221 protein-coding genes, 4 tRNA genes and 2 pseudogenes (1 of these 227 cut by a window edge) are annotated in these 225,736 nt (G+C 70.1%); 70 read left to right on the top strand and 157 right to left on the bottom strand.

What is annotated here, in order from left to right; all coding sequences use genetic code 11:
• The 6 genes from ACTMTU_RS25465 to ACTMTU_RS25440 form a co-directional block, all read right to left on the bottom strand.
• Positions 1–1,025, bottom strand: the 5' portion of a protein-coding gene (locus ACTMTU_RS25465) for an NAD(P)H-hydrate dehydratase (RefSeq protein WP_441265765.1). 418 nt of this gene lie to the left of the window's left edge; the window shows 1,025 of its 1,443 coding nt (coding positions 1–1,025); its start codon is at positions 1,023–1,025; the stop codon falls past the left edge of the window.
• Between the two features lie 337 nt (positions 1,026–1,362).
• Positions 1,363–1,731 carry a holo-ACP synthase gene (locus tag ACTMTU_RS25460; protein ID WP_005313448.1) on the bottom strand — a complete coding sequence of 123 codons (369 nt, stop codon included), beginning with the start codon at positions 1,729–1,731 and terminating at the stop codon, positions 1,363–1,365.
• Positions 1,732–1,738: 7 nt separating this feature from the next.
• Positions 1,739–3,586 (bottom strand): glutamine--fructose-6-phosphate transaminase (isomerizing), encoded by a 1,848-nt coding sequence (glmS, locus tag ACTMTU_RS25455; RefSeq protein WP_441265764.1) that lies wholly within the window; start codon positions 3,584–3,586, stop codon positions 1,739–1,741.
• A 66-nt stretch (positions 3,587–3,652) separates the two neighbouring features.
• Positions 3,653–4,420 carry a hypothetical protein gene (locus ACTMTU_RS25450; RefSeq protein WP_441265763.1) on the bottom strand — a complete coding sequence of 256 codons (768 nt, stop codon included), beginning with the start codon at positions 4,418–4,420 and terminating at the stop codon, positions 3,653–3,655.
• Positions 4,421–4,550: 130 nt separating this feature from the next.
• A complete protein-coding gene (locus tag ACTMTU_RS25445) occupies positions 4,551–5,363 on the bottom strand; it encodes an ABC transporter permease (protein WP_441265762.1) in 813 nt (270 codons plus the stop codon).
• The gene (locus ACTMTU_RS25440; RefSeq protein ID WP_441265761.1) at positions 5,360–6,394 is read right to left on the bottom strand and encodes an ATP-binding cassette domain-containing protein; all 1,035 of its coding nucleotides are present in this window, start codon (positions 6,392–6,394) and stop codon (positions 5,360–5,362) included. The genes ACTMTU_RS25445 and ACTMTU_RS25440 overlap by 4 nt, the downstream gene beginning before the upstream one ends.
• A 171-nt stretch (positions 6,395–6,565) precedes the next feature.
• Here ACTMTU_RS25440 and coaA point away from each other — a divergent pair, with 171 nt between their 5' ends.
• Together coaA and ACTMTU_RS25430 are read left to right on the top strand one after the other, a co-directional pair.
• Positions 6,566–7,561: a type I pantothenate kinase gene (coaA, locus tag ACTMTU_RS25435; protein ID WP_005313463.1), complete on the top strand. Its 996-nt coding sequence runs from the start codon at positions 6,566–6,568 to the stop codon at positions 7,559–7,561.
• Positions 7,562–7,572: 11 nt separating this feature from the next.
• The gene (locus ACTMTU_RS25430) at positions 7,573–8,520 is read left to right on the top strand and encodes a DUF389 domain-containing protein (RefSeq protein WP_441265760.1); all 948 of its coding nucleotides are present in this window, start codon (positions 7,573–7,575) and stop codon (positions 8,518–8,520) included.
• 75 nt (positions 8,521–8,595) lie between these two features.
• Here the strand turns inward: ACTMTU_RS25430 and glmM are convergent, their stop codons facing one another.
• The 4 genes from glmM to ACTMTU_RS25410 all read right to left on the bottom strand — a co-directional run bounded on the left by glmM (position 8,596) and on the right by ACTMTU_RS25410 (position 12,980).
• Positions 8,596–9,954, bottom strand: coding sequence for a phosphoglucosamine mutase (gene glmM / locus ACTMTU_RS25425; protein WP_441265759.1), 1,359 nt, complete (start codon positions 9,952–9,954; stop codon positions 8,596–8,598).
• Between the two features lie 136 nt (positions 9,955–10,090).
• Positions 10,091–10,609: a 30S ribosomal protein S9 gene (gene rpsI, locus ACTMTU_RS25420; RefSeq protein WP_441265758.1), complete on the bottom strand. Its 519-nt coding sequence runs from the start codon at positions 10,607–10,609 to the stop codon at positions 10,091–10,093.
• Positions 10,610–10,651: 42 nt separating this feature from the next.
• Positions 10,652–11,095 (bottom strand): 50S ribosomal protein L13, encoded by a 444-nt coding sequence (rplM, locus tag ACTMTU_RS25415; RefSeq protein ID WP_005313471.1) that lies wholly within the window; start codon positions 11,093–11,095, stop codon positions 10,652–10,654.
• A 262-nt stretch (positions 11,096–11,357) separates the two neighbouring features.
• Positions 11,358–12,980 (bottom strand): ABC-F family ATP-binding cassette domain-containing protein, encoded by a 1,623-nt coding sequence (locus tag ACTMTU_RS25410; RefSeq protein WP_159688541.1) that lies wholly within the window; start codon positions 12,978–12,980, stop codon positions 11,358–11,360.
• Between the two features lie 56 nt (positions 12,981–13,036).
• Between ACTMTU_RS25410 and ACTMTU_RS25405 the strand changes: the two genes are divergently transcribed.
• Complete coding sequence (locus tag ACTMTU_RS25405; RefSeq protein WP_441265757.1) at positions 13,037–14,017, top strand: hypothetical protein; 981 nt, start codon at positions 13,037–13,039, stop codon at positions 14,015–14,017.
• A 169-nt stretch (positions 14,018–14,186) separates the two neighbouring features.
• Here the strand turns inward: ACTMTU_RS25405 and truA are convergent, their stop codons facing one another.
• The 31 genes from truA to rpsJ all read right to left on the bottom strand — a co-directional run bounded on the left by truA (position 14,187) and on the right by rpsJ (position 31,335).
• The gene (truA, locus tag ACTMTU_RS25400; RefSeq protein ID WP_441265756.1) at positions 14,187–15,044 is read right to left on the bottom strand and encodes a tRNA pseudouridine(38-40) synthase TruA; all 858 of its coding nucleotides are present in this window, start codon (positions 15,042–15,044) and stop codon (positions 14,187–14,189) included.
• A gap of 80 nt (positions 15,045–15,124) precedes the next feature.
• The gene (rplQ, locus tag ACTMTU_RS25395) at positions 15,125–15,616 is read right to left on the bottom strand and encodes a 50S ribosomal protein L17 (RefSeq protein WP_441265755.1); all 492 of its coding nucleotides are present in this window, start codon (positions 15,614–15,616) and stop codon (positions 15,125–15,127) included.
• Between the two features lie 107 nt (positions 15,617–15,723).
• Positions 15,724–16,746 (bottom strand): DNA-directed RNA polymerase subunit alpha, encoded by a 1,023-nt coding sequence (locus tag ACTMTU_RS25390; RefSeq protein ID WP_003956430.1) that lies wholly within the window; start codon positions 16,744–16,746, stop codon positions 15,724–15,726.
• 141 nt (positions 16,747–16,887) lie between these two features.
• A complete protein-coding gene (rpsK, locus tag ACTMTU_RS25385) occupies positions 16,888–17,292 on the bottom strand; it encodes a 30S ribosomal protein S11 (protein ID WP_003956432.1) in 405 nt (134 codons plus the stop codon).
• Positions 17,293–17,359: 67 nt separating this feature from the next.
• Positions 17,360–17,740: a 30S ribosomal protein S13 gene (gene rpsM / locus ACTMTU_RS25380; RefSeq protein WP_005313488.1), complete on the bottom strand. Its 381-nt coding sequence runs from the start codon at positions 17,738–17,740 to the stop codon at positions 17,360–17,362.
• Between the two features lie 185 nt (positions 17,741–17,925).
• On the bottom strand, positions 17,926–18,039 hold the full coding sequence (rpmJ, locus tag ACTMTU_RS25375; RefSeq protein WP_003956441.1) for a 50S ribosomal protein L36: 114 nt from the start codon (positions 18,037–18,039) through the stop codon (positions 17,926–17,928).
• Positions 18,040–18,096: 57 nt separating this feature from the next.
• Positions 18,097–18,318 carry a translation initiation factor IF-1 gene (gene infA / locus ACTMTU_RS25370; protein WP_003956442.1) on the bottom strand — a complete coding sequence of 74 codons (222 nt, stop codon included), beginning with the start codon at positions 18,316–18,318 and terminating at the stop codon, positions 18,097–18,099.
• A gap of 183 nt (positions 18,319–18,501) precedes the next feature.
• Entirely contained in the window at positions 18,502–19,338 is an 837-nt protein-coding gene (gene map, locus ACTMTU_RS25365; protein ID WP_441265754.1) for a type I methionyl aminopeptidase, read from the bottom strand.
• 108 nt (positions 19,339–19,446) lie between these two features.
• Positions 19,447–20,112 (bottom strand): adenylate kinase, encoded by a 666-nt coding sequence (locus ACTMTU_RS25360; RefSeq protein WP_441265753.1) that lies wholly within the window; start codon positions 20,110–20,112, stop codon positions 19,447–19,449.
• Complete coding sequence (gene secY / locus ACTMTU_RS25355) at positions 20,112–21,431, bottom strand: preprotein translocase subunit SecY (protein WP_005313519.1); 1,320 nt, start codon at positions 21,429–21,431, stop codon at positions 20,112–20,114. The genes ACTMTU_RS25360 and secY overlap by 1 nt, the downstream gene beginning before the upstream one ends.
• Before the next feature lie 222 nt (positions 21,432–21,653).
• On the bottom strand, positions 21,654–22,109 hold the full coding sequence (gene rplO, locus ACTMTU_RS25350; RefSeq protein WP_005313522.1) for a 50S ribosomal protein L15: 456 nt from the start codon (positions 22,107–22,109) through the stop codon (positions 21,654–21,656).
• Between the two features lies 1 nt (position 22,110).
• Positions 22,111–22,293 (bottom strand): 50S ribosomal protein L30, encoded by a 183-nt coding sequence (rpmD, locus tag ACTMTU_RS25345; protein ID WP_005313525.1) that lies wholly within the window; start codon positions 22,291–22,293, stop codon positions 22,111–22,113.
• Positions 22,293–22,898, bottom strand: coding sequence for a 30S ribosomal protein S5 (gene rpsE / locus ACTMTU_RS25340; protein ID WP_005313527.1), 606 nt, complete (start codon positions 22,896–22,898; stop codon positions 22,293–22,295). The genes rpmD and rpsE overlap by 1 nt, the downstream gene beginning before the upstream one ends.
• A 46-nt stretch (positions 22,899–22,944) precedes the next feature.
• Complete coding sequence (gene rplR, locus ACTMTU_RS25335; RefSeq protein ID WP_005313533.1) at positions 22,945–23,328, bottom strand: 50S ribosomal protein L18; 384 nt, start codon at positions 23,326–23,328, stop codon at positions 22,945–22,947.
• Positions 23,329–23,331: 3 nt separating this feature from the next.
• On the bottom strand, positions 23,332–23,871 hold the full coding sequence (gene rplF / locus ACTMTU_RS25330) for a 50S ribosomal protein L6 (protein WP_005313535.1): 540 nt from the start codon (positions 23,869–23,871) through the stop codon (positions 23,332–23,334).
• Between the two features lie 21 nt (positions 23,872–23,892).
• The gene (gene rpsH / locus ACTMTU_RS25325) at positions 23,893–24,291 is read right to left on the bottom strand and encodes a 30S ribosomal protein S8 (RefSeq protein ID WP_005313538.1); all 399 of its coding nucleotides are present in this window, start codon (positions 24,289–24,291) and stop codon (positions 23,893–23,895) included.
• A gap of 209 nt (positions 24,292–24,500) precedes the next feature.
• A complete protein-coding gene (locus tag ACTMTU_RS25320; RefSeq protein ID WP_003956452.1) occupies positions 24,501–24,686 on the bottom strand; it encodes a type Z 30S ribosomal protein S14 in 186 nt (61 codons plus the stop codon).
• Between the two features lie 5 nt (positions 24,687–24,691).
• Complete coding sequence (gene rplE, locus ACTMTU_RS25315) at positions 24,692–25,249, bottom strand: 50S ribosomal protein L5 (protein ID WP_018847497.1); 558 nt, start codon at positions 25,247–25,249, stop codon at positions 24,692–24,694.
• Positions 25,249–25,572: a 50S ribosomal protein L24 gene (rplX, locus tag ACTMTU_RS25310; protein ID WP_159688581.1), complete on the bottom strand. Its 324-nt coding sequence runs from the start codon at positions 25,570–25,572 to the stop codon at positions 25,249–25,251. Before rplX ends, rplE begins: the two co-directional genes overlap by 1 nt.
• A gap of 2 nt (positions 25,573–25,574) precedes the next feature.
• Complete coding sequence (gene rplN / locus ACTMTU_RS25305; RefSeq protein ID WP_003956455.1) at positions 25,575–25,943, bottom strand: 50S ribosomal protein L14; 369 nt, start codon at positions 25,941–25,943, stop codon at positions 25,575–25,577.
• Between the two features lie 108 nt (positions 25,944–26,051).
• Positions 26,052–26,336 (bottom strand): 30S ribosomal protein S17, encoded by a 285-nt coding sequence (gene rpsQ / locus ACTMTU_RS25300; RefSeq protein ID WP_005313575.1) that lies wholly within the window; start codon positions 26,334–26,336, stop codon positions 26,052–26,054.
• On the bottom strand, positions 26,336–26,560 hold the full coding sequence (rpmC, locus tag ACTMTU_RS25295) for a 50S ribosomal protein L29 (RefSeq protein WP_017949657.1): 225 nt from the start codon (positions 26,558–26,560) through the stop codon (positions 26,336–26,338). The genes rpsQ and rpmC overlap by 1 nt, the downstream gene beginning before the upstream one ends.
• Entirely contained in the window at positions 26,560–26,979 is a 420-nt protein-coding gene (gene rplP / locus ACTMTU_RS25290; protein WP_005313579.1) for a 50S ribosomal protein L16, read from the bottom strand. The genes rpmC and rplP overlap by 1 nt, the downstream gene beginning before the upstream one ends.
• 5 nt (positions 26,980–26,984) lie before the next feature.
• The gene (gene rpsC / locus ACTMTU_RS25285) at positions 26,985–27,815 is read right to left on the bottom strand and encodes a 30S ribosomal protein S3 (protein ID WP_005313583.1); all 831 of its coding nucleotides are present in this window, start codon (positions 27,813–27,815) and stop codon (positions 26,985–26,987) included.
• Complete coding sequence (rplV, locus tag ACTMTU_RS25280; protein ID WP_004571827.1) at positions 27,815–28,162, bottom strand: 50S ribosomal protein L22; 348 nt, start codon at positions 28,160–28,162, stop codon at positions 27,815–27,817. The genes rpsC and rplV overlap by 1 nt, the downstream gene beginning before the upstream one ends.
• A gap of 43 nt (positions 28,163–28,205) precedes the next feature.
• Positions 28,206–28,487 (bottom strand): 30S ribosomal protein S19, encoded by a 282-nt coding sequence (gene rpsS, locus ACTMTU_RS25275; RefSeq protein ID WP_166628878.1) that lies wholly within the window; start codon positions 28,485–28,487, stop codon positions 28,206–28,208.
• A gap of 12 nt (positions 28,488–28,499) precedes the next feature.
• Positions 28,500–29,336 (bottom strand): 50S ribosomal protein L2, encoded by an 837-nt coding sequence (gene rplB / locus ACTMTU_RS25270; protein ID WP_005313586.1) that lies wholly within the window; start codon positions 29,334–29,336, stop codon positions 28,500–28,502.
• A 52-nt stretch (positions 29,337–29,388) separates the two neighbouring features.
• On the bottom strand, positions 29,389–29,712 hold the full coding sequence (gene rplW / locus ACTMTU_RS25265) for a 50S ribosomal protein L23 (RefSeq protein WP_005313587.1): 324 nt from the start codon (positions 29,710–29,712) through the stop codon (positions 29,389–29,391).
• Positions 29,712–30,362, bottom strand: coding sequence for a 50S ribosomal protein L4 (rplD, locus tag ACTMTU_RS25260; RefSeq protein WP_037773993.1), 651 nt, complete (start codon positions 30,360–30,362; stop codon positions 29,712–29,714). The genes rplW and rplD overlap by 1 nt, the downstream gene beginning before the upstream one ends.
• 5 nt (positions 30,363–30,367) lie before the next feature.
• Entirely contained in the window at positions 30,368–31,012 is a 645-nt protein-coding gene (rplC, locus tag ACTMTU_RS25255) for a 50S ribosomal protein L3 (protein ID WP_005313592.1), read from the bottom strand.
• 14 nt (positions 31,013–31,026) lie between these two features.
• A complete protein-coding gene (rpsJ, locus tag ACTMTU_RS25250) occupies positions 31,027–31,335 on the bottom strand; it encodes a 30S ribosomal protein S10 (RefSeq protein ID WP_003948644.1) in 309 nt (102 codons plus the stop codon).
• 565 nt (positions 31,336–31,900) lie between these two features.
• On the opposite strand from rpsJ, the gene ACTMTU_RS25245 reads away from it, so the two are divergent.
• From ACTMTU_RS25245 to ACTMTU_RS25235, 3 genes are all read left to right on the top strand, one after another.
• On the top strand, positions 31,901–33,541 hold the full coding sequence (locus ACTMTU_RS25245; protein ID WP_441265752.1) for an RNA ligase family protein: 1,641 nt from the start codon (positions 31,901–31,903) through the stop codon (positions 33,539–33,541).
• Positions 33,542–33,544: 3 nt separating this feature from the next.
• Entirely contained in the window at positions 33,545–36,310 is a 2,766-nt protein-coding gene (locus ACTMTU_RS25240) for a poly(A) polymerase (RefSeq protein WP_441265751.1), read from the top strand.
• A gap of 209 nt (positions 36,311–36,519) precedes the next feature.
• Positions 36,520–38,664: a PIG-L family deacetylase gene (locus ACTMTU_RS25235; protein ID WP_441265750.1), complete on the top strand. Its 2,145-nt coding sequence runs from the start codon at positions 36,520–36,522 to the stop codon at positions 38,662–38,664.
• A gap of 118 nt (positions 38,665–38,782) precedes the next feature.
• Here ACTMTU_RS25235 and tuf read toward each other — a convergent pair whose 3' ends face one another.
• From tuf to ACTMTU_RS25170, 13 genes are all read right to left on the bottom strand, one after another.
• On the bottom strand, positions 38,783–39,976 hold the full coding sequence (gene tuf / locus ACTMTU_RS25230; RefSeq protein ID WP_005313609.1) for an elongation factor Tu: 1,194 nt from the start codon (positions 39,974–39,976) through the stop codon (positions 38,783–38,785).
• A gap of 154 nt (positions 39,977–40,130) precedes the next feature.
• A complete protein-coding gene (fusA, locus tag ACTMTU_RS25225) occupies positions 40,131–42,257 on the bottom strand; it encodes an elongation factor G (protein WP_360043025.1) in 2,127 nt (708 codons plus the stop codon).
• 38 nt (positions 42,258–42,295) lie between these two features.
• Positions 42,296–42,766, bottom strand: a complete 471-nt coding sequence (gene rpsG / locus ACTMTU_RS25220) for a 30S ribosomal protein S7 (RefSeq protein WP_100108597.1) — start codon at positions 42,764–42,766, stop codon at positions 42,296–42,298.
• 2 nt (positions 42,767–42,768) lie between these two features.
• Positions 42,769–42,972: a hypothetical protein gene (locus ACTMTU_RS25215; protein ID WP_441265749.1), complete on the bottom strand. Its 204-nt coding sequence runs from the start codon at positions 42,970–42,972 to the stop codon at positions 42,769–42,771.
• 550 nt (positions 42,973–43,522) lie between these two features.
• Positions 43,523–47,422: a DNA-directed RNA polymerase subunit beta' gene (locus ACTMTU_RS25210; RefSeq protein WP_441265748.1), complete on the bottom strand. Its 3,900-nt coding sequence runs from the start codon at positions 47,420–47,422 to the stop codon at positions 43,523–43,525.
• A 97-nt stretch (positions 47,423–47,519) separates the two neighbouring features.
• Complete coding sequence (rpoB, locus tag ACTMTU_RS25205; RefSeq protein ID WP_441265747.1) at positions 47,520–51,005, bottom strand: DNA-directed RNA polymerase subunit beta; 3,486 nt, start codon at positions 51,003–51,005, stop codon at positions 47,520–47,522.
• A gap of 553 nt (positions 51,006–51,558) precedes the next feature.
• Positions 51,559–51,942, bottom strand: a complete 384-nt coding sequence (rplL, locus tag ACTMTU_RS25200; RefSeq protein ID WP_005313624.1) for a 50S ribosomal protein L7/L12 — start codon at positions 51,940–51,942, stop codon at positions 51,559–51,561.
• A 109-nt stretch (positions 51,943–52,051) separates the two neighbouring features.
• Positions 52,052–52,582: a 50S ribosomal protein L10 gene (gene rplJ, locus ACTMTU_RS25195; RefSeq protein ID WP_005313626.1), complete on the bottom strand. Its 531-nt coding sequence runs from the start codon at positions 52,580–52,582 to the stop codon at positions 52,052–52,054.
• 508 nt (positions 52,583–53,090) lie between these two features.
• Positions 53,091–53,819 (bottom strand): 50S ribosomal protein L1, encoded by a 729-nt coding sequence (gene rplA, locus ACTMTU_RS25190; RefSeq protein WP_005313630.1) that lies wholly within the window; start codon positions 53,817–53,819, stop codon positions 53,091–53,093.
• 80 nt (positions 53,820–53,899) lie between these two features.
• Positions 53,900–54,334, bottom strand: a complete 435-nt coding sequence (gene rplK, locus ACTMTU_RS25185) for a 50S ribosomal protein L11 (protein ID WP_005313632.1) — start codon at positions 54,332–54,334, stop codon at positions 53,900–53,902.
• A gap of 167 nt (positions 54,335–54,501) precedes the next feature.
• Complete coding sequence (nusG, locus tag ACTMTU_RS25180; protein ID WP_159688596.1) at positions 54,502–55,398, bottom strand: transcription termination/antitermination protein NusG; 897 nt, start codon at positions 55,396–55,398, stop codon at positions 54,502–54,504.
• A gap of 72 nt (positions 55,399–55,470) precedes the next feature.
• Positions 55,471–55,758 (bottom strand): preprotein translocase subunit SecE, encoded by a 288-nt coding sequence (gene secE, locus ACTMTU_RS25175; protein WP_159688599.1) that lies wholly within the window; start codon positions 55,756–55,758, stop codon positions 55,471–55,473.
• Positions 55,759–55,866: 108 nt separating this feature from the next.
• Positions 55,867–55,939, bottom strand: a tRNA-Trp gene (locus tag ACTMTU_RS25170).
• Positions 55,940–56,156: 217 nt separating this feature from the next.
• Here ACTMTU_RS25170 and ACTMTU_RS25165 point away from each other — a divergent pair.
• Both ACTMTU_RS25165 and ACTMTU_RS25160 read left to right on the top strand, forming a co-directional pair.
• Complete coding sequence (locus ACTMTU_RS25165) at positions 56,157–57,383, top strand: pyridoxal phosphate-dependent aminotransferase (protein WP_005313638.1); 1,227 nt, start codon at positions 56,157–56,159, stop codon at positions 57,381–57,383.
• A 119-nt stretch (positions 57,384–57,502) separates the two neighbouring features.
• Positions 57,503–58,531, top strand: coding sequence for an adenosine deaminase (locus ACTMTU_RS25160; protein WP_364586441.1), 1,029 nt, complete (start codon positions 57,503–57,505; stop codon positions 58,529–58,531).
• 40 nt (positions 58,532–58,571) lie between these two features.
• Here ACTMTU_RS25160 and ACTMTU_RS25155 read toward each other — a convergent pair whose 3' ends face one another.
• A complete protein-coding gene (locus tag ACTMTU_RS25155; protein WP_441265746.1) occupies positions 58,572–59,186 on the bottom strand; it encodes a TetR/AcrR family transcriptional regulator in 615 nt (204 codons plus the stop codon).
• 90 nt (positions 59,187–59,276) lie between these two features.
• On the opposite strand from ACTMTU_RS25155, the gene ACTMTU_RS25150 reads away from it, so the two are divergent.
• Positions 59,277–59,909 carry an NAD(P)-dependent oxidoreductase gene (locus ACTMTU_RS25150; protein ID WP_441265745.1) on the top strand — a complete coding sequence of 211 codons (633 nt, stop codon included), beginning with the start codon at positions 59,277–59,279 and terminating at the stop codon, positions 59,907–59,909.
• A 46-nt stretch (positions 59,910–59,955) separates the two neighbouring features.
• Here the strand turns inward: ACTMTU_RS25150 and ACTMTU_RS25145 are convergent, their stop codons facing one another.
• The 8 genes from ACTMTU_RS25145 to ACTMTU_RS25110 all read right to left on the bottom strand — a co-directional run bounded on the left by ACTMTU_RS25145 (position 59,956) and on the right by ACTMTU_RS25110 (position 64,804).
• The gene (locus ACTMTU_RS25145; protein ID WP_441265744.1) at positions 59,956–61,011 is read right to left on the bottom strand and encodes a UDP-N-acetylmuramate dehydrogenase; all 1,056 of its coding nucleotides are present in this window, start codon (positions 61,009–61,011) and stop codon (positions 59,956–59,958) included.
• 68 nt (positions 61,012–61,079) lie between these two features.
• Positions 61,080–62,534, bottom strand: a complete 1,455-nt coding sequence (locus ACTMTU_RS25140; RefSeq protein WP_441265743.1) for an MFS transporter — start codon at positions 62,532–62,534, stop codon at positions 61,080–61,082.
• Between the two features lie 80 nt (positions 62,535–62,614).
• Positions 62,615–63,166 (bottom strand): TetR/AcrR family transcriptional regulator, encoded by a 552-nt coding sequence (locus ACTMTU_RS25135; protein ID WP_441265742.1) that lies wholly within the window; start codon positions 63,164–63,166, stop codon positions 62,615–62,617.
• Between the two features lie 199 nt (positions 63,167–63,365).
• The gene (locus ACTMTU_RS25130; protein WP_441265741.1) at positions 63,366–63,794 is read right to left on the bottom strand and encodes a MaoC family dehydratase; all 429 of its coding nucleotides are present in this window, start codon (positions 63,792–63,794) and stop codon (positions 63,366–63,368) included.
• The gene (locus ACTMTU_RS25125; RefSeq protein WP_441265740.1) at positions 63,794–64,246 is read right to left on the bottom strand and encodes an FAS1-like dehydratase domain-containing protein; all 453 of its coding nucleotides are present in this window, start codon (positions 64,244–64,246) and stop codon (positions 63,794–63,796) included. The genes ACTMTU_RS25130 and ACTMTU_RS25125 overlap by 1 nt, the downstream gene beginning before the upstream one ends.
• A 115-nt stretch (positions 64,247–64,361) precedes the next feature.
• Positions 64,362–64,526, bottom strand: coding sequence for a 50S ribosomal protein L33 (gene rpmG, locus ACTMTU_RS25120; protein ID WP_003956487.1), 165 nt, complete (start codon positions 64,524–64,526; stop codon positions 64,362–64,364).
• 86 nt (positions 64,527–64,612) lie between these two features.
• Positions 64,613–64,685 (bottom strand) — tRNA-Met (locus ACTMTU_RS25115).
• A gap of 46 nt (positions 64,686–64,731) precedes the next feature.
• Positions 64,732–64,804: transfer RNA gene (locus tag ACTMTU_RS25110), tRNA-Thr, on the bottom strand.
• A gap of 331 nt (positions 64,805–65,135) precedes the next feature.
• On the opposite strand from ACTMTU_RS25110, the gene ACTMTU_RS25105 reads away from it, so the two are divergent.
• The 3 genes from ACTMTU_RS25105 to ACTMTU_RS25095 all read left to right on the top strand — a co-directional run bounded on the left by ACTMTU_RS25105 (position 65,136) and on the right by ACTMTU_RS25095 (position 67,953).
• The gene (locus ACTMTU_RS25105; protein WP_441265739.1) at positions 65,136–66,368 is read left to right on the top strand and encodes an amidohydrolase family protein; all 1,233 of its coding nucleotides are present in this window, start codon (positions 65,136–65,138) and stop codon (positions 66,366–66,368) included.
• 272 nt (positions 66,369–66,640) lie between these two features.
• A complete protein-coding gene (locus ACTMTU_RS25100) occupies positions 66,641–67,297 on the top strand; it encodes an SDR family oxidoreductase (RefSeq protein ID WP_441265738.1) in 657 nt (218 codons plus the stop codon).
• Positions 67,298–67,443: 146 nt separating this feature from the next.
• The gene (locus tag ACTMTU_RS25095) at positions 67,444–67,953 is read left to right on the top strand and encodes a GyrI-like domain-containing protein (RefSeq protein WP_441265737.1); all 510 of its coding nucleotides are present in this window, start codon (positions 67,444–67,446) and stop codon (positions 67,951–67,953) included.
• A 1,054-nt stretch (positions 67,954–69,007) separates the two neighbouring features.
• On the opposite strand, the gene ACTMTU_RS25090 is transcribed toward ACTMTU_RS25095, so the two are convergent.
• Positions 69,008–69,265 carry a hypothetical protein gene (locus ACTMTU_RS25090; protein WP_441265736.1) on the bottom strand — a complete coding sequence of 86 codons (258 nt, stop codon included), beginning with the start codon at positions 69,263–69,265 and terminating at the stop codon, positions 69,008–69,010.
• Positions 69,266–69,358: 93 nt separating this feature from the next.
• Here ACTMTU_RS25090 and ACTMTU_RS25085 point away from each other — a divergent pair, with 93 nt between their 5' ends.
• The 10 genes from ACTMTU_RS25085 to ACTMTU_RS25040 all read left to right on the top strand — a co-directional run bounded on the left by ACTMTU_RS25085 (position 69,359) and on the right by ACTMTU_RS25040 (position 78,482).
• A complete protein-coding gene (locus ACTMTU_RS25085; RefSeq protein ID WP_441265735.1) occupies positions 69,359–70,741 on the top strand; it encodes a membrane-associated oxidoreductase in 1,383 nt (460 codons plus the stop codon).
• A complete protein-coding gene (locus ACTMTU_RS25080) occupies positions 70,738–73,044 on the top strand; it encodes a cell division protein FtsK (RefSeq protein ID WP_441265734.1) in 2,307 nt (768 codons plus the stop codon). Before ACTMTU_RS25085 ends, ACTMTU_RS25080 begins: the two co-directional genes overlap by 4 nt.
• 53 nt (positions 73,045–73,097) lie before the next feature.
• A complete protein-coding gene (locus ACTMTU_RS25075; RefSeq protein WP_441265733.1) occupies positions 73,098–73,349 on the top strand; it encodes a hypothetical protein in 252 nt (83 codons plus the stop codon).
• Between the two features lie 161 nt (positions 73,350–73,510).
• Positions 73,511–73,702 carry a hypothetical protein gene (locus tag ACTMTU_RS25070; RefSeq protein ID WP_441265732.1) on the top strand — a complete coding sequence of 64 codons (192 nt, stop codon included), beginning with the start codon at positions 73,511–73,513 and terminating at the stop codon, positions 73,700–73,702.
• An 11-nt stretch (positions 73,703–73,713) separates the two neighbouring features.
• Positions 73,714–74,316, top strand: coding sequence for a hypothetical protein (locus ACTMTU_RS25065; protein WP_441265731.1), 603 nt, complete (start codon positions 73,714–73,716; stop codon positions 74,314–74,316).
• A 2-nt stretch (positions 74,317–74,318) separates the two neighbouring features.
• Entirely contained in the window at positions 74,319–74,786 is a 468-nt protein-coding gene (locus ACTMTU_RS25060) for a hypothetical protein (RefSeq protein WP_441265730.1), read from the top strand.
• An 84-nt stretch (positions 74,787–74,870) separates the two neighbouring features.
• Complete coding sequence (locus tag ACTMTU_RS25055; protein WP_441265729.1) at positions 74,871–75,767, top strand: bifunctional DNA primase/polymerase; 897 nt, start codon at positions 74,871–74,873, stop codon at positions 75,765–75,767.
• Positions 75,764–76,927 (top strand): AAA family ATPase, encoded by a 1,164-nt coding sequence (locus ACTMTU_RS25050; RefSeq protein ID WP_441265728.1) that lies wholly within the window; start codon positions 75,764–75,766, stop codon positions 76,925–76,927. The genes ACTMTU_RS25055 and ACTMTU_RS25050 overlap by 4 nt, the downstream gene beginning before the upstream one ends.
• Complete coding sequence (locus tag ACTMTU_RS25045) at positions 76,924–77,133, top strand: helix-turn-helix transcriptional regulator (protein WP_441265727.1); 210 nt, start codon at positions 76,924–76,926, stop codon at positions 77,131–77,133. The genes ACTMTU_RS25050 and ACTMTU_RS25045 overlap by 4 nt, the downstream gene beginning before the upstream one ends.
• The gene (locus tag ACTMTU_RS25040; protein WP_441265726.1) at positions 77,130–78,482 is read left to right on the top strand and encodes a tyrosine-type recombinase/integrase; all 1,353 of its coding nucleotides are present in this window, start codon (positions 77,130–77,132) and stop codon (positions 78,480–78,482) included. Before ACTMTU_RS25045 ends, ACTMTU_RS25040 begins: the two co-directional genes overlap by 4 nt.
• 1,466 nt (positions 78,483–79,948) lie before the next feature.
• On the opposite strand, the gene ACTMTU_RS25035 is transcribed toward ACTMTU_RS25040, so the two are convergent.
• Positions 79,949–80,030 (bottom strand) — tRNA-Tyr (locus ACTMTU_RS25035).
• Positions 80,031–80,224: 194 nt separating this feature from the next.
• Here ACTMTU_RS25035 and ACTMTU_RS25030 point away from each other — a divergent pair.
• The 3 genes from ACTMTU_RS25030 (at position 80,225) to ACTMTU_RS25020 (ending at position 82,120) form a co-directional block, all read left to right on the top strand.
• Positions 80,225–80,713 (top strand): YajQ family cyclic di-GMP-binding protein, encoded by a 489-nt coding sequence (locus tag ACTMTU_RS25030; RefSeq protein WP_189466956.1) that lies wholly within the window; start codon positions 80,225–80,227, stop codon positions 80,711–80,713.
• 218 nt (positions 80,714–80,931) lie between these two features.
• Positions 80,932–81,453, top strand: coding sequence for a methylated-DNA--[protein]-cysteine S-methyltransferase (locus ACTMTU_RS25025; protein ID WP_441265725.1), 522 nt, complete (start codon positions 80,932–80,934; stop codon positions 81,451–81,453).
• A 13-nt stretch (positions 81,454–81,466) separates the two neighbouring features.
• The gene (locus tag ACTMTU_RS25020) at positions 81,467–82,120 is read left to right on the top strand and encodes an alpha-ketoglutarate-dependent dioxygenase AlkB family protein (RefSeq protein WP_441265724.1); all 654 of its coding nucleotides are present in this window, start codon (positions 81,467–81,469) and stop codon (positions 82,118–82,120) included.
• 24 nt (positions 82,121–82,144) lie between these two features.
• On the opposite strand, the gene ACTMTU_RS25015 is transcribed toward ACTMTU_RS25020, so the two are convergent.
• Positions 82,145–82,414 carry a GlsB/YeaQ/YmgE family stress response membrane protein gene (locus ACTMTU_RS25015; RefSeq protein WP_441265723.1) on the bottom strand — a complete coding sequence of 90 codons (270 nt, stop codon included), beginning with the start codon at positions 82,412–82,414 and terminating at the stop codon, positions 82,145–82,147.
• An 85-nt stretch (positions 82,415–82,499) separates the two neighbouring features.
• Here ACTMTU_RS25015 and ACTMTU_RS25010 point away from each other — a divergent pair, with 85 nt between their 5' ends.
• Positions 82,500–83,774 carry an APC family permease gene (locus ACTMTU_RS25010; protein WP_441265722.1) on the top strand — a complete coding sequence of 425 codons (1,275 nt, stop codon included), beginning with the start codon at positions 82,500–82,502 and terminating at the stop codon, positions 83,772–83,774.
• Between the two features lie 90 nt (positions 83,775–83,864).
• Here ACTMTU_RS25010 and ACTMTU_RS25005 read toward each other — a convergent pair whose 3' ends face one another.
• From ACTMTU_RS25005 to ACTMTU_RS24950, 12 genes are all read right to left on the bottom strand, one after another.
• Positions 83,865–84,257, bottom strand: a complete 393-nt coding sequence (locus ACTMTU_RS25005) for a YccF domain-containing protein (protein WP_441265721.1) — start codon at positions 84,255–84,257, stop codon at positions 83,865–83,867.
• On the bottom strand, positions 84,254–85,117 hold the full coding sequence (htpX, locus tag ACTMTU_RS25000) for a zinc metalloprotease HtpX (RefSeq protein WP_441265720.1): 864 nt from the start codon (positions 85,115–85,117) through the stop codon (positions 84,254–84,256). Before htpX ends, ACTMTU_RS25005 begins: the two co-directional genes overlap by 4 nt.
• Positions 85,118–85,309: 192 nt before the next feature.
• Positions 85,310–86,848: an NADH-quinone oxidoreductase subunit N gene (locus ACTMTU_RS24995; RefSeq protein ID WP_441265719.1), complete on the bottom strand. Its 1,539-nt coding sequence runs from the start codon at positions 86,846–86,848 to the stop codon at positions 85,310–85,312.
• A complete protein-coding gene (locus tag ACTMTU_RS24990) occupies positions 86,845–88,437 on the bottom strand; it encodes an NADH-quinone oxidoreductase subunit M (protein WP_441265718.1) in 1,593 nt (530 codons plus the stop codon). The genes ACTMTU_RS24995 and ACTMTU_RS24990 overlap by 4 nt, the downstream gene beginning before the upstream one ends.
• Positions 88,438–88,440: 3 nt before the next feature.
• A complete protein-coding gene (locus tag ACTMTU_RS24985; protein WP_441265717.1) occupies positions 88,441–90,441 on the bottom strand; it encodes an NADH-quinone oxidoreductase subunit 5 family protein in 2,001 nt (666 codons plus the stop codon).
• Entirely contained in the window at positions 90,438–90,821 is a 384-nt protein-coding gene (gene nuoK / locus ACTMTU_RS24980; protein ID WP_441265716.1) for an NADH-quinone oxidoreductase subunit NuoK, read from the bottom strand. Before nuoK (ACTMTU_RS24980) ends, ACTMTU_RS24985 begins: the two co-directional genes overlap by 4 nt.
• The gene (locus ACTMTU_RS24975) at positions 90,821–91,465 is read right to left on the bottom strand and encodes an NADH-quinone oxidoreductase subunit J family protein (protein WP_441265715.1); all 645 of its coding nucleotides are present in this window, start codon (positions 91,463–91,465) and stop codon (positions 90,821–90,823) included. Before ACTMTU_RS24975 ends, nuoK (ACTMTU_RS24980) begins: the two co-directional genes overlap by 1 nt.
• The gene (locus ACTMTU_RS24970) at positions 91,462–92,145 is read right to left on the bottom strand and encodes a NuoI/complex I 23 kDa subunit family protein (protein WP_441265714.1); all 684 of its coding nucleotides are present in this window, start codon (positions 92,143–92,145) and stop codon (positions 91,462–91,464) included. The genes ACTMTU_RS24975 and ACTMTU_RS24970 overlap by 4 nt, the downstream gene beginning before the upstream one ends.
• 2 nt (positions 92,146–92,147) lie before the next feature.
• Positions 92,148–93,113: a complex I subunit 1/NuoH family protein gene (locus tag ACTMTU_RS24965; protein ID WP_441265713.1), complete on the bottom strand. Its 966-nt coding sequence runs from the start codon at positions 93,111–93,113 to the stop codon at positions 92,148–92,150.
• Positions 93,110–94,540, bottom strand: a complete 1,431-nt coding sequence (locus ACTMTU_RS24960; protein WP_441265712.1) for an NADH-quinone oxidoreductase subunit C — start codon at positions 94,538–94,540, stop codon at positions 93,110–93,112. Before ACTMTU_RS24960 ends, ACTMTU_RS24965 begins: the two co-directional genes overlap by 4 nt.
• Positions 94,537–95,235: an NADH-quinone oxidoreductase subunit B gene (locus tag ACTMTU_RS24955; RefSeq protein ID WP_441265711.1), complete on the bottom strand. Its 699-nt coding sequence runs from the start codon at positions 95,233–95,235 to the stop codon at positions 94,537–94,539. The genes ACTMTU_RS24960 and ACTMTU_RS24955 overlap by 4 nt, the downstream gene beginning before the upstream one ends.
• Positions 95,226–95,624 carry an NADH-quinone oxidoreductase subunit A gene (locus ACTMTU_RS24950; RefSeq protein ID WP_005313712.1) on the bottom strand — a complete coding sequence of 133 codons (399 nt, stop codon included), beginning with the start codon at positions 95,622–95,624 and terminating at the stop codon, positions 95,226–95,228. The genes ACTMTU_RS24955 and ACTMTU_RS24950 overlap by 10 nt, the downstream gene beginning before the upstream one ends.
• Positions 95,625–95,921: 297 nt before the next feature.
• Here ACTMTU_RS24950 and ACTMTU_RS24945 point away from each other — a divergent pair, with 297 nt between their 5' ends.
• The 5 genes from ACTMTU_RS24945 (at position 95,922) to ACTMTU_RS24925 (ending at position 103,259) form a co-directional block, all read left to right on the top strand.
• A complete protein-coding gene (locus ACTMTU_RS24945; protein WP_441265710.1) occupies positions 95,922–97,121 on the top strand; it encodes a sensor histidine kinase in 1,200 nt (399 codons plus the stop codon).
• Between the two features lie 656 nt (positions 97,122–97,777).
• Positions 97,778–99,109: a sensor histidine kinase gene (locus ACTMTU_RS24940; protein ID WP_441265709.1), complete on the top strand. Its 1,332-nt coding sequence runs from the start codon at positions 97,778–97,780 to the stop codon at positions 99,107–99,109.
• A gap of 228 nt (positions 99,110–99,337) precedes the next feature.
• Entirely contained in the window at positions 99,338–99,997 is a 660-nt protein-coding gene (locus ACTMTU_RS24935; protein WP_441265788.1) for a LuxR C-terminal-related transcriptional regulator, read from the top strand.
• Positions 99,998–100,270: 273 nt separating this feature from the next.
• Positions 100,271–102,217, top strand: a complete 1,947-nt coding sequence (locus ACTMTU_RS24930; RefSeq protein ID WP_441265708.1) for a 2-oxoacid:acceptor oxidoreductase subunit alpha — start codon at positions 100,271–100,273, stop codon at positions 102,215–102,217.
• Positions 102,210–103,259, top strand: a complete 1,050-nt coding sequence (locus ACTMTU_RS24925) for a 2-oxoacid:ferredoxin oxidoreductase subunit beta (RefSeq protein ID WP_441265707.1) — start codon at positions 102,210–102,212, stop codon at positions 103,257–103,259. Before ACTMTU_RS24930 ends, ACTMTU_RS24925 begins: the two co-directional genes overlap by 8 nt.
• Positions 103,260–103,272: 13 nt before the next feature.
• Here ACTMTU_RS24925 and ACTMTU_RS24920 read toward each other — a convergent pair whose 3' ends face one another.
• Positions 103,273–103,674, bottom strand: coding sequence for a winged helix-turn-helix transcriptional regulator (locus ACTMTU_RS24920; protein ID WP_441265706.1), 402 nt, complete (start codon positions 103,672–103,674; stop codon positions 103,273–103,275).
• 96 nt (positions 103,675–103,770) lie between these two features.
• Here ACTMTU_RS24920 and ACTMTU_RS24915 point away from each other — a divergent pair, with 96 nt between their 5' ends.
• From ACTMTU_RS24915 to ACTMTU_RS24905, 3 genes are all read left to right on the top strand, one after another.
• Entirely contained in the window at positions 103,771–104,631 is an 861-nt protein-coding gene (locus ACTMTU_RS24915; protein ID WP_441265705.1) for an SDR family oxidoreductase, read from the top strand.
• A 114-nt stretch (positions 104,632–104,745) separates the two neighbouring features.
• Positions 104,746–105,744: an EamA family transporter RarD gene (gene rarD / locus ACTMTU_RS24910; protein ID WP_441265704.1), complete on the top strand. Its 999-nt coding sequence runs from the start codon at positions 104,746–104,748 to the stop codon at positions 105,742–105,744.
• A gap of 189 nt (positions 105,745–105,933) precedes the next feature.
• Positions 105,934–106,845: a mechanosensitive ion channel family protein gene (locus ACTMTU_RS24905; RefSeq protein WP_441265703.1), complete on the top strand. Its 912-nt coding sequence runs from the start codon at positions 105,934–105,936 to the stop codon at positions 106,843–106,845.
• A gap of 350 nt (positions 106,846–107,195) precedes the next feature.
• Here the strand turns inward: ACTMTU_RS24905 and ACTMTU_RS24900 are convergent, their stop codons facing one another.
• Complete coding sequence (locus tag ACTMTU_RS24900; RefSeq protein ID WP_441265702.1) at positions 107,196–107,549, bottom strand: DUF6401 family natural product biosynthesis protein; 354 nt, start codon at positions 107,547–107,549, stop codon at positions 107,196–107,198.
• Between the two features lie 89 nt (positions 107,550–107,638).
• Positions 107,639–108,250 carry a CGNR zinc finger domain-containing protein gene (locus ACTMTU_RS24895; protein WP_441265701.1) on the bottom strand — a complete coding sequence of 204 codons (612 nt, stop codon included), beginning with the start codon at positions 108,248–108,250 and terminating at the stop codon, positions 107,639–107,641.
• Between the two features lie 21 nt (positions 108,251–108,271).
• Here ACTMTU_RS24895 and ACTMTU_RS24890 point away from each other — a divergent pair, with 21 nt between their 5' ends.
• Both ACTMTU_RS24890 and ACTMTU_RS24885 read left to right on the top strand, forming a co-directional pair.
• Positions 108,272–108,721: a VOC family protein gene (locus tag ACTMTU_RS24890; RefSeq protein ID WP_441265700.1), complete on the top strand. Its 450-nt coding sequence runs from the start codon at positions 108,272–108,274 to the stop codon at positions 108,719–108,721.
• A 238-nt stretch (positions 108,722–108,959) separates the two neighbouring features.
• Entirely contained in the window at positions 108,960–110,276 is a 1,317-nt protein-coding gene (locus ACTMTU_RS24885) for a M28 family metallopeptidase (protein WP_441265699.1), read from the top strand.
• Between the two features lie 103 nt (positions 110,277–110,379).
• Here the strand turns inward: ACTMTU_RS24885 and ACTMTU_RS24880 are convergent, their stop codons facing one another.
• The 4 genes from ACTMTU_RS24880 to ACTMTU_RS24865 all read right to left on the bottom strand — a co-directional run bounded on the left by ACTMTU_RS24880 (position 110,380) and on the right by ACTMTU_RS24865 (position 114,817).
• On the bottom strand, positions 110,380–111,339 hold the full coding sequence (locus tag ACTMTU_RS24880; protein ID WP_441265698.1) for an ABC transporter permease: 960 nt from the start codon (positions 111,337–111,339) through the stop codon (positions 110,380–110,382).
• Positions 111,326–112,264, bottom strand: a complete 939-nt coding sequence (locus tag ACTMTU_RS24875; RefSeq protein WP_441265697.1) for an ATP-binding cassette domain-containing protein — start codon at positions 112,262–112,264, stop codon at positions 111,326–111,328. Before ACTMTU_RS24875 ends, ACTMTU_RS24880 begins: the two co-directional genes overlap by 14 nt.
• A 139-nt stretch (positions 112,265–112,403) precedes the next feature.
• Complete coding sequence (locus ACTMTU_RS24870; RefSeq protein WP_441265696.1) at positions 112,404–113,642, bottom strand: LolA family protein; 1,239 nt, start codon at positions 113,640–113,642, stop codon at positions 112,404–112,406.
• Positions 113,643–113,806: 164 nt separating this feature from the next.
• Entirely contained in the window at positions 113,807–114,817 is a 1,011-nt protein-coding gene (locus tag ACTMTU_RS24865; protein ID WP_441265695.1) for a polyprenyl synthetase family protein, read from the bottom strand.
• Positions 114,818–115,024: 207 nt separating this feature from the next.
• Between ACTMTU_RS24865 and ACTMTU_RS24860 the strand changes: the two genes are divergently transcribed.
• Entirely contained in the window at positions 115,025–117,079 is a 2,055-nt protein-coding gene (locus ACTMTU_RS24860; RefSeq protein ID WP_441265694.1) for a CocE/NonD family hydrolase, read from the top strand.
• An 83-nt stretch (positions 117,080–117,162) separates the two neighbouring features.
• On the top strand, positions 117,163–118,389 hold the full coding sequence (gene fahA, locus ACTMTU_RS24855; protein ID WP_441265693.1) for a fumarylacetoacetase: 1,227 nt from the start codon (positions 117,163–117,165) through the stop codon (positions 118,387–118,389).
• 93 nt (positions 118,390–118,482) lie between these two features.
• Here fahA and ACTMTU_RS24850 read toward each other — a convergent pair.
• A pseudogene (locus ACTMTU_RS24850) lies at positions 118,483–119,334 on the bottom strand (carbohydrate-binding protein); the annotation flags it as partial.
• A 42-nt stretch (positions 119,335–119,376) separates the two neighbouring features.
• Positions 119,377–120,327, bottom strand: a complete 951-nt coding sequence (locus ACTMTU_RS24845; protein WP_441265692.1) for an AraC family transcriptional regulator — start codon at positions 120,325–120,327, stop codon at positions 119,377–119,379.
• 210 nt (positions 120,328–120,537) lie between these two features.
• On the opposite strand from ACTMTU_RS24845, the pseudogene ACTMTU_RS24840 reads away from it, so the two are divergent.
• A pseudogene (locus ACTMTU_RS24840) lies at positions 120,538–121,147 on the top strand (Uma2 family endonuclease).
• Between the two features lie 62 nt (positions 121,148–121,209).
• On the opposite strand, the gene nuoN reads toward ACTMTU_RS24840, so the two are convergent.
• The 14 genes from nuoN to ACTMTU_RS24770 are packed head-to-tail and all read right to left on the bottom strand — an operon-like array spanning position 121,210 to position 137,198.
• Complete coding sequence (nuoN, locus tag ACTMTU_RS24835) at positions 121,210–122,865, bottom strand: NADH-quinone oxidoreductase subunit NuoN (protein WP_441265691.1); 1,656 nt, start codon at positions 122,863–122,865, stop codon at positions 121,210–121,212.
• Positions 122,862–124,433, bottom strand: a complete 1,572-nt coding sequence (locus ACTMTU_RS24830) for an NADH-quinone oxidoreductase subunit M (RefSeq protein ID WP_441265690.1) — start codon at positions 124,431–124,433, stop codon at positions 122,862–122,864. The genes nuoN and ACTMTU_RS24830 overlap by 4 nt, the downstream gene beginning before the upstream one ends.
• A 1-nt stretch (position 124,434) precedes the next feature.
• Entirely contained in the window at positions 124,435–126,378 is a 1,944-nt protein-coding gene (gene nuoL, locus ACTMTU_RS24825) for an NADH-quinone oxidoreductase subunit L (RefSeq protein WP_441265689.1), read from the bottom strand.
• A gap of 15 nt (positions 126,379–126,393) precedes the next feature.
• Complete coding sequence (gene nuoK / locus ACTMTU_RS24820) at positions 126,394–126,693, bottom strand: NADH-quinone oxidoreductase subunit NuoK (RefSeq protein WP_069927518.1); 300 nt, start codon at positions 126,691–126,693, stop codon at positions 126,394–126,396.
• The gene (locus tag ACTMTU_RS24815) at positions 126,690–127,529 is read right to left on the bottom strand and encodes an NADH-quinone oxidoreductase subunit J (protein ID WP_441265688.1); all 840 of its coding nucleotides are present in this window, start codon (positions 127,527–127,529) and stop codon (positions 126,690–126,692) included. The genes nuoK (ACTMTU_RS24820) and ACTMTU_RS24815 overlap by 4 nt, the downstream gene beginning before the upstream one ends.
• A complete protein-coding gene (gene nuoI, locus ACTMTU_RS24810; protein ID WP_441265687.1) occupies positions 127,526–128,224 on the bottom strand; it encodes an NADH-quinone oxidoreductase subunit NuoI in 699 nt (232 codons plus the stop codon). Before nuoI ends, ACTMTU_RS24815 begins: the two co-directional genes overlap by 4 nt.
• A complete protein-coding gene (gene nuoH, locus ACTMTU_RS24805; RefSeq protein ID WP_441265686.1) occupies positions 128,178–129,539 on the bottom strand; it encodes an NADH-quinone oxidoreductase subunit NuoH in 1,362 nt (453 codons plus the stop codon). The genes nuoI and nuoH overlap by 47 nt, the downstream gene beginning before the upstream one ends.
• Positions 129,536–132,022 (bottom strand): NADH-quinone oxidoreductase subunit G, encoded by a 2,487-nt coding sequence (locus ACTMTU_RS24800; protein WP_441265685.1) that lies wholly within the window; start codon positions 132,020–132,022, stop codon positions 129,536–129,538. Before ACTMTU_RS24800 ends, nuoH begins: the two co-directional genes overlap by 4 nt.
• Positions 132,019–133,395: an NADH-quinone oxidoreductase subunit NuoF gene (gene nuoF, locus ACTMTU_RS24795; protein WP_441265684.1), complete on the bottom strand. Its 1,377-nt coding sequence runs from the start codon at positions 133,393–133,395 to the stop codon at positions 132,019–132,021. The genes ACTMTU_RS24800 and nuoF overlap by 4 nt, the downstream gene beginning before the upstream one ends.
• Positions 133,395–134,225, bottom strand: coding sequence for an NADH-quinone oxidoreductase subunit NuoE (nuoE, locus tag ACTMTU_RS24790; protein WP_441265683.1), 831 nt, complete (start codon positions 134,223–134,225; stop codon positions 133,395–133,397). Before nuoE ends, nuoF begins: the two co-directional genes overlap by 1 nt.
• Positions 134,222–135,544 (bottom strand): NADH-quinone oxidoreductase subunit D, encoded by a 1,323-nt coding sequence (locus ACTMTU_RS24785; protein ID WP_005313799.1) that lies wholly within the window; start codon positions 135,542–135,544, stop codon positions 134,222–134,224. The genes nuoE and ACTMTU_RS24785 overlap by 4 nt, the downstream gene beginning before the upstream one ends.
• The gene (locus ACTMTU_RS24780; protein ID WP_441265682.1) at positions 135,541–136,269 is read right to left on the bottom strand and encodes an NADH-quinone oxidoreductase subunit C; all 729 of its coding nucleotides are present in this window, start codon (positions 136,267–136,269) and stop codon (positions 135,541–135,543) included. The genes ACTMTU_RS24785 and ACTMTU_RS24780 overlap by 4 nt, the downstream gene beginning before the upstream one ends.
• Positions 136,266–136,820: a NuoB/complex I 20 kDa subunit family protein gene (locus ACTMTU_RS24775; RefSeq protein ID WP_018528252.1), complete on the bottom strand. Its 555-nt coding sequence runs from the start codon at positions 136,818–136,820 to the stop codon at positions 136,266–136,268. The genes ACTMTU_RS24780 and ACTMTU_RS24775 overlap by 4 nt, the downstream gene beginning before the upstream one ends.
• Before the next feature lie 18 nt (positions 136,821–136,838).
• The gene (locus tag ACTMTU_RS24770; protein WP_003974383.1) at positions 136,839–137,198 is read right to left on the bottom strand and encodes an NADH-quinone oxidoreductase subunit A; all 360 of its coding nucleotides are present in this window, start codon (positions 137,196–137,198) and stop codon (positions 136,839–136,841) included.
• Between the two features lie 700 nt (positions 137,199–137,898).
• Here ACTMTU_RS24770 and ACTMTU_RS24765 point away from each other — a divergent pair.
• Positions 137,899–138,702, top strand: coding sequence for a C40 family peptidase (locus tag ACTMTU_RS24765; RefSeq protein ID WP_364586280.1), 804 nt, complete (start codon positions 137,899–137,901; stop codon positions 138,700–138,702).
• A 157-nt stretch (positions 138,703–138,859) separates the two neighbouring features.
• Here ACTMTU_RS24765 and ACTMTU_RS24760 read toward each other — a convergent pair whose 3' ends face one another.
• The 4 genes from ACTMTU_RS24760 to ACTMTU_RS24745 all read right to left on the bottom strand — a co-directional run bounded on the left by ACTMTU_RS24760 (position 138,860) and on the right by ACTMTU_RS24745 (position 142,052).
• On the bottom strand, positions 138,860–139,123 hold the full coding sequence (locus ACTMTU_RS24760) for a hypothetical protein (protein WP_441265681.1): 264 nt from the start codon (positions 139,121–139,123) through the stop codon (positions 138,860–138,862).
• Complete coding sequence (locus tag ACTMTU_RS24755) at positions 139,113–139,958, bottom strand: serine hydrolase domain-containing protein (RefSeq protein ID WP_441265680.1); 846 nt, start codon at positions 139,956–139,958, stop codon at positions 139,113–139,115. The genes ACTMTU_RS24760 and ACTMTU_RS24755 overlap by 11 nt, the downstream gene beginning before the upstream one ends.
• A gap of 253 nt (positions 139,959–140,211) precedes the next feature.
• A complete protein-coding gene (locus ACTMTU_RS24750; RefSeq protein ID WP_441265679.1) occupies positions 140,212–140,769 on the bottom strand; it encodes a GNAT family N-acetyltransferase in 558 nt (185 codons plus the stop codon).
• Positions 140,766–142,052: a geranylgeranyl reductase family protein gene (locus tag ACTMTU_RS24745; RefSeq protein ID WP_189467060.1), complete on the bottom strand. Its 1,287-nt coding sequence runs from the start codon at positions 142,050–142,052 to the stop codon at positions 140,766–140,768. Before ACTMTU_RS24745 ends, ACTMTU_RS24750 begins: the two co-directional genes overlap by 4 nt.
• A 122-nt stretch (positions 142,053–142,174) precedes the next feature.
• Between ACTMTU_RS24745 and ACTMTU_RS24740 the strand changes: the two genes are divergently transcribed.
• Positions 142,175–142,705 (top strand): GNAT family N-acetyltransferase, encoded by a 531-nt coding sequence (locus ACTMTU_RS24740; RefSeq protein WP_441265678.1) that lies wholly within the window; start codon positions 142,175–142,177, stop codon positions 142,703–142,705.
• Positions 142,706–142,741: 36 nt separating this feature from the next.
• Here ACTMTU_RS24740 and ACTMTU_RS24735 read toward each other — a convergent pair whose 3' ends face one another.
• From ACTMTU_RS24735 to ACTMTU_RS24705, 7 genes are all read right to left on the bottom strand, one after another.
• Positions 142,742–145,354, bottom strand: coding sequence for a zinc ribbon domain-containing protein (locus ACTMTU_RS24735; protein ID WP_441265677.1), 2,613 nt, complete (start codon positions 145,352–145,354; stop codon positions 142,742–142,744).
• Positions 145,355–145,497: 143 nt separating this feature from the next.
• Entirely contained in the window at positions 145,498–146,409 is a 912-nt protein-coding gene (locus tag ACTMTU_RS24730; RefSeq protein WP_441265787.1) for a glutaminase, read from the bottom strand.
• A gap of 31 nt (positions 146,410–146,440) precedes the next feature.
• Positions 146,441–147,136, bottom strand: coding sequence for a demethylmenaquinone methyltransferase (locus tag ACTMTU_RS24725; RefSeq protein ID WP_441265676.1), 696 nt, complete (start codon positions 147,134–147,136; stop codon positions 146,441–146,443).
• A 236-nt stretch (positions 147,137–147,372) separates the two neighbouring features.
• Positions 147,373–147,972, bottom strand: coding sequence for a hypothetical protein (locus ACTMTU_RS24720; RefSeq protein ID WP_441265675.1), 600 nt, complete (start codon positions 147,970–147,972; stop codon positions 147,373–147,375).
• 7 nt (positions 147,973–147,979) lie between these two features.
• Positions 147,980–149,179: a cyclic dehypoxanthinyl futalosine synthase gene (gene mqnC / locus ACTMTU_RS24715; protein WP_441265674.1), complete on the bottom strand. Its 1,200-nt coding sequence runs from the start codon at positions 149,177–149,179 to the stop codon at positions 147,980–147,982.
• Positions 149,180–149,254: 75 nt separating this feature from the next.
• Positions 149,255–150,958 carry a protein kinase domain-containing protein gene (locus ACTMTU_RS24710; protein ID WP_441265673.1) on the bottom strand — a complete coding sequence of 568 codons (1,704 nt, stop codon included), beginning with the start codon at positions 150,956–150,958 and terminating at the stop codon, positions 149,255–149,257.
• A gap of 87 nt (positions 150,959–151,045) precedes the next feature.
• Positions 151,046–151,921, bottom strand: coding sequence for a menaquinone biosynthetic enzyme MqnA/MqnD family protein (locus ACTMTU_RS24705; RefSeq protein ID WP_441265672.1), 876 nt, complete (start codon positions 151,919–151,921; stop codon positions 151,046–151,048).
• A 295-nt stretch (positions 151,922–152,216) separates the two neighbouring features.
• Here ACTMTU_RS24705 and ACTMTU_RS24700 point away from each other — a divergent pair, with 295 nt between their 5' ends.
• A complete protein-coding gene (locus ACTMTU_RS24700; protein WP_003967102.1) occupies positions 152,217–152,420 on the top strand; it encodes a cold-shock protein in 204 nt (67 codons plus the stop codon).
• Between the two features lie 171 nt (positions 152,421–152,591).
• Here ACTMTU_RS24700 and ACTMTU_RS24695 read toward each other — a convergent pair whose 3' ends face one another.
• On the bottom strand, positions 152,592–154,514 hold the full coding sequence (locus ACTMTU_RS24695; protein ID WP_441265671.1) for an AMP-dependent synthetase/ligase: 1,923 nt from the start codon (positions 154,512–154,514) through the stop codon (positions 152,592–152,594).
• 372 nt (positions 154,515–154,886) lie between these two features.
• Here ACTMTU_RS24695 and ACTMTU_RS24690 point away from each other — a divergent pair, with 372 nt between their 5' ends.
• Positions 154,887–155,786, top strand: a complete 900-nt coding sequence (locus ACTMTU_RS24690; protein WP_441265670.1) for a MaoC family dehydratase — start codon at positions 154,887–154,889, stop codon at positions 155,784–155,786.
• Here ACTMTU_RS24690 and ACTMTU_RS24685 read toward each other — a convergent pair.
• The 6 genes from ACTMTU_RS24685 to ACTMTU_RS24660 all read right to left on the bottom strand — a co-directional run bounded on the left by ACTMTU_RS24685 (position 155,755) and on the right by ACTMTU_RS24660 (position 161,160).
• Complete coding sequence (locus ACTMTU_RS24685) at positions 155,755–156,432, bottom strand: TetR/AcrR family transcriptional regulator (RefSeq protein ID WP_441265669.1); 678 nt, start codon at positions 156,430–156,432, stop codon at positions 155,755–155,757. The genes ACTMTU_RS24690 and ACTMTU_RS24685 overlap by 32 nt on opposite strands.
• Before the next feature lie 430 nt (positions 156,433–156,862).
• A complete protein-coding gene (locus tag ACTMTU_RS24680; RefSeq protein WP_441265668.1) occupies positions 156,863–158,236 on the bottom strand; it encodes a dicarboxylate/amino acid:cation symporter in 1,374 nt (457 codons plus the stop codon).
• Between the two features lie 295 nt (positions 158,237–158,531).
• Positions 158,532–158,828, bottom strand: a complete 297-nt coding sequence (locus ACTMTU_RS24675) for a DUF4229 domain-containing protein (RefSeq protein ID WP_307707720.1) — start codon at positions 158,826–158,828, stop codon at positions 158,532–158,534.
• A gap of 64 nt (positions 158,829–158,892) precedes the next feature.
• Positions 158,893–159,417 carry an N-acetyltransferase family protein gene (locus tag ACTMTU_RS24670; protein ID WP_441265667.1) on the bottom strand — a complete coding sequence of 175 codons (525 nt, stop codon included), beginning with the start codon at positions 159,415–159,417 and terminating at the stop codon, positions 158,893–158,895.
• Between the two features lie 73 nt (positions 159,418–159,490).
• Positions 159,491–160,654: an aminofutalosine synthase MqnE gene (gene mqnE, locus ACTMTU_RS24665; protein WP_005313880.1), complete on the bottom strand. Its 1,164-nt coding sequence runs from the start codon at positions 160,652–160,654 to the stop codon at positions 159,491–159,493.
• Positions 160,655–160,704: 50 nt separating this feature from the next.
• Positions 160,705–161,160, bottom strand: a complete 456-nt coding sequence (locus ACTMTU_RS24660) for an Lrp/AsnC family transcriptional regulator (protein WP_005313883.1) — start codon at positions 161,158–161,160, stop codon at positions 160,705–160,707.
• Positions 161,161–161,290: 130 nt separating this feature from the next.
• On the opposite strand from ACTMTU_RS24660, the gene ACTMTU_RS24655 reads away from it, so the two are divergent.
• Positions 161,291–161,437 (top strand): hypothetical protein, encoded by a 147-nt coding sequence (locus ACTMTU_RS24655; RefSeq protein WP_441265666.1) that lies wholly within the window; start codon positions 161,291–161,293, stop codon positions 161,435–161,437.
• Here ACTMTU_RS24655 and ACTMTU_RS24650 read toward each other — a convergent pair.
• Entirely contained in the window at positions 161,434–162,096 is a 663-nt protein-coding gene (locus tag ACTMTU_RS24650; RefSeq protein ID WP_441265786.1) for a UbiX family flavin prenyltransferase, read from the bottom strand. The genes ACTMTU_RS24655 and ACTMTU_RS24650 overlap by 4 nt on opposite strands.
• Before the next feature lie 110 nt (positions 162,097–162,206).
• Here ACTMTU_RS24650 and ACTMTU_RS24645 point away from each other — a divergent pair, with 110 nt between their 5' ends.
• The gene (locus tag ACTMTU_RS24645; protein WP_441265665.1) at positions 162,207–162,797 is read left to right on the top strand and encodes a rhomboid family intramembrane serine protease; all 591 of its coding nucleotides are present in this window, start codon (positions 162,207–162,209) and stop codon (positions 162,795–162,797) included.
• A gap of 13 nt (positions 162,798–162,810) precedes the next feature.
• On the opposite strand, the gene mqnP is transcribed toward ACTMTU_RS24645, so the two are convergent.
• From mqnP to ACTMTU_RS24630, 3 genes are read right to left on the bottom strand one after another with little or no spacing between them, the layout of a single operon-like run.
• Positions 162,811–163,731 (bottom strand): menaquinone biosynthesis prenyltransferase MqnP, encoded by a 921-nt coding sequence (mqnP, locus tag ACTMTU_RS24640; protein ID WP_441265785.1) that lies wholly within the window; start codon positions 163,729–163,731, stop codon positions 162,811–162,813.
• Entirely contained in the window at positions 163,731–164,204 is a 474-nt protein-coding gene (locus tag ACTMTU_RS24635) for a hypothetical protein (protein ID WP_441265664.1), read from the bottom strand. Before ACTMTU_RS24635 ends, mqnP begins: the two co-directional genes overlap by 1 nt.
• Complete coding sequence (locus ACTMTU_RS24630; RefSeq protein ID WP_441265663.1) at positions 164,201–165,652, bottom strand: menaquinone biosynthesis decarboxylase; 1,452 nt, start codon at positions 165,650–165,652, stop codon at positions 164,201–164,203. Before ACTMTU_RS24630 ends, ACTMTU_RS24635 begins: the two co-directional genes overlap by 4 nt.
• A 90-nt stretch (positions 165,653–165,742) precedes the next feature.
• On the opposite strand from ACTMTU_RS24630, the gene ACTMTU_RS24625 reads away from it, so the two are divergent.
• Entirely contained in the window at positions 165,743–166,132 is a 390-nt protein-coding gene (locus ACTMTU_RS24625) for a PLD nuclease N-terminal domain-containing protein (protein WP_441265662.1), read from the top strand.
• 1 nt (position 166,133) lies between these two features.
• Positions 166,134–167,027 carry a LysR family transcriptional regulator gene (locus ACTMTU_RS24620; RefSeq protein ID WP_441265661.1) on the top strand — a complete coding sequence of 298 codons (894 nt, stop codon included), beginning with the start codon at positions 166,134–166,136 and terminating at the stop codon, positions 167,025–167,027.
• Here the strand turns inward: ACTMTU_RS24620 and ACTMTU_RS24615 are convergent.
• Positions 166,984–167,943: a DMT family transporter gene (locus ACTMTU_RS24615; RefSeq protein WP_441265660.1), complete on the bottom strand. Its 960-nt coding sequence runs from the start codon at positions 167,941–167,943 to the stop codon at positions 166,984–166,986. The genes ACTMTU_RS24620 and ACTMTU_RS24615 overlap by 44 nt on opposite strands.
• A 108-nt stretch (positions 167,944–168,051) precedes the next feature.
• Between ACTMTU_RS24615 and ACTMTU_RS24610 the strand changes: the two genes are divergently transcribed.
• Positions 168,052–168,501, top strand: a complete 450-nt coding sequence (locus ACTMTU_RS24610; RefSeq protein WP_441265659.1) for a nucleoside deaminase — start codon at positions 168,052–168,054, stop codon at positions 168,499–168,501.
• Positions 168,502–168,509: 8 nt separating this feature from the next.
• Here the strand turns inward: ACTMTU_RS24610 and ACTMTU_RS24605 are convergent, their stop codons facing one another.
• The 8 genes from ACTMTU_RS24605 to hemL all read right to left on the bottom strand — a co-directional run bounded on the left by ACTMTU_RS24605 (position 168,510) and on the right by hemL (position 176,767).
• Positions 168,510–169,025: an SRPBCC domain-containing protein gene (locus tag ACTMTU_RS24605; RefSeq protein ID WP_441265658.1), complete on the bottom strand. Its 516-nt coding sequence runs from the start codon at positions 169,023–169,025 to the stop codon at positions 168,510–168,512.
• A 37-nt stretch (positions 169,026–169,062) separates the two neighbouring features.
• The gene (ccsB, locus tag ACTMTU_RS24600) at positions 169,063–170,148 is read right to left on the bottom strand and encodes a c-type cytochrome biogenesis protein CcsB (protein WP_441265657.1); all 1,086 of its coding nucleotides are present in this window, start codon (positions 170,146–170,148) and stop codon (positions 169,063–169,065) included.
• Complete coding sequence (resB, locus tag ACTMTU_RS24595; protein ID WP_441265656.1) at positions 170,145–171,818, bottom strand: cytochrome c biogenesis protein ResB; 1,674 nt, start codon at positions 171,816–171,818, stop codon at positions 170,145–170,147. Before resB ends, ccsB begins: the two co-directional genes overlap by 4 nt.
• 4 nt (positions 171,819–171,822) lie before the next feature.
• Entirely contained in the window at positions 171,823–172,560 is a 738-nt protein-coding gene (locus ACTMTU_RS24590) for a cytochrome c biogenesis CcdA family protein (RefSeq protein WP_189467105.1), read from the bottom strand.
• A gap of 31 nt (positions 172,561–172,591) precedes the next feature.
• Entirely contained in the window at positions 172,592–173,191 is a 600-nt protein-coding gene (locus tag ACTMTU_RS24585) for a TlpA family protein disulfide reductase (RefSeq protein WP_441265655.1), read from the bottom strand.
• A 68-nt stretch (positions 173,192–173,259) separates the two neighbouring features.
• On the bottom strand, positions 173,260–174,507 hold the full coding sequence (locus ACTMTU_RS24580; protein WP_441265654.1) for a hypothetical protein: 1,248 nt from the start codon (positions 174,505–174,507) through the stop codon (positions 173,260–173,262).
• 149 nt (positions 174,508–174,656) lie between these two features.
• A complete protein-coding gene (locus ACTMTU_RS24575) occupies positions 174,657–175,304 on the bottom strand; it encodes a histidine phosphatase family protein (protein ID WP_441265784.1) in 648 nt (215 codons plus the stop codon).
• Positions 175,305–175,450: 146 nt separating this feature from the next.
• Entirely contained in the window at positions 175,451–176,767 is a 1,317-nt protein-coding gene (gene hemL / locus ACTMTU_RS24570) for a glutamate-1-semialdehyde 2,1-aminomutase (protein ID WP_441265653.1), read from the bottom strand.
• Positions 176,768–176,883: 116 nt separating this feature from the next.
• Here hemL and ACTMTU_RS24565 point away from each other — a divergent pair, with 116 nt between their 5' ends.
• The gene (locus ACTMTU_RS24565; RefSeq protein ID WP_182327717.1) at positions 176,884–177,438 is read left to right on the top strand and encodes a hypothetical protein; all 555 of its coding nucleotides are present in this window, start codon (positions 176,884–176,886) and stop codon (positions 177,436–177,438) included.
• A 153-nt stretch (positions 177,439–177,591) separates the two neighbouring features.
• On the opposite strand, the gene ACTMTU_RS24560 is transcribed toward ACTMTU_RS24565, so the two are convergent.
• Positions 177,592–178,194, bottom strand: a complete 603-nt coding sequence (locus ACTMTU_RS24560) for a DM13 domain-containing protein (protein ID WP_441265783.1) — start codon at positions 178,192–178,194, stop codon at positions 177,592–177,594.
• 265 nt (positions 178,195–178,459) lie between these two features.
• Here ACTMTU_RS24560 and ACTMTU_RS24555 point away from each other — a divergent pair, with 265 nt between their 5' ends.
• The gene (locus ACTMTU_RS24555; RefSeq protein WP_441265652.1) at positions 178,460–179,335 is read left to right on the top strand and encodes a glycosyltransferase family 2 protein; all 876 of its coding nucleotides are present in this window, start codon (positions 178,460–178,462) and stop codon (positions 179,333–179,335) included.
• Between the two features lie 145 nt (positions 179,336–179,480).
• On the opposite strand, the gene ACTMTU_RS24550 is transcribed toward ACTMTU_RS24555, so the two are convergent.
• Positions 179,481–180,062: a TIGR03086 family metal-binding protein gene (locus ACTMTU_RS24550; protein ID WP_441265651.1), complete on the bottom strand. Its 582-nt coding sequence runs from the start codon at positions 180,060–180,062 to the stop codon at positions 179,481–179,483.
• A 96-nt stretch (positions 180,063–180,158) separates the two neighbouring features.
• On the opposite strand from ACTMTU_RS24550, the gene ACTMTU_RS24545 reads away from it, so the two are divergent.
• From ACTMTU_RS24545 to ACTMTU_RS24535, 3 genes are all read left to right on the top strand, one after another.
• Positions 180,159–181,034 carry an AraC family transcriptional regulator gene (locus ACTMTU_RS24545; protein WP_441265650.1) on the top strand — a complete coding sequence of 292 codons (876 nt, stop codon included), beginning with the start codon at positions 180,159–180,161 and terminating at the stop codon, positions 181,032–181,034.
• Positions 181,035–181,079: 45 nt separating this feature from the next.
• Positions 181,080–181,622 (top strand): GNAT family N-acetyltransferase, encoded by a 543-nt coding sequence (locus tag ACTMTU_RS24540; protein WP_441265649.1) that lies wholly within the window; start codon positions 181,080–181,082, stop codon positions 181,620–181,622.
• A gap of 134 nt (positions 181,623–181,756) precedes the next feature.
• The gene (locus ACTMTU_RS24535) at positions 181,757–182,482 is read left to right on the top strand and encodes a Mut7-C RNAse domain-containing protein (protein ID WP_441265648.1); all 726 of its coding nucleotides are present in this window, start codon (positions 181,757–181,759) and stop codon (positions 182,480–182,482) included.
• 129 nt (positions 182,483–182,611) lie between these two features.
• On the opposite strand, the gene ACTMTU_RS24530 is transcribed toward ACTMTU_RS24535, so the two are convergent.
• Entirely contained in the window at positions 182,612–183,262 is a 651-nt protein-coding gene (locus ACTMTU_RS24530) for a TetR/AcrR family transcriptional regulator (protein ID WP_441265647.1), read from the bottom strand.
• 140 nt (positions 183,263–183,402) lie between these two features.
• Here ACTMTU_RS24530 and ACTMTU_RS24525 point away from each other — a divergent pair, with 140 nt between their 5' ends.
• On the top strand, positions 183,403–184,905 hold the full coding sequence (locus ACTMTU_RS24525) for an FAD-dependent monooxygenase (RefSeq protein WP_441265646.1): 1,503 nt from the start codon (positions 183,403–183,405) through the stop codon (positions 184,903–184,905).
• A 24-nt stretch (positions 184,906–184,929) separates the two neighbouring features.
• On the opposite strand, the gene ACTMTU_RS24520 is transcribed toward ACTMTU_RS24525, so the two are convergent.
• Entirely contained in the window at positions 184,930–185,505 is a 576-nt protein-coding gene (locus tag ACTMTU_RS24520) for a hypothetical protein (RefSeq protein ID WP_441265645.1), read from the bottom strand.
• A gap of 121 nt (positions 185,506–185,626) precedes the next feature.
• Here ACTMTU_RS24520 and ACTMTU_RS24515 point away from each other — a divergent pair, with 121 nt between their 5' ends.
• From ACTMTU_RS24515 to ACTMTU_RS24505, 3 genes are all read left to right on the top strand, one after another.
• Positions 185,627–186,391 (top strand): SDR family NAD(P)-dependent oxidoreductase, encoded by a 765-nt coding sequence (locus ACTMTU_RS24515; protein ID WP_441265644.1) that lies wholly within the window; start codon positions 185,627–185,629, stop codon positions 186,389–186,391.
• Entirely contained in the window at positions 186,391–186,924 is a 534-nt protein-coding gene (locus tag ACTMTU_RS24510) for a GNAT family N-acetyltransferase (RefSeq protein WP_441265643.1), read from the top strand. Before ACTMTU_RS24515 ends, ACTMTU_RS24510 begins: the two co-directional genes overlap by 1 nt.
• 157 nt (positions 186,925–187,081) lie before the next feature.
• On the top strand, positions 187,082–187,966 hold the full coding sequence (locus ACTMTU_RS24505) for a hypothetical protein (protein ID WP_441265642.1): 885 nt from the start codon (positions 187,082–187,084) through the stop codon (positions 187,964–187,966).
• A gap of 102 nt (positions 187,967–188,068) precedes the next feature.
• Here the strand turns inward: ACTMTU_RS24505 and ACTMTU_RS24500 are convergent, their stop codons facing one another.
• On the bottom strand, positions 188,069–189,262 hold the full coding sequence (locus ACTMTU_RS24500) for an RtcB family protein (RefSeq protein ID WP_441265641.1): 1,194 nt from the start codon (positions 189,260–189,262) through the stop codon (positions 188,069–188,071).
• Between the two features lie 184 nt (positions 189,263–189,446).
• Between ACTMTU_RS24500 and ACTMTU_RS24495 the strand changes: the two genes are divergently transcribed.
• From ACTMTU_RS24495 to ACTMTU_RS24485, 3 genes are all read left to right on the top strand, one after another.
• Entirely contained in the window at positions 189,447–190,298 is an 852-nt protein-coding gene (locus tag ACTMTU_RS24495) for a DUF3558 domain-containing protein (protein ID WP_441265640.1), read from the top strand.
• Positions 190,299–190,521: 223 nt separating this feature from the next.
• A complete protein-coding gene (locus tag ACTMTU_RS24490) occupies positions 190,522–191,238 on the top strand; it encodes a DUF3558 domain-containing protein (protein ID WP_441265639.1) in 717 nt (238 codons plus the stop codon).
• A gap of 132 nt (positions 191,239–191,370) precedes the next feature.
• Positions 191,371–192,774, top strand: a complete 1,404-nt coding sequence (locus ACTMTU_RS24485) for a DUF2637 domain-containing protein (protein ID WP_441265638.1) — start codon at positions 191,371–191,373, stop codon at positions 192,772–192,774.
• A 71-nt stretch (positions 192,775–192,845) separates the two neighbouring features.
• Here the strand turns inward: ACTMTU_RS24485 and ACTMTU_RS24480 are convergent, their stop codons facing one another.
• Both ACTMTU_RS24480 and lysS read right to left on the bottom strand, forming a co-directional pair.
• A complete protein-coding gene (locus ACTMTU_RS24480; protein WP_441265637.1) occupies positions 192,846–193,043 on the bottom strand; it encodes a hypothetical protein in 198 nt (65 codons plus the stop codon).
• A 130-nt stretch (positions 193,044–193,173) separates the two neighbouring features.
• Entirely contained in the window at positions 193,174–194,907 is a 1,734-nt protein-coding gene (lysS, locus tag ACTMTU_RS24475; RefSeq protein ID WP_441265636.1) for a lysine--tRNA ligase, read from the bottom strand.
• 200 nt (positions 194,908–195,107) lie between these two features.
• On the opposite strand from lysS, the gene argS reads away from it, so the two are divergent.
• A complete protein-coding gene (gene argS / locus ACTMTU_RS24470; RefSeq protein WP_441265635.1) occupies positions 195,108–196,871 on the top strand; it encodes an arginine--tRNA ligase in 1,764 nt (587 codons plus the stop codon).
• Between the two features lie 30 nt (positions 196,872–196,901).
• Here argS and ACTMTU_RS24465 read toward each other — a convergent pair whose 3' ends face one another.
• Positions 196,902–198,302, bottom strand: a complete 1,401-nt coding sequence (locus tag ACTMTU_RS24465) for a helix-turn-helix domain-containing protein (RefSeq protein WP_441265634.1) — start codon at positions 198,300–198,302, stop codon at positions 196,902–196,904.
• 205 nt (positions 198,303–198,507) lie between these two features.
• On the opposite strand from ACTMTU_RS24465, the gene ACTMTU_RS24460 reads away from it, so the two are divergent.
• The gene (locus ACTMTU_RS24460; RefSeq protein ID WP_441265633.1) at positions 198,508–199,260 is read left to right on the top strand and encodes a DUF4232 domain-containing protein; all 753 of its coding nucleotides are present in this window, start codon (positions 198,508–198,510) and stop codon (positions 199,258–199,260) included.
• A gap of 60 nt (positions 199,261–199,320) precedes the next feature.
• Here the strand turns inward: ACTMTU_RS24460 and ACTMTU_RS24455 are convergent, their stop codons facing one another.
• The gene (locus ACTMTU_RS24455) at positions 199,321–199,593 is read right to left on the bottom strand and encodes a DUF1876 domain-containing protein (protein ID WP_441265632.1); all 273 of its coding nucleotides are present in this window, start codon (positions 199,591–199,593) and stop codon (positions 199,321–199,323) included.
• 205 nt (positions 199,594–199,798) lie between these two features.
• On the opposite strand from ACTMTU_RS24455, the gene ACTMTU_RS24450 reads away from it, so the two are divergent.
• From ACTMTU_RS24450 to ACTMTU_RS24440, 3 genes are all read left to right on the top strand, one after another.
• A complete protein-coding gene (locus ACTMTU_RS24450) occupies positions 199,799–201,292 on the top strand; it encodes a carboxylesterase/lipase family protein (RefSeq protein WP_441265631.1) in 1,494 nt (497 codons plus the stop codon).
• Between the two features lie 179 nt (positions 201,293–201,471).
• Positions 201,472–202,341: a glycoside hydrolase family 19 protein gene (locus ACTMTU_RS24445; RefSeq protein WP_441265782.1), complete on the top strand. Its 870-nt coding sequence runs from the start codon at positions 201,472–201,474 to the stop codon at positions 202,339–202,341.
• A 248-nt stretch (positions 202,342–202,589) separates the two neighbouring features.
• Positions 202,590–205,319, top strand: a complete 2,730-nt coding sequence (locus ACTMTU_RS24440; protein ID WP_441265630.1) for an alpha/beta hydrolase family protein — start codon at positions 202,590–202,592, stop codon at positions 205,317–205,319.
• Between the two features lie 8 nt (positions 205,320–205,327).
• Here the strand turns inward: ACTMTU_RS24440 and ACTMTU_RS24435 are convergent, their stop codons facing one another.
• On the bottom strand, positions 205,328–205,726 hold the full coding sequence (locus ACTMTU_RS24435) for an ATP-binding protein (protein WP_441265629.1): 399 nt from the start codon (positions 205,724–205,726) through the stop codon (positions 205,328–205,330).
• 153 nt (positions 205,727–205,879) lie between these two features.
• Here ACTMTU_RS24435 and ACTMTU_RS24430 point away from each other — a divergent pair, with 153 nt between their 5' ends.
• Both ACTMTU_RS24430 and ACTMTU_RS24425 read left to right on the top strand, forming a co-directional pair.
• Entirely contained in the window at positions 205,880–206,665 is a 786-nt protein-coding gene (locus tag ACTMTU_RS24430; RefSeq protein WP_441265628.1) for a helix-turn-helix domain-containing protein, read from the top strand.
• Positions 206,662–206,898 carry a DUF397 domain-containing protein gene (locus ACTMTU_RS24425; RefSeq protein WP_441265627.1) on the top strand — a complete coding sequence of 79 codons (237 nt, stop codon included), beginning with the start codon at positions 206,662–206,664 and terminating at the stop codon, positions 206,896–206,898. Before ACTMTU_RS24430 ends, ACTMTU_RS24425 begins: the two co-directional genes overlap by 4 nt.
• On the opposite strand, the gene hemB is transcribed toward ACTMTU_RS24425, so the two are convergent.
• The 7 genes from hemB to ACTMTU_RS24390 form a co-directional block, all read right to left on the bottom strand.
• Complete coding sequence (gene hemB / locus ACTMTU_RS24420; RefSeq protein WP_441265626.1) at positions 206,882–207,883, bottom strand: porphobilinogen synthase; 1,002 nt, start codon at positions 207,881–207,883, stop codon at positions 206,882–206,884. The genes ACTMTU_RS24425 and hemB overlap by 17 nt on opposite strands.
• 63 nt (positions 207,884–207,946) lie before the next feature.
• Positions 207,947–208,801: a class I SAM-dependent methyltransferase gene (locus tag ACTMTU_RS24415; protein ID WP_441265625.1), complete on the bottom strand. Its 855-nt coding sequence runs from the start codon at positions 208,799–208,801 to the stop codon at positions 207,947–207,949.
• Positions 208,802–208,935: 134 nt separating this feature from the next.
• A complete protein-coding gene (locus ACTMTU_RS24410) occupies positions 208,936–210,603 on the bottom strand; it encodes a uroporphyrinogen-III synthase (RefSeq protein WP_441265624.1) in 1,668 nt (555 codons plus the stop codon).
• Complete coding sequence (hemC, locus tag ACTMTU_RS24405; RefSeq protein ID WP_441265623.1) at positions 210,600–211,559, bottom strand: hydroxymethylbilane synthase; 960 nt, start codon at positions 211,557–211,559, stop codon at positions 210,600–210,602. Before hemC ends, ACTMTU_RS24410 begins: the two co-directional genes overlap by 4 nt.
• Entirely contained in the window at positions 211,556–213,280 is a 1,725-nt protein-coding gene (locus tag ACTMTU_RS24400) for a glutamyl-tRNA reductase (protein ID WP_441265622.1), read from the bottom strand. The genes hemC and ACTMTU_RS24400 overlap by 4 nt, the downstream gene beginning before the upstream one ends.
• Complete coding sequence (locus ACTMTU_RS24395; protein WP_441265621.1) at positions 213,277–214,002, bottom strand: redox-sensing transcriptional repressor Rex; 726 nt, start codon at positions 214,000–214,002, stop codon at positions 213,277–213,279. Before ACTMTU_RS24395 ends, ACTMTU_RS24400 begins: the two co-directional genes overlap by 4 nt.
• Before the next feature lie 359 nt (positions 214,003–214,361).
• On the bottom strand, positions 214,362–214,637 hold the full coding sequence (locus ACTMTU_RS24390) for a glutaredoxin family protein (RefSeq protein ID WP_441265620.1): 276 nt from the start codon (positions 214,635–214,637) through the stop codon (positions 214,362–214,364).
• 104 nt (positions 214,638–214,741) lie between these two features.
• On the opposite strand from ACTMTU_RS24390, the gene ACTMTU_RS24385 reads away from it, so the two are divergent.
• From ACTMTU_RS24385 to ACTMTU_RS24375, 3 genes are all read left to right on the top strand, one after another.
• Positions 214,742–215,683: an HAD family hydrolase gene (locus ACTMTU_RS24385; protein WP_364586109.1), complete on the top strand. Its 942-nt coding sequence runs from the start codon at positions 214,742–214,744 to the stop codon at positions 215,681–215,683.
• Between the two features lie 409 nt (positions 215,684–216,092).
• A complete protein-coding gene (locus ACTMTU_RS24380; protein WP_441265619.1) occupies positions 216,093–216,941 on the top strand; it encodes an ECF subfamily RNA polymerase sigma factor, BldN family in 849 nt (282 codons plus the stop codon).
• A 276-nt stretch (positions 216,942–217,217) separates the two neighbouring features.
• Complete coding sequence (locus ACTMTU_RS24375) at positions 217,218–218,414, top strand: DUF5667 domain-containing protein (RefSeq protein ID WP_441265618.1); 1,197 nt, start codon at positions 217,218–217,220, stop codon at positions 218,412–218,414.
• 135 nt (positions 218,415–218,549) lie between these two features.
• On the opposite strand, the gene ACTMTU_RS24370 is transcribed toward ACTMTU_RS24375, so the two are convergent.
• The 8 genes from ACTMTU_RS24370 to ACTMTU_RS24335 all read right to left on the bottom strand — a co-directional run bounded on the left by ACTMTU_RS24370 (position 218,550) and on the right by ACTMTU_RS24335 (position 225,637).
• The gene (locus ACTMTU_RS24370; RefSeq protein WP_441265617.1) at positions 218,550–219,719 is read right to left on the bottom strand and encodes a 1-acyl-sn-glycerol-3-phosphate acyltransferase; all 1,170 of its coding nucleotides are present in this window, start codon (positions 219,717–219,719) and stop codon (positions 218,550–218,552) included.
• Positions 219,720–219,734: 15 nt separating this feature from the next.
• Entirely contained in the window at positions 219,735–220,841 is a 1,107-nt protein-coding gene (locus ACTMTU_RS24365; RefSeq protein ID WP_441265616.1) for an NAD-dependent epimerase/dehydratase family protein, read from the bottom strand.
• A gap of 199 nt (positions 220,842–221,040) precedes the next feature.
• The gene (locus ACTMTU_RS24360) at positions 221,041–221,139 is read right to left on the bottom strand and encodes a 30S ribosomal protein bS22 (protein WP_003948845.1); all 99 of its coding nucleotides are present in this window, start codon (positions 221,137–221,139) and stop codon (positions 221,041–221,043) included.
• A gap of 122 nt (positions 221,140–221,261) precedes the next feature.
• Positions 221,262–221,474, bottom strand: coding sequence for a helix-turn-helix domain-containing protein (locus tag ACTMTU_RS24355; protein ID WP_014046653.1), 213 nt, complete (start codon positions 221,472–221,474; stop codon positions 221,262–221,264).
• Positions 221,475–221,602: 128 nt separating this feature from the next.
• Positions 221,603–222,406 (bottom strand): phosphatase, encoded by an 804-nt coding sequence (locus ACTMTU_RS24350; protein WP_441265615.1) that lies wholly within the window; start codon positions 222,404–222,406, stop codon positions 221,603–221,605.
• 97 nt (positions 222,407–222,503) lie between these two features.
• Complete coding sequence (locus ACTMTU_RS24345) at positions 222,504–223,682, bottom strand: acetoin utilization protein AcuC (protein WP_441265614.1); 1,179 nt, start codon at positions 223,680–223,682, stop codon at positions 222,504–222,506.
• Complete coding sequence (locus ACTMTU_RS24340) at positions 223,633–224,874, bottom strand: MFS transporter (protein ID WP_441265613.1); 1,242 nt, start codon at positions 224,872–224,874, stop codon at positions 223,633–223,635. Before ACTMTU_RS24340 ends, ACTMTU_RS24345 begins: the two co-directional genes overlap by 50 nt.
• 118 nt (positions 224,875–224,992) lie before the next feature.
• Complete coding sequence (locus ACTMTU_RS24335; protein ID WP_441265612.1) at positions 224,993–225,637, bottom strand: HAD family hydrolase; 645 nt, start codon at positions 225,635–225,637, stop codon at positions 224,993–224,995.
• Positions 225,638–225,736: the final 99 nt, after the last annotated feature.

Below are 225,736 nucleotides of genomic sequence, written 5' to 3'. Positions count from 1 at the left end.
GCCCGGTCCCGTACCGCCGCGGTGTCCAGCAGGCGCAGGCCGTCCGCGTCGATGAGCACCGGGACGTCGGACGCCAGCACCTCCTCCACCACGCCGGCGTCGTCGCCGAGCCCCGGGCCGACGACCCAGGCCTGGACCCGGCCCGCCTTCCCGGGGGGACCGGCGTGGACCAGGCACTCCGGGAAACGGGCGATCACCGCGTCGGCGGCCGGGCCGACGTACCGCACGGCCCCCGCACCACCCCGCAGCGCACCGGCGACCGAGAGCACGGCCGCACCCGGATAGCGCGCGGACCCGGCGACGATCCCGACGACTCCGCGACGGTACTTGTCGCTCTCCGCGGCCGGCACCGGCAACATCTGGGCCAGGTCCGCGTGTTGGAGCGCCTCCAGTGCGGGCACGGAGGGCAGGTGCTCCTCGAGCCCGATACCGACGAGCCGTACGGTGCCCGCGTACTCCTTGGCCGGGTCGATGAGCAGGCCCGGCTTGTACGTTCCGAACGTGACGGTCGCGTCCGCGTGGAGCGCCTCGCCCTGCACCCTGCCCGTGTCGGCCTCGACACCGCTGGGCAGATCGACCGCCACGATCACGGCGTCGGAACCGCGGGCCGCGCGCGCCACGGGCACGGCGTCCTGGCGCAGCCCGCCCCGTCCTCCGATGCCGGTGATCCCGTCCAGCACCAGGTCGGCGGAGGCGAGCACCTCGAACGGGTCGTCGGCCACCCGTCCGCCGGCGGCGAGCAGCGCCGCGAGACCGCCCTCGTGGACGCGGCCGCGGGCGAGCGGCACGGCGACGACCCCGGCGCCGCGGCGCGCCAGCCGGGCCCCTGCGTACAGGGCGTCACCGCCGTTGTCGCCGCTGCCCACGAGCAGGACGACCCGGGCCCCGTACACCCGCCCGAGCAGCCCGGCGCAGGCCGCGGCCAGTCCGGCGGCGGCCCGCTGCATGAGCGCCCCCTCCGGTAGCCGGGCCATGAGCTGTGCCTCGGCGTGCCTCACGGTCTCCACGCTGTACGCAGTACGCATGCCCCCGAGTCTGCCGCAGCCCGCGCGACGGCGCGCGACCACCACGCACAAGTACTCCGCCTACTACCGGAGTTACGCCCCGCGGCGCGGAACGCCGGGCCAGCGTCACGTCCCGCCGCGCGGAGCACCCGGCCGGAGTCACGTCCCACCGCAACGAACACCAGGCCCTGGTTACGGCCCGCCAGGGCGCGCCCCGGCCGGAGACACGGCCGCCGCGCCGAACACCCACCCGGCCGGAGACACGGCCCGCCGCCCGGAACGCCCGGCCCCGGCCGGAGATACGGCCCGCCCGGCCCCGGTCGTGGCCGGATACGGACGCCCGGCCGGCGGCGCCGGCTCAGCCCTCCGCGATCACGACCGCCGAGGCGATTCCCGCGTCGTGGCTGAGCGACACGTGCCAGGAACGCACGCCCAGTTCGGCGGCGCGGGCGGCGACCGTGCCGTGCACACGCAGCAGCGGCCTGCCCGAGTCCTCCACGTACACCTCCGCGTCCGTCCACAGCAGGCCCGCCGGCGCGCCGAGCGCCTTCGCCAGCGCCTCCTTCGCGGCGAACCGTGCCGCGAGGGAGGCGTAGCCTCTGCGCTCACCGCTCGGCAGCAGCAACTCCCGCTCCAGGAAGAGCCGCTCGGCCATGCCCGGTGTCCGCTTCATCGACGCGGCGAAGCGTTCCACCTCAGCCACGTCGATCCCCACCCCGATGATCATTCGACGCTCATTCCACCGTCACGGACTTGGCCAGGTTCCTCGGCTGGTCCACCTCGTTGCCACGGGCCGTGGCGAGCTCGCAGGCGAAGACCTGGAGCGGCACCGCGGCGACCATCGGCTGGAGCAGCGTCGGCGTCGCCGGGATCCGCACCAGGTGGTCGGCGTAGGGCACGACCGCGTCGTCGCCCTCCTCCGCGATCACGATCGTACGGGCGCCACGTGCGCGGATCTCCTGGATGTTGGACACGATCTTGTCGTGCAGCACCGAACGCCCGCGGGGCGACGGCACCACGACCACCACGGGCAGGTCCTTCTCGATCAGCGCGATCGGCCCGTGCTTGAGCTCACCCGCGGCGAACCCCTCCGCGTGCATGTACGCCAGCTCCTTGAGCTTCAACGCGCCTTCCAGCGCCACGGGATACCCCACATGACGTCCCAGGAAGAGCACCGTGTTCTTGCCGGCAAGGGAACGCGCCAGCTCCCGCACCGGCTCCATCGTCTCCAGTACCCGCTCCACCTGTCCGGAGATCTGCGCCAGGTCACGGACGACGGCCCTGATCTCGTCGCCCCACTTGGTTCCGCGCACCTGGCCCAGATAGAGAGCGACCAGGTAGCAGGCCACCAGCTGGGTCAGGAACGCCTTGGTGGAGGCGACCGCCACCTCCGGCCCGGCATGGGTGTAGAGCACGGCGTCCGACTCGCGGGGAATCGTCGACCCGTTGGTGTTGCAGATGGCCAGCACCCTGGCGCCCTGTTCACGGGCGTGCCGCAGCGCCATCAGGGTGTCCATGGTCTCGCCGGACTGCGAGATGGCGATCACCAGCGTCCGCTGGTCCAGGATCGGGTCCCGGTAGCGGAACTCGCTCGCCAGCTCGACCTCGCAGGGGATACGGGTCCAGTGCTCGATGGCGTACTTGGCGATCATCCCGGCGTGGAAGGCGGTACCGCAGGCGACGATGACGACCTTGTCCGCCTCACGCAGCACGGACTGCGGGATGCGCACCTCGTCGAGGGTCAGCGACCCCGACGCGTCGACGCGGCCGAGGAGCGTGTCGGCGACCGCCTTGGGCTGCTCGGCGATCTCCTTGAGCATGAAGTAGTCGTAGCCGCCCTTCTCGGCGGCGGAGGCGTCCCAGTCCACGTGGTAGGCCCGCACCTCGGCGGCCTCCCCGTCGAAACCGGTGATCGTCACAGCGTCCCTGCGGAGCTCGACCACCTGGTCCTGGCCGAGTTCGATCGCCGACCGTGTGTGGGCGATGAACGCGGCCACGTCGGAGGCCAGAAACGACTCGCCGTCACCGACCCCCACCACCAGCGGGGAGTTGCGCCGCGCGCCGACCACCACGTCCGGCTCGTCGGCGTGCACCGCCACCAGCGTGAACGCGCCCTCGAGTTGCCTGCACACCATGCGCATCGCTTCTGCGAGGTCACCGCAGGACGAGAACGACTCCGCGAGCAGATGCGAGACGACCTCGGTGTCGGTCTCCGACTCCAGGTCGTGGCCGCGCTCGGCCAGTTCGGCGCGCAGGGCGGCGAAGTTCTCGATGATGCCGTTGTGCACGACGGCCACACGCCCCGCGTTGTCCAGGTGAGGGTGCGCGTTGGCGTCGGTGGGACCGCCGTGCGTGGCCCAGCGCGTGTGGCCGATGCCGGTGGAACCGCTCGGCAGCGGCCGGTCCGCCAGTTCCTTCTCCAGATTGACGAGCTTGCCCGCCTTCTTCGCCGCCGCGAGCCCCCCGTCGGCGAGTACCGCGACTCCGGCCGAGTCGTAGCCGCGGTACTCGAGCCTCTTCAGCCCGGCGATGACCACATCGAGCGCCGACTGTCCGCCGACGTAACCCACGATTCCGCACATGTCGGCAGCCTACGGTTCCGGACCCGTGCGGGCAGGTCAGGTGGGCGGGCGGGTGGCCGGGCCGGGTCAGCCGAGCTTGGCCGCCTGGGCGTCGATGACGGCGGTGGGCAGCGGCAGGTCGCCCTCGGGAGCCATCAGGTTGAACGAGGAGAACGACACGAAGGTGCCGCCCTTGCGCACGACGGCCACGTTGAACGGCAGCTTCTCGCCGTCCTGCTCGCCGGTCATCGTCCACGCCACGGCCTCGTCGCCGCCCGAGACCTTGGCCTCGGCCATCTTGACGATCTTCTGCTCCGTACCGGCCATCGTCAGGGTGAAGCCACCGGCGCAGGCCGTACCTGCGGACTTGACAGCCGCGAAGGCGTCGGCGGCTCCCTCGCCCTCGTAGGACGAGAGCGCGACCAGCGACGTCGTGATGTCGAAGGCGCCTTCGATCGCGCCGTCCTTGCCGGCTTCCTTCACGTCGGGCTCCGCGGTGGCCCTCCGCTTCACCGTCGCGACCGGCGCGCCCATGGGCGTACCGGCGAGTGCCCGGGCCAGCGGCTCGCACTCGGCCTTGTCCGTCTTGACGTCCTTGGCCGCGATGTCGTCCTCCGGACCGGCCTTCACGATCTTGTGCGCCTTGACGTCACCCTCGGCGAGCGCGACCTTCTCCAGTTCGGCCGCGGTCAGAGCCTTGGCTGCGGGCTCCGCGGCAGCGGAGTCCTTGCCCTTGCCGTTGCCCTTATCGTTCGTCCCCCCGTCGGAACCCTCGCCACCGCAGGCGGTGACCAGGAGAACAAGTGAGGCCGCGGCGGCGGCCAGAGCGGTACGGCGTACAGCGGTGCTTCGCATGTGCGTTGTCCTCGCGTGATCGCAGCGACCCCTCCCGAGGCGACGGCCCACGCCTGTCCCGCCCCGAATCGCTGCTGTTGAGCCGTACGATAACGCGCCCTGCCGACACCGCTGTCCGGCCACCCCCGGCTCACACCTTCGCCCGGTACGCCCGCATGGCCAGCGGATAGAAGACCACGGTGATGCCGGCCGCCCACACCAGCGACCACAGCACCGGCTCGGCGACCGGACCGCCGAGCAGCAGCCCGCGGAAGGCGTCCGACAGATGCGTCACCGGATTGATGTCGCTGAAGGCCTGAAGCCAGCCCGGCATCGTGTCGACCAGCACGAAGGCACTGCTGGTGAACGTGATCGGGAAGATCAGCGTGAAGCCGAACGCCTGCACCTTCTCCGCGTCGCCCGCGAGCATCCCGATGAGCACGGCGGTCCACGACACGGCCGCCGCGAACACCACCAGCAGCAGCGCGCCGAGCAGGAACCCGCCGAGTCCGCCGGTCACGCGGAAGCCGAGGAGCAGCCCGAGACCGATCATCAGCAGCATCGCCCACACGTGCTTCGTGAGGTCCGCGGTGATACGGCCGACGAGGGGGGCGGAGCGCGCTATGGGCAGGCTGCGCAGCCGGTCGAAGACGCCTTTGGTGAGGTCGGTGTTCAACGCCATGGCCGTGTATATGGTCATGAACAGGGTGTTCTGCACGATGATCCCGGGGAGCGCGTACTTCAGATACGCCTCCGGGGAGCCGGCCATCTGCCCGCCCAGGACATAGGTGAACAGGAAGACGAACATGATCGGCGTGATGCTGTAGTCGACCAGCTCGAGCGGATTGTGCTTGACCGCCACAAGACTGCGCCAGGCCATCGTGAACGTCTGCCTGATCCCGTCGAGCGGTTTCACCCGTCCCGACGACCGGCCCGGCGCCAGCGGCATCGTCGTCGCGCTCATGTCGAACTCACCGCCTTCTCCCGCTCGTTCTCGTCGGCAGGCCGGCCGGCCTCTTCCGCCTCGCGGGCGGACTCGTCCGGCCTGCCGGAGTCGGGCGCCGGCTCCGCCCGGTGCCCGGTCAGCGCCAGGAAGACCTCGTCCAGGGACGAGCGCCGCAGTGTCAGCTCGCCCACCGCAATCCCCTCGCGGTCCAGCCTGCGCACGACCGCCGGCATCAGCTCCGCGTCGTTGACCGGCACGGTGACCGATTCGCCCTCCGTCTGGGTCTGCGAACCGGCCGTCTCCGCCACCAGCGCGCGGGTGCGCGCCAGGTCCTCCGGGGCCACCGGCCTCACCTGGAGCACCTGGCCGCCCACTTCGGACTTCAGCGTGTCCGGCGTGCCCTCGGCGATGACCCGGCCCTTGTCGACGACGACGATGTCGTCGGCGAGCCGGTCCGCCTCGTTCAGGTACTGGGTGGTCAGGAGCGCGGTCGCGCCGTCGGCCACCAGGGCCCGCAGCATGTCCCACAGCTCCCCGCGACTGTGCGGATCGAGGCCCGTCGTCGGCTCGTCCAGGAACAGGATGCTCGGCCGGCCGACCAGGCTCGCCGCGAGGTCCAGCCTGCGCCGCATGCCGCCGGAGAACGTCTTCACGGCCCGTCCCGCCGCGTCGCTGAGCTGGAACCGGTCCAGCAGTTCACCGGCCCGCGCCTTGGACTCACGTCTCGGCAGGCCGAGCAGACGGCCGATGAGCAGCAGGTTCTCCGTGCCGGTGAGATTTTCGTCCACCGCCGCGTACTGCCCGGTGAGGCCTATGAGGGACCGCACTTTGCCGGCCTCGCGGACGACGTCGTGGCCGGCCACGGTGGCCCGGCCGCCGTCGGGGGTCAGCAGTGTGGCGAAGATCCGTACGGCAGTCGTCTTCCCCGCCCCGTTCGGCCCCAGCAGGCCCAGCACCGAGCCGGTGCGGGCCGCCAGGTCGACGCCTGCCAGCGCCTCGGTGTCCTTGAAGCGCTTGACCAGTCCTTCCGCCTGGATCGCATAGGTCATGAGACAACCTCCGGGTCCGCGGACGTCGCGGGTCGGCGCCCACCTCAGCCATAACTGTGACGCACGCCACTGACATTCCGTCGCGGAGGCCCGGAGCGGAGCCGCGGCCGCCCCGCTCCGCGTGACCGAGCACACCACCCATAACCGAGTCGCACGCACGACAATGTCCCTGTGATCACTTCGCCGCCACGAAGCGCCCACCGCCGGGCCGAGCACGCGTCGACTCCGTACGTCGACCTCACCCGCGCGGAGTGGAGCGCCCTGCGCGAGAGAACCCCGCTGCCCCTCAGTGCCGAGGAGGTCGAGCAGCTCCGTGGGCTCGGCGACGTCATCGACCTCGACGAGGTGCGGGACGTCTACCTCCCGCTGTCCCGACTCCTGAACCTCTATGTCCAGGCCAGCGCCGGCCTCCGCGGCGCTCTCAACACGTTCCTCGGCGACGCGGGGGGCGGCCACGGCGAACAGCGCGGCACGCCCTTCGTCATAGGGGTCGCCGGTTCCGTGGCCGTCGGCAAGTCGACGGTCGCCCGGCTCCTCCAGGCCCTGCTCGCGCGCTGGCCCGAGCATCCGCGGGTCGAGCTGGTGACCACCGACGGGTTCCTGCTTCCGATGAAGGAGCTCAAGGCCCGTGGGCTGATGTCCCGCAAGGGCTTCCCCGAGTCGTACGACCGCCGGGCGCTGACCCGTTTCGTCGCCGACATCAAGGCCGGCAAGGACGAGGTCACGGCGCCGGTCTACTCCCACCTCATCTACGACATCGTCCCGGACGAGCGGCTGACCGTGCGCCGCCCGGACATCCTGATCGTCGAAGGGCTGAACGTCCTCCAGCCGGCGCTGCCCGGCAAGGACGGCCGGACCCGGGTCGGCCTCGCCGACTACTTCGACTTCAGCGTGTACGTCGACGCGCGACCCGAGGACATCGAGACCTGGTACCTCAACCGTTTCCGCAAGCTGCGGGAGACGGCGTTCCAGAATCCTTTCTCCTACTTCAGGAAGTACACGCAGGTCTCCGAGGAGGAGGCGCTCGACTACGCCCGCACCATGTGGCGGACCATCAACAAGCCCAATCTGCTGGAGAACGTGGCTCCCACCCGCGGCCGCGCCACACTGGTGCTGCGCAAGGGCCCGGACCACAAGGTGCAGCGGCTGTCACTGCGCAAGCTCTAGGAGACACCCGCGTGCTGCATCTGCGTCTGATCACACCGGCCGACCGCACGGCGGAGGTGCTCGCCCTGCTCGAGAAGACCGTGGGCACGGCGCATCTCGCCGTCGTCCCCGGCGCCGCCCGTGATCCACAGGGCGACCTGGTGATGTGCGACGTGGCCCGGGAGGCGGGTGACGAGCTGCTCGCCGGACTGCGCGACCTCGGCATCGACGAATGCGGCTCGGTCGCCGTGGAGAACATCGACCTCTCGCTGTCGCACCGCGCGGATCGGGCCGAGCAGGCCGCGCCCGGCGAGGGCGCGGACGCGGTTCTGTGGGAACATCTGGCGGACGCCACGCACGAGGAGTCCACGCTCAGCGTCACCTACATCGCGTTCCTCACGCTGGCCACGATGATCGCCGCCTGCGGTGTCGTGCTGGACAACGCGATCCTGATCGTGGGAGCGATGGCGGTCGGTCCCGAGTTCGGCCCGCTGGCCGGTTTCTGCACGGCCGTGGTCCGTCGCGCCCCGCGGCTGGCGATGCGGTCGTTCGTGGCACTGATCGCCGGATTCGCCGCGGCGATGCTGGTGACCGTGGGCTTCAGCCACTTCATGGACGCCGTGAACCTCTTCGAGCTGTCGAAGCTGAAGGCGGAACGCCCCAACACCAGCTTCATCTACAACCCGGACTGGTTCTCCTTCGTCGTCGCCCTGCTGGCCGGGGCTGCGGGGATGCTGTCGCTCACCTCGTCGAAGTCGGGCGCCCTTGTCGGCGTCGCCATCTCCGTGACGACGGTGCCCGCAGCGGCGAACGCGGCAGTCGCCTTCAGCTACAGCTACTACGGGCAGGCCTGGGGCTCGACCGAGCAGCTGCTGCTGAACCTGCTGGGCATCGTGCTGGCCGGGACGCTGACCCTGCTGGCGCAGAAGTTCTTCTGGGCCAGGAAGCGCCGGCGCGCCGCGGCCGTGGCGACCGGATGACACCGGCGCGGACACACGGACGCCCGGTCCGGGACACAGGTCCCTGACCGGGCGTACGCACTCCTGCGGCGTGACTCAGCCGAGCGCGGACTTCACCACGTCGGCCAGCCGGCCGGCGACGCACCGGGCCTGCTCGATGTCGGCGGCCTCGACCATGACCCGCACGAGCGGCTCCGTGCCGGAGGGACGCAGCAGCACCCGGCCGGTGGAGCCGAGCTCGCGCTCGGCCTCGGTGACCGCGTGCGACAGTTCGGCGGAGGTCTGCACCCGGGACTTGTCCACGTCGGGCACGTTCACGAGGACCTGCGGCAGGCGCTCCATCACGCCGGCCAGGTCGGCCAGCGTCCGGCCGGTCGCCGTGACCCGTGCCGCGAGCATCAGACCCGTCAGCGTGCCGTCGCCGGTCGTGGCGTGGTCGAGCACGATCACGTGGCCGGACTGCTCGCCGCCGAGGCCGAAGCCGTGCGCCTTCATCGCCTCCAGGACGTAGCGGTCGCCGACCGCCGTCTGCACCAGCTCGACGCCCTCGCGCTCCATCGCCAGCTTGAAGCCCAGGTTGGACATCACGGTGGCGACCACGGTGTTGCCGCGCAGCGTTCCCGCCTCGCGCATGGCGAGCGCCAGCACGGCGAGGATCTGGTCCCCGTCGATCTCGTTGCCCTGCGCGTCCACCGCGAGGCACCGGTCGGCGTCGCCGTCGTGCGCGATGCCGAGGTCGGCGCCGTGCTCGACGACGGCGGCCTTCAGCAGCTCCAGGTGCGTGGATCCGCAGCCGTCGTTGATGTTGAGGCCGTCGGGCTCCGCGCCGATCGTGACGACCTCCGCACCTGCCCGCGCGAAAGCCTCGGGCGAGACACGGGAGGCGGCGCCGTGCGCCTCGTCGAGGACGACCTTGAGTCCGTCGAGGCGGTTGGGCAGCACGGCGATGAGGTGGGCGACGTACTTGTCGAAGCCCTCGTCGTAGTCCGTCACCCGGCCGACGCCCGAGCCCGTCGGCCGGTCCCACGGCTCACCGGTGCGGTGCTGCTCGTAGACCTGCTCGATACGGTCCTCGAGCTCGTCCGCGAGCTTGTGGCCGCCACGTGCGAAGAACTTGATGCCGTTGTCCGGCATGGCGTTGTGGCTCGCGGAGAGCATCACGCCGAGGTCGGCGCCGAGGGCGCCGGTGAGGTACGCCACGGCCGGGGTCGGCAGCACGCCGACGCGCAGCACGTCGACACCCGCGCTCGCCAGGCCGGCCACGACGGCGGCCTCCAGGAACTCTCCGGATGCGCGGGGGTCACGGCCGACCACCGCGGTCGGGCGATGGCCCGCGAACGTGCCCGCTTCTGCGAGCACATGTGCCGCCGCGACCGACAGGCCGAGCGCGAGCTCTGCCGTCAGATCCGCGTTGGCGACGCCGCGTACACCGTCCGTACCGAAGAGTCGTCCCACTGTTGTTCCTCCGAGAATGCTGAATGCTCGAACCGTTGTTCGCCCGAGGCAGTCGATAGACGAACGCCCCGGCAGCACGGAGTGCCGCCGGGGCGAACGAAAAGCCGTACAGGATGTCTGCAGGCCAGCGTGCGATTTAGCGCTTGCTGTACTGCGGGGCCTTACGGGCCTTCTTGAGACCGGCCTTCTTGCGCTCGACCGCACGGTCGTCGCGGGAGAGGAAGCCGGCCTTCTTGAGGGCGCCGCGGTTGTTGTCCACGTCGGCCTCGTTCAGCGCGCGGGCCACACCGAGGCGCAGGGCGCCGGCCTGGCCGGACACGCCGCCACCCGAGATACGGGCGATGACGTCGTAGCGGTTGTCGAGCTCGAGCACCTTGAAGGGCTCGTTCACTTCCTGCTGGTGCACCTTGTTCGGGAAGTAGTCCTCGAGGGTGCGCCCGTTGATCTTCCACTTGCCGGTGCCCGGAACGATCCGGACGCGGGCAATGGCGTTCTTGCGACGGCCCAGGCCGGCGGCCGGCTGCGGCTCGCCGAAGCGGGACGCCATGGACTCGGTGGTGTACTCACCCTCGACGGGGGCGTCCGACTCGAAGGTGGTGACCTCCGCGTAGGTCTCTTCGCCCTCGACAGGGGTCTCAACAGTGGTCTCGGCCACGATTCTCCTCAGATTTCTTTTCGTCTTAGGGGGTGGCCGGAACTACTGCGCGACCTGGGTGATCTCGAACGGGACCGGCTGCTGAGCAGCGTGCGGGTGCTGGTCACCCGCGTAGATCTTCAGCTTCGAGAGCATCTGACGGCCCAGGGTGTTCTTGGGGATCATGCCCTTGATGGCCTTCTCCACAGCCTTCTCCGGGCTCTTGGCAAGAAGCTCGTCGTAGCGGACGGAACGCAGACCACCCGGGTAACCGGAGTGGCGGTACGCCATCTTCTGAGTCTTCTTGTTGCCGGAGAGGTGGACCTTCTCGGCGTTGATGATGATGACGAAGTCGCCCATGTCCATGTGCGGGGCATAGGTCGGCTTGTGCTTGCCCCGGAGGAGGTTCGCTGCCGTAGTCGCCAGACGGCCCAGGACGATGTCCTGCGCGTCGATGATGTGCCACTGGCGCGTGACATCGCCGGGCTTGGGGCTGTACGTACGCACGGTCGTAGCCTTCGCTTCTTCAGTGAGTGTGGTCCTGACAAGGCCACCCGGACGATCACGACAGCCCTGGCGGCACGCGGGGACGCAACCCGAATGCCTGCCGCTGGTCATCGGCCCGGTGGACCGGCGTAAGGGCCCCTCACGTGAGATAGAGCAAGCCAATACGCATAACGAACCAGCAGAATACCTGTCTGCCCCCTGGCGGGTCAAAACGGGTCCCCGGGCCCCCGGCGCACGGGCGCCGGAACCCTTTCCCGGCGGGCTATCGCACCCGCTCCACCCGCCGCTCGTCCCACACCGGCTCCGGTGTCTCGCGGACGACCCCGTCCGAGCCGAAGACCAGGTACCGGTCGAAGGAGCGCGCGAACCAGCGGTCGTGCGTCACGGCCAGCACAGTGCCGTCGTAGGCCTCCAGTCCCTCCTGAAGTGCCTCCGCCGACTCCAGGTCCAGGTTGTCCGTCGGCTCGTCGAGCAGCAGGGCCGTGGTCCCCGCCAGCTCCAGCAGGAGGATCTGGAAGCGCGCCTGCTGCCCGCCCGAGAGCTTCTCGAAGGGCTGGTCCCCCTGGCGCTCCAGTTCGTAGCGCCGCAGGACCGACATCGCCCCGCCCCGATCCTTGGCGTGCTCCGTCCACAGGATGTCGACGAGCGTGCGACCCAGCAGCTCGGGATGGGCATGGGTCTGGGCGAAGTGCCCGGGGACGACCCGTGCACCCAGTTTCCACTCCCCCGTGTGGGCCACGGAGGCGTCGCCCGCCAGCAGCCGCAGGAAGTGGGACTTGCCCGATCCGTTGGAACCGAGGACCGCCACCCGCTCCCCGTAGAAGACCTCCAGCGAGAAGGGTTTCATCAGACCGGACAGTTCCAGCCCCTTGCAGGTCAGCGCGCGCACACCGGTGCGTCCGCCCCGCAGCCGCATCCTGATGTCCTGCTCCCTCGGCGGCTCCGGCGGCGGGCCGGCCTCCTCGAACTTCTTGAAGCGGGTCTGCATCGCCCGGTACCGCGAAGCCATGTCCGGGCTGTTCGCCGCCTGCTGCCGCAGCCGCAGCACCAGCGCCTTCAGCCGGGCGTGCTCCTCGTCCCAGCGCCGCTTCAGCTCCTCGAAGCGCGCGAAGCGCTCCCGCCGCGCCTCGTGGAACGTGGCGAAGCCACCGCCGTGGATCCACACGTCCGACCCGGCCGGCCCCGGCTCCACCGCCACGATCCGCTCCGCGGCCCTGGCCAGCAGCTCCCGGTCGTGGGAGACGAATAGAACGGTCTTACGGGTCTCCTTCAGCCGGTCCTCGAGCCAGCGCTTGCCGGGCACGTCCAGATAGTTGTCCGGCTCGTCGAGCAGCAGCACCTCGTCGGGGCCGCGCAGCAGCGCCTCCAGCACGAGCCGCTTCTGCTCGCCCCCGGACAGCGTCCGCACCTGGCGCCACTGCGCCTTCTCGTACGGCATCCCGAGCGCCGCCGTGGTGCACATGTCCCAGACGGTCTCCGCCTCGTACCCGCGCGCCTCCGCCCAGTCGCTCAGCGCCTGCGCGTACCGCATCTGCGCGGCCTCGTCGTCGACCGTCATGATCGCGTGCTCCGCGGAGTCCACCGCGGCCGCCGCCTCCCTGATCCGCGGCTGCGCCACGGACACCAGGAGATCGCGGACGGTGCGCTCGTCGCGCACCGAGCCGACGAACTGCCGCATCACGCCGAGTCCGCCGCTGACGCTCACCGAACCGCCGTGCGGCTGGATCTCCCCCGCGATCAGCCGCAGCAGCGTGGTCTTGCCGGCGCCGTTGGCCCCCACCAGCGCCGCAACCGCGCCCTCGCCGACCCGGAACGAGGCGTCGGCGAGGAGCGGACGCCCGTCCGGCAGGTAGTACTCGAGATGCGCGGCCTCTACATGTCCCATGGGGCCGATTCTGACTGCCGGGACCGGCCCCGCCCAACAGGTTTAGGATGCGCGGCATGAGCTTCGGGCAGGGGGGACCACAGTGGGGGTCCGGCGGACAGGACCAGAACCCGTACAACCAGGGCCAGTTCGGACAGAACCAGTACGGCCGGGGACCGGGCCAGTACGGTCGGGACCAGTACGGGCAGGACTCCTTCGATCCGTTCGGCGGCCGATCGGGCAGTGACGGCACCCCCGACTGGGCCGCGCTCGCCGACGCCTCGGCCGCCCGTGCCCGCCGCAGGCGCTGGCTCATGGTCGGCGGCGGGGCACTCGCGACCGCGCTCATAGCCGGCGCCGTCGCCACCGCGATCGTCTCCTCCAACAAGGACGGCGACGGCACCGCCTCCGACAAGAGCAGCAGCCAACTTCCCGCGCCGCCGGACCTGCCGCAGAACACCACCGCGCCGGAGCCGTCCTTCTCCTCCGTGGCGCCGCTGCCGCCGCCGAACCCGAAGGACTTCATCTCCGAGCGCAAGAAGGACACCCTCCCGCTCAGCGCCGAGACGCTGTTCCCCGGCAAGAAGCTGACGATGGGCGACCGCGTCTACGACAAGGGCGCGCTGGCGCGCACCGGCAACTGCGCCTCCGCCGTCAAGGGCGCCCTGGCGACCGCCCTCGAAAGCAACGGCTGCGAGCAGGTCTTCCGCGCCACCTACAGCAAGGACGGCATCGCGGTCACGATCGCCGTCGCAACCTTCGAGAACGAGGCCAAGGCGAAGAAGGCCCTCCAGCAGGCGTCGGGCAGCGTCGTGCCGCTGCCGGGCGCGGGCGTGCCGGCGTTCTGCAAGGGCGGCCCGGTGTGCCGCTCCACCTTCAACGCCTACGGCCGCTACGCCTACTTCACGACCACCGGCTACACCCAGGCCAAGTCCGTCACCAAGCAGGACACCAAGGCCTTCCAGACCGGCGACGACCTGGGCGAGTTCACGTTCCGCCAGATCGTCCGCCGCGGCGAGGCACAGGCCTCCGCGGCGGCCTCCGCCCCGGCCGGATAGCCCTGTCGGCGGGCGGCGCGCCACAGGCCGCGCTGACGGCACTCCGCCCCGCCTGACCGGTACTCAGAAGGGGGCGGGCGCCACCGGCGCCCGCCCCCTTCGTGCACCTGCCTGTGCCGCGTCAAGTCGACCGCGCGCACCGGGGGATGCCGTCGGCCCCGTCGCCGGCTCAGCAGCAGCCGGTCGCGAGAGGCAGCGAACGCCGGTTGCGCGCCTCCTTGTTGCGGGCGGCAAGCAACTCGTCGGCCGGGTAGCCGACTTCCTCCAGCGTGAGCCCGTGCGGCCGTACGACGTGGACCGCCGAGTCGCGCACACCGGCGGCCAGGACCTTCGCGGGCCACTCGACGGGCCGGTGACCGTCGCCGACGAACAGCAGCGCGCCGACCAGCGAGCGCACCATGTTGTGGCAGAAGGCGTCGGCCTTCACGGTCGCCGTGATGACGCCGGACGGATCGCGTTCCCACGACAGTTGCTGGAGCGTGCGGATGGTCGTCGCGCCGTCGCGCTTCTTGCAGTACGCCGCGAAGTCGTGCTCCCCGACCAGCCCGGCCGAAGCCTCGTTCATCGCGTCCACGTCCAACGGCCAGTCGTGCCAGAGCACATGACCGCGCAGCAGCGGGTCCACGCCACCGGGGTTGTCCGTCACCCGGTACGCGTACCGCCGCCAGATCGCCGAGAAGCGCGCGTTGAACCCCTCGGGCGCCTCCGCCACGCTCCAGATCCGCACATCGCGCGAGAGCCGGCCCGCCAGCCGCTTGAGCAGCTTCTCCCGGTGCTCCGCCCACAGCTCCACGGGCAGATCCACGTGCGCCACCTGGCCGCGCGCGTGCACCCCGGCGTCGGTGCGCCCGGCGACGGTCAGCTCGTACGTCGTCCGCGAGCGCGTGACCGTGCGCAGGGCGTCCTCGATCTCGCCCTGCACGGTCCGCCGGCCGCCGGCCTGCTTCGCCCAGCCGGAGAAGTCCTTGCCGTCGTACGAAAGATCCAGCCGCACCCGTACGAAGCCGGGCTCCACCTCGTCGCTCACGCGATCCATCCTCTCAACTCACGCGGAACGGGCCCGCCCCCAGTGGGGAACGGGCCCGCTCGACGAACCTGAAATCAGGCTCAGGCGTCCTTCGACTCCTCGGCCGGAGCCTCGTCGGCCTTGGCCTCGGCGGCCTCGTCCTTCTTGAGGGCGTCTTCCTTGACCGCGCGCTTCGTGGCGGCCTCGGCCTCGGCGACGGTCGCCTTCTTCGCGATCTCGCCCTCGACAAGCTCGATCACGGCCATCGGGGCGTTGTCGCCACGACGGTTGCCGATCTTGGTGATACGGGTGTAGCCACCCGGACGCTCGGCGTAACGCGGAGCGATCTCGGTGAAGAGCGTGTGCACGATGCCCTTGTCCGTGATCGTCTGCAGCACCAGACGACGGTTGTGGATGTCGCCCTTCTTCGCCTTGGTGATCAGGCGCTCGGCGACCGGACGCAGGCGGCGGGCCTTGGCCTCGGTCGTGGTGATGCGGCCGTGCTCGAACAGCGACTTCGCCAGGTTCGCGAGAAGAAGCTTCTCGTGAGCGGCGCTGCCACCGAAACGGGCTCCCTTGGTGGGACGCGGCATGGGGTTTCTCCTTGTGATCTGCACCGGCCGTATCAGGTACCGGTGTCAGTTCCCCCCTGGCGGTCGCCGGAGGGTGTGCGGGGAGCCGGGGCTCCCCGCAAGCCTTCTCAGTACTGCTCGGTCTCGACGAAGCCCGCGTCCGCGTCGTCGTCGGCGCCGAAGGCGTCGGCGGCGGCGGTCGGGTCGAATCCGGGCGGGCTGTCCTTGAGGGCCAGGCCCATGCCGGCCAGCTTCGCCTTGACCTCGTCGATCGACTTCGCACCGAAGTTGCGGATGTCGAGCAGGTCGGCCTCGGAGCGCGCCACGAGCTCACCCACGGAGTGGATGCCCTCACGCTTGAGGCAGTTGTACGAACGAACGGTGAGCTCGAGCTCCTCGATCGGCAGCGCCAGGTCGGCGGCAAGGGCGGCGTCCGTGGGGGACGGGCCCATGTCGATGCCCTCGGCGTCGATGTTGAGCTCGCGGGCGAGACCGAACAGCTCGACCAGGGTCTTACCGGCGGACGCCATGGCGTCACGCGGGCGCATGGCCTGCTTGGTCTCGACGTCGACGATCAGCTTGTCGAAGTCGGTGCGCTGCTCGACTCGGGTCGCCTCGACCTTGTAGGTGACCTTGAGGACCGGCGAGTAGATGGAGTCGACCGGGATACGGCCGATCTCCTGGCCCACCTGCTTGTTCTGCACGGCGGAGACGTAGCCGCGACCGCGCTCGACGGTCAGCTCCATCTCCAGCTTGCCCTTGCCGTTCAGCGTGGCGAGCACCAGGTCGGGGTTGTGCACCTCGACACCGGCCGGCGGGGCGATATCAGCAGCGGTGACCAGGCCGGGACCCTGCTTGCGCAGGTACATCACGACCGGCTCGTCGTGCTCCGAGGAGACGACCAGCTGCTTGATGTTCAGGATGAGGTCGGTGACGTCCTCCTTGACGCCCGGCACGGTGGTGAACTCGTGCAGGACACCGTCGATGCGGATGGACGTGACGGCCGCACCCGGGATCGAGGAGAGGAGCGTACGGCGGAGCGAGTTGCCGAGGGTGTAGCCGAAGCCCGGCTCGAGGGGCTCGATCACGAACCGCGAGCGGTACTCGTCGACGACCTCTTCGGTCAGCGAGGGACGCTGAGCGATAAGCATGGTGTGTTTCCTTCAGTCATGGATGCCCGCTATTTGACACCCGACAGGTACTGCGTACTGCAAGGGTACGGGCGGTACGTCCCACAGGGGACCTACCGCCCGAAAGCCCTACGTCGACCCGGATGCGTCACGCACCCAGGGTCAGACGCGCCTCCGCTTGGGGGGACGGCAGCCGTTGTGCGGCGTGGGGGTGACGTCCTGGATCGAGCCGACCTCGAGGCCGGTGGCCTGGAGGGAGCGGATCGCGGTCTCACGGCCGGAGCCGGGACCCTTGACGAAGACGTCGACCTTGCGCATGCCGTGCTCCTGCGCGCGGCGGGCGGCCGACTCGGCGGCCATCTGCGCGGCGAAGGGGGTGGACTTGCGCGAGCCCTTGAAGCCGACGTGGCCGGCGGAGGCCCAGGAGATCACGTTGCCGCTCGGGTCCGTGATGGACACGATCGTGTTGTTGAACGTGCTCTTGATGTGCGCGTGGCCGTGAGCGACGTTCTTCTTTTCCTTGCGGCGCACCTTCTTGGCAGCGCCCTGACGACCCTTGGGGGGCATCTATTACTCCTACGGGGAGGTGGTCGGTCCTACAGCGAAGACCGCTTGGTAAAGCGTCCGCTGAGGACTACTTCTTGCCCGGCTTCTTCTTACCGGCGATGGCGCGACGCGGGCCCTTGCGGGTACGGGCGTTCGTGCTGGTCCGCTGTCCGTGCACGGGCAGGCCACGACGGTGACGGATGCCCTGGTAGCACTGGATCTCGATCTTGCGGCGAATGTCGCCCTGGATCTCGCGGCGGAGGTCGCCCTCGGTCTGGAGGTTGGCGTCCACGTACTCGCGGATCTTGACCAGGTCCTCTTCGGCCAGGTCACGAACGCGGGTGTTCGGGTTCACACCGGTCGAGGCGAGGATCTCCTTGGACCGGGTACGCCCGATACCGAAGACGTAGGTGAGTGCGATCTCCACACGCTTTTCGCGCGGGATGTCAACACCGGAAACGCGTGCCATTCAATGGCTCCTGTGTGTTCGGGGGTCTGCCACAGAACCGCTCCCCGTTCGCCGTATGAGGTACGAGCGAGGTCCCCGGCCCCCGCCGGAGGTGCCGCCGACCCTTGCGGGCTGGGCGGGTTCTGCGTATGTACGTATTGCTTGCGTCGCGCGAAGAACTGCGGGTGCAGGTCGGTCGGCGTGCGTCAGCCCTGGCGCTGCTTGTGGCGCAGGTTGTCGCAGATGACCATGACCCGGCCGTGACGGCGGATCACCTTGCACTTGTCGCAGATCTTCTTGACGCTCGGCTTGACCTTCATGGGATGTGAGGTTCTCCGGGTCAGTGCCGACACCCCGCGAGGGGGGTGCGACAAGATCTACTTGTACCGGTAGACGATCCGGCCACGCGTCAGGTCGTACGGAGAGAGCTCCACGACGACCCGGTCGTCCGGGAGGATACGGATGTAGTGCATCCGCATCTTGCCGGAGATGTGCGCGAGGACCTTGTGACCGTTCTGGAGCTCCACCTTGAACATGGCGTTCGGGAGGGACTCGATCACGGTGCCCTCGATTTCGATGGCACCTTGCTTCTTGGCCACGCTTCGCCTTTCGAATCGGCTACCTTGATCGACTCCCGCACCGCGTGCGGACACACGGGTACACGAGAGCCGACGCATCAGTCTACGTCAGGCCATTCGAAAAGACGAATCCGGCAAGTGTGCCCAACGTGAGAGATCCTTAAGCGGCGCGCGCGCCCCAAGACGCGCCGCGGCCGCCATGCGTCATGCCAGCGGGTCCGGCGCCGCCGTGATGCCCAGCTCCGCCAGCTTCGCCTTGCCGCCGTCGTGAGCGGTCAGCACGAGCGGACCCTCCTCCGTCAGCGCGACCGAGTGCTCCCAGTGCGAGGACCAGGTGCCGTCGGTGGTGATGACCGTCCAGTCGTCGGAGAGAACCTCCGTGTGCGGCGTACCGAGCGACACCATCGGCTCGATGGCCAGACAGAAACCAGGGACCAGCTTCGGACCCTTGCCGCGCTTGCGCGAGACGTAGTTCAGCAGGTGGGGGTCCATGTGCATCTCGGTGCCGATGCCGTGGCCGCCGTAGTCCTCGATGATCCCGTACTTACCGGTCGCGGGACGCGGCTGGCGGCGGATGTAGGTCTCGATGGCACGGGAGACGTCGACGAGCCGGTTGCCGTTCTTCATCGCGGCGATGCCGGCCCACATCGACTCCTCGGTCACCCGGGACAGCTCGAGGAGTTCCGGAGCGTGACCACTGCCCACGAAGGCCGTGTAGGCGGCGTCCCCGTGCCAGCCGTCGACGATCGCGCCGCAGTCGATGGAGATGATGTCGCCGTCCTTGAGGACGGTCGCCTCGTCCGGGATGCCGTGGACGACGACCTCGTTGACCGAGGTGCAGATCGTCGCGGGGAAGCCCCCGTAGCCGAGGAAGTTCGACTTCGCGCCGTGGTCCGCGATCACCTTGCGGGCGACCTCGTCGAGGTCCTTGGTCGTGGCGCCGGGCACCGCGGCCTCGCGGGTCGCGTCGTGGATGGCGGCGACGACCAGTCCCGCCTCGCGCATCTTCGCGATCTGCTCGGGGGTCTTGATCTGCACCATTGCGGCGGGCGCCTTTCTGGACAAGTGGTTCCGGGCTTATCAACGATACGGCCGCGGCGTCCGAAGGACACCGCGGCCGTAACTCTCAAGAAACTGCCTCGCGGGTGCTCAGGCCTGCGCGGCCTTGTCCACCTGGAGGGCCTCCATCGCCCGGGCGGTCACATCGGTGACCTTGCCGAGCGCGGAGATGGTGACCACCAGGCCCTGCGACCTGTAGTAGTCGATGATCGGCTCGGTCTGCGTGTGGTAGACCTCGAGCCGCTTGCGGACCGTCTCCTCCGAGTCGTCGTCGCGCTGGTACAGCTCGCCGCCGCACTCGTCGCAGACGCCCTCGGTCTTGGCCGGGGAGTACGTCACGTGGAAGACGTGCGCGCTGTTGTTGCGGCACACACGACGTCCGGCGATCCGCTTGACGACCTCGTCCTCGGGAACCTCCAGGTCGAGCACGGCGTCCAGCTGGACACCCTCGCCCTTGAGCATCTCGTCCAGCGCCCCGGCCTGGCCCACGTTGCGCGGGAAGCCGTCGAGCAGGAAGCCGCCCGCGGCGTCCGGCTGGGACATGCGGTCCTTGGCCATCCCGATCGTCACCTCGTCGGGGACCAGGTTGCCGGCGTCCATGTACGCCTTGGCCTGCTTCCCCAGCTCGGTGCCCTGGGAGATGTTGGCGCGGAACAGGTCGCCCGTGGAGATGTGCGGGATCGACAGGTTCTTGGCGAGGAACGCTGCCTGCGTTCCTTTCCCAGCACCGGGCGGTCCGACGAGGACGATTCGCATCAGCGGAGGAACCCTTCGTAATTGCGCTGCTGGAGCTGGCTCTCGATCTGCTTCACGGTCTCCAGACCCACACCCACGATGATGAGGATGCTCGTCCCGCCGAACGGGAAGTTCTGGTTCGCGCCGCCGAAGCCTGCCAACGCCATCGTCGGGACAAGAGCAATCAGACCCAGGTACAGCGAGCCCGGCCAAGTGATCCTGTTGAGCACGTAGCTCAGATACTCGGCAGTAGGTCGACCGGCCCGGATACCCGGGATGAAGCCACCATACTTCTTCATGTTGTCCGCGACTTCCTCGGGGTTGAACGAGATCGCCACATAGAAGAAGGCGAAGAACACGATCAGAAGGAAGTACGTGACGATGTAGTAGGGGTGGTCGCCCTTGACGAAGTGGGCTTCGATCCAGGTTTTCCAGCCCGACTGCGAGTTCGAGAACTGCGCGACGAGCGCCGGGATGTAGAGCAGCGACGAGGCGAAGATGACGGGAATCACACCCGCCTGGTTCACCTTGAGCGGGATGTATGTGGACGTACCGCCGTACGACCTGCGACCGATCATCCGCTTCGCGTACTGCACCGGGATGCGCCGCTGGGCCTGCTCGACGAAGACGACCAGCCCCACCATCACGAAGCCGATCAGGATGACCGTGCCGAACTCGATCCAGCCCTGGGCGAGCTTGCCGCTCTCCTTGATCGCCCACAGGGCGCCCGGGAAGCCGGCGGCGATCGAGATGAACATCAGGATCGACATGCCGTTGCCGATGCCGCGGTCGGTGATGAGCTCACCGAGCCACATGACGGCGGCGGTACCGGCGGTCATGGTGACGACCATCACGATGGTGGTGAAGATCGAGCGGTCCGGCACGATCTCGTTGCCGACCGGGCAGCTGGCGAAGAGCGCGCCGCTCCGGGCGGTGGCGACGAGACCGGTGCCCTGCAGCACCGCGAGCGCCACCGTCAGGTAACGCGTGTACTGCGTGATCTTCGCCGTGCCGGACTGACCCTCCTTCTTGAGGGCCTCCAGCCGCGGGATGACCACGGTCAGCAGCTGCAGGATGATGCTCGCCGTGATGTACGGCATGATGCCGAGCGCGAAGATGGTGATCTGCAGCAGCGCTCCGCCGCTGAACATGTTCACCAGCCCGAACAGGCTGTTGTTGCCCTTCGTGGCCGCGTCGACACAGATCTGGACATTCTGATAACTGACACCGGGTACCGGGATGTGTGACCCGAGTCGGTACAGAACGATGATGGCCAGTGTGAAGAGCAGCTTCTTGCGCAGGTCGGGCGTCTTGAACGCCCGGGCGAACGCGGTGAGCACGGTGCCTCCTGCGACCCCCGCGCTACTGCGTCAGAGGTGACGGTCTTGAGGATCGACGAATACGTATCAGGCAAAATCCGCACGGGGCGCCAGTAGGCACACCGGGCTGAAGTTAACAACGCACGACACCTTACCGGCGACCGTGCCCCCCAAGGAACGACCAACCGGGGATGCCCCTTATGAGAGGCATCCCCGGTCGGATGTTCAAGCCATCGAGTCGTCTCAGACGAGCTCGGTGACGGTGCCGCCGGCGGCGGCAATCTTCTCCTTGGCGGAGCCGGAGACGGCGTCGACCGTCACCTGCAGCGCCACGGAGATCTCGCCCTGGCCCAGGACCTTGACGAGGCTGTTCTTGCGCACGGCGCCCTTGTCGACCAGGTCGGCAACGGTGACCTCGCCACCCTCGGGGTAGAGGGCCGCGAGCTTGTCCAGGTTCACGACCTGGTACTCGGTGCGGAACGGGTTCTTGAAGCCCTTGAGCTTCGGGAGACGCATGTGGAGGGGCATCTGCCCACCCTCGAAGCGCTCCGGAACCTGGTAACGGGCCTTGGTGCCCTTGGTACCACGACCGGCCGTCTTACCCTTCGACGCCTCACCGCGACCCACACGGGTCTTTGCGGTCTTGGCGCCCGGGGCGGGACGGAGGTTGTGGACCTTCAGCGGGTTCTGCTCCGCCATGTCAGTCGACCTCCTCGACCGTCACGAGGTGGCGGACGGTGTGCACCATTCCGCGGAACTCGGGGCGGTCCTCCTTGACGACCACGTCGTTCAGGCGCTTGAGCCCGAGCGAACGCAGGGTGTCACGGTGGTTCTGCTTGCTGCCGATGTACGACTTCGTCTGCGTGATCTTGAGGCGGGCCATTACGCACCCGCTCCCGCACGCGCACGGAGCAGAGCCGCGGGGGCGACGTCCTCGAGGGGCAGACCACGGCGAGCCGCGATCTCCTCGGGACGCTGCAGGCCCTTGAGGGCCGCCACGGTCGCGTGCACGATGTTGATCGCGTTGTCCGAGCCGAGCGACTTCGACAGGATGTCGTGCACGCCCGCGCACTCGAGCACGGCGCGCACCGGGCCACCGGCGATAACACCGGTACCGGGGGAAGCCGGCTTGAGCAGGACGACGCCGGCAGCCTTCTCACCCTGGATCGGGTGAGGGATGGTGCCCTGGATACGGGGGACCTTGAAGAAGTGCTTCTTGGCCTCCTCAACACCCTTGGCGATGGCGGCCGGCACCTCCTTGGCCTTGCCGTAACCGACGCCTACGGTGCCGTCACCGTCACCCACCACGACGAGCGCGGTGAAGCTGAAGCGACGACCACCCTTGACAACCTTGGCGACGCGGTTGATCGCGACAACGCGCTCAACGTACGCGGTCTTCTCGGCGGCAGCTGCGCCACCGTCGCGACCCTTCCGGTCCCGCCGCTCGCCGCCACCGGCACCGCTTCCGCGGCGCTGGGGTCCAGCCATTGGATTTACCTCTCTCTGTTACGTCCGTTAGTCCCGGAACCGGGGCTCAGAACTTCAGCCCGGCTTCGCGGGCGGCGTCAGCCAGAGCGGCAATGCGCCCGGCGTACCTGTTGCCACCACGGTCGAACACGACGGCCTCGACGCCGGCGGCCTTGGCGCGCTCGGCGACCAGGGAACCGACCTGCTTGGCCTGGGCGCTCTTGTCGCCCTCGCCACCGCGGATCGAGGTGTCCAGGGTCGACGCCGACGCGAGCGTGTGGCCCGCGATGTCGTCGATGACCTGGGCCACGATGTGGCGGTTGGAACGCGTCACGACCAGGCGCGGACGCTCCGGCGTACCGGAGACGTTCTTGCGGACGCGGATGTGGCGGCGCTTGATGGCGGCGCGCTTGTACGCGTCGCCCTTGGCAATCTTCACACCGTATGCCATGGCTTACTTACCCGCCTTTCCGACCTTGCGGCGGATGACCTCGCCCGCGTACTTCACGCCCTTGGCCTTGTACGGGTCGGGCTTGCGCAGCTTGCGGATGTTCGCGGCGACCTCGCCGACCTTCTGCTTGTCGATGCCCTCGACCGAGAACTTGGTCGGCGACTCGACCTTGAAGGAGATGCCTTCCGGCGCCTCCACCAGGATCGGGTGGCTGTAACCGAGCTGGAACTCCAGGTTGGAGCCCTTCGCGGCGACGCGGTAACCGACACCGCTGATCTCGAGCGCCTTGGTGTATCCCTGGGTCACACCGGTGATCATGTTCGCCACCAGCGTGCGGGACAGGCCGTGCAGGGCCTTGTTCTGACGCTCGTCGTTGGGACGGGTGACGTTGAGCACGCCCTCCTCGCCCTTAACAATCTCGATCGGCGCAGCGACGGTGTGCGTGAGGGAGCCCTTCGGACCCTTCACCGCGACCGTGCGGCCATCGATGGTGACGTCCACACCGGCGGGAACCTGGATGGGGAGCTTGCCGATTCGCGACATGAGCTATTCCTCCGTTCCCGACTACCAGACGTAGGCGAGGACTTCCCCACCCACGCCCTTCTTCTGCGCCTGCTGGCCGGTCAGGAGACCGTGGGACGTGGAGATGATCGCCACGCCCAGGCCGCCGAGAACCTTCGGCAGGTTGGTGGACTTCGCGTAAACACGCAGACCCGGCTTGGAGATGCGCTTGATGCCGGCGATCGAACGCTCACGGTTCGGGCCGAACTTCAGCTCGAGGACGAGGTTCTTGCCGACCTCGGCGTCCTCGACCTTCCAGCCGGTGATGAAACCCTCCTGCTGGAGGATCTCGGCGATGTGCGACTTGATCTTGCTGTGCGGCATCACGACAGAGTCGTGGTACGCCGAGTTCGCGTTACGCAGACGCGTCAGCATGTCTGCGATCGGATCAGTCATGGTCATGAATTGGCCTTCGGCCTCTCTCGCCGGGGTTTCCTGTATGCGCCATCCCTCTCCCCACACAGGGGCGGGACGGGTGCGGCGCGGGGACCTACGGCGTAGTAAGTCGTACGGGCGGCAGACGCCCAACCCTCCTAGCCTAAGCCATGGAGAGAAGGGCCCCTGCCAACCCTCTGCTTACCGAGAGACTCCGGTTGTCCCGATTAAGGGGACTACCAGGAGCTCTTGGTCACGCCCGGCAGCTCGCCACGGTGAGCCATCTCACGAAGGCACACGCGGCACAGGCCGAACTTGCGGTACACGGAGTGCGGGCGGCCGCAGCGCTGGCAGCGGGTGTACGCACGCACACCGAACTTGGGCTTACGAGCAGCCTTGGCAATAAGAGCCTTCTTCGCCATCTCGCTTACGCCTCCTTGAACGGGAAGCCGAGGTGACGCAGAAGGGCACGGCCCTCGTCGTCGTTGGTCGCCGTGGTCACCACGGTGATGTCCATACCCCGGACGCGGTCGATCTTGTCCTGGTCGATCTCGTGGAACATGACCTGCTCCGTGAGACCGAAGGTGTAGTTGCCACGGCCGTCGAACTGCTTGGGGGACAGACCACGGAAGTCGCGGATGCGCGGAAGCGCGAGCGACAGGGTGCGGTCCAGGAACTCCCACATGCGGTCGCCACGAAGCGTGACGTGGGCACCGATCGGCTGACCCTCACGCAGCTTGAACTGCGCGATGGACTTACGGGCCTTGGTGACGGCCGGCTTCTGGCCGGTGATCGTGGTGAGGTCGCGAATCGCGCCGTCGATCAGCTTGGAGTCGCGGGCGGCGTCGCCCACACCCATGTTGACCACGATCTTGACGAGGCCCGGGACCTGCATGACGTTCTCGTAGGAGAACTCCTCACGCAGCTTGCCCGCGATCTCCTCGCGGTACTTCGTCTTGAGACGCGGAGTGGTGGTGGTAGCCATCAGATGTCCTCACCCGTCCGCTTGGCAACGCGGATCTTGTTGCCCTCGTCGTCGAAGCGGAAACCGACGCGGGTCACGACCTTCTTGCCGTCCTTCTCCACGACGAGCTGAACATTGCTCACGTGAATGGGGGCCTCGGTCGTGACGATGCCACCGGTCTGCGAACCACGAGCGGTCTGGCCGGCCTTGGTGTGCTTCTTGACCCGGTTGACACCCTCGACCAGGACGCGGTCCTCGCGGGGGAAGGCCTGAATGACCTTGCCCTGCTTGCCCTTGTCCTTACCGGTGATGACCTGAACCAGGTCGCCCTTCTTGATCTTCATGCTTACAGCACCTCCGGCGCGAGCGAGATGATCTTCATGAACTTCTTCTCGCGCAGCTCACGGCCCACCGGGCCGAAGATACGGGTGCCGCGAGGGTCGCCGTCGTTCTTCAGAATGACGGCGGCGTTCTCGTCGAAGCGGATGTACGAGCCGTCCTGACGACGACGCTCCTTGACGGTGCGAACGATGACCGCCTTGACGACGTCACCCTTCTTCACGTTGCCACCGGGGATCGCGTCCTTGACGGTGGCGACGATGACGTCACCGATGCCCGCGTAGCGGCGACCGGAGCCACCGAGAACACGGATGCAAAGGATCTCCTTGGCACCAGTGTTGTCGGCGACGCGCAGTCGCGACTCCTGCTGGATCACGTCTATCTCCTGATTGTCTGCCGGTTCCCGGCGGGGGCTCCCCTCTTACGAGGAAAGACCCCCACCGAGCCTGGCGGAACGAACTCGAAGGGTTACCCCTTCAAGCAATTACTTGGCCTTCTCGAGGATCTCGACGATGCGCCAGCGCTTGGTCGCCGACAGCGGACGCGTCTCCATGATGAGGACGCGGTCGCCGACGCCGGCAGCGTTCTGCTCGTCGTGCGCCTTGAGCTTGTTGGTACGGCGGATGACCTTGCCGTACAGCGCGTGCTTCACGCGGTCCTCGACGGCGACGACGACGGTCTTGTCCATCTTGTCGCTGACGACGAGACCCTCACGGGTCTTGCGGAAACCGCGGGCGGTCTTGTCTTCAGTCACGTTGCTCTCGCTCATCAGGCGCTCTCCACCGTCTCGATGCCCAGCTCGCGCTCACGCATCAGGGTGTAGATCCGGGCGATGTCCTTGCGGACGGCCTTCAGCCGGCCGTGGTTCTCGAGCTGACCCGTCGCCGCCTGGAAGCGGAGGTTGAACAGCTCTTCCTTGGCCTCGCGGAGCTTGGCAACAAGCTCCTCGTTGCCCAGCTCGCGCAGCTCGGACGCCTTGGTACCGGCCGACATCACGCTTCACCTGCCTCGCGCTTGACGATCCGGCACTTCATCGGCAGCTTGTGGGCCGCGCGAGTCAGAGCCTCACGTGCAATCTTCTCGTTCGGGTAGGACAGCTCGAACATGACCCGGCCCGGGTGCACGTTCGCGACCCACCACTCGGGGGAACCCTTACCGGAACCCATGCGGGTCTCGGCGGGCTTCTTGGTCAGCGGGCGGTCCGGGTAGATGTTGATCCAGACCTTGCCGCCACGCTTGATGTGGCGGGTCATCGCGATACGAGCCGCCTCGATCTGGCGGTTGGTCACGTACGCCGGAGTCATGGCCTGGATGCCGTACTCGCCGAACGCAACCGTCGTACCACCCTTGGCCATACCGCGGCGCTTCGGGTGGTGCTGCTTGCGGTGCTTGACCCTACGGGGGATCAGCATTTCGGTCAGGCCTCCGTTCCGGTGCTCTCAGCAGCCGGAGCGGCGGCGGGAGCGTCGGCCTTGGGGGCCTCGGCAGCCGGAGCCTGCTGCGGCTTGCGACCGCGACCGCCACGCTCGCCACCGCGGCCACCACGGGCCGGGCGGTCAGCGCCACCACGGGCCGGGCGGTTGCCGGCGCGGGCAGCAGCGTTCTCGGCGCGGACCTCGGCGATGTTCTTGACGTCGCCCTTGTAGATCCAGACCTTCACGCCGATGCGGCCGAAGGTCGTCTTGGCCTCGAAGAAGCCGTACTCGACGTTCGCGCGCAGCGTGTGCAGCGGCACACGACCCTCGCGGTAGAACTCCGAGCGGGACATCTCGGCGCCGCCGAGACGGCCGCCACACTGGATCTTGATGCCCTTGGCGCCGGCCTTCATCGCCGACTGCATGCTCTTACGCATGGCGCGGCGGAAGGAGACGCGGGAGGACAGCTGCTCGGCAACGGCCTGGGCCACGAGCTGAGCGTCGACCTCGGGGTTCTTGACCTCGAGGATGTTCAGCTGGACCTGCTTGCCCGTGAGCTTCTCGAGGTCGCCGCGGATGCGGTCGGCCTCGGCGCCACGGCGGCCGATGACGATGCCGGGACGCGCGGTGTGGATGTCCACCCGCACGCGGTCACGGGTGCGCTCGATCTCGACCTTCGAGATGCCCGCGCGCTCCATGCCGGACGTCATCATCCGACGGATGGCGACGTCTTCCTTGACGTAGTCCTTGTACAGCTTGTCGGCGTACCAGCGGGACTTGAAGTCCGTGGTGATACCGAGCCGGAACCCGTGCGGGTTTACCTTCTGGCCCATTACCGGGTTCCTTCCTTGCTGCTGACGACCACGGTGATGTGGCTGGTCCGCTTACGGATCCGGTAGGCACGGCCCTGAGCACGCGGACGGAACCGCTTCAGGGTCGGACCCTCGTCCACGTACGCCTCGCTGATGACCAGCGAAGAGGCGTCGGTGTGGTCGTAGTTGTGCGCGGCGTTGGCAATGGCGCTGTCCAGCACCTTGCCGACCGGCACGCTCGCGGCCTGCGGGGCGAAACGCAGGACCGCCTGAGCCTCCGTGGCATCCATGCCACGGATGAGGTCCACCACTCGGCGGGCCTTCATGGGCGTGACGCGGATGTACCGCGCCTGGGCCCTGGCTTCCATGGTTGTCCCTTCGGTGTAAGTCATTAGTCGTTCCACCCCGCGGTTAGCGGCGCTTCGACTTCCGGTCGTCCTTGACGTGGCCGCGGAAGGTGCGAGTCGGCGAGAACTCACCGAGCTTGTGGCCGACCATGGACTCGGTGACGAACACCGGGACATGGGTCTTGCCGTTGTGCACCGCGATCGTGTGGCCGAGCATGGCCGGGATGATCATCGAGCGACGGGACCAGGTCTTGATGACGTTCTTGGTGCCGGCTTCGTTCTGGGCGTCCACCTTCTTGATCAGGTGGTCGTCGACGAAGGGCCCCTTCTTGAGACTGCGCGGCATCTAAACCCGCTCCTAGCGCTTCTTGTTCGTCTTGCGGCGGCGGACGATGTACTTGTTCGAAGCCTTCTTCGGCGAACGAGTACGACCCTCCTTCTGACCCCACGGGGAGACCGGGTGGCGACCACCGGAGGTCTTGCCCTCACCACCACCGTGCGGGTGGTCAACCGGGTTCATCGCGACACCGCGGACGGTCGGGCGGACGCCCTTCCAGCGCAGGCGGCCGGCCTTGCCCCAGTTGATGTTCGACTGCTCGGCGTTGCCGACCTCGCCGACCGTGGCGCGGCAGCGGATGTCGACCAGGCGAATCTCACCGGACGGCATACGCAGGTGGGCCATCTGGCCCTCCTTCGCCAGCAGCTGCACGGAGGCCCCCGCGGAGCGGGCGAACTTCGCGCCGCCGCCGGGCCGCAGCTCGATGGCGTGAATGGTCGTACCGACCGGGATGTTGCGCAGCGCCAGGTTGTTACCGGGCTTGATGTCGGCGCCGGGGCCGTTCTCGACCCGGTCGCCCTGGCTCAGGCCACGGGGGGCGATGATGTAGCGCTTCTCGCCGTCTGCGTAGTGCAGGAGCGCGATACGCGCGGTGCGGTTGGGGTCGTACTCGATGTGAGCGACCTTCGCCGGCACGCCGTCCTTGTCGTGACGACGGAAGTCGATCACGCGGTAGGCGCGCTTGTGGCCACCGCCCTGGTGACGGACGGTCACACGACCGGTGTTGTTACGGCCGCCCTTGCTGTGCAGGGGGCGGACCAGCGACTTCTCCGGCGTGGACCGCGTGATCTCGACGAAGTCGGCGACGCTGGAGCCACGACGGCCCGGAGTCGTCGGCTTGTACTTGCGGATACCCATTGTCTCTCAGTCCTCGGAAACTATTCCGAAATCTGGACGATCTCGACCGCCGTCAGGCGGTCGGACCGCCGAAGATGTCGATACGGTCGCCCTCGGCAAGGGTCACGATGGCGCGCTTGGTGTTGGCGCGCTTGCCGAAACCGGTGCGGGTGCGCTTGCGCTTGCCCTGACGGTTGATCGTGTTGACCCCGGTGACCTTGACCGAGAAGACCGCCTCGACGGCCTGCTTGATCTGGGTCTTGTTGGAGCCAGGCGCGACGATGAACGTGTACTTGTTCTCGTCGAGCAGGGCGTAGCTCTTCTCGGACACAACCGGCTTGACGAGAACGTCGCGCGGGTCCGTGAAGGTCTTGCTGGTAACGGTCGCCTCGGACATCAGACGTCGCTCCCTTCGGTCTCAGCGGCCTTGGGGCCAGACACGAAGGACTCGAAGGCGGCCTTGGTGAAGACCACGTCGTCGGAGACGAGCACGTCGTACGTGTTCAGCTGGCCCGGCTCCAGGATGTGCACCTGGGGCAGGTTGCGGGCGGACAGCCACGCGGCCTCGTCGGCGCGGTCGACGACCAGGAGCAGGTTCTTGCGCTCACTGATCTTGCCGAACAGCGTCTTCGCTGCCTTGGTGGAGACCTCGCCCTCGACCACGCCGGAGACGACGTGGATACGGGAGTGACGGGCCCGGTCGGTGAGGGCACCGCGCAGGGCGGCGGCCTTCATCTTCTTCGGGGTCCGCTGCGAGTAGTCACGCGGCACGGGGCCGTGGACGACGCCACCGCCGGCGAACTGAGGCGCACGGGTCGAACCCTGACGGGCGCGGCCGGTGCCCTTCTGGCGGTAAGGCTTCTTGCCACCACCGCGGACCTCGCCACGCGTCTTGACCTTGTGCGTGCCCTGACGGGCAGCGGCCAGCTGCGCGACGACGACCTGGTGGATCAGCGGGATGCTGACCTTGGCGTCGAAGATCTCGGCCGGGAGCTCAACGGTCCCGGACTTGTCGCCCGCGGGCGACAGGATGTCAATGGTGCTCATAGTCCTCAGGCCCCCTTGGCCGCAGTGCGGACCAGGACCAGGCCGCCGTTCGGACCAGGAACTGCGCCCTTGATGAGGAGCAGGCCCTTCTCCGCGTCAACGGCGTGAACGGTCAGGTTCTGGGTGGTGACCCGCTCGTTGCCCATGCGGCCCGCCATGCGGAGGCCCTTGAACACACGGCCCGGGGTGGCGCAGCCACCGATGGAGCCGGGAGAGCGGTGCTTGCGCTGGGTGCCGTGACCGGCGCCGAGGCCCTTGAAGTTGTGACGCTTCATGACACCGGCGAAGCCCTTGCCCTTGCTCTTGCCCGTGACGTCTACCTTGACGCCGGACTCGAACACCTCGGCAGTGATCTCCTGGCCCAGCGTGTACTCGCTGGCGTCAGGGGTGCGGAGCTCCACCAGGTGGCGGCGGGGGGTCACGTCGGCCTTGGCGAAGTGGCCCTTGAGGGGCTTGTTCACCTTGCGAGGGTCGATCTCGCCGAAGGCGATCTGGACCGACTCGTAGCCGTCGATGTCATTCGTACGGACCTGGGTAACGACACAGGGCCCGGCCTTGACGACGGTCACCGGGACGACACGGTTGTTCTCGTCCCAGACCTGGGTCATGCCGAGCTTCTCGCCCAGGACGCCCTTGATCTGCTTTGCCATCTCTTCCGCGCCTCTCAGAGCTTGATCTCGATGTCAACGCCGGCCGGAAGGTCCAGGCGCATCAACGAGTCAACGGTCTTGGGCGTCGGGTCGAGGATGTCGATCAGGCGCTTGTGCGTGCGCATCTCGAAGTGCTCGCGCGAGTCCTTGTACTTGTGCGGCGACTTGATGACGCAGTACACGTTCTTCTCAGTGGGCAGCGGCACCGGGCCTGCGACCGACGCACCAGTGCGGGTCACCGTCTCGACGATCTTCTTCGCCGAGGAGTCGATGACCTCGTGGTCGTAGGCCTTGAGCCGGATGCGGATCTTCTGTCCCGCCATGGCTACTCAGTAGTCCTTTGTCTAGTGAAACGCTCTGGTACTCGGTGGGTCTTGCTCTCTTCTCCGACCCACGCGGTCGGGCGTGTCGCACTCCCTCTACGAAGATCTCCCGAAGGATTTCCCAACCAAGGGGGTGCGGCCTGCGGCCGCGTATCGGGGGAAGAGCTCCCGCCGAGCGCCTGGCCGGTACCCCGCTGACACTTCCCGGAAGATTCCCGTACGTCCGACCCGAGGGTCGACGAGTACTGTGGGACTCGCTTCCGGTCCTCCCGGCGGGAGGCGCGCAGCATCGGCACTCAACCGAGCAACCCGGACAGTCTGCCACACACTCCCGCGCCCTGGCCAATCGAGCCGAGAACACTACCCCGCGGGGGTTACGTGTCAAACAGCGGCGCGCAGAACCCCTGTCCGGACGGCCGCCCGGAACCCGGGTTTCCATGTCGCCCGGCATCCCCCGGAAGAGGGCGGACGGGACGCGGCCCGATGAGCGATATTCGGTCGAGTGAGGCTCCTCGCCGCTCCTACAGTGGCCGGACAGTCATTCGACACGGGGGCCGGTTCTGCCATGCGCACGCACTATCCACGCACGGCTCATCTGCCGTGGTCACCCGGTGCGACCTCCGACGATGTGCGCGTCGCGGATCTCGACGGGCTGCGCGGGCGGGAGGTCGTCGTCACCGAGAAGCTCGACGGGGAGAACACCACCCTGTACCGCGACGGGCTGCACGCCCGATCGCTGGACTCCGCCCACCATCCGTCCCGGGCGTGGGTGAAGGCACTGCACGGTCGCGTCGCGCACGGCATCCCGGAGGACTGGCGCGTGTGCGGGGAGAACATGTTCGCCCGGCACTCGATCGCGTACGACGACCTCGAGAGCTACTTCTACGGGTTCTCCGTGTGGGACGAACTCGGCTGGTGCCTCGACTGGGACCGGACCGTCGCGTTCCTGCGCGACCTGGGCGTCCCCGTGCCGCGGGTGCTGTGGCGCGGGTTGTTCGACGAGCGGGCGCTGCGGGCCCTGAAGCTGGACCTCGGCCGGCAGGAAGGGTTCGTCGTCCGCACCGCCGACGGCTTCATGGCCGAGGAGTTCGGGCAGCGGGTCGCCAAGTGGGTGCGGGCCGGGCACGTGCGGACCGATACGCACTGGATGCACGCGGCCGTCGTACCGAACGGACTCGGCCCGGGCGCGGCACTGTGGGACGTACGGTCCGGGGCCGCGCCGGACCCCCGGGCGCTGGGCGTGGGCGACGGGGACGCCGAGGCCGTGGCGCGCCTGGACACCGGCGGCCGCACGGGGGACGCCCGGCTCGCGGGCGTACTGGCGGCGCTGTTGCACCGGGAGCGGCGGGCCGCGCTCGCGCCCCGCCTGGCCCCCCTGCTCGGCCTGCCGCTCGCACGGCGCGTCGCCGACCTGGTCGGGCTGCATGCCGGACTTCACCGGCCGTACCCGGACGAGCAGCGCCGCGCCGGGCTCGTCCGGATGTCGTACGCCGCCGACCTGGGTGTGCTGCACGCGGTGGCCGCGGCGACGGCCGGGACGGCGGAGGCGCGGGAGCAGGTGGAATGGTCCGGGCTGCACGCCGCGGACATCGCGCCCCTCGACGGGCTCACGGAGGAGTTCGCCGGTCTGGACGACGACGCGGCCGCCCGTTGCCGGGCCGAGGCCCGCGAGGCGTACGCCGAGGGCCGCATCGGCAGCGCGGCGGAGGCCACCGCCGCGACCTGGCGGTGGCGCTCGGGCGACTTCCCCCGGCTGATCCATCTGGTGGGCCCGTCCGGCAGCGGCAAGAGTTCCTTCGCACAGGGCCTCGGCGGGGTGGACGCGTACGTGTCCCTCGACGAACTGCGCCGCGCCCGTGGTTCGCGCGCCGACCAGAAGGCCAACGGGGACGTGCTCCGCGAAGGACTCGACCTGCTGGACTCCGCCCTGGCGCGCGGCGGGACCGTGGTGTGGGACGCCACGTCCCTCAACCACCACCAGCGGTCACTGGTGCACGCGGTGGCCCGCCGTCGTGACGCGCTGACGACCCACGCCGTGCTGCTCGTCGACGAGGACGAGCTGGCGCGGCGCAATCTGGAAAGAGAGCAGCCTGTGCCGCCGGAGGTGCTGACCTCGCAACTGCACCGGTTCGTCCCTCCGTACCCGGGCCAGGCGCACCGCACCTGGTACATCGGGGCGAGCGGGACCGTCGAGGAGGAGGCGTAGGCCGTGCGTACCAGCGAGGAGATCTACCACCGGGTCCGCTGGGACGCACGCTTCGACCCGGCCCGCTTCGTGATCGGCGTGCGCCGGCGCGAGGCGGCGCCCAAGCGCATGCCGCTGTCCGCCTTCGTGCCCGGCGGAGACATCCCCTGGCACCGCGTGCTGTTCTTCGAGGCGGACGGCGAACTGGTGTGGGACCGGGCCACGGGCGTGGACCGGATCGACGACACAGACGCCGGGCGGGTACGGGAGGCGCGCCGGCTGCGTGCGCCGTTCTTCGAAGCACGGACGCCGTACGCGTGGGACGGGGACGGCTGGGTGCCGGCGCACGCCCCCAAGGGCACCCCGGGGAGCCTGCGCGTCCTGACCTGGAACACCCTGTGGGACCGCTACGACTCCGACCGCATCGCCACCGCCGTACGCCGCCCCCTCCTGATCGACGCCCTCCGTGAGGCGGACGCCGACGTCGTCGCGCTGCAGGAGGTCGAACCAGAGCTGCTGGTCATGCTGCTGCGCACGCCGTGGGTACGGGACGCGTACACGGTGGCCACCGACCCCGGCGGCCGTGACGTCGACGAGTGCGGGCTGCTGCTGCTCAGCCGGCTGCCCGTGCGCGAGGCGGGCCACCACGTCCTCGGCCCGCACAAGGCGGTGACGGCGATCGTCGTGGAGACCCTCAGCGGTTCGGTGACCGTGGCCGCGACCCATCTCACCAGTGACCACTCCGAGGACGGCGCCACCCGGCGGAACGCGGAACTGGCCCGGATCGCCGAGGGATCGGCGGGCATCGACGGCGACCTCGTGCTCATGGGCGACTTCAACGACGGCACGGACACGCCGCAGACGACGCTCGGCATGCGCGACGCCTGGAGCGACGCGCACGGACCCGGTGACGCGACCCCCACCTTCGACCCGGCCGCCAATCCACTCGCCGCCGTCTCGTCCCTGAGCGGGCGGGCGTCCCGGCTGGACCGTGTACTGCTCCGGTCGGACACGCTCCGGGTCGACTCGGCCGTCCTGCGCGGGGACGTCCCCGGCCCTGAGGGGCCGCACGTCTCCGACCACTACGGGGTGGAGGTCGCCCTGAGCCCCGCGCGGGAGGAGAGCCGCGTCCTCGACGTGCGGCCGACAGCACGTACGGCCGTGGCCTGGCTGCCGCCCGCCGGGCTGTGGGGACCGATCCAGGACGTCCGCCGCGAGCACGACCCTCAGATCCACCGCTGGCCCCCGCACGTCAACCTGCTCTTCGGGTTCGTGCCGGAGTCCGCCTTCGAGGAGGCCGCCCCGCTGCTCGCGGAGGCGGCCGCGGGCACCGCCCCCTTCGACGCCCGGCTGGAGGGCGTACACAGCTTCGGGCACCGCGAGGACGCGACCGTGTGGCTCGACCCGGCGGCGGCCGGCGAGCAGCCGTGGCAGGAGCTGCGCCACGCCCTGGAGCTGCGGTTCCCCCGCTGCCGCGGCCGGCGGGAGGGTTTCACCCCGCACCTGAGCCTGGGCCGGACCCGCGATCCGCAGCCGCTGGTGGCCGACTGCGCGTCCCGGCTCGGCGGCATGTCCGCCGGGGTCGGCGAGCTGGTGCTGCTCTCACGCCGCGCCGGCGAGCCGATGCGGGTACGGGCGACGGTCGCGCTCGGAACGGGCGAGGTGCGGTGGGCACCGGACGCGCCTGGCGGACCGGAGACACCGGGCGGACCGGAGGACGAGCGCCTCGCCGACGACGTGCGGGTACGGGCGGAGCGGGCGCTCGCGGTCGGACGCTTGCACCTCGTCGGTTCGCGGCGCACGGGATGCGCGCTTCCCGGGGCCGATCTGGACCTGGTCGCCGCCCTGCCGGGGACACCCGAACTGGCGGGCGTACGCGCCCGGTTGACGGCCGCGCTGCCAGAAGCGACGGACGTGCGGGAAGTGGTCGGCGCACGTGTCCCCGGACTGCGGCTCAACGTCGGCGGCCTCGCCGTGGACCTGGCCGTCGTCGGCACCGGTGCGGTCGATCCGGCAGAAGCGGTCGGCCGCCGGGCCGAGCTGGGCGAGGACGCGGCGGTCGCACTCAGCGCTGTCAGCGACGCCGACGCGCTCCTCGACGAGATCGAGGCCGGGGTCGCGGGCCGACGGGAGACGTTCACGCGTCTGGCCCGCCAGGTCAAGGCATGGGCGAAGGCCCGCGGGCTGGACTCCGCTCCGTTCGGCGGGCTGCCTGGCCTCGGCTGGTCCGTCCTCGCGGCGCGTACCGTCCGCGAGGACGGCGACCTGCCGCCCGGCGAACTGCTCCGCCACTTCTTCGCGACCTGGGCGGCCTGGGACTGGCGCGAGCCGGTCGGCGGCCCGGCGCGCCCGGATCTGCCGGTCACGGTCATGACCCCGACCGCGCCGGTACGTCCCTGCTCCGACCAGGTCACCGCCGACATGCGCGACCTGATCACGCAGGAACTGTTCCGGGCCTGGGAGCTCCTGGACGGCGACTCCACCGAACCGCTGCTCGCCCCTCCCCCACTGCACCGCCGGCACGCGGCCTGGGCGGTCGTGACAGTGGCCCCCGGCGACGAGGGCCGCGTCCGCGGCCGGATGCGGGCGCTGCTGACGGCACTGCCGCAGTCCGGTGTCCACGCATGGCCGCGCCCCTTCACCGACTCCCCCGTGCGCTACGCCGTCGGCCTCGGCCCCACCCCGCCGGACCCGGCCGGGCTGGCGGACCTCACCGCCCCCTGGCTCAGGGGTCTGACGGGCACGAAGGTCGAGCACGCGGCGTGCGGCGACGTACCGACTCTCGTGTGACCTGCCGGCTCTCGCCATAGGGCCGGCAGTCCCGGGGACGGATGTCAGATCGAACACATGGCCAAAATCCGGGCAACCCCCGGCGGCCGTGCCCCGTCTAGTTGATCGCGGCTGTCGGCTCGACCGGCCCGGCCGCCACCTGGGATTTCACAGTACGCAGACGGGGGCGCCGCCCGGCCGCTGCGGGGGGACCGGACGGAGCACGACAAGTGGACGACAGAGCTGTGTCGGGGCTGCGCACGGCCCGGCCCCGGCGGCGCAGCGTCGTCGCCGCCATCGGCGCACTGGCCGCGGCCGGCTCGGCCACCGCCCTCACCTCGTGTTCGGTGCCCGCGCCACGGCGCACCGGGCCCGTCACCGACCCCGCGCCCGGTATCGCCATAAGCGACTCACGGCCCGCCCGGCTGATGCAGATACTGGCGCACCCCGACGACGACCTGTACTTCATGAACCCGGACACCCAGCGGATGCTGGACTCCGGCGTCCCCCTCGTCTGCGTGTACGTCACGGCCGGCGAGGCCGACGGCGTCAACAAGGCCCCGGGGCGGCCGCGTCCCGCCGCGGACAAGAGCGCGTACTCGTCCGCCCGCCACCAGGGCCTGCGGCAGGCGTACGCGACCCTGCTCGGTCTGCCCCGGTTCACGGACTGGCAGAAGGGGGTCACCACGCTGCGCGGCGGCCGGCGGGCCGAGATCAACAGCCTGGCCGTCGGCCCCCGGCGCGTCGACCTGATCTACCTGAACCTCGCCATGCACACCACCCGCCATGCCCGGCTCGGTCTGCCGAACCTGTGGCGGGACCGGGTGCTGGAGCTGCCGACCGTCGTCGCCGACGACTCCCCCGTGCACAGGATCGAGAGTTACGACTACGACCGGCTCGTCGACGTCCTCGTCGGGCTGATGGACCGCTACCGGCCCACCGTCGTGCAGACGCTGGACCCCGATCCCGACATTCAGCACAGCGACGAGGCCACCCGTAAGAAGGACAGCGAACAGCGCGGTTACTCGGACCACGGGGACCACACCGCCGTGGCCTCCTTCAGCTGGGCGGCGATGGCCCGGTGGGTGGCCGAGTCGGCACGCGACGGCGGCGAGATACCGGCGTTCGTCGCCACCTCCTTCCGCGGCTACTACAACCGGCACTGGCCGAAGAACCTGCCGGACAGCGTGCTGCGGCGGAAGGCCGGCCATCTGGTGCCGTACGGCGGGCAGGCCGACTGGAACTGCGGCAACAGCGGCGGATGCGGCGACTACAACGTGGGCGGCGACCGTCCCCTGACCAACAAGAAGGGCTGGGTCCGTTCCACCCACTACCGCTACCCCGGACCCCGCACGTCCCTGGCCGCCGAACCCGACGGACGGCTGGTCGCGTACGGGGTGCTGGGGCTGCGCGCGGTGCGCTGGCGGGAGACGGAGGCCGGGAGCGGCCGGTGGGGGCAGCCCGCCGACCTCGGCGGCGGCCCTCTCGCGCCGACGCTGGGCGCGACGGCGCTCGGCGACGGACGGCAGCTCCTCTTCGCCCTTCGCTTCTCGGCGATCAGCGGTCACGGCGGGAACAACGCCCGGGAGATAGTGCTGCTGGAACAGCGCTCCGCGGGCGGACCCTTCCTCGCGTGGCGCGGCCTGGGCAACCCCGAGCGCCATGACGACCGGGGCCGGCGCATCGGGGTGCCGGTGGCCGTCAGCGCGCCCGACGGGCGGGTTCACCTGTTCGTGCGCAACGCGGACAAGGGCATCAGCACACGGGTCCGTGAGGCGGACGGCCGGTGGAGCGGCTGGCGGGCCCTCGACGGCAGCGCCGGGATACAGGACGGCCTTGCGACCGTCCTCGACGCGGCCGGCCGCGTCCATCTCTTCGCCGCGGGCTTCGACACCGTCCACCACTGGACCCAGGACGCGCCCGGCCTGCCCCTCACCCACCGCCCCTCCGGACATCTGCCGGCGGCCGTCGACACCCCCGCCGCACTCGCGAAGACCGACGGTTCCGTGCACCTGCTGTACCGGACGGAGCGGCCCTGGAAGCGGACGGACCCGAGGGACTCCCGCGGCAGCGCGTCGCCCGCCCTCACCCGCTTCAGCCCGGACGGCAGGCCGCTGCCCGCCGTACGGTTCGAGGGTTACGGACCGCTCGCCACGGCCGGTGACCCCGAGCGGGCCGTCCTGGCCGGTCTGGATCTGCTGGGCCGGGTGCAGCTGCGGCACGAGGGCCGACTGCTGACCCGTACCGCCGGGGCCGTGGCCCTGGACACGCCCACGCTGGACGTCACCCCCGACGGAGAGGTCCGGGTCGTCGGCATGGGCCCGGACGCACACCCGTGGACCTGGTCGCCCGGTACGGCCACGGCGAACGGCTGACGGCCCGCCCCGGCGGGCGGGGGCCGAGCCTCCGCCCGCCGGACATGACGAAGGGCCCCGCACCGAGAGGTGCGGGGCCCTTCTTGCAGCTCAGCGAGCTACCAGGTCAGAGCAACAATTACTTGTTGATCTTGGTGACCTGGCCGGCGCCCACGGTCCGGCCACCCTCACGGATGGCGAACTTGAGGCCCTCCTCCATGGCGACGGGCTGGATCAGCTCGACGGTCATGGTGGTGTTGTCGCCCGGCATGACCATCTCGGTGCCCTCGGGGAGGGTCACGACGCCGGTCACGTCCGTGGTACGGAAGTAGAACTGCGGGCGGTAGTTGTTGAAGAAGGGGGTGTGACGGCCACCCTCGTCCTTCGACAGGATGTAGGCCTGGGCCTCGAAGCTGGTGTGCGGCGTGACCGAACCCGGCTTGATGATGACCTGGCCGCGCTCGACGTCCTCGCGCTTGATGCCACGGAGGAGCAGACCGACGTTCTCGCCCGCCTGGCCCTCGTCGAGCAGCTTGCGGAACATCTCGATGCCGGTGACCGTGGTGGTGGTCTTCTCGGTCTTGATACCGACGATGTCGACGGTCTCGTTGACCTTGAGGACACCACGCTCGATACGACCGGTGACGACGGTGCCACGACCGGTGATCGTGAAGACGTCCTCGATCGGCATCAGGAACGGCTTGTCGACGTCACGCTCGGGCTGCGGGATCGCCTCGTCGACGGCGGCCATCAGGTTCAGGACCGACTGGCCCCACTCCTTGTCGCCCTCGAGAGCCTTGAGCGCCGAGACCTTGACGACGGGAACGTCGTCGCCCGGGAACTCGTACTCGGAGAGGAGCTCACGCACCTCGAGCTCGACGAGCTCCAGGATCTCCTCGTCGTCCACCATGTCGGCCTTGTTCAGGGCGACGACGATGTACGGAACGCCGACCTGGCGGGCCAGGAGCACGTGCTCCTTGGTCTGCGGCATCGGGCCGTCGGTCGCGGCGACCACGAGGATGGCGCCGTCCATCTGCGCCGCACCCGTGATCATGTTCTTGATGTAGTCCGCGTGACCGGGGCAGTCGACGTGCGCGTAGTGACGCGACTCGGTCTGGTACTCGACGTGCGCGATGGAGATGGTGATACCGCGCTGGCGCTCCTCAGGAGCCTTGTCGATCTGGTCGAAGGCCGAGGCCTCGTTCAGGTCCGGGTACGCGTCGTGCAGCACCTTGGTAATGGCGGCCGTGAGGGTCGTCTTACCGTGGTCGATGTGACCGATGGTGCCGATGTTGACGTGCGGCTTAGTCCGCTCGAACTTCGCCTTCGCCACTGGGGTCCTCCTGTGGAGTGGTTCTGTACGCCTTACTCATCGGCGCCAGGTGATCTTTGCTGGAATGCCGGGGCCCTGGGGCATTCCCGCCGTGGTGCGGCTGGAATGCCCCGGGAGGCTCCGGTGACAAGCCTAAAGCGTGAACTCGGGAGAGTTACTCGCCCTTGGCCTTCGCGATGATCTCCTCGGCGACGTTCCGGGGAACCTCGGCGTAGGAGTCGAACTGCATCGAGTAGCTTGCGCGACCCGAAGTCTTGCTGCGGAGGTCTCCGACGTAGCCGAACATCTCCGAAAGCGGCACCAGACCCTTGACGATCCGGGCGCCCATCCGCTCCTCCATGGCCTGAATCTGACCACGGCGGGAGTTGATGTCGCCGATGACCTCGCCCATGTAGTCCTCGGGCGTGGTGACCTCTACGGCCATCATCGGCTCGAGCAGCACGGGGCTGGCCTTACGCGCGGCCTCCTTGAAGGCCTGCGAACCGGCGATCTTGAACGCGAGCTCGGAGGAGTCGACCTCGTGGTAGCCACCGTCGAGAAGAATGACGCGAACGCCCGTCATCTCGTAGCCGGCCAGGATGCCGAACTGCATGGCCTCCTGCGCACCCGCGTCCACCGAGGGGATGTATTCCTTGGGGATGCGGCCACCGGTGACCTTGTTCACGAACTCGTACGAGGCGTCGCCGCCCTCGATCGGCTCGATCGCGATCTGCACCTTGGCGAACTGACCGGTACCACCGGTCTGCTTCTTGTGCGTGTAGTCGTGGCGCTCGACGCCCTTACGGATCGTCTCACGGTATGCCACCTGCGGCTTACCGACATTCGCCTCGACCTTGAACTCACGGCGCATACGGTCGACCAGCACCTCGAGGTGCAGCTCGCCCATACCACCGATGATGGTCTGGCCGGTCTCCTCGTCCGAGTGAACCTGGAAGGAGGGGTCCTCCTCCGCGAGACGCTGGATGGCGACACCCAGCTTCTCCTGGTCACCCTTGGACTTGGGCTCGATCGCGACCTGGATGACCGGCGCCGGGAAGTCCATGGACTCCAGGATCACCGGGTTCTTGTCGTCGCACAGCGTCTCACCGGTGGTGGTCTGCTTCAGGCCCATGACGGCGACGATGTCGCCGGCGCCCACCGACTCGATCTCCTCACGCTTGTTCGCGTGCATGCGGTAGATCTTGCCGATGCGCTCCTTCTTGCCCTTGACGGAGTTCAGCACCGCGGTGCCGGAGTCCAGGCGACCGGAGTAGATCCGGACGAAGGTGAGCTTGCCGAGGTGCGGGTCGCTCGCGATCTTGAACGCGAGGGCCGACAGCGGCTCGTCGTCGGACGGCTTGCGCTTGACGACCGTCTCCGGGTCCTTCACGTCGTGGCCCTCGATGGCCTCGACGTCCAGGGGGGAGGGGAGGTAGCGCACGACCGCGTCGAGCAGGGGCTGAACGCCCTTGTTCTTGAAGGCGGTACCGCAGAACACCGGGGTGACCGTGGTGTCCTTGGAGACGCCGGACGCGATGGTGATACGACGGATCGCGGCGTACAGCTGCTCCTCGGAAGGCTCCTGGCCCTCGAGGTACAGCTCCATGATCTCTTCGTCGTTCTCGGCGACCGTCTCGAGGAGCTTGCCGCGCCACTCGTCGGCAGCCTCGGTGTGGGTGGCCGGGATGTCGACGACGTCGTACATCTCGCCCTTGGTGGCCTCGGCGGACCACACGAGGGCCTTCATACGAACCAGGTCGACGACGCCCTTGAAGTCGGCCTCGGCACCGATCGGCAGCTGCATGACGATCGGCGTCGCGCCCAGGCGGTCGCTGATCATGTCGACACAGCGGTGGAACTCGGCACCGGTGCGGTCGAGCTTGTTGACGAAGCAGATACGCGGAACGCCGTAGCGGTCCGCCTGGCGCCAGACAGTCTCGGACTGGGGCTCGACACCGGCGACACCGTCGAACACCGTGACGGCACCGTCGAGGACACGAAGCGAACGCTCCACCTCGACGGTGAAGTCGACGTGACCCGGGGTGTCGATGATGTTGATGGTGTGATCGACGTCCTCGAGCGGCCAGTGACAGGTCGTCGCGGCGGACGTGATCGTGATGCCGCGCTCCTGCTCCTGCTCCATCCAGTCCATCGTGGCAGCGCCGTCGTGGACCTCACCGATCTTGTAGCTCACACCGGTGTAGAACAGGATGCGCTCGGTGGTCGTCGTCTTGCCCGCGTCGATGTGGGCCATGATCCCAATGTTGCGGACCTTGGCCAGGTCAAGCGAAGTGGTGGCCATAAGGCTCAATCTTCTCTCGGTCTCGATGTGGGTAGCGACTACCAGCGGTAGTGCGCGAAGGCCTTGTTGGACTCGGCCATCTTGTGCGTGTCCTCACGCTTCTTGACCGAAGCGCCGAGGCCGTTGGAGGCGTCGAGCAGTTCGTTCATGAGGCGCTCGGTCATGGTCTTCTCGCGACGGGCGCGGGAGTAACCGACCAGCCAGCGCAGCGCCAGCGTGGAGGCGCGGCCGGGCTTGACCTCGACCGGGACCTGGTAGGTGGCGCCACCGACACGGCGGGACTTGACCTCGAGCGCCGGCTTGACGTTCTCGAGGGCGCGCTTCAGCGTGATGACCGGGTCGTTGCCGGTCTTCTCGCGGAGGCCTTCCATGGCGCCGTAGACGATGCGCTCAGCGGTGGAACGCTTGCCGTTGAGCAGAATCTTGTTGATGAGCGAGGTCACCAGAGGAGAACCGTAAACCGGGTCGATGATGACCGGGCGCTTCGGGGCGGGGCCCTTACGAGGCATTCTTACTTCTCCTTCTTGGCGCCGTAGCGGCTGCGGGCCTGCTTGCGGTTCTTGACACCCTGGGTGTCGAGCGAACCGCGGATGATCTTCGTGAACACACGCGTGCAGACGCCGCGGCGCTGAGGGGAACCCTCGAGTGCGGGCGTCTTGTTCTTCTCGACCTTGTCCTGCCGGCCCTTACGGACCAGCTGCTGGATCGTAGGCACTACTTCTCCGGTTTCTGTGTGCCGTCAGTGAAGCTAACCTGGAACGTCGCCGACCCACGCGGTCGGGTGTGTCGAATGCTGCAGACCTCCGCCGCCAAGCGGAAAGAGCGCAGATTGCGGTGGCCGATATCTGACTCGCCATGCGGTTGAAGACACGCACACGAGCCCAGGCACACCCCAGGCACAAGGTCTGAGCGTACCTACCGCATCCACTCCGGTCAAAACAAATGCCCGGGGGCCGGATCCGCCCGCAGGGGCCGGGCCGTTTTGCGATGGTTTTCGGCCATCTTGGCGGCAGTGTCCGGCCTGGAGCGGCGCTGCCCGTGCGGGCCGTCGACGATCCGGTGGACGCTCCCCCGGCCCCGGGCGGAAGTCGTCCCGCCCGGGGCCTCTCCCGGCCGTCCCTGCGTCGTGCGAGCGGCTCCGCACCGGCCTCCCGGGCTGTCGTGCACGGCGCTCCCCAACACGGGCGCGGGCCTACAAGCATCACGCAGGAAAACGAAGAAGGGCGGCCACCCCGTGCGGGGTGGCCGCCCTTCTTCACGACCTACTACTGGTTGTACGGACCGTAGTCGTAGTCCTCCAGCGGAACGGCCTGGCCGGAGCCCGTGCCGAACGGAGAGTAGTCGATGTCGTCGTAGCCGACGGCCGAGTACATCGCGGCCTTGGCCTCCTCGGTCGGCTCGACCCGGATGTTGCGGTAGCGGGACAGACCCGTACCGGCCGGGATGAGCTTACCGATGATGACGTTCTCCTTGAGGCCGATCAGGGAGTCGGACTTGGCGTTGATCGCCGCGTCCGTCAGAACCCTGGTCGTCTCCTGGAAGGACGCCGCCGACAGCCAGGACTCGGTTGCCAGCGAGGCCTTGGTGATACCCATCAGCTGCGGACGGCCGGAGGCGGGGTGACCGCCCTCGGTGACCACACGACGGTTCTCGGTCTCGAACTTCGAACGCTCGACCAGCTCGCCCGGCAGCAGCTCCGCGTCGCCGGACTCGATGATCGTCACACGGCGCAGCATCTGCCGGATGATGATCTCGATGTGCTTGTCGTGGATCGACACACCCTGCGAGTTGTAGACCTTCTGGACCTCGCCGACCAGGTGGACCTGGACCGCGCGCTGGCCGAGGATGCGGAGCACGTCGTGCGGGTTGGTGGCACCCACGGTGAGCTTCTGGCCCACCTCGACGTGATCGCCCTCGCCGACCAGCAGACGGGCACGCTTCGAGATCGGGAACGCCGTCTCGTCGCTGCCGTCGTCCGGAGTGACGACGATCTTCTTGGTCTTCTCGGTCTCCTCGATACGGACGCGGCCGGCCGCCTCCGAGATCGGGGCGACACCCTTGGGCGTACGAGCCTCGAAGAGCTCGACGACACGGGGCAGACCCTGGGTGATGTCGTCACCGGCCACACCACCGGTGTGGAAGGTACGCATCGTCAGCTGCGTGCCGGGCTCACCGATGGACTGGGCGGCGATGATGCCGACCGCCTCACCGATGTCGACCAGCTTGCCGGTCGCGAGCGAACGGCCGTAGCAGTACGCACAGGTGCCGACCGCGGACTCACAGGTCAGGACCGAGCGGGTCTTGACCTCCTCCACACCGGCCGCGACGAGCGCGTCGATGAGCACGTCACCGAGGTCGACGTTCGCCGGCGCGATGACCTTGCCGTCGACGACGACGTCCTCGGCGAGCATCCGGGCGTAGACAGAGGTCTCGACGTCCTCGGTCTTGCGCAGGGTGCCGTCGGCGCCACGCTCCGCGATCTTGAGCTTGAGGCCGCGGTCGGTGCCGCAGTCCTCCTCGCGGATGATGACATCCTGCGAGACGTCCACCAGACGACGGGTCAGGTAACCCGAGTCGGCGGTACGCAGGGCGGTGTCCGCCAGACCCTTACGGGCACCGTGCGTGGAGATGAAGTACTCCAGCACGGACAGACCCTCGCGGAAGGACGCCTTGATCGGACGCGGGATGGTCTCGTTCTTGGCGTTGGACACCAGACCACGCATACCGGCGATCTGACGCATCTGCATCATGTTTCCACGAGCACCCGAGTTGACCATCATGAAGATGGGGTTGGTCTTCGGGAAGTTCGCGTTCATCGCCTCGGCGACCTCGTTGGTCGCCTTGGTCCAGATCGCGATGAGCTCCTGGGTGCGCTCGTCCTTGGTGATCAGACCGCGCTCGTACTGCTTCTGGACCTTCTCGTCCTGCTCCTCGTAACCCTTGACGATCGCCTTCTTCGCCTCGGGAACGACGACGTCGGAGATGGCCACGGTGACACCGGAACGGGTCGCCCAGTAGAAGCCCGCCGCCTTCAGGTTGTCGAGCGTCGCCGCCACGATGACCTTGGGGTAGCGCTCGGCCAGGTCGTTGACGATCTCGGAGAGCTGCTTCTTGCCCACCGAGTAGTCGACGAACGGGTAGTCCTCGGGCAGCAGCTCGTTGAAGAGCGCGCGGCCCAGGGTCGTCCGCAGACGGAACGAGTCACCCTGCTGCCACTCCGGCTCACCCTCCTCCTGCGCCGGCGGGGTCCAGCCGCGCGGCGGGATGGTGCCGACCGGGAAGCGGATGTCGATCTTCGCCTGGAGCGAGAGCTCCCGGGCGTCGAACGCCATGATCGCCTCGGCGGTGGAACCGAAGGAACGGCCCTCACCGATGACCGTGCGCTCCTCCTCGTCCGTGGTCAGGAAGAAGAGGCCCAGCACCATGTCCTGGGTCGGCATGGTGACCGGACGGCCGTCGGCCGGCTTGAGGATGTTGTTCGAGGACAGCATCAGGATGCGGGCCTCGGCCTGCGCCTCCGCGGACAGCGGCAGGTGCACGGCCATCTGGTCACCGTCGAAGTCCGCGTTGAACGCGGTGCAGACGAGCGGGTGGATCTGGATGGCCTTGCCCTCGACCAGCTGCGGCTCGAAGGCCTGGATGCCGAGGCGGTGCAGCGTGGGCGCACGGTTCAGCAGCACCGGGTGCTCGGCGATGACCTCTTCGAGGACGTCGTACACCACGGTGCGGCCACGCTCGACCATGCGCTTGGCCGACTTGATGTTCTGCGCGTGGTTCAGGTCGACCAGGCGCTTCATCACGAACGGCTTGAAGAGCTCCAGCGCCATGGCCTTGGGCAGACCGCACTGGTGCAGCTTCAGCTGCGGGCCGACGACGATGACGGAACGCGCCGAGTAGTCGACTCGCTTACCGAGCAGGTTCTGACGGAAACGACCCTGCTTACCCTTCAGCATGTCGCTGAGGGACTTCAGCGGACGGTTGCCGGGGCCCGTGACCGGGCGACCACGACGGCCGTTGTCGAAGAGGGCGTCGACCGCCTCCTGGAGCATCCGCTTCTCGTTGTTCACGATGATCTCGGGGGCACCGAGGTCGAGCAGACGCTTCAGACGGTTGTTGCGGTTGATCACACGGCGGTACAGGTCGTTCAGGTCGGAGGTCGCGAAGCGGCCACCGTCCAGCTGCACCATCGGACGAAGGTCCGGCGGGATGACCGGCACGCAGTCGAGCACCATGCCCTTGGGGCTGTTGGACGTCTGCAGGAACGCGGAGACGACCTTGAGGCGCTTGAGCGCACGGGTCTTCTTCTGGCCCTTGCCGGTACGGATGATCTCGCGGAGACGCTCGGCCTCCTCCTCGAGGTCGAAGGACTCCAGGCGCTTCTGCAGCGCCGCGGCACCCATCGAGCCGTCGAAGTACGTGCCGAAGCGGTCACGCAGCTCGCGGTAGAGCAGCTCGTCGCCCTCGAGGTCCTGGACCTTGAGGTTCTTGAAGCGGTTCCACACCTCGTCGAGACGGTCGATCTCGCGCTGGGCGCGGTCACGCAGCTGCTTCATCTCGCGCTCGGCACCTTCGCGCACCTTGCGGCGCACGTCGGCCTTGGCGCCCTCGGCCTCGAGCTCGGCCAGGTCGGTCTCGAGCTTCTTGGCACGGGCCTCGAGGTCGGCGTCGCGGCGGTTCTCGACCTGCTGGCGCTCGACGGAGACGTGGGCCTCCAGCGACGGCAGGTCACGCGTGCGGCGCTCCTCGTCCACGAACGTGATCATGTACGCGGCGAAGTAGATGACCTTCTCGAGGTCCTTCGGCGCCAGGTCCAGCAGGTAGCCCAGACGCGACGGGACGCCCTTGAAGTACCAGATGTGGGTCACGGGAGCGGCGAGCTCGATGTGGCCCATCCGCTCACGCCGCACCTTGGCGCGGGTGACCTCGACGCCACACCGCTCACAGATGATGCCCTTGAAGCGGACACGCTTGTACTTGCCGCAGTAGCACTCCCAGTCCCGGGTCGGACCGAAGATCTTCTCGCAGAAGAGTCCGTCCTTCTCGGGCTTGAGCGTGCGGTAGTTGATGGTCTCGGGCTTCTTGACCTCGCCGTGGGACCAGGTCCTGATGTCGTCCGCGGTGGCCAGGCCGATCCGCAGCTCGTCGAAGAAGTTGACGTCGAGCACTGTGCGTCAATCCCTCTTTCGGGGTCGTGTCTCAATCATGGTCTGAACGGTCCCGGGGATGGCGGGGGCTCCTTCTGGGGAGCCCCCGCCAGGCCCGTCAGACCTCTTCGACGCTGCTCGGCTCACGCCGGGACAGGTCGATACCGAGCTCCTCCGCGGCGCGGAAGACGTCCTCGTCCGTGTCGCGCATCTCGATGGACATACCGTCCGAGGAGAGCACCTCCACGTTGAGGCAGAGCGACTGCATTTCCTTGATGAGCACCTTGAAGGACTCGGGAATGCCGGGCTCGGGGATGTTCTCGCCCTTGACGATGGCCTCGTAGACCTTCACGCGGCCGGTCACGTCGTCGGACTTGATGGTCAGCAGCTCCTGGAGCGCGTAGGCCGCTCCATAAGCCTCGAGTGCCCACACCTCCATCTCTCCGAACCGCTGGCCACCGAACTGGGCCTTACCACCCAGCGGCTGCTGGGTGATCATCGAGTACGGACCGGTCGAACGGGCGTGGAGCTTGTCGTCGACCAGGTGGTGGAGCTTGAGGATGTACATGTACCCGATCGAGATCGGGTCCGGGAACGGCTCGCCGGAGCGGCCGTCGAACAGGTTGGCCTTGCCGGACGACTGGACCAGGCGGTCGCCGTCGCGGTTGGGGATCGTGGCATCGAAGAGGCCGGCGATCTCGTCCTCACGCGCACCGTCGAAGACCGGGGTGGCGACGTTGGTGCCGGGAGCGACCTGGTCGGCGCCGATGGACTGCAGGCGCTGCGCCCAGTCGTCCGCCAGCCCGGAGACGTCCCAGCCGCGGCTGGCGAGCCAGCCGAGGTGGATCTCCAGGACCTGTCCCGGGTTCATTCGGGACGGGACACCCAGCGGGTTGAGGATGATGTCGACCGGGGTGCCGTCCTCCAGGAACGGCATGTCCTCGATCGGCAGGATCTTCGAGATGACGCCCTTGTTGCCGTGACGGCCGGCGAGCTTGTCACCGTCGGTGATCTTGCGCTTCTGGGCCACGTAGACGCGGACCAGCTGGTTGACGCCCGGGGGAAGCTCGTCGCCCTCCTCGCGGTCGAAGACGCGCACACCGATGACCTTGCCGGTCTCGCCGTGCGGCACCTTCAGCGAGGTGTCACGGACCTCACGCGCCTTCTCACCGAAGATCGCGCGGAGCAGACGCTCCTCCGGGGTCAGCTCGGTCTCACCCTTGGGCGTGACCTTGCCGACCAGGATGTCGCCGGCGACGACCTCGGCACCGATACGGATGATGCCGCGCTCGTCGAGGTCCGCGAGGACCTCCTCGGAGACGTTCGGGATGTCCCGGGTGATCTCCTCGGGGCCGAGCTTGGTGTCACGGGCGTCGACCTCGTGCTCCTCGATGTGGATCGAGGAGAGGACGTCGTCCTGCACGAGGCGCTGCGACAGGATGATCGCGTCCTCGTAGTTGTGACCCTCCCACGGCATGAACGCCACGAGCAGGTTCTTGCCGAGCGCCATCTCACCGTTCTCGGTGGCGGGACCGTCGGCGAGGACCTGGCCCTCGATGACCCGGTCGCCCTCGGAGACGATGACCTTCTGGTTCACCGAGGTGCCCTGGTTCGAGCGGGAGAACTTCGCGATGCGGTACGTGGTGTACGTGCCGTCGTCGTTCGCGACGGTGACGTAGTCGGCCGAGACCTCCTGGATGACACCGTCCTTCTCCGCCTTGATGACGTCGCCGGCGTCGGTGGCACAGCGGTACTCCATGCCGGTGCCGACGAGCGGGGCCTCCGCCTTGATGAGCGGAACGGCCTGGCGCATCATGTTCGCGCCCATGAGGGCACGGTTGGCGTCGTCGTGCTCGAGGAACGGGATCATGGCGGTCGCCACCGACACCATCTGGCGCGGCGAGACGTCCATGTAGTCGACCTCGGTCGGCGGGACGTAGTCGACCTCGCCGCCACGACGGCGGACCAGCACGCGCGCCTCGGTGAAGCGCAGGTCGTCGCTCAGGGTCGCGTTCGCCTGGGCGATGACGAAGCGGTCCTCCTCGTCGGCGGTCAGGTAGTCGACCTCGTCGGTGACCTGACCGTCGGTGACCTTGCGGTACGGGGTCTCGACGAAGCCGAACGCGTTGACCCGGCCGTAGGACGCGAGCGAGCCGATCAGACCGATGTTCGGGCCTTCAGGGGTCTCGATCGGGCACATGCGGCCGTAGTGCGAGGGGTGCACGTCACGGACCTCGAAGCCAGCCCGCTCACGGGAGAGACCACCCGGGCCAAGAGCCGACAGACGGCGCTTGTGGGTGAGACCCGACAGCGGGTTGTTCTGGTCCATGAACTGCGACAGCTGGCTGGTGCCGAAGAACTCCTTGATGGAGGCGACGACCGGCCGGATGTTGATCAGCGTCTGCGGCGTGATCGCCTCGACGTCCTGGGTCGTCATGCGCTCACGCACGACGCGCTCCATACGAGCCAGACCCGTGCGGACCTGGTTCTGGATGAGCTCGCCGACATTGCGCAGACGGCGGTTGCCGAAGTGGTCGATGTCGTCGGTCTCGACGACGATCTGGGTGCCCGACTCGCCGACCGTCTCGGTCTCACCGGCGTGCAGCTTGACCAGGTACTTGATGGTGGCGATGACGTCGTCGGTGGTGAGGACGCCGGCGTCCAGCGGCTCGTCCGCGCCGAGCTTCTTGTTCACCTTGTAGCGGCCGACCTTGGCGAGGTCGTAGCGCTTCGGGTTGAAGTAGAGGTTCTCGAGCAGCGTCTGGGCCGCCTCGCGCGTCGGGGGCTCGCCCGGACGCAGCTTGCGGTAGATGTCGAGCAGCGCGTCGTCCTGGCCCTGGGTGTGGTCCTTCTCCAGGGTGGCGCGCATGGACTCGTACTCGCCGAACTCCTCGAGGATCTGCTCGGTGGTCCAGCCGAGCGCCTTGAGCAGGACGGTCACGGACTGCTTGCGCTTGCGGTCGATACGGACACCGACCATGTCGCGCTTGTCGATCTCCATCTCCAGCCAGGCACCCCGGGACGGGATGATCTTGGCCGTGAAGATGTCCTTGTCGGACGTCTTGTCGATGTTGGAGTCGAAGTAGACACCCGGCGAGCGGACCAGCTGCGACACCACGACACGCTCGGTGCCGTTGATGACGAAGGTGCCCTTGTTGGTCATGAGCGGGAAGTCGCCCATGAAGACCGTCTGGGACTTGATCTCGCCGGTCTCGTTGTTGGTGAACTCGGCCGTGACGAAGAGCGGGGCCGCGTACGTGAAGTCGCGCTCCTTGCACTCGTCGATCGAGTTCTTCGGGGGCTCGAAACGGTGGTCGCGGAAGGTCAGCGACATCGACCCGGAGAAGTCCTCGATCGGCGAGATCTCCTCGAAGATCTCTTCCAGACCGGACTTGGTGGGGACGTCCTGTCCGCTTTCGAGAGCCGCCTCGACACGAGCCTTCCATGCGGCATTGCCGAGCAGCCAGTCAAAGCTCTCGGTCTGCAGCGCGAGGAGGTTCGGAACCTCGAGGGGCTCCTTGATCTTTGCAAAGGAGATGCGCAGCGGGGCAGTGCTGGCGCCGTTGTTCGTATTCGCGGTCGAGGCGTTGCGCGAGGCGGCCAAGAGGGGGTCCTTCCGAGGGCTCGGACTCACTACGCGCGTACCGGTCCCATGTTGTGAACGGAGGGAGAAACCCCAGCTGGGGGTTGTTCTTCATCCGAAGCTCAGACACGGGCATGCCCCTGGTGACGGGCAGAGGGCAGCTAACAGGCAGCGCAAAGGGTCAGTGTAGCCACTTGGCACACTGATGTCCAGTGCGGGTTTTCGAGACCCTCGAGACCCTCGTTTTTCTCATCTCCGCGAACCCCATGCGCCGTGAGGCGCACATCGATACTGCCCGTTCGGTCGTCGATCCATGCCTCGGAACGTGGATCGTTGTGACGACGCGTCCTGAGAATTGCGCGCTGCGTGCGGTTCGTCAAGGCCCTCGCCCCTGAGCTGCTGCTCCGGGACCCTCAGAGGCCGCCTTGAGGGGCGCACGGCGAAGATCACCATACTCCCAGGAGGGAGAAGAGCAAGGCACCCTCGGCCGGAACGCCGAAGGGCGACCACCCGCTTGGGTGATCGCCCTTCAGTGTGTGCGCGTTACAGCGCGGGAGTCAGAAGACTCGCGAGGTCACTTGACCTCGACGGAGGCGCCGGCAGCCTTGAGGGACTCGGCAGCCTTCTCCGCGGCGTCCTTGGCGACCTTCTCGAGGACCGGCTTCGGGGTGCCGTCGACGAGGTCCTTGGCCTCCTTCAGACCCAGGGAGGTCAGCTCACGCACGACCTTGATGACCTGGATCTTCTTCTCACCGGCGCCGGTGAGGATGACGTCGAACTCGTCCTGCTCGGCCTCGGCCTCGGCCGGGGCGGCAGCAGCGCCACCGGCGGCAACGGCGACCGGGGCAGCGGCGGTGACGTCGAACTTCTCCTCGAAGGCCTTCACGAACTCGGAGAGCTCGATGAGGGTCATCTCCTCGAACTGCGCAAGCAGGTCGTCCTGGGACAGCTTCGCCATGATGGCGTCCTTCCACTCATTCGGCAGGTGCCGTGTGTACATGTGAGGCGGGCGTACGTTCGGCCCGCTGTGACCGTCGCCTCAGGCGGCGGTCAATGCGCGAGCCGAATTACTCGGCACCGCCCTGCTCGGCCTTCTTGGCACGAAGCGCCTCCGCGGTGCGGACGAACTTCGAGGGAAGCGCCTGGAAGAGCGCGGCAGCCTGGGACTGCTTGCCCTTCATGGCGCCCGCCAGCTTGGCGAGCAGAACCTCGCGGGACTCGAGGTCCGCAAGCTTCTTGATCTCATCGGCGGACAGCGCCTTGCCATCAAGGACACCGCCCTTGATGATCAGGTTCGGGTTGTCCTTGGCGAAGTCACGAAGACCCTTCGCCGACTCCACCGGGTCACCGGTGATGAAGGCAACCGCCGTCGGACCAGTGAAGTGGTCGTCGAGCGAGTTGATCCCGGCCTCGTTGGCCGCGATCTTGGTCAGCGTGTTCTTCACCACGGCGTACTGGGCGTTCTCACCGAGCGAACGGCGCAGCTCCTTGAGCTGAGCCACGGTGAGACCCCGGTACTCGGTCAGCACGGCGGCGTTCGAGCTGCGGAACGACTCCGTCAGCTCGGCCACCGCGGCGGCCTTGTCGGGCCTTGCCATGAGCGTCGGCCTCCTTCCGGGTGATGAGGACCGCTCAGAAGGGGCCGAACAAAACGAAACGCCCCGGCGCAGGCGCACGGGGCTGAGCTCGACCGGAATTGCTTCCGGGAACTTTCCACAGTCACCTGCGCAGGACGTCCGCTACTGAGCGGATCCTTCGGCCACCGGACCCTCGGAAGGAGAGCACGGCAACGACCAGCGGTCTTTGGCTTCTTCGGAAGAGTACGCGAACGCAACCCCGCCAGGCAAATCCGCCGTATTCGCGTCAGGGCGCCCTCTGCGCCCGCCGTTCTTCCTGGGGTGCCACGGGGCCTTGGGGGCGCGATACCCGGCTGCCCAGCGGCCCGCCCGCCCGCCTGCGCCGGCCGTCTTCCGGTCCCGCACGGGGCTCTTGATGGGCCCGGCGCCCGACGACGACAGCGTCCACGCAAAAATCCGGCCTCCCCAGCTCGAGGAGCTGCGGAGGCCGGATTCAGGAGACGCGATGCCCGCGACTGCCGTCCAGGGATCAGACGGCGGCCGGGTCCTCCTCGACGAGGAGGTTGCGGGTGCGGTTGGAGTCCAGCGGGATGCCGGGGCCCATCGTCGTCGTCAGGGTCGCCTTCTTGATGTAGCGGCCCTTCGCGGCGGACGGCTTGAGACGGAGGATCTCCTCCAGCGCCGCGGCGTAGTTCTCGACCAGCTTCGTCTCGTCGAAGGAGACCTTGCCGATGATGAAGTGCAGGTTCGAGTGCTTGTCGACGCGGAACTCGATCTTGCCGCCCTTGATCTCGTTGACGGCCTTGGCGACGTCCATCGTGACGGTGCCGGTCTTCGGGTTCGGCATCAGACCACGCGGACCGAGCACACGGCCGAGGCGGCCGACCTTGCCCATGAGGTCCGGGGTGGCGACGACCGCGTCGAACTCGTTCAGGCGGTTGCCCTTGGAGATCTCGTCGATCAGTTCGTCGGAGCCGACGATGTCGGCGCCCGCGGCTTCCGCGGCCGCAGCACGGTCACCGGTCGCGAAGACCAGGACCCGGGCGGTCTTGCCGGTGCCGTGCGGAAGGTTGACGGTGCCACGGACCATCTGGTCGGCCTTACGCGGGTCAACGCCCAGACGGAAGGCGACCTCGACGGTGCCGTCGAACTTGGTGGCGGCGGTGTCCTTGGCGAGACGGACAGCCTCGAGCGGGGCGTAGTTACGCTCCCGGTCGATCTTGGCGTCCGCAGCGCGGAGAGTCTTGCTGCGCTTCACTTCTGCTCCTGATGTGTTGAGCGTGGAGTCGTGGTGCGGACCAGCGCTTGGTCCTACCACTGGGGCTTACGAGGGGGCTGTCAGCCCTCGACCGTGATGCCCATGGAACGGGCGGTGCCGGCAATGATCTTCGACGCGGCGTCGAGGTCATTGGCGTTCAGGTCGGGGAGCTTGGTCGTGGCGATCTCGCGGACCTGGGCTGCCGTCAGCTTGGCGACCTTGGTCTTGTGCGGCTCGCCGGAGCCCTTGTCCACACCCGCGGCCTTGAGGATCAGCTTGGCGGCCGGCGGAGTCTTCGTGATGAAGGTGAAGGAACGGTCCTCGTAGACCGTGATCTCCACCGGCACGACCATGCCACGCTGCGACTCGGTCGCGGCGTTGTAGGCCTTGCAGAACTCCATGATGTTGACGCCGTGCTGACCCAGGGCGGGGCCGACCGGCGGAGCCGGGTTGGCCGCACCGGCCTGGATCTGGAGCTTGATAAGCCCCGTGACCTTCTTCTTCTTGGGAGGCATTGCTCTCTCCGGGTCCTAGTGAGAGTTATCCGCCTGCCACCCGATCATCCGGATGGAGGCATACCGCACAACGATAACGGGTATCCATGCGCGGCCAAAAACCGAGCAGGTCAGACAGCCTGCGAGAGGCGGTCTGACCTGTTCGGAAACCTGGCGTCCAGAAGGAACTAGTTCTTCTGGATCTGGTCGAAGCTGAGCTCGACCGGGGTCTCGCGGCCGAAGATCTCGACAAGGCCCTTGACCTTCTTCGAGTCGGCGTTGATCTCGTTGATCGTGGCCTGCAGCGTCGCGAACGGGCCGTCGGTGACGGTGACCGAGTCACCGACCTCGAAGTCCAGCACCTGAACCTCGACCTTGCGAGCGGGAGCCGGCTTGCCCTCGGCCTCCGCGGCCTCGCGGGCGGCCTTCTCCTCGGCCTCCGGGGCGAGCATCTTGACGATCTCGTCCAGGGTCAGCGGGTACGGGTCGTACGCGTTGCCGACGAAGCCGGTGACACCGGGGGTGTTACGGACGACGCCCCAGGACTCGTTCGTCAGATCCATGCGGACGAGAACGTAGCCGGGCAGCTTGTTCTGCCGGACGTTCTTACGCTCGCCGTTCTTGATCTGGACGATCTCTTCCTCGGGCACCTCGGCCTGGTAGATGAAGTCCTCGACGTTCAGCGAGACGGCACGCTGCTCCAGGTTGGCCTTCACGCGCTTCTCGTAGCCCGCGTAGGTGTGGATCACGTACCACTCGCCCGGGAGGCCACGGAGCTCGTCGCGGAGGGCGGCGACCGGGTCGACGGGAGCCGCCGGCTCCTCGTCGGCCTCTTCGGCGCTCTCCTCGGGAGCCTCTTCCGCGCTCTCCTCAGCAGCCTCGGCGTCCTCGGAGCCGGCCTCGTCCTCGTCGACGTTCTCGACGTGCAGGGCCTCGTCCTCGGCCGGCTCACCGGCGGCGTCGTCGGCAGCCTCTGCCTGGTCCGGCTCCTCAGCGTCCGACGCCTCGACGATGTCGAGCTCGTCCTCAGGGGACTCGAAGCTCTCGCCGGAACGGTCGGCGTCGTTCAGGTTCGGGTCAGACACGATGGCTTCTTCCTGGATACAGATGGGGTGGAACATGCGAAAGGGGCGCCGATTTCCGGCGCCCTCCGCGGATCAGCCGAAGACGTACTTGACTGCTTCCTGGAAGCCATAGTCAATCACGGTCACGAGGCCGATCATGATGACGACGAAGATAATCACCACAGTGGTGTACGTCGTCAGTTGATGACGAGTCGGCCAGACGACCTTGCGCAGCTCGGCGACGATCTGGCGGTAGAAGAGAGCCAGGCGACCCAGCGGGCCCTTCTTGCCGCGCTTGCCACCCTTGCGGGTCTTCTTCTTCGACTCCGGCGTCTCGTCCTCGGCATCAGGCATGTCGATGGAGCCTACGGCGTCCGTCACGATCTCTCACCTGATTCCCGGGTCGTGGCCGTGCCGCGCCCGGTGGAGCCGCACGGCGGTGCATAGAAGTACGTACATGCGCACACAGCCTGGCGAAGGTGTGTGTAGCAGGGCCGGAGGGACTTGAACCCCCAACCGCTGGTTTTGGAGACCAGTGCTCTACCAATTGAGCTACGACCCTTTGTGACTCCCCCAACCTACCGCATCCGCCCGGGTGCACTAAGTGCCCGGCTCGGACTTGGCTGGTGAGGGCCAACAGCCAGTGAGTGTACGTGTTCCCAGGCCCGGCGTCGAACACAAAGCCCTGCCGCCCCCTCCCGGACCTTCCGCGGGTCCGTGTTGTCCGCCCTTCGAAACCTGTGTGCCGGGTCCTTCCGGCGTCTGGGAGCATGGGCCGTATGAGCGCTGCAACCCCTCCCACCGAGCGCCGGGTCTCCGCGCGCATCGGCGCGATCTCCGAGTCCGCGACCCTCGCCGTCGACGCCAAGGCCAAGGCCCTCAAGGCCGCCGGGCGTCCGGTGATCGGCTTCGGCGCCGGTGAGCCCGACTTCCCGACCCCCGACTACATCGTCGAGGCCGCCGTCGAGGCCTGCCGCAATCCGAAGTACCACCGCTACACGCCCGCCGGCGGTCTGCCGGAGCTGAAGAAGGCCATCGCGGAGAAGACGCTGCGCGACTCCGGGTACGAGGTGGACCCGGCCCAGATCCTGGTGACCAACGGCGGCAAGCAGGCGATCTACGAGGCGTTCGCCGCGATCCTCGACCCGGGTGACGAGGTCATCGTCCCGGCGCCGTACTGGACCACCTACCCCGAGTCGATCCGTCTCGCGGGCGGCGTGCCCGTCGATGTCGTGGCCGACGAGACCACCGGCTACCGCGTCTCCGTGGAGCAGCTGGAGGCCGCGCGCACGGAGAAGACCAAGGTCGTCCTCTTCGTCTCGCCGTCCAACCCGACCGGTGCCGTCTACAGCGAGGCCGACGCGCGCGCGATCGGCGAGTGGGCCGCGGAGCACGGTCTGTGGGTGCTGACCGACGAGATCTACGAGCACCTCGTCTACGGCGACGCGACGTTCACCTCGCTGCCCGCCCTCGTCCCGGCGCTGCGTGAGAAGTGCATCGTCGTCAACGGTGTCGCGAAGACGTACGCCATGACGGGCTGGCGCGTGGGGTGGATCGTCGGCCCGAAGGACGTCGTGAAGGCGGCCACCAACCTCCAGTCGCACGCCACGTCGAACGTCTCCAACGTGGCGCAGATCGCCGCCCTGGCCGCCGTCTCCGGGGACCTGGACGCCGTCGCGAAGATGCGTGAGGCCTTCGACCGCCGCCGGCAGACGATCGTGCGGATGCTCAACGAGATCGACGGTGTGGTCTGCCCGACCCCCGAGGGCGCCTTCTACGCCTACCCGTCGGTGAAGGGCCTGCTGGGCAAGGAGATCCGCGGCCGTCGTCCGCAGTCCTCCGTGGAGCTCGCGGCCCTGATCCTCGACGAGGTCGAGGTGGCCGTCGTCCCGGGCGAGGCCTTCGGCACGCCCGGCTACCTGCGCCTTTCCTACGCGCTGGGCGACGAGGACCTGGCCGAGGGTGTCTCCCGGATCCAGAAGCTGCTGGCCGAGGCCCGCGACTGATCCCCTCCCTCGTGCGACGGGCCCCCGGCTTCGGCCGGGGGCCCGTTTCTGTGTTCGGGCAAGAACCCGATCGGGGAAAGGGGCTGCCCCGTTCCGGTCGTCTTTGGCAGGATCACTCAATGGAGCGCGAACGAGACGTCAGCCTGCTGCCGAAAGCCCATCTGCACCTGCACTTCACCGGGTCGATGCGGCCCACCACTCTTCTTGAGCTCGCCGACAAGCACGGCGTGCATCTTCCGGAGGCGCTGACCGGGGGCGAGCCGCCGAAGCTGCGCGCCACGGACGAGCGCGGGTGGTTCCGCTTCCAGCGGCTGTACGACATGGCCCGCTCCTGCCTGCGCGATCCCGAGGACATCCAGCGGCTGGTGCGTGAGGCGGCGGAGGAGGACATCAGGGACGGCTCGGGCTGGCTGGAGATCCAGGTCGACCCGACCTCGTACGCGCCGCGGCTCGGCGGTCTGATCCCTGCGCTGGAGATCATCCTCGACGCCGTGGACACGGCCTCCCGGGAGACCGGGCTCGGGATGCGTGTGCTGGTCGCGGCGAACCGGATGAAGCACCCGCTGGACGCCCGGACACTCGCCCGGCTGGCGGTGCGCTACGCGGACCGCGGCATCGTCGGATTCGGGCTCTCCAACGACGAACGGCGGGGCATGGCGCGGGACTTCGACCGCGCCTTCGCCATCGCCCGCGAGGGCGGGCTGCTGGCGGCCCCGCACGGCGGCGAACTGACCGGACCCGCGTCCGTACGGGACTGCCTCGACGACCTGCGTGCCTCGCGGATCGGCCACGGTGTGCGGGCGGCGGAGGATCCGCGGCTGTTGCGCAAGCTCGCCGAGAGGGGCGTGACCTGCGAGGTCTGCCCGGCCTCCAACGTGGCGCTCGGCGTCTACGAGAAGCCGGAGGACGTGCCGCTGCGGACGCTGTACGACGCCGGGGTCCCCATGGCGCTCGGCGCGGACGATCCGCTGCTGTTCGGCTCCCGGCTGGCGGCACAGTACGAGCTGGCCCGCCGCCACCACGCCTTCACGGACCAGGAGCTCGCGGAACTGGCCCGCCAGTCGGTGCGGGGTTCGGCGGCGCCCGAGGACATCAGGCAGAAGCTGCTGGCGGGGATCGACGACTGGCTGGCGTCTCCGCCGGCCTGAGGCCCGCCGCCGGCGCCGGCACGGCCCGGCGGTACAGCGCTCAGCGGGCGTCGCCGGTGGTGGCGATGCCCCGCAACAGCGTGCGCGCGAGACCCGCCGCGAACTCGTCGAGCGGCTGCGGCGGCCGGTGGCCCGCGGTCATGTCGTAGGCGAAGGCGCGCTGCGCGCAGGCGCCCAGGAGCAGGGACGCGGCGGCGTGGGTGTCGGCGTCCGGGCCGATGCGGCCGGCGGCCTGTTCGGCGCGCAGATACGCGTCGAGGCCCTCGATGGGCTTGTGCGGACCCGTTCCCATCTCGCGCATGGCCTCTTCGTGCCGGCGCTTGAGGCGGGGTTCGGCGTACAGCGACGCCGCCATGGGGAAGGTCTTCTCATAGAAGAGGGCCGCTTGGCGGGCGATCTCGGTGAGGTTCTCCTCGACGCTCGCGCCGCCCGGATCGGCGGCCAGCTCGGCCAGCAGCGGGCCCAGCTTCGGCAGCCGTTCCTGGAGCACGGTCACGAACAGCTCCTCCTTGCCCGTGAAGTGCTTGTAGAGCGCAGCCTCCGAGCAGCCGGCCGCCTTGGCGATCTCCTTGGTGGTGGTTCGGGCGAGACCGATGGAGAGCATCAGGTCGCGCGCCGCGTCGATGATGCGGACGCGGGTGGGCTTCTGGTCCATTCGCGCTCCAGAACAGGCTTGACGGGTGGGTGAGTACCCACCCACCATAGAGGTGAGTGAACACTTACCCACCCGAGGAGGGTGTGCCCCATGAAGCTCACAGTGTTCGGCGCGACCGGCGGCATCGGCGGGCAGATCGTCAGGCAGGCCCTGGCGGCGGGCCATCGGGTGACGGCCGTGGTCCGCGATCCGGCGCGTTTCACGGTCACCGGGGAACGGCTCGAGGTCTTCCGCTCCGGACTGGACGACCCGGAGGCACTGCGCGAAGCCGTGGCCGGACAGGACGCGGTGCTCTCGGGTCTCGGCCCCCGCAGGCGGTCCGACGCCGGCATCGCCGCCCGCCTCACCCGCTCGGTGCTGGCCGCGATGGAGGCCGAGGGCACGCGGCGGCTGCTGGTCGTCAGCGCGGCGCCGCTCGGCAGCGCACCGGAGCGGGAGCCGCTGCGGGACCGCGCGATGATGTCGGTCGTGGGGGCGGTACTGAAGCCCGTCTACGACGATCTGCGTGTCATGGAGGGCGAACTCGCGCGATCGGCGGCCGACTGGACCGCCGTACGGCCGCCGAGGCTGCTCGACAAGCCACTGACCGGCAGGTACCGCGTCGCGGTCGGCGGCAATCCGCGCAGCGCCCGGATGATCGGCCGGGCGGACGTGGCGCACGCGATGCTCGCGATGACCGACGACCCCGCCACGCTCAGGCAGGCCGTCGGCGTCGCCTATTAGATCTTCGGGCTCGAGAGGTCCTGTCGGGTCGCGGACATCCGGAGGCTCAGAGGCTGACGCCGACCGTCACCGGCTCGTTGACCAGCGTCACGCCGAACGCGTCGCGCACGCCGTCCACCACCTCGCGGGCCAGGGCCAGCAGGTCCTCCGTCGTGGCCTGCCCCCGGTTGGTGAGGGCGAGCGTGTGCTTGGTGGAGATGCGTGCGGGCCCGGAGCCGTAGCCCTTGGTGAATCCGGCCTTGTCGATCAGCCAGGCGGCCGACGTCTTGGTGTGCCCGTCGCCCGCCGGGTAGGCGGGCGGGGCGACGCCGTCGCCGAGCCGGTCGCGGACGCGGGCCAGGAAGGTTTCGTACTCGGCGGCGGTGAGGATCGGGTTGGTGAAGAAGGAGCCGGCAGACCAGGTGTCGTGGTCGTCGGCGTCGAGCACCATGCCCTTGCCCGCGCGCAGGGCGAGCACGGTCTCACGGGCGGTGGCGGCCGGGACCCGGTCGCCCACCTCGATCCCGAGGGCACGGGCGGTCTCGGCGTACTTCACGGGCGCGGACAGGCCACCGGCGTCCTCGAGCTCGAAACGGACACGCAGCACGACGTAGCGGTCGGGTTCCTGCTTGAAGCGGCTGTTGCGGTAGGAGAAGCCGCAATCGGCGTTGGGAAGGACCACCGTCCCGCCGTTGCGGCGGTCGTACGCGACGACCTCCGTGATCGTCGACGAGACCTCCTGGCCGTAGGCGCCGACGTTCTGGATCGGGGTCGCGCCCGCGGAGCCGGGGATGCCGGCCAGGCACTCGACGCCGCCGAGCCCCGCTTCGACGGTGCGGGCGACGGCGTCGCTCCACGTCTCCCCCGCGGCCAGCTCCAGGCGCGTCCCGTCGAGGTCGAAACCGCTGGTCGCGATGCGCAGCGCGGTGCCGTCGAAGCCCTTGTCGCCGATCACCAGGTTGCTGCCGCCGCCGATGATCAGCAGCGGCGTGCCGGCCTCGTCCGCCTCGCGCACGGCGGCGATCACCTCGTCGTCGGTGGTGGCGACCACGAGGCGGGTCGCGGGACCGCCGAGCCGGAAGGTGGTCAGGGGGGCGAGGGGGGCATCGTGGAGTTCCTGCACGGGGACAAGAGTACGGTCCGTGGCCCCGGCTCTCCGGCGGGGCCACGGACCATGCGGGTACGCGGGGGTCAGACGGCGACGGGTTGGCGGCTGCTCTCCGTGGCCGCGGCCGGGGATCCGGACAGAGTGCCGTCCGGCCTCGTACGCCCGCCGGGGATCAGCAGGGCCACCAGCGCGGCGGCGGCCAGAGCCCCGGCGCCGATCCACACCGCGGGCACCGTGCCGTCGGAGAAGGCCTGCGGGGACTCGTAGCCGCCCTGGGCGGCGAAGACCGCGCCGAGCACCGCGATACCGAGCGCGCCGCCGACCTCGCGGAGGGCGTTGTTCGCACCTGAGGCGATGCCCTGCTCCGACGGGCGGACGCTGGACATGACCACACTGGCGGCGGGCGCGAAGTAGAGGGCCATGCCGACGCCGCTGATGACCAGTGCGGGCAGCTGGGCGGTGTAGGAGACACCGGGCTCGAGCACCAGCGCGAAGAGCGCGAGGCCGAGGGCCTGGAGCGCCAGGCCGGCAGTGACCACCGGGCGCCCGCCGATCCGGTCGGACAGGAGACCCGCGACGGGTGCGACGAGCAGCGACATGCCGGTCCAGGGCAGCATCCGCAGCCCGGCCTCGGTGGGCGAGTAGCCGGCCACGCCCTGGAGGAACTGGCTGAGCAGGAAGATCGAGCCGAACATGCCGAGGAACATCAGCAGGCTCGCGACATTGATGCCGAAGAAGGCCCGGCTGCGGAAGAGACGCATGGGCAGCATGGGCTTCTTCGCGACGGAGCCGTACCAGGCGAAGGCGACCAGGAGCACGGCGCCCGCGATCAGGCAGAACAGGATCCGGGGGCTGGTCCAGCCGTCGGCGTTGCCGTTGACGAGCCCGTAGACGATGCCGAAGAGGCCTCCGCTGACGAGCAGGGTGCCGGGGACGTCGAGCCGGGCGTCAGGGGCGTAGGACTCTTGCAGGCGCAGGCGGGCGAGCGGCAGCAGGAGCAGTCCGATCGGGACGTTCAGCCAGAAGATCCACTGCCACGAGATGTGCTCGGTGAGAGAGCCGCCGATCAGCGGGCCGGTGGCGACGGCCACGCCGGTCACGGCACTGAAGAGTCCCAGCATCGCCCCGCGGCGGGCGGCCGGGACGGCGGCGGTGAGCAGGGTCAGCGTGAGCGGCATCATGATCGCTGCGCCGACGCCCTGGACGGCCCGGGCGGCGATGAGCGCGTCTATGCCGGACGCGAGCGCGGCCGCGGCGGACGCACCCGTGAAGATCGCCAGGCCGGTGATGAACAGCCGGCGGCGGCCGAAGCGGTCCCCCAGGGCCGCACCGAACATCAGCAGAACCGCGAAGGTGAGCGTGTAGGCGCTCACCGTCCACTCAAGATCTTCCAGGCCGCCGCCCAGGTCCTCCCGGATGGAGGGGAGGGCGGTCGTGACGACGAGGTTGTCGAGGGCCGCCATGAAGCCGGCGACGCTGGTGATGACGAGTGCCCAGACGGCGCCGGTGCGCCGTGCGGGCTGCTGGTTCTGGTTCACTGCTCCCCCAGGGGTTAGTTATCGATGACTAACTTTCGCGGGCAAGGAAGTGCACGGGCCGCCCATGAGCGTGGGCCCCCTCAGTCCTGGACCGGTCGCGCGGAGAGGTAGAAGCCGGACCAGATGCGGTGCTCCGCGGGGAAGCCCATCGAGACGAGAACGTTGACGAGCATCCCGTAGGCCAGGAAGGTCGTGGTCTCGTTCACGTCGGCACCGAGGTGCAGATGGACGGTCTCCCACAGCTCCATCCAGTCGGCCCGCACCTGCTCACCGAAGGCGTGGTCGTCCGCCGCCTCGGCGGCCGCCACCGCGACGTACGTCTGCATCTGCATCAGCAGCTTCTCGGGGTCGTCCGCGATGAGGCGCTGGTACGCGGCAGCCATCGCACCGAGGGCCTCCTCCCCCTCGAGCCCTTCGGCGGCCGCGCTGAAGACACGCCGGGTGTCCTCGAGGCACCGCGAGGACGCGGCCAGGAAGATGGCCTGCTTGTTCGGGAAGAGACGGAAGAGGTACGGCTGGGAGACGCCGACGCGCTTGGCGATGGCGTCCGTCGAGGTGCCGTTGTACCCGGCGCGGGAGAACTCCGTGATCGCGGCACGGATCACGCTCTCGCGTCGCTCTTCTGCACTCATCCTGACCATGCGACGAAGTTATTGGCCAATCACTAACTTGTCAAGCCGAGAAGCCGGCTTCCGGCCGGACGAGCCCGCACGGGGGCCTATGCGTAAGGGGCGCCCCTCCTTGGAGGGGCGCCCCTTACAACGCTTGTGCCGGCTCCGCCGCGGGCGTGTACTGCTCCGCTGCGGAGTGTGCTCCGGCCCCGCGGGCGGCTCAGACGAGCTGCACGACCGCGCGGGACATGCCCAGGACCTTCTGGTCGTCGCTGGTCGCGACCAGGTCCACGCGCACCCGGTTGTCGTCCAGCTTCGCCGCGACCTTGGCGCTGACCTCGATCAGCGCGCCCTTGTCGTCGTTCGGGACGACGACGGGCTTGGTGAAGCGGACGCCGTACTCGACGACCGCGCCCGGGTCGCCCACCCAGTCGGTCACGACCCGGATCGCCTCGGCCATGGTGAACATGCCGTGCGCGATCACGTCCGGCAGCCCGACCTCTGTGGCGAACTTCTCGTTCCAGTGGATCGGATTGAAGTCGCCGGACGCGCCCGCGTACCGCACCAGCGTGGCGCGCGTCACCGGAAAGCTCTGCGCCGGCAGTTCGGTGCCGGCCTCGACGTCCGCGTAAGAGATCTTCGCTGCCATCACGCCTCCTCGGCGGCGCGGGCCACCAGCTTCGTCCAAGCGGTCACGACCAGTTCACCGCTCTCGTCGTGCACGTCACCGCGCACGTCCAGGATGTCGTTGCCGGCGAGGGACTTGATGGCCTCGATCGTCGAGGTGACCGAGAGCCTGTCGCCCGCGCGTACCGGCCGGGCGTACGCGAACTGCTGCTCGCGGTGCACCACGCGGCTGTAGTCCAGCCCCAACTGCGGGTCCTGGACGACCTGCTCGGCCGCGCTGAAGGTGATCGTGAAGGCGAACGTCGGCGGAGCGATCACGTCCGAATGCCCGAGCGCACGGGCGGCCTCACGGTCGGTGTAGGCGGGATTCGAGTCCCCCACCGCGGCGGCGAACTCCCGGATCTTCTCCCGGCCCACCTCGTACGGCGCGGTGGGCGGATACGTCCGCCCCACGAACGACTGGTCGAGCGCCATGGACTGGTCCCTCCTGATATTGATCACAACTGAATGCCGGCCGCCGGACGAACGGCGGTACGGCAAACGACACGAGGCCGCCCCCAAAGGGGACGGCCTCGTATACGAGCCTTATTCAGCGCGTTTCGCGGTGCGCCGTGTGCGAGTTGCAGCGCGGGCAGTGCTTCTTCATCTCAAGACGGTCCGGGTTGTTACGCCGGTTCTTCTTGGTGATGTAGTTCCGCTCCTTGCACTCCACGCAGGCCAGCGTGATCTTCGGGCGGACGTCGGTGGCAGCCACGTGAGTGCTCCTTGGACGGATAGGACGGATGAACGCATAAAAGAGTAGCCGATCGGAGGACCGACCCCACAATCGGCTACTGTGTGTAGCGGTGACCGGACTTGAACCGGTGACACAGCGATTATGAGCCGCTTGCTCTACCGACTGAGCTACACCGCTGCGATGCAGGGTTCCCTCGCCCGAAGGCGAGGTCACTCGACATCAGAGCCCCAATACGGAATCGAACCGTAGACCTTCTCCTTACCATGGAGACGCTCTGCCGACTGAGCTATTGGGGCGAGCGATGAAGACATTACACGGTCCCTCGCCGATCGCCCAAATCCGTTTCCTTGCGCCGGGCCGGCCCTCCTCACGGCCTGTCCGCACGGCCCCCGGTCCCTCCCCCGCGCACCCCTCCTCCGCAGGCCCGCGACGGCACCCCGCCCGCCCCGTACGCCACTTACGACCACACCGGTACGACTATTGCGCTCCTCCTCGAAGCGCACCGCGAGCGCCCCTAGGCTCGATGCACGCTGTGTGATCCTCTCCGGCTCCCACGCCACGGCTCCCACACCGCCCGGGCAGTGTGCGCGACCGCCGTCCGAGCCCGACCGCCCCACCAGGAGCGCGATGCCCGACAGCCAGCCGCAGCCGCCCGGCGGCGCCAACGCGGACACCGCCGCGCTGCTGCTCTGCGGCGCGAGGCTCACGGACGGTCGCACGGTCGACGTACGGCTCAGTGGCGGCCGCATCGAGGCCGTCGGCACCGCGGGAAGCCTCCCGCCGCACTCCGCCCGGGTGGACCTCACCGGCTTCCTGCTGCTGCCCGCACCGGCCGAACCGCACCTCCACGGCGACACGGCACTCAGCGCGGAGACCCCCGGCCCCGTCTCGTACGACACGCAGGACGTCCAGCGGCGCGCCACAGAGGCCGCGCTGCTCCAACTGGGCCACGGGGCGACGGCGCTGCGCTCCCACGTACGGATCGGGGACGTCCAGGGCCTCGGCCCGCTGGAGGCGGTGCTCCAGGCCGGGCGGTCCCTGCGCGGTCTCGCCGATCTGACCGCGGTCGCCGTACCCAGGCTGCTGACGGGCGTGGCCGGCGCGGACGGCCTGGCCCTGTTGCGGGACGCGCTCAAGATGGGTGCCGGCGTGGTGGGCGGCTGCCCCGACGCCGACCCCGATCCCACCGGATACGTGGAGACGGTCCTGGGGATCGCCGCCGAGTACGGCTGCCCCGTCGACCTGCACACCCACGGCAACGACCCGGCGCGGCTGGCGCGCCTCGCCGCCATGGCCGGCGGGCTGCGGCCCGGCGTCACGGTCGGTCCGTGCGCCGGTCTCGCCCGGCTGCCCAGGGAGATCGCGTCCAGGGCCGCGGACCAGCTGGCGGCCGCGGGCGTCACCGTGGTCTCCCTGCCGCAGGGCGGCTGCTCCGGCGTCGAACAGCGCGGCAACGCGCCGGTCCGGCTGTTGCGGGCGGCGGGCGTGCGGGTCGCCGCGGGCAGCGGGGCGCTGCGGGACGTGTGCAACCCGGTGGGCCGCGGGGATCCGCTGGAGGCCGCGTACCTCCTGTCGTCCCAGGCGGGGATGCGGCCCTCGGACGCCTACGGCTGTGTCGCGGGCACGGCCCGAGAGGTGATGGGACTGCCCCCGGTACGGGTCGAGGCCGGCTTCCCGGCGGAGCTGCTCGCGGTACGGGGTGAGCGGATCTCGGGCGTGCTGTCGCTCGCGTACAGCCGGATCGTCATCCACCGCGGACGGGTGGTCGCCCGCACGAGCGCGGTGCGTGAGTACTGCGACTCCGCGGCGGCCGTCGCCCTCGAACTCCCGCGCCAGGGACGGCCGGACCCGGGGCCCTGACGCTTCCGCCGGCGGTACGGGCCGGGGCCCGGAGAGGTCCACTCGCGGTACGGACCCGGGGCCCGGAGGGGGTCCACTCGCGGTACGGATCGGGGGCCCGGAGAGGCCCACTCGCGGTACGGACCCGGGGCTCGGAGGGGGTGCGCCCACGGTAGGGAGCTGGGCAGCGGGGGCCGAGGCAGGTACGCGTTTCGGCCGCGTTCCGGCCATCGGGGGCGTGTCCCCCTCCGGTCCTTGCGCATGCTCGGTGCTTCGGACGTAACGTCGTATGCATGCGCATTGTCATCGCAGGAGGACACGGTCAGATCGCGCTCCGTCTCGAGCGGCTGCTCTCCGCGGGCGGACACGAGGTCGCGGGCATCATCCGCGATCCGAAGCAGGGTGACGACCTGAGGGCCGTCGGCGCCGAACCGGTGTTCCTCGATCTGGAGAAAGCCTCCGTGGAGCAGGTCGCGGCCGTGCTCCAGGGCGCGGACGCCGCGGTGTTCGCCGCGGGAGCGGGCCCCGGCAGCGGCACCGAGCGGAAGGACACGGTCGATCGCGGCGCGGCGGTCCTCTTCGCCGACGCGGCCGAACGGACGGGCGTACGGCGGTACATCGTCGTCTCCTCCATGGGCGCCGACGCCGAACACAAGGGCGACGACGTCTTCGACGCCTACCTGCGGGCGAAGGGCGCGGCGGACGACTACGTACGGTCCCGGCCCAATCTGGAGTGGACGATCCTGCGGCCCGGCGCACTCACCAACGACGCGGGGAACGGGATGGTGCGGCTGGAGGTCTCGACGGGACGCGGCATGGTGCCGCGGGACGATGTGGCGGCCGTGCTCGCGGAGATGGTGGAGACGCCGGCGACTGCGGGACTGACGCTGGAACTGGTCAGCGGTTCGACTCCCGTCACCGTCGCGGTGAAGGACATCGCGGGGAACTGACCGGCCCGCCGACGGCCGGTCGTTCGCCGGGTCTCTCACCTGAATTCCCGTCATGGATCGCGGTGACGGGTCTCGTGGTGGACCGCGTGATGGACTGCTTGACGAATCCGCGATGAATCCCCGTTGCCCATAGGGTCTTTGAGGTCATGAGCAATCACACACAGGAAGTCCGGCCGGTGATCGTGGAGCGCGGCGAGCAGCTCTACGCCTATGTCCGCGGCTCCGTACGCATGGACGCGTTCGCCCTGATCGCCGACCGGCTGCCCGAACTCGTCAACTGGCTTGCGGGCAACGGCGCGGAGTTCGCCGGAGCGCCGTTCTTCCGTTACAACACCCTCGACATGGAGGGCGAGTCGGTCGTCGAGGCCGGCATGCCCGTCGCCTCCGCCCCGGAGCCCGAGGGTGACATCGGCGTGGCCGTACTGCCGCCGGGCCGCTATGCGACGGTCACCCACGTCGGTCACCCGGATCAGCTGGTCGGTGTCGTCACGGCGATGAACGAGTGGGCGGGGCGGGAGGGCCTTGAGTGGGACATGACGGTGGTCGACGGTGTCGAGCACTGGGCGTGCCGGACGGAGACGTACAAGACGGATCCCCGGGTGGAGCCGGACATGTCGAAGTGGGAGATCGAGCTGGCGTTCCGCCTGGCCGACTGACGGGCGTCGCGGTCGGCCCGTACGACGACGGCCCGCGGCCGCCCGCACGCCGCCGCCTCGGGCGACCCGGCCTACGGGCGGCTGCGGGCACCACGGGGGTGTCGCGGCCGCCCGAGGTCGGCCGCGCAGGGGGCGCGGGCGTCGAGGTCTGTGGTGCGGGGCGCAGAGATCTGGGCGTGGGGCGTCGAGGTCCACGGCGGAGCCGTCAGCGGCGGCGGGCCTTGTTCGACGGCCCGACGACGATGGCCCCTGGCCTGCGTTTCCGCAGATCAGGGGCCATCTCTTCGCGTGGCGGCGCCAGGATTCGAACCTGGGTAGGCTAAGCCGACGGATTTACAGACGTCTGTTGTCCGCGTGCTTGTACCCCCTCTGACCTGGGGCGGAGCTGGCAGCGCACTCGGTGCGCGGACCTGCCGTCCACGTCTCGTCCACGGCAGGCTCAGAGAGGCGCTAGCGGAGTCGCCTCCGGCGACACGACCCACAGGGTCGGCTTCGCCGACGGGCTGCAACACCGGGGGCTGGTGTTGCAGCCGTCTTTGACCGGACAGCCCGGACACCTGCTCTCAGAGCTGTCCGGCCCACATCCGCTGGTCAGAGCCTCAACCGGACAGCCGGACAGGCCGGACACTAGTGGTCAGAGACTGAGCGTTTTCGGCGGAGCCGCTCCAGGGTGAGGACGGCCGCGGCGATTGACGACATTCGATTCGGGCTGCATCGCGCCCTGCGGAAGATCCGCCAGGACTTCAGTCGTGCGACGCCGCGCTCGCCCGTTTCGAGTGGGCGTTCAGGCAACCCGGCCGTTATCTGCACGCGTCCCAGGTCTGGCAGCCCGGACTGGAGGTGGAGTATGCCCGCGATGATCTGAAACAGGTCATGCTTCACCTCCCTCGCGGTGCCCAGCACAATCTCGGCCGGCTGACTGCTCGTATCGACGATGAGTTCGAGCGTCGCACTCTGCCGAACCCTGGGCCGGTGAACGCCTTCACGGTGGGCGGCTGGTGGTGGTCAGGATCCGTGAGCGCTGACGCTGCTCACGAAGCCTCGTGCGCCCAGGTCAGCTGGTGGCCAGCTGTTGTTCGGCGCGGACCCGGAGCGGTGGCCCGACGCCTACCGGACGGCCGTCGTCGAGGGGCTCTTCATCAACGGGGACAACCAGGTCGACGCGTACCCGGCAGCGAGCGTGGACTGCTCCGCCGAGCTCTTGCAGCACCACAGCGATGCGGCCGGCGTACTCGCGGAACTGCGTCGGCTTCTCGAAGCCGCCTCCTTGGCTTCGTTCACGTCCAGCGACAGCATTGAGTTGCGGCAGCATCTCACACGTGGTGCGTCCCCAGATGTTTGAGCAGCGACAGCAGTCATCAGCCAGCCGGCGGGCCGGTAGACGGTGGCGGGTAGCGTCCCACACGTGGAAATCGTCGACCTGACCCCTCTCGAGTCCCGCATCCGGCACGCTTTCGCACGAGGCGAACCGGTGGACACGCGCCAGGAGCACAGCGACCCGGACCGTCCTGGCGAGCCGCACCGTCCGGGCACCGCGGGGCCACCTGTAAGAGCCGCCGTGTTGCGCGGCCTGTTGCTCTCCGGCGCCGCAGAGAGCGGGGAGATACCCGCGCTGCGCCTCACCGGCGCGACCGTCACCGGCCGGCTCGACCTCGCGTACGCCGAGATCCCCTATCTCGTCCAGTTCGCGGATTTCGAGCAGACGCCCGATCTCAGCGGCGCCCAGGCACGCCAAGTCATCTTGCGCGCGTGCCGTTTGCCCGCGTTCACCGCGACGGGCCTCCGTGTCGAGGGCGACCTCGCGTTTGCCGACTGCCATGTCTCCGGCCCGCTCCGGCTGGGGCATGCCCGCGTCGAGGGCAACATCAGCGCCCCGCGCCTGGTGGCACATGGCGAGGTCGTTATGGAGGCGGCCCAGGTAGCTTGCGCCCTCGACCTCGAAGACGCGCGGCTGCACAACCCAGGAGGCCACGCGCTCAACGCTCCCAGCCTCAGTCTCGGCACCCTCCTCAACGCGGGTGGCCTGGACGCGGACGGCAAAGTCAGACTCACGGGCGCCAGAGTGGGCGGATGGATCTCCTTCATCGAGGCGCGGCTGCACAATCCCGGAGGAGTCGCCCTGGGTATCAGCAGTTGCGAGGCCCGCCAGCTCACCCTCCGCGACGCGCAGCCCATCACGGGCGAGGTCAGGTTGCACCACTCAGCCTTCAAGACGATCGAGGCCGATCCGGCGGTGTGGCCCGAGGCGGTACGGCTGGAGGGGCTGGTCTATGACTCGCTCTCGCCCCGGCTACCTGCCGTCCGGCGGCTGCCCCTCCTGGAGCGTGACCGAGACGGCTTTGCACCGCACAGATATGAACAACTTGCCCTCGCCTACCGCGGGGCGGGCGAGGACGCCGAGGCACGGACCGTACTACTCACTGCACAGCGCAGAAACCGCCGGACCCTGCCCTGGCCCGCCAGGCTGTGGGGACACCTCCAGGACGTGACCGTCGGATACGGCTTCCGCCCTGCCCGCGCGGTGGCCTGGTTGCTGGCGCTGCTGCTGCTCGGCACCGTCGCCTACGGGCTCCACGAGCCGCCACGAGCCGATCCGGGCAAGGGGCCACAGTTCAACGCCCTTGTCTATACAGCAGACCTGCTGCTACCGATCGTCGACTTCGGGCAGGAGAAAGCGTTCACTCCCACTGACGCCTATCAGTGGCTGGCCGCCCTTCTGATCGCAGCGGGGTGGGTCTTCGTCACTACCGTCGCCGCTGGCGTCACGCGCAGCCTCAAGCGTCAGTGAAGCACCCCGATGACGAGAACGAACTCTTCAACCGACTCGAAGCCGAGATGAGCGCCGACTCCGGCGCGGATGTGGTCGATCTCGGCAAGGCCCGGTCGGCCCGGACCGAGTCGGCCGACCGGTCGCCCGACGCATCCCCCGGCTCCCGCCCCGTCGGGTCGGGAAGCGCGTTGCCCGACGCGGAGACGGTCCGGGTCGATGCGATGGTGCCGACCGAGTCGGGTCCGGGTCTGCTGGAGCGGATCAAGGGCTCCAAGCGCCTGGACGTGATCCCGGTGTGGATGAAGTCGGGCGAGGAGTTCAAGGACGCGGCCGGATGGATCGCCGGGCACGTCGGCCACACCGTCGCCTTCCACGCGGTGCGGGTGCCGTTCCTCTACGCCCCCAAGCTCGTGGTGCCTGCCCCACGCGGCGTGGTCAACACGCTGGGCAAGGTGGGCCGCTGGGCGGTGGATGCCGAGGGCGAGCCGCTGCGCCAGGCAGAGGCCCGACGGGAGAACTCCGAGCTGTACCTGAAGCTGTCCAAGCAGCGTGACCGCAGGGTGCGGCTGCGGATGCTACTCACGGCCGTGGGCGGGCTCGGCTCACTGGTCGCCGTGCTCTACCTCGTCTACGGCGCTCAGCCGTTGACGCAGATCATCGCCGCCATCGCGGCCGTGCTCGGCTTCGGCTGGGTAGGAGCGCCGGCGGACGCGCCGCTGTCGACGCGGGCGGTCATCAAGACCGAGGTGCAGAAGCTGACCAGCGACATCGTGGTCAAGGCCATGGCCTCCATCGGCATCGGGCAGATCGCCTCCGCAGTGGCCAAGGGCCAGGACGGCATCAAGTTCGCTTCCCCGATCACGCGCGAGGGGCCGGGCTGGCGCGCGGACATCGACCTGCCTCTCGGGGTCACGGTCGCCGATGTCGCCGACCGGCGCGCGCGGCTGGCGTCGGGTCTGCGTCGTCCGCTCGGCTGTGTGTGGCCGGACGCCGACCCGAACGAGCACGAGGGGCGGCTCATCCTGTGGGTGGGGGACCGGGATCTGTCCAAGACGGGCATCGTCAAGTGGCAGCTCGCGAACGCGAGTCGGCACGACATCTTCAAGCGCATCCCGTTCGGGATCGACCCGCGCGGCCGGGCGCAGTCGGTGCCGATGATCCAGCACAACGCGCTCATCGGCTCGCTGCCCGGCCAGGGCAAGACCAGCTCCGTGCGTGTGCTCGCCTGCGGGGCCGCGCTGGACCCGTCCGTGGAGCTGTGGCTCCACGAGAACAAGGGCACCGGTGACCTGGACTCGCTCGAGTGCGTGTCCCACCGGTTCGTCTCCGGCATCGATGACGAGTCGGTGCAGTACGCGGCCGACTCCCTGGCGCTCCTGCGCGAGGAGGTCATGCGCCGGGCCAAGGCGATCAAGAAGCTCCCGCGGGACCTGTGCCCGGACAAGCGGATCACCCGGCAGATCGCCGACAAGCGCTCGCTCAAGCTCTGGCCGCTGGTTGCCGTGTTCGACGAGTGCCAGAACGTCTTCGCCCACCCCAAGTACGGCAAGCAGGCCGGCGAGGATGCCGAGTTCATCATCAAACTGGGACGCGCCCTCGGGGTCATGCTCGTCCTCGCCACGCAGCGGCCGGACAAGGACTCGCTGCCGACCGGGATCAGCGGCAACGTGTCCATCCGGTTCTGCCTCAAAGTCGCAGGCCAGGTCGAGAACGACATGATCCTCGGCACCTCCTCGTACAAGAACGGCGTGCGCGCCACCCAGTTCCGGCCCGAGATCGACGCCGGAAACGGCTACCTCAAGGGCGCCACCACTCTCCCGGTCGTGGTGCGCACCGCCTACCTGGACGACCCGGCCACCAACGCCATCGCCCAGCGCGCCCTTGCCCTGCGCAAGGCCGAGGGCACCCTGTCCGGCCACGCGCTCGGAGAGGACACCGAGCAGGCCAAAGGCCCTCCTACGACCTGCTCGCCGACATCGCCGCCGTCGTCCCTGAGAGCGAGGAGCGGGTGTGGAACGAGCGGATCGCACTGCGCCTGGCGGAGCTGCGGCCCGAGGTCTACGGCGGCTGGAAGGGCGAGAACGTCACATCCGCGCTCAAGCCGCACGGCATCAAGACCCGCGACGTCGCCGGCACCACCGACGACGGAGCCCGTACCACCCGGCGCGGCATCGTCCGCGCCGACCTCACCAAGAAGATTGCGGAGCGTGACCAAAACCGGGGCGCCGCATAGCCCCATCGGGCCGCTACCGGTAGCAGGGTCACCTGCTACCGGTAGCACCCCCGCTAGCGCCCCAAACCGGGCTTCATCAGCGATCTAGCGGAAAGCACCCCACCTGCGCAAACGCCGGAAACCACCCTGGGAGGGCCCCCGATGACCCCCATCGCCCTTGCTATCGCCTGCCTGCTCAGCGTCACGCTTGGTTACGTCGGAATGTGTGCAGCGGCGCCGTTCGGACCGTGCCGCAGGTGCCGCGGCTTCGGCTTCGAGATGAAGACCGACCGCAAAGGACAGCTCAAGCGCGGCAAGAACTGCCGCCGCTGCAAGGCCACCGGCCGCCGCATACGCATCGGCCGCTGGATCTTCAACCGCGCCCAGCGCCTGTACCGCGAAGGCACCCGCTGACCCCGGACATGAAGGGGCCGACGGTGCCCGTCATGAGACGTACCCCGCTCCGAGCAGGAGCTAGGCGGGCGCACCGTCGGCCGAAGACCGCGAGCTTGCCAGCACCCGCGGTGCCCGCACCCTATCCGCCGTCATCGACCCACCGTCAAAGGAGTTTCCGCATGGCCGTCACGGTCTCGCTCGTCGCCCTGTTCGGGCTGGTCCTGTTCTTCCTGCTCCGCTCCAAGACCCTCGGCTACGGCTCCGCGTTCGTCGCCGCAGCGTTCGGGTTCTTCCTCGCCTCCACCGGAGCGTCCGGCCCCATCAACCAGCTCACCACCGCTGTCATCGACGCCATCCAACAGATCAGCTGAGGAGAGACGCGATGAACCAGCCCATCACCGTCCCCCACCCGCTCGCCCTCGCGCTGCCCAAGGTCGCGCCTGCCGTCGCCACATCCAGCGTGCTCATCCTCGGCAGGATCTGGAACGCGAACGGCGCCGAACACTCCGTCGGCAACGCCGCCCTGATGATCGTCCTCGCCACCGGAGCAGCGGCGGCCGGCGCCTGCGCGAGCATCGGCCGGGCCGGTGACGGAGTCCTCGCCGGAACATGCTTCGCCGCGTCCGGAGGGCTCGCCCTCGCCGGGGTCGCCGGATACGCCGACGGCATCTCGCTCCCGCTGCTGCTGTGGGCGCTCGCCACCGCCGTCGCCTACGGGCTCGCCGCCCGCTACTGGCGCACCGACCGCCGCGACACCGTGACCTTCGAGCGGCGCATGTCGGAGAAGCGCGAGGACCACAGCCACATCGAGCGCATCGAGGCCATGCGGTCGCGCACGCAGATCGAGGTGGCCCGCGAGGGCGCGGCCTACGCCACTGCGCTCGCCGAAGCCATGACCGCCCGCGCCATGCTCCCCGGCTTCGACCCGACGGAACTCACCCGCGCGGGACTGCCCGAACTGCCCACCACACCCAAGGAGAACTGACCATGTTCGAGATCCGGATCATCTGCGACCCCGCCGACACGGACCGCGTGACCAAGACGCTTACCGAAGCCTTCGCGACCGGGCCCGTGCGCCAGTACGCCACCCGCGACGGTGACCGTGCCCGGCTCTACATCACGGCCGACCACTTCAGCGACGGCGAGCCCGAGCCGGAGGTGTGGCCAACGCCGGAGGAGGCGTACGCGCTCGCCCCGAGCATCATCAGCGAGATCGGGTGGACCGCCAACGAGGCCATCGGCCGGCCGACCTACGGATGGCTCGGGCGCGAGTTCTGGCTCCGCAAGGCCGCCGTCCTGGACCGCATCGCCCTCACCGACGACGCCCCCGGCGACGCGGGCGAGGTGGCGATCGAGGCCGCTCGCCGCGTGATGGACCTGGACGACCGGGCCGACGTGGAAGACCCGCGCGGCTACGTCCGCCAGCAGTACGCCCACTGGGCCAAGACCAAGTAGCTACGCCCGAGGCGGGCGCCTCTCACCACAAGACCGCGCCCGCCTCGGCTTCCTGCCCCTTCGAAGAAACAGGAGACACCCAGAATGCCTCAAGCCGAACGCTCCGCGCTGCCCCACGCCGCGCTGGACGCTGCCGCGCGCGGCTGGCACGTCTTCCCGCTCCGGCCCGGCGACAAGCGCCCCGCCATCACCGACTGGGAGACCCGCGCCACCACCGACGCCGGACGCATCGCCCGGTGCTGGACCCACGCCCCGTACAACATCGGCCTGGCCACCGGCCCGTCCAGGCTGGTCGTCATCGACCTCGACATGCCCAAGAGCCCGGACGACGCCGCGCCGGCCGACTGGGCACTGCCCGGCGTGACCAGCGGTGCCGACGTCCTCGCCGTTCTCTGCGAGCGCCACAACCAGCCCTATCCGGGCGACACGTTCACCGTGCGGACCTGGAGTGGCGGCACCCACCTGTACTTCACCGCGCCTGAGGGCGAGCAGCTGCGCAACACCAGCGGCGACAAGGGCAACGGGCTCGGCTGGAAGGTCGACACCCGTGCTCACGGCGGTTACGTCGTCGCCCCGGGCAGCACTGTCGCCGATCGCCCGTACGAGACCGTGCGCGACGCCCCTGTCGCGCCGTTGCCCGGATGGCTCGCTGAGCTGCTGCGCCCTGCGCCGCTGCCGCCGCAGACACCCGTCACGGTCGCCCTCACCGCGGACCGGCGAGGAAAGTGGCTGCGGGCCGCCGTCAACGGGGAGCTGGAGCGCGTCAGCCGCGCCGTGGAAGGCGAACGGAACAAGACCCTCTACATCGCCGCCGTCGCGCTCGGGCAGCTGGTCGCCGGGGGCGAGCTGGGCGAAGCCGAGGTGACTGAGTGGCTGTGCGCCGCCGCGCTCAACATCGGTCAGGGCGAGCGTGAGGCCCGGCGCACGATCGGCTCCGGCCTGCGCGCCGGTGCCCACCGTCCGAGGACGGTCGCCGCATGAGCGCCAACCCGATCCCGCCGCTGCATCTGTACTCCGTCCCCAGCGACGGCGACACGCAGCCCGCGCCCGCCGCGCTGCCGAAGCGGGAGCGTCCCCGCACCGCATGGACCGCGGACCAGCTCATGGCAGCGCACTTTCCCGAGCCGAAATGGGCCGTGCCCGGCATCCTCGCCGAGGGGGTGAGCCTGCTCGCCGGACCGCCGAAGGTGGGCAAGTCCTGGCTGTCCCTCGGGCTCGGGCTCGCCGTCGCCGCCGGCAGTAAGGCGTTCGACTCCGTCCCCGTACAAGGCGGCCCCGTGCTCTACCTCTCCCTGGAAGACACCCCCCGCCGGTTGCAGACCCGCATGGGCAAGCTGCTCGGGGGACAGAAGGCCCCGGCCGGGCTCACGCTCGTGACCGAGTGCCCGCCCTTCCCCCAGGGCGGGGCGGAAGCCATCTCGCAATGGCTGGACCGCAATCCGGATGCCCGCATGGTCGTCATCGACGTGTTCGCCAAGATGCGCGGCCAAGCCCCACAGGGCGTGTCCGCCTACGACGCCGACTATCACGCCGTCGGCTTCGCCAAGCGGATCGCGGACCACTACGGCATCGCCGTCGTCCTCGTCCACCACGTCCGCAAGGCAGGCTCCGAGGACTTCCTCGCCGAGGTCTCCGGCACCAACGGCATCGCCGGAGCCGCCGACGCCACCCTCGTCCTCAAACGCGCCCGAGGACAGGCCGACGGCATCCTGCACGTCACCGGCCGCGACGTGAACGAAGCCGAATACGCCCTCCAGTTCCAAGACGCCTCCGGCGCCTGGCACCTCCTGGACGGACCGGTCTCCGACCACACGGTCGGCGACACCCGCGCCGCGATCCTCAAGCACGTCCGCGCCCACCCCGGCGCCAAACCGAAGGACATCGCCACGGCGCTGCCTCAGGTCGACATCGAGACGATCCGCCGCACCTGCTCCCGCATGGCTGCCGACGGACAACTCACCAGGGACGCGGGCGGCCGGTACTACCCGGACACCGGCACCCGGACAGAGACCGCAGAGGAGGTGTCCGGACTGTCCGGCTGTCCGGTTAACCCATCTGACCTGGGAGAACGACCCGGACAGTCAGAAATGGAGCTGTCCGGGCTGTCCGGTTCCGCAGAGGCTGACAAGGAGGCCCAATGACGACCACTGCCCGCCGTCGACGTCGGCCGGCCGACGAGTGGCTGCCCCTGACCGACGTGCTGAACGAGATCGGCATCACCCGCGCCACCTGGTACCGCTGGCGAAACCGCGGCTACGGCCCCGAGGTGCGGCGCCTGCCCAACGGCCATCTGCGCGTGCGCCGGAGCGCACTGGACGCCTTCCTCGAAGAACTGGAGATCGCGTGACCGACTGGAGTTACACCGTGCGGATCTGGAGCATCCGCAAGCGGCCATACCGCAAGCCGTTCCAGCTCCGGTGGCAGGTGGGAACTCGCCCGCACTCTGAGTCCTTTCTGACCGCTGGGCTCGCCGAGAGCCGTCGCGCGCAACTGATCACTGCGTCTCGTGCGGGTGAGCCGTTCGACGTTGTGACCGGGCTGCCCAAGTCGATGGTGCAGAAGGAGCGGGACATCTCCTGGTACCAGCACGCGAGGAACTACGTGGAATCGAAGTGGGACCACTCCCCCGCGACGACACGCCGGAATCTCGCCGAGGCGATGGCCACGGTCACCCTCGCGCTCGTGAAGGACACCAAGGGCATGGCCGATCACCGCGCGGTGCGGCGGGCGCTCTACAGCTGGGCGTTCAACGTAAAGCGGTGGGATGAGGAACTGCCGGCCGACGTGAAGGGCATCCTCGCCTGGATCGAGCGAAAGTCGGTTCCGGCGTCGTCCCTCTCGGATCGGCTGCTCGTTCGCAAAGCCCTGGACGCCTGCGCGCGGAGGCTGGATGGCAAGGCTGCGGCAGGGACCGTCATCGCACGGAAGCGGGCCATCTTCCATGCCGAGCTGCTGACCGAGAACCCCATTCCAACGGTCCGCTGGAAGGCACCGGAGCGTGTGGAAGAGGAGGTGGACCCCGCGTGCGTTCCGGACCCAGCGCACGCCGCCGCCCTCTTGGCCGGCGTCCGGGCGCAGGGAACCCGAGGACGTCACCTGGAAGCGTTCTTCGGCTGCATCTACTACGCCGCGTCTCGCCCCGGCGAGACGGTCGGGCTCAAGCTGCGGGACTGCGAACTGCCACGACGAGGCTGGGGAGTGCTGCGGCTGAACGAGAGCCGAGCGCGCTCGGGCACGGCCTGGACGGACAGCGGTGAGGCTCACGACCAGCGAGGGTTGAAGCACCGGTCACGCAAGGCGGTTCGGTACGTGCCGATACCGCCGGAGCTGGTGGCCCTGCTGCGCTGGCACGTCGTCCGGTTCGGCACGGCGCCGGACGGGCGCCTGTTCCGCACCGCACGCGGCGGCATGGTGCAGGAAAGCGGCTACGGCGAGGTCTGGGCCCGCGCACGCGCAGACGTGCTCAGCCCCGGTGAGCTGACTTCGAAGCTCGCCAAGCGGCCCTATGACCTTCGTCACGCGGCTGTCTCCACATGGCTCAGCTCAGGAGTGGAGCCCCAGCTCGTAGCCGAGCGCGCCGGCCACAGCGTCGCAGTGCTGTTCCGGGTATACGCGAAGTTCCTCAAGGGCGGCGACGATGCAGCCAATGCCAAAATCTCTGCCCGCTTGCGCCAGCACAACGCTCAGCACGGATAGTGCGGCGGCCCACGCATGAGCATGGCGGCTCCTGATTGCCTCCCGCGGTCAGGAGCCGCCTGTCCACGGAGACGGCGTGGGGCTGATGGGGATTCTAAGGTCGGCAGGGCCCGTGACCGTGAACCTCAACAGGTGGTCAATTGATCAGCCCGCACTCGAACTCGACGCAACCTTCGAGCGATTCGAGTCCCCAGGGAGCGACGGGAAATCTTGACCGTGTCCGAGGTGTCCGGTGTTGCCGGTCGTCAGGATGTCGCAGAGGATGCCGACCTCGACGGGGTAGCGGGAGTCCGGGGCCAGATCGACGCTTTAGCGGGGAGGGGGCGGAGGGGGCGCGGAATACTTCTCGCCCGTCTTGGCGTCGGTCAGGGGAGTCGTTGGGTCGAACCCGTCCACAAGAGGTTCCGCTGCCCTCGGGACGGGCGGGGTGGGAGCCTCCGGCTCGGGCGGGGTGGGGGCGTCCGGCTCCGCCACACGGGGGGCGACGAGGCAGCCAGTCTCGGCCGTGCAGCTCTTGTAAAGATCCTCCGAGGCTGTGCCCACCTGGTAGAGGGTCCTACTCCCGGGGCGCTGTAGTCGGAGATCCACCGTCCATGTGCTGTGAGTTCTGTCTAGGACGGCGTTGGCGACTACCCACCGCTCTCCATTGCCAGCTGTCGTCTCTGGCCCCAGTAGGCCCACTACGGCTGCTCCGGGCTGGAGGTTTTTGAATTTTCCCTCGAGATGCCACATCTCAGCTGGGGAGGGCAGCTTGGGATGGGGCTCGGACCACGCCCTCGTGATGGATGCCTCCTGCAAGACGTCATCGGTTTTTGGGGGCGGCGAGGGCGATTCTGAATCGGTTTTTGGGGGCGGCGGGGGCGGTTCTGAGTCGTCAGCACCGTTCGCCAGCAGGATGCCGACAATCGCTGCCACCGCAGTTACTACGGCGGCCAGCAGCGTCTGCCAGCTCTGCAGACGGCTGCTGCGAGACCTGCCGGGCGGGCCGTTCCCGTCTGGCTCACCCGTAGTTGTCGGCGGCTCCTGTCCCATGCAGCCACCTTGCATGGGTTCGCGATCAAGCAACCAGTCGCCACGCCGTCGGTGAACCCCATACGACGCCTGCCCCGTAGGCATCCATGAACGCCTTGACGTCGCTAGGCAGTGACGACCCCACGTAGCTCTCCACGTCGGCCCAGTCGTCCGGCGAGCACACACGCGGGATAGCTGGGCCGAGCAGCTGCTTCAACTCGTCGATCGCTGCCATCTGCGCGCCCCATTGACGTTCTCCGCTGGATGCAGCTCAACGCAGCGGCGGCGAAGCCTCTACCTGCAGGTGGGTGCTCGATAGCCGTCCACGCCCCGTCCACAACAGCTGGTAGAGAGCGTGCACGAACGAGACACAGGGAGACAGCCGGCCCTGTCGACGGCCCGACGACGATGGCCCCTGGCCTGCGTTTCCGCAGATCAGGGGCCATCTCTTCGCGTGGCGGCGCCAGGATTCGAACCTGGGTAGGCTAAGCCGACGGATTTACAGTCCGCTCCCATTGGCCACTCGGGCACACCGCCATGGGATGTCACCTGTGGAGGAACCGCTGTGGGGCGGTGCTCCGTGGCAACGACGTAAACGATACCTGATGGACCGGGGTGCTTCGCCACCGGATTGATCAGCGCCGGGGGCGGGTGCGGGTGGCTAGGCTTGACCGCGCGGTTCGGGGTGATCCGGCCGCACCCCACTCACCCGATACAAGGAGCCACAGGACATGGCCGACTCCAGTTTCGACATCGTCTCGAAGGTCGAGCGGCAGGAGGTCGACAACGCCCTCAACCAGGCCGCCAAGGAGATCTCGCAGCGCTACGACTTCAAGAACGTCGGTGCCTCGATCTCCTGGTCCGGCGAGAAGATCCTGATGCAGGCGAATTCCGAGGACCGCGTCAACGCGATCCTGGACGTCTTCCAGACCAAGCTGGTGAAGCGCGGCATCTCGCTGAAGGCCCTGGACGCCGGCGAGCCGCAGCTCTCCGGCAAGGAGTACAAGATCTTCGCCTCGATCGAGGAGGGCATCTCGCAGGAGAACGCCAAGAAGGTCGCAAAGATCATCCGCGACGAGGGCCCGAAGGGTGTCAAGGCGCAGGTCCAGGGTGACGAGCTGCGGGTCAGCTCGAAGAGCCGGGACGACCTCCAGGCCGTGCAGGCGCTGCTCAAGGGGCAGGACTTCGACTTCGCGCTGCAGTTCGTGAACTACCGCTGAAGTCTGCGGGCGCGCCGGGGCGACCGGGGGCGGAGCGGCGTGGCCGTTCCGCCCCCGCCCCGTGCCCGGGGTGGTGCGACCGACGACGAAGACGGCCGGCCCTCCCCTGCCGTGACGTCCGAATTCCGCCAGCCCCGACGGCCGCGGGGTCGCAGACTCGTAGGGGAAGGGCGGGCGAGAGCCCGCCGGACGGAACACCGCAAGGAGGAGCGCGCGCCATGACCGGAGCTCAGGAGACCGTCGTCTACGAGACCCTCGACAGCCCGCTGGGCGAGCTCCTGCTGGTGGGGCGGGCGTCGGGCACGGCCAAGGGCGGTACCGCGCTGGCCTCCCTCTCGCTGCCGGGGCAGAAGGGCCGCACGGTCGTCCAGGCCGGCTGGCGCCGCGACCCGGCGGCGTTCGAGGAGATCGGACGCCAGTTGTCGTCGTACTTCTCCGGCCGGCTGACCCGCTTCGAGATCGAGTACGCGGACGGCGGTACCGACTTTCAGCGCCGTGTCTGGAAGGCCCTGGAGGACGTCCCCTACGGGCGGACCACCACCTACAAGGAGATCGCCGCGCAGGTCGGGACTTCCGCGGTCGGTGTGCGGGCCGTGGGGACGGCGATCGGGCGCAATCCGCTGCTCGTGGTGCGCCCGTGCCACCGGGTGATCGGCGCGGACGGCGCCCTGCGGGGGTACGCGGGCGGTCTGGAATCGAAGGCGCGGCTCCTCGGGCTCGAGGGCGCACTGGCGCCGTGACGGAGCCGGTCCCATGAGCGGAGCACTGTTCCCCCGTGACCGGGCGGTCGTCGCCCCGGGCGCGGTGCATGTGCCCGGCTGGCTGCCCGTCGGCCGTCAGCGGGAGCTGGTGGACGCCTGCCGCGGCTGGGCCCGCGGGCCGGTACCGCTCCGGCACACCGTGCTGCCGGGCGGGGGCGTGATGTCGGTGCGGACGGTCTGTGTGGGCTGGCACTGGCAGCCGTACCGGTACTCCCGGACCGCGGACGACGTGAACGGTGCGCCGGTCGCGCCGTTTCCCGGATGGCTGGTGGAGCTGGGACGCGAGGCACTGATCGAGGCCTACGGGGAGCATCAGGGGTACACCCCCGACACCGCGCTGATCAACTTCTACGACGGCGCGGCCCGGATGGGGATGCACCAGGACAGGGAGGAGCGGTCAGGTGCTCCGGTGGTCTCCCTGAGCATCGGCGACTCGTGCGTGTTCCGGTTCGGGAACACGCGGACCAGGGGACGTCCGTACACGGACGTGGAGCTGGCGTCCGGCGACCTGTTCGTCTTCGGCGGCCCTTCCCGCTACGCCTATCACGGCGTGCCGAAGGTGCTTCCGGCCACGGCCGATCCTGCGACCGGCATGAACGGCGGCCGTCTGAACATCACTTTGCGCGAGACCGGACTGGCGGGCTGATCCCGCGCGGGCGGCAGGCGGGATTCAGCGCGAACGCGAGTGGCCGAACAGGATCCGGTACGCGATCAGCAGGACGAGCGCGCCGCCGACGGCCGCGATCCATGTCGGCCCGTCGTAGAACTGGTTGGCGATCTCCCGGTCCAGGTAACGGGAGGATATCCAGCCGCCGATGAAGGCTCCGGCGACACCAATGAGCGTGGTGCCGACCAGCCCGCCGGGGTCGCGGCCGGGCAGCAGGATCTTGGCTATCGCTCCGGCCAGCAGTCCGAGAACGATCCAGCCGATGATGCTCATCGAACGACCTGCCTTTCCTGGGGTGTTGTTGTCGGGGACGTGCACCGGCGGGGCAGCGGTTGCGGTGATCAGTAGGGTGCGGCGTATGACACAGGAGTTGCGACGGTCGCTGGGGGTCTTCGACGCCGTTGTGATCGGCCTCGGATCGATGATCGGTGCGGGTATCTTCGCGGCTCTCGCACCGGCGGCGCGGGCTGCCGGTTCCGCCCTGCTGCTCGGTCTTGCCCTCGCGGCAGTGGTGGCCTACTGCAACGCCATGTCGTCGGCACGCCTGGCCTCCTTGTACCCCGCGTCAGGCGGCACTTATGTGTACGGACGGGAGCGGCTGGGAGAGTTCTGGGGGTACTTGGCAGGCTGGGCGTTCGTGGTCGGTAAGACGGCTTCGTGCGCGGCGATGGCTCTGACCGTCGGCGCGTACGCCTGGCCGGAGCACGCGAACGCGGTGGCGGTCGCCGCGGTGGTGGCGCTGACTGCCCTGAATTACGGCGGTGTTCAGAAGTCGGCGTGGCTGACGCGGCTGATCGTGGCTGTGGTGCTGGCGGTTCTCACGGCGGTCGTGGTGGTCTCCCTCGGTAGCGGGCATGCGCGGTTCGGGCACTTGGAGCCGACGGGTGATGCGTCGGCCGGCGGCGTGCTCCAGGCGGCGGGCCTGCTGTTCTTCGCGTTCGCCGGGTACGCGCGGATCACCACGCTGGGCGAGGAGGTCCGGGATCCGGCTCGCACCATCCCGCGGGCCGTGCCGCTGGCACTCGGCATCGCGCTGGTCGTCTATGTGTGTGTCGCTGTCGCCGTCCTCTCTGTGCTGGGTGCCGAGGGGCTCGGGCAGGCGGCGGCGCCGCTCGCCGAGGCCGTGCGTGCCGCGGGGGTCCCATGGCTGGCGCCGGTGGTGCGTGTGGGTGCCGCAGTGGCGGCGCTCGGGTCGTTGCTCGCTCTGATTCTCGGCGTCTCGAGGACGACGCTCGCGATGGCCCGCGACGGCCATCTGCCGGGAGCACTGGCCGCCGTTCATCCGCGGTTCCAGGTGCCGCACCGCGCGGAGGTCGCTGTGGGGGTCGTCGTCGCGGTGGTGGCGGCGACAGTGGACCTGCGCGGGGCGATCGGCTTCTCGTCGTTCGGTGTACTCGTCTACTACACAATCGCCAACGCCTCGGCCTGGACGCTGGGTTCCGGACGGCCCGGGGATACACCCGTTCGAGTGCTCTGGACCGTGCGGCTGACGGCCGGATGCGGGGTGGCGGGATGCCTGGCGCTGGCGTTCTCGCTGCCGCTGACGTCCGTGATCACCGGGGCTGCGGTGCTCGCCGGGGGCGCGGCACTGTACGCGGCGCGGAACGGCGCTCGGGCGGCTCGTGACCGCTGATCAGCGGCCGCCGACGGGGCGGCGTGGGTGTCGCCTGTTCCGCGGCGGCCGGTCGGACGGGCAGCAGTCCGGCGGACGAGGTCCGGGCGCTCAACGCGCCGCGAACGGTTGATCGGTCGGGACGATCTCCCTGCCGAGCGGCATCAGCGACACCGGGATGAGCTTGAAGTTGGCGATGCCGAACGGGATGCCGATGATCGTCAAGCAGAGAGCGAGGCCCGTGACGATGTGACCCAGTGCCAGCCACCAGCCGGCCAGGACCAGCCACAGGACGTTGCCGACCAGGGAGGGTGCGCCGGAGTCGCGGCGGTCCGCCGTCGTGTAACCGAAGGGCCAGAGGGCGTAGACCCCGATGCGGAACGACGCCAGACCGAACGGGATGCCGATGACGGTGACGCAGAGGATCAGCCCCGCCACCAGGTATCCGAGGAACAGCCAGAAGCCGCTCAGGACCAGCCATATGACGTTCAGGATTGTCTTCATCGGCGAGGACCTGCCATCTGCTCGAGTCGGGCGATTCGTTCCGCCATGGGCGGGTGGGTCGAGAACATCTTCGCGAGGCCGCGGCCCGGCCCGAACGGGTTGGCGATCATCATGTGGCTGGCGGTCTCGAGCCGCGGCTCCGGCGGCAGCGGGAGCTTTTTCGTGCCGGCGTCCAGCTTGCGCAGTGCGCTGGCCAGGGCCAGTGGGTCACCGGTGAGCTGGGAGCCCGACGCGTCCGCCTCGAACTCCCGGGAGCGGCTCACGGCGAGCTGGATCACGGACGCCGCCAGCGGGCCGAGCAGCATGATCAGCAGCATGCCGACCAGGCCGGGGCCTTCGTCGTCGTCGGACCGGCCGATGGGGATCAGCCAGGCGAAGTTCACCAGGAACATCACCACGGAGGCGAGGGCCCCGGCCACCGAGGAGATGAGGATGTCGCGGTTGTAGACGTGGCTGAGTTCGTGGCCGATGACTCCCCGCAGCTCACGCTCGTCGAGGATGCGCAGAATCCCTTCCGTGCAGCACACCGCCGCATTGCGGGGGTTGCGGCCGGTGGCGAACGCGTTGGGGGCCTGGGTCGGCGAGATGTAGAGCCGCGGCATGGGCTGACGGGCGGCGGTGGAGAGTTCGCGGACCATGCGGTACAGGGCGGGCGCCTCGAATTCGCTCACCGGGCGTGCGCGCATGGCGCGGAGGGCCAGCTTGTCGCTGTTCCAGTACGCGTAGGCATTGGTGCCGAGCGCCACGACGAGCGCGACGAAAAGCCCCGTCCGGCCGAAGAAGCTGCCGATGACGAGGATCAGTGCGGACAGTCCCCCGAGGAGTACGGCGGTTTTGAGCCCGTTGTGCCGGCGGTGCACGGTACGCCCTCCAGATGGTGCGGCAGGGGAACCCTTTGCGTGGTGCTCCACTCTCCAGTGGACCCTTCTGTACTGGTCAACGCCAGGCGAGGGGCACTGGTTCCCTTGCGCTCCCGGGCCCGCGTCACGGCCGAACGGGTGAGCCCGCGGAGCGGGCCGGCCCGGGAGGGATCCGGATAGGGACCGCCGCGGCTAGAACAGGCTCTCCGCGGCGTACCGCAGGACCAGCTGCGGGTAGCCGGACAGGACGACGCCCACGGCCGCGGTGAGGGCCACGGCGACAGTGACCGGAGCGGGAATCACCTTCCGGGCGGCCTCCCCCGCCGTCCCTGCCGCCTCGTCCGCCTCCGCCGCCTCGGGGGCCCGGAAGAGGACGGCCGTCCACTGGAGGTAGTAGAAGAGGGCGATCACGACGTTGACGCCCATGACGACGGCCAGCCAGCCGAGGCCCGCGTCGACGGCCGCGGAGAACACGGTCACCTTGGCGAAGAGGCCGACGATGCCCGGCGGCAGTCCCGCGAGGCAGAGCAGGAAGAAACCCATGGCCAGCGCGACGAGCGGCCGGCGGTGGTACAGGCCGCGGTAGTCGGAGATCCGGTTGAGCGGCCGCGTGCGGGCGACGACGGCCGCCACCGCGAACGCGCCCAGGTTCACCACGGCGTACATCAGCGCGTAGGCGACGGTCGCGCCGATCTGGTCGTCGCTGGAGTACGCGGCGGCGGCGATCGGCACGAGCAGATATCCGGCCTGTGCCACGGAGGACCAGGCCAGCAGTCGCACCGCGCTCCATGTGCGTGACGCGGACTGGCGCAGTGCCGCGACGTTGCCGGCGGTCATGGTCAGGGCGGCGAGAACCGCCATCGCCGGGCCCCAGATGTCCGCGTACCCGGGGAACGCGATCACGGTGACCAGGATGAGCCCGGTGAATCCGACGGCCTTGCCGATGACGGAGAGGTAGCCGGCGATCGGCAGCGGCGCCCCGACATAGGTGTCGGGCACCCAGAAGTGGAAGGGAACGGCGGCCGTCTTGAAGGCGAAGCCGACGAGGGTCAGTGCGACGCCGGCCTTGGCGAGCGTGTCCAGTTGGCCGGGGACGTCCTCCAGCCCGGCTGCCACCTGCGTGAGGTGCAGCGTCCCTGTGGCGGCGTACACGAAGCTGACGCCGAGGAGGGTCACGGCGGTCGCGGTGACGGAGGAGAGGAAGAACTTCAGGGCGGCTTCGCTGGAGAGCCGGTCGCCGCGCCTGAGGCCCACCAGCGCGAAGGCCGGCAGTGAGGCCACCTCGAGGGCGACCACGAGCGTCGCGAGGTCGCGGGAGGCGGGCAGCAGCGCCGCGCCGGCGGCGGACGAGAGCAGCAGGAACCAGAACTCGCCGGGCGGCAGCTTCTCGCGGGTGTCCGTGAGGGAGAGCAGCGCCGTCAGCAGCGCCCCGCCGAGCACGAGGAACTGGATCACCAGCGTGAACTGGTCGGCGGTGTAGCTGCAGACGTCCGGGTTGTCGGTCAGGCAGAAGGTCGAGCGGTCGCCCTTGCGCAGCGGGAGGAGCGCGGCCATCGACACGACGAGACCGGCGATCGCCGCAGCACCCAGGAGAGGCTTGCGCCGGTCGGCGACGAACAGGTCGGCGACGAGGATCACCAGCGCGACGGCCGCGGTGATCGTGGGCGGCGCGATCGCCGCCCAGTCGACGGACTGGACGAGGCTGCTGGCGCCGTCGGCTGCCACGGTCACGACTTGCCTCCTGAGAGGAGCTTCTGCACGGCCGGGTCGGTGAGGCCGAGGAGGACCGCGGGCCACAGTCCGGCGATGACGGTCAGGGCCACGAGCGGGGACCATGCCGCGAACTCGTACGCGCGGACGTCGGCGACCGGCTCGGGCCGCTGCTCGTCAAGGGCTTCGGGCAGCCGGCCGCCCATGCAGACCCGGCGCACCACGACGAGCAGGTACGCGGCGGTGAGCAGGGTGCCGAACGCGCCGATCGACATGAAGGTGAGGAAGGCCGGGCGGCTGAGCCCGTCGGCCGGGTCGAACGCTCCGAACAGCGCGAGCATCTCGCCCCAGAATCCGGCGAGTCCGGGCAGCCCGAGGGAGGCGACGGCGGCGAAGGCGAGCAGGCCGCCGAGGCGCGGCGCGCGACCGTACAGCGCGGCGCCGGTGGCGCCGGCGAGTGTGTCGAGGTCGGCGGTGCCGTAGCGGTCCTTGACCGCTCCGACCAGGAAGAACAGCAGGCCGGTGATGAGGCCGTGGGCGATGTTGGCGAAGAGTGCGCCGTTCACGCCGGTCGGCGTCATCGTCGCGATGCCGAGCAGCACGAAGCCCATGTGACCGACGGACGAATACGCGATCAGGCGCTTCAGGTCGCCGCCCGAGCCGCTGCGCGCGAGTGCCAGGCAGGCCAGGGAACCGTAGACGATGCCGACGGCCGCGAACGCGGCCAGGTACGGGGCGAAGGTCCGCATCCCGTCAGGTGCGACGGGCAGCACGATGCGGACGAAGCCGTACGTCCCCATCTTCAGCAGCACGCCGGCGAGGAGGACCGAGCCGACGGTCGGTGCGGCGGTGTGGGCGTCGGGAAGCCAGGTGTGCAGGGGCCACATCGGCGTCTTCACGGCGAGCCCGAGACCGATCGCCAGAACGGCGATGACCTGCACCGACGTGGTCAGTCCCCGGCCGTTGTCAGTGGCGAGTGCCACCATGTCGAATGTGCCGGCCTTCAGCCCGATCAGCAGGAGGCCGAGCAGCATGACCACGGAGCCGAGCAGCGTGTAGAGGATGAACTTCCAGGCGGCGGGCTGCCTTTCCTCGCCGCCCCAGCGGGCGATGAGGAAGTACATCGGGATGAGGACCATCTCGAAGGCCAGGAAGAACAGCAGCAGATCGAGCACGGCGAAGGTCGCCAGGGTGCCGGACTCCAGGACCAGGAGCAGGGCGACGAAAGCCTTCGGGGACGGGCCCGCGGGCATGTTGAAGTAGCTGTACAGCGCGCAGAGGAAGGTCAGCAGAGCCGTCAGCACGAGAAGGGGGAGCGAGATGCCGTCGATGCCGAGGTGGATCCGCACGTCGAGTGCCGCGATCCAGCTGATGTCGGTCGTGGCCTGCATCTTCGACGGCTGGTCGTGGTCGAAGCCGAGCGCCAGGACGGCCGCCGCGAGCAGGATCGCGCCGGTGACGGTCACGCCGTGGCGCAGGACCGCCTGGTCGGGGCTGCTGCCGCGCAGCCCGGGCGGGGCGGGCAGCAGGGCGGCCGCGGCGCCGACCAGCGGAGCGACGACGATGAACCCGAGAAGGAACTGCATCACGGACTCGCTGATATCGATCACGGCTCACGATCCGGCGTTGACGTTGGAAAGGACGACGGCGGCGATCGCCAGGACGACGGAGCCGGCGAGCAGCGCGCTCAGGTAGGTCTGGACGTTTCCGGTCTGGGCGCGCCGGACGGCCGTGCCGAGCCAGCGGGTGCCGGTGCCGGATCCGCGTACGTAGGTGTCGACGACCTCACGGTCCAGGAACCGGACCAACTGGGCCGCTGCACGCACGGGGCGGACGAACAGCACGGAGTAGAGCGCGTCGACGTGGAAGCCGGCGGCGGCATGGCGGTGGAGCGGGCCGAGCAGCAGCCGTGCGGGGTCGGCCGGGTCGTGGGCCGCGGCGATGTCGCCGTAGGCAGGGGTGTGGGTGGCGATGGCCTCGGCCTCCGAGACGGCCGGTTCGGCGTCCGGGTGGGCGGCGACGGCGCCGATGGGCAGGCGGGCGGCGATCGCGGTGGAGTGCCGCCAGGCTCCGTAGGTGACCAGGCCGCCGACGAGGGCGACGCCCGTGCCGAGGACGGCGGTGGTGAGCGTCGGCGTGAGCGCGTGGCCGTCGAACCAGCGGGGCAGCCGGCCGGCGGTCAGTCCGAAGGCGAGCGAGGGGACGGCGAGGACCCACAGCACGGTGGTCATCGACAGCGGCTGCCGGCCGTGGTCGGGGGCTTCGGCGCCGCGGCCGCGGAAGGTCAGCAGCCACAGCCGGATCGCGTAGGCGGCGGTCAGGACCGCGGTCAGCAGTGCGGCGACGAGCACGAACCAGCCCGCGGTGACGGGCGCTGTGGCGGAGTCGCCGAGTGCGGTGTGCTCGGCGGCCACGAGGACGGCTTCCTTGGAGAAGAAGCCGGCGAAGGGCGGGATCGCGGCGAGGGCGAGCAGAGCGACGGTCATCGTCCAGTAGGCGTCGGGGACGCGCTTGGCGAGGCCGCTCATCCGGGACATGGCGGCGAGCGAGTTGGTGCCGGCGGCATGGATGATCACGCCGGCGGCGAGGAACAGCAGCGCCTTGAACGCACCGTGGGACAGGAGGTGGAAGACGGCGGCGCCACGGTCCCCGACGGCCAGGGCACCGGACATGTAGCCGAGTTGCCCGATGGTCGAGTAGGCGAGGACGCGTTTGATGTCGTCCTGCGCGAGGGCGGCCAGGGCTGAGCCGACCATCGTCACGGCCGCCATCACGGCGAGCACGGTCATGGCCGCGGCGGAGGCCGCGAAGAGAGGAAGGAGCCGGGCCACGAAATAGATACCGGCCGCGACCATCGTCGCGGCGTGGATCAGCGCGGAGACGGGCGTGGGGCCCGCCATCGCGTCAGGGAGCCAGGTGTGGAGCGGGAACTGCGCCGACTTGCCGGCGACACCGGCGAGGAGGAGCAGCGCGATGAGCGTCGGGTGCTCGATGGCGTCGGCGGCGACGGCTCCGAGGATCCCGGTGATCCGGAAGGTGCCCGCGTCCGCCGCGAGGGCGAACAGGCCGATCAGGAAGGGGACATCGCCGAGTTTGGTGACCAGGAAGGCTTTGAGGGAGGCGGCGCGCGCCTCGGGAGTCTCCCAGTAGTGGCCGACGAGGAAGTACGAGCAGATGCCCATGATCTCCCAGCCGACCAGCAGCACCATCAGGTCGCCGGAGTAGACGACGAGCAGCATGGCGGAGGTGAACAGCGAGACGAGGGCGGCGTACGAGGGGTAGCGCGGGTCGTCGCGGAGGTAGCCCGTCGAATAGATCTGCACGCACGAGGCGACGACGCCGACGAGGATCGCGGCGAGCGCCGCGAAGCCGTCGATGTGGACGGCGAGGTCGATCGGGACCGAGCCGGTCGGGGTGAGCTGCGTGGACGCGTCGATCGCCCTGCCGCCGTCCTGGCGGACGGCGACGACGGCGGCCAGCACGGCCGCGGCGAGCGTCGGCAGGACGGCGAGCGGACGGACGAAGCCGGGCGCGGTGCGGCCGAGGAGCAGTCCGGCCGCGGCGCCCAGGAACGGAAGGAGGGGGACGAGGACGGCGAGGGTCGTGGTGGTCACGCGGTGGCCTCGGCCTTCTCCTCGCGGTCGGTGGATGTCTCGCCGTGCGGGCCGGGCGAGTCGGTCCCGTGCGCCGTCTCCGCGGTGTCACGCAGGCGGTCGACGTCGGAGCTGCCGCGGTTGCGGTAGACCATCAGCACGATCGACAGTCCGATGCCGATCTCGGCGGCGGCGATGGCGATGATGAAGAGGGTGAGCGCCTGGCCGGCGTGCAGGGTGTCGCGGAGCCAGACGTCGAAGGCGACGAGGTTGAGGTTGACGGCGTTGAGCATCAGCTCGACGGACATCAGGACGAGGATCGCGTTGCGGCGGGCGAGCACCCCGTACAGCCCGATGCTGAAGAGGAGCACCGCGAGCACGGCTGGATAGGCGAGGTGCATCAGCTGTTCCCCTCTCGGGCCGGTCGGTCCGCACGGCCCGCCGGGGTGTCCTTGCCTCTGCCGGCTGTCGGGGCTGTCCGGGACGCCGGGACCGGGCCGGGCTCCTCACCGTCCTTGCGGGACAGGACGATCGCGCCGATGAGGGCGGCGAGCAGCAGTACGGACAGCGCCTCGAACGGCAGCACCCAGTGCCGGAAGAGGATCTCGCCGGACACCTTCGTGGAGCCCTGGGCCGGTCCTTCAAGGTCGATCCAGGTGGTGCGGAAGGCGTCGACCACGACCCACACGAGGGACACGGCGGCGACGGAGGCCACGCCCAGGGCGACCCACCGGTTGCCCGAGTCGGCGTCCGGTGAACGGCCGATGGGCGCCTTGGTGAGCATCAGACCGAAGAGCAGGAGGACGACCACGGAGCCGACATAGATCAGGACCTGCACCCAGGCGATGAACTCCGCGGTGAGCAGGAGGTACTCGACGGCGAGGCCGCCGAGCGCCACGACCAGCCAGAGGGCGGCGTGCACCAGTTGCCGGGTCGTGACGGTTATGACGGCCGCGCCGAGCGTCACCACGCCCACGAGCAGGAAGGCGATCTCGACACCGGCGGGGGAAAGGAAACCGTGCGTCGCGGCTGCGGCGAACGTCATGCCGGACCTCCCTGGCCCGATGCCGGGCCGCTTTCGTCAGCGGGGCGGTCACCGCCGGCCGACGGAGCGCCGTCCGCGCCCGGCGGGGTGGCCGCGCCAGGCGGGGTGGCCGCGGCAGGCGGAGTGGTCGCGCCCGGCGGGGTGTTCGCGTCCGCTTCCGCGGCGGCGAGCTTCTCCGCCGTCTTGCGGGCGGCGCCGATCTCCTTCGGCTCCTCGGCGCCCGGGTCCAGTGCCGGCGGTGCGGGCACCGTCCACATCCACTCGCGGAGCTTGTCGCGCTCGTGGGTGAGTTCGCGGATGTCCGTCTCCGCGTACTCGAACTCGGGCGACCAGAACAGCGCGTCGAAAGGACAGACCTCGATGCAGATACCGCAGTACATGCACAGGGAGAAGTCGATGGCGAACCGGTCGAGGACGTTACGGCTGCGCTCGCGGCCACCGGGTACGGCGGCAGGCACTGTCTCCTTGTGGGAGTCGATGTAGATGCACCAGTCGGGGCACTCACGGGCGCAGAGCATGCAGACCGTGCAGTTCTCCTCGAACAGGCCGATGACGCCGCGCGAGCGGGGCGGGAGTTCGGGCTGGACATCGGGGTACTGGGCGGTGACGGTCTTCTTCGTCATCGTCCGCAGGGTGACGGCCAGGCCCTTGGCGAGGCCGGATCCGGGGATGGGAGACACGTCTAGATCACCACCTTGACGATGCCGGTGAGGGCGATCTGGGCGAGAGCGAGCGGGATGAGGACCGTCCATGCGAGCTTCTGCAACTGGTCCTCACGCATACGGGGATACGTCACCCGCAGCCAGATGACGATGAACGCGAGCACGGCGGTCTTGAGCAGGGTCCACACCCAGCCGAGGCCGTCGGCGCCGAACGGACCGTGCCAACCGCCCAGGAAGAGGACGGTGGTGAGCCCGCACAGCACGACGATGCCCGCGTACTCGGCGAGGAGGAACAACGCGAAACGAAGACCGGTGTACTCGGTGTACGCGCCGAAGATGATCTCGGAGTCGGCGACGGGCATGTCGAACGGCGGCCGCTGAAGCTCGGCGAGACCTGCGACGAAGAAGACGATGGCGCCCACGATCTGCCAGGGCAGCCACCACCACTCGAAGGCGTTGAGGATGCCGGCCAGCGACACCGTCCCGGCCGCCATGGCGACGGAGGCGGCGGTCAGGAGCATCGGCAGCTCGTACGCGAGCAGCTGGGCGGCGGTGCGCAGGCCGCCGAGCAGGGAGAACTTGTTGGCCGAGGCCCAGCCGGCCATGAGGGAGCCGAGCACACCGACGCCCATGACGGCGAGGACGAAGAAGATGCCGGCGTCGACGACGATCCCGACCGCGCCCTCGCTCGGGCCGATCGGGATCGCGACGAGGACGAGGAGGTAAGGCAGGAGCGCCACGGCGGGAGCGAGCTGGAAGACGCGGCGGTCGGCCTCCGCCGGCACCACGTCCTCCTTCTGCGCGAACTTCACACCGTCCGCGACGAGCTGGGCCCAGCCGTGGAACCCACCGGCGTACATGGGGCCGAGACGGCCCTGCATGTGGGCCATCACCTTGTGCTCGGTCTGTCCGATGACGAGAGGGAGGACGAGGAACACGGCGAAGACGACGATGAGCCGGAAGGCGACGTCGAGTGCGTCGTTCACGCGGGGTCGCCTCCGGCAGGTCGGTTCGCCTCGTCGTCGTCGGGTCCGTCGGCGGATCCGGGCGCGGGCGTGGGTGTGGACGGGGGTGCGGGCGTGGGGTTGTCCGGTTCGGAGTCAGGTTCGGCTCCGGGTCCGGGTCCGGGTTCCGCGACGCGTTCCGGTCCCGCCTCGGGCTCGGGACCTGCTTCCGGCCCGGGGGCCGCTGCGGGCTCGGGTGCCGCCGGCTCGGATTCCGCGTCGCGTTCGGCTCGCGCCTCGGGCGCGGGTCCAGCCCCGGGCTCGGTCCCGGGGACGGGCCCGGGCTCGCGGGTCCTGTCCTTGCGGGCGGGCGGCTCGGTGCCGGTCTCCGTGTCCTCGAAGGCTGGGCGGGCGTGGTGCCACGGTGCGTCGGAGCTCCGGGAGCGCGGCGGCGCCACGGCCTCGGCCGGGCCGGTGGGCCGGGCCTTCTCCGCAGCGCCCGATGCGCCAGGTGCGCCCGACGCCTCCGGTGCCGTGGACGGCTCGTGTGCCTTGGTCTCTTCCGCCGGCGGCGTGGTCCTGGAGCCGGCCTGGGAGACGGAGCCCTCGCTCGCACTGCGCGACCGCCGCGGGGCCGCCGCAGGCGTCTCACCCTGCGAGGCAGACCCCTCGCTCGCACTGCGCGACCGCCGCGGGGCCGCCGCAGGCGTCTCACCCTGCGAGGCAGACCCCTCGCTCGCACTGCGCGACCGCCGCGGGGCCGCCGCAGGCGTCTCACCCTGCGAGGCAGACCCCTCGCTCGCACTGCGGGTGCGGCGCGGCGGACGCTCGCCCGCGGCCGCCGCGGCCGCCCCGGCGCGGGGTGTGCGGGCGGGTCGGGCGGGGGCGGGCGGGAGCTGGCCCTTGAGGGGGCCCCACTCGTTCGGGTCCGGGACGCCCGGCGGCAGCATCTGGCGGCGCTTCGGCCCGCCGTGCTCGGACTCCCCCGGCTCCTTGGCGCCGGGCCAGGCCTTGGCGACCCGGGCGGCGAGCACGAAGTCCTTGCGCAGCGGATGTCCCTCGAAGCCGTCCGGCAGCAGCAGTGGCACCTGATGCGGATGGCCGGTGAAGTCGACGCCGAACATCTCGTGCGTCTCGCGCTCGTGCCAGCTCGCGCCGGCGTAGACCTCGACGGCCGACGGCAGGGACGGGGCGCCGTGCGGAACCGTCGTACGCACCAGCAGCCGGCGGACCGTACGGCCGTCCAGCGAGACGACGTGCGCGCAGATCCGGAATCCGGTGCCCGGCTCGTCGACGGCGCTGAGCCAGTCGAAATAGGTGCAGCCCAGCTTGTCGCGGGCGATCTCCAGGGCAGCGATCCAGGAGCCGACGGGGACGTCGACGGTGAGCAGTTCGTAGGTCCGCTCGGCTGTCGCCTCCTCGCCGAAGATCTCGGTGACGGCGTCGGGGAGGCTGTCGTACAGGTTCACCGCTCCCCCTCCGGCCCGGATTCGGCGCCGGACCCGGCACTCGGGCCGGTCCCGGACTCGGCCGGCGGCGGAGTGATCAGGCCGCTCCGCAGGGCCGTGGTGGAGGGACGGGCGGCGCCGGTCTTCTCCCCGCCGTGTCCGTAGCGTTCGTCGAGCGACTCGCGGGCGATCTTCTCCTGGAGCTTGAGGATGCCCTGGAGCAGCGCCTCGGGGCGTGGCGGGCAGCCGGGCACGTAGACGTCGACGGGGATGATCTGGTCGACGCCCTTCGTCACGGAGTACGAGTCCCAGTACGGGCCGCCGCAGTTCGAGCAGGCGCCGAAGGAGATGACGTACTTCGGCTCGGGCATCTGCTCGTACAGGCGCTTCACCGCGGGGGCCATCTTGTCGGTCACCGTGCCGGAGACGATCATCAGGTCCGCCTGGCGCGGGCCCGGCGCGAAGGGGATCACGCCGAGCCGGATGAAGTCGTGCCGGGCCATCGACGCGGCGATGAACTCGATGGCGCAGCAGGCGAGTCCGAAGTTGAAGACCCACAGGCTGTAGCGGCGTCCCCAGTTGAGGATCACCTTCATCGGTTCCGGGGCGAGGCGGGCGAGGGCTCCCAGTCGCCGGGGCTCCGGCAGGAACTCCGGGGCCGGGGCCGGGCTCGCAGCCTGGCTCGAGGTCTGGTTCGAGGTCGGGGTCACGTCCATGTCAGGACCCCCTTCTTCCATGCGTAGAGCAGTCCCACGGCCAGGAAGCCGAGGAAGATGAACATCTCCACGAGAGTCGTCGCGCCGTAGCCGTCGGCGGCGAACACCGTCGCCCACGGGAAGAGGAAGATCGAGTCGACCGCGAAGATCACGTACAGGAAGGCGTAGACGTAGTAGCGGACCTGGGTGTGCGCCCAGCCCTCGCCCACCGGGTCGACACCGCACTCGTAGGTCAGCAGCTTCTCCGGCGTCGGGACGACGGGGCGCAGCAGCCGGCCCGCGGTGAACGCGACAGCGACGAACAGCACGCCGATCAGCGCGAGCAGCCCTACGACGGAGTAGCTCCGGAAGTACTCCGTCGCGAGCACGACTCCGGTCGGTTCCGGCACGTCCGTCCCCTCGCTCCCTGACCCGGTCGGCCTTGTCGGTGCGTTGTCGTCGTCGTTGCCACGTCGCTACGTCGCCACGTCGCGCTTCGGCACGCTTCGTTTCTTCGCTACGACTGTGCTTGTCACCGCTCCGACGATCACTACGCACGATCTGTACGCACGGGAGTCTAGGCCCTGCTAAAGAGAGCGTAAGCAGTCGTGTCACGCATCGGTCGACCGCCGGGTGGGGTTATCCCTACTTCGCCCCACCCATGTACCCCATGGCGTACGGCGGTCCCGCCCGGCAGGCTTGCCCTCATGACCGCGAGCATCACCGCCCCCGACAACGACCGGCCGCCACCCGCGCGCTTCGCCTTCGACCGCCACACGTGGAAGGAGATCGCTCATCTGCTGGCCAACCTGCCGATCGCGCTCCTCGGGTTCGTCTATGCGACGGTCACGATCAGCGTCGGCGCCGGCCTCTCAGTGACGGTGATCGGCATGCCGCTGCTGGCCCTCGGCCTCATGGGGGCCCGCGGCATCGGCAAGGCGGAACGGGCGCGGGCCCGCGCGCTGCTCGGGGTGCGGATCGACGAGCCGAGCCCACTGCCCGGTCCGGCGCACGGTGAGGGCGTGATCGCGTCGGTGTGGTCCCGGCTGAAGGACCCGGTGGCCTGGCGTTCGGTGCTGTACTCGTTCATCCGGCTGCCGTGGGGCGTCCTCACCTTCACCATCATGGTGGTGGCCCTCTTCGTCCTGTGGCCCGTGCTCCCCTTCATCGCGCGCGGGCTGTCCAACGCGGACCGCGCGATGGTGCGGGGTCTGCTGTCGCCGTCCGACGAACTGGAACGGCGCATCGCCGAGTTGGAGTCGGACCGCGGAGTCGTCGTGGACACGGCCGCGGCGGACCTGCGCCGTATCGAACGTGACCTCCACGACGGCGCCCAGGCCCGGCTGGTCGCGCTCGCGATGGGGCTCGGCCTCGCCAAGGAGAAGCTCCTCGAGGATCCGGACGCCGCGGCCGCGATGGTGGACGAGGCACACGGCGAGGTGAAGCTCGCGCTGCAGGAACTGCGCGACCTGGCCCGGGGCATCCATCCCGCCGTACTGACCGACCGCGGCCTGGACGCGGCGCTCTCCTCGGTCGCGTCCCGGTGCACGGCACCGGTGACGGTCACCGTCAACCTGGACGAGCGGCCGGCGGCCGCGATCGAGGGCATCGCCTACTTCACCGTCTCCGAGCTGCTGCAGAACGTGAGCAAGCACGCGGGCGCGACCCGCGCCTCTGTGGACGTGTGGCGGTCCGGGGACCGCCTGTTGCTCCAGGTCATGGACGACGGCAAGGGCGGGGCCCGGCTCGACGGCGGTACCGGCATGGCCGGTCTCGCAGAACGGCTCGGCGCCGTGGACGGCCTCTTCGTCCTGGACTCGCCGCCGGGCGGTCCGACGACGGTCACGGCGGAGCTGCCGTGGCGTGTCAGGGAGGCGAGCGAGGCGCGCGGAGCGCGCACCCACTGACGCTGCGTGGGGACGCGAGGCGTCCCCGCGCAGCGGGCCGCGTCGTATCCCCGGGAACAGGCCGCTCCCGGCCTGCCTGCAGGGACGCGTCGTCCCCGGGAACAGGCCGCACACAGCCTTCGGGCCGCCCCGTCCGCAACACCGATGCCCACCCGGTCCCCCTTCCGCCGCCCCCAGCACGCACCGCTCCCAAGTACGCGCCCGCAGCGGTCGGGCCGCCCCCGGGCGGAACCCACACGCCTCCGCCGACCGCGCCGGTCCCCTCGGCCACCCGCCCACACGGCCTCACGGCCTCACCCCACCGACCTCACCCTCCGGTCATCCACGGGCCGTCACAGCCGCCGGGCAGCGGCTGCGGCGGCCCTTCCTGGGCTCCGCGCCGCCCCCACCGGTGCCGGCGCCGAGAGGACGGGGTTCGGCGGTGTGCGGCTCCGCGCCCCCACCACCCCCCACCACCACCGGCGCCGGAGAGGATTGGGTGCCCGTCGGGTGGGGGCTCCACGCCGCCCCACCGGTAGCGGCGAGGACCGGCGTCGGCGGTACCGGTGGTGGGGAAAACCCCCCGCCGAACAGGGATACCGCCCTCATGGTGCGGAACCGGCCGCCACAGCAGGCTTACGGGTATGACAGCCCGCTTCGCAGATCGGACGACTTCGATGGCCACGGACCACGGATACGGCTCGCCGGCGCGCCGGGACCATTTCCTCCCTCCCGTACTGCGCGCGCCCTTCGAGGGCCGTACCTGGCGCGAGTTCGGTTACCTCGTGCTGAACCTTCCGCTCGCGACCGCGGTCTTCGTGTTCGCGGTGACCATGACGTCGCTCGGCGCCGGGCTCCTCGTCACGTTCCTCGGCGTCCCCGTGTTCGCCGCCTCCCTCGCCGCCCTCCGCGGTTACGGAGCGCTGGAACGGGCCCGCGCACGGGCCCTGCTCGATCTGGACGTGGCGGCGCCCGAGCCGGTGCTCAGCAGCGGGCGCGGACGCAAGAACGGCGTGGCCGCGTGGATCGGCGGCATCCTCAAGAGCGGCGTGTCCTGGCGCCACCTGCTCTACGCGTTCCTCCACTTCCCCTGGGCGGTCTTCGGCTTCTCGGTCTCCGTGACCCTGTGGGTGACCGGCTGGTCGCTGCTGCTCTACCCGCTGTGGCAGTGGGTCTTCCCGATGTGGGGCGGTGTCGACGGCCTTCAGCTGTACGGGGACGGGACGCACAACTTCTACCTCGACACGCCCCTGGAGATCGCCGCCACCAGCGTCGTCGGCCTGCTCTTCACGCTCATGACGCCGTGGGTCATGCGGGGCCTGACGAGCGTCGACCGCTTGATGGTGGCCGGGCTCCTCGGGCCGTCGCGGCTCGCGACCCGTGTCGTGGAGCTGGAGTCGGACCGTGGCGTGGTGGTGGACACCGCGGCGGCCGACCTCCGCCGTATCGAACGCGATCTTCATGACGGCGCGCAGGCCCGGCTCGTGGCGCTCGCGATGGATCTCGGCCTCGCGAAGGAGAAGCTGGCGGAGGACCCCGAGGCCGCGGCCCGGATGGTCGACGAGGCGCACGGCGAGGTGAAGGTGGCGCTCCAGGAGCTGCGGGACCTCGCCCGCGGGATCCACCCGGCGGTCCTGACGGACCGCGGTCTGGACGCCGCGCTCTCCGCCATCGCCTCGCGCTGCGCCGTCCCCGTGGCGGTGGAGGTGGACCTGGACTCGCGGCCGGCACCCGCGACAGAGGGCATCGCCTACTTCACCGTCTCCGAACTGCTGCAGAACGTCAGCAAGCACGCGCGGGCCACCCGCGCCTCCGTCGACGTGTGGCGTTCCGAGGACCGGCTGATGCTGCAGGTCAGGGACGACGGCAGGGGTGGCGCCGGGCTGTCCGCCGGCAGCGGTCTCGCCGGGCTCTCGGAACGGCTGGGCGCCGTGGACGGCATCCTGGCGGTCGACTCCCCGGCGGGCGGCCCGACCTCGGTGACCGCGGAACTCCCCTGGCGCGGCTGACCCCGGGAGCATCCGGTCCCCCGGCGCCCCCGCCCTGGCGGGGGGCGCCGTCCTGTCTGAGCCCCGCCCCCGCCCCACCGTGGCAACCCCCTGCCCCACTTCTGCGTCCCCCGGTGCGGTGACCGGGAAAAGCCCGAGGCGGGCCCGGGGGCGCTCCGATCCTGGGATGCTGGGACGGGCAGAGTGGGAAACACATCAACAGGGGGACACGGGACTGTGGAGGACAGCGTGCGGGTGGTCATCGCCGAGGATTCCGTACTGCTTCGGGAGGGCCTGACCCGGCTGCTGACCGACCGGGGACACGACGTGGTCGCCGGGGTGGGTGACGCGGAGGCCCTGATCAAGACGATCGACGAGCTGGCCGCGCAGAGCGCGCTGCCGGACGTCGTGGTCGCGGACGTCCGTATGCCCCCGACGCACACCGACGAGGGTGTGCGGGCGGCGGTGCAGCTGCGCCGCGACCATCCCGGAGTCGGGGTGCTGGTCCTGTCCCAGTACGTGGAGGAGCAGTACGCCACGGAACTGCTGGCCGGGAGCAGCCGGGGAGTGGGCTACCTGCTCAAGGACCGGGTAGCGGAAGTACGAGAGTTCGTCGATGCCGTGGTGCGGGTCGCGCAGGGCGGTACCGCACTGGACCCGGAGGTCGTGGCGCAGCTGCTCGGCCGCAGCCGTAAGCAGGACGTGCTGGCGGGTCTCACCCCGCGCGAGCGTGAGGTGCTGGGTCTGATGGCCGAGGGCCGTACGAATTCGGCGATCGCCAAGCAGCTCGTCGTGAGCGACGGGGCGGTGGAGAAGCATGTCAGCAACATTTTCCTGAAGCTCGGGCTCTCTCCCAGCGAGGGCGACCACCGGCGCGTACTGGCGGTGCTGACGTACCTCAATTCGTGACCGTCCGGCGGGCCGGGGGGATCCCGGCCCGCCGGCGCTCTGCCGGTCCTCGAGCGATGCGGTAGGCCCGGGGCCGGAGTATGAGGGGGGAGCGGCTTCCGGGAAGGCCAAGGGCAGGGAAAGCATGACGAACCAGGGCGTCACGGCGTCACTGCTGGGCGTCCGACATGCGAGCGGTCCGGGGAAGGCGACCCTTACGGTCGTAGGGTGGCCAGTGGGACGGCCGGTGGGCCGGTCGGGCCCGAGGAACCGCCTCGAGGGAGGTCCAGTTCAGTGACCAGCAAGGTCAGTAGCCCGGCCGAGCAGGCCGATGAGGTCAACGGGTCCGATGAGGCCCTCGTCGGCGAGCAGCGCAGGCGCGCCGGCGAAAAGGAGATCCGCCGTCTGGACCGGGTGATCATCCGTTTCGCGGGTGACTCCGGCGACGGCATGCAGCTCACGGGTGACAGGTTCACCTCGGAGACGGCGTCGTTCGGCAACGACCTCTCCACACTTCCCAATTTCCCCGCCGAGATCCGGGCGCCCGCCGGCACCCTGCCGGGCGTCTCCAGCTTCCAGTTGCACTTCGCCGACCACGACATCCTCACCCCGGGTGACGCACCGAACGTCCTGGTGGCCATGAACCCGGCGGCCCTGAAGGCGAACATCGCCGACGTGCCGCGCGGCAGCGAGATCATCGTCAACACCGACGAGTTCGCGAAGCGGGCCATGGCGAAGGTGGGCTACGAGACGTCGCCGCTGGAAGACGGGTCGCTCGACGGCTACAGCGTCCATCCGGTGCCGCTGACGACGCTGACGATCGAGGCCCTGAAGGACTTCGGGCTGTCCCGCAAGGAGGCCGAGCGCAGCAAGAACATGTTCGCGCTCGGGCTGCTGAGCTGGATGTACCACCGTCCCACGGAGGGTACGGAGAGCTTCCTGCGGCAGAAGTTCGCCAAGAAGCCGAACATCGCCGAGGCGAACATCGCGGCGTTCCGGGCCGGCTGGAACTTCGGCGAGACCACGGAGGACTTCGCGGTCTCCTACGAGGTGGCCCCGGCGAGCACGGCGTTCCCGACGGGCACGTACCGCAACATCTCCGGGAACCTGGCCCTGTCGTACGGGCTGATCGCGGCGAGCAAGCAGGCGGACCTGCCGCTCTACCTGGGCTCCTACCCGATCACCCCCGCTTCCGACATCCTGCACGAGCTGTCGAAGCACAAGAACTTCGGCGTGCGCACCTTCCAGGCCGAGGACGAGATCGCCGGGATCGGGGCGGCGCTGGGCGCCGCGTTCGGCGGCTCTCTCGCCGTCACGACGACCTCCGGTCCCGGTGTGGCGCTCAAGTCGGAGACCATCGGGCTCGCGGTCTCGCTCGAGCTGCCGCTGCTGGTGGTGGACATCCAGCGTGGTGGTCCCTCGACCGGGCTGCCGACGAAGACGGAGCAGGCGGATCTGCTGCAGGCCATGTACGGGCGCAACGGTGAGGCGCCGGTGCCGGTCGTCGCGCCGCGCACACCCGCGGACTGCTTCGACGCGGCACTGGACGCGGCGAGGATCGCGCTGACGTACCGGACGCCGGTGTTCCTGCTCTCCGACGGCTATCTCGCCAACGGCTCGGAGCCGTGGCGCATCCCGGACGTCGACGAGCTGCCCGATCTGCGGGTGCAGTTCGCCACCGGCCCGAACCACGAACTGGCCGACGGCACAGAGGTGTTCTGGCCCTACAAGCGCGACCCGCACACCCTGGCCCGCCCCTGGGCGGTGCCGGGCACCCCGGGCCTGGAGCACCGTATCGGCGGCATCGAGAAGCAGGACGGCACCGGCAACATCTCGTACGACCCGGCCAACCACGACTTCATGGTCCGCACCCGCCAGGCCAAGATCGACGGCATCGAGGTCCCCGACCTCGACGTCGACGATCCCGACGGCGCGCGCACCCTCGTCCTGGGCTGGGGCTCCACCTACGGGCCGATCACGGCGGCGGTGCGCCGGCTGCGCACCACCGGCACCCCGATCGCCCAGGCGCATCTGCGCCATCTCAACCCGTTCCCGAAGAACCTCGGGACGGTGCTGAAGCAGTACGACAAGGTCGTCGTGCCCGAGATGAACCTCGGCCAGCTCGCCGGCCTCGTCCGGGCGAAGTACCTCGTCGACGCACGCTCGTTCAACCAGGTCAACGGCATGCCGTTCAAGGCGCAGCAGCTCGCCCACGTCCTCCAGGAGGCCATCAATGACTGAGGCGCTCTCGCTGGTGCCCAAGGCCGAGGCCAAGCAGTCCATGAAGGACTTCAAGTCCGACCAGGAAGTGCGCTGGTGCCCCGGCTGCGGCGACTACGCCGTCCTCGCGGCCGTGCAGGGCTTCATGCCGGAACTGGGGCTGGCGAAGGAGAACATCGTCTTCGTCTCCGGCATCGGCTGCTCGTCGCGTTTCCCGTACTACATGAACACCTACGGGATGCACTCCATCCATGGCCGCGCCCCCGCCATCGCCACCGGCCTGGCCTCGTCCCGCCGTGATCTGTCCGTCTGGGTGGTCACCGGCGACGGTGACGCGCTGTCCATCGGCGGCAACCACCTCATCCACGCCCTGCGCCGCAACGTCAACCTGAAGATCCTCCTGTTCAACAACCGGATCTACGGGCTCACCAAGGGCCAGTACAGCCCCACGTCGGAACTGGGCAAGATCACCAAGTCAACGCCGATGGGCTCCCTCGACGCCCCGTTCAACCCGGTGTCGCTGGCGATCGGCGCGGAGGCCTCGTTCGTCGCCCGTACCGTCGACTCCGACCGCAAGCACCTCACCGAGGTGCTGCGCCAGGCCGCGGACCATCAGGGCACGGCGCTGATCGAGATCTACCAGAACTGCAACATCTTCAACGACGGCGCCTTCGAAGTCCTCAAGGACAAGGAGCAGGCGCAGGACGCGGTCATCCGGCTGGAGCACGGGCAGCCGATCCGCTTCGGCGCCGAGGGCGGCAAGGGCGTGGTCCGCAACCGGTCCACCGGCGACCTCGAGGTGGTGGCCGTCACGGCGGAGAACGAGTCGGACATCCTGGTCCACGACGCGCACGCGGCGTCCCCGACCACGGCGTTCGCGCTCTCGCGGCTCGCCGACGCGGACACGCTCCACCACACCCCGATCGGTGTGCTCCGCAGTGTTCAGCGCCCGGTCTACGACACGCTCATGGCCGAACAGCTCGACACCGCCGTCGAACAGCACGGCAAGGGCGACCTGGCCGCCCTGCTCACCGGCAACGACACCTGGACGGTCGTCGGCTGACGATCGTCGGGCCTCACAGGGAGGCGGCGGCGCGTGCCTTCTCGTCGTCGTACGAGACGCGCGCCGCCTCCACGTCCGTCACCCGCCGCTCGCTCCAGCGGGCCAGCCCCCACACCTGGTCGGCGGCCTCCTTGCCGAGCGGGGTGAGCGAATAGTCCACGCGGGGCGGGATGACGGGCTTGGCGTCACGGTGCACGAAGCCGTCGCGCTCCAGCGTCTGGAGGGTCTGGGCGAGCATCTTCTCGCTGACCCCGCCGATCTCCCTGCGCAGTTCGCTGAAGCGGTACGAGCGCTCCAGCAGAGCGGCCAGCACGAGGACTCCCCACCGGCTGGTGACGTGCTCGAGGATCAGCCGGGACGGGCACATCTCGCGGTTCACATCGGGGACGCGGAGCCGGTCATCACTTACAGCCATACCAGTACCTTACTTCAAAGTGGGTACTTACGAATAGTTAGTGAGTTCCCTAGGGTCGATCCGGAGCACGCCCCCCGTGAAACGGAGAAACCCCACATGAACATCGTCGTGACCGGTGCCACCGGAGCCCTCGGCCGTCTCGTCGTCGACGAACTGCTCGCCACCGTCCCCGCCGAGCGGGTCGCCGCCGTCGTCCGCGACAAGGAGAAGGGCGCGGACCTCGCCGACCGCGGGGTCGAGCTGCGCGTCGCCGACTACGACGAGCCCGCCACTCTCGACGGGGCCTTCCGCCCCGGCGATCGCGTCCTGCTCGTCTCCGGCAGCGAGGTGGGCCGCCGGGTGCCGCAGCACACCGTGGTGATCGAGGCGGCGAAGGCGGCCGGCGTCGCCCAGCTGGCGTACACCGGCGTCCTCGGCGGGCCCGACGCGGACTTCGACCTGGCTGCCGAGCACCGGGCGACCGAGCAGCTGATCCTCGACTCCGGCGTCCCGTACACCTTCCTGCGCAACGGCTGGTACACGGAGAACTACACCGCCGCCCTCCCCTCCGTCCTGGAGCACGGGGCGGTCGTCGGCAGCGCCGGTGACGGCCGGATCGCCTCCGCCACGCGCGCCGACTACGCGGCCGCCGCCGCGGCCGTGCTGACCGGCGAAGGACACCTGGGCCGGGCGTACGAGCTGAGCGGTGACACGGCATGGTCACTGGCCGAGTACGCGGCCGAACTGACGCGGCAGACCGGCCGCACCATCACCTACAACGAGGTCCCGGCCGAGACCCATCTGTCGATTCTCACCGGGGCGGGCGTGCCGGAGCCGTTCGCCCGCATCCTCGTCGACGTCGACGCGGCCATCGCGCGCGGCCTTCTGGCGCGGACCACCGGCGACCTGGCCCGGCTCGCCGGACGGCCCACCACGCCGCTTGCCGACACGATCTCGGCGGCGCTGACCGGCGTCTGATCCGACCGGCCCCTCACCAAGATCCGTCATGACCGTATGGCGATACGGGCATGACATCCCGCCCCTGCCGGGCGTACCTTCTTCGAGGGACGCGCGCGCACGGCGGGAGGGTCAGTGAAGTCGGACAAGGAACAGCGGGCAGGACTGCTGTACGGGATCGGTGCCTACGGGATGTGGGGCCTGGTCCCGCTCTTCTGGCCACTGCTCAAGCCGTCCGGCGCCATGGAGATCCTCGCCCACCGGATGGTCTGGTCCCTCGCCATCGTGGGCATCGCCCTCCTGGCCCTCCGGCGGTGGGGCTGGATACGCGAACTGGTCCGGGAACCACGCAAGCTGGGGCTCATCGCCCTTGCCGCCGCGGTGATCACGGTCAACTGGGGCCTCTACATCTGGTCCGTGAACTCGGGCCATGTCGTCGAGGCCTCGCTCGGCTACTTCATCAACCCGCTGGTCACCATCGCCATGGGCGTGCTGCTCCTGAAGGAACGGCTCCGCCCCGCACAGTGGGCCGCGGTCGGTATCGGCCTCGCCGCGGTGCTGGTCCTGGCCATCGGCTACGGGCAGCCGCCATGGATCTCGCTGACACTCGCCTTCTCCTTCGCCACGTACGGACTCGTGAAGAAGAAGGTCAACATCGGCGGGCTGGAGTCGCTGGCCGCCGAGACCGCCGTCCAGTTCCTGCCGGCGATGGCGTTCCTCGTCTGGCTGGGCGCGGACGGCTCCGCGACCTTCGGCCCCCACGGCGCCGGGCACGCGGCGCTGCTCGCCGCGACCGGTCTGGTGACGGCCGTACCGCTGGTCTGCTTCGGCGCCGCGGCGATCCGGGTCCCGCTCTCCACGCTGGGGCTCCTCCAGTACCTGGCCCCGGTCTTCCAGTTCCTGCTGGGCATCCTCTACTTCCACGAGGCCATGCCGGCGGAGCGCTGGGCGGGCTTCGCCCTGGTGTGGCTGGCCCTGACCTGCCTGACCTGGGACGCGCTGCGCACCGCGCGCCGCAACAAGGCCGAAGCCCTGCGGCTGGCGGCCCAGGCGGCCGCCTCCGGCGCGGCGCCCGTCACCACCGGACATGCCGGCGCTGCCGCGGCCCGCGCCGCGGACGGGCCCGCCTCCTGATACGGGCAGCGCCTTACACGCCCCGGCCGCGTCATGCGGCCGGGCCCCGCCCACGAGGACCAATAACCACTCGAACGGCGCAGCTCCCGCTCCCGGCGCAGGCCGGGACCTGCCGACCGGTGCTACCACCGGAAGTCCAGGCCCCGGTCGGACGGACCGCGGTAGTCCACAGAGCGGAGTGAGTGCGCCATGCAGCAACCCCTCGCGCTATCGGTCGACTTCGGCCAAGGCCTCAGCGACGCGTGGTCCGCCGTGGCCAAGTTCATCCCGAAGTTCATCGCTTTTCTGGCGATCCTGGTCATCGGCTGGTTCATCGCCAAGGCGATAGCCAAGGTGGCCGACAAACTGCTGCGCAAGGTCGGCTTCGAGCGGATGTCGGAGCGCAGCGGTCTCTCGAACACCCTCAGGAACTCGAACTACGACGCCACGGGGATCATCAGCAAGATCCTCTACTACGCGATCCTGCTGGTCGCCCTGCAACTGGCTTTCGGGGTGTTCGGACCGAACCCGATCAGCAACATGATCAACGGGGCGGTTTCCTGGATCCCGAAGGCCATCGTCGCCTGTGTCATCGTCGTCGTGGCCATGGCCATCGCGCGTGCCGTCCGCGACATCATCCAGGGCGCCCTGTCCGGGACCTCCTACGGCCGGATGCTCGGGACGATCGCCTGGGCATTCATCGTGGGGCTCGGCGTGATCGCCGCGCTCAGCCAGGCCCAGATCGCGACCTCGGTCACCGGTCCGGTGCTCTGGGCTGCGCTCGCCGCGATGGCGGGCATCCTGATCGTCGGCGTCGGCGGCGGCCTCATCGGTCCGATGCGGCAACGCTGGGAGCGGTGGCTCGCGACTGCCGAGGCCGAGTCGGGCCGCGCCAAGGACACCATCAGCGCCTACCAGCGCGGTCGTGCCGACGCCGCCGCGGGCCAGCCCGCGGGCGAGCGGCAGGCGGCGCGACCGGACATGGGCAGCCAGGAGGCGGGCCGCCAGGGCAAAGGTCCCGACTTCGGGCGGGAGCCCGGCCCGGAGCAACGGCGCGACCGGGGCCGCGGCCCGGACTCCGGTCCGCAGCCGCCGCTGGGCAACGGCCGCGACCCCATGTGACGGGCGCGGGACGAATCCGGACGCTTCCTCGCCGGTCACCGGCCGCCAGGAAGCGCCCGCGGCACGTCCCGGCGGGTCACCCTCACGAATCCCGGCCCGGCAGGCCTACTCCGGGACCAGCGGCCGGCAGGCCTTGCCGCCGCTCACGCCGACATGTCACGGCCCAACAGGTCCTGCCCGCCGCTCATGGCTCAGCAGGTCCTGCTCACGGATCACCAGCAGGCCAAGCTCCCGGACCGGCACCCGGCCGGTTCTGCCCGCCGCTCACGGCTCGGCCGGTCGTGCTCGCGGCTCATGGCCCGGCACGTCGCGATCGGGGGATCAGGTGCCCAGCAGATCGCGCTGCCGGATCAGCCGGCCAGCAGGTCGTGCTCGCGGATCAGCCAGCAGACGGCGGTGAGCCGCAGCGTCGCGAAGTCGTAGCCGACCGGTTCCGACCAGTCGGTCTCCGCGAGCCAGTCGGTGAACCCCAGGACGTAGTCCGCGAGATCCTCCCGCCGCACCATGCCGGCCGACTCCTCGCGGGGCGCCCGGCGGGGGCCGGGGACCAGCGGCATCAGGGCATCTCGCACCGCCGCCGCGTGCTGGTCGACGGCAGCGACAAGCCCCGGTTCGAAGGAGAACTCCGAGAGCCGGGGCATGTATGTGGCGGCAACGCCGACCAGCGGGCAGCCGGGCGGCCCGCTGTGGGGCAGGGCGTCCATCCCTACACGTTAGACGCAGAACGGTCGCCCCCAGACGTGACATCGGTCGCAGAACGCCCCCTGGGGCCGACTGCCGCGGCTGTCGCCGTTCATCGGTCATCTTCGGAGTGGCGGGCGCGGTGTGCCCGTACCTTGTTGCGGTTGCCGCACCGCTCCATCGCGCACCAACGGCGGCGCCCCGGCCGTGAGGTGTCGACGAAGACCAGCCGGCAGTCGTGCGATCCGCACTCACGGACCCGGTGCGCGTACGGACCGGTGAAAAGGTCCACGGCGTCTCGGGCCACGGTGGAGAGCAACTGCCCGGCCGTCGCGTCCGGCGACCACTGTCTCGATCCGTCCGCGCCGATACGGGGCACCAGCGCGGGGGCCGCGGCCGCCGCGTTGACCACGGACACGTCGGCAGGGTCCATGGCGTCGCCGTGCGCCGTCGCGGCGGCCATGCCCCACACGGCGTTCCGCAGGGTGCGGGCGGCGGCCACCCCCGCGTCGTCCACGCTCAGGCGCAACTCCCCGGGCAGCCGGCAGGCCGCCACCCAGCGCAGCAGCGCGGCCGGGTCGTGCAGAACCTCGTAGCCCGCGAGGCTGCCGGGGCCGCCGGTGGTGAGCAGTTCCAGGCACAGCGCGCCCGGGTCGAAGCGGAACGCGCCGCCGGAGGGGGGTTCCAGCAGCATGCCCGGCGTGTCCGTTGCCCTGTTCACCATGTAACCACTATAACTGGTTTCATGACGCTGCATTGGAAGCTCGTGATCGACTCCGCGGATCCGCACGCTCAGGCCGACTTCTGGGCGCAAGCCCTCGGCTACGTGGTCGAGGACCACAGCACACTCATCGAGCAACTCCTCGCGCAGGGCGCGGCGCCGGCGGAGGCGACCCTGGAAACCCGCGGTCGCCGCGCGTGGCGCGATCTGGCCGCGGTCCGGCATCCGGACGACGACCACGACAAGGTGAGCGACGCCGGGCTCGGCCGCCGTGTGCTGTTCCAGCGGGTGCCGGAGCCGAAGACGGTGAAGAACCGGGTCCACATCGATCTGCACTCCGCCCCGGGGGAGATGGAGGCGGAGACCGCGAGGCTGGAGTCGCTGGGGGCGACCGCGCTTCGCCGGGTGAACGAGCAGGGCGGGCAATGGGTGGTGATGAGCGACCCGGAGGGCAACGAGTTCTGCGTCCAGTGACCGTCCACCAGGTGTCCGGGGAACGTCCGGGGGCGGGCCCGCGCATGTCCGTTGAGCGAACGGTCATGACCGATTTCCGCCCTTGACGCCTTGTCAGATCGTCACTGAACATCAGCACGCACAACGCACAAGCACACGCATCGCGTTCGACAAGCACGCTCCAGCGCCCCGGGGACCGCCAACCCCGGGGCGTCACGCACGTTCCGTCCTGTCCCCGTACGGAATCCGGAGCCCCCACATGAAGCTCTCCGTTCCCAGATGTTCCGCCGTGGCCGCCGCGTTCGCCCTGGCAGGGCTGCTCGCGTCCGGCGCGCCCACGGCGTCCGCCGCTCCCGCGGCCCCGGTGTCCGCCCTCGCGGCACCCGACATACCGCTCGCCAACGTCAAGGCGCACCTGAACCGCCTCCAGACGATCGCCACCGAGAACGGCGGCAACCGGGCCCATGGCCGGGCCGGCTACAAGGCCTCCGTCGACTATGTGAAGGCCCAGCTGGACGCTGCCGGATTCACCACCTCCGTCCAGCAGTTCAGCTACAACGGCACCACCGGCTACAACCTGATAGCCGACTGGCCCGGCGGTGACGTCAACCGCACGGTGATGGCCGGCGCGCACCTCGACTCCGTCAGCTCCGGCGCCGGCATCAACGACAACGGCTCCGGTTCCGCGGCCGTGCTGGAGGCCGCGCTCGCCGTCTCCCGCGCCCAGCTCCAGCCCGCGAAGCATCTGCGCTTCGGCTGGTGGGGAGCGGAGGAGCTGGGGCTGGTCGGCTCGAAGCACTACGTCAACAGCCTGCCGTCGACGGAGCGTTCGAAGATCTCCGGCTATCTGAACTTCGACATGATCGGCTCCCCCAACCCGGGCTACTTCGTCTACGACGACGACCCGACGATCGAGCAGACCTTCAAGAGCTACTTCGCGGGCCTCGGGGTCCCCACCGAGATCGAGACCGAGGGCGACGGCCGCTCGGACCATGCGTCGTTCAAGAACGTGGGCATACCGGTCGGCGGACTGTTCACCGGCGCGAGCCGCACGAAGACCAGCGCCCAGGCCCAGAAGTGGGGCGGCACGGCCGGTCAGGCCTTCGACCGCTGCTACCACTCCTCGTGCGACTCCCTGTCGAACATCAACGACACCGCACTGGACCGCAACAGCGACGCGGTCGCCCACGCGCTGTGGACGCTGTCCGCGGGAACGACGGAGCCTCCCGGCGAGCTGTACGAGAACACCACCGACGTCGCCGTCCCTGACGCCGGCGCCGCCGTCACGTCCACCGTGTCCGTCACCGGCCGCACCGGCAACGCGCCCGCCGCGCTCAGGGTCGGCGTGGACATCAAGCACACCTGGCGCGGCGACCTGGTCGTGGACCTGGTGGCACCCGACGGCACGGCCTACCGGCTGAAGAACTCGAGCGGCAGCGACTCCGCGGACAACGTCATCACCACGTACACCGTGGACGCGTCCACCGAAGCGGCCAACGGCGACTGGAAGCTGCGCGTCCAGGACGTCGCGCGCTACGACACCGGGTACGTCGACAGCTGGAAACTGACCTTCTGACCCCGCCGCCGGCGGGCCGTCACCAGCGACCTGCCGCATGCGCGTGCCTCCGGCTTCCCGGGCACGCGCATGCGGTCGTCGTACGGTCCGGGGCGCGCCGGGCTCAGGACGTGATGTCCCTCGAGGTGAAACGGGCCCACGCCGCCGAGCCGAACACCGCCGCGTACACCGCCTGAAGGCCCAGGTTCCGCAGCACCCCGTCCCACAGGAACGGTTCGCGCATCAGGTCCGCGAAGGACATCCAGTGGTGCGTGAAGAGATACGGGTGGACGGCGTCCAGTTGCGGGACCGACTGAAGGATCTGCACGGTGATCAGCAGCCCCACCGTGGTCGCCATCGCCGCGATGCCGCTGCTCGTCAACGTCGACACGAACAGGCCGATCGCGGCCAGTCCCACCAGCGATCCCGCGACGACCGCCGCGATCAGCACGGCCCGCCACAGCCCCTCCGTGAACGGGACGGGAACGCCCGAGATGGTCGTGACATCACCGGCCGGGAAGAGCAACAGCCCCACCGCGAGCGCCGACAGAGCCACCGTCAGCGTGGCCGCCAGGCAGAAGGCCATGACGGCGGCGAACTTGACGAGCAGCAGCCGGGCACGTCCGGCGGGCGCCACCAGCAGGTAGCGCAGGGTGCCGGCGCTCGCCTCGCCCGCGACCGCGTCTCCGGCGACGACCCCGACCGCCATCGGCAGGAAGAACGGCAGGGTCGCCGCCAGGGCGGCGAAGACAAGGAACAGCCCGTTGTTGGTGATCTGGGAGACGAAGGCGACCCCGGCGCCGCCGTCGGGGGCACCCCCGCCGCCCACCGCGCCGCCGTCGCTCGTCTCGATCTTCACGGCGACGCCGATGAGCACCGGCACGGCGGCCAGCACCCCCAGCAGGGCCAGGCTGCGCCAGCGGCGGAAGGTGAGCGTCAGCTCTGAACGGAACAGGCCCGGCCGGCGGAACAGGTGGGGTGGACGGAAGGGACCGGCCGCCGGAGAGCCCGGCGGCCCGGCGGCCGTCGGGCTCTCCGGCGGCTCGGCCTTCTCCACCGGCTCGGCGGTCTCAGCCTGCGACATCGAAGCCCTCCCCGGTCAGTGCCACGAACGCGTCCTCCAGGGAGGCGCGTGCCACCCCGAAACCCCGTACCCGTACACCGCCGTGGACCAGTGCGGCGTTGAGCCCGGCCAGTTCCGCCTCGTCCGACGGAGGTTCCGCCGTCACCCGTTCTCCCTCCCGGACCACACCGGTGAGGCCGTGCTCCGTGAGGATCCGGACCGCCTCCGCCGGGTCCGGTGTGAGGACGGCGAGCCGCCCTCTGGCCCCTGCCGCGAGCTCCGCCACCGGGCCCTGGGTGATCAGGCGTCCCTGGGCCATCACCGCCGCGTGGGTACAGACCTGCTCGATCTCGTCCAGCAGGTGCGAGGAGAGGAAGACGGTGGTGCCGTCCGCGGCCAGTTCCCTCACCAGGGTGCGGATCTCCCGCATGCCCTGCGGATCCAGGCCGTTCGTCGGCTCGTCCAGCACCAGCAGCTTCCGCGGCCGGAGCAGCGCCGCGGCCAGGCCCAGGCGCTGTTTCATGCCGAGGGAGTAGGCCTTCGCCTTCTTGCCGGACGCCTGGGTCAGCCCCACCCGTTCCAGCGCGGACGCCACCCGCGCCTCGCGGGTACGGGGATCGGCGGCCGGATCGGCCGAGTCGTAGCGCAGCAGGTTGTCCCGGCCGCTGAGGAACCCGTACAGCGCCGGGCCCTCGATCAGTGCGCCGACGTGCGGAAGCACGGAGCCGGCCGAGCGGGGCATGGGCAGGCCGAGGACCGTGGCCGTGCCGGCGGTGGGCCCGATGAGGCCCATGAGCATGCGGATCGTGGTGGTCTTTCCCGAGCCGTTGGGCCCGAGGAAACCGAAGACGCTGCCTGCCGGCACGCTGAGGTCGAGCCGGTCGACCGCCGGCCGGCCGCCCCGGTAGCGCTTGGTGAGCCCGCGTGTCTCGATGACGGCGGTCATCGACTCTCCCGTTCGTCCGTGTCCGCCCGGTCGGACGTCCGCCCCGCCGCACGGAGCGTACGACGGGGCGGACGGCCGGGGTGATACCTGCTGGTGGTCCGTACCGGCCGGCGGTGCGCCGCCCGGCCGGTACGGCCTGCTACTTGCCCTCGTTCGCGGCCTTCACCAGGGCGTCCTTGGTCACGGCGCCGACGTAGACCGTGCCGTCGTCGGTGATCAGGGCGTTGACCAGGCGGGTCTTGAAGACCGTGCCGGAGCCGAACTTGCCTTCGACCTTGTCCCCGAGGGCGTCGAGGAACTGCTGTGCCTCCGGCGGGACGTCGCCCTTCTCGTTCTTCTTCGCGTCGGCGTCCCGGCCGGCTCCGGGTCCCTCGATCTTGGCGATGGACGTCCAGCCCTCGCCGATCACGTCGAGACCGCCGCCCATGTCCCCGAGGCCCTCGAACTCCTCGTGGCCCTTGGGCGCCCGGGTTCCCTTGCCGTCCGCCGACTCGTCCGCCTCGGTCACCTTGGCGCCCTTCGGCGGGGTGAAGTCGAACGTGGAGGCGGCCGGCCGGGAGAAGTCGACCTTGGTGAAGCCCACGTCGACCACGGCCTTGCCGCCGCTGCTCGGGTTGAGGGTGAACTTCAGCGGGACGCCGTTCTTCGCGTCCACCGCGATGGTGATCGAGCCGACCGTCGAGCCCTCCTGCTTGGGCTTGAGGACCAGCTTGTACGCGTCGCGCCCGGCGACCCGGGACGTGCCGTCGACGGTGACGGACGTCGTGCCGTCAGCGGCCTTCAGCACCTCGTCGGCGAGGTCCTTGGGGGTGGTGGGCAGGTCGTCCGGCGTCCGGCGGTCCTTGCCGTCCTCGCCCTCGCGCTGTCCGTCGCCCTCGGCGTGGTAGACCTCGTTCGAGGCGCTGTCGTAGCCCCATACGTCGTCGCCGTTGTGGATGAGGCTGTACTCGGAGGAGTCCTCCAGAATGGACACCTTCTGCCGGTCGGGGCCGTCGGCCGCGATCCGCAGGGTGTGGGTGCCCGTGGCGAGCTCGGTCAGCTTGGCGTCGGGAGCCGCGGAGGAGTCCTCGCCCTGACCGCCTCCGCCGGCGAGCGAACCGGCGAGACCGCCGAAGGACGGCAGCCCGAGGTCGGTGTTGATCTTGACGGTGCCGGAGAGCTGCTGGGTCTCCGACGCGGCCATCTTCTCGATGAGTTCCTGCGCGCTGATCTTCGGCAGATCGGGGTCACCGGAGGCAGCGAGCGCCGGGACGAGCCCGATGGTCGCGGCCGCCACACCGGCCACCGCGACCGGGACGAGGTAGCGGGCCGTCTTGCGACGCCCCGCCGCGAGGTCCTTGGCCTCTTCGGTGGTCCGTGTGCTGTCGTTCGGTGCCATGGTGTGCCCTACCTCCGTGGTTGGTCAGGGGTGGTGCTCTCCATATGACCAAATCGGCCGGACGGAAGCGTCAGACCGCGGGCGCAACTTCCTCTACCCCTCTGGGATGAGAAGGAGCCCCGGCAACTCACCCGTCCCGTAGGGGGTTCGTCGGCGTGACCGGATCAGCCGGCGCGGTGGACCACCGCGTCGCACAGCTCTTCCAGGGCGGCCTTGGCCGAGCAGTCCGGCAGCGGGGCGAGCATCGCCCGCGCCTCCTGGGCGTACCGCACGGTGTCCTTGCGGGCCTGCTCGAGCGCGGGGTGCTCACGCAGCCGCCGCAGTGCTTCCGCGTGCCGGTCGTCGTCCGTCAGGTCGCTCTCGAGGAGCGCCACGAGCTCGAGGTCCTCCGGCCGGCCGTCGGCGTCCGCCATGGCGCGCAGCCGCAGGACCGGCAGCGTGGGGACCCCTTCGCGCAGATCGGTGCCGGGGGTCTTGCCGGACTCGTGGGAGTCGGAGGCGATGTCGAGCACGTCGTCGGCGAGCTGGAAGGCGACACCGAGCCGCTCGCCGTACTGGGTGAGGGTGTCGACGACCCGCTCGTCGGCCCCGGCCATCATCGCGCCGAAGCGTACGGAGACGGCGACGAGCGAGCCCGTCTTGCCCGCCATGACGTCGAGGTAGTGGTCCACCGGGTCACGGCCGTCGCGGGGCCCCGCGGTCTCCAGGATCTGTCCCGTCACCAGCCGCTCGAACGCCTCCGCCTGGATGCGCACGGCCTCCGGGCCGAGGTCGGCCAGGATGTGGGAGGCACGGGCGAAGAGGAAGTCGCCGGTCAGGACGGCCACCGAGTTGCCCCAGCGGCTGTTCGCGCTGTCCACGCCGCGCCGCACGTCCGCCTCGTCCATGACGTCGTCGTGGTAGAGCGTCGCGAGATGGGTGAGTTCGACGACCACGGCGGAGGGCACGATCCCCGGCGCGTACGGGTCGCCGAACTGGGACGCCAGCATCACGAGCAGCGGCCGGAAACGCTTGCCGCCGGCCCGCACCAGGTGCTGGGCGGCCTCCGTGATGAACGGGACCTCGCTCTTGGTGGCATCGAGCAGGCCCGCCTCGACGGCCGACAACCCGGTCCGGACATCGGCCTCAAGAGCCTGGTCCCGCACGCTCAGCCCGAACGGCTCGACGACGGTCACGAGGAGATCTCCTGTCTGATGACGATCACACGGATTGTCGATGTGTCGCTGGATTCACTCAAGTCAGCGTATCCGGTCGCCTTTCGATCACCATGAGCGCCTTCCCGCCACCCCCGGTATGTTCGCGATCAGACTCAATGGTAGGAAATGAACCATTTGACGGTTACCGTCGGACCACCGCCCCTCACGCGCCGCCGAGGTCCCGCCATGCGTATCCGTACCGACTTCCCGTACGAAACCGTCCACACGGATCTCCGCATCACGCTGCCCGGACCGCCGGGGATTCCCGCGGACTCAGCGGACGCCGGCGGACCCGTCGATCTGTACGCGCGGGTGTGGCGGCCGGTCACCGACGAGCCCGTGCCCGCGCTGCTCGAGTACGCGCCGCACCGGCTCACCGACGCGACGGCCGTCCGCGACGGTGAACGCCACCCCTGGTACGCGGGCCACGGCTACGCCTCCGTGCGGGTCGACGTACGCGGCCACGGGAACAGCGGCGGCGTCCCCGGCGGGGAGTACGACGCGGTCGAGCTCGCCGACGGCGTCGCGGTGATCGAGTGGCTGTCCCGGCAGCCGTGGTGCAGCGGCCGGGTCGGCATGTTCGGGATCGGCACGGGCGGCCGGAGCGCGCTGCGGATCGCGGCACTCGCGCCAAAACCGCTGCGGGCGGTGGTGGTCGTGGACGCGAGCGACGACCCGTACGACAACGACGGCCCCTACGCCGGCGGCGCCGTCGCCGCCCAGGGGCTGCACTCGACGGCCGCGGGCCGGCTGGCACTCGCGGCCCGGCCGCCCGACCCGCTCCACACGGGCGACGGATGGCTCGCGATGTGGCTCGCGCGGCTGGAGGCCCTCACCCCCACGGCCCCCACCTGGCTGGCCCACCCGCTGCGCGACGAGTTCTGGCGCAGCGCCGGCGTCAGCGACGACACCGCGGCGGTCCGGGCCGCCGTGCTGGCCGTGAGCGGACTGCACACGCCGTACCGGGACACGGTCCTGCGGCTGGTCGGAGAACTCCCCGCGGACCGGGTGCGCGGACTGATCGGGCCATGGCCGCACCAGTACCCGGACCGGAACCCCGATCAGGATCGCGGACAGGAGCACCCTCGGGGACGGGGCCCGGCGATCGGCTTCCTCCAGGAGACGCTCCGGTGGTGGGACCACTGGCTCAAGGACAAGGACACCGGCGTGCTGTCAAAGCCGCTGCTGCGGTGCCGGCTCGGAACGGCCGACCCTTCGCGGGGCCACTGGACCGGGACGGACACGTGGCCGCCGCCGCGGGACACCGTCGTCCCGTACGCGCTGGGCGGCGGCCCCGTCGTCGTCGACTCGCCGCTTCGCACCGGGACGGACGCGGGGCGGTTCCTGCCGGTCGGCCACGACGGCGATCTGCCACCCGACCAGCGGGAGGAGGACGCGCGGTCGGTGTGCTTCGAGTTCCCCGTCGGAGAGGACGCCCTCACCGTGCTCGGCCGCCCCCGGGTCACCCTGCGGCTGCGCCCCGCCGCCGCGGGCGGGGTCGTCGTGGCGCGGCTCTGCGACGTCGCCCCCGACGGCCTCTCCACGCTCGTCACCCGCGGGGCACTGAACCTCGCCGCGCGCCGCGGCCCGGAGCGTGCGGTGCCCTGGCCCGCCGGCGCGGCGGAGGACGTGACGTTCGAGCTGTCCGCGGCCTGTCACGTCTTCGAACCGGGGCACCGCATCCGGCTCGCCGTCTCCTCGGCGTACTGGCCGTGGATCTGGCCGCACCCGGTCCCCGGGGGCTTCACCCTCGACCCGGCGGGCTCCCGGCTCGACCTGCCGGTCCGGCAACGGCCCGGGGCACAGGAGCGGGAGGAGCCCGTCCGCTTCGCCGAGCCGGAGCACTCCGCGGCGCCCCCGGTCACCGTCCCCCAGACGCTCGACGAGCAGCCGCCGCGGCTGCTGCTCACGCGCGACGTGCCGGCCGGCCGCTGGACCCTCACGGCGACGCCCCACCGCGGCGGCACCCATGTGCACCCGGACGGCCTGGAGTACACGGAGGAGAGCCACGAGACTTACACGATCGAGGACGGCGACCCGCTGTCCGCCCGCGCCCGTGCCGAGTGGACGATCCGGCTGCACCGGCCGGAGGCTGCCTGGGACGTGCGCGTCGAGACACGCTCCGGGATCAGCCGCGAGGCGGCCGGCTTCGTCACCTCCGACGAGCTGGTGTGCCGGCACGGCGACGAGATCGTCTTCCACCGCACCTGGGAGAAGCGCGTCTCCCGGCCGGCGGGCTGAACCGGCTGCCCGGCGCGGTGCCATGACCGTGGGGCGGCCACGTAACGTGTCACCCACATCCGTGGAAAGCGAGGCAAGCACCGATGCCCGAGCAGAGCCCGCTCGATCTCGCCGAGGGCGATCCCTTCGGCCCGCACAACCTTCCGTACGGCGTCTTCACCACGGCCGGCGAACCCGACCGCAGGCGGCTCGGTGTCCGGATCGGGAACCACGTGCTCGACGTCGGCGCCGCCGCGCACGCGCTCGGCTCCCCCTATGCCGGACTGCTGGCCCGGCCGAGTCTCAACCCGCTGCTGGCGGCCGGTCGTACGACGTGGCGCGACGTGCGCAGGGCCGTCACCGCCTGGGTCACCGTGCCGGCGCACCGGCCCGACATAGAGCCGCTGCTGCACCCGCTGGACGCCGTGACGATGCACCTCCCGTACGAGGTGGCGGACTACGTCGACTTCTACGCGAGCGAGCACCACGCCACCAACGTGGGCCGGATCTTCCGCCCCGACGGCGAGCCTCTGACGCCCAACTGGAAGCACCTGCCGATCGGTTACCACGGCAGGTCCGGCACGGTCGTGGTCTCCGGCACCGATGTCGTGCGCCCCTCGGGGCAGCGCAAGGCGCCCACCGACCCCGCGCCCGTCTTCGGGCCCTCCGTGAAGCTCGACATCGAGGCCGAGGTCGGCTTCCTCGTCGGTACGCCCTCGGAGCAGGGGAAGCCCGTGGCCCTCGCGGACTTCCGCGACCACGTCTTCGGCCTCTTCCTGCTCAACGACTGGTCGGCGCGCGACATCCAGGCCTGGGAGTACGTGCCGCTCGGCCCGTTCCTCGGCAAGTCCTTCGCCACGTCCGTCGCCGCCTGGGTGACCCCGCTGGAGGCACTGGACGCTGCCAGGACCGCCCCGCCCGCCCGTGACGTCGAGCTGCTGCCCTACCTCGACGACTCGGCGGAGGAGGAGCCGGGCGGGTTCGACGTACGGATCTCGGTGGCGATCAACGGCCAGGTCGTCGCGGAGCCGCCGTTCGACACCATGTACTGGACGGCCGCCCAGCAGCTGGCCCACATGACGGTCAACGGCGCCTCCCTCCGTACGGGCGACCTCTACGGCTCCGGCACCGTCAGCGGCCCCGAGGTGAACCAGCGCGGTTCGCTGCTCGAGCTCACCTGGAACGGCCGCGACGCCCTCGAACTGCCGGAAGGCAAGCGGACGTTCCTCGAGGACGGCGACGTGGTCACGCTGACGGCCTGGGCCCCGGGCCCGGACGGTGTACGGGTCGGGCTCGGTGAGGTCGCGGGGCGCATCGTCCCGGCGCCCTGACGCCCTCCTGGGAGGGATGAAGGCCCGGCCCCCCGGCTCAGGGGTGCCGGACCTTCGCGCGGCCCCCTCAGCCGCGCCCCGCCGTGGTCGCTCGGCCCGCCAGAGCGCCGGGACCGACGGTGGCTCCCAGCCGGGCCGGGCCTGATGCCCCTGGAGGCACACATAGGTGACGCCTCCGTAGGTCACGCGGGCGCCCGGCGCGTACGTCGTGCCCAGGGCCCAGGTGCCGCCGGGCGGAGGTGAGGTCGGGCCCGGTCCCGGTGTCTGCGGCACGTTCAGCACGAAGTCGAAGGCCGCCTCCCGAGCGCCGCCGCTGTCGCGCACCGTCATCAGCAGCCGCGGATCGAACAGCGAGTCGGTGTTGTTGCGGGGTTCGTTCGGGAAGTAGAGCTGGGTGGTCAGCACCGGGCGGCCGGGCGCCTGCACCTTGACGTGGAGATGCCGGGTGCGGCCCGGGTACAGGCCCGGCACGATCGTGGTGAGCGAGAACGCGCCCCGGGCGTCGGTGAACTGGTGCCCGCGGAAGCGGAAGCCCACGTTGTCGTAGGCGCCGTTGACGTCGGCCTGCCGGAAGTCGAGCAGGACGCCGCTCAGCGGGAGGCAGGCCGACCCGAAGGCATAGCCGGTCACGGTCAGCCGCGTGCCCGGGGTGCCCGCGTCCAGCAGCGAGGACCGCCGCGGCGAGTTCGGCTTGAAGTAGGGGCCTTCCATCTGCGGCGGCGTCGGGTCGTCGCCGTCGTCGCACTCGGGGGTGAGGGCGGGGGACTCGCCGGTCGCCGAGGCGGTGCGTGCCGGCGCCGGCACGCCCACGAGGGCGATCGGCGCCGCCACGGACGCGGCGAGCGCCGCCCGCAGCACCGTCTTGCGGCTCGGGTGCCGGGCCGGTGAGTCCTCTGTGGTGATCTCCTCGGGGTGTTTCCCGGTCGTGCCGGTGTCGCCGTCCATGCCTGCTCCTTCGTGGGGGGCGCGGGAGGGTCGGCAACGAAACTACGCAGGCGGCTGCGGCCGGACGATGGACTGGAGCCGGTGGTCGTGGTGAATACCTCCTCCGACGTCCCTGCCGCGCCGGAAGTCACCGGGGCTCACGCCTGTCTCCCGCCTGAAGAACCGGCAGAAGTACGCCGGATCGGCGAAGCCGGCACGGGCCGCCACCTGCCGCACCGTGAGGTCCGTCCTGGCCAGCAGCCTCTTGGCCTCGTGGGTGCGGGCCTCGCGGATGAGCCGGCCCGGGGTCCTGCCGGTGGCCGACTTGACCGCCTCCGCGAGATATCCGCCGCTGACGCCGATGCGCTCGGCACACGCCCGCACCGACCACAGGGCGGGGTCGTTACGGGCGAGCAGCCGGTCGAACTCCTCCGCCACAGCGCCGGGCCGGGTGAGGGGCGGCGCGGACGCCGGCTCCGGAAGGCGCGCGGCCCGTACGACGAGGATGTGCAGCAGGGCCCGCAGCACGGTCGCGAAACCGTCGGCGCCGGTGCGGTACTCGTCGTCGAGGTCGGCGATCAGCCGGGCGGTCCGGTCGTGGGTCGCCTCGTCGAGGTCCCGCCAGGGCCGCTCCCCCAGGCGCCGCAGCAGCTCCCGGTCGCCGGGATGGTCGAGCAGGAAGTCCTCGGTGAAGATCACGACGGATCCCTCCAGCCCCGTCGCGCCCTCCCAGTGGTGCACCTGTCCGGGGGCGATGACGCACAGGTGCGGCGGCCGCAGCCGCCACCGGAAGAGGTCGACCACATGGGCGCCGGTCCCGCTGGTGACGTGCACGATCTCGTAGAAGGTGTGCCGGTGCGGGAAGGCGGCCCGGGACATGGGGCCGATGGTGTCGAAGGTGCCGATCGCGAACGGCATCGCGTTTGACATCGGCACCTCCAGGCGGTGCATGGGCAGTGCGCCCGGCTGCGGTTCGGGGCCGGGCGTCCCCGGCAGGACTGTGGTGCCGCGCAACCTGCAGCTCCCTCACACCAGTGACATGGCAGGTCCAGACCAATCCTGGTCACGATGGCACGAGTCGCACCGGCACGGAACAGTGCCGCCCCGGCCTTCCCGACCGAGAACGTCAACCAATGGTGACTCGTTCACACGTGCGCCGGTGTTGATCCGTTTCCGCCCGATACGCTGGACAGGCCCGCGAGACTCCGTCCCATGGGAGCACTGATGAGCGTGGAACCGACGGCGCGAAGGGCCGAGTGGCCGGTCCCGCCCGTGGGCGGCTGGACCGCCGACGACCTGGACAAGCTTCCGAACCTGCCTCCGCACACGGAGCTGATCGACGGGAGCCTCGTCTTCGTGGAGTCCGCAGACCCTTTTCCACTCGCGAGCGGTGAGCTTCTTCGAGTGGCAGCTGCAGTCGCTGGCGCCGGAGGACTTCGAGGTCGTCCGTGAGTTCACCGTCGACATCGACCGGCAGAACCGGCCGGAGCCCGATGTGATCGTCGTGCCCGAGCATGTGATCCAGGACCCGGAGCAGACCCGCTTCCCCGCCGAGACCGTGCGGCTCGCGATCGAGGTCGTTTCCACCGAGTCGATGTCGCGGGACCGGGAGACCAAGCCGCTGAAGTACGCCCGGGCCGGCATCCCGGTGTACTGGCGCGTGGAGAACGACAACGGCCGCGCCGTGGTCTACGTGTTCGAGCTGGAACCGAACACCGGCCAGTACACCAGCACCGGGATCTTCCGGGGCCGGATGAAGGTCGATGTGCCGTTCGCCGTCGATCTCGATCTGACGGCGATCACCACCAAGCGCCGGCGGCCCCGCGAGCAGTAGGACACGCCGAAGGTCCGGCCTCTCCCCCGAGGAGACGCCGGACCTTCTCGACGTGCCGTCCGTCAGCGGACGAACACGCCCGCCTGGCTCGCCAGATCCAGGAAGTACTGCGGTGCGAGACCGAGCGCCAGCGTGACCGCCACGCCGACCCCGATCGTCGTCATCGTCAGCGGCGACGGCACCGCCACCGTCGGGCCCTCCGGCTTCGGTTCGCTGAAGAACATCAGCACGATGACCCGGATGTAGAAGAACGCGGCGATCGCCGACGAGATCACACCGACCACGACCAGCGCCCCGGCGCCGCCCTCCGCCGCCGCCTTGAAGACCGCGAACTTGCCCGCGAAACCGGAGGTCAGCGGGATGCCCGCGAAGGCCAGCAGGAACACCGCGAAGACCGCTGCCACCAGCGGCGAACGCCGCCCGAGCCCCGCCCACTTGGACAGGTGCGTGGCCTCGCCGCCCGCGTCGCGGACCAGGGTGACGACCGCGAACGCCCCGATCGTCACGAAGGAGTAGGCCAGCAGGTAGAAGAGGACGGACGAGATGCCCTCAGGAGTCGTGGCGATGACACCGGCGAGGATGAACCCGGCGTGCGCGATCGACGAGTACGCCAGCAGCCGCTTGATGTCGGTCTGCGTGATCGCGACGATCGCACCGCCGAGCATGGTGACGATGGCGATCGCCCACATGACCGGCTGCCAGTCCCAGGCGAGGCCCGGCAGCGCCACGTAGAGCAGCCGCAGCAGCGCGCCGAAGGCGGCGACCTTGGTGGCCGCGGCCATGAAGCCGGTGACCGGGGTGGGCGCGCCCTGGTAGACGTCCGGCGTCCACATGTGGAACGGCACCGCGCCGACCTTGAACAGCAGGCCCATGAGGATCAGCGCGCCGCCGATCAGCAGCAGCGCGTCGTTGCCCATGGTGTCGGCGAGCGCCGGGTCGATGGTGCGCACGCTGCCCTCGACGACGTCCGCGATCCGGGCGTACGAGACGGAGCCCGCGTAGCCGTAGACCAGGGCGATGCCGAAGAGCAGGAACGCGGAGGAGAACGCGCCCAGCAGGAAGTACTTCACCGCGGCCTCCTGCGACATGAGCCGCTTGCGGCGGGCCACGGCGCACAGGAGGTACAGCGGGAGGGAGAACACCTCGAGGGCGATGAACAAAGTCAGCAGATCGTTCGCGGCCGGGAAGACCAGCATGCCCGTGATCGCGAACAGCACGAGCGGGAACACCTCTGTGGTGGTGAACCCCGCCTTGACCGCGGCCTTCTCGTGCTCGCTGCCCGGTACGGCGGCGGCCTCCGCGGCGAACGAGTCGATGCGGTTCCCGTGCGCCGCCGGGTCGAGCCGGCGTTCGGCGAAGGTGAACACCGACACCAGCGAGGCCAGCAGGATGGTGCCCTGAAGGAACAGCGCCGGGCCGTCGACGGCGATGGCGCCCATCGCCGCGATCTGCTTCTCGGTGGTGCCGTACCCGCCGGCCGCGAGCCCGACGACCGCGGCGAAGGCGGCCGCGAGCGCGACGGTCGTGAGGAACAACTGGGTGTAGTAGCGGGCCCTGCGCGGGACGAAGGCCTCCACCAGGATGCCCAGGACGGCCGCGCCGACGACGATCAGCACGGGCGCCAGTTGTGCGTACTCGATGTGGGGCGTGGGGATCTTGCCGAGGGGCTCGACCTCCGCCGCCGTTGTCCACAGGCTGTGGACAGCTGTAGCGCTCACTTGGCCGCCTCCACATCGGGCCGGGGGTCCTGCTTCTGTACGTCGGACATCGTGTGCTCCACGGCCGGGTTGATGATCTCCGTCAGCGGCTTCGGGAAGACACCGAGGAAGAGCAGCAGGGCGATCAGCGGTGCGACCACCGCCAGTTCACGCACCCTGAGGTCCGGCATCGCGCGCACCTCGGCCTTCACCGGACCGGTCATCGTCCGCTGGTAGAGGACGAGGGTGTAGAGCGCGGCGAGCACGATGCCGAAGGTCGCGATGATCCCGGCCACCGGATAGGCGGCGAACGTGCCCACCAGGACCAGGAACTCACTGACGAACGGCGCGAGCCCCGGCAGCGAGAGGGTGGCCAGGCCACCGATCAGGAACGTGCCGGCGAGCACCGGGGCGACCTTCTGCACACCGCCGTAGTCGGCGATGAGCCGCGAGCCGCGCCGCGAGATCAGGAAGCCAGCCACCAGCATCAGCGCCGCCGTGGACAGGCCGTGGTTGACCATGTAGAGCGTCGCGCCGGACTGGCCCTGGCTGGTCATGGCGAAGATGCCGAGGATGATGAAGCCGAAGTGCGAGACCGACGCGTAGGCGATCAGGCGCTTGATGTCGCGCTGGCCGACCGCCAGCAGCGCGCCGTAGACGATGCTGACCAGCGCCAGCACGATGATCGCCGGGGTCGCCCACTTCGACGCCTCCGGGAAGAGCTGGAGGCAGAACCGCAGCATCGCGAAGGTGCCGACCTTGTCGACGACCGCCGTGATGAGCACGGCGACGGGAGCCGTCGCCTCGCCCATCGCGTTGGGCAGCCAGGTGTGCAGCGGCCACAGCGGCGCCTTGATCGCGAAGGCGAAGAAGAAGCCGAGGAACAGCAGCCGTTCGGTGGTGGTCGCCATCTCCAGCGAGCCGTTCGCCCTGGCCTCCGCGATCTCGGAGAGCGAGAAGCTGCCCGCGACCACGTACAGCCCGATGACGGCGGCGAGCATGATCAGGCCGCCGGCCAGGTTGTACAGCAGGAACTTGACCGCCGCGTACGACCGCTGCGCGGCGGCGTTCTCGTCGGTGCCGGAGTGGGCGCGGTCGCCGAAGCCGCCGATGAGGAAGTACATCGGGATGAGCATGGCTTCGAACAGGATGTAGAAGAGGAAGACGTCGGTGGCCTCGAAGGACAGGACCACCATCGCCTCGACCATGAGGATCAGGGCGAAGAAGCCCTGAGTGGGCCGCCAGCGTGACGACTTGTTCTCGAGAGGATCGGCGTCGTGCCAGCCCGCGAGGATGACGAACGGGATCAGCAGCGCGGTGAGCGCCACCATCACGACCCCGATGCCGTCCACACCGAGCTCGTAGCGGACGCCGAAGTCGGCGATCCAGGCGTGCGATTCGGTGAGCTGGTACCGGTCGCCGCCGGGCTCGAACCGTACGAGCACGATCGCGGCCATGACCAGCGTGGCGAGCGAGAAGAGCAGGGCCACCCACTTGGCGGCGGTCCTGCGCGCCGCGGGGACGGCGGCGGTGACGATGGCGCCCACCGCCGGGAGCACCGCCGTGGCCGTCAGGATCGGGAAGGACATGTCAGACCGCCCTCATCAGCAGGGTCGCGGCGATCAGGATCGCCGTACCGCCGAACATCGAGACCGCGTAGCTGCGGGCGTAGCCGTTCTGCAGCTTGCGCAGCCGGCCGGAGAGCCCGCCGAACGAGGCGGCCGTGCCGTTCACCACTCCGTCGACCAGGCTGTGGTCGACGTAGACCAGGGACCGCGTGAGGTGCTCGCCGCCGCGGACCAGGACCACGTGGTTGAAGTCGTCCTGGAGCAGGTCGCGGCGGGCGGCCCGGGTGAGCAGCGAGCCGCGCGGCGCGGTGACCGGCACCGGCCGGCGCCCGTACATCAGGTAGGCGATCAGAGCGCCGGCCAGCAGGACGACCATGGTCGCTGTCGTGATGGCCGGGACGCTGATCACCGGGTGCGGGTGCTCGAACTCGGTCACCGGGGCGAGCCAGTTGGCGAACCGGTCGCCGATGGAGAAGAACGCTCCCGCGAAGACCGACCCGAAGGCGAGCACGATCATGGGGATCGTCATCGACCTGGGCGACTCGTGCGGGTGCGGCATCTCGCCGGGGGTCACCTCGAGGCCGGGCTCGACACTCGCGTCCTTGTCCGGGTCGGGCGCAGGTTGCCAGCGCTTCTCACCGAAGAAGGTCATGATCATCACGCGCGTCATGTAGAACGCGGTGATGCCCGCGCCGAGCAGCGCAACACCGCCGAAGATCCAGCCGCGGATCCCGTCGTCGTAGGCGAACGCCGCCTCGATGATCTTGTCCTTGGACCAGAAGCCGGACAGGCCGGGGAAGCCGATGATCGCCAGGTAGCCGAGACCGAAGGTGACGAAGGTGATCGGCATGTACTTGCGCAGACCGCCGTACTTCCTCATGTCCACCTCGTCGTTCATGCCGTGCATGACCGAACCGGCGCCGAGGAAGAGCCCGGCCTTGAAGAAGCCGTGCGTCACCAGGTGCATGATCGCGAAGGCATAGCCGATCGGGCCGAGGCCGGCCGCGAGGACCATGTAGCCGATCTGCGACATCGTGGAACCGGCCAGCGCCTTCTTGATGTCGTCCTTCGCGCAACCGACGATCGCACCGAAGAGGAGCGTGACCGCGCCGACGATGACGACGGCGAGCTGCGCGTCCGGGGCGGCGTTGAAGATCGCGCCGGAGCGGACGATGAGGTAGACACCGGCGGTGACCATGGTGGCCGCGTGGATCAGGGCGGAGACGGGGGTCGGGCCCTCCATCGCGTCCCCGAGCCAGGACTGCAGCGGCACCTGGGCCGACTTGCCGCACGCGGCGAGCAGCAGCATCAGGCCGATGGCCGTCAGCATGCCCTCGCTGGTCTCCCCGGTCGCCCCCAGCACCGGCCCGAAGGCGAAGGTGCCGAAGGTGGTGAACATCAGCATGATCGCGATCGACAGGCCCATGTCGCCGACGCGGTTGACGAGGAACGCCTTCTTCGCCGCGGTCGCCGCGCTGGGCTTGTGCTGCCAGAAGCCGATGAGCAGGTAGGACGCGAGACCGACGCCCTCCCAGCCGACGTACAGCAGGAGGTAGTTGTCGGCGACGACCAGCAGGAGCATCGCCGCGAGGAAGAGGTTGAGGTAGCCGAAGAAACGGCGGCGCCGCTCGTCGTGCTCCATGTAACCGATCGAGTAGATGTGGATCAGGGTGCCCACACCGGTGATCAGCAGGACGAACGTCATCGACAGCTGGTCGAGCTGGAAGGCGATGTCCGCCTGGAAGCCCTCGACGGGGATCCAGCTGAACAGCTTCTGGTGCAGGGCCCGTTCCTCCGGACCCTTGCCCAGCATGTCGACGAACAGCACCGCGCCGACCACGAAGGACGCGGCGGCGAGCAGAGTGCCCAGCCAGTGGCCGGTCCGGTCGAGGCGGCGCCCGCCGCACAGCAGGACCGCCGCTCCGAGCAGGGGCGCCGCGACGAGCAGCGCAATCAGGTTCTCCACGATTCTTCCGACCCCTTACAGCTTCATCAGGCTGGCGTCGTCGACCGAGGCCGAGTGGCGGGAGCGGAACAGCGACACGATGATCGCGAGCCCGACCACGACCTCCGCCGCGGCGACGACCATCGTGAAGAACGCGATGATCTGGCCGTCGAGATTGCCGTGCATACGGGAGAAGGCGACGAACGCGAGGTTGCAGGCGTTGAGCATGAGCTCGACGCACATGAACACCACGATCGCGTTCCGCCGGATCAGGACACCCGCCGCGCCGATGGTGAACAGCAGGGCGGCGAGATAGAGGTAGTTGACCGGATTCACCGCTTGGCCTCCTGTCCGTCCCGGTCCCGGGAGTCCCGGTCGCGTCCGAGGCGCTCCTCGGAGCGCTGCTCCAGGGCCTTGAGGTCGTCGAGCGCCTCCGTCGAGACGTCCCGGATCTGACCGCGGTCGCGCAGCGTCCTGTTGACCGTGAGCTCGGACGGGGTACCGTCCGGCAGCAGACCGGCGATGTCCACCGCGTTGTGCCTGGCGTAGACACCGGGCGCGGGCAGCGGAGGCAGATGCTTGCCCTCGCGGACGCGCTGCTCGGAGAGTTCGCGCTGGGTCCTGGCCCGCTCGGTGCGTTCCCGGTGGGTGAGCACCATCGCGCCGACGGCCGCCGTGATCAGCAGCGCGCCGGTGATCTCGAAGGCGAAGACGTACTTGGTGAAGATGAGGGCCGCGAGGCCCTCGACGTTCCCGCCGTGCGCGGAGTTGGCGGCGCCCAGTCCGTTGAAGTTCTTCAGGGACGCGTTGCCGATGCCGGCGATCAGCAGGATGCCGAAGCCGAGGCCGCAGGCCGCGGCGAGCCAGCGCTGCCCCTTCAGCGTCTCCTTGAGCGAGTCGGCGGCCGTGACGCCGACGAGCATGACGACGAAGAGGAACAGCATCATGATCGCGCCGGTGTAGACGACGATCTGTACGACGCCCAGGAAGTACGCGCCGTTGGCCAGGTAGAACACCGCGAGGATGATCATCGTCCCGGCCAGGCACAGGGCGCTGTGCACGGCCCGCTTCATCAGGATCGTGCAGAGCGCCCCGATCACGGCGATCGTGCCGAGGACCCAGAACTGCACGGCCTCGCCGGTGGAGGTGACGGATGCGGCGAGCGTGTTCATGCGCCGATCACCTTCTTCGAGGCGGGCTCGTCCTCGCCGAAGCTCGACTCGCCCTCCTGCGGCTGATCCTTGGAGACGGGGGCCTGCTGGACCGTGCCGGGTGCGGCCTCGGTGACCAGGCCCCGGTAGTAGTCCTGTTCGTCCATGCCGGGGTAGATCGCGTGAGGCGAGTCGACCATGCCCTCTTCCAGACCGGCGAGCAGCTGCTCCTTGGTGTAGATGAGGTTCTCGCGGCTCGAGTCGGCGAGTTCGAACTCGTTCGTCATCGTCAGCGCGCGGGTCGGACAGGCCTCGATGCACAGACCGCACAGGATGCAGCGGGCGTAGTTGATCTGGTAGACGCGGCCGTACCGCTCACCCGGGGAGTAGCGCTCCTCCTCGGTGTTGTCCGCGCCCTCCACATAGATCGCGTCCGCCGGGCAGGCCCAGGCGCACAGCTCGCACCCGACGCACTTCTCCAGTCCGTCCGGATGGCGGTTGAGCTGGTGCCGGCCGTGGAAGCGCGGCGCCGTGACCTTCTGCTGCTCCGGGTACTGCTCGGTCAGCCGCTTCTTGAACATGGCCTTGAAGGTCACGCCGAAGCCGGCAACCGGATTCAGGAACGTGCTCTCGGATTCCTTGCCACCGGATTCCTTGCGCTGGGATTCCTCAGACACCGTCAGCCTCCTTTCCGTCCCGAGGACCATCACTGTCATTGGGGCCGCCACTGACGATCAGCTCACGCTCGTGCCGGGGCCGCCTGCGGGGCACCGGCGGCAACTCCTGGCCGGGCAGTGGCGGTACGGGGAACCCGCCCGCCATCGGGTCGAAGGCCGGGGGCGGCGGCGCGGCCGCTTCCTCGGCCTTCTCCTTGCGGCCGCGGAACATGTCGGCGACGAGGGAGAGCAGCAGCACCGCGATCACCGCGCCGCCGACGTACAGCACGATCTGCTGGAAGTCGTAGTTCTCGTTGCGCAGCGCGCGCACGGTCGCCACCAGCATCAGCCAGACCACGGAGACCGGGATCAGGACCTTCCAGCCGAGCTTCATCAGCTGGTCGTAGCGGACCCGGGGCAGCGTGCCCCGCAGCCAGATGAAGAAGAACAGAAGCAGCTGCACCTTGAGGACGAACCAGAGCATCGGCCACCAGCCGTGGTTCGCGCCCTCCCAGAAGGTGGAGATCGGGTACGGCGCCCGCCAGCCGCCCAGGAAGAGCGTCACGGAGACGGCGGAGACGGTGACCATGTTGACGTACTCGGCCAGCATGAACATCGCGAACTTGATGGAGCTGTACTCGGTGTTGAAGCCGCCGACCAGGTCGCCCTCGGACTCCGGCATGTCGAACGGAGCGCGGTTGGTCTCACCGACCATCGTGACGACGTAGATGATGAAGGAGACCGGCAGCAGGATGATGAACCAGCGGTCGGCCTGCGCCTCCACGATCGCCGAGGTCGACATCGACCCGGAGTAGAGGAAGACGGAGGCGAACGCCGCGCCCATCGCGATCTCGTACGAGATCATCTGCGCGCAGGAGCGCAGACCGCCGAGCAGCGGGTAGGTCGAGCCGGAGGACCAGCCGGCGAGCACGATGCCGTAGATGCCGACGGAGGCGATCGCGAGGATGTAGAGCATCGCGATCGGCAGGTCGGTCAGCTGCATCGTGGTGCGCTGGCCGAAGATCGAGACCTCGTTGCCGGACGGGCCGAAGGGGATCACGGCGATCGCCATGAACGCGGGGATCGCGGCCACGATCGGCGCCAGGACGTAGACGACCTTGTCGGCCCGCTTGACGATGACGTCTTCCTTCAGCATCAGCTTGATGCCGTCGGCGAGCGACTGGAGCATGCCCCAGGGGCCGTGCCGGTTCGGGCCGATGCGCAGCTGCATCCAGGCGACGACCTTGCGCTCCCACACGATGGAGAAGAGCACGGTCACCATCAGGAAGGCGAAGCAGAACACGGCCTTGATGAGGACGAGCCACCAGGGGTCGCGTCCGAACATCGACAGGTCTTCCAATGCCAGGACGGTCATGCCTCCACCTCCGTCGCGCCCGTCGCCGCCGCGATACGGACCAGCTCGCCGGGGCGTGCCCCGGTGTCCGTGGTGACGCCGCCGCCGACGGAGTTCATCGGCAGCCACACCACCCGGTCGGGCATCTCGCTCACCTGGAGCGGCAGCCGTACGGAGCCGGCCGGTCCGCGGACCTCCAGCTCGTCGCCGTCCTTGACGCCGGTCTCCGCCGCCGTGGCCGCCGACAGCCTGGCGACCGCGGCGTGCCGGGTGCCGGCCAGCGCCTCGTCGCCCTGCTGGAGCAGGCCCTGGTCGAGCAGGAGCCGGTGCCCGGCGAGGACCGCCTCGCCGGAGCCCGGCCTCGGCAGCGGTTCGGCGCTCTGCGCCGGCTCGGTGGCCCGGGGGCCGTCCCAGCTGCCGAGCCGGTCCAATTCGGTGCGGACGGACCTGAGGTCCGGCAGGCCGAAGGGCACGTCGAGCGTGTCGGCCAGCATGTGCAGCACCCGTGCGTCGGTCGGCGCGAGGGTCCGGGTCATCTGCTCGGGCTTGAGCGCCGCCTCGAACATCCGGGCCCTGCCCTCCCAGTTGAGGAAGGTGCCGGGCTTCTCCGCGACGGCCGCGACCGGGAGGACGACGTCCGCCCGTTCGGTGACCTCGCTGGGGCGGAGCTCCAGCGACACGAGGAACCCGACCGCGTCGAGCGCCTCTCGCGCCCGCGCCGGGTCGGGCAGGTCCGCGACCTCGACGCCCGCGACGAGCAGGGCGCCCAGTTCGCCGGTGGCCGCGGCCTCGACCATCTGGCCGGTGTCGCGGCCGTAGCGGTGCGGGAGTTCACGTACCCGCCAGACCTCCGCGGTCTCCGTACGGGCCCGCGGGTCGGTCGCCGGGCGGCCGCCCGGCAGCAGCGACGGCAGCGCGCCCGCCTCGACGGCGCCCCGCTCTCCGGCGCGGCGCGGGATCCACACCAGCTGTGCGCCGGTGGCGGCCGAGGCGCGCACGGCGGCGGTGAGACCGCCGGGCACGGCCGCGAGCCGTTCGCCGACCACGATCACCGCGCCCTCGGCGCGCAGCGCCTGTGCCGCCTTCGCGCCGGCCTCGTCGAGGCCGGTGCCCGAGGTGAGGGCGTTCAGCCACTCCGTCTCGGTGCCGGGGGCCGCGGGCAGCAGGGTCCCGCCCGCCTTCTCGAGGCCGCGGGTGGCGTGCGTGGCGAGGGAGAAGACGCGCTGTCCGTGCTTGCGGTGGGCCTTGCGCAGCCGCAGGAAGACGCCGGGGGCCTCCTCCTCCGACTCGAAGCCCGCGAGCAGCACCGCCGGGGCCTTCTCCAGCGACGAGTAGGTGACTCCGGTGCCGGACAGGTCCCTGCCCTGCCCCGCGACCCGCGCCGCGAGGAAGTCGGCCTCCTCCGCGGAGTGCGCCCGCGCACGGAAGTCGATGTCGTTGGTGTCGAGGGCGACCCGGGCGAACTTGGCGTACGCGTAGGCGTCCTCGACGGTCAGCCGGCCGCCGGTGAGGACGCCGGTACGGCCCTTGACGAGACCGCGGGCCGCGGCCTCCAGCGCCTCCGGCCAGCTCGCCGGCTCCAGCACACCCCGCTCGTTGCGGACGAGCGGCGTGGTGAGCCGGTCACGCTGCTGGGCGTAGCGGAAGCCGAAGCGGCCCTTGTCGCACAGCCACTCCTCGTTGACCTCCGGGTCCTCCGCGGCGAGGCGCCGCATGACCTTGCCGCGGCGGTGGTCGGTGCGGGTGGCGCAGCCGCCCGCACAGTGCTCGCACACGCTCGGCGAGGACACCAGGTCGAAGGGGCGGGAGCGGAAGCGGTAGGCGGCCGAGGTCAGCGCGCCCACCGGGCAGATCTGGATGGTGTTCCCGGAGAAGTACGACTCGAACGGGTCGCCCTCACCGGTGCCGACCTGCTGGAGCGCGCCGCGCTCCAGCAGCTCGATCATCGGGTCGCCCGCCACCTGGTTGGAGAAGCGGGTGCAGCGGGCGCAGAGCACGCATCGCTCACGGTCGAGCAGCACCTGCGTGGAGAGCGGTACCGGCTTCTCGAAGGTGCGCTTCTTGCCGTCGAACCGTGATTCGGCCTGGCCGTGCGAGACGGCCTGGTTCTGAAGGGGGCACTCGCCGCCCTTGTCGCAGACCGGGCAGTCCAGCGGATGGTTGATCAGCAGCAGCTCCATCACGCCCTTCTGCGCCTTCTCGGCGACGGGCGAGGTGAGCTGCGACCTGACGACCATGCCGTCGGTGCAGGTGATGGTGCAGGAGGCCATCGGCTTGCGCTGGCCCTCCACCTCGACGATGCACTGGCGGCAGGCGCCGGCCGGGTCGAGGAGCGGGTGGTCGCAGAAGCGCGGGATCTCGATGCCGAGGAGCTCGGCGGCCCGGATGACCAGCGTCCCCTTGGGGACGGAGATCTCGATGCCGTCGATGGTCAGCGTCACGAGGTCCTCGGGCGGGACCGGGGCCTCGGAGCCCCCGGAGGGGGCAGACGTCGTGACCGTCATGCGTTCACCTCCATGTGCTTGTCCGCCCAGGCCGTCGACCTGGCAGGGTCGAAGGGGCAACCGCCCTGCGTGATGTGCTGCTCGTACTCGTCGCGGAAGTACTTGAGCGAGGAGAAGATCGGCGAGGCGGCGCCGTCGCCGAGGGCGCAGAACGACTTGCCGTTGATGTTGTCGGCGATGTCGTTGAGCTTGTCGAGGTCGGACATGAGACCCTTCCCCGCCTCGATGTCGCGGAGCAACTGGACGAGCCAGTACGTCCCTTCGCGGCAGGGCGTGCACTTGCCGCAGGACTCGTGTGCGTAGAACTCGGTCCAGCGGGTGACGGCCCGCACCACGCAGGTCGTCTCGTCGAAGCACTGGAGCGCCTTGGTGCCGAGCATCGAACCGGCGGCACCCACGCCCTCGTAGTCCAGTGGTACGTCGAGGTGCTCGTCGGTGAACATCGGGGTCGACGAACCGCCGGGCGTCCAGAACTTCAGCCGGTGGCCGGGCCGCATCCCGCCGCTCATGTCGAGCAGCTGGCGCAGGGTGATGCCGAGCGGCGCCTCGTACTGGCCGGGGCTCGCGACATGACCGCTGAGCGAGTACAGCGTGAAGCCCGGTGACTTCTCGCTGCCCATGGACCTGAACCAGTCCTTGCCCTTGTGGAGGATCGCGGGAACCGACGCGATGGACTCGACGTTGTTCACCACAGTGGGGCAGGCGTACAGGCCGGCGACCGCGGGGAAGGGGGGCCGCAGCCGGGGCTGGCCGCGGCGGCCTTCCAGGGAGTCCAGCAGCGCCGTCTCCTCACCGCAGATGTAGGCGCCGGCGCCCGCGTGCACGGTGAGTTCCAGGTCGAGGCCGCTGCCGAGGATGTTCCTGCCGAGGAATCCCGCCTCGTACGCCTCGCGCACGGCCTCGTGCAGCCGCCGCAGGACGGGGACGACCTCGCCGCGCAGGTAGATGAAGGCGTGGCTGGAGCGGATCGCGTAGCAGGCGATCACGATTCCCTCGATGAGGGAGTGCGGATTGGCGAAGAGAAGGGGAATGTCCTTGCAGGTGCCGGGCTCCGACTCGTCGGCGTTGACGACGAGATAGTGCGGCTTGCCGTCGCCCTGCGGAATGAACTGCCACTTCATACCGGTGGGGAAGCCGGCGCCGCCGCGGCCGCGCAGACCGGCGTCCTTGACGTACGCGATCAGGTCGTCGGGCGACATGGCGAGCGCCTTGCGCAGGCCCTCGTAGCCGTCGTGCCTGCGGTAGGTCGCGAGCGTCCACGACTGCGGATCGTCCCAGAAGGCCGACAGGACCGGGGAGAGGAGCTTTTCAGGGCTGCTCTCTCCCCCGACCTCCGGCCGGGAGCCGCCGTCGTACTCGGTGGACAAGGTCATCACTCACCCTCCGCGACAGGTCCGGCCGGGTTGTCCGGGTCGGATGCCGAAGTCTTCTGCGGTGCGTCGTGCGAGCTGAGGTGCTCGGATCCGGCCTGCGGACGGTCCTTCGGGTACTCGCCGCGCGGGTGGACCACGCGCGCCGGAGCGGCCTCGCCCTTGGCGAGCTTGAGCCCGACGAGCGACGCGGGCCCCGCGCCGCCGCCTGCCTCGACCGCGCCGGGCCGCTGGTCGGGGAAGCCGGCCAGGATGCGGGCCGTCTCCTTGTAGGTGCACAGCGGCGCGCCACGGGTGGGGACGACCTGCTCGCCGGCGCGCAGGTCGTCGACGAGCTGCTTGGCGGACTCGGGCGTCTGGTTGTCGAAGAACTCCCAGTTGACCATCACCACGGGGGCGAAGTCGCAGGCCGCGTTGCACTCGATGTGCTCGAGGGTGATCTTGCCGTCCTCGGTCGTCTCGTTGTTGCCGACGCCGAGGTGCTCCTTCAGCTCCTCGAAGATCGCGTCGCCGCCCATCACCGCGCAGAGCGTGTTGGTGCAGACGCCGACCTGGTAGTCGCCGGACGGCCGGCGCCGGTACATCGAGTAGAAGGTGGCGACCGCGGTCACCTCGGCCGTGGTCAGGTCCAGCATCTCGGCGCAGAAGCGCATGCCGGTGCGGGAGACATGGCCCTCCTCCGACTGCACCAGGTGCAGCAGCGGCAGCAGGGCGGACCGGCTGCCGGGATAGCGGGCGATGATCTCCTTCGCGTCCGCCTCGAGCCGGGCGCGCACCTCGGCCGGATAGTCCGGGGCCGGCAGTTGCGGCATGCCCAGCGATACGTCCGTCATCGGTCGACGCCTCCCATCACGGGGTCGATGGACGCGACGGCGACGATGACGTCGGCCACCTGGCCGCCCTCGCACATGGCCGCCATGGCCTGCAGGTTGGTGAACGACGGGTCCCGGAAGTGGACCCGGAAGGGGCGGGTCCCGCCGTCGGAGACGACATGGACACCGAGTTCGCCCTTCGGTGACTCGACCGCGGCGTACGCCTGCCCGGCCGGCACCCTGAACCCCTCTGTCACCAGCTTGAAGTGGTGGATCAGGGCCTCCATCGAGGTGCCCATGATCTTCTTGATGTGGTCCAGGGAGTTGCCGAGACCGTCGGGGCCGAGTGCGAGCTGCGCGGGCCAGGCGATCTTCTTGTCGGCGACCATCACCGGGCCCGGCTCGAGCCGGTCCAGGCACTGCTCGACGATCCGCAGCGACTGCCGCATCTCCTCGAGGCGGATGAGGAAGCGGCCGTAGGAGTCGCAGGTGTCGGCGGTCGGTACGTCGAAGTCGTACGTCTCGTAGCCGCAGTACGGGTCGGTCTTGCGCAGGTCGTGGGCGAGGCCCGTCGAGCGCAGGATCGGTCCGGTCGCGCCGAGCGCCATGCAGCCGGTCAGGTCCAGGTACCCGACGTCCTGCATACGGGCCTTGAAGATCGGGTTGCCGGTGGCGAGCTTGTCGTACTCCGGCAGGTTCTTCTTCATCGTCTTCACGAACTCGCGGAGCTGGTCGACCGCGCCGGGGGGCAGGTCCTGCGCGAGTCCGCCGGGCCGGATGTACGCATGGTTCATGCGCAGGCCGGTGATCAGCTCGTAGATGTCGAGAATGAGTTCACGATCACGGAATCCGTAGATCATGATCGTGGTGGCGCCGAGCTCCATGCCTCCGGTGGCGATGCACACCAGGTGCGAGGAGAGGCGGTTGAGCTCCATCAGCAGGACGCGGATGACGGTCGCGCGGTCGGGGATCTGGTCCTCGATGCCGAGCAGCCGCTCCACGCCGAGGCAGTACGCCGTCTCGTTGAAGAACGGCGTCAGGTAGTCCATGCGCGTCACGAAGGTGGTGCCCTGCGTCCACGTCCGGTACTCGAGGTTCTTCTCGATGCCGGTGTGGAGGTAGCCGATGCCGCAGCGGGCCTCGGTGACCGTCTCGCCGTCGATCTCGAGGATAAGGCGGAGCACTCCGTGCGTGGAGGGGTGCTGCGGGCCCATGTTGACGACGATGCGCTCGTCGTCGGCCTTGGCCGCGGACCGGACGACCTCGTCCCAGTCGCCACCGGTGACCGTGTAGACGGGGCCTTCGGTGGTTTCGCGTGCGTGTGCAGACGGTGTAGTCACGAGTACGACCTCCGCTGGTCCGGAGCCGGGATCTGGGCGCCCTTGTACTCGACGGCGATGCCGCCGAGCGGATAGTCCTTGCGCTGCGGGAAGCCCTGCCAGTCGTCCGGCATCATGATCCGGGTGAGGGCGGGGTGGCCGTCGAAGACGAGCCCGAAGAAGTCGTAGGTCTCGCGCTCGTGCCAGTCGTTGGTCGGATAGACCGACACCAGTGACGGGACGTGCGGGTCGCGGTCCGGGGCGGAGACCTCGAGCCGGATCAGCCGGCCGTGGGTCAGCGAGCGCAGGTGGTAGACGGCGTGCAGCTCCCGGCCCTTGTCCTCCAGGTAGTGCACGCCGCTGACCCCGGTGCAGAGCTCGAAGCGCAGCGCCGGGTCGTCACGCAGTGTCCTCGCCACGTGCAGCAGGTGTTCGCGCGCGATGTGGAAGGTCAGTTCGCCGCGGTCGACGACGGTCTTCTCGATGGCGTTCTCGGGGACGATGCCCTGCTCCTCGAGCGCGCCCTCGAGTTCGTCGGCCACCTCGTCGAACCAGCCGCCGTAGGGGCGGGTGGCCGGCCCGGGCAGCCGTACGGAGCGGACGAGCCCTCCGTAGCCGGACGTGTCCCCTCCGTTGTTGGCGCCGAACATGCCGCGCTGGACGCGGATCTCCTCGCCGTGCTCGCCGCGCTGGCCGGGAAGGTTCTGCGCGGAGAGGTCCTTCTCGGGATTCGGCTGGTCCGTCATCGCAGCAGCCCCTTCATCTCGATCGTCGGGAGCGCCTTGAGGGCCGCCTCCTCCGCCTCCCGGGCCGCTTCCTCCGCGTTCACACCGAGCTTGGAGCTCTGGATCTTCTGGTGGAGCTTGAGGATCGCGTCCATCAGCATCTCGGGACGCGGGGGGCAACCGGGCAGATAGATGTCAACAGGGACAATATGATCAACACCCTGCACAATCGCGTAATTGTTGAACATTCCGCCCGATGATGCGCAAACGCCCATGGAGATGACCCACTTGGGGTTGGGCATCTGGTCGTAGACCTGGCGCAGGACGGGCGCCATCTTCTGGCTCACCCGGCCGGCCACGATCATCAGGTCGGCCTGGCGCGGCGATCCGCGGAAGACCTCCATGCCGAAACGCGCCAGGTCGTACCGGCCGGCGCCGGTCGTCATCATCTCGATGGCGCAGCAGGCCAGACCGAACGTCGCGGGAAAGACGGATGACTTACGCACCCAGCCCGCGGCCTGTTCGACGGTGGTCAGCAGGAAACCGCTCGGCAGCTTCTCTTCGAGTCCCATGGTGTGCCCCTCAGCCCCTCAGTCCCATTCCAGGCCGCCGCGCCGCCATACATACGCATAGGCGACGAAGACGGTGAGCACGAAGAGCAGCATCTCCACGAGCCCGAAGATCCCCAGGGCGTCGAAGGTGACGGCCCAGGGATAGAGGAAGACGATCTCGATGTCGAAAATGATGAAGAGCATCGCCGTCAGGTAGTACTTGATCGGAAAGCGTCCGCCTCCGGCGGGCGTAGGTGTGGGCTCGATGCCGCACTCGTACGCTTCGAGCTTTGCCCGGTTGTACCGCTTGGGGCCGATAAGCGTGGCCATGACCACGGAGAAGATCGCAAACCCTGCCCCGAGGGCGCCGAGCACAAGGATGGGCGCGTAAGCATTCACCCTCCCCGCTCCTTCCAGTCGTCCTTGACCGTTGGACCGCACCCGGGCGATCACTCGCCGCCTCGAAGATCGTGCCGAAGATCGTGCACATGTGAGGCAGTTCACAAGCCCGGAACCCGCATCCTATGCCTGTCGGTCTGTGATCTGCGACACGGGGTCGGGCATCGAGTTTGTGATCTCCACCACCCGACGAAGGATCATGAAGCCGGATGAGCAGTGATCTTCGTACGCGAAGCTCCCGGGTGATCACCAGACGTGACATCTGGAGCCGTTACCGCTGGTCGGAGGCGGGGTGCCCTATCAAGCAGTGACGGGTGCACGCAAATTCGAGATGGACCGCATCGGGTGATATTGGACCGCCGGGTCACTCGGCAGTGGGATCGGGCGGATCGCGGTGGACCGGAGCGCCGACCCACGGCCTCCCGAGCATGCGGACGTTGACCATTCTGTGACCTGCGCCACTCATTCAAGAGTTCAACAAAAGCGGGCTTGGCCAACGACGTAAAGGGGTGGTAAGCCCACGGCAATTCGGACCTTTTACGGAAAGCCCATGATCACAGCTGTGATCATGTGTGACCGGTTTGCCCGTTACGGCGTCAATAAGGGTCCATGCGCAGCGGATTCAGAGGTTCCGGTCGTAACTGTGGCGCAACACACGTTTCTTGAAGGGAACCGTCCCGCCCTGATAGCGGTTGTACTCATGTCCCACACCGCTCACATACCCAGCCACCGGAAGCCCCGCCGCAGCGCCTCGAAAATGGCGATACGGGCCGGAGTTGCCGGTGGCTTCCTCAGCACCATCGCGGTGGCCGGTGCTGCCGGGCCGGCGAACGCCGAGCCGGTGACCGAGACCATCGAGATGCCCTTGCTCACCGCCGACTCCCTGGCCGCGGTCGCCCAGTCCGCCGAGGCCACGCAGCAGGTCGCCCTCGACCTCGAGCTCCAGGCGCAGTTGCAGGCCCAGGAAGAGGCCGCCGCCGCCAAGGCCGCGAAGGCCGCCGAGAAGGCCAAGGCCGAGGCCGACCGCGCGGCCGAGGCCAAGGAGAAGGAAGAGGCGCGCAAGCGCGCCGAGGCCGCCGCCCAGGAGCGCGCGTCCCGCGACTCCGAGCGCACCACGCTCTCCGCCTCCGCCTCCACCGGCACCGCCACGGGCAGCGCCGCCACCGTGGTCGCCTTCCTCAAGGCGCAGCTCGGCGACGCGTACATCATGGGCGCCACCGGCCCCAACGCCTGGGACTGCTCCAGCCTGGTCCAGGCCGCGTACCGCACCGTCGGCATCGACCTGCCGCGTGTCTCCCAGGACCAGTCGCTGGCCGGCACGCAGGTCGGCACCTCCAACCTTCAGGTGGGCGACATCCTCTACTGGGGCGGCGCCGGTTCCGCGTACCACACGGGCGTCTACATCGGTGACGGCCAGTACCTGGACGCCGCGAACCCCAGCAAGGGCGTCGTCATCCAGGACCTGTCCGGGTACCCGGCGAGCGGCGCGGTTCGCGTGCTCTGACGTCCCCTCAGTGCCTGGAAGGGCCGTCGTTCCCCAAGCGGGGAGCGGCGGCCCTTCGACGGTTTCAGGGGTGCACCACGGGACGCGGCGCCGGCTTCACGGTGGGGCGCATTCCGGCGTCAAGCGGCGGTGAGCGACGAAAGGTGACGCAAAGGACTCACCTGGCGCACAGGGCCGCGTCGACCGCCCCTTGGAGGTGGCGCAGGCTCTTGCCTTCGGCCGCCCAGGTCGTGGTGCAGACGGTCACGGTGCCGCGGTCGGCCGTGGCCCGGCCGCCCCCGACCGAGTCGCCGGGCAGATCGCCGCCGTGGCCCCAGTAGACGCCACCACAGCTGAGCGGGATCGAAGCGACGCCGTAGCCGTACCGGCTGCCCGCCGGGTAGACGTCGCGGCCGCCGACATCGGTGGTGTCATGGGTCATCAGGCGCAGGGCCCGACCGGGAAGGAGCCGACCGCCGAACAGGGCGTCCCAGAAGGCGTTGAGGTCCTCGGGGGGTGGAGACGAGCCCGCCGGACGCACCGAACTCGTACCCGGGCAGCTCGGTCATGTCCACCCGGCCCGCCTCCGGACGTGCCGGGTGGATGCCGTAGTTGCGGGCGTGCGGTCCGCGCAGGTGCAGCTCGCCGGGCGCGGGCCAGTAGGTGTCGTCCAGGCGCAGCGGACGCAGAACGGTGCGCTCGATGTATGTGCGGAAATCGACCCCCGCCACTTTGTCGATCAGCATGCCGAGCACCAGGTAGTCGGTGTTGGAGTAGCCCCAGTCGGTGCCGGGCTCGAAGCCGGGCTCTTCCTTGAGCGCGAGATCGAGATGGTCCTCGGGCGTGCCGGGCGGCAGGCTCCAGTCGACGAGCGTGGTGTACTCCGGGATCCCACTGGTCTGCTTGAGCAACTGGCGTACGGTGACGGCGTGTCCGGCGAGTTGTGGCACGTAGGTGCCCGCGCGGTCGCCGAGCCGTATCCGCCCGTCCGCCACCAGGCGCATCACGGCTGCCGCGGTGAGTGCCTTGGTGTTGCTGGCCACCCGGAACCGGCCCTGCGCATCGACCATCGGCCTGCCCGACTCCAGGTCCGCGACGCCTGCGGTACGCGTCACCTTGCCGTCGTACGCGAGGGCACCCGGCACCCCGTCCCGGTCGACGAGCAGATCCAGCTGCCGCTGCACCGGATCGTGTTGCCGGGCCGCTGCCACCGGGGCGAACGCCCCGGTGAGAGTCGCGGCGAGCAGGATCGTGGCGCCGATGCGCTTGCTCAGCATGGATGTTCTCCCCCTGGTCGTGGCCCGGCCTGCCCGGGCCGATCGATCGCTCACCGACGACCTTGCCAGGCGCGGGATCAGTACACCCGCCACCCGAACAGGAGATGCGGTCACCCCCCTTGACGTGGGGTGGATTGCCGGGGGCCGCGGCCGGTCTGTGGGGAGGTCGCCGTCCCGTCACTGACGGCAAGGCCGCACCAGGCGGAGGCCGTCCGCCGCGCGCGGACCACCGGGCGGACCGACGAGCGGGTCTTCACGCAGGCGGTGGGGAGTCGTGCAGGATGCGCTGGAACATCCGGTGGTCGCGCCACCGGCCGTCGATGTGCAGATAGCGCGGTGCCATGCCGATGGGTTCGAAGCCGCACCGCTCGAGCACGCGCTGCGAACGCAGGTTGTCCACCAGTGTCGTCGCCTCGATCCGGTGCAGGCCCAGCCCGCCGGCCGCGATGCCGCACACCGCCTCCACGGCCGCCGTCGCCAGCCCCCTGCCCTGCCGGTCGGCCGTCGTCCAGTAGCCGAGGTAGGCGCTGCAGAAGGGGCCGAGGGTGATGCCGGAGAGCGTGATCGTCCCGACGACGCGCCCGTCGCCGGCGACGAGCAGCCAGGGCACCGTGCGGCCGGCCTCGTACTCACGGAGCCGTTCGGCGAGCCGGACGGCCTGCCCCTCGACCGTGAAGAAGCCTTCGTCGCGGCGCGGCTCCCAGGGAGCCAGGTGCTCCCGGTTGTCCACGTATGCCGCGCACAGCGCCTCCGCGTCGGCGGGCGTCGCCGTCCGCAGCACCGTGCCGTCGGGCAGCACCGCGGTACTCACGCCTTCGGGGCCACCTTCGACAGGCCGTTGATGATGCGGTCCATCGCGTCGCCGCCCGACGGGTCGGTCAGGTTCGCCAGCATCTTCAGGGTGAACTTCATCAGCAGCGGGTGGGTCAGACCGCGCTGCGTCGCGATCTTCATGACCTTCGGGTTGCCGATCAGCTTCACGAACGCGCGGCCGAGGGTGTAGTAGCCGCCGTAGGTGTCCTTGAGGACCTTCGGGTAGCGGTGCAGCGCCAGTTCGCGCTGGGCCGGGGTCTGCCGGGCGTGCGCCTGGACGATGACGTCGGCCGCGATCTGGCCGGACTCCATCGCGTAGGCGATGCCCTCGCCGTTGAACGGGTTGACCAGGCCGCCCGCGTCGCCGACCAGCAGCAGGCCCTTGGTGTAGTGCGGCTGGCGGTTGAACGCCATCGGCAGGGCCGCGCCGCGGATCGGGCCCGTCATGTTCTCGTCGGTGTAGCCCCAGTCCTCCGGCATGGAGGCGCACCAGGCCTTCAGGACCTCGCGCCAGTCCAGTTCCTTGAAGGACGCCGAGGTGTTCAGTACGCCGAGGCCGACGTTGGACGTGCCGTCGCCCATGCCGAAGATCCAGCCGTAGCCGGGCAGCAGCCGGTCCTCCCCCGGACCGCGCCGGTCCCACAGCTCCAGCCACGACTCGAGGTAGTCGTCGTCGTGACGCGGTGAGGTGAAGTAGGTACGGACCGCCACGCCCATCGGGCGGTCCTCGCGGCGGTGCAGGCCCATCGCGAGCGAGATCCGGGAGGAGTTGCCGTCGGCGGCGACCACCAGCGGGGCGTGGAAGGTGACCGGGGTCTTCTCCTCGCCGAGCTTGGCGTGCACGCCGGTGATCCGGCCGGTGCGGTCGTCGATGACGGGGGCGCCGACGTTGCATCGCTCGTACAGCCGCGCGCCCGCCTTCTGGGCCTGGCGGGCCAGCTGCTCGTCGAAGTCGTCGCGCTTGCGGACCAGTCCGTAGTCCGGGTACGAGGCGAGGTCGGGCCAGTCGAGCTGGAGACGCACACCGCCGCCGATGATCCGCAGGCCCTTGTTCCGCAGCCAGCCCGCCTCTTCGGAGATGTCGATCCCCATGGAGACGAGCTGCTTGGTGGCACGGGGGGTGAGGCCGTCGCCGCAGACCTTTTCGCGGGGGAAGGCGGTCTTCTCCAGCAGCAGCACGTCCAGCCCGGCCTTGGCCAGGTAGTACGCGGTGGTGGAGCCGGCCGGGCCTGCCCCGACGACGATCACATCGGCAGTGTGCTCGGTGAGGGCTTCGGTCACGGCGGCTTCTCCCGAGTATTCGATGGGGCATTCCGATATTTGCGTACCGAACGGCACAGGATCTGTGCAGTCTTGTGCAGTCTAAGGTGGCGTAGCGATCAACCGACCGAAGGGCTCCGTCTATGAGCAGCAGGCCGCTTCCCGTCATACAGCTCCGGGTGCCCACGGACGAGGACGCCGTCAGCTGGCACCGGGTCTTCGACGACCCGGAGGTCATGGAGTTCCACGGCGGAAGAGCGGCCGAGCTGTCCGTGTACGAAGAGCTGACGGCCCGGCAGCGCAGACACGACGCCGAGCACGGATTCTGCCTCTGGACGATGCTCGACGAGGACGGCGAGGTCGTCGGTTTCACCGGCGCCCAGCCCTGGCCGCACGAGGACTTCGGCCCTGTTGGCGAGATCGAGATCGGCTGGCGGCTGGCCCGTTCCGCCTGGGGCCGCGGCTACGCGACCGCCGCCGCCCGCACCACGCTGGAGCGGGTACGGGCGGCGGGGGTGGAGCGGGTCGTGGCGATGGTGAACTCCCGCAACGAGCGGTCCATCGCCGTGGCGAGGCGGCTCGGCATGGAGCTCGCGGAGACCTTCACGACCCCGGTGTCCCAGCAGAGCGGGTACTGCTTCCGGCTGGAGCTCGGCGGCCCCGGCCGCCCCTGAGCGCCGGTGGGGCGCTCAGGGGCCGCGGCGGCGGGCTCAGCCGACCTTGAACGTGCTGATGGCGGTGGAGAACACGACGTCCTCGGCCGGATCCCAGGTGTCGGCGCGCCCGGCGGCCAGGATCGCGTACTCGGTCCCGTCCGCGGCGACGAAGGCCTGGTCGATCACATGACGCCGCAGGTCGCTCTCGTCGGGCTCGGGAACGTGCGTGAACTCCCAGATCGCGCCCGGACGGCCCTGGTAGGTGTTCTCCTCCAGGCGCAGCCGTTCGTAGTCGCTCCCGGCCTTGGCCAGATGCTTCTGCTCCAGGCCGGTGAAGTTGTCGTACGAACTCATCGGCGTGTTCCTGACGATGCCGATCTGGATGTAGTCGCCGCCGGTGGGCGCCTCGTAGAAGACCTGGCTGCCGGCCTGCCGGCGTGACCATCCCTCCATCACGCCGACGGTGAACCCGGCGGGGTCGTGCTTCAGCACGAAGCCGGCCGGGAGCACCGGATCGGCGCTGGGCGACGGCCCCGTCGCGCTCGGGGAGGGAGTGGTGGCCGGCGTGGTGGACGCCGCCGGGGGCGGCGGGGTCGGCGAGGGTGACGTGGAGCCCTTCGCGTCGCCGTCGGGCGTCCCGACGATCTCGATCGACGGGTCGGCCGGGTCGTCCCCGTCCTGGAGCATCAGCACGCCCGCGGTCGCGCCGCCGCCGATGACGAACGCGGCGGTGAGGGTCGCCGTCCACACCAGGACGCGGCGCTTGCCGCCCCCGTCGGCGGCGGGCTCGTCGTACGCGCCGGGGGGCTGGGGCTGCGGCACGTACGGTGCGGGCACGTGGGCCGCTGCGCCGCCGTCCACGGCGGTGGGCGTGGGCACGGGGGCGGCCGGGCCAGGCTCGGGCGCGGGCCCAACGGGCGCCGCGGCGTGCGGCGTCGCCCCCTCGGGGGCGACGTGGTGCGGTGTCGCCTCTACAGGCCCTGCGGCGTGAGGCGTCGCCCCGGCGGGGGCGGCCGGGCCCGGCTCGGGCGCGGGCCCCGCGGGACCGGGCAGGCCGGCCGGGTCCACACCGGCGGGCCCGGCGGGGTGTGGTGCCGGGCCTGGCGCGGGACCGGACCCGTAGGGCGGCGGGGTGTGCCCCATGGGCGGCTGTCCGGGCGTGGGCCACACCGGCGGCTGCGGGGCGGGGCCCGGGCCCAGCGGCGCGGGCCCGCCGCCCGTGAGACGCAGCAGCACAGGGCCGATCAGCAGTGCTCCGCCCACCCACAGCAGCCCGAAGAGCAGCGCGTCCGGCACGCTGGGGGCCACCTCGGTCCTGCCCATGCCGCCGAAGTAGCCCAGGGCGCCCGCGAGATCCGTGGTGACGCCGCTGACGCCGGTGAACATCAGGAGCAGCGCCAGCGTGAACCCGCCTGCCAGCACCTGCTCACGGCGGTCGGCGGAGCGGCGGGCCGTCCAGAGGCCGATGGCCAGCGCGCACACGACGCCCAGCACCAGGACGCCGGCCACGGCGCCGCCGCCCCACTCGTCGGAGATCTCCCCGAGGCCGATGTTGCCGCGCTCCACAGCGGAATCGCCCCAGCCGACCCTTCCCCGGAAGCTGTACTCCACGGGAACGCCCCAGCTCAGCCCCAGCACGGCGAAGCCGATGTTGGGCAGGATCGGCAGGGCGAGCAGCAGTGCCGTGCCGTCCACGTCGTCGGTGCGTGCGTAGACCACGAAGCCGACCAGCGAGCACAGCGCGACCACCGCGCCCACCACGCCGACGGCCGTGCCCAGTGCGCGGACCGCCGACCGGGCGGCCGGACGCTGCGCGAGCACGGCCGCGAGCTGGTCCCGCTGGAGCACCCCCGCGGTCACCACCAGGGAGATCACGAGGGCGCCGAGCGCGGCGAGCACGGGCGAGGAGGAGACCTGCACACCCATGATCTCGGGCTGGGCGAACAGGCCGAGGACCAGTACCACGGCAGTCAGCAGCAGGGAGACGCGCACCGCCGCCTCCAGGCCCTCGCCGCGCCGGCGCAGCGTCCGGGCGCCCAGCCAGAGGGCGGCGATCAACAAGGCGGTCACGGTCAGCGGTACGAGTGACAGGGTCGCCGTTCCCTGCGCGAGTTCGTCCATGTCCGAGCCGTAGGAGCCGTCGGACCCGAAGCCCGAGCCGGAGCCGGAGCCGTCCGGTCCGTACGGTGACGCTCCGGCCGCCTTCAGCTCGAAGCCGCCGCCGACGCCCTGGAGCAGCAGGGCGAGGGCGATGCGGAGCCGCTCGCTCCAGCCGACGAACACCTCGTCGTCCTGGCCGTAGGTCGGAATCGCCAGCCCAATCGCCAGCACCAGCAGCAGCCCGCTCGGCCACGCGGCGGCCTTGGCGGCCGACAGCCAGTCGCCTCGCATCGCCCGTCCGAGGAAGGCGCCGACGGGCGACGGCTGTACGGGACCGGGCCCGTACAGCGGCGGTGGCGGCACGGCGGGGGCGGGCGGGGCCGCGGGTGCCGAAGGGGTCGGCGGGGCGGCGGGGGCGGACGGAGCCGGTGGGGCGGCGGGTACGGGCGGGGCCGCCGAGCCGGCCGGCGCGGACGGAACTTCGGGCAGCCGTTCCTTCCCGCATTTCATGCAGAAGCGCGCCTCGTCCGGGAACGGGGTGCCGCAGTGCGGGCAGTACGACGCCATGGGGAGACTCCGAAAGAGCAAGCGGTGACGGGGAGACGGGGACTGTGCAACACGATCCGTGAGCGGTCGTAGACAACTGACTCATCTTCACCATCGGGCGGTTCCCGTCAACTCCCCCTTCCACAAAGGAAGTGGGCGCCGCCTCAGAACACGGACAGACCCGTCAGTGTCGTGAAGCGGTCCAGCGCCGCCACGCCCGCCACCGAGTTGCCCCGCGCGTCCAGCCCCGGGCTCCACACGCACAGCGTGCACCGACCCGGCACGACCGCGACGATCCCTCCGCCCACCCCGCTCTTGCCGGGCAGCCCGACCCGGTAGGCGAAGTCCCCGGCCGCGTCGTAGGTGCCGCACGTGAGCATCACGGCGTTGATCTGCTTGGCCTCGCTGCGGGTCAGCAGGCGCGAGCCGTCGGCGCGCAGCCCGTGCCGGGCCAGGAAGCGGGCCGCCAGGGTCAGATCGGCGCAGCTCATCTCGATCGAGCACTGCCAGAAGTAGTGGTCGAGCAGAGTCGGCACGGGGTTGACGATGTTGCCGTACGAGGCCATGAAATGGGCGAGGGCGGCGTTGCGGTCGCCGTGCGCGGACTCCGACTCGGCGACCTCGGGGTCGAAGGCAAGGTCCGGGTTGCCGCTCTCCTGCCGCAGGAACTCCAGCAGTTCGCTGCTCGCGTCGCCGGTCAGGGTCTGCAGCCGGTCGGTGACGACGAGGGCCCCGGCGTTGATGAACGGGTTGCGCGGGATCCCGTTCTCGTACTCCAGTTGCACCAGCGAGTTGAAGGGGTTGCCCGAGGGTTCACGGCCGACGCGTTCCCACAGGCCCTCGTCGTCCGCTGCCAGGGCGAGCGCGAGGGTGAAGACCTTGGTGATCGACTGTACGGAGAAGGGGTGTTGCCAGTCCCCCACTCCGTACACCTTGCCGCTGACGTCGGCGATCGCCATGCCGAAGCGCCGCGGGTCGACCGAGGCGAGCGCCGGGATGTACTCGGCGGGCGTGCCGCTGCCGATCAGCGGGGCGATGTCGGCCGCGATCTGCTCCAGGACCGCCTGGTAGTCCACGGCGATCCCCTGGTGCTCCATGTCCGGCTGCCTACCCGGCCTTGGTACCGCGGTGCAGCGCCACGATGCCGCCGGACAGGTTGCGCCAGGCCACCTTCGACCAGCCGGCCCGCTGGAGGCGGCCGGCGAGCGCGGGCTGGTCGGGCCAGCTCTGGATCGACTCGGCGAGGTAGACATAGGCGTCGGGGTTGGAGGAGACGGCACGCGCCACGGGCGGCAGGGCGCGCATCAGGTACTCCTCGTACACGGTGCGGAACGGCGCCCAGATCGGGTGCGAGAACTCGCAGATGACCACGCGCCCGCCCGGCTTGGTCACCCGGTACAGCTCACGCAGAGCGGCGTCGGTGTCCTGCACGTTGCGCAGCCCGAAGGAGATCGTCACGGCGTCGAAGACGCCGTCGGCGAACGGCAGCTTCGTCGCGTCGCCCGCGGTGAGCGGCAGCCAGGGGTTGCGCTTCTTGCCCTCGCGCAGCATCCCGAGGGAGAAGTCGCACGGCACGACGTACGCGCCGGTGGCCGTGAAGGGCAGGGACGAGGTGCCGGTGCCCGCGGCGAGGTCGAGGACCTTCTGCGCGGGGCGGGCGTCGACCGCCTTGGCGACCTCCTTGCGCCACAGCCTGGCCTGGCCGAGCGAGAGCACGTCGTTGGTGAGGTCGTACTTGGCCGCCACGTCGTCGAACATGGAGGCGACTTCGTGCGGCTGCTTTTCCAGGGAGGCTCGGGTCACGGACCCATTGTGCAACCCGGCCCGGCCCTGGGAGGGACCAGGGTTGCGCCCGCGCGCCACGGGTGGTCCATCCGCCCCAGAACGCCCGGTGGGCCGGAACGCGATGAATCCGTCCGCCATGGATCCGTCCTCCCCGGATCCGCGCGCGACTTCGGCGGCCCTGCCCTCGCCGAGGGACGGCGCCGCAAGGGCCGCACGCGGCCGGTGATCGCCGACCCGGGCAGCCCCGCGCCCCGCTACCTGCCCCGGTGGACCAGCCGCCCGCCGATGACGGTGGCCACGCACGTCGACGCCCCGCGACGCACCAGTTCGGCCCGGTCCGGTACGTCGAACACGGCGAAGCGGGCGGGCCCGCCGGGGTTCGGCATGGGGAGCAGGACGAGCGGCACCGGCGAGAAGGACGGGGGGCCGGGCAGCTTCGCCGGGCGTCCGCCGATGACCAGCCCGGCACGGCGCACCGCGTCGATCGCGGACCGACTGCGCAACTCACCCGCGATGGCGACCGTTCCGTGTGCCAGCAGCCGCTGGACACCGCGGCGCGCGCTCGCGCCCCGCCGTGACGCGTCGGCGCGGAAGACGGCCTGCGCACGCTCTCCGGTGATCGGCTCGGTGCCCAGTTCGGCGGCCTCGCGCGGGTCGGGGTGGTAGGTGGCTTCGAGCAGCTCGGGCCCGTAGGGGTTGAGCAGCCCCGGGGTGAGGATGCCGGGCCACCGCCGTACCCGCGCCTGCGGGCGGACGGCTGCCAGCTCCTCGTACGGGCCGACGGCCGCGACCTGCGCGCCGTCGACGAGGACGGCGAGCTCGGGCGAGGCCTCGGCCACGTGAATGGTCAGCACGGCGGCCTCAGTTGGAGGCGAGCAGCTTCAGCTCGGGGTGCGCCGTCCCGCCCTCGATCGCCGTGGACGAGATGTGCGACACGACCCGCTCGTCGACCGGGTCGTCGGCCGGGTCGTCGTGCACCACGATGTGCTCGTACGTCGTGGTCCGCTGCGCCGGGACGCGACCGGACTTGCGGATCAGGTCGATGATCTCCATGCGGTTGGAGCGGTGCTTGGCGCCCGCCGAGGAGACGACGTTCTCCTCGAGCATGATCGAGCCGAGGTCGTCCGCGCCGTAGTGCAGCGACAGCTGGCCGACCTCCTTGCCGGTGGTGAGCCAGGAGCCCTGGATGTGCGCGACGTTGTCGAGGAAGAGCCGGGCGATCGCGATCATGCGCAGGTACTCGAAGAGCGTGGCCTGCGTACGGCCCTTGAGGTGGTTGTTCTCGGGCTGGTACGTGTACGGGATGAACGCGCGGAAGCCGCCCGTGCGGTCCTGCACCTCGCGGATCATGCGCAGGTGCTCGATGCGCTCGGCGTTGGTCTCGCCGGTGCCCATCAGCATGGTGGAGGTGGACTCCACACCCAGGTTGTGCGCGATCTCCATGATCTCCAGCCACCGCTCGCCGGACTCCTTGAGCGGCGCGATCGCCTTACGGGGACGCTCCGGCAGCAACTCGGCGCCGGCGCCCGCGAAGGAGTCCAGACCGGCGGCGTGGATGCGCGTGATCGCCTCTTCGACGGACACCCCGGAGATCCGGGCCATGTGCTCCACCTCGGACGCGCCGAGCGAGTGGATCACCAGCTGCGGGAACTCCTTCTTGATGGCCGCGAAGTGCTCTTCGTAGTACTCGACGCCGTAATCCGGGTGGTGGCCGCCCTGGAACATGATCTGCGTGCCACCGAGCTCGACGGTCTCCGCGCAGCGGCGCAGGATGTCGTCGAGGTCTCGGCTCCAGCCCTTCGCGGTGTCCTTCGGCGCGGCGTAGAAGGCGCAGAACTTGCACGCCGTTACACACACGTTGGTGTAGTTGATGTTGCGCTCGATGATGTACGTCGCGATGTGCTCGGTGCCGGCGTACCGGCGCCGGCGCACGGCGTCCGCCGCCGCGCCAAGGGCGTGCAGCGGAGCGGAGCGGTAGAGCTCGAGCGCTTCCTCCGCCGTGATCCGCCCGCCTTCTGCGGCACGGTCCAGGACGGGCTGAAGATCGGCCTTCTCGGTCACCGGGCGTCACCCTTCGGCGGTTTTTCGGTGGATCTACGGACCGATCCAGGCTACGCCACCGCCTGGGCGGGGCCGTCAGCCGGTCTTCTTGGTGAGCGTGGCGGTCGGCCGGCCGGCGGCGTCCTCGTCGGACCGGTAGCGCAGTGTCCCGTCGTCGTCGAGCGTGAAGACCAGTCCGGCCTTCCCCGAGGTGCACTGGCCCTGCTGTCCCGGCCGTTCGGGGTCGGTGCGCTCCTCGACGCGCAGGGACCGCTGCGTGCTGCCCGCGGCGAGCTTGCCGACGCCGTGGCACTCGACGCTCACTCCCAGCACGGAGATCGAGGTGGTCGTCCGCACGATGTCCTCCCCCATGCCGCCCTCGGTGAAGGTGACGGTCAGCGTGCCGTGCGGCAGACCGGTCCGCTCGACCGCCGGGCCGCTCCAGGTGCCGACGAACGCCTTGGGCACCTCGTCGACGGGCTCGGCGCCGCCCGCGGCCGGCGGTGACTTGGAGGCCGTCGCGGAGGGCGGGGGCTGTGCCCCGACGTCACCCTTGTCCGCGTCGCCGCCGTTTCGCCAGGTGTTGAGGAGGATCCCGGTGCCGACCGTGACAGCGGCGAGAGCGCCCGCGACGGTGAGCGCGAGAGTGCAGCTGACCCTCCGGCCACCGCTCGCGGAGAACGAGAGGCCGCTCCTCGACGCCTGTGTCGGACCGGACGGCTGCGGACCTTGCTGCGCCGGGCCGCCGCCCGCCGCACCGCCGGGCGGCGGCCCCCATCCGGCCGGGGCCTCCCCCGGCGTACCCGGGTCGATCGGCGGGCCGAAGACGCCGACGGCGGGGCTGCTGAACGCCACCGGCCCCGACGCACCCGGCTCGGCGGCGGACGCGGGCCCCGGCCCGGTCGGCTCGTCCGGCAGCGATTCCAGATGCAGCAGTTCCACCGCCGCGCGGCTGATCTGCTCGACAAGCGGTCCCGGCAGCCACCCCGACGGCCCCGCGGCGACGGCGAGGCCGTCCGCGATCTCGCCGGGGGCCGGGCGGGCGGCCGGGTCCTTGGCCAGGCAGGCGCCCACCAGGTCCCGCAGTTCGCCGTCCAGCGCGCCCAGTTCGGGCTCCTCGTGCACGACTTTGTAGAGAAGCGCGGCCGAGGAGTCGCCCTGGAAAGGGGCGGTGCCGGTCGCCGCGTACGCGAGGACCGCGCCGAGCGAGAAGACGTCGGCGGCGCCCGTGACGCCCTTGCCGAGGATCTGCTCGGGGGACATGTAACCGGGAGAACCGACGGAGACACCGGTGGAGGTGAGGGAAGCGGTGCCGTCCGTGGCACGGGCGATCCCGAAGTCGATCAGCCGCGGTCCCTCCAGCGTCAGCAGCACGTTGGACGGCTTCACGTCCCGGTGCACCAGCCCCAGCGCGTGGACGGCGACCAGTGCGCGTGCCAGTCCCTCACCCAGCACCCGCACCGAGTGCGCGGGGAGTGGCCCGTGGTCCGTGACCGCCTGGGTGAGTGAGGGTCCGGCGACGTAACCGGTCGCCACCCACGGGACCGGCTCGTCGGGGCCGGCGTCGAGGACCGGGGCGGTCCACTCCCCACCGACCCTGCGTGCGGCCTCCACCTCGCGCCGGAAGCGGGCACGGAACTCGTCGTCGAGCGCGAAGTGCGGGTGGACGACCTTGACCGCGACGGTGCGCCCGCCGGAGCTGCGCCCCAGATAGACGCGCCCCATTCCGCCCGCCCCGAGCCTGCCCAGCAGCCGGTACGCGCCGATGCTGCGCGGCTCGCCGGGATCAAGCGGCTGCATCTGAACTCCCCCGTTCGGCATCCTGCGCCAGTCGGCCCTCAGCCTAGGGGTTGCCGGGGGCGGCCGGCCCGGGCGCCGTGACGCCGGTCAGCTGCCGAGGAGTTCGACCTTCACGTCCGCCGGGAAGCCGGTCGTCGGGCCGGTCCTGCGGGCGAATTCCGTGACGCCGGCGAGCTGGTCGGGACCGAAGCGGAAGTCCAGCGTCGTGAAGTACCGCTCCAGCAGCTCCGCGTCGAAGGCCTCCCAGCGCGCCGCCTGCTCCGCGACCTTGCCGACCTCTTCGAGGGAGAGGTCCCGCGAGGCGAGGAAGGCCTCGTGCACCTTGCGCACCACGCGGGGCTCACGGGCCAGATAGTCCTTGCGCGCGGCCCAGACGGCGAAGACGAACGGCAGTCCCGTCCACTCCTTCCACATCTGCCCGAGGTCGTGGACCTGGAGACCGAGGCGGGGAGCGTCGTGGAGGGAGGCCCGCAGCGCGGCGTCGCCGATCAGGACGGCCGCGTCGGCCTCCTGCATCATCACCCCGAGGTCGGGCGGGCAGGTGTAGTAGTCGGGGGCGACCTGATACTGCTCGGCCAGCAGCAGCTGGGCCAGCCGTACCGATGTGCGGGAGGTCGAGCCGAGCGCGACCCGTGCCTTGTCGAGCTGCTCCAGCGGAAGCTGCGACACGATCACGCAGGACATCACCGGGCCGTCGCAGCCCACCGCGAGGTCGGGAAAGGCGACGAGTTCGTCGGCATTGCGAAGGAATTCGACGAGCGTGACGGGCGCGATGTCGAGTTCGCCCCTCACCAGCCGTTCGCTGAGCTTCTCCGGGGTGTCCTTCGTCAGTTCGAGATCGAGGAGAGTTCCGGTCCTGGCGAGCCCCCAGTAAAGGGGCAGACAGTTCAGGAACTGGATGTGCCCGACACGCGGCCGGCTGCGTCGGAGGTCGGTTGCTGTGCTTTCTCCAAGACTGTCCACATCGTGAGGCTAGACCTGTCCCCCGGATCCCTCCGCGCCGGGTCGCCGCGACGGCCCGGCGCGACCCGTCCGAGCTGGGCTTCGTCAGCGCGACGAAGGGCCGGTCAAACGTCCGGGTGACGTGATCTTTCCCTCTACCGCTGCGCACACGCTGCGTGCTAGGCTCGACGCAAGTTGCAGTTTGGTTTCCCTTGCAGTACAGAGCCTGCGGAGCATGTAACCCGCAGGCTTTTGTAGTTTTCAGACTTCTTGCAGGTTCTGGAGCAGGGCAACCCTTTGGCCCATAGGAGGGCTTATGGCTACCGGAACCGTCAAGTGGTTCAACGCTGAAAAGGGCTTCGGCTTCATCGCCCAGGACGGCGGCGGCCCGGATGTCTTCGTCCACTACTCCGCGATCAACGCGTCCGGGTTCCGCTCCCTCGAGGAGAACCAGGTCGTGAACTTCGACGTCACCCAGGGCCCGAAGGGCCCGCAGGCGGAGAACGTCACCCCGGCCTAGTCAGCCAGGGTCGGCGATCGCGCACGACTCAGCAGTACCCAAGGAGCCCCGTCCCCGTACGTCGTACGGAGCCGGGGCTCCTGCCTTTCCCGGGCCTTTCCGGGATCTTTTCCGCCTCTCCGCACAACTGCCGCAGAGCCGGGGCGGACCCGCGGCCTTCCCAGAGGGCCCTCAGTCCCTCCGGCCGTCGTACAGGGCTTCGATGTCGGTCCCGAAGTCGTGGGCGATCGCCGCGCGCTTCAGCTTCAGCGACGGCGTCAGATGCCCGCTCTCCTCGGTGAAGTCCACCGTCAGCACCGTGAAGCGGCGGATCGACTCCGCCCGTGAGACCAGCCGGTTGGCCTCGTCGACCGCGCGTTGCAGCGCGCCGAGCAGTTCCTCGTCCCTGACCAGGTCGGCCAGGGGCAGATGCACCTTCTTCTTCATCCGCCGCCAGTGGTCGAGCCCGTCCTGCTCGAGGGTGAGCAGGGCCGTGATGTAGGGGCGGTTGTCGCCGACGACCATGCACTGGGACACCAGGGGGTGCGCGCGCAGCCAGTCCTCCAGCGGCGCGGGGGCGACGTTCTTGCCGCCGGAGGTGATGATGATGTCCTTCTTGCGCCCGGTGATCGTCAGATATCCGTCGTCGTCCAGGGCCCCCAGGTCGCCGGTGGCCAACCAGCCCTCCGCATCCGTCACCGGTACGGCCTCGCCGCGCTCCGCGTCCCAGAGGCCGGCGCAGACCTGGCCGCCGCGCAGCAATACCTCGCCGTCGTCGGCGATGCGGACCGCGGTGCCCGGCAGCGGCCAGCCGACCGTGCCGAGCCGGGGCCGCAGCGGCGGGGTCACCGTCGAGGCGGCCGTGGTCTCGGTGAGCCCGTACCCCTCGAAGACCTCGATGCCGGCGCCCGCGTAGAACGAGGCGAGCCGGCTGCCGAGCGGTGAGCCGCCGCAGATGGCGTACCGGACCTTGCCGCCGAGGGCCGCCCGGATCCGGCGGTAGACCAGCGGGTCGTACAGGGCCCGTGCCGCCCTGAGGCCCAGGGAAGGTCCGGGGCCGGTGCCGTGCTCCGCCGCTTCCACGGCCTGCCCGTAGCGCCGGGCGATCCTCGCGGCGCGGTCGAACGAGGAGGCGCGGCCGAGTTTCTCGGCGGTGGCCCGGCCGGTGTTGAAGACCTTCTCCAGGACGTACGGGATCGCCAGCAGGAACGTCGGCCGGAAACCGGCCAGGTCGGCGAGCAGGTCCTCGGTCCGGATCGAGGGTGCGTGTCCGAGCCGCACCCGGGCGCGCAGGCAGCCGATGGCGACCATGCGGCCGAAGACATGGGAGAGGGGAAGGAAGAGCAGGGTCGAGGCGGGTTCCTTGCTGAGCGACTTGAAGACGGGGTGCAGCAGTTCGACGGCGTTGTCGACCTCGGCGAAGAAGTTCGCGTGGGTGAGCGCGCAGCCCTTGGGGCGGCCGGTGGTGCCCGAGGTGTAGATCAGCGTCGCGATCGTGTCCGGCGACAGTCCGGCCCTGCGTGCCGTGACGACGGCGTCCGGGATCCCGGCCTTCTCACCCGCCTTGCGGAGATGGGCGACGGCCCCGGTGTCGAACGCCCACAGGTGGGTCAGGCCCGGCAGTTGCCTGCGTTCCTGACTGATCGTCCTGGCCTGTGCGGCGCTCTCGACGACGCAGGCGACGGCCCCTGAGTTCTCGAGTATCCAGCGGGCCTGGAAGGCGGAGGAGGTCGGGTAGACGGGGACGGTGACGAGCCCGGCCGCCCAGGCGGCGAAGTCGAGGAGCGTCCATTCGTATGTCGTACGGGACATGATCGCGACCCGGTCGCCGGGTTCGAGGCCCTCCGCGATCAGCCCCTTCGCCACGGCGAGGACGTCCTCGGCGAACCGCGCCGCGGTCACGTCCCGCCAGGCGCCGTCCGCGTCCTTGACACTGAGTACGGCTTCGCCAGGGGCCTCGTGGGCGTTGTGGAACGGGATGTCGGCGAGCGAGCCATGGGTGACGGCCGGTACGAGCGCCGGCACGGTCACCTCCCGCACGACGCCGTTCACCAAATTCTTGTGCGGTTCCACCGGCACGGGCGCACCGCCGGGACCAACCAGATCGACTGACACGTGCGGCTCCTCGTCATGAAGGCTGACAGGCGTGCTGTGCAGGGGACCGGCCGGCTCACGCGCGTTCGGCGGCCGTGGTGACGTCCTGTCCGTCCGTTGTTCGGAGGGAGTTCGGCCACGGCCCGGCGCTCGCGTCCCGCGAGGTGTCGTCGGCATCTCGACCAGATCCTGACCTCCGAGTAACCTTACTCGGGAGTAAATCTATGGCCCAGCAGGGAGTCAGGACAATGGCCGATCGCTGTCCGCACGTCACCGGCAGGCCGTCGGCCGGAGCGCTCACCCGGCGGGCGAGGACGGAATCATGAGCGGCGTCGTGGCAGCTGAAACCTGCGTGGCGCACCTTGGTTCGGGCCCGGCAGGCGGCCCGCCCCCATGTGTCCGCGGCCGGAGCCCGCTGGGGGCGTGAGCGTGCGGAACGTCACCCTCGCCTCGGCGCCCGCGCTCACGCCGCTGCTCGTCCGCGGGGCGGCGCTGTCACCGCTGAAGCGCCGCGTCCGCGCCGGGGCGCAGCTTCCCGGCACCCGGCTGGTACTGCCCGGTGCCCGTACCGACGCCGCGCGGCTCGCCACGTACGCCGACGTCTGCGGCTTCCCGGCGGGCGGGCCGCTGCCGCTCCCCTACCCGCACATCCTCGGATTCCCGCTCGCCGTGCGGCTGATGGCCGACCGCGCCTTCCCCCTGCCGCTCCTCGGCCTGGTCCACACGCGTATCGGGATCATCCGGCACGGGCCGGCCCTGATGCCGGCGGACCGGCCCGAACTCGCCGTGCACGCCGAGGAACTGGTCCCGCACCGGCGTGGCACGGAAGTGGTCATGGTGACCCGGGCGCGCCTCGACGGCGAGCTGGTGTGGGAGTCCCGCAGCTCCTATCTCGCCCGGCACCGCACCGGTGACGACGGTCCGCGGGAAAGCACCCCCACCGCCGGGCCGTTGCCCGCCGTCGCCGCGTGGCGGGTCCCGGGTGACCTGGGCCGCCGCTACGGCGCCGTCTCCGGGGACCGCAACCCGATCCATCTGCACCCGCTCACGGCGAGGCTCTTCGGATTCCCCCGCGCCATCGCCCACGGCATGTGGACGTTCGCCCGCTGCCTGGCGGAGGCCGAGCGGACCGGAGGGCCGGCGGAGGGCGCACGGGCCGAGTTCCGGGCGCCCGTGCTGCTGCCCGCCGATGTCACCTACGCGGCCCGCACCGCCCCGGGCGGCACCCGCTTCGAACTGCGCAGCGGCGACCGCGTGCACCTCACCGGGGAGACCAGCGCTCCCCGCCCATGAGGCCCCCGAGGCCGGTCCACGCGAAGTTCATCAGAAGGCCGGCGGCCTCCTTCGCCGAGATGCCTCCGGAGTCGTTCGCCCACCCCGCGAGCGACTCCGCGGCCCCCACGAGCGCCTGAGCGAGGCCTTCGATGTCCCGGTCGGCCAGCTCGGAACTGCGGTGCGAGCCCGCCGTTCCCGGCGCCGGAGGCACACCCTGTTCGGCCGCCGCGCCGATCAGCACGGTCACGAAGGCGGCGATCTCCGCCCGCATCCGCGCGACCTCCGCCGCGAACGGCTCGCCGTGCGTACGCGCCTGACGGTGCAGCACCGACCAGCCGTCCGGGTTCTCCTGCGTGTGACGGAAGAAGGCCTCCAGCCCCGCCCACATCTGCTGATCCGCCGTCAGCCCCGGCTGGATCGCCGCCTGCACGGCCGCGGTCAGCCGCTGCGCCTCTCGCCTGATGCAGGCGGTGAAGAGCTCCTCCTTGGAGTTCAGGTACAGGTACACCAGGGGCTTGGAGACACCGGCGAGCTCCGCGATCTCGTCCATCGAGGCGGCCCGGTAGCCCAGCTGCCCGAAGGTCCGCACGGCGGCGTCCATCATCTGCTGCTCGCGCACGGCCCGCGGCATGCGCTTGGTCCTCGCGCTCTTCACCGCACTCATCTCAGTGTTCCTCCCGCCCCGTGCCCTTACTCAGCAGTAAGCCTACGACCCTGGCAGTTGACTGCGTCATAGCGGCGTTCATGGCCCGCATTAAGGTCCACTCCGCGCGACGGGGTCAACCGCGCGCGACGGGTCTCGGCCGTATCCGGGCGGCCCCGGACATGCGTGTGCTGTGCCCGCGGCGAGGCGGACACAGCACACGGTCGGCGTTCCCGGCTTCACCAGGAGCCGGGACCATCGATGGATCAGGGCCGGATCTGCTTCATGCCCTCTCGATCACTATGCCCGACCTGCCGGAGGTCCACCGGCGGCAGGCCGTGGCGAACGGGCGGTTCGCCGCATCGCCCCGCAGAAGACCGTGGGCCTCGCCCGGTGACGGGAGAGGCCCACGAGGGGAGGCGGTCGCACGACCGCCGGACGCGGTGCGACGTCAGGCGGGGACCGGCACGGTCCCCTTCTCCTCGGCCGTCACGGCGTCGGTGCCGGCGTCGGTCCCACCGTCGATGTCGTCGATCGGCGAGGAGGTGGCGCTGTTGTACGCGTCGTGGTCGAGGATCTGCTCACGCGCCGCGACGATGACGGGAACGAGCGCCTGTCCCGCGACGTTGGTGGCGGTGCGCATCATGTCCAGGATCGGGTCGATCGCCATCAGCAGGCCGACGCCCTCCAGCGGGAGGCCCAGGGTGGACAGGGTCAGCGTCAGCATGACCGTGGCGCCGGTCAGACCGGCGGTGGCGGCGGAGCCGACCACGGAGACGAACGCGATCAGCAGGTAGTCCTGGATGCCGAGCTGCACGTCGAAGATCTGCGCGATGAAGATCGCGGCGAGCGCCGGATAGATGGCGGCGCAGCCGTCCATCTTGGTGGTCGCGCCGAACGGGACCGCGAAGCTCGTGTACTCCTTGGGGACGCCGAGACGCTCGGTGACCTTCTGGGTGACCGGCATGGTGCCGACCGAGGAGCGGGAGACGAACGCCAGCTGGATGGCCGGCCAGGCGCCCCTGAAGAACTGGACGGGGTTGACCTTGGCGGCGGTCGCGAGCAGCAGCGGGTAGACGCCGAACAGGACCAGGGCGCAGCCGATGTAGACGTCGGCGGTGAAGGTGGCGTACTTGCCGATGAGCTCCCAGCCGTAGTCGGCGATGGCGAAGCCGATGAGGCCGACGGTGCCGATGGGGGCGAGGCGGATGACCCACCACAGGGCCTTCTGGAGCAGCTCGAGCACCGACTCGCTCAGGTCGAGGATCGGCTTGGCGCGGTCACCGAGCTTGAGTGCGGCGATACCGGCGACGGCGGCCATGAAGACGATCTGGAGCACTTCCAGTTCGGTGAACGGCGTGATGATGTCCGTCGGGACGATGCCGGTGAGGAAGTCGATCCAGGTTCCGGCGTTCTCCGGCTTCTGGCCGTCCTTCGGGGTGAGGCCGGTGCCCGCGCCCGGGTTCGTGACCAGTCCGATGACGAGGCCGATGGCCACGGCGATCAGCGACGTGATCATGAACCACAGCAGCGTGCGGCCGGCCAGCCGTGCGGCGTTGTTGACCTTCCGCAGGTTGGTGATCGACACCAGGATGGCGAAGAACACCAGCGGCGCGACGGCCAGCTTCAGCAGCTGAACGAAGATCGAGCCGACCTGGTCGAGGGTGTCCTTCAGCCAGCCGATGTCCTGGCTGCGGGCGAGGGCGCCGAGCAGGACGCCGAGCGCCAGACCGGCGACGATCTGGGCCCAGAAGGGGACCTTGGGTATACGGAATCCGGAGCCGGACTGCTTTCCGGCAGGGGTGGACGCGGTGTTCGCGGACACGGACGCACTCCAGTGGTGGCGTTCGGGAAGTACAGGGGACGGGGGTGCGGCGCCCGTGCGCGTGAAGGCGCGGCGCCGCTGCGTGATGCCGGGTTGTCAGATGTGGCGGCAACAGACCGCGGACATGCAGCGGCACAGATCGACATGCAGGCGCGCCACGAGCAGGAGGCTCGCGGCGTCTGGGTGGCGCACTGCTGTCTTCACGCCGAACACGTTAACACTTGAACTTATCGAAGCTCAAAGCTCCCCTTTGGGGCCCCTGCTGGCCCGCCCTTCCGGGTGACCGTCGGCCGCCCTACTGGGTGACGCCGTCCTCCTGCTTGCGGTTGGCCTCGAGACGGGCCTTGGCGCTGTCCACCTTGGTGACGATCTGGGCGGACATCGCGTCACGCTGCTTGCGCAGCAGCACGAAGCTGAGCGGCGCGGAGAGCACGAGCGCGAGCAGCACGACCCACACGAAGTTGGAGTCGCCGAGGCCCTTGGGGAGGGCGCCGACCTGGACCAGTCCGGCGACGACGACGAAACAGCCGACGAAGATCGCCAGACGCAGTGCGGTGTACTTGATCGCGGCACTCGTCCTTGCAGCGGACACGGCGGGCCTTCTTCCTTGCGTACGACGTGGGTGCCTGTCCAGTGAAGCACGCCGCCCCGAGGCGCTAGCCGAGGGGCAGCAGCATGATGACGTCGTCGCGGTCGTCGCCGTCGCCGACCCGGATCGCCCCGGGCACCCGGCCGACCTCCTTGTAGCCGCAGGCGGCGTAGAAGTGGTCGGCGCCGGTGCCGCCGCGGCAGGTCAGACGTATCGCCTCGATGCCGTCGAACCCGCGGGCGGCATCGGCGGCGGCCGCCATCAGATCGCGCCCGTAGCCCCTGCCCTGGTGGCCGGGGTGGACCATCACCGTGTAGAGCCAGATCCAGTGCTTCATCAGGCGGTGGGTGTTGAATGCGAGGAAGGCGGTGGCCGCGATCGCGCCGGCCTCGTCGCGGCCGACGAGCAGCCGCATCCGGCCCTCGGCTATGGCGGTGAGGTGGCCGAGCCACCCCGGCCGGACGTCCTCGGCCGTCACGGGCGGGACGAAGCCGACGGCGCCGCCGGCGTTGCTGACGTCCGTCCAGAGCGCGACGACACCGTCCCGCAGCTCGTTCGTGAGGGCCGGGTCGAGTTCGAAGGTGAGGGCCATGCGGGCCAGCGTAGAAAACGGCGAACCCCGGCCGGGGCCGGGGTTCGCAGAGCGAGACGGACGCGTTCCGGTCTCAGACGCGCATGGGCTGCGGCGACTCGCGGCGGTCGGCGTCGGGGCCCGGGTACTCGCGGATGATCTCGTAGCGGGTGTTGCGCTCCACGGGACGGAAGCCGGCGTCGCGGATCAGGTCGAGCAGGTCGTCACGGGTCAGCTTGTTCGGCGTCCCGTAGTTGTCCGCGTCGTGCGTGATCTTGTACTCGACGACCGAGCCGTCCATGTCGTCCGCCCCGTGCTGAAGGGCGAGTTGGGCGGTCTGCACACCGTGCATCACCCAGAAGACCTTGACGTGCGGCACGTTGTCGAACAGCAGCCGCGACACGGCGAAGGTCTTGAGCGCCTCCGCGCCGGTCGCCATCGTGGTGCGTGCCTGGAGCTTGTTGCGGACCTTGCCGTCCTGCATGTCCACGAAGTCGTGCTGGTAGCGCAGCGGGATGAAGACCTGGAAACCACCGGTCTCGTCCTGGAGTTCACGCAGCCGCAGCACATGGTCGACCCGGTGGCGCGGCTCCTCGATGTGCCCGTACAGCATGGTGCACGGGGTCTTGAGGCCCTTCTCGTGCGCCAGGCGGTGGATGCGCGACCAGTCCTCCCAGTGGGTGCGGTGGTCGACGATGTGCTGGCGGACCTCCCAGTCGAAGATCTCCGCGCCGCCGCCGGTCAGCGACTCCAGACCGGCCTCGATGAGCTCGTCGAGGATCTCGGAGGCGCTGAGCCCGGAGATCGTCTCGAAGTGGTGGATCTCGGTGGCGGTGAAGGCCTTCAGCGAGACGTTCGGCAGGGCCTTCTTGAGCTCGGAGAGCGAGCGCGGGTAGTAGCGCCAGGGCAGGTTGGGGTGGAGCCCGTTGACGATGTGCAGCTCGGTGAGGTTCTCGCCCTCCATCGCCTTCGCGAGGCGGACGGCCTCCTCGATGCGCATGGTGTACGCGTCCTTCTCGCCCGGCTTGCGCTGGAACGAGCAGTAGGCGCACGACGCGGTGCACACGTTGGTCATGTTGAGGTGCCGGTTGACGTTGAAGTGGACGACGTCGCCGTTCTTGCGGGTGCGCACCTCGTGCGCGAGACCGCCGAGCCATGCCAGGTCGTCCGACTCGTAGAGGGCGATGCCGTCCTCACGCGTCAGCCGCTCACCGGCCCGGACCTTCTCCTCGAGCTCGCGCTTGAGTCCTGCGTCCACTTCGGGCCGCCTCCCATACGTCTACCAATCGGGCTCCACCCACGGTATCCCTAGCTCTCCTCCGGCAGGTCGCCGACCCGGTTCTCCCACTTGGTCGAGAGCACGATGGTGGTCCGTGTGCGGGAGACGCCGCGCGTCCCGGAGAGCCGGCGGATCGTCTTCTCGAGGCCGTCCACGTCGCTCGCGCGCACTTTGAGCATGTACGAGTCGTCGCCGGCGATGAACCAGCAGTCCTCGATCTCCGCGAGGTCCTTCAGCCTGCGCGCCACATCCTCGTGGTCCGCGGCGTCGGAGAGCGAGATGCCGATCAGGGCCGTGACGCCGAGGCCCAGGGAGCGGGCGTCGACGGTGGCGCGGTACCCGGTGATGACGCCCGCCGCTTCCAGGCGGTTGATGCGGTCGGTGACGGAGGGGCCGGAGAGCCCCACGAGCCGGCCGAGCTCGGCGTACGAAGCCCTGCCGTTCTCGCGCAGGGCCTGGATGAGCTGCCTGTCCACGGCGTCCATATGCCTGAGCCTTCCATTATTCAGCGATACCGCAAGTTTACGTGTAGAATCTAAGGTACACAGGGCCGACACCCTGCGATTTACTCAAATGATCAGAGCTGATCCCACAGGATCACGATCCATACAGGAGATGACACTCACCGTGTACACGATCGAGATGGCCTACGCCCACATGCGACAGCTGCAGGAGCTGGCCAACCGCTCGCGTGCCCACCAGCCCTCTGCCGCCCGCAAGGCCACCACGGCCCGTGCACCGCGCACCGGCAAGAAGCGCTAATCGCCTCCGGAGCCACCACCCAGCTCCCCCTTCCAGCGGCGGTACAGCCGATGCGGCACCCCTGCCGCGTCGAGCACCCGCCCCGCGACGAAGTCCACCAGATCCTGGATGTGCGTCGCCCCCGCGTAGAACGCCGGAGAGGCGGGCAGCACCACTGCGCCCGCCTCGTCCAGCGTCACCAGGTGCTTCAGCGTCTGTCCGTTCAGCGGGGTCTCCCGCACGGCGACCACCAGAGGGCGCCGTTCCTTGAGCGTCACGCTCGCCGCCCGCTGCAACAGGTCCTTCGAGAGCCCGAGCGCCACACCCGCCACACAGGCGGTCGACGCCGGCACGATGAGCATCCCCTTCACCGGGTACGACCCCGACGACGGCCCGGCGGCGAGGTCCCCGGCAGCCCAGTGCCGCACGTCGCTCACATCGACGTCGAAGCTGTCCGGCTTCCCGTCGGCTCCCCCGGCCAGCCACTGCCGCAGGTCCTCCTGCCAGTGCGCGTCCCGGAAGGCGATACCGGTCTCGTCGAGCAACGTCAGCCGCGAGGCCCTGCTGACCACCAGGTCCACGCTCTCGCCGGCGGCCAGCAGACCGCGCAGCACGGCGGCCGCGTACGGCGTGCCGGAAGCACCGGACACCCCCACGACCCAGGGCCGTCGACTGTTCACTTCTCGCTGCTCCACACCGCCGAGCCTATCCGGCGGCGCGAACGCGGAACCGGGCACGGTGCGCGGGACGTTCCCGTCACACAAGCGCGTGCACACCGCAGGGGGCGACGATGACCCGTACAGAGGTCAAGGAGTGGGGCAGATCGGAGCGGGCCTGGGCCGCGGCCAAGCTGGTTCTGGCCTTCGTCGCCCTGCTGTGGCTGCTGGAAGCGGTCGACGTGGCGACGGGACACGCCCTCGACTCCTACGGCGTGGTCGCCCGTGAGCCCGACGAACTGGTCGACATCGTGCCGTCGGCGTTCATGCACTTCGGCTTCGCGCATCTCGCCGCCAACAGCGTCCCGCTGCTGGTCTTCGGCTTCCTCGCGGCGCTGGCCGGCGTGCGCCGCTTCCTCGCCGTGGCACTGATGATCATCCTGGTGGCGGGCATCGGCGTCTGGCTGTTCTCCCCCTCGGGGGCCAACACCGCGGGCGCCTCCGGCCTGGTCTTCGGGCTCTTCGGCTACCTCGTGGTGCGCGGCTTCGTGGAGCGCAAGCTGCTGGACGTGTGCGTGGGCCTGCTGATCGGCGCGGTCTGGGGCAGCTCGATCCTGTTCGGCCTCTCCCCCGCGAACACGGGCGTGAGCTGGCAGGGCCACCTCTTCGGCCTGCTGGCGGGCATCGGGGCCGCGTTCGTCTTCCGCGGCCGCGCCCGGGCCTGAGCGGACGGGACGGTCAGACCGTCAGGCCCCGCACCACGAGATCGAGCAGGGCGCACACGAAGAGCGAGATCCCGATGAAGCCGTTCGTCGTGAAGAAAGCCCTGTTCAGACGGGACAGGTCGTGCGGCCGGACGATCGTGTGCTCGTAGAGGAACGCCGCCGCGACGATCACCAGGCCCGCCCAGAACAGCACGCCCGCGTCCGTCGCCAGCGCGAACCAGACGAGCAGGCCCGTCGTCACGACGTGCGAGGCGCGGGCGCCGTACAGCGCGGCCGGGATGCCGAAGCGGGCGGGGACCGACTTCACGCCGTGGGCACGGTCGGCCTGCACGTCCTGGCAGGCGAAGATCAGGTCGAAGCCGCCGATCCACACGCCGACGGCCAGGCCCAGGATCACCGCGTCCCACGACCACTCGCCCGTGACCGCGATCCACGCGCCGACGGGGCCGATGGCCTGCGCGAGACCGAGGATGGCGTGCGGGAAGTCGGTGAACCGCTTGCCGTACGGATAGACCACCATCGGCACGACCGCGACCGGCGCGAGCACCAGGCACAGCGGGTTGAGCAGCGCCGCCGCGCCGAGGAAGACGACCAGCGCGATCAGCGCACCGGTCCACGCGGACCGTACGGACACCGCGCCCGTGACCAGTTCGCGCCCCGCGGTGCGCGGGTTCCGTGCGTCGATCTCCCGGTCGATGATCCGGTTGCAGGCCATTGCGAAGGTCCGCAGACCCACCATGGCGACGGTGACGAGCAGCAGGTCCGTCCAGTGGACCTGCCCGTCCAGCTGGAACATCGCGGTGAGGGCGGCGATGTAGGCGAAGGGCAGCGCGAAGACCGAGTGCTCGATCATCACCAGCCGCAGGAAGGCCTTCACCTTCCCGGTGGGCTGCGGTGCCGGGCCGGAACCCACGACCCCGTCGGCTGTCGTCATCATGCGAGGCTCCCGAGGAACGCGTCGAGGTCGGCCAGCAGCCCGGCGACGGGCAGCGGGCCCGTCTCCACGGTCAGCGGCGTCCCGGTCTCGTCGTCGGGCGGGGTGACGCGCGCCGTGAAGGCGTACGCGTCGGCACCGGCCGGACGCGCGTCCAGACTCAGCACCGCCCCGCCGTCGACGGTGAACGGCCCGGACGCCGCGGCGAGCTCCGCGCGCAGCCGCTCCGCGAAATCGGCGGGCTCCGCGTCGCGCACACCGGGCAGCTCGAAGCCGTCGCCCTCGCCGTCGTTCTCCAGGAGGACCGCCCAGGTGTCGCCGGCGCCCGCGAACTCCTCGGGCGCGACGCCCGCCTGCTCGGCGGCCAGCCGGACGCCCGGGTCGGCGGGGTCGAGCTCGGGGCGCACCAGGGCCACGTAGTCGGTGTCGGTGCCGATGAAGAGGGCGGGACCGCCCACGGCGATGGGGCTCACAGGCCGTACTCCTTCCAGCGGCGGTCGACGAGCGCCGCCGTCGCGGGATCGGACTCGACCATCTCCGGCCAGCCTCCGTCCCGCGTGTACCCCTCCTCCGGCAGTTTGCGCGTCGCGTCGATGCCTGCCTTGCCGCCCCAGAACTGCTGGTAGGACGCGTGGTCCAGATGGTCGACGGGGCCTTCGACGACGGTGAGGTCGCGTGCGTAGTCGGTGTTGCCGAGCGCGCGCCAGGAGACTTCGTGCAGGTCGTGGACGTCGCAGTCCTTGTCGACCACCACGATGAGCTTGGTCAGCGACATCATGTGCGCGCCCCAGATGGCGTGCATCACCTTCTGGGCGTGCTTCGGGTACTTCTTGTCGATCGAGACGATGGCGCAGTTGTGGAAGCCGCCCGACTCCGGCAGGTGGTAGTCCACGATGTCCGGCACGATGATCTTCAGCAGGGGCAGGAAGAAACGCTCGGTCGCCCGCCCCAGCGGCCCGTCCTCCGTCGGCGGCCGGCCCACCACGATCGACTGGAGCAGCGGCCGCTTGCGCATCGTGACGCAGTCGATGGTCAGGGCCGGGAAGGGTTCCTGCGGCGTGTAGAAGCCGGTGTGGTCGCCGAAGGGGCCCTCGGGCAGCATCTCCCCCGGCTCCAGCCAGCCCTCCAGCACGACCTCGGCGTTCGCCGGCACCTGGAGCGGCACCGTCTTGCAGTCGACCATCTCGATCCGCTTGCCCGCGACGAAACCGGCGAACAGGTACTCGTCGATGTCGCCGGGCAGCGGCGCGGTCGAGGCGTACGTCACGGCCGGGGGGCAGCCGAATGCGATCGCGACCGGCAGCCGCTCGCCCCGCTCGGCGGCCACGGCGTAGTGGTTGCGGCTGTCCTTGTGGATCTGCCAGTGCATCCCGATGGTGCGCCGGTCGTGGCGCTGGAGGCGGTACAGGCCGAGGTTCCGTACGCCCGTCTCCGGGTGCTTGGTGTGGGTGAGGCCCAGGTTGAAGAAGGAGCCGCCGTCCTGGGGCCAGGTGAACAGCGCGGGCAGGGCGTCCAGGTCGACGTCGTCGCCGCGCAGGACGACCTCGTGCACGGGCGCGTCCTTCACCTTCTTCGGCGGCACGTGGACCATCGACCCGAGCTTGCCGAACGCCTCGCGCACCCCGATGAAGCCGTGCGGCAGCTCGGGCTTGAGCAGCCCGCCGATCTTGTCGCTGATCTCCGCGTAGGACTTCAGCCCGAGCGACTTCAGCAGCCGGCGGTCGGTGCCGAACACGTTCATCGCGAGCGGCATCGCGGAGCCGCGCACGTTCTCGAACAGCAGGGCCGGACCGCCTGCCTTGTTCACCCGGTCGACGATCTCCCCGACCTCGAGATACGGGTCGACTTCGGCCTTGATGCGCTTGAGGTCGCCCTCGCGCTCCAGCGCCCGGAGCAGGGAGCGAAGATCGTCGTAAGCCATGGGGTCAAGTATCGGTCACCCGCTACCCTGGCCCCGTCACCGGGGCAGGGGAAACGCCGCCCCGCCTAAGTCTCCAGGGGGCTGTCCCACATGCTCAGGGCGCTGATGTACATCCTGCCGCTGGCGCTGACGATCTACGCGTTCGTCGACTGCCTGAACACCCCCGAGGACGAGGCGAAGCATCTCCCCAAGCTGGCCTGGGTGTTCATCATCCTGCTCTTCTGGATCGTCGGCCCGATCGTCTGGTTCGCCGCCGGCAAGATGCGCCACGCCCCGGCCGGCGGCCGCACCCCCTCCGAATGGCACCGCAACCACCGCACGCAGTGGGTCGCCCCCGACGACAACCCGGACTTCCTGAAGTCCCTCAAGGACGAGAACGAGAAGGACGAGGCGGTCCTCAAGGACTGGGAGGCCGACCTGCGCCGCCGCGAGGAGGAGCTGAAGAAGCGCGAGCAGGGCGGCGAGGGCGACAAGTCCTGACGTGGAGATCCGTCTGCTGGTCACCTTCGAGAAGGTCGCGGCCCACCTCAGCTTCACGCAGGCCGCGGCCGAGCTGAAGTACGCCCAGTCGAGCGTCACCAGCCAGATCCGCTCGCTGGAGAGCTCCCTGGGCACCGAGCTGTTCGACCGGCTCGGCAGCCGCATCCGGCTCACGGAGGCGGGCGAACGGCTGGTGCCCTACGCCCGCAGGATCATCGAGCTGTCCGAAGAGGCGCGGGCGGCCGTCGTCGAGACCGACGAACCGGCGGGCGCCATCACCATCGGCACCATGGAGTCGCTCACCTCCTACCGGCTCCCGGAACTGCTCGAGCTGTTCCACCACCGCTATCCCCGGGTCAAACTGTCGCTGCGCCCCACCCTGGGCGACGAGACCCGCCGGGCGCTGCGCCACGGCGTGTACGACATCGGCTTCCTGATGGAACGGGAGACGGAGCACACGGGCCTCAAGAGCGAGGTCCTGGCTCCGGAGCCGCTGGTACTGGTGGCCGCGCCCGGCCATCCGCTGGCGGGCGCCGGGGAGCTGGCCACCGCCGACCTGGCGGACGCCCAGCTGGTGGGCACCGAACCGGGCTGTCCGTACCGGGACCTCTTCGAGGGCGAACTGCGCGAGCGGACCGGGGCACCGCCGCCGTTCATGGAGTTCGGCACGATCGAGGCGACCAAGCGGGGTGTGGCCGCGGGTCTCGGGGTCGCGCTGCTGCCCCGGATGACGGTCCGTTCGGAGCTGGCGTCCGGGGCGCTGGTGGCGCTGCCGTGGGAGCCGCCGTTCCGGCTGCACACGCAGGTGGCGTGGCGGGAGGGGAAGCGGCTGCCCCGGCATGTGCGGCTGTTCATCGACGAGACGGTGCGGCTGGTGCGGGAGCAGGAGTCGTAGCGGGAGCCTTGGTCGTGGTGGAGCGGGCCACGGTGCGGGGCTGCCGGGCGCGGTTGATCCGCAGCGACGCCAGCAGGATCAGCGGGACGCCGAGCGCCTGGACCAGCCCGATGTGGTGCCCGTACACCGCCCAGTCGGCGACCATGGCGACGGCCGGGTAGACGAAGGCCAGCACGGCGATCTTCGCGGTGGCGAGCTTCTGGTAGGCCGAGTACATCAGCACGTACATGAGGCAGGTGTGGATCAGGCCGAGGCCCACCAGCCAGGCCCAGCCGGTGCCGAGGCCGCTCACGGCCGCGAAGTCGGCGAAGGGCAGCAGCAGCGGGATGCCGACCAGCACCTGCACCAGCGCGACCAGATGCGGCTTCACACCGGTGACACGCTTGGTGATCACCGTGGAGACCGCGTAGAACAGCGCGGCCAGCAGGGCGAATCCCAGCCCGGCGAGCGGGCCGGGGTCCGTGGGGCTCACGCCGGAGACGAGGACGAGACCCGCGAACGCGACGCCGAGCCAGCCGAAGGTCGCGGCGGTCAGCCGCTCCTTGAACAGCAGCGCGCCGAGCAGCACCACGTAGAACGGCTGGGTGTGGTAGACGACGGTCGCGAGCGAGATGGACGACTCCTCGTACGCCTCGAAGAGGAACACCCAGTTGAAGACGATGAACACGCCGCCGAGCGCGGCGAGCGCCAGCTTCTTCGGCGTGAAGGCGTGGTCGGTGAAGTAGCCGCGGGCCAGGCAGTAGGCGCCGAGGGCGAGGGCGCCGAACAGGCAGCGGAAGAACACGACCTCGAACGGGGAAGCGCCCGACTCGACGACGAAGATGCCGAGGGTGCCGGAGAGCACCATCGCCAGGGTGAGTTCGACGGTGCCGCGCCTGGTGGCGTTCGCGGCGGTCTGCGCGGTCTCGGTTGTCATGTCTGTGAAGCTACGAGCGGCACACCTGGGCGGTCCACGCGCCAGTGGGGCGTCCTGCCGATGGGCCCATAGGCGCGTCCGATGGGTCCCGGAGCGGAGAGGAAGCGCATGGCACAGGACCTGTACGGGACATGGCTGGAGACGGCAGTGGCGGAGGCCCGGGCCGGCCTCGCGGAGGGCGGCATCCCCATCGGGGCGGCGCTCTTCGGCGCGGACGGCACCCTCCTCGGCCGTGGCCGCAACCGCCGTGTGCAGGACGGTGATCCGTCGGCGCACGCCGAGACGGAGGCGTTCCGTGCCGCGGGGCGGCAGCGTTCCTACCGCGGCACGACGATGGTGACGACCCTGTCGCCGTGCTGGTACTGCAGCGGTCTGGTGCGGCAGTTCGGCATCTCGCGGGTGGTGATCGGCGAGGCGGAGACCTTCCACGGCGGCCACGACTGGCTGGCCGGGAACGGCGTGGAGATCGTGCTCCTCGACGACCCGTCGTGCCGGTTGATGATGCGTGACTTCGTCGCCGCGAGCCCAGGTCTCTGGCAGGAGGACATCGGCGCCTGAGGGCGGCGTTACGCCGTGGTGTAGTAGTCCCGCAGTTCCTGCCGGCGCTTGGGCGTCCAGCCGGCCCAGTCGGTCGTCGGCCTGCCGCCGAGGGCGTCGTCGAGCAGTTCGAAGTGGTTGTGCCAGCAGGCCAGGCAGTCCGGCAGCACGTCGTCGTCGCAGCGCAGTCCGTTGGTGAAGCGCACCACGGTGCTGCCCTCCCGGTGCGGTTCGAGGTGGAAGCGGATACGGCCGTGGACGGAGACGGTGTACTCGGCGACCCGCTCCACGTCCCAGGCGGTGACATGTCCTTCGGCGACGGTGTGCCGGCCCTCGGCGTCCGCGTCGAGACGGCGGAGCCGCACCGCGCCGCCGACTCTCGGTTCGAGTACGTCGGCGGCGCAGAGCCAGGTCGGCAGCCCTTCGGGCGTGGCGACGGCGGCCCACACCGGAATCACCGGATGCGGCAGGTGGAGTTCGTACCGCAGCAGGTGAGTGCCGTCGTCCCGGGTCTCGACGCTGCCGTGGGGGATTACGTCACTCATGCCTCCAGCGTCACCCCTCGGCGGCGCGGGCGCTACCTCACTCCACGCCCGCGTACGAGTGCAGGCTGTTCACGAACATGTTCACGCCGTAGTAGTTGAACAGCCAGCAGGCGAAGGCGATCAGCGCCAGGTACGCGGCCTTGCGGCCCTTCCAGCCGGCCGTCGCACGGGCGTGCAGATAGGCGGCGTAGGCGACCCAGGTGATGAACGACCAGACCTCCTTGGCGTCCCAGCCCCAGTAGCGGCCCCACGCGTCGCCGGCCCAGATCGCGCCGGCGATGATCGTGAACGTCCACAGCGGGAAGACGGCCGCGTTGACGCGGTAGGAGAACTTGTCGAGCGACGCGGCGGCCGGCAGCCGCTCCAGGACCGAGGAGGCGAAGCGGCCGGGCTTGCCGCCGCGGTCCAGCTTGGCCTCGTAGGAGTCGCGGAACAGGTAGAGCACGGTCCCCACGGCGCCGAGATAGAAGACCGCACCGCAGAAGATCGCGGTGGAGACATGGATCCACAACCAGTACGAGTCCAGGGCCGGGACGAGCTGGTCGCTCTCCGTGTAGAGCCAGGTGACGGCGATGCCCAGGTCGAGCAGCACGGTCGTGACCAGCGGCAGTCCGGCCCAGCGGACGTTCTTCTTGGCGAGCAGCAGCGCCAGGTACACACCCACGACAACGGTCGAGAACGTCGTGGAGAACTCGTACATGTTGCCCCACGGCGCCCGCTGCACCGACAGGGCGCGGGAGGTGACACCGGCGGCCTGGATCAGGAACGCGAGCGTGGTCAGGGACACGGCGATGCGGCCGTACAGGTCGCCGCTCTCGGTGCCGCCGTGCGCGCCCGGGCCGTCGGGGACGTCACGGGCGCCGCCCGCGGTCCGGGTGACGACCTTCGGCTTCTCCAGGACGGCGGTGCCGCCGCCCTTGACCTGGATCTTCGGGGCGTCGGCCGGGGTCTTCCGGTCGGGGGAGGTCAGTGCGGCGGCGGTACGGGCCACCTTGCTGCGGCTGCCGAGCGTCCACTCGGCGATGTGCGCGAAGAAGGCCAGCGTGTAGACGGCCATCGACGAATAGATCAGATAGTTGCTGATCTCCGCCAGGTTCGCGTTGGTTGCGGCGGCGAGCGTCACTTCTCAGCCCCTTCGGCAGGAACTTCTACGGGTTCAGACGCGGTCGGCGCCTGTGCATGGAGGGTCGCGGCCAGCTCCGCCAGCTCCTCGGGGAGCTTCGCGGACTCAGCTCGGCCGAGGCCGGCCATCTCGACCACGGTCACACCGTCCGCGCCGCGCACCGCGCGCACCCAGACGCGGCGGCGCTGGATGAACAGTGAGCCGATCAGACCAGTGATGGCCGCGATAGCGCCGGCCAGGGCCCAGCCGTTGCCGGGCTGCTGAGAGATCTGGAAACTCGCCCACTCCTTCACCTCGTTCTCGAAGGTGATGGAGCCGGCGCCGTCGGGGAGCTTCATGGTCTCGCCGGGCCGCAGGCGCTGCTTGAGGATCTCCCCGTCCGCGTCCTTGAACTGCTCCATCTTGCGGGTGTCGAGCTGGTACACGTTCTGCGGCAGGCCGGCGTCGACGCCGAGGCTGCCGTGGTAGCCGGTCAGCGCGAGCACCGGGTACTCGAGCCCGGGGAACTGGGAGAACATGTCGCCGTGTCCGGCGCCCGCGAACGTCGGCACGAAGAAGGCCTGGAAGCCGAGCTGGTCCTTCTTGCCGTCCTTGTCGCGGTAGCCGTCCATCACCTTGATGGCGCCGGTGGAGGTGACGTTGGAGTCGATCGGCAGCAGCGGCACGGCGCCGCTGGAGACGACCTTGCCCTTGCCGTCCCTGACGGTGACGACGGGTGCGTAGCCGTGCGACAGCAGATAGACCTTGGTGCCGTCGACCTCGAGCGGCTTGTTGACCTCGATGACCGACTTCCGCGCGGGACCGTCGCCCTTGGACCAGGTGACGGCCGCCTCGTAGGTGCGCGGGGTGCCCCGCTGCGGGCCGTCCTTCGCGTACGTCCCGGTGAAGCTGTCCAGGCTGAAGCTGAACGGCACGAGTTCATCGGTGTCGAACAGCGACCCGGACTTGAAGTCGTCGTACTGGATGAGCGTGTTGGAGAAGCCGTCGCCCTCGACGATCAGCTTCCCGCCCTCGGACTTGAACAGCGTCCCCGTGGCGAACGCCACCAGCATCACGATCAGCGACACATGGAAGACGAGGTTGCCCGCCTCGCGCAGGTAGCCCTTCTCCGCGGCGACGGCGTCGCCTGCCGCGTCGGCCCGGAAGCGGCGCTTCCTGAGGATCGCGAGGGCCGCCTCGCGCACCTGCTCCGGATCGGTCCCGGTGCGCCAGGAGGTGTACGCGGGCAGGCGGGTGAGCCGCTTCGGCGCGCCCGGCGGCCGGCTGCGGAGCTGGCCGACGAACTGCCAGCTGCGCGGCACGATGCAGCCGATGAGGGAGACGAACAGCAGGATGTAGATCGCGGAGAACCACACCGAGCTGTAGACGTCGAAGAACTGGAGCTTCTCGTAGACCGGCGTCAGGAGGTCGTGCTGCTTCTTGAACGCCTGCACCTTGAGCTCGTCCACGCTGTTCTGCGGGACGAGGGAGCCCGGGATGGCGCCGAGCGACAGCATGAACAGCAGGATCAGCGCGACCCGCATGGAGGTCAGCTGACGCCAGAACCAACGGACCCAGCCGACGACGGAGAGCGTGGGCCCGCCGATCGCCTGGTCGGCCGGATTCTCCGTGGGGGCGGTGGACAGCTGCGCTCCGGCGTCGCCGAGGTCGCGCTCTTCGGTCTTGCTCATGAACTCAGATCCCCACCGTGAAGCCGTTCGACCATCCCTGCATCTCCTGCACCAGGGTGTCCCATGCACCTGTGAGCAGCAGCAGACCGGTCGCGATCATCATGATCCCGCCGATCCGCATCACCCATGTGTAGTGCCGCTTGATCCAGCCGAAGGCGCCGAGCGCCTTGCGGAAGGCGACCGCGGCGACGATGAACGGCAGACCGAGACCGAGGCAGTACGCGACAGACAGTACGGCCCCGCGGCCCGCGCTTCCCTCGTTGAGCGCGAGGGCCTGCACCGACGCGAGGGTCGGGCCGATGCACGGCGCCCAGCCCACTCCGAACAGCGCGCCGAGCAGCGGCGCGCCGACCAGGCCGGTCGCGGGCTTCTTGTGGAAGCGGAACTCGCGCTGGGTGAGCCAGGGCATCAGCCCCATGAAGAACACGCCCAGCAGGACCATCAGCACGCCGAGGACCTTGGAGAGCACGTCCCGGTGTCCGAGCAGGGTGTTGCCGAAGTAGCCGAAGAAGGCGCCGCCGGAGACGAAGACGACGGTGAAGCCGAGGACGAACAGCGACGCGCCGACGACCATCCGGCCGCGCCGGGCGTCGGCCAGGTCGGTGCCGGTGACGCCGGTCACATAGGAGAGGTAGCCGGGCACCAGAGGCAGGACGCACGGCGAGAAGAAGGAGACGAGTCCGCCGAGCACGGCGATGGGCAGCGCGAGGAGCAGTGCGCCGCCGAACACCGTCTCGTTCATGCCGGACGCTGCGGACAGAACTTCCACAGGATCACTTCTCCGCGATCAACGGGTCGATCATCTTGCGGAGTTCCTCGTCGTCGAGCGCCTTGAGCGAACGCGCCGCGATCTTCCCTTCCCGGTCGAGGACGATCGTGGAGGGAATGGCCTGCGGGTTGAGGCTGCCCTTGGGGAAACCGTTGACGATCAGTTTCCCGATCGGGTCGTAGAGGCTCGGATATCCGACGCCGTAATCCTTCTCGAAGGCGAGGGCGGGGCCCTTCTGCGGGTCGCGGGTGTTGATCCCGACGAACTCGACGCCGTCCGCCTCGGTCTCCTTGGCGACCTTCGCGAAGTAGGGCGCCTCGGAACGGCAGGGGGCGCACCACGATCCCCAGACGTTCATCACGACGATCTTGCCCTTGAGGTCGGCGATGTCGAGGCGCCCGCCGTCGAGGGTCTCGCCCGCGAGTTTCTTGGGGGCCCGGCGCTCGCCCTTGGCGACCGTGTCGATGCCGCCGGTCCCGGTGACGAAGTTCGTGTCACCGCCGCCTCCGGACTTCCCACCGTCGCCGCAGGCCGACAGGGTGAGCGCACCTGCGGCGACCAGGGCGGTCAGCAGGGCGGCGCGGGGGGCACGGCTAAGGCTCATGTGAAAAGTTTCGCATGAGCCCGGCGGGGATCTTCCGCACCCCCCTGCGTGCCCGTTAAGGGCCGTTGTCAAGCGGCCTTAAAGAATGCGTTCCAGCCGCCCGCCGGCGACTGACCGGTCCCGAGCGTACGCAGCTTGGCGAGCACCTGCGGATCCTGCACATCGAGCCAGTCGCAGAACTGCCGGAAGGACACCAGCCGTACGTCCTTCTTGCCCGCCATGCCTTTGAGCGCTTCCTCCACGGCCTCCATGTAGATGCCGCCGTTCCACTGTTCGAAGTGGTTGCCTATGAAGAAGGGTGCGCGATTGGTCTCGTAGGCCCGCTGGAATCCGGCGAGATAGGCGTCCCGCGCCTGCTTCTTCCAGCCCGGATAGCGGGAGGGCATGCCGTTGGTCGAGTTCTTCGACTGATTGGCCAGCATGTTGTAGTCCATGGACAGGACTTCGAAGGTGTGGCCGGGGAACGGGACGGACTGGAGCGGCAGGTCCCAGAGGCCGAGCTTCTTCCCGGGCCACATCTGGTGGCCGCCGGGTGAGCTGGCGTCGTAGCGCCAGCCGAGCCGCTTGGCCGTCGGCAGCAGATTGTCCTGGCCGAGCAGGCAGGGGGTGCGGCCGCCGACGAGTTCCTTGCGGTAGTCGAAGGGCAGCGGGTCGATGTCGTGCCAGCCGCTGTTGGTCCGCCATTCGGTGACGAACTTCACAGCCTGGTCGATCTCGCTCTGCCAGTCCGCGGAGGTCCAGTTGCCGACGGATCCGGAGCCGCCGCAGAAATGCCCGTTGAAGTGGGTGCCTATCTCATGGCCGTCGAGCCACGCCTGGCGTATGCACTTCAGGGTGTCCTTGATGTGGTCGTCCGTGAGATAACCGATGTCGGACGCGCCGATGGTGTTGTTGGGCGGCCGGTAGAGCGACTTCTTCGATTCGGGCAGCAGATAGATGCCGGAGAGGAAGAAGGTCATTCCCGCGCCGTGGTCCCTGGCGAGTTCCAGGAAACGGGGGAAGAGGCCGTTGCCGACTTCGCCCGCGCCGTCCCAGGAGAAGATCACGAATTGCGGCGGTGTCTGGCCCGGTTCGAGCGGGACGGGTTTCTGCGGCTGGTGCGGCTGCTTTCCCGTGTCGGCGGTGGAGCCGTCGCCGATCAGCCGCACGGGGTTCTTCGACGGGGAGGGGCTGCTGCTGCCCTTGCCCTGGCCGACCCCCTCGGCCGGGTCGGTACGTCCGCCGCCGAAGCCGTTGGAGCCGCAGCCCGCCACTCCGATGGCCGCTGCGGCCCCAAGTCCCGCTCCCAGCAATCCCCTTCGGCTGATCTCCCGCATATCGTCCCCATCCGCGCTCTCCTGGTCACGAGAGCAGTTGCTCGAACCGGCGAACAAACCGGCACAAGCTGAGATGCGCTGTGGAACTCGCGGGTTCCGGGTAACTCTGCTTATTTTTCTTCAATACGGGTGATCGAATGCGGGACCGGCTATGCGCCGAATGCCTTGCTCTTCCCCTTCACCGGCTTGGCGCCGGCGAGGAGATGCGGCGGCACGAGATCGCGCGCCGGTTCCGTGTATCCCACGGAGACGATCCGGTCGCCCTCGTACGTGAAGGTGGTCAGCGAGGCGAGTGTGCACTGCCGGCGCCGCGGGTCGTGCCACAGCCGGCGGCGCTCCACGAAGCTGCGCAGCGTCCAGATGGGCAGCTGGTGGCTGACGCACACGGCTTCGTGACCGCGCGCCGCGTCCCGTGCCGCGTCCAGCGCCGCCATCATCCGCACGACCTGGTCCATGTACGGCTCGCCCCACGACGGGCGGAACGGGTTTGTCAGGTGCCGCCAGTTGCCCGGCTTGCGCAGCGCGCCGTCGCCGACGCCGAACGTCTTGCCCTCGAAGACGTTGCCCGCCTCGATCAGCCGCTCGTCCGTCTCGAGAGCGAGGCCGTGCCCCTTGGCGATGGGCATGGCCGTCTCCTGCGCGCGCTCCAGCGGCGAGGCGACGACATGGGTGATGTCCCGGCCGGAGAGGTGTTCGGCGACCCGGTCGGCCATCTGGCGCCCGAGCTCGGAGAGGTGGTACCCGCTGCGGCGGCCGTAGAGGACACCGTCGGGGTTGTGCACCTCACCGTGGCGCATCAGGTGCACGACGGTGATCTCGCCGGCCTCGCGCCGGACGTCCCCGTCCGTCGCCGCGGCGCGCTCCAGCGCCGCCTCGACGGCGCTGTCCCCGGCCGTCAGGGCGCCGGAGTCGGCGCCCCCCGTGGGGCGGTGGCTGCCGGCGCTCACGCCGTGGCCTCCGCGGCGGCGCGGGCGGCGGCGGGCAGGGCCGCGGCGATCCGCTCGATCGCCCGCTCGTCGTGCGCGGTCGACACGAACCAGGACTCGAAGGCGGACGGCGGCAGGTAGACGCCCTGGGAGAGCATCGAGTGGAAGAAGGCGTTGAAGCGGAACGCCTCCTGCTTCTTGGCGTCCTCGTAGTCCCTGACCTCGGTCGGGGTGAAGAAGACGGAGAACATGTTGGACGCCGTCTGCAGCCGGTGGGCGACGCCCTCCTTGCTCAGCGCCTCCGTCACCAGTGCCCGGATCTCCTTCGAGACCGCGTTCACCTTGTCGTAGGCGGCGTCGTCGAGGAGCCGCAGCTGTGCGAGACCGGCGGCGGTGGCGACCGGGTTACCGGACAGGGTGCCCGCCTGGTAGACCGGGCCCGCCGGGGCGAGGTGCGCCATGACGTCCTTGCGGCCGCCGAACGCCGCGGCGGGGAAGCCGCCGCCCATGACCTTGCCGAAGGTCATCAGGTCGGGCGCGACACCGTCGACGCCGTACCAGCCGGCCTTCGAGGTACGGAAACCGGTCATCACCTCGTCGGAGATGTAGAGCGCGCCGTTCTGCGCGCACGCCGCCTTGAGGCCCTCGTTGAAACCGGGCCGCGGCGGGACGACACCCATGTTGCCGGGCGACGCCTCGGTGATCACACAGGCGATCTGGCCGGCGTTGGCGTGGAACGCGGCGTGCACGGCCTCGAGGTCGTTGTACGGCAGCACGATGGTGTCTCCGGCCTGCGCGCCGGTGACCCCGGGCGTGTCGGGCAGGCCGAACGTCGCCACTCCCGAACCGGCGGCGGCCAGCAGGGCGTCCACGTGCCCGTGGTAGCAGCCGGCGAACTTGATGATCTTGGGTCGGCCGGTGAAGCCACGGGCCAGCCGGATCGCCGACATGGTCGCTTCCGTACCGCTGGAAACCAGCCGAACCTGCTCGACGGGCTCGACACGGGCCACGATCTCCTCGGCGAGGGCGACCTCTCCCTCGCCCGGTGTGCCGAACGACGTGCCGCGCGCGACCGCGGCCTGCACCGCCTCGATCACGGCCGGGTGGGAGTGCCCGAGGATCATCGGCCCCCACGAGCACACGAGGTCGACATACTCGCGCCCGTCGGCGTCGGTGAGGTACGGACCGGTACCGGACACCATGAACCGGGGCGTACCGCCCACAGCACGGAAGGCACGGACGGGAGAGTTCACGCCGCCGGGCGTCACGAGGGACGCGCGGTCGAAAAGCGTCTGCGAAACTGGGGCGTCATAGGGAAAGCTCACGGAATCCATGGTCTCAGAGGCTCGGACGTATCTGCGGACAGGTGTTTCACCGCACGTTCGTGGGGGAGGTCACTGTCACGATGATCGGGTTGCGCGGCGGGGGCTGCGAGTGGTCGGGTGGAGATATGCATCGCGGTGGCGGACTGGGCGAGGGGACCGACGACCTGGGTCCTGAGCCTGCCCGGCGCGGAAAGCACCGGCGAGGCGAAGGGGACGAGCCCGCGGGAGGCAGGAGCGGCCGAGTGGGGGTGACCTACAAATACTTCGGCGCGCCCGACGGAGCCACCGCGGCCCGGGTGCCGATTTCGATGCGCCCCGAGGAGCTCGGCGGCGACGAGCTCGGCATGGGCGGAATGTTCACGAAGATCAAGCCGGAGACCATAGCGGCCATGGTTCTCACCGGCATCCAGGGCATGCCGCTGAACAAGGTGCCGCCGCTGGAGCTCGTCGTACTGCACCCCGACTACGCGGTGGTGAAGCTGCCGATGACCGTGGTCGACCCGCTGCGTGGCATCGGCGAGGAGTCGGTGGGTGCGGCGGCGTTCATATGGTCGACGGTCCCCGACCGGGGCGGGCCCAGGGACGCGTTCAACGTGTACCAACTGCTCCATGAATGGCAGGACTTCTCCCACCGGCTGCACGAGGCGGGGCATCAGCCGTATTGCCTCGTCTGGCCCTGAACGGGCGTTTTGCCGGGCGACGGCCGGATGTCCGACCTAGCCCCGACCCCGCCCCCCGACCACAGTTCCTGACCTGGCCCGGACCGTGCCCGGCCGCCTGCTCACGGCCCTGACGTGCCCTGGCGTGCCCGCGCTCGACCTGTCCGGTCGGCGTCAGACGCGGCTGAGTTGCGCCGCGCCGAAGGACACGTCGAAACGGTCGCACCAGATGGTCACGCTGTTGTAGCGGGCCGGGTCGGTGCCGGCGGGCAGGGCGTAATTCTGGTCGCCCTTGTTCCCCTTGAGCTTGCCGAGGCTCACGTGGGCCCCGTCGTCGAAGACGTGCCAGCCGGCCCGGCCTTCCTTGACCGGTGCGTCCGTCAACCAGACGTGCAGGTCGGGGCCGTTGCTCGTGTCCAGGTTCTCCAGCCGGACGGTGTAGGAGCCGTCGGGCAGCCGGAGCAGCCGGACGGTGCCGGACGTCTCGTGCTCGTGGCTGATCAACTCACCGGCCGCCACCTTCGCCGGACCGGGCGGAGTCGACGGCGACGCGGGCGCCGACGCCGAGGGCCCGCTCGGCGCGGCGGACGGCGGCTCGGCGGCCCCGCCCGACGGCGAGGCACCGGCCGACGTCCCCGGCAACGCCTCCTGCACCGTCTCGTCCTGCCAGATCTTCCACGGCTGGAACCAGTACAGCCCCACGACGGCCGCCAACACGACCACGACCACGACGGCGATACCGGCCGGCCTTGCGAGTACCGAGCGCATGCGTCCCATTGCCATCCCCACCTCCTAGAACAGCTGTTACAGGTCCCATTCAACGAGATCCCGCACTGCCATGGAGCCGGGAAGTCATGACGGTTCCCTTACGCCACGGCACGCACCGGCGCGACGGCCGGCCGCGCTGCCCCTCTGTCGTCCGTCCGCTCCGCCGTTCCCGCGTCTTCCGCGGCCGGAGCGCGCCACGTCGCGAGGCGTGCCCGGGCGGGCCCTCCCGCGGCTGGCATCATCGGCATCCAGCCGACCACTGGAGTTCGCCGCCATGCCACTGCCGCGCATCGGAGTCGTCATCGTGACCATGGGCACGCGACCGCGTGAACTGGACGCACTGATCGCATCGGTGGTCGGACAGGACGTTCCCCCGACGCGGATCGTCCTGGTCGGCAACGCGACTCCGCTCACCGATGTGTCGGCCGAGGTGACCAAGATCCCGCTGGAGGAGAACCTGGGCTGCCCCGGCGGGCGGAACGTCGGGCTGCGGGCCCTGCTCGACGCGGGTGACGTCGACGTCATCGTCGAACTCGACGACGACGGCCTCCTCATCGCCGACGACGTGTTCCGCAAGGTGCAGCAGCTGTACGCGGCGGATCCGGCGCTCGGGATCGTGTCCTTCCGGGTCGCCGACGAGCTCGGCGAGACGCAGCGACGGCACGTGCCACGTCTGCGGGCCGGTGACCCCATGCGGCGCGGTCCGGTGACCGCCTTCCTCGGAGGTGGCCATGCCCTGTCGGCACCGATGCTCACCGAGATCGGCACCTGGCCGGGGCACTTCTTCTTCTGCCACGAGGAGACCGACCTCGCCTGGCGCGCCCTGGACGCGGGCTGGAAGATCCTCTACGAACCCGACCTCGTCCTCCAGCACCCCAGGACCTCCCCGGCCAGGCACGCGGTGTACCACCGCTTCACCGCCCGCAACCGGGTCTGGCTCGCCAGGCGCCGGCTCCCCCTCCCCCTGGTGCCGGTCTACCTGGGCGTGTGGATCCTGCTCCACTTGGTGCGCACCCGTTCCGTTTCCGGGCTGGGTGCCTGGGGCGCCGGGCTGCTGGAGGGCGTGCGCACACCGTGCGGCGGCCGTCGGCCGATGAAGTGGCGCACGGTGTGGCGCATGACCCGACTCGGCCGGCCTCCGGTCATCTAGCCCGGCCCCGGCCGAACGCGCCTCCGACGTCCCGCCGCCGGCCGAGCGCGCCCGGGAGGTCCCGCGGAGGGACCGCTACGGCCGTCGCTTCCGGTCGTCCGCCGTCGGCCGAGCGCGTCCGGACGAGATCCCGCGGAAGGAGCCGCTACGGCCGCCGCCATTCCGGGTCGCGGCCGGTCAGGGCCAGCAGACGGTCGAGGTCCGGCGCCCCGGCGCCCCCGTCGGGCAGGGGGAACTCCTCGCCGAAGGCGCCCATCTTGCGGCCGGTGGGGGCGAGCTCGGCACAGGACCGGAGCGCTTCGGCGACGACGACCGGGTCGGGCTCGTACTCCTGCCCCGTGGCGCGGGCGAGATCCCAGGCGTGCACGGTGAGGTCGTCGAGGGCCATCCGGCCGACGGTGCCGGCCGGCAGCCCCATCGCGCCCGACGTGCCCTCCTCGGCCCCGGGTTCCGCCCATGCCTTCACCAGTGCGGCGGTCTCCCTCTCGAAGGCGGCACGCCAGTCGCCGTGTCCGACGTAGTCCGGTGCGACGGAGAAGTCCGTTTCCTTCTTGGCCGCCAGGGCCTGGAAGTTGACCATGACCTGGAACAGGTGGTTCGCGAGACCGCGCACGTCGTACTCGGCGCACGGGGTGGGGTGGTCGAGCTGTTCGTCGGTGATGCCGCACACCACCGGAACGGAGCGCTCCGCGGCCGCTGCGAGCAGTTCACTGAGGGGTTTCGTCATGGGGTCACGGTAGGCAGCGTCACCATGGCCGCGTATTGAAAAAACGCGACACCCCGCTCGGAGGGACGCGCCACCTGGCGGTCCTAGGATCGGAGAATGACCGGTCCGCGACGCGACACGAGAGGCATCGTGGAGGCCCGTGAACTCTTCGCGCGGGTCCGTTTCCGCCGGCGCGAGCCCGCGCCCGCCCTTCGCCCGTATCTCGAGCACTACTGGCTGATCGACTGGGATCTGACCGAACCGTACGCCTCCCATGTGGTTCCCCATCCGTCGGTCAACGTGGTCTTCCAGCGGTACGACGACGAGCCCGCCCACGCCGAGGTCGCCGGCATCGGGCTGGAGCTGTTCACACACAAGCTGGCCGGGCGGGGCCGGGTCTGCGGGGTGCAGTTCCGGCCCGGCGGCTTCCGGCCGTTCGCGCCGGACCGGCCGGTGTCGGACTGGACGGGGCAACGGCTGCCGTTCGGTGACGTACTGCTGCCGGGCCGGGACGAGGAGACGCTACGCGCCGCCGCGCACGCCGTCGTGGACCCGGACGACGAGGACGCCAGGGTGGCCGCGCTGGACACGTTCCTGCTCGGGCTCGGCCCGCGGCCGGACCCCCGGGCGGAACACGCCATGGAGCTCGTCGAACTGGTCCGTACCGACCGTTCCGTGCGACGCGTGTCCCAACTCGCCGGGGCTGCGGGCCTGTCGGCCCGGTCCCTGCAGCGTCTCTTCGCCGGCTGGGTGGGTGTGGGGCCCAAGTGGGTCATCCTGCGCTACCGCATCCACGAGGCACTGGAGCGCGCCGAGCAGGCCGACGAACGGACCGGTGGACCGGCCGGCGAGACACCGGGCCGACCGGCCGGCGGTGTCGACTGGGCCGCGCTCGCCGACGACCTGGGATACAGCGACCAGGCGCATCTCGTAAGGGACTTCACGGCGACCGTCGGCGTCCCCCCGTCGGCGTACACCAGGGCAGCGCGGTAGCCGCACGGCCGGGCCGCTGTCGTACCCGGGCCCTACAGTGCGGACATGGACGGCAAAGCGATCCCGGTACGAATCGAGCCCTGGTCCGAGGACGACCTCGACCTGCTCCGCGCGGCGAACGCCCCCGAGCTGATGGACCATCTCGGCGGCCCGGAGACGGAGGAGCAGCTCCTCAACCGCCACCGGCGGTACGTCGACCTGAGCGCCGACCGCACCGGGCGCGGCCGGATGTTCCGCATAGTCCTGGAGACCGGCGGGCGCCGCGGCGGCGAGGCCGCGGGCACGGTCGGCTTCTGGGAGCAGACCTGGGAGGACGAGCAGGTCTACGAGACGGGCTGGAGTGTGCTGCCCGCGTTCCAGGGCCTCGGGATCGCGACGGCGGGGACGCTGGCGGTCGTCGAGGCGGCGCGGGCCGAGCGGAAGCACCGGTTCCTGCACGCCTTCCCGTCCGTCTCCAACGGCCCGTCGAACGCGGTGTGCAGGAAGGCGGGCTTCTCCCTCGTCGGCGAGTGCGACTTCGAGTACCCGCCGGGCAATCTGCTGCGCAGCAACGACTGGTGCCTCGACCTGGGGCCGACGGGCGGGTGAGCCGGCCGCGGCCGGTGCGGGGCGGCCAGTGAGGCTCGGCGGGTGAGGCGCCGGGCCGGTGAGGGCCGGCCGGTGGGGTGCGGGCCGGGGAAAGCGCTGGCCGCTCCACCGCGGCCTTTGACATGCTGGGCGCTGTGAACGGACCGGAGATCACCATCGACGTCGCCCCCGAGCTGCGTCTTTTCGTGCCGTCGGACTACCGCCGGGGCCGTACGGCCCTGACCACCGACGGCTCCTCGACGCTCGGCCATGTCGTGGAGTCCCTGGGCGTGCCGCTCACCGAGGCGGGCCGGCTGATGGTCGACGGCCGCCAGGTCCCCACCTCACACATCCCGGGCGCGGGAGAGCACGTCGAGGTGCGCGGCGTGGACCGTCCGCAGGAGGTGCCCGGCGCCCCGCTCCGCTTCCTCCTCGACGTCCACCTCGGCACGCTGGCCCGGCGGCTCCGTCTGCTCGGCGTCGACGCGGCGTACGAGAACGAGGACATCGGCGACCCGGCCCTCGCCACGCTCTCCGCCAAGGAGCGGCGGGTGCTGCTCTCGCGCGACCGCGGGCTGCTGCGCCGCCGCGAGATCTGGGCCGGCGCGTACGTGTACAGCGACCGGCCCGACGACCAACTACGGGACGTGCTCCAGCGTTTCGCCCCCACGCTCGCGCCTTGGACGCGCTGCACGGCCTGCAACGGCCCCCTGAAGGAGGCCGACAAGGACTCCGTCCAGGAACAGCTTCAGCACGGCACGCAGCGCTCGTACGACGTGTTCGCCCAGTGCACGGCCTGCGGCCGGGTGTACTGGCGCGGCGCGCACCACGCCCGCCTCGAGGCGATCGTCACCGACGCGCTGCGCACCTCGGGCGCGTAGGCCCGGCAGCTTCGGAGCAGGACCGGCAGGCCTCGAGTGCAGGACCGGCAGGCCTCAGGGCCGCCCCTGCGTCGCCGGCCGTGTTCCCGGCCCCGCGTACGACACGGCCTCCGCGCCCGCTCCCGACCGTCAAGACGGCCTCGGTTCCACTCCCGACCGCTCCGACGGCCTCGCTTCCGCTGCCGACCGCTCCGACGGCCTCACCTCCGTGCACGGCTCCGTGAGATAGCGCTGCACGGTCGGGGCCAGCCAGCTGACGACCTCGTCGCGCGTCATCTCCACGGCGGGCGGGAACCGCAGCACGTACCGGGCCATCGCCATGCCGAGTATCTGGGAAGCGATGAGCGCCGCGCGCCGGGGGGCCTCCGCGGGATCGGGGCACAGAGCGACGGCGACCGGGCCCAGCTGTTCGCGGAAGATCGCCCGGGTCCGCTCCGCGGCTGCCTCGTTCGTCACGGCCGCGCGCAGCAGCGCCGTCAGGACCTCGTCCTGCTCCCAGCGATCGAGAAAGTGCGTGACGAGAACCGCTCCCGCATGCCGGGCGGGGAGCGCGCCCAGTTCGGGCAGGCGCAGATCGAACTCGGAGGCGACCGCGAAGAGCCCCTCCTTGTTGCCGTAGTAGCGCATCACCATCGACGGGTCGATCCCCGCGTCGCGGGCGATCGCGCGGATCGTCGCCCGCTCGTACCCGTCGGCGGCGAAGCGCTCGCGGGCGGCTTCGAGGATCGCGGCCCTGGTCACGTCCGACCGGCGGGGTGCGCCGGGTGCTTCCGTCGTCATGCCAACAACTGTAGGCCAACAGGTGTTGACAAGCCAGAGCCGGGCTCCCTAGAGTTGCCAACAAGCGTTGACCAACACATGTTGGCCCACAAGCGTTGACCATCGGCGCAGCCCTTCGGCGCCCGGATCAGGAGGCGGCCATGACCGGCAGGCCCAGCACCGGAAGCACGAACGTTCACCGCACCTCGCCAAAGACCACTCCGGCCACCGACCCCGCTCATGTCGGCCCGGGCTCCGGGTTCGACACCGATGTGCTGGTCGTAGGGGCAGGCCCCACCGGGATGCTGCTCGCCGGCGACCTGGCCGCCGCGGGCGTCAGCGTCACCCTCCTCGAACGCCGCCCCCACGAGCGAAGCAACATCACCCGCGCCTTCGGCGTGCATGCACGCACCCTGGAGCTGCTCGACGCCCGCGGCCTCGCCGACGAACTGGTGCGCCACGGCACCCCCATCACCGGCCTCAGGCTGTTCCGGCGCCTCTCCCTCGACCTGTCCCGGCTGCCCTCCCGCTTCCCGTTCCTCCTCATCACCCCGCAGTACGAGGTGGAGAAGCTGCTGGAGCGCCGCGCCCTGGCCGCCGGCGTCGACTTCCGGTACGGGACGGAACTCACGGGCCTGGAGCTTTCCGGCTCCTCCGTCACCGCACTGGCGACGGACGCGACCGGCACGCGGACCCTTCGCGCGCGTTATGTGGTCGGCGCCGACGGCGTGCGCAGCGCCGTGCGCGAAGCCATCGGCCTGCCCTTCCCCGGCGTTTCGGTGATCAGGTCCATCGTGCTCGCCGACGTCAAGCTCGCGGAAGAGCCCGCCGGTCTCCTCACGGTCAACGGCGTGGGGGACGCCTTCGCCTTCATCGCCCCCTTCGGCGACGGCTGGTACCGCGTCATGGGCTGGAACCGCGACCGTCAGGTGGCCGACGACGAACCCGTCGACCTCGACGAGGTCCGCGACATCGCCCGCCGCGCCCTCGGGACCGACTTCGGGATGCACGACGCCCGCTGGATCTCCCGCTTCCACAGCGACGAACGCCAGGCGCCGTCCTATCGCAAGGGCCGCGTCTTCCTCGCCGGCGACGCCGCGCACGTCCACTCCCCCGCCGGCGGTCAGGGCATGAACACCGGCCTCCAGGACGCGGCGAACCTCTCCTGGAAGCTCGCCTCCGTCGTCCTGGGCCGCGCCCCCGACCCCGAAGTCCTGCTCGACAGCTACGAGTCGGAGCGCCATCCGGTCGGCGCGGCGGTGCTGCGCAGCAGCGGTGCCATCGTGCGCCTCGCCATGGCCCGCACCCCGCTCCACCGCGCGGCACGCTCACTGGCCGCCGCCTTCCTGAGCGCCGTCCGCCCCGCCTCCGCAAAGGCCATGGGCATGGTCTCGGGCATCGGCATCTCCTACGGCGCACCTCGCGGCTCCCACCGCCTGACCGGACGGCGCGCACCCGACCTGCGGCTCGCGGAGGGCCGGCTCTACGAACTGCTCCGCGAGGGCGACTTCGTCCTGGTGGGCCCTCCCGGCAGCGAGCCCGACGTCCCGCCCGTCCCCGGCCGCGTCATACGGGCGCACTGGGCGACGGACCGGCGCACCGCGCTCCTCGTCCGCCCCGACGGCTACATCGCCTGGGCGTCGGGAGCCGGCACACCGCGGTGACCCGGCAGGCCGGGGGCCCGGCCGTCAGAAGACGTACGGGTCCCCGGTGGCCGGGACCAGGACCCGGTGCTCGTCGTTCACCGGGTTCCGGTCGCTCGCCCCGCCGTTCCACGCGGTGGCGACGTGCAGCACGACCTCGTGCGGACTCCCGGCCGTGCCCAGTTCCAGTCCGAGCGTCCGGCCCGGCCCGTCCGCGGGCAATGCACCCGTCGCGCACAGCAACTCCCGCTCGGCGGCCCGCAGGCACCCGCGCGGCAGCTTCGGCGTACCGGCCGGCGGCACGGACAGGGTGAGCCGCACGGTCACCCCGGCGAGGCCGGAGGGCCCGTGGTTCAGCGTCGTCACAGAGATCGCGATCCGCCCGTCGGTCAGCGACACGCGGCCGTGGTGCGCCACGTCGGCCTCCGGCGCGATGCCCGCGGCACTCCGGCCGCCCACACCGCCGTCCGGACCCCCGCCGCCGACGCCCGCGACGTTCCCGCCGTCCACACCGCCGCCATCCGCGCCCCCGCCGCCCACGCCCGCACTCGCCGCCCCCGCGCCGATCAGCAGCAGTACGGCTGCGGCCCCCGCCGACAGGGCCCTTCGCATCGCATACATGAGCCAGAAGATACCTATTGCCCGAAAATACGGCTGATTGCCAGGGAACTCCGGCGCGTCCTGCCGATTTATTCTGGCGGCGTCGCGATCACCATCGATCACACGCGCGAGGAGCTACGACATGAGCACCGCTGGGACACCCGTCGCCGTCGTCACCGGAGCCAGTAGCGGCATCGGTGCGGCCACCGGGCGCCAACTGGCCGCCGCCGGCTATCACGTGGTCCTCACCGCCCGCCGCAAGGACCGCATCGAGGCGCTGGCCGCCGAGCTCACCGCCGCCGGCCACCGGGCCACCGCCCACCCCCTCGACGTCACGGACCGCCCCGCCGTCGACTCCTTCGCCGCCGGCCTCGAGCGTTGCGACGTCCTGGTGAACAACGCGGGCGGCGCCCTGGGCGCCGACCCGGTCGCCACCGGCGATCCGGCCGACTGGCGCCGTATGTTCGAGGTCAACGTCATCGGCACGCTCAACCTCACCCAGGCGCTGCTCCCGGCGCTCACCGCGAGCGGTGACGGCACGGTCGTGATCCTCTCGTCCACCGCGGGCCTCAGCACGTACGAGGGCGGCGGCGGTTATGTCGCGGCCAAGCACGGCGAGCACGTCCTCGCCGAGACCCTCCGGCTGGAGATCGTCGGCACGCCGGTCCGGGTGATCGAGGTCGCCCCGGGCATGGTCAGGACGGAGGAGTTCGCGACCACCCGCTTCCGCGGCGACACCGACAAGGCCGCCAAGGTCTACGCGGGTGTGGCTCAGCCGCTCACCGCCGACGACGTGGCGGACACCATCACCTGGGCCGTCACCCGCCCGCCGCACGTCAACATCGATCTCCTGGTCGTCAGGCCCCGCGCCCAGGCGTCCAACTCGAAGGTGCACAGGGAGCTGTGATGACCGACGGCCCGACCTTCACCCGGCTGACCCCGGACGCGCTGCCCGCCGCCGCCCCCGATCTCGCCGCGCTGCTCCTCGACGCGGTGGACGACGGCGCCTCCGTGGGCTTCACCTCGTCCCTCACCTCCGCACAGGCCGAGGCCTGGTGGCGCTCCCTCGCCCCCGACCTCGCCGACGAACGCGTGGTCCTCTGGGCCGCTCGCGACGGCGGCCGGCTCATAGGCACCGTCCAGCTCAGACTCGAGACGTCCGCCAACGGCCGGCACCGCGCGGAGATAGCCAAGCTCCTGGTCCACCGAGCGGCCCGCGGGCGCGGCAGCGCCCGCCGTCTCCTCGCCACGGCCGAGGCCTTCGCCGCCGCGTCCGGCCGCACCCTGCTGATGCTGGACACCCAGACCGGCAGCGCGGCGGAGCGCCTCTACCGCACCTCGGGCTGGTCGGCCCTCGGCACGCTTCCCGACTACGCCGCCGACCCGTCCGGCACGCTGCGCCCGACGACGTTCTTCCACAAGTCCCTGAGCGAGAGGTAACGGGCCCGGGATCAAGGCTCACTCGAAAGAACCAACTTACGGCAACAGTTGTCCGCTGAACGGACATGCGAAATACGCTCATCTTCGACAGTACAGCTGGTGGCCCGGACGGCCATCCTGGCCACCAGCCTCACCACCAGGAAGAACGGAACTTCCCGTGGCTGAGGATGAGCCTGGCGCTGCCCTGTTCACGCCAACCGACATCTCCAGCGTCGGCGCATCACCTTTCATGGACCTCCAAGATCCCCGCTACGCCTACATGTTCGGCTTCCTCCAAGCCGACGGATGCCTCACACAAGGGGTCGGCCAGAAAGGGCGATTGACGGTAGAGATCAGCATTCGGGACATCGGAGTCCTCCGACAGTTCCAGCGACTGACCCCGTACAACAGCTCCATTCGAGAACGCACACGCCGTACCAACTTCGCCGAGGCCCACCACTCGGCAATCTGGACTCTCTGTTCACTGAGCGCCAGAACACAGATCAATCGACTCGGCCTGCCGTACGGCAGGAAGTCAACAAAGATCACGCCTCCCCGAGTTCCTTTCTCCCGGCGGGACTACCTGCGAGGCATCATCGACGCAGACGGATCCGTCGGTTACACCGCACAGGGTTTCCCATTTCTCTCGCTGACCACGGCAAGCACCGCAGTGGGGGCCTATCTCTGCCGCTATGCAGTGCAGGTCACCGGTGCCCAGCGCGTCATCAAGCGCAACCAGCGCGACGGGATCTACAACATCCTCTACACCAAGGAAGCAGCCCAGCGTCTCGGCGCAGACCTGTACTACCCGGGCTGCCTGGCTCTGGAGCGCAAGCGCGACGCATGCGCGTCACTCGCCGAATGGGAGCGACCGGCTGGTATGAGAACCGCTCCCGACCGCCGCCGTTGGAAAGAGTGGGAGGACCGCATTCTGCTGGACCACGGCGACGGAGCGAGCGGAGCCGAAGCCGTCGGTCGTACAGAGCGGAGTTGCGAGGTACGGCTGTGGCGCCTGCGTACCGGAAGAGCACCGACACCGTCGGTCGAACCCGAAGGGTTCTGAATGAACAGAGTGACTCGGCGCTGAACTCCAACGAAATGAGGGCAGAGTCCCGGACTGGCGAACAGTCCGGGACTCTCCATGTCGAGGGGTGCCGCGCGCCGGCTAACCCTTGACGCAAATGACCTGCTTCAGCTTCGCGACGACCGCCACGAGGTCCCGCTGCTGGTCCATCACTTGCTCGATCGGCTTGTACGCGCCCGGGATCTCGTCCACGACGCCCGAGTCCTTACGGCACTCCACGCCTCGTGTCTGCTCCTCCAGGTCCCGCGTCGAGAAGCGGCGCTTCGCCGCGTTGCGGCTCATCCTCCGGCCCGCGCCGTGTGACGCCGAGTTGAAGGATGCTTCGTTCCCCAGGCCCTTCACGATGTACGAGGAGGTACCCATCGATCCAGGGATGATCCCGTACTCGCCCGAACCGGCACGGATCGCTCCCTTTCGGGTAACCAGGAGCTCCAGTCCCTCGTACCGCTCCTCCGCCACGTAGTTGTGGTGACAGCTGATCTCCGACTCGAAGCCGACCTTCGCCTTCCTGAACTCCCTGCGGATTACTTCCTTGAAGAGCCCCATCATGACGGCACGGTTGTACTTGGCGTACTCCTGGGCCCAGTAGAGATCATTGCGATAGGCCGCCATCTGCGGGGTGTCCGAGATGAAGACGGCGAGATCACGGTCGACCAGTCCCTGATTGTGCGGCAACTTCTGGGCCTCACCGATGTGGTACTCGGCGAGCTCCTTACCGATATTCCTCGACCCCGAGTGGAGCGTGAGCCACACCGACCCACGCTCATCGAGCAACAGTTCGATGTAATGGTTTCCGCCGCCCAACGTCCCCATCTGCTTGGTGGCCCGCTCCCGGCGGAACTTCACCGCGTCGGCCACGGAGTCGAACCGCTCCCAGAGTCCGTCCCAGCCGCCGGTCTGGAGGCCGTACACCTTCCCGGGGTCGACCATCTCGTCGTGCATGCCGCGCCCGACCGGGATGGCCTGCTCGATCCGGGTACGGAGCCGCGAGAGGTCGCCCGGCAGGTCGTTGGCCGTCAGCGACGTCCGCACCGCCGACATGCCGCAGCCGATGTCCACACCGACGGCGGCCGGACAGACCGCACCGTGCATCGCGATCACGGACCCCACGGTGGCGCCCTTGCCGTAGTGCACGTCCGGCATCACGGCCAGGCCCTTGATCCACGGCAGCGTGGCCACGTTCCGCAGCTGCTGCAGCGCGACGTCCTCGACCGTCGAAGGGTCGGTCCACATACGGATCGGGACCTTGGCGCCCGGCATCTCCACGTACGACATATTTACTCGATTCCCCCGGAACAGCGTGAAACGCAAATGACGTGACCAATGACGGCGAAAGACTCGACAGACCGGCGGCCACGGCGGCGTGTGCGATAGACATTGTGTCCATCGGCCTCCGAACGGCGGCAACCAGTTTTCGCCGTGACAGCGGCGCGGAGCACAGACAGAAGGGAGCCCGGGCGTGCAACGAAAGGCGTACGTGCCCGGCGTGGCGGCGCTTCTCGCGGCGCTCGTGACCGGCTGCACCGCCGGCGACGGCACCGAAGGCTCCGACATCGACGCCAAGGTCAACGGTGCCAAGGCCTCCGCGGCACCCCCCGGCAAGTACCGCACGCTTCTCGAGCCGTGCGGGTCCGTCGAGCGTTCCACGCTGAAGGACCTGCTGCCGGGCACCGTGACGCTCCCCGAGGAGCAGCAGCAGAAGGTCCTGCGCGGCACCGCCGCCGTCACCTACGACACGGACCGCCGCGTCGCGTGCAGCTGGAAGGGCGACGCCCCGGACGCCTCCCACCAGCTGCGGGTCGACTTCGAACGCGTCGTCTCCTACGACCCGGCCGTCAGCGACGACGACCGTGCGCAAGAAGTCTTCGAGAAGAAGCAGAATTCCGCTTCCGTTCCGATCGCGCCCCTGAAGGACGAGCCGGAGACGGACGGCGCCTCGCCGTCGGCCACCCAGAGCCCGTCGGCAGGGAGTTCGAGCGGCGCCGGCCCGGCCGCCGGAGCGTCCACGGACACGGCGGCCGGGGCTTCCGCGTCCGCCGGTACGTCCTCCTCCGCTCCCGCTCTCGAGGGCCTCGAGCCCCGGGCGCTGGACGGGCTCGGTGACGCGGCGTTCCTGGACGACGTGCTCGGCCGCGCCGGTTCCACGGTTCAGCGCCGCACCGTGAGCGTGGTGTTCCGCACATCCAATGTGATCGTCACCGTCGTCTACGGCGAGCAGCCGGCCGTGACGGGAGGAGTGCCCGACAGCAAGGAACTGCAGGAAAAGGCGCGGAGTCTGGCCCGGAACCTGGCGGAGCAGTTCGACGAGTGAGCGGCCTCGCGGCCCGGGTTGCGCCGTTTTCGCGTTCAGCGGTCCGGCACACAGTTGTGGCGGGTCCGCGTACGGTGGCCTCGCCGGTGCGTCCGGTGGCCGCCCCGACGGACCGGCTGCCCGGCCCACCGACTGCCTGACCGATCGACCGAGTACCTGATCGACCACGTGCCCGACCGACCGAGTACCTGACCGACCGAGTACCTGACCGACTGAAGGAACCATGCACCGTTCAGCCCCGCGACTCACCCGCATATTCGCCTGCGCCGCCGTCCCGGTGATGCTCGTCGTCGCAGGCTGCTCCTCGGACTCCGACAGCGCTTCCAAGGGCTCCGCCTCCTCCGCCTCCGCCACTCCTGAGGCCAAGAAGTCCCCGACGGTCGCTCCCGCCAAGTTCAGCAAGCTGCCGAGTCCGTGCGACTCGATCGCGGAGAAGACGATCGAGGACCTGGTGCCGGGCACCAAGTCCAAGGGCGGCACGGCCGGCAAGTCGTCGGACATCGCGCGGCGCGGCAGCTGTTCCTGGAACGGCCTGGACGACAACGGCGTGAAGGGCTCCCAGTACCGCTGGCTCGATGTCTCGTTCCTGCGTTACGACTCCGACGCCTCGCTCGCCGTGAGCGGCGAGCAGCGCGCCGTGGAGTCGTACGCCAAGGAGATCGCGAAGGCCAAGGGCACCGAGGGTGCCAAGGACGTCAAGACGTCACCGGCACCGGGTGTGGGCGACGAGGCGACGACGGTCAACTACACGCTGCGCAAGACCGACGAGGACTTCACCTACGCCACGATCGTGGCCCGCACCGAGAACGGTGTGGTGACGCTCACGTACAACGGCACGGGTTACGCGGGCGCGAAGAATCCGTCCGCCGCCGATCTGACGAAGGACGCCCTCAAGGCCGCCAAGGAGGCAGTGGCGTCGGTCGCCACGGCCAACAAGTAGTACACAAGTACGTAACGCCGGGAGCCCGGAGGACCGGACTCCGGTGGCATGTGCCAGGCTGTGCCCGCCGGTTCAGGATCCGCGCAGGGGCCTGTGCGGAAATCCGGTCCAGGAATTGGGGAGGGGTCGCGGGTGGCCGCGATGCAGCTGACACGCACGCACCGAATACTCATCGGGGTCGTCGTCGCGGGCGCGTTGATCATCGCCGCGATCGGCTTCGCCGGGTCGTACGCCGCCGTGCGCGAGCTCGCGGAGCAGAAGGGCTTCGGCGACTTCTCCCTGGTCTTCCCCATCGGCATCGACGCCGGCATCTGTGTGCTGCTGGCGCTCGACCTGCTGCTGACGTGGATGCGGATACCTTTCCCGCTGCTGCGCCAGACGGCCTGGCTGCTGACCTTCGCGACGATCGCGTTCAACGGCGCGGCGGCGTGGCCGGATCCGCTCGGTGTCGGCATGCACGCCGTCATCCCGATCCTGTTCGTCGTGGCCGTCGAGGCGGCCAGGCACGCGGTGGGCCGGATCGCGGACATCACGGCCGACAAGCACATGGAGGGTGTGCGGCTCACCCGCTGGCTGCTCTCCCCCGTCCCGACGTTCAAGCTGTGGCGGCGGATGAAGCTGTGGGAGCTGCGCAGCTACGAGCAGGTGATCAAGCTCGAGCAGGACCGGCTGATCTACCAGGCCCGTCTTCAGGCACGTTTCGGCCGGGCATGGCGGCGCAAGGCCCCGATCGAGGCGCTGATGCCGCTGCGGCTGGCGAAGTTCGGCGTGCCGCTGGCGCAGACGGCCCCGGCCGGCCTGGCGGCCGCCGGCATCGAGCCGGTCCTGCTGCCCCCGGCGCCGGTGGCGCAGGCCGCGGCGCAGCCGGAGCTGCCGGTGGGCGGCGAGGCGGAGCAGCCGTCCCGGCGCCAGCCGGAGCGTGCGGTCGCGGCCCGGCGTGACGAGCCGGCTTCCGAGGTTCCCGGCGAGGAGCCGTACGAGGGTCCGGGCTCCCACGAGAGCCCGTGGTTCGCGGCTCCGCAGGTTCCGCAGGACGCGTACGAGCGCGCGTACAACCCGACGTACGTGGAGGGCCTGGAGCCGCACCCGGTGCCGGTCCCGGCGGGTCCCGGCCGCACGCGTCCGCTGGGCTCCGGGCCGTCGCCCGAGTCGCAGGCGCAGGACGGGCCGTACGAGCAGCAGGTTCCCTACGCCCCGCAGCAGGCGGTGCCGTATCAGCAGCCGTACGCCCGGCAGGAGCCGTCCGAGACCTACGCGGACAGCGGCGTAGAGGGTCCCGTGTCCTACGAGGAGCCCGCGTCCGAGCCCGCCCCCGACTACACGGCCGAGGACAAGGAGTTCGCGGAGCTCGCGTACCCGGTGTTCAGGACGTACGTCAAGGAGAACAACGACTGGCCGAAGGCCGACCACCTCGACATACTGCTCGCCGACCGCCACGGGGTGAACCACCCGCGCAGCGGGGCGCTGCTGCGTCGCCTGATGCCCGAGTTCAAGAACCGCCACCAGGCCGACCTGGAGGCCGAGCACATCGCGTGACGGGGCGGGCCCTCACGTCGAAGCCGCTTCGAGGCAGCCCCCACGTCACGCCCGCTTCTTGGCGGCCCAGGTCACGCCCGCTTCTTTGCTGCCTCCGCCGCGAGTGCGAGCGTCAGGCCCGCCACGGCCACGGCGATGTAGCCGGCCGCCGGGATCTCCCACCATTTGTGGAGCAGGCCCCAGGGCTTGTCGCCGAAGGTCAGGCCGGCCCAGCCCAGTACGCCCTGGACGCCGGTCACCCAGCCGATGATCGCCGCGATTTCCTTCATGCCTCCACCGTCTCCCGGTGCCGTGGCCGTTTCGTCGTGCGCACGGCGGATCCCGGGGTAGGCCGAAGGATGCAGAAACGCCGCAGGGCCCTCACCCCTCACGGGGCGAGGGCCCTGCCGGGCACGGTCGTCAGGCGGCCAGCAGTTTGCGGACCCGGTCCGCGCCCACTGCCAGCAGCAGTGTGGGCAGACGCGGTCCGGTCTCACGGCTGACGAGCAGGCGGTACAGCAGCGCGAAGAACGAGCGCTGGGCGATCTTCAGTTCCGGCGTGGGCTTGGCGTCCGGCTCCAGACCGGCCATCACCTTCGGCACGCCGTAGACGAGCGTGGTCAGGCCGTCCAGGGACCAGTGCGTGTCCAGGCCCTCGAGCAGCAGCCGCAGCGACTCGCGGCCCTCGTCGTCCAGGGTGGCGAGCAGCTCCGTGTCGGGCTCGGCGCGGACGACGGTGCGCTGGTCGGCCGGGACCTGGGTGGTGATCCAGTTCTCGGCGCGGTCCAGCCGCGGCCGTGCCTCGTCGAGCGAGGAGAGCGGGTTCGCCGGGTCGAGGTCGCTGAGGATGCGCAGGGTCTGCTCGTCGTGGCCGCCGGTGATGTCGACGACGGAGGCGAGCGTGCGGTAGGGCAGCGGGCGCGGGGTGCGCGGCAGCTCACCGGCGGCGGTGCGGACGGCCCGCGAGTACGCGGCGGCGTCGGCCGGCAGCGCGCTGCCGTCCTCGACCTTCGCGGCGAGCTTGTCCCACTCGTCGTAGAGCCGCTGGATCTCCTGGTCGAAGGCGATCTTGAAGGACTGGTTGGGCCTGCGGCGGGCGTACAGCCAGCGCAGCAGCGGCGCCTCCATGATCTTCAGTGCGTCGGCCGGGGTCGGCACACCGCCGCGCGACGACGACATCTTGGCCATGCCGCTGATGCCGACGAAGGCGTACATAGGGCCGATCGGCTGGACGCCGTCGAAGATCTCGCGGACGATCTGCCCGCCGACGACGAAGGACGAGCCCGGGGAGGAGTGGTCGACGCCGCTCGGCTCGAAGATCACTCCTTCGTAGGCCCAGCGCATCGGCCAGTCGACCTTCCAGACGAGCTTGCCGCGGTTGAACTCGCTCAGCCGGACGGTTTCGCTGAAGGTGCAGGCGGTGCAGGTGTAGGCCAGCTCGGTGGTCGTGTCGTCGTACGAGGTGACCGTGGTCAGGTCCTTGCCGCACTGCCCGCAGTAGGGCTTGTACGGGTAGTACCCGCCGGCGCCGCCGCTGCCGTCGTCCTCCGCGGCCGCGCCGGAACCCTCCGCCGCCTCGAGCTCGGCCTCGTCGACCGGCTTCTGCGACTTCTTCGCGGGGGCCTTCTTGGTGCGGTACTGGTCGAGGATCGCGTCGATGTCGCCGCGGTGCTTCATCGCGTGCAGGATCTGCTCGCGGTAGGCGCCCGACGTGTACTGCTCGGTCTGGCTGATCCCGTCGTACTCGACGCCCAGCTCGTCCAGGGCGGCGGTCATCGCAGCCTTGAAGTGCTCGGCCCAGTTCGGGTGGGCGGAGCCGGCGGGCGCGGGGACGGAGGTCAGCGGCTTGCCGATGTGCTCCGCCCAGGACTCGTCGATGCCCTCGACACCGGCCGGCACCTTGCGGTAGCGGTCGTAGTCGTCCCAGGAGATCAGATGGCGGACCTCGTGGCCGCGCCGCCGGATCTCGTCGGCGACCAGGTGCGGGGTCATGACCTCGCGGAGGTTGCCCAGGTGGATGGGGCCGGAGGGGGACAGTCCGGAGGCGACGACGACCGGTTTGCCAGGCGCACGTCGCTCCGACTCGGCGATGACCTCGTCCGCGAAACGGGAGACCCAGTCGGTCTCGGTGCTGCTCTGAGCCACGGTCGGCACGTCCTTCTTTCTCGAAGCTTCTCGAAGCTGGCTGAAGCTGGGGCGGAGCTGGGCGGAGCCGGAGCTCTCAGTCATTCTCCCAGACGGAGCAGCTCGCTCCGGGCTCTGCGGGGCGCGGCTCATTGTTCCGGGAAACCGCTTGTGTCTCCATGGGATACTTGACAACCGCAACAGACCTTCTCCTATCGGAACGGAAGCTCATGGCCTCGGTCCCTTCCCTCGCTTCGAATGTGCAGCAGCGCCTCGCGGACGCCCTCACGGCAGCCCTGCCGGAGGCCGGTGCCGCCGACCCCCTGCTGCGACGAAGCGACCGGGCCGACTTCCAGGCCAACGGCATCCTGGCGCTGGCCAAGAAGCTCAAGGGCAATCCCCGCGAGCTGGCGGCCAAGGTCGTGGACGCCATCGGCCCGAACGACGTCCTGGGGGACATCGAGGTCTCCGGCCCCGGCTTCCTTAACATCACGATCACCGACAAGGCGATCACGCGCACGCTGGCCGCGCGTGCGGCCGACGACCGTCTCGGCGTGCCCTTCGCCGCGGAGTCCGGCACCACGGTGATCGACTACGCGCAGCCGAACGTGGCCAAGGAGATGCACGTCGGTCATCTGCGGTCCGCCGTCATCGGTGACGCGATGGTGCAGATCCTGGAGTTCACCGGCGAGAAGGTGGTCCGTCGCCACCACATCGGCGACTGGGGCACCCAGTTCGGCATGCTCATCCAGTACCTGATCGAGCACCCGCACGAGCTGGACCACAGGGACGGCGTCTCCGGCGAGGAGGCGATGTCCAACCTGAACCGCCTCTACAAGGCCTCGCGCACCCTTTTCGACTCCGACGAGGAGTTCAAGGACCGGGCCCGGCGCCGGGTGGTGGACCTCCAGGCCGGCGACGAGGAGACCCTCGCGCTGTGGCAGAAGTTCGTCGACGAGTCGAAGATCTACTTCTACTCGGTCTTCGAGAAGCTCGACATGGAGATCCGTGACCCCGACATCGTCGGTGAGTCCGGGTACAACGACATGCTCGACGAGACCTGCCGCATCCTCGAGGAGTCCGGCGTCGCCGTGCGCTCCGAGGGCGCGCTGTGCGTGTTCTTCGACGACGTGAAGGGCCCCGACGGCAATCCGGTCCCGCTGATCGTGAAGAAGTCCAACGGCGGCTACGGCTACGCCGCGACGGACCTCTCCGCGATCCGCGACCGTGTGCAGAACCTCGGCGCGGACACCCTCGTGTACGTCGTCGACGCCCGTCAGTCCCTGCACTTCAAGATGGTCTTCGAGACCGCCCGCCGGGCCGGCTGGCTGAACGACAAGGTCAAGGCGGTCCAGCTGGCCTTCGGCACCGTGCTGGGCAAGGACGGCAAGCCGTTCAAGACCCGTGAGGGCGAGACGGTGCGGCTGGTGGACCTGCTGGACGAGGCGATCGACCGCGCGACGGCGGTGGTGCGCGAGAAGGCCGAGAAGGTGGGCCTGAGCGAGCAGGAGATCGTCGAGAACGGCCGGTACGTGGGCGTGGGTGCGGTGAAGTACGCCGACCTGTCGACGTCCGCGGTGCGCGACTACAAGTTCGACCTGGACCAGATGGTGTCGCTGAACGGCGACACGTCCGTGTACCTGCAGTACGCGTACGCCCGTATCCAGTCGATCAAGCGCAAGGCGGGCGACCGCAGCCCGGTCGCGCACCCGGAGCTCGCGCTCGCCCCGGCGGAGCGTGCGCTCGGTCTGCACCTGGACCAGTTCGGTGAGGTGCTGTCCGAGGTGGCGTCCTCGTACGAGCCGCACAAGCTGGCCGCGTACCTGTACCAGCTGGCCTCGCACCTGACGACGTTCTACGACCAGTGCCACGTGCTGAGCGCGGACAACCCGGCGGAGGTCGTGGAGAACCGCCTCTTCCTCGTCGACCTCACCGGGCGGACGCTGCACCAGGGCATGGCGCTGCTGGGCATCCGGACGCCCGAGCGTCTCTGATCACACCGTTCCACCCACTGGCCGGACGAGTCAGCGAGCCACCCACTCGCCCTTGTCCGGCCAGTAGTCGTACATGGGACGGCCTGCCGCGGCACTGGTACGGAACGGCCTGCCGCCGTCGTCCACGCGGACGGTCCCGCTCCGGTCACCGCTGCTCCAGGCGACCTCCAGATACCAGCTGACGTCGTGCCCCTCGGTGTGCACGTCGAAGTTGAGAACCTGCGGATCGTTCGACGCCACCTTGTACGGGAAGTCCTTGGCGGGCACGGTCAGATCGCCGTCCGTTCCCGCGACGGGCTTCACGACGGGGCGGCCCGCGTCGAGGTCGATGTCGAAGGTCTGCGGGGTGACGCCGCTGCCGCACCCCTCGCCCATCGAGTACGCGTTCCAGGCGAGCGCCGCGCCCCGGGCAACGGTCCGTACGTACACGGCGTTGATGACGACCGAATCCTCGGTCCTGCCGGTGGCGGTCAGCTGGAGCTGCATGTGGCCGGCGTCGACGCCGCCGAGCACGCTGGCCCAGCGCCGGCGGTCCTGCGGGGCGGGCGGCGGGGGGACACCGTCCGGCTTCCCCTCGAACAGGTAGTACTGCCCGCACGGCGACGCCCAGTTGTACGAACTGACCCCCACGCGCAGCGGCACGCCGCCGGTCCCGGCCGGGGCCTTGCCGTCCCCGGAGGCCTCCGTGGACGGGGTCGCGCTGCGAGGGGAGGCACTCGGGTCCGCGCTGCCGCTCGGTGAGGCGCTCGTCGAGGGTGAGGAGGCGCCGGTGACGGAGGCGGAACGGGACACGGCCCCGGTCGGCGCGGCGGCTGCGGCGGCGGGCCCGTCGGCCGAGGCGCCCGTGGCAGCCGTGTCCCTGGAGTCGCCGGAGTCGCTCGCGACGACTGCCACGGGGACGGCCAGCGCGACGACGGCGGCTGCGGCAAGGGCCACGAGGAGGGCCTTGCGCCGGGAGCGGTGGACGGTGCCTGGCCGCGGTCCGCCCTCGACGGTGGCGCCGGTGGCGGGCGGCGGAGCGGGCTCGTCCGCGGCGGGGGCGGAGGCCGCCTCGGCCGTGCCGCCGGTGTTCGCGCCGCCGTCCGTGACGCCGGTCCCGCGTCCCGCTTCCTCGTCGGCCGCGGCCTCCACGGCCGGCGCGGCGGCCGGGGTCGCCGTCTCCGCTCCGGCGCGTCCGCGTCGGCGGGCCTCGTCCGCGAGGATCCACCGCCGGTGCAGATCGACCAACTCCTCGCGCTGCGCACCGCACAGCCGGGCGAGCCGGTCGACGGACGCGAACTCGGCCGGAACTGCGTCGCCGTTGCAGTAGCGGTGCAGCGTCGACGTGCTGACGTGCAGCTTGGCGGCCAGCACTCCGTAGCTGAGTCCGGAGCGGTCCTTCAACTGCCGCAGCACGGCCGCGAGCTGGTCGGCCTCCGGCGTCGTCGCCACTGCTGTTCTCCCCCGTGTCGCCGGTGCCACGTCCCGGAACGGCGTTCCAGGGAAGGGCTTTTCACCCAGGTCAGAGTACTCGCAGGCATTCCGGCATCCCCAATGGTCCGGTCGGCGTTGCGGCCGGAATCCGCCCCTCGCCAACCTGTGACCACGCCGCAAGGCACAGACAGAGAACGACCTTCCAACGGGGAGAACAACCACCATGCGCACCAACCTGATCCGCACGACGGCCGTCGCCGCCACCGCCCTGATCGCGGCCCTCTCGCTCACCGCCTGCCAGAGCGACGACGACGCCCGGGACGAGGGCGCGGCCCCCTCCGCGAGTGCTCCCGCCCCGCAGAAGCCGACCCAGGACCCGACCGCGGACCCGAAGGCGTCCCCGACCTCGGACCCGGCCGGGTCCGCGAGCCCGTCGGCCGGCAAGCCGGCAGGCAACGGCAAGGGGAACAGCGGAGGCAACACCGGCGGCACGGGTGGCTCCGGCGGTTCCGCCGCCGGCTCCGGTGGCGGTACCGAGGATGCGGGCCCGGTCACGACCGCATGCGGCGCGGACGTGAAGGTCACCTACAGCACGGTGCGCCGACCCATCAACCACGCGCTGCTCACCATGACCAACACGGGCTCGAAGCCGTGCAACGCGTACCACGCGCCGCTGCTCCGCTTCGACGACGCGCAGGCCGCCACGGCCGTCAACCAGGACAGCAGGCCGCAGGCCGTCGTCACCATCGCCCCGGGCGAGTCCGCCTACGCCTCGATCATGCTCGCGGCGGCGGACGGCAGCGGGAGCGACGGCCGTACGGCCGCCCGGCTCGCCGTGCACTTCGCCCCGCGCAGCGGCTCCGGCTCGACCGACGCCGCCCCGGCCGTGATCAGCCTGCCGGCCGACACGTACACCGACACCACCACGACGGTCAGCTACTGGCAGGGCTCGATGGACGACGCCCTCATGTACTGATTCCTGTGCGGGCGATCGGGGGTCCCGGGACGGCCGGGGCCCCCGATCAGCGGCTCCCGCTCACCGCAGGAGCTGGTGGGACTGCCTTCCTGATGCCTGGTCGATCTCCGTGTGCGCCTTCTGGAGGAGCTGGGAAGCGAGGTCCATCAGCGCACGGGCGCCGGCGATCTCCTCACCGACGAGCAGTTGTGGCTGGTCGGAGTGGTGCCGATTGGCGTTTCCGTGCCCGCGGTACTCCGTCCCGTCACCGAGCCTCACCATGGCGGCCGCCCTGGTCCGGTCGCCCTCCTCCTTGAACTCCATCTCGATGTGCCATCCGACGAGTGTCTGCATGACGGTTCACCTCCAGCGGTACCCCTTCAAGGGTGCGCCGCACGGCCCCTGAACGCGAGTGCGCGCCCCGGAAACACCGGCGGGCGCACGGCCCGCGGTCCTGCCGGTGGGACCAGGCCCCCCACCCGGGGTGCACCTGACGACACCCGCGGTACGGGGGTGCGTCGGCTGCCCGCGGCCACGCCGCCTCCGTAGCGTCATGCGCATGTCGAAAGCAACCGTAGTGATCGCCGCCGTCGCCGCCCTCACGGCCGGCGCCCTGACCGGCGCAGACGCCCCCGGCGGGGCCGCCGCCGGTACCTCCCCCGTCGTGCGCACGGCGGACGGCGCGGTACGCGGCACCCTCACCGGGACCGCCCGCGTCTTCCAGGGCATCCCGTACGCCGCCCCACCCGCGCGCTGGGAGCCGCCCCGGCCCGTGCGCGCCTGGCGGGGCGTACGGGACGCGACCGAGCCGGGAGCGGCGTGCGCGCAGTCCGGCTCCGTCCCGGTCAAGGGCCCGCGGAGCGACGCCGAGGACTGCCTCTTCGTCAACGTCACGACTCCGCGCGCCACCGCGCCGTCGCCCCGTCCGGTCATGGTCTGGCTGCACGGCGGGGACCACGAGGACGGCGAGGGGGCGATGTACGGGGCGCAGCGTCTCGCGGCGGGCGGCGATGTCGTGGTCGTGACGGTCAACTACCGGCTCGGGGCCCTCGGCTACCTGGGCGACGGCAACTTCGGTCTCCAGGACCAGCAAGCGGCCCTGCGCTGGGTCCGGGCGAACGTGGCGGCCTTCGGCGGCGACCCGGGCAACGTGACGCTGTTCGGCGAGTCGGGCGGCGCCCGCAGTGTCTGCGCGAACCTGGTCTCGCCCGCGTCGGCGGGCCTGTTCCACCGGGCGGTCCTGCAGAGCGGCCCGTGCCTGGACGACGACGGGACCCTGACCCGCGCCGAGGCCCTGCGTCACGCGCGGCACCTGGAAGACAAGTTCGAGCAGCCCCTGCGCACGGTGTCCGCGGCGGAGCTGGTGGCGGCGGACGACGAGGAGACCCGCTACGGCCCTGCCTACGGCACCCGGCTGCTGCCCCGCACCCCCCGCGAGGCGTTCGCGTCCGGACGTTTCAACCGCGTGCCCGTACTGCACGGCATCAACCGCGACGAGGAGACGTTCCGCGTGTACGGCCTGGAGCTGGTCCGGCAGCGGCTGCTCGACGAGCGGGACTTCCGTGCGTACGTGACGGGCGTTTACGGCGCGGAGGTCGCGGAGAGGGCTCTCACGCGGTATCCGGCGAGTGCGTACGGCGGCTCGTACGGGCGGGCGCTCGCGGCGGCCATGACGGACGCCGTCTGGGGACGTCCGGCGATCGTCACCAATGACGCCCTGGGCGCGCGAACGCCGACGTACGCCTACGCGTTCTCCGAGCAGGACAACCCGTGGTTCAAGGACTTCCCGCGGGCGAGCTTCCCGGTCGGCGCACCGCACCTCGCCGAGCTCCCATATCTGTTCGACCTCGACTGGTCCGAACCGCTGACGGCGGAGCAGCGGCGCCTGGCCGCCGCGCTGACCGGAATCTGGTCGGACTTCGCGCGCACCGGCCGCGCCCCGTGGAAGCCGTACACGCCGGACGCGCCGCACACCGCGGCCGTCTCGTCCGAAGGCGTCCGCCCCACGGATCTCGCGAAGGAGCACAACTACTCCTTCTGGAAGGACCTCTGAGACCGCTGAACGGCCGGGACTTACCCGGAAGTCACATTGGTCTATACCTTGACTCGATCACGTCAATCGCGCTTGAGTGTGCGCACAGCCCCCCACCGCGGCCGCGCCCGGAGAGCAACTACCGCTCCGGGTACGGCCGTTGCGCTCAAAGGAGTGATCGAGTGCTGAGAACCCGCCTCATGGCACTGCTGACCGCCGTCCTCATGGCCACCGGTCTGGCCGTCGCCCTGACACCCTCCGCGTCCGCCGCCGGCCCGTGCGACACCGCCACGGACTGGCGACAGGGCGCCTGGTACACGGCTGGCAACGTTGTCAGGTACAACGGCTCCTACTACATAGCGGAGCATGACAACCCGGGCTACAGCCCGACGATCAGCACCTGGTACTGGGACCCGTACACCTGCAGCGGCGGCGGCACCCCGTCCCCGTCCGGCTTCGTGGTCAGCGAGTCGCAGTTCAACCAGATGTTCCCGAACCGGAACCCCTTCTACACGTACAGCGGCCTCACCGCGGCCCTGAGCGCCTACCCGGCGTTCGCCAACACCGGCAGCGACACGGTGAAGAAGCAGGAGGCGGCGGCGTTCCTCGCCAACGTCAGTCACGAGACCGGCGGCCTGGTCCACATCGTCGAGCAGAACACCGCCAACTACCCGCACTACTGCGACTGGAGCCAGCCCTACGGCTGTCCTGCCGGACAGGCGGCCTACTACGGCCGCGGCCCGATCCAGCTCAGCTGGAACTTCAACTACAAGGCCGCGGGTGACGCGCTCGGCATCGACCTGCTGAACAACCCGTGGCGGGTGGAGCGCGAGGCGGCCGTCGCCTGGAAGACCGGCCTGTGGTACTGGAACACCCAGAACGGCCCGGGCACGATGACCGGCCACAACGCCATGGTCAACCAGGCGGGCTTCGGTCACACGATCCGCTCGATCAACGGCTCCCTGGAGTGCGACGGCAAGAACCCGGCGCAGGTTCAGAGCCGGGTGACCAAGTACCAGCAGTTCACGCAGATCCTGGGCGTGCCGACCGGCTCCAACCTCTACTGCTGAGCCGCCGGACCTCATGAACGGGCCGCGGACCGGGGAGACGACGTCCCCCGGCCGCGGCCGCACCATGTCACGGGCCTCCGACCGCACAGATCCGGCCGAAACCTTCCGCACAGGCAGCCCTCACGTTCTTCTCCCCGTCCTCCGGGGTCGAGAGGCACCCGGGACAACCGGGCGCCCTACCCACGGGGTTGAGGAGGGGAACGTTGATACGTGCCCGGAGGATATGGGCCACCGCGACAGCGGTGCTCATGGCGGTAGGGGCGGCGCCGGCAGCGGCGCAGGCCGTCCAGCCGCCCGAAGTTCGCCGCGCCACGGCGGCGAACGGCAACGAAGCGCTGCCGCCCGGCTGGCGGATCACCCATGACGACGGACAGAGCGCACTGGAGTGGCGCTCGCCGCGTCCCGTCCCCCCGGGTGACGCGCGCGTCGAGTTCCACGCGGACGACAGGATCGTCGGCGTGCCCGAGGCCGGCAAGGACGGACGGACCTTCCGCCTGCCCCTCGACGACGCGCGGACGACCGACCCGGCGGACCTGAGGAACCTGAGCGTGCTGGCGGGCGGCCGCCGCCTGGACCAGGAGCCCGGCGGCGACTCCGGCGCCCGCGGGACCGTGCCGGCCGCGAAGCCACCGGCCGAGTTCCCGCCGGGAGCCGTCGACCCCGGCCGGCCGGGCACCTACCGGACGACCACGGGAGAGTACACGCTCGACCCGGTCCGCCTGCCCGGTTTCGCGAAACCGGTCGAGATGCGCGCCGTCGTGGTCGCCCCGAAGGGCGCCCCCGGCAAGCGCCCCCTCGCGCTGTTCCTGCACGGTCGGCACGCCACCTGCTACGTCCCGGGCAAGGACGACGAGGTGACGATCGACTGGCCCTGCGCCAAGGGCGCGAAGCCGATCCCCAGCCACCGTGGCTACCTGCGCGACCAGCAGCTCCTGGCCTCCCAGGGCTATGTGACCGTGTCCGTCTCCGCGAACGGCGTCAACGGCCAGGACGGGGACGTCGAGGACGGCGGCGCGCAGGCGCGATCCTCCCTGGTGCGGTCGCATCTGGCCCGCTGGGCGGACTGGGCCGCGAAGCCCGCCACCGCCCCCGGCCCGGTACGCCAGGCCCCGAAGGCCGACCTGTCCCGTGTCCTGCTCGTCGGCCACTCGCGCGGCGGCGAGGGCGTCAACCGCGCGGCCATGGACAGTCTGTATCCGCCCGCCCCCGCCCAGGACGGCTACCGCGGCAAGGTGCGCTGGCACATCCGCGGGACCGTGCTCATCGGCCCGACGATCTTCGGCCACAACCCGGTGCCGGACGTCCCGTCGCTGACGATCCTGCCGGGCTGCGACGGCGACGTCTCCGACCTCCAGGGCCAGGTGTACGCCGACGGGACCCGCGGCGTCAGCCGGGGCAAGGCCCTGCACAGCGCGGTGTACATGGTCGGCGCGAACCACAACTACTTCAACAGCGAGTGGACCCCGGGCCAGGCCCAGGCCCCCGCCGACGACGACTTCTGGCCCGACCCCGAACAGCCGGACCCGGTCTGCTCGCCGGGGACCGCGACCCGGCTGACCGCCGACCAGCAGCACCGGGCCGGCGCCACCTACATCGCCGCCGCCGCACGTCTGTTCGTCGCCGGGGACGACCGGGTGCGCGAACTGCTCGACGGCACGGGCCGCCGGGCCCCCTCCGCCGACCCCGCCCGTGTACTGACCCACGCCGTCGGCGCGAACCGCGACGCCGGGTTCCTCCCCGACGGAGCCGTGACCGTGACCGGCGGCCGGCTGTGCGACGCGATCGACCCGGAGACCTCCTGCCTGGACAGCGAAGCGGGCTCCTCGCCACACTTCGCGCACTGGCAGCCCGAGCGCGAGACCGGCCGCCGCGCGGTGGCGCTGAACTGGTCCGCACCGGGCTCCGCGGTGACCGTCCGGCCCGCAAAGCCGCTCTCCCTCAAGGGCGCCGACAGCCTCGCGCTGCGCGTCATCGTGCCGCCGAACACCACCGGGACGCAGTTGGACGTGGCCGTCACCGACGCCTCCGGCAAACGGGCGAAGCTGGGCGGTGTCCGGGTGGACGGGCTGCCCGGCAGCGACCGCACCGCCTCCTACTGGGCACGTGAGGTGCGCGTGCCCCTCACCGCCGCCGCACGCGCCGGGCTCGATCTGCGCCGGGTCGCCGCCCTGGAGCTGACCCCGCGTACCCGCTCCGGCAAGGCGTGGCTGATGGACGCCTGGGCCTGGAGCCCCGGCACACCCGCAGTCCGTGAGGCCCCGCTGACCCGGATCGACCTCGGTCGGCTCAAGGTCAAGGAAGGCGACTCCGGCGTCCGCACATACCAGGTGCCCGTCCGGGTGTCCGGCAAGAGCAGCGGTACGGTGCGCGTGTATGTCGTCGACCCGGCCACGGGCCGGGCGAAGGACCGGCTGGTGACGGTCCGGCCCGGCGCCGGGGGCATCGACGTGCCGGTGAAGGTGAAGGGCAACACGCGCTACTCCTGGGACACCTCCCACGACGTGCTGGTGAAGGCGGTCCGCGGGACCGTCGTCGGCTCGTCCGCCGGAGGTGTCACGGCCGAGAACGACGACCCGATGCCGGAGATCTCATGGAAGCCGGTCGCCGACGAGGTGACCGAGGGCAAGCCCCTGACGTGGCGGATGTCCCTCTCGGCCCCCGCCGACGTCGAGCTGACGAGCACACTCCGGATCATGCCCGTCAGCGGCCGCCCCGAGCTGTCCACCAAGGACGTCGACCGGCAGTGGCTCCTCGACATGTTCGGGGACGTCCCCGACGGTGAGGTCCCGCTGTCCAAGCTGGAGTGGCCGTACGTGTGGGCCTCGGTACCGCCCGGGAGCACCGGCGCGGAGGTGACCGTGCCCACGGTGGCCGACGGGGTGACCGAGCCGGCCGAGCACGTGGGCCTCCAGCCCACCGACGACGAGGGCGCGCCGCAGGGCCCCGCCCTCACCGGCACGGTGCTCGACACGCCGTAGGACGCCGTTCACGGCCGCGCGAACTCGCACCACACCACCTTGCCGGGTTCGCGCGGCCCGATCCCCCACCTGTCGACCAGCGCGGCCACCAGCAGCAGGCCGCGCCCCGACTCACCGTCCGGGGTCCGCACGCCGGGCCTCCCGCCCCCGCTGTCGTGCACCTCGACGCGCAGCGTCCCGTCCTCCGACAGCCGGAGCCGCAGCAGATACCCGCGGCCCGGCGGCACACCGTGCACCAGCGCGTTCGTCGCGAGCTCGCTCACGCAGAGCGTGATGTCGTCCGCCCGCGCGCCCCATCCCCACGCGGCCAGCGCCTGGCGGGCGAACTCCCGCGCCGTACCGACGGATCGGCGCTCGCGACGGCAGAACACCTCGCGCAGTTCCTCGTGTTGCATCGTCCTGTCCACGGGCACGAGATTCGCGGTCCGGGCGGCGACCGCGGCACTCCGCCGACCCGTACGTTTGATTTGTACGGGTCGTTCAGGCGTAACGTACGGGCCGGTCCGGGGAGTTGGTGAGGCATGCACCCCAGGAGACGCCACCGGAAGAACGCGTCGGCGATGCGGCTGGTCGGCCGCCAGCTCGCCCGCTTCCGCGAGGCCGCAGGCCTCACGCAACGCGAACTCGCGACGGAGTTCAACCTCGCCGAGGAGACCGTCGCCTCCATGGAACAGGGCCGCCGCCCACTGAAGCCGGACCTCGCGCAGAGACTCGACGACCGCCTCGACACGAAGGGCGCGCTGTCGGTCGCGGTGGAGCACATGCCGGAGGTGGACCTGATCCCGGCATGGGCGGAGGAGTTCGTCGACCAGGAGCGCGAAGCGCTTGCCTTGTCCTCCTACGAAAACCAGGTGATTCCAGGCCAGTTGCAGACCGCTCACTACGCGAGAGCGGTGTTCCGCAGCCGTATACCGATCATCGGCAAGGAGGAAATCGAGGCGCAGACCGAGATCCGCTTGCAGCGCCAGGAATTACTGCGCAGCACCCCGCCGAGGAACCTGAGCTTCGTCATTTGGGAGGCGGTGCTCCAAGTGCGCCTCGGCGGCGACTCCGTCTACCGCGACCAGCTCCGGCACTTGAGAAGTTTGGCGGAACTGCCCGGCATGACCTTGCAGGTGATGCCGTTCGCCCACACCACGCACCCCGCCCTCGACGGGCCGTTCGTACTGCTCGAGACGCCTGAGCACCAGCACCTCGCCTACACGGAGACGCAACGCGGCAGCCAACTGGTGTCCGACCCTGACGAGGTCAGCATCCTGACGCAGAGGTATGCGATGCTGCGGACGCTGGCCCTCAACCCGGAAGATACGAAGGGCCTGCTGGACCGGCTGCTAGGAGAGGTATGAGCACCGCACTGAAGTGGTTCAAGTCGAGCTACAGCGGCAGCGACGGCGGCAACTGCCTCGAAGTGGCCTATCACTGGCGCAAGTCCAGCCACAGCGGCAGCGAGGGTGGGCAGTGCGTCGAGGTCGCCACCCACCCCGCCGCGATCCACGTCCGCGACTCCAAGAACCCCGGCGGCCCGAGCCTCACGCTCGCCCCGGCCGCCTGGGCGTCCTTCGTCAGCGACCTGCGCTGATCCCCTGGGCGACCTCGGTCGCCCAGTACGTCAGGATCATGCTCGCGCCTGCCCGCTTGATGCCGAGCAGGGTCTCCGCGATCGCCTTGTCCCGGTCGATCCAGCCCTTCTCCGCCGCGGCCTCGACCATCGCGTACTCGCCGCTGATCTGGTAGGCCGCGACCGGCACGTCCACCGACTCCGCGACCTTCGCCAGGACGTCCAGGTAGGGGCCCGCGGGCTTGACCATGACCATATCGGCGCCCTCCTCGAGGTCGAGCGCCAGCTCGCGCAGCGACTCGCGGACGTTGGCCGGGTCCTGCTGGTAGGTCTTGCGGTCGCCCTGGAGCGACGAGCCGACGGCCTCACGGAAGGGGCCGTAGAAGGCGGAGGAGTACTTAACGGTGTACGCGAGGATCGAGACGTCCTCCTTGCCGATGGTGTCGAGCGCGTCGCGGACGACACCGATCTGGCCGTCCATCATTCCGCTCGGGCCGACGACGTGGACGCCGGCGTCCGCCTGGACCTGCGCCATCTCGGCGTAGCGCTCGAGGGTGGCGTCATTGTCGACGCGGCCGTCCGCCGCGAGGACCCCGCAGTGGCCGTGGTCGGTGTACTCGTCCAGGCACAGGTCGGACATGATCACGAGCTCGTCGCCGACCTCGGCCTTCACGTCCCGGATCGCGACCTGGAGGATGCCGTCCGGGTCGGTGCCGGCGGTGCCGAGCGCGTCCTTCTTCGCGTCCTCGGGCACGCCGAAGAGCATGATCCCGGCCACGCCTGCCTCTCGGGCCTCCACGGCGGCCTTGCGGAGCGTGTCGCGGGTGTGCTGGACGACTCCGGGCATGGCCGAGATGGGCACGGGCTCGCCGATGCCCTCCCGTACGAACGCGGGGAGGATCAGGTCGGCCGGGTGCAGGCGCGTCTCCGCGACCATGCGCCGCATCGCGGGGGTGGTCCGGAGCCGCCGGGGGCGGGCACCGGGGAAGGATCCGTACGCAGTCATACGGCCACGCTACGCCTGTGGGACGGGTGCGAATGCCGACAGCGCGTCGGTGGGACCGGGCTCCTACGGCTTGGTCGCGGTGACGATCCAGGCAGCGGACTCGTAGCGGACGCCTTCCGGGGTCAGATGGCAATCGAGGTCCGCGCGGAGCGACCGCAGGGCCCGCTCCCTGTCCTGCGCGTCGAGCCCTTCCAGCGCCCACTCCAGCATGCCGGAGACGAAATGCCCGGCGTGCTCGATGTCGCGTCCGAAGTTCATGGGCAGGGTGCGCCCGTCGAAGTGCGGCGAATCGAATCCGGCCGCCACGAGCACGTCGCCCACGACGTCCGGGTCGGCCATGGAGAACGGGCCGGGCGCGCCGGGAGGCGGCATGGGAAGGTCACGGCCGACCGCGACGGCGCCCAGGAAGGACGTGAACCATTCGTTGCGCTCCGCGTCCTGCCAGACGAGGAGTGCCAGCCGCCCGCCGGGCCGCAGGGCGCGGGCGATGTTGCGGAACGCGGTGACCGGCTCGGCGAAGAACACGCACCCGTTGCGGCTGACGGCCACGTCGAAGGCGCCGGTGGGGAACGGGTACGTCTGGGCGTCGCCCTGCTCGTAGCGGACGCTGTCGAGCCCTTCGCGCTCCGTCTCCTGCCTGGCGGCGCGCAGCATCGCCGCGGACAGGTCGATGCCGAACACGGGCCCGCCGACGGTGAGCCGGGCGGCGGCGCGGGAGGTCAGGCCGTTGCCGCAGCCGATGTCGAGCACCCGCTCGCCCCGCTGGAGCCTCGCGGCGTCGAGGAACGGGCGCTGGTAGGCGTGGACGGCGCGGTCGAAGTCCTCCGCGTGTGCCGCCCAGTAGGCGCCCTGGTCGCCGTCCCAGGCGCGTGCCTGCTCGGCGTTGGACGGATCGACGTGGAGAGTGCTGGCGCTCACAGGGGGTCACCCACTTGCCTGCCCGGAAGGATCCTTGTGCTTCCGGTGTACGCCTGTCTGCCCCCGCCTGTCGAACGTACGGAGGCGGGGCGGGTGGGGATCTCCCCGCCCGCCCCGCCTCCGGATCACGTCACTCAGGTCGTCGTGCGACGCCTCCGGCCGCCCGGACGGCGCTCCGACGGGCGCGTCACGTGCTCGCCCGCCTCGACCGCCGCGGCGCGGCGGGCCGCGCCGAACTCGGCCAGCGCCTCGGCCAGCCGGTGCACGGACGGCTCGGGGGACAGCACGTCCACCCGCAGCCCGTGCTCCTCCGCGGTCTTCGCGGTGGCGGGACCGATGCAGGCGATCACGGTCACGTTGTGCGGCTTGCCGGCGATGCCGACCAGGTTCCGCACCGTCGACGACGAGGTGAAGAGCACGGCGTCGAAGCCGCCGCCCTTGATCGCCTCGCGGGTGTCCGCCGGCGGCGGCGAGGCCCGCACGGTCCGGTAGGCGGTCACGTCGTCGACCTCCCACCCGAGCTCGATGAGGCCCGCGACCAGCGTCTCGGTCGCGATGTCGGCGCGCGGCAGGAAGACGCGGTCGATCGGGTCGAAGACCGGGTCGTAGGGCGGCCAGTCCTCCAGCAGACCGGCCGCGGACTGCTCACCGCTCGGCACGAGGTCCGGCTTGACGCCGAAGTCCACCAGCGCGGCCGCCGTCTGCTCGCCGACCGCCGCGACCTTGATCCCGGCGAAGGCGCGGGCGTCGAGCCCGTACTCCTCGAACTTCTCCCGCACCGCCTTCACGGCGTTGACGGACGTGAACGCGATCCACTCGTAACGGCCGGTGACCAGGCCCTTGACCGCGCGCTCCATCTGCTGCGGCGTGCGCGGTGGTTCGACGGCGATCGTCGGGACCTCGTGCGGCACGGCGCCGTAGGAACGAAGCTGGTCGGAGAGCGAGGCCGCCTGCTCCTTCGTACGCGGCACGAGCACCTTCCAGCCGAACAGCGGCTTGGACTCGAACCACGCGAGCTGCTCACGCTGTGCCGCGGCGCTGCGCTCACCGACCACGGCTATGACCGGCTGGTGGCCGTCGGGGGACGGCAGCACCTTCGCCTGCTTCAGCGTCTGCGCGATCGTGCCGAGCGTCGCCGTCCAGGTCCGCTGCCGCGTGGTCGTGCCGGCGACGGTGACGGTGAGCGGGGTGTCCGGCTTACGGCCGGCCGCGACCAGCTCGCCGGCCGCCGCGGCGACCGTCTCGAGCGTGGCGGAGACGACGGCCGTGCCGTCGCTGGCGCCGACCTCGCTCCAGCAGCGGTCGGAAGCGGTCCGCGCGTCGACGAACCTGACGTCGGCGCCCTGCTCGTCACGGAGCGGGACACCCGCGTACGCGGGCACGCCCACCGCGGTCGCCACACCGGGCACGACCTCGAAGGGAATCCCCGCCGCGGCGCAGGCGAGCATCTCCTGACCTGCGTCGGTGTCCAGGCCGGGGTCACCGGTCACCGCACGGACGACCCGCTTGCCGCCCCGTGCGGCCTCCATGACAAGATTGGCCGCATCCCTGAGTACGGGGATTCCGGCGGTTGTTGACACGTCGTCAATAACCGTCAGTTCAGGCGTGCTCACGCTCGCCCGCGCATGGCCGCGAACGACGTCGAGCACCTGCGGCTCGGCGACCAGCACGTCGGCGCCGGCAAGCGCCTCGACGGCGCGCAGAGTCAGCAGACCGGGATCGCCGGGACCGGCACCCAGGAAGGTGACGTGCCCGTGTCCGTGTGCCGGAAGGGGCGGACGGTTCGAGGTGGTGGGGCTCAAAGTGCTCGCTCCCCCATAAGACCAGCCGCACCCTTGGCGAGCATCTCGTCCGCGAGTTCGCGTCCGAGCGCCGCCGCGTCGTCGTGCGACGTGGGTACGGGACCGGTGGTGGACAGCTGCACCAGCGAAGAGCCGTCGGTCGTGCCGACGACGCCGCGCAGGCGCATTTCGGTGAATGCCTGGCCGTCGCCCAACAGGTCGGCCAGCGCACCCACAGGTGCGGAGCAGCCGGCCTCCAGGGCGGCGAGCAGGGATCGCTCGGCGGTCACGGCGGCCCGCGTGTGCGGGTCGTCGAGCTCGGCGAGCGCGGCGGTGAGGTCCGCGTCGGACGCGGAACACTCGATCGCCAGTGCCCCCTGGCCGGGAGCGGGCAGGACGAAGTCCACCGACAGGAAGTCGGTCACCTCGTCGGTCCTGCCGATGCGGTTGAGTCCGGCCGCGGCGAGCACGACGGCGTCGAGCTCCCCGTTCCGTACAAATCCGATGCGGGTGTCGACGTTGCCGCGGATCGGCACCGTCTCGATCGTCAGGCCGTGCGTGCGGGCGTACGCGTTCAGCTGCGCCATCCGGCGCGGCGAACCGGTCCCGATCCGGGCGCCGTTCGGCAGCCGTTCGAAGCTGAGGCCGTCGCGTGCGATCAGCACGTCGCGCGGGTCCTCACGCTTCGGCACGGCCGCGAGCGCCAGCTCGTCGGGCTGGGTCGTGGGCAGGTCCTTCAGCGAGTGAACGGCGAAGTCGACCTCCCCGCGCGCCAGCGCCTCACGCAGCGCGGCGACGAACACGCCGGTGCCGCCGATCTGCGCGAGATGCTCACGGGACACGTCCCCGTACGTGGTGATCTCGACGAGCTCGACGGCGCGGCCGGTCAGCCGGCGCACCGCCTCGGCCACTTGCCCGGACTGGGCCATGGCCAGCTTGCTGCGCCGGGTTCCGAGCCTCAGTGCCCTCTCGGTCATACTCGCCCTCGGTTCTTGACATCTGCGTCATTCAGGTCGGCCCGGCTGACGGAGGCGACCGTCTCCGGGTCGAGGTCGAAGAGTGTCCGCAGCGCGTCCGCGTACCCGGCGCCGCCGGGTTCTCCGGCCAGCTGCTTGACCCGCACGGTGGGCGCGTGCAGGAGCTTGTCCACCACGCGGCGCACGGTCTGGGTGATCTCGGCCCGCTGCTTCTCGTCGAGTCCGGTCAGCCGCCCCTCGAGGCGCGCCATCTCGCCCGCCACCACATCGGCGGCCATGGTGCGCAGGGCGACCACGGTAGGCGTGATGTGCGCGGCACGCTGGGCGGCGCCGAAGGCGGCGACCTCGTCGGAGACGATCGAGCGGACCTGGTCCACGTCGGCGGCCATGGGCGCGTCGGCCGAGGCCTCCGCGAGGGACTCGATGTCGACGAGGCGTACGCCCGCGAGGCGGTGGACGGCGGCGTCGATGTCCCTCGGCATCGCCAGGTCCAGCAGCCCGAGCCGTCCCGGCCCGGCGCCGTGCGCGACGACCGTGCGGTCCGCCCCCCGTGGGGCGCGTGAGCCGTTGTCGACCCAGGCGCCGTGCTGGACGAGGGAGTCGTCGAGCCCGACGGGGCACTCGGCGGCGTCCGTGACGGCGGGCTCGGTGCCCGGGGCAACATCCGCGGCCGCGAAGGCCACGGCGCTGTCCGCGCCCTGTTCCACGGCGGAGACCGGCGCGTCGGCGTCGGCAGCGGCGGGCGGCACCCCGGGAAGTCCCGCGAGGTCGTCGTGGCGTCCGGGCAGCTCGGCCACCCGTCCGTCGCGCGCCGCGACGGCGGCGAGGCGGGCGACCAGGCTTCCTTCCGGCGCACGCAGGTCCTCGAGGACCGCCGCGCCGGGCACCACGTGCTGCGCGAGCGCCGCCGCGACCGACTCGGCCGTCAGCACCAGGCCCGTCGCACCGGTGCACGACACGGCCACGTCGGCCAGGGCAAGCTCGGCGGGCACGTCCGACATGCGCACGGCGCGCGCGCTCACACCGCCCTCGGACAGCACCGCGGCCAGCCGCTCCGCGCGTTCCATGGTCCGGTTGGCGATGACGAGTTCCCGCACGCCGAGGCGCGCCAGCGTCGTGGCGGCCAGCGAGGACATCGAGCCGGCGCCGATGACGAGCGCCTTCCGGTCCCGTGCCCAGGTCTCGACCGGCTCGCCCGCGGCGAGCTGCTCGAGACCGAAGGTGACGAGCGACTGCCCGGCCCGGTCGATCCCGGTCTCGCTGTGCGCGCGCTTGCCGACCCGCAGCGCCTGCTGGAACAGGTCGTTGATCAGCCGTCCGGCGGTGTGCAGTTCCTGCCCGAGCGCCAGCGCGTCCTTTATCTGGCCGAGGATCTGCCCCTCGCCGACGACCATCGAGTCCAGGCCGCAGGCCACCGAGAAGAGGTGGTGGACGGCCCGGTCCTCGTAGTGCACGTAGAGATAGGGGGTGAGCTCCTCGAGGCCCACGCCGCTGTGCCGGGCGAGCAGCGTGGACAGCTCGGCGACACCGGCGTGGAACTTGTCCACGTCCGCGTACAGCTCGATGCGGTTGCACGTGGCGAGCACCGTCGCCTCGGTGGCGGGTTCCGCGGCCAGGGTGTCCTGGAGAAGCTTGATCCGCGCGTCGGTGGGCAGGGATGCCCGCTCCAGCACACTCACGGGTGCGCTGCGGTGGCTCAGCCCTACGACCAGGAGACTCATGCCGGCATCACCGCGGACATGTCACCGTCGGGGCCCTTGCGGTTCGCGGCCTCGGCCTCTTCGCCGGCCTTGCGCTGCTCGTGGAAGGCGAGGATCTGGAGCTCGATCGAGAGGTCGACCTTGCGCACGTCCACGCCGTCCGGCACGGACAGCACGGTGGGCGCGAAGTTCAGGATGGAGGTGACACCGGCGGCGATCAGGCGTTCGCACACCTGCTGCGCGGCGCCGGCGGGCGTGGAGATGACGCCGATCGAGACCCCGTTGTCGCTGATGATCTTCTCGAGCTCGTCCGTGTGCTGCACCGGGATGCCCGCGACGGGCCTTCCGGCCATGGTGGGGTCGGCGTCGATCAGCGCGGCGACCCGGAAACCACGGGACGCGAAGCCGCCGTAGTTGGCGAGCGCGGCGCCGAGGTTACCGATTCCTACGATCACAACCGGCCAGTCCTGGGTCAGGCCCAGTTCCCGGGAGATCTGGTAGACGAGATACTCCACGTCGTAGCCGACGCCCCGGGTCCCGTACGAGCCGAGGTAGGAGAAGTCCTTGCGCAGCTTCGCGGAGTTGACGCCCGCGGCCGCCGCGAGCTCCTCGGACGAGACCGTGGGTACGGAACGCTCCGACAGCGCGGTCAGTGCGCGAAGGTACAGCGGAAGCCGGGCGACGGTGGCCTCGGGGATTCCTCGGCTACGGGTCGCCGGTCGGTGATTTCGGCCAGTTGCCACGGTGCTCCTGGGGGATGAGCGAGGCTGCAGGCGGCCGTGTGTCCCAGGACCGCCCCGTCGACAGCAGGCTATGTCTTTGTGAACGCGTGCACAAAGATGGTGTCCGCTTTGTCCGTCCAAAGTGACCGGGGTCACGCAATTCGGCGGCCGGATCGAGGAACCGCGAACCGATCGTGACCGCAGGGCTACCGAAGGGCGCAAAATCGGACACTCTCCTCTCGAATACGCCCCCGAGACCGCCTGATTCCGCCTACTGTGCCCTGCCGTCATCGAATGCCGATAGGGCCGCGACGGCGCGCCGTGCACTTCCGTGGACGCGGGACCTGACGCGGCGCGGGTCCTGTCCGGGCGGACAGGACCTACGCGCCCAGCGCGCGCCGCAGCCGGGCCGCGTCCACCTTCCAGAAGGTGTGCTGCTCGCCGTCGACGAGCACCACCGGGATCTGCTCCCAGTAGGCGCGGTGCAGCTCCTCGTCCTGGTTGATGTCCTTCTCCTCCCAGGGGACGCCGGCCTCCGCGCACACCTGCTCCACCACGGCGCGCGCATCGTCACAGAGATGACATCCGGGCTTCCCGATGAGGGTCACCATGTGTTCCCCGGAGTTCTTCTTCGTACGCCGCAGCAGTGGACTCATACGCCCATTCTCGCCGCTCCCCTTAACAGCGCGGTCGCGGACTGTTCACGCCGCCGCATCCTCGTGCGTCAGGAAGTACCGAACAGACTGGCTATGCTCACGACATGGCCGCACTGGGATGGCTCACCCCGCGCAGGCGCTCCGCCACGGCACGCAGCGTGCTCGCGGGCGAAGCCGCAGCCGAGGCAGCACGGAAGTCCTCGCAGACGATCGAGGCACTCGAGGCACAGGACGTCACCGCCCCTGCCGTGGAACCGGAGTTCCCCGTCGCGGGCGACGAGCGCGCCGCCGCCTTCTTCGACCTCGACAACACGGTCATGCAGGGCGCCGCGATCTTCCACTTCGGCCGCGGGCTCTACAAGCGCAAGTTCTTCCAGCGCCGCGAACTGGCGAGGTTCGCCTGGCAGCAGGCGTGGTTCCGGCTGGCCGGCGTCGAGGACCCCGAGCACATGCAGGACGCCCGCGACAGCGCCCTCTCCATCGTCAAGGGCCACCGCGTCTCCGAGCTGATGAGCATCGGCGAGGAGATCTACGACGAGTACATGGCCGACCGCATCTGGCCGGGCACCCGCGCGCTCGCCCAGGCCCACCTCGACGCCGGCCAGAAGGTATGGCTGGTCACGGCGGCGCCCGTGGAGACCGCGACGATCATCGCCCGCCGCCTCGGCCTGACCGGCGCGCTCGGCACCGTCGCCGAGTCGGTCGACGGCGTCTACACGGGCAAGCTCGTCGGCGAACCGCTGCACGGCCCGGCGAAGGCCGAGGCCGTGCGCGCGCTGGCCGCGGCGGAGGGCCTCGACCTGTCCCGCTGCGCGGCGTACAGCGACAGCCACAACGACATCCCGATGCTCTCGCTCGTCGGCCATCCGTACGCGATCAACCCGGACACCAAGCTGCGCAAGCATGCCCGGCAGCGGGACTGGCGGCTGCGCGACTACCGCACCGGCCGCAAGGCGGCCAAGGTCGGCATCCCCGCTGCGGCCGGGGTGGGAGCCCTGGCGGGCGGCACCGCGGCCGCGGTCGCGCTCCACCGCCGCCGGCGCTGACGCGGTCACGCCCCACAGCCGCCGCCGCGGACCCCGCGCGGCCTTTCACCGACGGCCCGCGGCCGTCGCACGCTTCCGAACACGTGCTCCCCGGCGTGTCGGCGGCCAATCCACGGGTGTTACCCCTCCGGGCCCCCAGCCAGTCCTCTTGTCACGGCCCGGCCACAACTCACCGCCCGATAAGACAGTTGTCGACGTAATTCGATCAACAAGTGCTCACAATGTGCGACCAGTTGCGGCCCTAAGACGTAATAGAAGCGACGGAAACGACGATTTGAGCAACTGGGTGTAGCGCTGCCTGTACGAAGCGTTATTCTCCTCAGACGCATGACGGACCACCCCACCAGTCATCACGACGGGTGAACGGTCCCGCACTGCTCGTGATGGAAGCTCTGCCTCTGGGAGTCCCGTGTACCCACACGTCGGGGTTGACGCCTCGGGCCTGGCTACGCTGCGCGCAGCGGTCCTCGACCACTTGCGCGGCCTTGTCCCCGCCGCGTACACCGTCCCCGCATACGCCACCCCCGGCCTCGCCGCCGGCGGTCCGGCAGCACCCTGCTACGCCCTGACCGACGGCCTGCAGAAGGGTCCCGCGCGCAGCGCAGTCGACGAGGGGCGGCGGTCGGCCGACGGACGGGCCTCGGGCAGAAGGGCGGGCCGGGGCAGCTCAGGCGCCCACGCCGCCACCCGCCGGCCCACCGCCGACAGCGACAGCGCCCGCATGATGGACCTGGTCGAGCGCGCCCAGGCGGGCGAGGCCGAGGCCTTCGGCCGGCTGTACGACCAGTACAGCGACACCGTCTACCGCTACATCTACTACCGCGTCGGCGGAAAGGCCACGGCGGAGGACCTCACCAGTGAGACCTTCCTGCGCGCCCTGCGCCGCATCTCCACCTTCACCTGGCAGGGCCGGGACTTCGGCGCCTGGCTCGTCACGATCGCCCGCAATCTGGTCGCCGACCACTTCAAATCGAGCCGCTTCCGCCTGGAAGTGACCACCGGCGAGATGCTCGACGCCAACGAGGTCGAGCGCAGCCCGGAGGACTCGGTCCTGGAGTCCCTCTCCAACGCCGCGCTGCTCGAAGCCGTCCGCAAGCTCAACCCCCAGCAGCAGGAGTGCGTCACGCTCCGCTTCCTGCAAGGCCTGTCCGTCGCGGAGACGGCCAGGGCGATGGGCAAGAACGAGGGCGCGATCAAGACCCTTCAGTACCGGGCGGTCCGCACGCTCGCCCGACTGCTGCCCGACGACGCACGCTGAGCCGTTCCCCCGCGACAGAGCCCCACCGTTCCCCCACTCCCCCACGGCCCCCGTCCCCCGTCCCCAACTGACAATCGGTGACGCCTCGATGACGCACTGGTCCGATCATCTTTCGCGCGTAACCCAAGTGCCGCGACGCTCGTTGTGCGGAATGCAGGCTCCCTCTGGACGCGCCATGCCCGCAGCCACTCACTCGTTCGTGTGGATGTACTCAAGGTGTGCAACCCTCCAGACCCTCAGGGGAGTCGATCGTCATGACGAGAGGAGGTGCCGCCAGTGATCGCGAACGTTTCGGCGCACCGGCGGGCGAACGCCTTCGCCCAGGCCTTGGAAGACCAGGCGGCCGAACAGCCCGACGAATCGGTCGAGTCCGTCGAACCGCCCGAGCACGAACGGCTGTTGACCCTGGCCCACGGTCTCGGCGAACTGCCGAAGCCGCAGCTGGACCCCGAGGTCAAGGTGGTGCAGCGGGCACAGCTCGTGGCGGCGATGGAATCGCTGCTCCAGGAAGGCAGAGGGGGTGCGTCCACGGGCCCTACGGTGCCCGAGCAGCGGACCTCCGGCCGCGGCGCGCACCGGGCATCCCCGCTCCGGAAATTGCGACCGCGTTCCCGCTGGTCGAAAGGGCTCGCCGCCGGCGGGCTGACCGTCGGTGTGGCGGCCGGGGCATTCGGCGGAGTGGCCGCTGCAAGTTCCGACGCCCTCCCCGGTGACTCGCTGTACGGGCTGAAGCGCGGCATGGAGGACTTCAAGCTCGGCCTCGCGGACGGTGACTCCGACCGCGGTGAGCTCTACCTCGACCAGGCGTCGACCCGCCTGAGCGAGGCCCGCCGGCTGATGGAGCGGGACCGCGGCGGCGCACTGGACCACGAGTCCCTGGGCGAGGTCCGCCGCACGCTCAACGGCATGCGGCACGACGTCACCGAAGGCCACCGCCTGCTCAGCGCCGCATACGAGCGCGACGGGTCGCTCGCCCCGATGGCCGCGCTCAATTCCTTCTCCCGCTCGCACCGCGACACGTGGGACGGACTGCGCGACCGGCTGCCCGCCCAGCTGACCGACGTCGGCAACGACGTCGACTCCGCCTTCGACGCCATAGACGAACAGGTCGGCCCGCTCGAGTCGATGCTGCCCCGCACCCCGGAGAAGCAACGCGACTCCCAGGGCCCGGGCGCCTCACAGGACTCGGGGCGCACCGCCGACCCGGACCGTACGGCATCGACTTCGCCCGGCGCCGACGGCGGGCACGGGAGCGGGGACACCAGTCCCAGCCCGTCCGGCTCCACCTCGGGTTCGCCGAACGACGGCCTGCTCGGGGGCAACACCGGTGGTCTCCTCGATCCGCCGCAGGGGCAGGCGAGCCCCTCCCCGTCCGGCAAGGGCTCGGAGCCGCCGCATCCGGAGATCACCATCCCGCCGCTGCTGCCGGGCATCCTCCCGGGTCTCGGTTTCGAGGCCGAGGACGACGGCTGACGTCGGCGGAAGCACCACGCGCGGCTGAGGGGTGGGTCCCGGTCGGGACCCACCCCTCACCGGTGTCCATGACGCTCCGGCAGCGTCGGCACGGCCAGGCGCTGTCCGGGCGGTCTGCTCGGGCCCGGGCAGGACCTAGAAGAAGACCGAGCGGCGCTGCACCAGCAGCTTGTAGAGCGTGTGCTGGATCTGCTCGCGCACCTGGTCCGTCAGGTTGAACATCAGCATCGGGTCCTCCGCCGCCTCCGGCGGGTACCCGTCCGTCGCGATCGGCTCCCCGAACTGGATCGTCCACTTCGTCGGCAGGGGCACAGCCCCCAGCGGTCCGAGCCACGGGAACGTCGGAGTGATCGGGAAGTACGGGAAGCCGAGCAGCCGCGCCAGCGTCTTCGCGTTGCCGATCATCGGGTAGATCTCCTCCGCCCCGACGATCGAACACGGCACGATCGGCACGCCCGCCCGCAGTGCCGTGGAGACGAAGCCGCCCCGGCCGAAACGCTGAAGCTTGTAACGCTCGCTGAACGGCTTGCCGATGCCCTTGAAGCCCTCCGGCATCACACCGACGACCTCACCGCACTGGAGCAGCCTTTCCGCGTCCTCCGTGCACGCCAAGGTGTGACCGGCCTTCCGGGCCAGTTCGTTGACCACCGGCAGCATGAACACCAGATCCGCGGCCAGCAGCCGCAGATGGCGGCCCGCCGGATGGTTGTCGTGCACGGCGACCTGGAGCATCAGCCCGTCCAGCGGCACGGTGCCCGAGTGGTTCGCCACCACCAGCGCCCCGCCCTCCGACGGGATGTTCTCGATGCCCTTGACCTCGACGCGGAAGTACTTCTGGTACATCGGCCGCAGCATCGACATCAGGACCTGGTCGGTGAGCTCGGCGTCGTAGCCGAACTCGTCGACCTCGTAGTCGCCCGTGAGGCGTCGCCGCAGGAACGCCAGCCCGCCGGCGATCCTCCGGTCCCAGCCGCTGTCCGCCGGCCCCGGCGTCTCCCCGGCGGCCGTCACGGGGGCCTCGGCGGCCCTCCCGTCCTGCGGGGAGCCGCCGGCCTCACCCGACACGCCGGAAGCCGCGGAGACGGCGCCACGGACCGGCTCGGCGGGGGCCGCCGGGCCGGTGTCGGGGCCCGTACCGCCCTCACCGGCCTGCGGGCCGGGCAGCGGGCTCAGCGCGGCGTCCCGCACCGCCGCCGGTTCCGCCTTGCGCAGGCCGCCGGACGCGGAGCGCCGCCGTGCCGGGCGCTGCGCGGCGCCGCCGCGCGACCGGTCGTCGTCGAACGGAATGACCTTGGCGTCCGCCATCGTCGGCTGCGCTCCTTATCCGGGCTGTCCGCTGCTGTGCGTCGTCTGGGTGACCGCTCGCCCGCCGTCCTCGACGGGCACCGCGTCGAGGACGCCGAGCGACAGGGCCTCCGCGACCCGGTCCACCGCCTCGGCGACCGCCTTCGGCGGCAGCAGCCCCGGGCCACGGCTGCGTGCGAAGTCCGCGAACGTCTCCGCGGTCGTGTACTTCGGCCGGAAGCCCAGTGTCTCGCGCATCTGAACGGTGCTCACCACCCGTCCGTGCGTGAGCAGCCGGATCTGCTCGGGCGAGAAGTCGGTGAAACCGACCGTCCGCAGCGCCGAGCCCACCCAGGTGACCGCAGGGAGCAGCAGCGGGATCGTCGGCCGCCCCAGCCGCCGCGAGCACTGCGACAGCGTCAGCACACCGTCACCCGCGATGTTGAAGGTGCCGCTGTTGAGCGTGCCGCGGCGCGGCTCGTGGAGGGCGATCCGCAGTACGTCGATCACGTCGTCCTCGTGGACGAACTGGAGCCGGGGGTCGTAGCCGAAGACCGTCGGCATCACCGGCAACGAGAAGAACTCGGCGAGCGGCGAGTCCGCGCACGGTCCGAGGATGTTGGCGAAGCGCAGCACGCACACCGCCACGTCGGGCCGGCGGCGGGCGAAGCCGCGTACGTATCCCTCGACCTCGACGGCGTCCTTGGCGAATCCACCGCTCGGCAGCGACTTGGGCGGGGTGGTCTCCGTGAAGACCGCCGGGTCGCGGGGGGCGGAGCCGTACACGCTCGTACTCGATTTGATCACCAGCCGCTTGACGGTCGGTGACTTCTGGCAGGCGCCGAGCAGCTGCATGGTGCCGATGACGTTGGTCTCCTTGACGGCCGTGCGGCCGCCGGCGCCCAGCGGCGTCCCGGTGACGTCCATATGGACCACCGTGTCCACGGCGTGCTCGGCGAGGACCCTCGCGATCGCGGGCCGGCGGATGTCGGCACGCACGAACTCGGCCCCGCCCAGATGGTGTCCGGGCCCCTCGGCGTCGACCCCGATCACCCGGTCCACCTCGGGATCCCGCTGGATCCGCCGTACGAGACGGCCGCCGAGCTGCCGGGCCACTCCGGTGACGAGCACGACCTTGCCCAAGATCAGCGCCTTCCCTAGCTCCTGGCGTCACCGTAGCGCGTCACTGTTGCGCTGTGATGACCGCACGACGGACTTTTGCCACGTCGTGTCCACCAGTGCTCCACTCTTGCTCCGTACGGAGTCCGTCCCGGACCCGGAGAAGCACCTCGGCCCCTCCACCGGACTGGTGGAGGGGCCGAAGGACACGCTCAGCTGCCGCTTACTTCTTGTTGCGACGCTGAACGCGGGTGCGCTTGAGCAGCTTGCGGTGCTTCTTCTTGGCCATCCGCTTACGCCGCTTCTTGATAACAGAGCCCACGACTACCCTCGCTCACTTCTCTTCACTCGGTGCGGGGCGTCTGGGCCCACACGACCTACGTCGGCCTAGCCTACCTGCCGCTGAGTGAGGGACGTAATCCGAGGGCGGCCGTCCCTCCTCCGTTACGCGGATTCCACCCCCACGAAGGATTCGCGGAGATACTCGTGAACCGCTTGCTCCGGTACCCGGAAGGACCTCCCCACCCGGATCGCCGGCAGATGACCACTGTGCACCAAGCGGTACACGGTCATCTTCGACACCCGCATCACCGAGGCGACTTCCGCCACGGTAAGGAACTTGACCTCGTTGAGAGGCCTCTCGCTGCCAGCAGCCATGACCCACCTGTACCTTCCGCACCCGACGCGCACCGGCTTCCCCTCCGGTGACTCTTCGTCGCTGTGCGCTCACTGCCCAGACTAGGGGCGGGTGATGCGAGTGGGGAAGAGGAGCAGCGATCGGCCGCCTACTGTGACAGACACGCCCGATTGAGCACATAGCGCGTCAACGGCCGGTAGTAATCGGACCTTACGGCGTCATCAAGCGGAACGGCGACGGACACCTGCCCCTCCGCCTCACCGACGAACAGCGCCGGATCGTCGGTGTCGGCCAGTCCGATGGCCTCGATACCCAGTTGACCTGCTCCGCAGACCCAGCCGTGATCACCGACGACCAGGTCGGGCAGCCGCCCGCCGGCGTCCGCGGCCGCCCCCAGCGCGACCCTGACCGGCAGCGGGGAATGACTGTGGGCTCCCGCGCCGCCGGCGCCCGCCTCCCGGAGCCGCGCCACCCCCCGTACGTATTCGAGCCGGTACGTGCGTACGCCGAACCGGGTCGTTATGTCGACACATCGCCCCTGCGCGGGTGTGAGTACGGAACACCCCGCCGCCGACAGCGCGTCTGCCAGATCGGCGTAGAACCCGAGCAGCCGGTGCGGATGTCCGGTGCCGAACAGCACCGCCCCGCCCTGCGCGGCCACCGCGCCCAGCCGCTCCGCGAACGCGGCGAGCCTGCCGAGGGTCCGCTCCGGGTCGATGACGTCCGCCCCGGTCACGTGCTCGGGATCGGCCGAGACCCCGCACCTGTCCGCCATGAGGGCGATGACGTCCCGCACGCTCCAGGCCCACCGGGGGTCCAGTCCGAGGGTGACCCGCGGATCGCGGGCGACGAACGCGCGATAGCTGCGCAGACTCGTCTCCCGGGAGGTGGCGACGTCACCGGCCAGCCGGGACGCCAGCAGATGCGCCCGCAGCGCCTCGGTGCTCAACACCCTCCCGATGCTGACGCAGAGAGACACCCACCACGCGAAAACCCCGAACAACCCGCACAGTTGGCCCAACGTCCGTCAGGCACCCGGTCGGCCGGCCTCAGGCAAGCAGTCCCCGCAGCGGGAAGACCGCCCGCCGCGTCGCCAGCACCGCCTGGTCCAGCCGGTCCGCGGGGTCGTAGCCCTCCTCCCAGCCGCGCCAGGCCGCCGGCCACCGGCCGTCCGTCATCCGGGCCGGAGCCAACTGCCGCGTCCGCGCGTACACCTCGTCCCGCCACGACGAGGGAATCACCGACTCGGGCTCGACCGGCTGGTGCGCCGCGATCCCCACCAGATGCGTCCACGACCGGGGGACCACGTCGACCACCGCGTAACCGCCGCCGCCGAGCGCGAGCCACCGGCCGCCCTCCACGTGCTCGTGCGCCAGGGCGTGGCACGCCTCCTGGACGGCGCGCTGCGCGTCGAGCGACACCGCCAGGTGCGCCAGCGGGTCCTCGAAGTGTGTGTCCGCCCCGTGCTGTGTCACCAGGATCTGCGGCCGGAAGTCGGCCAGCAGTTCGGGCACGACCGCGTGGAACGCCCGCAGCCAGCCCTGGTCCCCCGTGCCGGCCGGCAGCGCCACGTTCACCGCGGAGCCCTCCGCGGGACCGGCCCCGCCCGTCTCCTCCGGCCGGCCGGTCTGCGGGAACAGGGTCTGCGGGTGTTCGTGCAGCGACACCGTCAGGACCCGCGGGTCGTCCCAGAACGCCGCCTGCACGCCGTCCCCGTGGTGGACGTCCACGTCGACGTAGGCCACCCGTTCCGCGCCGAGCTCGAGCAGCCGCGCGATGGCCAGCGACGCGTCGTTGTAGATGCAGAACCCGGAGGCGCTCCCCGGCATCGCGTGGTGCAGCCCGCCGGCGAAGTTGACCGCATGGTCGGCCTCTCCGCGCCACACGGCCTCCGCCGCGCCGACGGACTGCCCGGCGATCAGCGCCGACGCCTCGTGCATCCCCTCGAACGCCGGGTCGTCGACCGTGCCGAGCCCGTACGACTGGTCCGCGGCCTTCGGGTCGGCCGACGCCGCCCGCACCGCGTCCACGTAGTCCTCCCGGTGCACGAGCCGCAGCGTCGACTCCCCGGCCGGCCTGGCGGCGACCACCCGCATCGCCCGGTCCAGCCCGTAGGCCCGCACCAGCCCCATGGTCAGTGCGAGCCGCACCGGATCCATCGGATGGCCGGAACCGAAGTCATACCCGGTTACCGCCTCGTCCCACATCAGCAATCCGCGGCCGCTCATGCCCGACACCGTATCGGGCCCTCCCGTCGCCGAACGATCCGGCGTACACCAGCGTCAACAACACGAGCGCCATCGGTACGAGCATCGCCCCGCGGTAGCTCCAGGCGTCCCCCAGCGCCCCGACCAAGGGCGACCCGATGAGGAAGCCGACGTAGTTGAAGACGTTCAGCCGCGCCACGGCCGCGTCGCTCCGGCCCTCGAACAGCCGGCCCGCCGCCGCGAAGGTCTGCGGCACGATCACGCACAGGCCGAGCCCCAGCACCGTGAAGCCCGCCATGCCCGTCCACGCCCCTGGCGCGGCCGCCACCACGGCGAACCCGGCCGCCGCCAGCACCGCCCCGCACCGGACGACGGCCACGGCCCCGAAGCGCCGCACCCCGAGGTCCCCGACGGCCCGGCCCACCAGGGTCGTCACCATGTAGGCGTTGTACGGGACGGTCGCCAGCTCCTCCGAGCTGCCGAGGACGTCCTGCAGATATTTGGCGCTCCAGTTGGAGACGGTCGAGTCGCCGATGTACGCGAAGGTCATCACCAGCGCGAGCGGCAGCAGCATCCTGAACGCCACCCGGCCGCCGTCGCCGGCCGCGCTGTTCTTGCCGCCGTCGCCGGTCTCCGGGCGGCCTTGTGGGCGCTCCCCGCCGTAGTACCACCGGCTGCCCATCAGCGCCGCGGGCACCAGCACCACGACCACCGGGGAGTAGGAGACGACGAGCGCCAGGTCCCAGTGGGCACCCGCCCAGGCGAGTGAGGCGCCGACGATCCCGCCGAGGCTGTACGCCGCATGGAAGCCGAGCATGATGCTGCGCCCGTACGCCGCTTGGAGTCCGACGCCCAGCATGTTCATCGACGCGTCGAGCGCGCCCACCGACAGCCCGAACACCCCGAGCGCGACGGCCACGTGCCACATCTCGTCACCCGCGGCCACACCGAGCAGCGCCAGCAGCACCACCGGCTGGGCCCAGCGAAGCACCGCACTCACGGGCGCGCGCCGCACGATCCGCTCGGTCAGCACGCTGCCCACCCCGGCGAGGACGGGCACCGCCGCGAGGAACAGCGGCAGCAGGGCGTCGGATATCCCGTACCGCTCCTGGATGGCGGGTATTCGGGTCACGAGGAGAGCGAACGCGACACCCTGCGAGGAGAAACTGAACGCGAGGGAGGTCCGCCCGTGGCGCAACCGCGGTTCTGTCATGGCCGCACAGCGTAAGCCCGGGCTCTACCGGACGGTAGACGCGTCACACGGGCAGCGTCGTACGACCCGCTCCACCGCGAACGGCGCCGCCGACCTGCCGGCGTCGCCCGGGCAGCGTTCATGCGAGGAGTGCGGGCAACTCCGCCATGGTTGCGAAGTGTCCGTCGGCGCCCGCCAGTTCGGCCGCAGGGGTCATGGCGGTGAATCCGTACACGTCCATCCCGGCCGCGAGCGCCGCCTGCACGCCGAGACGGCTGTCCTCGACGACCACGCACCGCTCGGGCGCCACACCCATCCGCTCGGCGGCATGGAGGAACAGGTCGGGTGCCGGCTTGCCCCTGCCGACGTCCTGGGCGCTGAAGACGGTCCCTTCCCTGAACCACCGGTCCAGTCCGGTCGTGCGGTGCCCGATCCGGATGCGCTCATGACTGCCGGACGACGCGACGCAGTAGGGGACGGCATCGGCGCGGAGCTTCTCGAGCACTTCGGTCACCCCGTCGACAGCCGCCAACTCCCGTTCGAACGCAGCGAAGACGCGGGCATGGAACGTGTCGTCGAAGTCCGCCGGCAGGTCCTGCCCGGTCCGCTCCCGGACGATGTCGTGCACCCGGTGCATCGCGGCGCCCATGTAGTCCCGCAGGGACTCCTCGTACGTGGTGGGGTGCCCCAGCTCGGTGAGATAGGCAGCCAGGAGGGTGTTGGACAGGGGCTCGCTGTCGACGAGCACTCCGTCGTTGTCGAAGATGACGAGGTCATAGCGCATGCGGCCGACCCTAATCGACCCCTGAACGCAGGAAAGCCCCGCACCAGAGGTGCGGGGCTTTCCCACAATGATTGTTCGGCGGCGTCCTACTCTCCCACA

The organism is Streptomyces sp. OZ13 (genome assembly GCF_052068155.1).
GTDB lineage: Bacteria > Actinomycetota > Actinomycetes > Streptomycetales > Streptomycetaceae > Streptomyces.
Note: the sequence above shows the minus strand (reverse complement) of the source record. Positions and strands in the feature narration are given on the sequence as shown.

Coding starts and splice junctions, on each gene's coding strand:
- ACTMTU_RS25460 (WP_005313448.1), bottom strand. CDS start 1,731: ATGATCATCGGGGTGGGGATCGACGTGGCTGAGGTGGAACGCTTCGCC.
- glmS (WP_441265764.1), bottom strand. CDS start 3,586: ATGTGCGGAATCGTGGGTTACGTCGGCGGACAGTCGGCGCTCGATGTG.
- ACTMTU_RS25450 (WP_441265763.1), bottom strand. CDS start 4,420: ATGCGAAGCACCGCTGTACGCCGTACCGCTCTGGCCGCCGCCGCGGCC.
- ACTMTU_RS25445 (WP_441265762.1), bottom strand. CDS start 5,363: ATGAGCGCGACGACGATGCCGCTGGCGCCGGGCCGGTCGTCGGGACGG.
- ACTMTU_RS25440 (WP_441265761.1), bottom strand. CDS start 6,394: ATGACCTATGCGATCCAGGCGGAAGGACTGGTCAAGCGCTTCAAGGAC.
- ACTMTU_RS25410 (WP_159688541.1), bottom strand. CDS start 12,980: ATGGGACATGTAGAGGCCGCGCATCTCGAGTACTACCTGCCGGACGGG.
- ACTMTU_RS25405 (WP_441265757.1), top strand. CDS start 13,037: ATGAGCTTCGGGCAGGGGGGACCACAGTGGGGGTCCGGCGGACAGGAC.
- rplQ (WP_441265755.1), bottom strand. CDS start 15,616: ATGCCGCGTCCCACCAAGGGAGCCCGTTTCGGTGGCAGCGCCGCTCAC.
- ACTMTU_RS25390 (WP_003956430.1), bottom strand. CDS start 16,746: ATGCTTATCGCTCAGCGTCCCTCGCTGACCGAAGAGGTCGTCGACGAG.
- rpsK (WP_003956432.1), bottom strand. CDS start 17,292: ATGCCCCCCAAGGGTCGTCAGGGCGCTGCCAAGAAGGTGCGCCGCAAG.
- rpsM (WP_005313488.1), bottom strand. CDS start 17,740: ATGGCACGCGTTTCCGGTGTTGACATCCCGCGCGAAAAGCGTGTGGAG.
- rpmJ (WP_003956441.1), bottom strand. CDS start 18,039: ATGAAGGTCAAGCCGAGCGTCAAGAAGATCTGCGACAAGTGCAAGGTG.
- map (WP_441265754.1), bottom strand. CDS start 19,338: ATGGTGCAGATCAAGACCCCCGAGCAGATCGCGAAGATGCGCGAGGCG.
- ACTMTU_RS25360 (WP_441265753.1), bottom strand. CDS start 20,112: ATGCGAATCGTCCTCGTCGGACCGCCCGGTGCTGGGAAAGGAACGCAG.
- rplO (WP_005313522.1), bottom strand. CDS start 22,109: ATGGCGGAGCAGAACCCGCTGAAGGTCCACAACCTCCGTCCCGCCCCG.
- rpmD (WP_005313525.1), bottom strand. CDS start 22,293: ATGGCCCGCCTCAAGATCACGCAGACGAAGTCGTACATCGGCAGCAAG.
- rpsE (WP_005313527.1), bottom strand. CDS start 22,898: ATGGCTGGACCCCAGCGCCGCGGAAGCGGTGCCGGTGGCGGCGAGCGG.
- rplR (WP_005313533.1), bottom strand. CDS start 23,328: ATGGCATACGGTGTGAAGATTGCCAAGGGCGACGCGTACAAGCGCGCC.
- rplF (WP_005313535.1), bottom strand. CDS start 23,871: ATGTCGCGAATCGGCAAGCTCCCCATCCAGGTTCCCGCCGGTGTGGAC.
- rpsH (WP_005313538.1), bottom strand. CDS start 24,291: ATGACCATGACTGATCCGATCGCAGACATGCTGACGCGTCTGCGTAAC.
- ACTMTU_RS25320 (WP_003956452.1), bottom strand. CDS start 24,686: ATGGCGAAGAAGGCTCTTATTGCCAAGGCTGCTCGTAAGCCCAAGTTC.
- rplE (WP_018847497.1), bottom strand. CDS start 25,249: ATGGCTACCACCACCACTCCGCGTCTCAAGACGAAGTACCGCGAGGAG.
- rplX (WP_159688581.1), bottom strand. CDS start 25,572: ATGAAGATCAAGAAGGGCGACCTGGTTCAGGTCATCACCGGTAAGGAC.
- rpsQ (WP_005313575.1), bottom strand. CDS start 26,336: ATGAGCGAGAGCAACGTGACTGAAGACAAGACCGCCCGCGGTTTCCGC.
- rpmC (WP_017949657.1), bottom strand. CDS start 26,560: ATGTCGGCCGGTACCAAGGCGTCCGAGCTGCGCGAGCTGGGCAACGAG.
- rplP (WP_005313579.1), bottom strand. CDS start 26,979: ATGCTGATCCCCCGTAGGGTCAAGCACCGCAAGCAGCACCACCCGAAG.
- rpsC (WP_005313583.1), bottom strand. CDS start 27,815: ATGGGCCAGAAGGTAAACCCGCACGGGTTCCGGCTCGGTATCACCACG.
- rplV (WP_004571827.1), bottom strand. CDS start 28,162: ATGGAAGCCAGGGCCCAGGCGCGGTACATCCGCGTCACGCCCATGAAG.
- rpsS (WP_166628878.1), bottom strand. CDS start 28,487: ATGCCGCGCAGTCTCAAGAAGGGGCCCTTCGTCGACGACCACCTGATC.
- rplB (WP_005313586.1), bottom strand. CDS start 29,336: ATGGGTATCCGCAAGTACAAGCCGACGACTCCGGGCCGTCGTGGCTCC.
- rplW (WP_005313587.1), bottom strand. CDS start 29,712: ATGTCCGAGGCGACCGTTACCAGCAAGACCTTCACGGACCCGCGCGAC.
- rplD (WP_037773993.1), bottom strand. CDS start 30,362: ATGAGCACCATTGACATCCTGTCGCCCGCGGGCGACAAGTCCGGGACC.
- rplC (WP_005313592.1), bottom strand. CDS start 31,012: ATGGCAAAGCAGATCAAGGGCGTCCTGGGCGAGAAGCTCGGCATGACC.
- rpsJ (WP_003948644.1), bottom strand. CDS start 31,335: ATGGCGGGACAGAAGATCCGCATCCGGCTCAAGGCCTACGACCACGAG.
- ACTMTU_RS25245 (WP_441265752.1), top strand. CDS start 31,901: ATGCGCACGCACTATCCACGCACGGCTCATCTGCCGTGGTCACCCGGT.
- fusA (WP_360043025.1), bottom strand. CDS start 42,257: ATGGCCACCACTTCGCTTGACCTGGCCAAGGTCCGCAACATTGGGATC.
- rpsG (WP_100108597.1), bottom strand. CDS start 42,766: ATGCCTCGTAAGGGCCCCGCCCCGAAGCGCCCGGTCATCATCGACCCG.
- rplL (WP_005313624.1), bottom strand. CDS start 51,942: ATGGCGAAGCTGTCCCAGGACGACCTGCTTGCGCAGTTCGAGGAGATG.
- rplJ (WP_005313626.1), bottom strand. CDS start 52,582: ATGGCAAGGCCCGACAAGGCCGCCGCGGTGGCCGAGCTGACGGAGTCG.
- rplK (WP_005313632.1), bottom strand. CDS start 54,334: ATGCCTCCCAAGAAGAAGAAGGTCACGGGGCTTATCAAGCTCCAGATC.
- ACTMTU_RS25165 (WP_005313638.1), top strand. CDS start 56,157: ATGAGCGCTGCAACCCCTCCCACCGAGCGCCGGGTCTCCGCGCGCATC.
- ACTMTU_RS25160 (WP_364586441.1), top strand. CDS start 57,503: ATGGAGCGCGAACGAGACGTCAGCCTGCTGCCGAAAGCCCATCTGCAC.
- ACTMTU_RS25155 (WP_441265746.1), bottom strand. CDS start 59,186: ATGGACCAGAAGCCCACCCGCGTCCGCATCATCGACGCGGCGCGCGAC.
- ACTMTU_RS25150 (WP_441265745.1), top strand. CDS start 59,277: ATGAAGCTCACAGTGTTCGGCGCGACCGGCGGCATCGGCGGGCAGATC.
- ACTMTU_RS25135 (WP_441265742.1), bottom strand. CDS start 63,166: ATGAGTGCAGAAGAGCGACGCGAGAGCGTGATCCGTGCCGCGATCACG.
- ACTMTU_RS25130 (WP_441265741.1), bottom strand. CDS start 63,794: ATGGCAGCGAAGATCTCTTACGCGGACGTCGAGGCCGGCACCGAACTG.
- ACTMTU_RS25125 (WP_441265740.1), bottom strand. CDS start 64,246: ATGGCGCTCGACCAGTCGTTCGTGGGGCGGACGTATCCGCCCACCGCG.
- ACTMTU_RS25105 (WP_441265739.1), top strand. CDS start 65,136: ATGCCCGACAGCCAGCCGCAGCCGCCCGGCGGCGCCAACGCGGACACC.
- ACTMTU_RS25100 (WP_441265738.1), top strand. CDS start 66,641: ATGCGCATTGTCATCGCAGGAGGACACGGTCAGATCGCGCTCCGTCTC.
- ACTMTU_RS25095 (WP_441265737.1), top strand. CDS start 67,444: ATGAGCAATCACACACAGGAAGTCCGGCCGGTGATCGTGGAGCGCGGC.
- ACTMTU_RS25090 (WP_441265736.1), bottom strand. CDS start 69,265: ATGCTGCCGCAACTCAATGCTGTCGCTGGACGTGAACGAAGCCAAGGA.
- ACTMTU_RS25075 (WP_441265733.1), top strand. CDS start 73,098: ATGACCCCCATCGCCCTTGCTATCGCCTGCCTGCTCAGCGTCACGCTT.
- ACTMTU_RS25070 (WP_441265732.1), top strand. CDS start 73,511: ATGGCCGTCACGGTCTCGCTCGTCGCCCTGTTCGGGCTGGTCCTGTTC.
- ACTMTU_RS25065 (WP_441265731.1), top strand. CDS start 73,714: ATGAACCAGCCCATCACCGTCCCCCACCCGCTCGCCCTCGCGCTGCCC.
- ACTMTU_RS25060 (WP_441265730.1), top strand. CDS start 74,319: ATGTTCGAGATCCGGATCATCTGCGACCCCGCCGACACGGACCGCGTG.
- ACTMTU_RS25055 (WP_441265729.1), top strand. CDS start 74,871: ATGCCTCAAGCCGAACGCTCCGCGCTGCCCCACGCCGCGCTGGACGCT.
- ACTMTU_RS25050 (WP_441265728.1), top strand. CDS start 75,764: ATGAGCGCCAACCCGATCCCGCCGCTGCATCTGTACTCCGTCCCCAGC.
- ACTMTU_RS25045 (WP_441265727.1), top strand. CDS start 76,924: ATGACGACCACTGCCCGCCGTCGACGTCGGCCGGCCGACGAGTGGCTG.
- ACTMTU_RS25030 (WP_189466956.1), top strand. CDS start 80,225: ATGGCCGACTCCAGTTTCGACATCGTCTCGAAGGTCGAGCGGCAGGAG.
- ACTMTU_RS25025 (WP_441265725.1), top strand. CDS start 80,932: ATGACCGGAGCTCAGGAGACCGTCGTCTACGAGACCCTCGACAGCCCG.
- ACTMTU_RS25020 (WP_441265724.1), top strand. CDS start 81,467: ATGAGCGGAGCACTGTTCCCCCGTGACCGGGCGGTCGTCGCCCCGGGC.
- ACTMTU_RS25015 (WP_441265723.1), bottom strand. CDS start 82,414: ATGAGCATCATCGGCTGGATCGTTCTCGGACTGCTGGCCGGAGCGATA.
- ACTMTU_RS25010 (WP_441265722.1), top strand. CDS start 82,500: ATGACACAGGAGTTGCGACGGTCGCTGGGGGTCTTCGACGCCGTTGTG.
- ACTMTU_RS25005 (WP_441265721.1), bottom strand. CDS start 84,257: ATGAAGACAATCCTGAACGTCATATGGCTGGTCCTGAGCGGCTTCTGG.
- nuoK (WP_441265716.1), bottom strand. CDS start 90,821: ATGCACCTCGCCTATCCAGCCGTGCTCGCGGTGCTCCTCTTCAGCATC.
- ACTMTU_RS24975 (WP_441265715.1), bottom strand. CDS start 91,465: ATGACGTTCGCCGCAGCCGCGACGCACGGTTTCCTTTCCCCCGCCGGT.
- ACTMTU_RS24955 (WP_441265711.1), bottom strand. CDS start 95,235: ATGGACGTGACCCCGACCTCGAACCAGACCTCGAGCCAGGCTGCGAGC.
- ACTMTU_RS24945 (WP_441265710.1), top strand. CDS start 95,922: ATGACCGCGAGCATCACCGCCCCCGACAACGACCGGCCGCCACCCGCG.
- ACTMTU_RS24940 (WP_441265709.1), top strand. CDS start 97,778: ATGGCCACGGACCACGGATACGGCTCGCCGGCGCGCCGGGACCATTTC.
- ACTMTU_RS24925 (WP_441265707.1), top strand. CDS start 102,210: ATGACTGAGGCGCTCTCGCTGGTGCCCAAGGCCGAGGCCAAGCAGTCC.
- ACTMTU_RS24920 (WP_441265706.1), bottom strand. CDS start 103,674: ATGGCTGTAAGTGATGACCGGCTCCGCGTCCCCGATGTGAACCGCGAG.
- ACTMTU_RS24915 (WP_441265705.1), top strand. CDS start 103,771: ATGAACATCGTCGTGACCGGTGCCACCGGAGCCCTCGGCCGTCTCGTC.
- ACTMTU_RS24905 (WP_441265703.1), top strand. CDS start 105,934: ATGCAGCAACCCCTCGCGCTATCGGTCGACTTCGGCCAAGGCCTCAGC.
- ACTMTU_RS24900 (WP_441265702.1), bottom strand. CDS start 107,549: ATGGACGCCCTGCCCCACAGCGGGCCGCCCGGCTGCCCGCTGGTCGGC.
- ACTMTU_RS24895 (WP_441265701.1), bottom strand. CDS start 108,250: ATGGTGAACAGGGCAACGGACACGCCGGGCATGCTGCTGGAACCCCCC.
- ACTMTU_RS24890 (WP_441265700.1), top strand. CDS start 108,272: ATGACGCTGCATTGGAAGCTCGTGATCGACTCCGCGGATCCGCACGCT.
- ACTMTU_RS24885 (WP_441265699.1), top strand. CDS start 108,960: ATGAAGCTCTCCGTTCCCAGATGTTCCGCCGTGGCCGCCGCGTTCGCC.
- ACTMTU_RS24880 (WP_441265698.1), bottom strand. CDS start 111,339: ATGTCGCAGGCTGAGACCGCCGAGCCGGTGGAGAAGGCCGAGCCGCCG.
- ACTMTU_RS24875 (WP_441265697.1), bottom strand. CDS start 112,264: ATGACCGCCGTCATCGAGACACGCGGGCTCACCAAGCGCTACCGGGGC.
- ACTMTU_RS24870 (WP_441265696.1), bottom strand. CDS start 113,642: ATGGCACCGAACGACAGCACACGGACCACCGAAGAGGCCAAGGACCTC.
- ACTMTU_RS24860 (WP_441265694.1), top strand. CDS start 115,025: ATGCGTATCCGTACCGACTTCCCGTACGAAACCGTCCACACGGATCTC.
- fahA (WP_441265693.1), top strand. CDS start 117,163: ATGCCCGAGCAGAGCCCGCTCGATCTCGCCGAGGGCGATCCCTTCGGC.
- ACTMTU_RS24830 (WP_441265690.1), bottom strand. CDS start 124,433: ATGTCCTTCCCGATCCTGACGGCCACGGCGGTGCTCCCGGCGGTGGGC.
- ACTMTU_RS24815 (WP_441265688.1), bottom strand. CDS start 127,529: ATGAACACGCTCGCCGCATCCGTCACCTCCACCGGCGAGGCCGTGCAG.
- nuoI (WP_441265687.1), bottom strand. CDS start 128,224: ATGACAGTGATGGTCCTCGGGACGGAAAGGAGGCTGACGGTGTCTGAG.
- nuoH (WP_441265686.1), bottom strand. CDS start 129,539: ATGACCGTCCTGGCATTGGAAGACCTGTCGATGTTCGGACGCGACCCC.
- ACTMTU_RS24800 (WP_441265685.1), bottom strand. CDS start 132,022: ATGACGGTCACGACGTCTGCCCCCTCCGGGGGCTCCGAGGCCCCGGTC.
- nuoF (WP_441265684.1), bottom strand. CDS start 133,395: ATGACCTTGTCCACCGAGTACGACGGCGGCTCCCGGCCGGAGGTCGGG.
- nuoE (WP_441265683.1), bottom strand. CDS start 134,225: ATGACGGACGTATCGCTGGGCATGCCGCAACTGCCGGCCCCGGACTAT.
- ACTMTU_RS24780 (WP_441265682.1), bottom strand. CDS start 136,269: ATGACGGACCAGCCGAATCCCGAGAAGGACCTCTCCGCGCAGAACCTT.
- ACTMTU_RS24775 (WP_018528252.1), bottom strand. CDS start 136,820: ATGGGACTCGAAGAGAAGCTGCCGAGCGGTTTCCTGCTGACCACCGTC.
- ACTMTU_RS24765 (WP_364586280.1), top strand. CDS start 137,899: ATGTCCCACACCGCTCACATACCCAGCCACCGGAAGCCCCGCCGCAGC.
- ACTMTU_RS24760 (WP_441265681.1), bottom strand. CDS start 139,123: ATGACCCATGACACCACCGATGTCGGCGGCCGCGACGTCTACCCGGCG.
- ACTMTU_RS24755 (WP_441265680.1), bottom strand. CDS start 139,958: ATGCTGAGCAAGCGCATCGGCGCCACGATCCTGCTCGCCGCGACTCTC.
- ACTMTU_RS24740 (WP_441265678.1), top strand. CDS start 142,175: ATGAGCAGCAGGCCGCTTCCCGTCATACAGCTCCGGGTGCCCACGGAC.
- ACTMTU_RS24735 (WP_441265677.1), bottom strand. CDS start 145,354: ATGGCGTCGTACTGCCCGCACTGCGGCACCCCGTTCCCGGACGAGGCG.
- ACTMTU_RS24710 (WP_441265673.1), bottom strand. CDS start 150,958: ATGCAGCCGCTTGATCCCGGCGAGCCGCGCAGCATCGGCGCGTACCGG.
- ACTMTU_RS24700 (WP_003967102.1), top strand. CDS start 152,217: ATGGCTACCGGAACCGTCAAGTGGTTCAACGCTGAAAAGGGCTTCGGC.
- ACTMTU_RS24690 (WP_441265670.1), top strand. CDS start 154,887: ATGTGTCCGCGGCCGGAGCCCGCTGGGGGCGTGAGCGTGCGGAACGTC.
- ACTMTU_RS24685 (WP_441265669.1), bottom strand. CDS start 156,432: ATGAGTGCGGTGAAGAGCGCGAGGACCAAGCGCATGCCGCGGGCCGTG.
- ACTMTU_RS24670 (WP_441265667.1), bottom strand. CDS start 159,417: ATGGCCCTCACCTTCGAACTCGACCCGGCCCTCACGAACGAGCTGCGG.
- ACTMTU_RS24660 (WP_005313883.1), bottom strand. CDS start 161,160: ATGGACGCCGTGGACAGGCAGCTCATCCAGGCCCTGCGCGAGAACGGC.
- ACTMTU_RS24655 (WP_441265666.1), top strand. CDS start 161,291: ATGACACTCACCGTGTACACGATCGAGATGGCCTACGCCCACATGCGA.
- ACTMTU_RS24645 (WP_441265665.1), top strand. CDS start 162,207: ATGACCCGTACAGAGGTCAAGGAGTGGGGCAGATCGGAGCGGGCCTGG.
- mqnP (WP_441265785.1), bottom strand. CDS start 163,731: ATGACGACAGCCGACGGGGTCGTGGGTTCCGGCCCGGCACCGCAGCCC.
- ACTMTU_RS24630 (WP_441265663.1), bottom strand. CDS start 165,652: ATGGCTTACGACGATCTTCGCTCCCTGCTCCGGGCGCTGGAGCGCGAG.
- ACTMTU_RS24625 (WP_441265662.1), top strand. CDS start 165,743: ATGCTCAGGGCGCTGATGTACATCCTGCCGCTGGCGCTGACGATCTAC.
- ACTMTU_RS24615 (WP_441265660.1), bottom strand. CDS start 167,943: ATGACAACCGAGACCGCGCAGACCGCCGCGAACGCCACCAGGCGCGGC.
- ACTMTU_RS24610 (WP_441265659.1), top strand. CDS start 168,052: ATGGCACAGGACCTGTACGGGACATGGCTGGAGACGGCAGTGGCGGAG.
- ACTMTU_RS24605 (WP_441265658.1), bottom strand. CDS start 169,025: ATGAGTGACGTAATCCCCCACGGCAGCGTCGAGACCCGGGACGACGGC.
- resB (WP_441265656.1), bottom strand. CDS start 171,818: ATGAGCAAGACCGAAGAGCGCGACCTCGGCGACGCCGGAGCGCAGCTG.
- ACTMTU_RS24590 (WP_189467105.1), bottom strand. CDS start 172,560: ATGAACGAGACGGTGTTCGGCGGCGCACTGCTCCTCGCGCTGCCCATC.
- ACTMTU_RS24585 (WP_441265655.1), bottom strand. CDS start 173,191: ATGAGCCTTAGCCGTGCCCCCCGCGCCGCCCTGCTGACCGCCCTGGTC.
- ACTMTU_RS24580 (WP_441265654.1), bottom strand. CDS start 174,507: ATGCGGGAGATCAGCCGAAGGGGATTGCTGGGAGCGGGACTTGGGGCC.
- ACTMTU_RS24575 (WP_441265784.1), bottom strand. CDS start 175,304: ATGCGCCACGGTGAGGTGCACAACCCCGACGGTGTCCTCTACGGCCGC.
- hemL (WP_441265653.1), bottom strand. CDS start 176,767: ATGGATTCCGTGAGCTTTCCCTATGACGCCCCAGTTTCGCAGACGCTT.
- ACTMTU_RS24565 (WP_182327717.1), top strand. CDS start 176,884: ATGCATCGCGGTGGCGGACTGGGCGAGGGGACCGACGACCTGGGTCCT.
- ACTMTU_RS24560 (WP_441265783.1), bottom strand. CDS start 178,194: ATGGGACGCATGCGCTCGGTACTCGCAAGGCCGGCCGGTATCGCCGTC.
- ACTMTU_RS24555 (WP_441265652.1), top strand. CDS start 178,460: ATGCCACTGCCGCGCATCGGAGTCGTCATCGTGACCATGGGCACGCGA.
- ACTMTU_RS24550 (WP_441265651.1), bottom strand. CDS start 180,062: ATGACGAAACCCCTCAGTGAACTGCTCGCAGCGGCCGCGGAGCGCTCC.
- ACTMTU_RS24545 (WP_441265650.1), top strand. CDS start 180,159: ATGACCGGTCCGCGACGCGACACGAGAGGCATCGTGGAGGCCCGTGAA.
- ACTMTU_RS24540 (WP_441265649.1), top strand. CDS start 181,080: ATGGACGGCAAAGCGATCCCGGTACGAATCGAGCCCTGGTCCGAGGAC.
- ACTMTU_RS24530 (WP_441265647.1), bottom strand. CDS start 183,262: ATGACGACGGAAGCACCCGGCGCACCCCGCCGGTCGGACGTGACCAGG.
- ACTMTU_RS24525 (WP_441265646.1), top strand. CDS start 183,403: ATGACCGGCAGGCCCAGCACCGGAAGCACGAACGTTCACCGCACCTCG.
- ACTMTU_RS24520 (WP_441265645.1), bottom strand. CDS start 185,505: ATGTATGCGATGCGAAGGGCCCTGTCGGCGGGGGCCGCAGCCGTACTG.
- ACTMTU_RS24515 (WP_441265644.1), top strand. CDS start 185,627: ATGAGCACCGCTGGGACACCCGTCGCCGTCGTCACCGGAGCCAGTAGC.
- ACTMTU_RS24510 (WP_441265643.1), top strand. CDS start 186,391: ATGACCGACGGCCCGACCTTCACCCGGCTGACCCCGGACGCGCTGCCC.
- ACTMTU_RS24500 (WP_441265641.1), bottom strand. CDS start 189,262: ATGTCGTACGTGGAGATGCCGGGCGCCAAGGTCCCGATCCGTATGTGG.
- ACTMTU_RS24490 (WP_441265639.1), top strand. CDS start 190,522: ATGCACCGTTCAGCCCCGCGACTCACCCGCATATTCGCCTGCGCCGCC.
- ACTMTU_RS24480 (WP_441265637.1), bottom strand. CDS start 193,043: ATGAAGGAAATCGCGGCGATCATCGGCTGGGTGACCGGCGTCCAGGGC.
- argS (WP_441265635.1), top strand. CDS start 195,108: ATGGCCTCGGTCCCTTCCCTCGCTTCGAATGTGCAGCAGCGCCTCGCG.
- ACTMTU_RS24460 (WP_441265633.1), top strand. CDS start 198,508: ATGCGCACCAACCTGATCCGCACGACGGCCGTCGCCGCCACCGCCCTG.
- ACTMTU_RS24455 (WP_441265632.1), bottom strand. CDS start 199,593: ATGCAGACACTCGTCGGATGGCACATCGAGATGGAGTTCAAGGAGGAG.
- ACTMTU_RS24450 (WP_441265631.1), top strand. CDS start 199,799: ATGTCGAAAGCAACCGTAGTGATCGCCGCCGTCGCCGCCCTCACGGCC.
- ACTMTU_RS24445 (WP_441265782.1), top strand. CDS start 201,472: ATGGCACTGCTGACCGCCGTCCTCATGGCCACCGGTCTGGCCGTCGCC.
- ACTMTU_RS24440 (WP_441265630.1), top strand. CDS start 202,590: ATGGCGGTAGGGGCGGCGCCGGCAGCGGCGCAGGCCGTCCAGCCGCCC.
- ACTMTU_RS24430 (WP_441265628.1), top strand. CDS start 205,880: ATGCGGCTGGTCGGCCGCCAGCTCGCCCGCTTCCGCGAGGCCGCAGGC.
- ACTMTU_RS24425 (WP_441265627.1), top strand. CDS start 206,662: ATGAGCACCGCACTGAAGTGGTTCAAGTCGAGCTACAGCGGCAGCGAC.
- hemB (WP_441265626.1), bottom strand. CDS start 207,883: ATGACTGCGTACGGATCCTTCCCCGGTGCCCGCCCCCGGCGGCTCCGG.
- hemC (WP_441265623.1), bottom strand. CDS start 211,559: ATGACCGAGAGGGCACTGAGGCTCGGAACCCGGCGCAGCAAGCTGGCC.
- ACTMTU_RS24400 (WP_441265622.1), bottom strand. CDS start 213,280: ATGAGTCTCCTGGTCGTAGGGCTGAGCCACCGCAGCGCACCCGTGAGT.
- ACTMTU_RS24390 (WP_441265620.1), bottom strand. CDS start 214,637: ATGAGTCCACTGCTGCGGCGTACGAAGAAGAACTCCGGGGAACACATG.
- ACTMTU_RS24385 (WP_364586109.1), top strand. CDS start 214,742: ATGGCCGCACTGGGATGGCTCACCCCGCGCAGGCGCTCCGCCACGGCA.
- ACTMTU_RS24370 (WP_441265617.1), bottom strand. CDS start 219,719: ATGGCGGACGCCAAGGTCATTCCGTTCGACGACGACCGGTCGCGCGGC.
- ACTMTU_RS24355 (WP_014046653.1), bottom strand. CDS start 221,474: ATGGCTGCTGGCAGCGAGAGGCCTCTCAACGAGGTCAAGTTCCTTACC.
- ACTMTU_RS24345 (WP_441265614.1), bottom strand. CDS start 223,682: ATGAGCGGCCGCGGATTGCTGATGTGGGACGAGGCGGTAACCGGGTAT.
- ACTMTU_RS24340 (WP_441265613.1), bottom strand. CDS start 224,874: ATGACAGAACCGCGGTTGCGCCACGGGCGGACCTCCCTCGCGTTCAGT.
- ACTMTU_RS24335 (WP_441265612.1), bottom strand. CDS start 225,637: ATGCGCTATGACCTCGTCATCTTCGACAACGACGGAGTGCTCGTCGAC.